The sequence below is a fragment of the Blautia coccoides genome, from assembly GCF_034355335.1.
In the GTDB taxonomy this organism is placed as follows: domain Bacteria; phylum Bacillota; class Clostridia; order Lachnospirales; family Lachnospiraceae; genus Blautia; species Blautia producta.
The window spans coordinates 1434731-1665416 of sequence record NZ_CP136422.1 but is presented as its reverse complement, the minus strand read 5'-3'; the positions used below and the strand labels follow the sequence as shown (position 1 = coordinate 1665416).

At 45.4% G+C, this 230686-nt stretch carries 209 protein-coding genes, 7 pseudogenes and 1 other annotated feature (2 of these 217 cut by a window edge); of the genes and pseudogenes, 28 read left to right on the top strand and 188 right to left on the bottom strand.

Annotation, left to right across the window (positions count from 1 at the left end):
- A protein-coding gene (locus tag BLCOC_RS07265) for a rhamnulokinase (RefSeq protein ID WP_115624871.1) crosses the window boundary here: on the bottom strand, positions 1 to 1299 show its 5' portion. 198 nt of this gene lie to the left of the window's left edge; 1299 of the gene's 1497 nt are visible here — the first part of the coding sequence; its start codon is at positions 1297 to 1299; the stop codon falls past the left edge of the window.
- Positions 1300 to 1328: 29 nt separating this feature from the next.
- Positions 1329 to 3122 (bottom strand): L-fucose isomerase, encoded by a 1794-nt coding sequence (locus tag BLCOC_RS07260; protein ID WP_018593827.1) that lies wholly within the window; start codon positions 3120 to 3122, stop codon positions 1329 to 1331.
- A gap of 187 nt (positions 3123 to 3309) precedes the next feature.
- On the opposite strand from BLCOC_RS07260, the gene BLCOC_RS07255 reads away from it, so the two are divergent.
- Positions 3310 to 4170, top strand: coding sequence for an AraC family transcriptional regulator (locus BLCOC_RS07255; RefSeq protein WP_029470011.1), 861 nt, complete (start codon positions 3310 to 3312; stop codon positions 4168 to 4170).
- Here BLCOC_RS07255 and BLCOC_RS07250 read toward each other — a convergent pair.
- From BLCOC_RS07250 to BLCOC_RS07230, 5 genes are all read right to left on the bottom strand, one after another.
- On the bottom strand, positions 4167 to 5681 hold the full coding sequence (locus tag BLCOC_RS07250; protein ID WP_115624870.1) for an AMP-dependent synthetase/ligase: 1515 nt from the start codon (positions 5679 to 5681) through the stop codon (positions 4167 to 4169). The two genes, BLCOC_RS07255 and BLCOC_RS07250, sit on opposite strands and share 4 nt — an antisense overlap.
- 14 nt (positions 5682 to 5695) lie before the next feature.
- Entirely contained in the window at positions 5696 to 5923 is a 228-nt protein-coding gene (acpP, locus tag BLCOC_RS07245) for an acyl carrier protein (protein WP_029470013.1), read from the bottom strand.
- 30 nt (positions 5924 to 5953) lie between these two features.
- A complete protein-coding gene (locus tag BLCOC_RS07240) occupies positions 5954 to 7354 on the bottom strand; it encodes a condensation domain-containing protein (protein WP_115624869.1) in 1401 nt (466 codons plus the stop codon).
- Between the two features lie 21 nt (positions 7355 to 7375).
- Complete coding sequence (locus BLCOC_RS07235) at positions 7376 to 8395, bottom strand: alpha/beta hydrolase (protein WP_018593832.1); 1020 nt, start codon at positions 8393 to 8395, stop codon at positions 7376 to 7378.
- 68 nt (positions 8396 to 8463) lie between these two features.
- Positions 8464 to 9030, bottom strand: coding sequence for an SCP2 sterol-binding domain-containing protein (locus BLCOC_RS07230; RefSeq protein WP_115624868.1), 567 nt, complete (start codon positions 9028 to 9030; stop codon positions 8464 to 8466).
- 148 nt (positions 9031 to 9178) lie between these two features.
- Here BLCOC_RS07230 and BLCOC_RS07225 point away from each other — a divergent pair, with 148 nt between their 5' ends.
- Positions 9179 to 9790 carry a TetR/AcrR family transcriptional regulator gene (locus tag BLCOC_RS07225; RefSeq protein WP_018593834.1) on the top strand — a complete coding sequence of 204 codons (612 nt, stop codon included), beginning with the start codon at positions 9179 to 9181 and terminating at the stop codon, positions 9788 to 9790.
- Positions 9791 to 9857: 67 nt separating this feature from the next.
- Here BLCOC_RS07225 and BLCOC_RS07220 read toward each other — a convergent pair whose 3' ends face one another.
- Genes BLCOC_RS07220 through iolG form a run of 4 tightly spaced genes read right to left on the bottom strand, consistent with a single transcriptional unit; the run spans position 9858 to position 14034 of the window.
- Complete coding sequence (locus BLCOC_RS07220; protein ID WP_018593835.1) at positions 9858 to 10829, bottom strand: class I SAM-dependent methyltransferase; 972 nt, start codon at positions 10827 to 10829, stop codon at positions 9858 to 9860.
- A 7-nt stretch (positions 10830 to 10836) separates the two neighbouring features.
- Positions 10837 to 12195, bottom strand: a complete 1359-nt coding sequence (locus BLCOC_RS07215; RefSeq protein WP_018593836.1) for an MFS transporter — start codon at positions 12193 to 12195, stop codon at positions 10837 to 10839.
- 37 nt (positions 12196 to 12232) lie between these two features.
- A complete protein-coding gene (locus BLCOC_RS07210) occupies positions 12233 to 13021 on the bottom strand; it encodes a hydroxypyruvate isomerase family protein (RefSeq protein ID WP_018593837.1) in 789 nt (262 codons plus the stop codon).
- A complete protein-coding gene (iolG, locus tag BLCOC_RS07205; protein WP_018593838.1) occupies positions 13018 to 14034 on the bottom strand; it encodes an inositol 2-dehydrogenase in 1017 nt (338 codons plus the stop codon). The genes BLCOC_RS07210 and iolG overlap by 4 nt, the downstream gene beginning before the upstream one ends.
- A 392-nt stretch (positions 14035 to 14426) precedes the next feature.
- Here iolG and BLCOC_RS07200 point away from each other — a divergent pair, with 392 nt between their 5' ends.
- Positions 14427 to 15470 carry a LacI family DNA-binding transcriptional regulator gene (locus BLCOC_RS07200; protein WP_226984970.1) on the top strand — a complete coding sequence of 348 codons (1044 nt, stop codon included), beginning with the start codon at positions 14427 to 14429 and terminating at the stop codon, positions 15468 to 15470.
- A 56-nt stretch (positions 15471 to 15526) separates the two neighbouring features.
- Here BLCOC_RS07200 and BLCOC_RS07195 read toward each other — a convergent pair whose 3' ends face one another.
- The 20 genes from BLCOC_RS07195 to BLCOC_RS07100 all read right to left on the bottom strand — a co-directional run bounded on the left by BLCOC_RS07195 (position 15527) and on the right by BLCOC_RS07100 (position 39142).
- Entirely contained in the window at positions 15527 to 16870 is a 1344-nt protein-coding gene (locus BLCOC_RS07195; protein WP_029470020.1) for an MATE family efflux transporter, read from the bottom strand.
- Between the two features lie 257 nt (positions 16871 to 17127).
- Entirely contained in the window at positions 17128 to 18240 is a 1113-nt protein-coding gene (locus BLCOC_RS07190; protein ID WP_029470022.1) for a Gfo/Idh/MocA family protein, read from the bottom strand.
- A 27-nt stretch (positions 18241 to 18267) separates the two neighbouring features.
- Entirely contained in the window at positions 18268 to 19101 is an 834-nt protein-coding gene (locus tag BLCOC_RS07185) for a carbohydrate ABC transporter permease (RefSeq protein ID WP_018593843.1), read from the bottom strand.
- Complete coding sequence (locus BLCOC_RS07180) at positions 19101 to 19931, bottom strand: carbohydrate ABC transporter permease (protein ID WP_174717667.1); 831 nt, start codon at positions 19929 to 19931, stop codon at positions 19101 to 19103. Before BLCOC_RS07180 ends, BLCOC_RS07185 begins: the two co-directional genes overlap by 1 nt.
- Positions 19932 to 20069: 138 nt before the next feature.
- The gene (locus tag BLCOC_RS07175; RefSeq protein WP_115624865.1) at positions 20070 to 21410 is read right to left on the bottom strand and encodes an ABC transporter substrate-binding protein; all 1341 of its coding nucleotides are present in this window, start codon (positions 21408 to 21410) and stop codon (positions 20070 to 20072) included.
- A 138-nt stretch (positions 21411 to 21548) separates the two neighbouring features.
- A complete protein-coding gene (locus BLCOC_RS07170; RefSeq protein ID WP_018593847.1) occupies positions 21549 to 22406 on the bottom strand; it encodes an AraC family transcriptional regulator in 858 nt (285 codons plus the stop codon).
- A 110-nt stretch (positions 22407 to 22516) separates the two neighbouring features.
- The gene (locus tag BLCOC_RS07165) at positions 22517 to 22969 is read right to left on the bottom strand and encodes a NanQ anomerase/TabA/YiaL family protein (RefSeq protein ID WP_115624864.1); all 453 of its coding nucleotides are present in this window, start codon (positions 22967 to 22969) and stop codon (positions 22517 to 22519) included.
- A 20-nt stretch (positions 22970 to 22989) separates the two neighbouring features.
- Positions 22990 to 23700: an SGNH/GDSL hydrolase family protein gene (locus BLCOC_RS07160; protein WP_018593849.1), complete on the bottom strand. Its 711-nt coding sequence runs from the start codon at positions 23698 to 23700 to the stop codon at positions 22990 to 22992.
- A gap of 260 nt (positions 23701 to 23960) precedes the next feature.
- Positions 23961 to 25013, bottom strand: coding sequence for a DUF5692 family protein (locus BLCOC_RS07155; RefSeq protein ID WP_242999050.1), 1053 nt, complete (start codon positions 25011 to 25013; stop codon positions 23961 to 23963).
- 12 nt (positions 25014 to 25025) lie between these two features.
- Positions 25026 to 25367: a hydrogenase maturation nickel metallochaperone HypA gene (locus BLCOC_RS07150; protein ID WP_115624861.1), complete on the bottom strand. Its 342-nt coding sequence runs from the start codon at positions 25365 to 25367 to the stop codon at positions 25026 to 25028.
- 4 nt (positions 25368 to 25371) lie between these two features.
- On the bottom strand, positions 25372 to 28059 hold the full coding sequence (locus BLCOC_RS07145) for an FAD-dependent oxidoreductase (protein WP_115624860.1): 2688 nt from the start codon (positions 28057 to 28059) through the stop codon (positions 25372 to 25374).
- A 36-nt stretch (positions 28060 to 28095) separates the two neighbouring features.
- Positions 28096 to 28770: a hydrogenase nickel incorporation protein HypB gene (gene hypB / locus BLCOC_RS07140; RefSeq protein ID WP_115624859.1), complete on the bottom strand. Its 675-nt coding sequence runs from the start codon at positions 28768 to 28770 to the stop codon at positions 28096 to 28098.
- Positions 28771 to 28882: 112 nt separating this feature from the next.
- Complete coding sequence (locus BLCOC_RS07135) at positions 28883 to 29587, bottom strand: response regulator transcription factor (protein ID WP_018593854.1); 705 nt, start codon at positions 29585 to 29587, stop codon at positions 28883 to 28885.
- Positions 29565 to 31115: a histidine kinase gene (locus tag BLCOC_RS07130; RefSeq protein WP_018593855.1), complete on the bottom strand. Its 1551-nt coding sequence runs from the start codon at positions 31113 to 31115 to the stop codon at positions 29565 to 29567. The genes BLCOC_RS07135 and BLCOC_RS07130 overlap by 23 nt, the downstream gene beginning before the upstream one ends.
- Positions 31116 to 31199: 84 nt before the next feature.
- The gene (locus BLCOC_RS07125) at positions 31200 to 32483 is read right to left on the bottom strand and encodes a serine hydroxymethyltransferase (RefSeq protein WP_018593856.1); all 1284 of its coding nucleotides are present in this window, start codon (positions 32481 to 32483) and stop codon (positions 31200 to 31202) included.
- Positions 32484 to 32564: 81 nt separating this feature from the next.
- Complete coding sequence (locus BLCOC_RS07120) at positions 32565 to 33776, bottom strand: dicarboxylate/amino acid:cation symporter (protein WP_165907219.1); 1212 nt, start codon at positions 33774 to 33776, stop codon at positions 32565 to 32567.
- Positions 33777 to 34010: 234 nt separating this feature from the next.
- Positions 34011 to 35285 carry a sensor histidine kinase gene (locus tag BLCOC_RS07115; RefSeq protein ID WP_115624857.1) on the bottom strand — a complete coding sequence of 425 codons (1275 nt, stop codon included), beginning with the start codon at positions 35283 to 35285 and terminating at the stop codon, positions 34011 to 34013.
- Entirely contained in the window at positions 35272 to 35952 is a 681-nt protein-coding gene (locus BLCOC_RS07110; protein WP_029470028.1) for a response regulator transcription factor, read from the bottom strand. The genes BLCOC_RS07115 and BLCOC_RS07110 overlap by 14 nt, the downstream gene beginning before the upstream one ends.
- Positions 35953 to 35965: 13 nt before the next feature.
- A complete protein-coding gene (locus tag BLCOC_RS07105; protein ID WP_018593860.1) occupies positions 35966 to 36736 on the bottom strand; it encodes an ABC transporter ATP-binding protein in 771 nt (256 codons plus the stop codon).
- Between the two features lie 24 nt (positions 36737 to 36760).
- Positions 36761 to 39142: an ABC transporter permease gene (locus BLCOC_RS07100; RefSeq protein WP_115624856.1), complete on the bottom strand. Its 2382-nt coding sequence runs from the start codon at positions 39140 to 39142 to the stop codon at positions 36761 to 36763.
- 297 nt (positions 39143 to 39439) lie between these two features.
- On the opposite strand from BLCOC_RS07100, the gene BLCOC_RS07095 reads away from it, so the two are divergent.
- Together BLCOC_RS07095 and BLCOC_RS07090 are read left to right on the top strand one after the other, a co-directional pair.
- Positions 39440 to 39712 (top strand): CD3324 family protein, encoded by a 273-nt coding sequence (locus BLCOC_RS07095; protein WP_018593862.1) that lies wholly within the window; start codon positions 39440 to 39442, stop codon positions 39710 to 39712.
- 342 nt (positions 39713 to 40054) lie between these two features.
- On the top strand, positions 40055 to 40654 hold the full coding sequence (locus BLCOC_RS07090) for a DUF1062 domain-containing protein (RefSeq protein ID WP_165907218.1): 600 nt from the start codon (positions 40055 to 40057) through the stop codon (positions 40652 to 40654).
- 65 nt (positions 40655 to 40719) lie between these two features.
- Here BLCOC_RS07090 and nhaC read toward each other — a convergent pair whose 3' ends face one another.
- The 4 genes from nhaC to BLCOC_RS07070 are packed head-to-tail and all read right to left on the bottom strand — an operon-like array spanning position 40720 to position 45768.
- The gene (gene nhaC, locus BLCOC_RS07085) at positions 40720 to 42144 is read right to left on the bottom strand and encodes a Na+/H+ antiporter NhaC (RefSeq protein ID WP_115624854.1); all 1425 of its coding nucleotides are present in this window, start codon (positions 42142 to 42144) and stop codon (positions 40720 to 40722) included.
- Positions 42141 to 43034 (bottom strand): FAD binding domain-containing protein, encoded by an 894-nt coding sequence (locus tag BLCOC_RS07080; protein ID WP_165907217.1) that lies wholly within the window; start codon positions 43032 to 43034, stop codon positions 42141 to 42143. The genes nhaC and BLCOC_RS07080 overlap by 4 nt, the downstream gene beginning before the upstream one ends.
- The gene (locus BLCOC_RS07075) at positions 43031 to 43504 is read right to left on the bottom strand and encodes a (2Fe-2S)-binding protein (RefSeq protein ID WP_115624852.1); all 474 of its coding nucleotides are present in this window, start codon (positions 43502 to 43504) and stop codon (positions 43031 to 43033) included. The genes BLCOC_RS07080 and BLCOC_RS07075 overlap by 4 nt, the downstream gene beginning before the upstream one ends.
- Complete coding sequence (locus BLCOC_RS07070; RefSeq protein WP_165907216.1) at positions 43501 to 45768, bottom strand: xanthine dehydrogenase family protein molybdopterin-binding subunit; 2268 nt, start codon at positions 45766 to 45768, stop codon at positions 43501 to 43503. Before BLCOC_RS07070 ends, BLCOC_RS07075 begins: the two co-directional genes overlap by 4 nt.
- 313 nt (positions 45769 to 46081) lie before the next feature.
- On the opposite strand from BLCOC_RS07070, the gene BLCOC_RS07065 reads away from it, so the two are divergent.
- Positions 46082 to 49228, top strand: coding sequence for an AAA family ATPase (locus tag BLCOC_RS07065; protein ID WP_115624850.1), 3147 nt, complete (start codon positions 46082 to 46084; stop codon positions 49226 to 49228).
- Here BLCOC_RS07065 and BLCOC_RS07060 read toward each other — a convergent pair.
- Positions 49225 to 50379 (bottom strand): glycerate kinase family protein, encoded by a 1155-nt coding sequence (locus BLCOC_RS07060; RefSeq protein WP_115624849.1) that lies wholly within the window; start codon positions 50377 to 50379, stop codon positions 49225 to 49227. The two genes, BLCOC_RS07065 and BLCOC_RS07060, sit on opposite strands and share 4 nt — an antisense overlap.
- A gap of 217 nt (positions 50380 to 50596) precedes the next feature.
- Between BLCOC_RS07060 and BLCOC_RS07055 the strand changes: the two genes are divergently transcribed.
- The gene (locus BLCOC_RS07055) at positions 50597 to 51682 is read left to right on the top strand and encodes a CdaR family transcriptional regulator (protein ID WP_115624848.1); all 1086 of its coding nucleotides are present in this window, start codon (positions 50597 to 50599) and stop codon (positions 51680 to 51682) included.
- On the opposite strand, the gene BLCOC_RS07050 is transcribed toward BLCOC_RS07055, so the two are convergent.
- The 13 genes from BLCOC_RS07050 to BLCOC_RS27530 all read right to left on the bottom strand — a co-directional run bounded on the left by BLCOC_RS07050 (position 51658) and on the right by BLCOC_RS27530 (position 66306).
- On the bottom strand, positions 51658 to 52368 hold the full coding sequence (locus BLCOC_RS07050) for an HAD family hydrolase (RefSeq protein WP_115624847.1): 711 nt from the start codon (positions 52366 to 52368) through the stop codon (positions 51658 to 51660). The genes BLCOC_RS07055 and BLCOC_RS07050 overlap by 25 nt on opposite strands.
- A gap of 68 nt (positions 52369 to 52436) precedes the next feature.
- On the bottom strand, positions 52437 to 53201 hold the full coding sequence (locus BLCOC_RS07045) for an EFR1 family ferrodoxin (protein WP_115624846.1): 765 nt from the start codon (positions 53199 to 53201) through the stop codon (positions 52437 to 52439).
- Positions 53188 to 53571: an ArsR/SmtB family transcription factor gene (locus BLCOC_RS07040; protein WP_018593873.1), complete on the bottom strand. Its 384-nt coding sequence runs from the start codon at positions 53569 to 53571 to the stop codon at positions 53188 to 53190. Before BLCOC_RS07040 ends, BLCOC_RS07045 begins: the two co-directional genes overlap by 14 nt.
- Positions 53572 to 53716: 145 nt before the next feature.
- Positions 53717 to 55987, bottom strand: a complete 2271-nt coding sequence (locus BLCOC_RS07035; RefSeq protein ID WP_115624845.1) for an adenosylcobalamin-dependent ribonucleoside-diphosphate reductase — start codon at positions 55985 to 55987, stop codon at positions 53717 to 53719.
- 165 nt (positions 55988 to 56152) lie between these two features.
- Positions 56153 to 57043: an AraC family transcriptional regulator gene (locus BLCOC_RS07030; RefSeq protein ID WP_115624844.1), complete on the bottom strand. Its 891-nt coding sequence runs from the start codon at positions 57041 to 57043 to the stop codon at positions 56153 to 56155.
- A gap of 12 nt (positions 57044 to 57055) precedes the next feature.
- Positions 57056 to 57847, bottom strand: coding sequence for an alpha/beta hydrolase (locus BLCOC_RS07025; protein ID WP_115624843.1), 792 nt, complete (start codon positions 57845 to 57847; stop codon positions 57056 to 57058).
- Between the two features lie 21 nt (positions 57848 to 57868).
- Positions 57869 to 59161, bottom strand: a complete 1293-nt coding sequence (locus BLCOC_RS07020) for an ABC transporter substrate-binding protein (RefSeq protein ID WP_018593878.1) — start codon at positions 59159 to 59161, stop codon at positions 57869 to 57871.
- 158 nt (positions 59162 to 59319) lie between these two features.
- On the bottom strand, positions 59320 to 61707 hold the full coding sequence (locus BLCOC_RS07015) for an ABC transporter permease (protein ID WP_115624842.1): 2388 nt from the start codon (positions 61705 to 61707) through the stop codon (positions 59320 to 59322).
- Positions 61704 to 62384: an ABC transporter ATP-binding protein gene (locus BLCOC_RS07010; protein WP_115624841.1), complete on the bottom strand. Its 681-nt coding sequence runs from the start codon at positions 62382 to 62384 to the stop codon at positions 61704 to 61706. Before BLCOC_RS07010 ends, BLCOC_RS07015 begins: the two co-directional genes overlap by 4 nt.
- A gap of 110 nt (positions 62385 to 62494) precedes the next feature.
- A complete protein-coding gene (locus tag BLCOC_RS07005; RefSeq protein WP_207660202.1) occupies positions 62495 to 63511 on the bottom strand; it encodes a sensor histidine kinase in 1017 nt (338 codons plus the stop codon).
- Position 63512: 1 nt separating this feature from the next.
- Entirely contained in the window at positions 63513 to 64196 is a 684-nt protein-coding gene (locus BLCOC_RS07000) for a response regulator transcription factor (protein WP_115624839.1), read from the bottom strand.
- A 132-nt stretch (positions 64197 to 64328) separates the two neighbouring features.
- On the bottom strand, positions 64329 to 65678 hold the full coding sequence (locus tag BLCOC_RS06995) for an MATE family efflux transporter (protein ID WP_115624838.1): 1350 nt from the start codon (positions 65676 to 65678) through the stop codon (positions 64329 to 64331).
- Positions 65671 to 66306, bottom strand: a complete 636-nt coding sequence (locus tag BLCOC_RS27530; protein ID WP_115624837.1) for a sugar O-acetyltransferase — start codon at positions 66304 to 66306, stop codon at positions 65671 to 65673. Before BLCOC_RS27530 ends, BLCOC_RS06995 begins: the two co-directional genes overlap by 8 nt.
- A 115-nt stretch (positions 66307 to 66421) precedes the next feature.
- On the opposite strand from BLCOC_RS27530, the gene BLCOC_RS06985 reads away from it, so the two are divergent.
- Positions 66422 to 66775 (top strand): cupin domain-containing protein, encoded by a 354-nt coding sequence (locus BLCOC_RS06985; protein ID WP_165907215.1) that lies wholly within the window; start codon positions 66422 to 66424, stop codon positions 66773 to 66775.
- A gap of 1395 nt (positions 66776 to 68170) precedes the next feature.
- Here the strand turns inward: BLCOC_RS06985 and BLCOC_RS06980 are convergent.
- The 14 genes from BLCOC_RS06980 to BLCOC_RS06920 all read right to left on the bottom strand — a co-directional run bounded on the left by BLCOC_RS06980 (position 68171) and on the right by BLCOC_RS06920 (position 84616).
- A complete protein-coding gene (locus BLCOC_RS06980; protein ID WP_115624835.1) occupies positions 68171 to 68881 on the bottom strand; it encodes a hypothetical protein in 711 nt (236 codons plus the stop codon).
- Complete coding sequence (locus BLCOC_RS06975; protein WP_115624834.1) at positions 68871 to 69758, bottom strand: class C sortase; 888 nt, start codon at positions 69756 to 69758, stop codon at positions 68871 to 68873. The genes BLCOC_RS06980 and BLCOC_RS06975 overlap by 11 nt, the downstream gene beginning before the upstream one ends.
- A complete protein-coding gene (locus BLCOC_RS06970; protein ID WP_115624833.1) occupies positions 69730 to 70587 on the bottom strand; it encodes a class C sortase in 858 nt (285 codons plus the stop codon). The genes BLCOC_RS06975 and BLCOC_RS06970 overlap by 29 nt, the downstream gene beginning before the upstream one ends.
- Positions 70588 to 70650: 63 nt before the next feature.
- Positions 70651 to 72213, bottom strand: a complete 1563-nt coding sequence (locus BLCOC_RS06965) for an isopeptide-forming domain-containing fimbrial protein (RefSeq protein WP_115624832.1) — start codon at positions 72211 to 72213, stop codon at positions 70651 to 70653.
- Between the two features lie 46 nt (positions 72214 to 72259).
- Positions 72260 to 75151, bottom strand: coding sequence for an LPXTG cell wall anchor domain-containing protein (locus BLCOC_RS06960; protein ID WP_165907214.1), 2892 nt, complete (start codon positions 75149 to 75151; stop codon positions 72260 to 72262).
- 216 nt (positions 75152 to 75367) lie between these two features.
- Complete coding sequence (locus BLCOC_RS06955) at positions 75368 to 75940, bottom strand: hypothetical protein (RefSeq protein ID WP_115624830.1); 573 nt, start codon at positions 75938 to 75940, stop codon at positions 75368 to 75370.
- 22 nt (positions 75941 to 75962) lie between these two features.
- Positions 75963 to 76133 (bottom strand): hypothetical protein, encoded by a 171-nt coding sequence (locus BLCOC_RS06950; RefSeq protein WP_165907213.1) that lies wholly within the window; start codon positions 76131 to 76133, stop codon positions 75963 to 75965.
- Between the two features lie 74 nt (positions 76134 to 76207).
- The gene (locus BLCOC_RS06945) at positions 76208 to 76342 is read right to left on the bottom strand and encodes a hypothetical protein (RefSeq protein WP_272868254.1); all 135 of its coding nucleotides are present in this window, start codon (positions 76340 to 76342) and stop codon (positions 76208 to 76210) included.
- Between the two features lie 833 nt (positions 76343 to 77175).
- Complete coding sequence (locus tag BLCOC_RS06940; RefSeq protein ID WP_242999049.1) at positions 77176 to 81141, bottom strand: thioester domain-containing protein; 3966 nt, start codon at positions 81139 to 81141, stop codon at positions 77176 to 77178.
- Positions 81142 to 81218: 77 nt separating this feature from the next.
- Positions 81219 to 81716: a gamma-glutamylcyclotransferase family protein gene (locus BLCOC_RS06935; protein ID WP_115624827.1), complete on the bottom strand. Its 498-nt coding sequence runs from the start codon at positions 81714 to 81716 to the stop codon at positions 81219 to 81221.
- A gap of 10 nt (positions 81717 to 81726) precedes the next feature.
- A complete protein-coding gene (locus BLCOC_RS06930; protein WP_115624826.1) occupies positions 81727 to 82683 on the bottom strand; it encodes an amidoligase family protein in 957 nt (318 codons plus the stop codon).
- A 6-nt stretch (positions 82684 to 82689) separates the two neighbouring features.
- Positions 82690 to 83262 carry a DNA cytosine methyltransferase gene (locus BLCOC_RS27735; protein ID WP_330412191.1) on the bottom strand — a complete coding sequence of 191 codons (573 nt, stop codon included), beginning with the start codon at positions 83260 to 83262 and terminating at the stop codon, positions 82690 to 82692.
- Positions 83217 to 84020 (bottom strand): DNA (cytosine-5-)-methyltransferase, encoded by an 804-nt coding sequence (gene dcm, locus BLCOC_RS27730; protein ID WP_330412190.1) that lies wholly within the window; start codon positions 84018 to 84020, stop codon positions 83217 to 83219. Before dcm ends, BLCOC_RS27735 begins: the two co-directional genes overlap by 46 nt.
- A gap of 53 nt (positions 84021 to 84073) precedes the next feature.
- Positions 84074 to 84616: a hypothetical protein gene (locus tag BLCOC_RS06920; protein ID WP_115624825.1), complete on the bottom strand. Its 543-nt coding sequence runs from the start codon at positions 84614 to 84616 to the stop codon at positions 84074 to 84076.
- A gap of 285 nt (positions 84617 to 84901) precedes the next feature.
- On the opposite strand from BLCOC_RS06920, the gene BLCOC_RS06915 reads away from it, so the two are divergent.
- A complete protein-coding gene (locus BLCOC_RS06915; protein ID WP_115624824.1) occupies positions 84902 to 86116 on the top strand; it encodes an IS110 family RNA-guided transposase in 1215 nt (404 codons plus the stop codon).
- Positions 86117 to 86382: 266 nt separating this feature from the next.
- Here BLCOC_RS06915 and BLCOC_RS06910 read toward each other — a convergent pair whose 3' ends face one another.
- The 3 genes from BLCOC_RS06910 to BLCOC_RS06900 all read right to left on the bottom strand — a co-directional run bounded on the left by BLCOC_RS06910 (position 86383) and on the right by BLCOC_RS06900 (position 88001).
- Positions 86383 to 86658, bottom strand: coding sequence for a plasmid segregation centromere-binding protein ParR (locus BLCOC_RS06910; protein WP_115624823.1), 276 nt, complete (start codon positions 86656 to 86658; stop codon positions 86383 to 86385).
- Positions 86655 to 87563, bottom strand: coding sequence for a ParM/StbA family protein (locus tag BLCOC_RS06905; RefSeq protein ID WP_115624822.1), 909 nt, complete (start codon positions 87561 to 87563; stop codon positions 86655 to 86657). Before BLCOC_RS06905 ends, BLCOC_RS06910 begins: the two co-directional genes overlap by 4 nt.
- A gap of 117 nt (positions 87564 to 87680) precedes the next feature.
- Positions 87681 to 88001 (bottom strand): DUF5720 family protein, encoded by a 321-nt coding sequence (locus BLCOC_RS06900; protein WP_115624821.1) that lies wholly within the window; start codon positions 87999 to 88001, stop codon positions 87681 to 87683.
- Positions 88002 to 88605: 604 nt separating this feature from the next.
- Between BLCOC_RS06900 and BLCOC_RS27520 the strand changes: the two are divergent.
- A pseudogene (locus tag BLCOC_RS27520) lies at positions 88606 to 88867 on the top strand (helix-turn-helix domain-containing protein).
- Between the two features lie 207 nt (positions 88868 to 89074).
- On the opposite strand, the gene BLCOC_RS06890 reads toward BLCOC_RS27520, so the two are convergent.
- The 25 genes and pseudogenes from BLCOC_RS06890 to BLCOC_RS06775 all read right to left on the bottom strand — a co-directional run.
- Complete coding sequence (locus BLCOC_RS06890; protein WP_115624820.1) at positions 89075 to 89353, bottom strand: hypothetical protein; 279 nt, start codon at positions 89351 to 89353, stop codon at positions 89075 to 89077.
- Positions 89354 to 90180: 827 nt separating this feature from the next.
- The gene (locus BLCOC_RS06885; protein ID WP_242999048.1) at positions 90181 to 90549 is read right to left on the bottom strand and encodes a transglycosylase domain-containing protein; all 369 of its coding nucleotides are present in this window, start codon (positions 90547 to 90549) and stop codon (positions 90181 to 90183) included.
- A gap of 275 nt (positions 90550 to 90824) precedes the next feature.
- Positions 90825 to 91277: a GNAT family N-acetyltransferase gene (locus tag BLCOC_RS06880; protein WP_115624818.1), complete on the bottom strand. Its 453-nt coding sequence runs from the start codon at positions 91275 to 91277 to the stop codon at positions 90825 to 90827.
- A gap of 66 nt (positions 91278 to 91343) precedes the next feature.
- On the bottom strand, positions 91344 to 91895 hold the full coding sequence (locus BLCOC_RS06875) for a GNAT family N-acetyltransferase (protein ID WP_115624817.1): 552 nt from the start codon (positions 91893 to 91895) through the stop codon (positions 91344 to 91346).
- 369 nt (positions 91896 to 92264) lie between these two features.
- A pseudogene (locus tag BLCOC_RS06870) lies at positions 92265 to 92618 on the bottom strand (KilA-N domain-containing protein); the annotation flags it as partial.
- Between the two features lie 36 nt (positions 92619 to 92654).
- Entirely contained in the window at positions 92655 to 93104 is a 450-nt protein-coding gene (locus tag BLCOC_RS06865) for an HAD family hydrolase (RefSeq protein WP_242999047.1), read from the bottom strand.
- On the bottom strand, positions 93055 to 93201 hold the full coding sequence (locus tag BLCOC_RS06860; RefSeq protein ID WP_242999046.1) for a hypothetical protein: 147 nt from the start codon (positions 93199 to 93201) through the stop codon (positions 93055 to 93057). Before BLCOC_RS06860 ends, BLCOC_RS06865 begins: the two co-directional genes overlap by 50 nt.
- Positions 93202 to 93240: 39 nt before the next feature.
- Positions 93241 to 93327, bottom strand: a complete 87-nt coding sequence (locus tag BLCOC_RS27515; protein WP_334293991.1) for a hypothetical protein — start codon at positions 93325 to 93327, stop codon at positions 93241 to 93243.
- A gap of 259 nt (positions 93328 to 93586) precedes the next feature.
- Positions 93587 to 94399, bottom strand: a complete 813-nt coding sequence (locus tag BLCOC_RS06855; protein WP_115624816.1) for an acyltransferase domain-containing protein — start codon at positions 94397 to 94399, stop codon at positions 93587 to 93589.
- A 73-nt stretch (positions 94400 to 94472) separates the two neighbouring features.
- Positions 94473 to 94706 carry a DUF3784 domain-containing protein gene (locus tag BLCOC_RS06850; RefSeq protein WP_242999045.1) on the bottom strand — a complete coding sequence of 78 codons (234 nt, stop codon included), beginning with the start codon at positions 94704 to 94706 and terminating at the stop codon, positions 94473 to 94475.
- A 392-nt stretch (positions 94707 to 95098) separates the two neighbouring features.
- The gene (locus BLCOC_RS06845) at positions 95099 to 97432 is read right to left on the bottom strand and encodes an FtsX-like permease family protein (RefSeq protein ID WP_115624815.1); all 2334 of its coding nucleotides are present in this window, start codon (positions 97430 to 97432) and stop codon (positions 95099 to 95101) included.
- On the bottom strand, positions 97429 to 98112 hold the full coding sequence (locus BLCOC_RS06840; RefSeq protein WP_115624814.1) for an ABC transporter ATP-binding protein: 684 nt from the start codon (positions 98110 to 98112) through the stop codon (positions 97429 to 97431). The genes BLCOC_RS06845 and BLCOC_RS06840 overlap by 4 nt, the downstream gene beginning before the upstream one ends.
- Positions 98113 to 98190: 78 nt before the next feature.
- The gene (locus BLCOC_RS06835) at positions 98191 to 99228 is read right to left on the bottom strand and encodes a sensor histidine kinase (RefSeq protein ID WP_115624813.1); all 1038 of its coding nucleotides are present in this window, start codon (positions 99226 to 99228) and stop codon (positions 98191 to 98193) included.
- Positions 99229 to 99236: 8 nt separating this feature from the next.
- On the bottom strand, positions 99237 to 99923 hold the full coding sequence (locus BLCOC_RS06830; RefSeq protein ID WP_115624812.1) for a response regulator transcription factor: 687 nt from the start codon (positions 99921 to 99923) through the stop codon (positions 99237 to 99239).
- A gap of 329 nt (positions 99924 to 100252) precedes the next feature.
- Positions 100253 to 100816, bottom strand: coding sequence for a hypothetical protein (locus BLCOC_RS06825; protein ID WP_115624811.1), 564 nt, complete (start codon positions 100814 to 100816; stop codon positions 100253 to 100255).
- 240 nt (positions 100817 to 101056) lie between these two features.
- Positions 101057 to 101413, bottom strand: a complete 357-nt coding sequence (locus tag BLCOC_RS06820) for a response regulator (protein ID WP_162209474.1) — start codon at positions 101411 to 101413, stop codon at positions 101057 to 101059.
- Between the two features lie 75 nt (positions 101414 to 101488).
- Entirely contained in the window at positions 101489 to 102478 is a 990-nt protein-coding gene (locus BLCOC_RS06815) for a metallophosphoesterase (protein ID WP_322255268.1), read from the bottom strand.
- A gap of 250 nt (positions 102479 to 102728) precedes the next feature.
- Positions 102729 to 103325: a putative ABC transporter permease gene (locus BLCOC_RS06810; protein WP_115624809.1), complete on the bottom strand. Its 597-nt coding sequence runs from the start codon at positions 103323 to 103325 to the stop codon at positions 102729 to 102731.
- A 42-nt stretch (positions 103326 to 103367) separates the two neighbouring features.
- The gene (locus BLCOC_RS06805) at positions 103368 to 104393 is read right to left on the bottom strand and encodes a polyprenyl synthetase family protein (RefSeq protein WP_162209476.1); all 1026 of its coding nucleotides are present in this window, start codon (positions 104391 to 104393) and stop codon (positions 103368 to 103370) included.
- A gap of 336 nt (positions 104394 to 104729) precedes the next feature.
- Complete coding sequence (locus BLCOC_RS06800) at positions 104730 to 105080, bottom strand: response regulator (RefSeq protein ID WP_115624807.1); 351 nt, start codon at positions 105078 to 105080, stop codon at positions 104730 to 104732.
- A gap of 32 nt (positions 105081 to 105112) precedes the next feature.
- Positions 105113 to 105457 (bottom strand): YxeA family protein, encoded by a 345-nt coding sequence (locus BLCOC_RS06795; RefSeq protein WP_115624806.1) that lies wholly within the window; start codon positions 105455 to 105457, stop codon positions 105113 to 105115.
- Positions 105458 to 105613: 156 nt separating this feature from the next.
- Positions 105614 to 106396, bottom strand: coding sequence for an ABC transporter permease (locus BLCOC_RS06790; protein WP_115624805.1), 783 nt, complete (start codon positions 106394 to 106396; stop codon positions 105614 to 105616).
- Positions 106397 to 106400: 4 nt separating this feature from the next.
- Positions 106401 to 107204, bottom strand: coding sequence for an ABC transporter permease (locus tag BLCOC_RS06785; protein WP_165907212.1), 804 nt, complete (start codon positions 107202 to 107204; stop codon positions 106401 to 106403).
- The gene (locus BLCOC_RS06780) at positions 107197 to 108120 is read right to left on the bottom strand and encodes an ABC transporter ATP-binding protein (RefSeq protein WP_115624803.1); all 924 of its coding nucleotides are present in this window, start codon (positions 108118 to 108120) and stop codon (positions 107197 to 107199) included. Before BLCOC_RS06780 ends, BLCOC_RS06785 begins: the two co-directional genes overlap by 8 nt.
- A gap of 546 nt (positions 108121 to 108666) precedes the next feature.
- A pseudogene (locus BLCOC_RS06775) lies at positions 108667 to 109932 on the bottom strand (IS110 family RNA-guided transposase); the annotation flags it as partial.
- Positions 109933 to 110205: 273 nt separating this feature from the next.
- Between BLCOC_RS06775 and BLCOC_RS06770 the strand changes: the two are divergent.
- Positions 110206 to 110901, top strand: coding sequence for a response regulator transcription factor (locus tag BLCOC_RS06770; protein ID WP_115624802.1), 696 nt, complete (start codon positions 110206 to 110208; stop codon positions 110899 to 110901).
- Entirely contained in the window at positions 110898 to 112271 is a 1374-nt protein-coding gene (locus tag BLCOC_RS06765; RefSeq protein WP_115624801.1) for a sensor histidine kinase, read from the top strand. The genes BLCOC_RS06770 and BLCOC_RS06765 overlap by 4 nt, the downstream gene beginning before the upstream one ends.
- Before the next feature lie 146 nt (positions 112272 to 112417).
- Here the strand turns inward: BLCOC_RS06765 and BLCOC_RS06760 are convergent, their stop codons facing one another.
- The 39 genes and pseudogenes from BLCOC_RS06760 to pcrA form a co-directional block, all read right to left on the bottom strand.
- Positions 112418 to 113449, bottom strand: a complete 1032-nt coding sequence (locus tag BLCOC_RS06760) for a YdcF family protein (RefSeq protein WP_115624800.1) — start codon at positions 113447 to 113449, stop codon at positions 112418 to 112420.
- A 340-nt stretch (positions 113450 to 113789) separates the two neighbouring features.
- Positions 113790 to 114053: a helix-turn-helix domain-containing protein gene (locus BLCOC_RS06755; protein WP_115624799.1), complete on the bottom strand. Its 264-nt coding sequence runs from the start codon at positions 114051 to 114053 to the stop codon at positions 113790 to 113792.
- An 86-nt stretch (positions 114054 to 114139) separates the two neighbouring features.
- Positions 114140 to 114334 carry a hypothetical protein gene (locus tag BLCOC_RS06750; protein WP_115624798.1) on the bottom strand — a complete coding sequence of 65 codons (195 nt, stop codon included), beginning with the start codon at positions 114332 to 114334 and terminating at the stop codon, positions 114140 to 114142.
- 215 nt (positions 114335 to 114549) lie between these two features.
- On the bottom strand, positions 114550 to 114789 hold the full coding sequence (locus BLCOC_RS06745) for a hypothetical protein (RefSeq protein ID WP_174717647.1): 240 nt from the start codon (positions 114787 to 114789) through the stop codon (positions 114550 to 114552).
- Positions 114790 to 114818: 29 nt separating this feature from the next.
- Entirely contained in the window at positions 114819 to 115610 is a 792-nt protein-coding gene (locus BLCOC_RS06740) for an ABC-2 family transporter protein (RefSeq protein ID WP_115624797.1), read from the bottom strand.
- Entirely contained in the window at positions 115607 to 116401 is a 795-nt protein-coding gene (locus tag BLCOC_RS06735; RefSeq protein ID WP_115624796.1) for an ABC transporter permease, read from the bottom strand. The genes BLCOC_RS06740 and BLCOC_RS06735 overlap by 4 nt, the downstream gene beginning before the upstream one ends.
- Before the next feature lie 3 nt (positions 116402 to 116404).
- On the bottom strand, positions 116405 to 117376 hold the full coding sequence (locus BLCOC_RS06730; RefSeq protein ID WP_115624795.1) for an ABC transporter ATP-binding protein: 972 nt from the start codon (positions 117374 to 117376) through the stop codon (positions 116405 to 116407).
- 496 nt (positions 117377 to 117872) lie between these two features.
- Complete coding sequence (locus BLCOC_RS06725) at positions 117873 to 118439, bottom strand: GNAT family N-acetyltransferase (RefSeq protein ID WP_115624794.1); 567 nt, start codon at positions 118437 to 118439, stop codon at positions 117873 to 117875.
- Positions 118440 to 118549: 110 nt separating this feature from the next.
- The gene (locus tag BLCOC_RS06720; protein WP_115624793.1) at positions 118550 to 118966 is read right to left on the bottom strand and encodes a pyridoxamine 5'-phosphate oxidase family protein; all 417 of its coding nucleotides are present in this window, start codon (positions 118964 to 118966) and stop codon (positions 118550 to 118552) included.
- A 28-nt stretch (positions 118967 to 118994) separates the two neighbouring features.
- Positions 118995 to 119459, bottom strand: coding sequence for a VOC family protein (locus BLCOC_RS06715; RefSeq protein ID WP_115624792.1), 465 nt, complete (start codon positions 119457 to 119459; stop codon positions 118995 to 118997).
- A gap of 22 nt (positions 119460 to 119481) precedes the next feature.
- Positions 119482 to 120030, bottom strand: a pseudogene (locus BLCOC_RS27510) (DUF3795 domain-containing protein).
- Positions 120031 to 120142: 112 nt separating this feature from the next.
- Positions 120143 to 120553, bottom strand: coding sequence for a VOC family protein (locus BLCOC_RS06705; protein ID WP_115624791.1), 411 nt, complete (start codon positions 120551 to 120553; stop codon positions 120143 to 120145).
- A 254-nt stretch (positions 120554 to 120807) separates the two neighbouring features.
- On the bottom strand, positions 120808 to 121053 hold the full coding sequence (locus BLCOC_RS06700; protein ID WP_115624790.1) for a helix-turn-helix domain-containing protein: 246 nt from the start codon (positions 121051 to 121053) through the stop codon (positions 120808 to 120810).
- Between the two features lie 150 nt (positions 121054 to 121203).
- Entirely contained in the window at positions 121204 to 121413 is a 210-nt protein-coding gene (locus tag BLCOC_RS06695; protein WP_115624789.1) for a hypothetical protein, read from the bottom strand.
- Between the two features lie 262 nt (positions 121414 to 121675).
- Positions 121676 to 122116, bottom strand: a complete 441-nt coding sequence (locus tag BLCOC_RS06690; protein WP_115624788.1) for a GNAT family N-acetyltransferase — start codon at positions 122114 to 122116, stop codon at positions 121676 to 121678.
- Positions 122117 to 122186: 70 nt separating this feature from the next.
- Positions 122187 to 122510, bottom strand: coding sequence for an inorganic pyrophosphatase (locus BLCOC_RS06685; RefSeq protein WP_115624787.1), 324 nt, complete (start codon positions 122508 to 122510; stop codon positions 122187 to 122189).
- On the bottom strand, positions 122479 to 123675 hold the full coding sequence (locus BLCOC_RS06680; RefSeq protein WP_115624786.1) for a winged helix-turn-helix domain-containing protein: 1197 nt from the start codon (positions 123673 to 123675) through the stop codon (positions 122479 to 122481). Before BLCOC_RS06680 ends, BLCOC_RS06685 begins: the two co-directional genes overlap by 32 nt.
- A gap of 78 nt (positions 123676 to 123753) precedes the next feature.
- The gene (locus tag BLCOC_RS06675; protein ID WP_115624785.1) at positions 123754 to 124362 is read right to left on the bottom strand and encodes a GNAT family N-acetyltransferase; all 609 of its coding nucleotides are present in this window, start codon (positions 124360 to 124362) and stop codon (positions 123754 to 123756) included.
- Positions 124363 to 124453: 91 nt separating this feature from the next.
- Positions 124454 to 125374 carry a helix-turn-helix transcriptional regulator gene (locus tag BLCOC_RS06670; RefSeq protein WP_115624784.1) on the bottom strand — a complete coding sequence of 307 codons (921 nt, stop codon included), beginning with the start codon at positions 125372 to 125374 and terminating at the stop codon, positions 124454 to 124456.
- 63 nt (positions 125375 to 125437) lie between these two features.
- Positions 125438 to 125920, bottom strand: coding sequence for a pyridoxamine 5'-phosphate oxidase family protein (locus tag BLCOC_RS06665; RefSeq protein WP_115624783.1), 483 nt, complete (start codon positions 125918 to 125920; stop codon positions 125438 to 125440).
- Between the two features lie 55 nt (positions 125921 to 125975).
- Positions 125976 to 126440: a VOC family protein gene (locus BLCOC_RS06660; protein ID WP_115624782.1), complete on the bottom strand. Its 465-nt coding sequence runs from the start codon at positions 126438 to 126440 to the stop codon at positions 125976 to 125978.
- Positions 126441 to 126491: 51 nt separating this feature from the next.
- Positions 126492 to 126923 (bottom strand): VOC family protein, encoded by a 432-nt coding sequence (locus BLCOC_RS06655; RefSeq protein ID WP_115624781.1) that lies wholly within the window; start codon positions 126921 to 126923, stop codon positions 126492 to 126494.
- A 153-nt stretch (positions 126924 to 127076) separates the two neighbouring features.
- Positions 127077 to 127292 (bottom strand): annotated as a pseudogene (locus tag BLCOC_RS27505) (GNAT family N-acetyltransferase); the annotation flags it as partial.
- A gap of 15 nt (positions 127293 to 127307) precedes the next feature.
- Positions 127308 to 127550, bottom strand: coding sequence for a hypothetical protein (locus BLCOC_RS06645; RefSeq protein WP_242999043.1), 243 nt, complete (start codon positions 127548 to 127550; stop codon positions 127308 to 127310).
- Between the two features lie 34 nt (positions 127551 to 127584).
- Positions 127585 to 127755: pseudogene (locus BLCOC_RS27500) on the bottom strand (DUF3795 domain-containing protein); the annotation flags it as partial.
- A 6-nt stretch (positions 127756 to 127761) separates the two neighbouring features.
- Complete coding sequence (locus BLCOC_RS06635) at positions 127762 to 127899, bottom strand: hypothetical protein (RefSeq protein ID WP_165907165.1); 138 nt, start codon at positions 127897 to 127899, stop codon at positions 127762 to 127764.
- 253 nt (positions 127900 to 128152) lie between these two features.
- Complete coding sequence (locus BLCOC_RS06630; RefSeq protein WP_115624780.1) at positions 128153 to 130561, bottom strand: ABC transporter permease; 2409 nt, start codon at positions 130559 to 130561, stop codon at positions 128153 to 128155.
- 14 nt (positions 130562 to 130575) lie between these two features.
- Positions 130576 to 131241 carry an ABC transporter ATP-binding protein gene (locus tag BLCOC_RS06625; RefSeq protein WP_115624779.1) on the bottom strand — a complete coding sequence of 222 codons (666 nt, stop codon included), beginning with the start codon at positions 131239 to 131241 and terminating at the stop codon, positions 130576 to 130578.
- Between the two features lie 220 nt (positions 131242 to 131461).
- Positions 131462 to 132493: a sensor histidine kinase gene (locus tag BLCOC_RS06620; RefSeq protein ID WP_115624778.1), complete on the bottom strand. Its 1032-nt coding sequence runs from the start codon at positions 132491 to 132493 to the stop codon at positions 131462 to 131464.
- Complete coding sequence (locus BLCOC_RS06615) at positions 132490 to 133182, bottom strand: response regulator transcription factor (protein ID WP_115624777.1); 693 nt, start codon at positions 133180 to 133182, stop codon at positions 132490 to 132492. Before BLCOC_RS06615 ends, BLCOC_RS06620 begins: the two co-directional genes overlap by 4 nt.
- A gap of 340 nt (positions 133183 to 133522) precedes the next feature.
- Positions 133523 to 133699: a helix-turn-helix domain-containing protein gene (locus BLCOC_RS06610; protein ID WP_242999042.1), complete on the bottom strand. Its 177-nt coding sequence runs from the start codon at positions 133697 to 133699 to the stop codon at positions 133523 to 133525.
- Between the two features lie 129 nt (positions 133700 to 133828).
- Complete coding sequence (locus BLCOC_RS06605) at positions 133829 to 134248, bottom strand: hypothetical protein (protein ID WP_115624776.1); 420 nt, start codon at positions 134246 to 134248, stop codon at positions 133829 to 133831.
- A 133-nt stretch (positions 134249 to 134381) separates the two neighbouring features.
- Entirely contained in the window at positions 134382 to 134861 is a 480-nt protein-coding gene (locus BLCOC_RS06600; protein ID WP_115624775.1) for a flavodoxin, read from the bottom strand.
- A gap of 248 nt (positions 134862 to 135109) precedes the next feature.
- Complete coding sequence (locus BLCOC_RS06595; protein ID WP_115624774.1) at positions 135110 to 135550, bottom strand: DUF1810 domain-containing protein; 441 nt, start codon at positions 135548 to 135550, stop codon at positions 135110 to 135112.
- Between the two features lie 67 nt (positions 135551 to 135617).
- On the bottom strand, positions 135618 to 136097 hold the full coding sequence (locus tag BLCOC_RS06590; RefSeq protein ID WP_115624773.1) for a GNAT family N-acetyltransferase: 480 nt from the start codon (positions 136095 to 136097) through the stop codon (positions 135618 to 135620).
- Between the two features lie 36 nt (positions 136098 to 136133).
- Positions 136134 to 136463, bottom strand: a complete 330-nt coding sequence (locus BLCOC_RS06585) for a helix-turn-helix domain-containing protein (protein WP_131918289.1) — start codon at positions 136461 to 136463, stop codon at positions 136134 to 136136.
- A gap of 371 nt (positions 136464 to 136834) precedes the next feature.
- A complete protein-coding gene (rlmD, locus tag BLCOC_RS06580) occupies positions 136835 to 138229 on the bottom strand; it encodes a 23S rRNA (uracil(1939)-C(5))-methyltransferase RlmD (RefSeq protein ID WP_115624771.1) in 1395 nt (464 codons plus the stop codon).
- Positions 138230 to 138299: 70 nt separating this feature from the next.
- Positions 138300 to 138530, bottom strand: a complete 231-nt coding sequence (locus BLCOC_RS06575; protein WP_018594181.1) for a DUF4366 domain-containing protein — start codon at positions 138528 to 138530, stop codon at positions 138300 to 138302.
- A gap of 724 nt (positions 138531 to 139254) precedes the next feature.
- On the bottom strand, positions 139255 to 141468 hold the full coding sequence (gene pcrA / locus BLCOC_RS06570) for a DNA helicase PcrA (protein WP_029470077.1): 2214 nt from the start codon (positions 141466 to 141468) through the stop codon (positions 139255 to 139257).
- Positions 141469 to 141757: 289 nt separating this feature from the next.
- On the opposite strand from pcrA, the gene BLCOC_RS06565 reads away from it, so the two are divergent.
- Positions 141758 to 142354, top strand: coding sequence for a DUF1836 domain-containing protein (locus BLCOC_RS06565; protein WP_029470078.1), 597 nt, complete (start codon positions 141758 to 141760; stop codon positions 142352 to 142354).
- 287 nt (positions 142355 to 142641) lie between these two features.
- On the opposite strand, the gene BLCOC_RS06560 is transcribed toward BLCOC_RS06565, so the two are convergent.
- The 14 genes from BLCOC_RS06560 to BLCOC_RS06495 form a co-directional block, all read right to left on the bottom strand.
- Complete coding sequence (locus BLCOC_RS06560; RefSeq protein WP_018594187.1) at positions 142642 to 143373, bottom strand: ABC transporter permease; 732 nt, start codon at positions 143371 to 143373, stop codon at positions 142642 to 142644.
- The gene (locus BLCOC_RS06555) at positions 143370 to 144101 is read right to left on the bottom strand and encodes an ABC transporter ATP-binding protein (RefSeq protein WP_115624770.1); all 732 of its coding nucleotides are present in this window, start codon (positions 144099 to 144101) and stop codon (positions 143370 to 143372) included. The genes BLCOC_RS06560 and BLCOC_RS06555 overlap by 4 nt, the downstream gene beginning before the upstream one ends.
- Positions 144061 to 144525 carry a helix-turn-helix domain-containing protein gene (locus tag BLCOC_RS06550; RefSeq protein ID WP_165907164.1) on the bottom strand — a complete coding sequence of 155 codons (465 nt, stop codon included), beginning with the start codon at positions 144523 to 144525 and terminating at the stop codon, positions 144061 to 144063. Before BLCOC_RS06550 ends, BLCOC_RS06555 begins: the two co-directional genes overlap by 41 nt.
- Positions 144526 to 144698: 173 nt before the next feature.
- Positions 144699 to 145370, bottom strand: coding sequence for a TetR/AcrR family transcriptional regulator (locus BLCOC_RS06545; protein ID WP_018594191.1), 672 nt, complete (start codon positions 145368 to 145370; stop codon positions 144699 to 144701).
- A 230-nt stretch (positions 145371 to 145600) separates the two neighbouring features.
- A complete protein-coding gene (locus BLCOC_RS06540; RefSeq protein ID WP_029470104.1) occupies positions 145601 to 146302 on the bottom strand; it encodes a 4Fe-4S binding protein in 702 nt (233 codons plus the stop codon).
- Positions 146303 to 146341: 39 nt separating this feature from the next.
- Positions 146342 to 147676: an APC family permease gene (locus BLCOC_RS06535; RefSeq protein ID WP_115624768.1), complete on the bottom strand. Its 1335-nt coding sequence runs from the start codon at positions 147674 to 147676 to the stop codon at positions 146342 to 146344.
- A gap of 31 nt (positions 147677 to 147707) precedes the next feature.
- Positions 147708 to 148391 (bottom strand): pyridoxamine 5'-phosphate oxidase family protein, encoded by a 684-nt coding sequence (locus BLCOC_RS06530; protein WP_115624767.1) that lies wholly within the window; start codon positions 148389 to 148391, stop codon positions 147708 to 147710.
- 17 nt (positions 148392 to 148408) lie between these two features.
- The gene (locus BLCOC_RS06525) at positions 148409 to 148921 is read right to left on the bottom strand and encodes a cupin domain-containing protein (protein WP_130180768.1); all 513 of its coding nucleotides are present in this window, start codon (positions 148919 to 148921) and stop codon (positions 148409 to 148411) included.
- Between the two features lie 457 nt (positions 148922 to 149378).
- Complete coding sequence (locus tag BLCOC_RS06520; protein WP_026255353.1) at positions 149379 to 149687, bottom strand: YerC/YecD family TrpR-related protein; 309 nt, start codon at positions 149685 to 149687, stop codon at positions 149379 to 149381.
- A gap of 135 nt (positions 149688 to 149822) precedes the next feature.
- Entirely contained in the window at positions 149823 to 150542 is a 720-nt protein-coding gene (locus BLCOC_RS06515) for a phosphatase (RefSeq protein WP_029470105.1), read from the bottom strand.
- Positions 150543 to 151106: 564 nt separating this feature from the next.
- Positions 151107 to 152576, bottom strand: coding sequence for a xylulokinase (gene xylB, locus BLCOC_RS06510; protein ID WP_115624766.1), 1470 nt, complete (start codon positions 152574 to 152576; stop codon positions 151107 to 151109).
- Between the two features lie 108 nt (positions 152577 to 152684).
- Positions 152685 to 154157, bottom strand: coding sequence for an L-fucose/L-arabinose isomerase family protein (locus BLCOC_RS06505; RefSeq protein ID WP_115624765.1), 1473 nt, complete (start codon positions 154155 to 154157; stop codon positions 152685 to 152687).
- A gap of 64 nt (positions 154158 to 154221) precedes the next feature.
- Positions 154222 to 154842, bottom strand: coding sequence for a DUF4867 family protein (locus BLCOC_RS06500; protein WP_018594200.1), 621 nt, complete (start codon positions 154840 to 154842; stop codon positions 154222 to 154224).
- 229 nt (positions 154843 to 155071) lie between these two features.
- A complete protein-coding gene (locus BLCOC_RS06495; RefSeq protein ID WP_049924326.1) occupies positions 155072 to 155644 on the bottom strand; it encodes a transporter substrate-binding domain-containing protein in 573 nt (190 codons plus the stop codon).
- Between the two features lie 217 nt (positions 155645 to 155861).
- On the opposite strand from BLCOC_RS06495, the gene mnmL reads away from it, so the two are divergent.
- Together mnmL and BLCOC_RS06485 are read left to right on the top strand one after the other, a co-directional pair.
- Complete coding sequence (gene mnmL / locus BLCOC_RS06490; RefSeq protein ID WP_115624764.1) at positions 155862 to 156809, top strand: tRNA modification radical SAM protein MnmL/YtqA; 948 nt, start codon at positions 155862 to 155864, stop codon at positions 156807 to 156809.
- Positions 156810 to 156825: 16 nt separating this feature from the next.
- Complete coding sequence (locus BLCOC_RS06485) at positions 156826 to 157338, top strand: DUF4364 family protein (protein WP_018594204.1); 513 nt, start codon at positions 156826 to 156828, stop codon at positions 157336 to 157338.
- Between the two features lie 91 nt (positions 157339 to 157429).
- On the opposite strand, the gene BLCOC_RS06480 is transcribed toward BLCOC_RS06485, so the two are convergent.
- Positions 157430 to 158749 carry a replication-associated recombination protein A gene (locus BLCOC_RS06480; protein ID WP_018594205.1) on the bottom strand — a complete coding sequence of 440 codons (1320 nt, stop codon included), beginning with the start codon at positions 158747 to 158749 and terminating at the stop codon, positions 157430 to 157432.
- Between the two features lie 10 nt (positions 158750 to 158759).
- Positions 158760 to 159446 (bottom strand): polysaccharide deacetylase family protein, encoded by a 687-nt coding sequence (locus BLCOC_RS06475; protein WP_029470110.1) that lies wholly within the window; start codon positions 159444 to 159446, stop codon positions 158760 to 158762.
- Positions 159447 to 159683: 237 nt separating this feature from the next.
- On the opposite strand from BLCOC_RS06475, the gene BLCOC_RS06470 reads away from it, so the two are divergent.
- The gene (locus BLCOC_RS06470) at positions 159684 to 160274 is read left to right on the top strand and encodes a LysE family transporter (RefSeq protein ID WP_165392433.1); all 591 of its coding nucleotides are present in this window, start codon (positions 159684 to 159686) and stop codon (positions 160272 to 160274) included.
- Between the two features lie 146 nt (positions 160275 to 160420).
- On the opposite strand, the gene BLCOC_RS06465 is transcribed toward BLCOC_RS06470, so the two are convergent.
- The 5 genes from BLCOC_RS06465 to infC all read right to left on the bottom strand — a co-directional run bounded on the left by BLCOC_RS06465 (position 160421) and on the right by infC (position 167042).
- Positions 160421 to 164767: a DctP family TRAP transporter solute-binding subunit gene (locus tag BLCOC_RS06465; RefSeq protein WP_115624762.1), complete on the bottom strand. Its 4347-nt coding sequence runs from the start codon at positions 164765 to 164767 to the stop codon at positions 160421 to 160423.
- Entirely contained in the window at positions 164768 to 165274 is a 507-nt protein-coding gene (locus BLCOC_RS06460; RefSeq protein WP_029470113.1) for a TRAP transporter small permease, read from the bottom strand. It abuts the gene before it with no gap.
- Between the two features lie 96 nt (positions 165275 to 165370).
- Positions 165371 to 165618, bottom strand: a binding site (T-box leader).
- 301 nt (positions 165619 to 165919) lie between these two features.
- Complete coding sequence (gene rplT / locus BLCOC_RS06455) at positions 165920 to 166276, bottom strand: 50S ribosomal protein L20 (RefSeq protein WP_018594210.1); 357 nt, start codon at positions 166274 to 166276, stop codon at positions 165920 to 165922.
- Between the two features lie 36 nt (positions 166277 to 166312).
- Positions 166313 to 166510, bottom strand: a complete 198-nt coding sequence (gene rpmI, locus BLCOC_RS06450; RefSeq protein ID WP_018594211.1) for a 50S ribosomal protein L35 — start codon at positions 166508 to 166510, stop codon at positions 166313 to 166315.
- Positions 166511 to 166547: 37 nt separating this feature from the next.
- Positions 166548 to 167042, bottom strand: coding sequence for a translation initiation factor IF-3 (infC, locus tag BLCOC_RS06445; protein ID WP_018594212.1), 495 nt, complete (start codon positions 167040 to 167042; stop codon positions 166548 to 166550).
- Positions 167043 to 167445: 403 nt separating this feature from the next.
- Here infC and BLCOC_RS06440 point away from each other — a divergent pair, with 403 nt between their 5' ends.
- Positions 167446 to 168801 (top strand): sodium-dependent transporter, encoded by a 1356-nt coding sequence (locus tag BLCOC_RS06440; protein WP_115624761.1) that lies wholly within the window; start codon positions 167446 to 167448, stop codon positions 168799 to 168801.
- Between the two features lie 64 nt (positions 168802 to 168865).
- Here the strand turns inward: BLCOC_RS06440 and BLCOC_RS06435 are convergent, their stop codons facing one another.
- The 15 genes from BLCOC_RS06435 to BLCOC_RS06365 form a co-directional block, all read right to left on the bottom strand.
- Positions 168866 to 169186, bottom strand: a complete 321-nt coding sequence (locus BLCOC_RS06435; protein WP_018594214.1) for a DUF1540 domain-containing protein — start codon at positions 169184 to 169186, stop codon at positions 168866 to 168868.
- A gap of 79 nt (positions 169187 to 169265) precedes the next feature.
- On the bottom strand, positions 169266 to 171197 hold the full coding sequence (gene thrS / locus BLCOC_RS06430; RefSeq protein WP_115624760.1) for a threonine--tRNA ligase: 1932 nt from the start codon (positions 171195 to 171197) through the stop codon (positions 169266 to 169268).
- A 433-nt stretch (positions 171198 to 171630) separates the two neighbouring features.
- Positions 171631 to 174876, bottom strand: a complete 3246-nt coding sequence (locus tag BLCOC_RS06425; protein WP_115624759.1) for an SNF2-related protein — start codon at positions 174874 to 174876, stop codon at positions 171631 to 171633.
- Between the two features lie 52 nt (positions 174877 to 174928).
- A complete protein-coding gene (locus BLCOC_RS06420) occupies positions 174929 to 175705 on the bottom strand; it encodes a YdcF family protein (protein WP_226984750.1) in 777 nt (258 codons plus the stop codon).
- Between the two features lie 192 nt (positions 175706 to 175897).
- Positions 175898 to 176404, bottom strand: a complete 507-nt coding sequence (locus BLCOC_RS06415; RefSeq protein ID WP_018594220.1) for an SEC-C metal-binding domain-containing protein — start codon at positions 176402 to 176404, stop codon at positions 175898 to 175900.
- A gap of 114 nt (positions 176405 to 176518) precedes the next feature.
- The gene (locus BLCOC_RS06410; protein WP_115624758.1) at positions 176519 to 177709 is read right to left on the bottom strand and encodes a Gfo/Idh/MocA family protein; all 1191 of its coding nucleotides are present in this window, start codon (positions 177707 to 177709) and stop codon (positions 176519 to 176521) included.
- Between the two features lie 129 nt (positions 177710 to 177838).
- Entirely contained in the window at positions 177839 to 178681 is an 843-nt protein-coding gene (locus tag BLCOC_RS06405) for an AraC family transcriptional regulator (RefSeq protein ID WP_018594222.1), read from the bottom strand.
- 343 nt (positions 178682 to 179024) lie between these two features.
- A complete protein-coding gene (locus BLCOC_RS06400; RefSeq protein ID WP_115624757.1) occupies positions 179025 to 179711 on the bottom strand; it encodes a LacI family DNA-binding transcriptional regulator in 687 nt (228 codons plus the stop codon).
- A 463-nt stretch (positions 179712 to 180174) separates the two neighbouring features.
- Positions 180175 to 180894: a hypothetical protein gene (locus tag BLCOC_RS06395; protein ID WP_131918287.1), complete on the bottom strand. Its 720-nt coding sequence runs from the start codon at positions 180892 to 180894 to the stop codon at positions 180175 to 180177.
- A gap of 124 nt (positions 180895 to 181018) precedes the next feature.
- Entirely contained in the window at positions 181019 to 183070 is a 2052-nt protein-coding gene (locus BLCOC_RS06390) for a LacI family DNA-binding transcriptional regulator (protein WP_115624755.1), read from the bottom strand.
- A 194-nt stretch (positions 183071 to 183264) separates the two neighbouring features.
- Complete coding sequence (locus tag BLCOC_RS06385; RefSeq protein WP_018594248.1) at positions 183265 to 184440, bottom strand: Gfo/Idh/MocA family protein; 1176 nt, start codon at positions 184438 to 184440, stop codon at positions 183265 to 183267.
- A 25-nt stretch (positions 184441 to 184465) separates the two neighbouring features.
- Positions 184466 to 185428 (bottom strand): ABC transporter permease, encoded by a 963-nt coding sequence (locus BLCOC_RS06380; RefSeq protein ID WP_018594249.1) that lies wholly within the window; start codon positions 185426 to 185428, stop codon positions 184466 to 184468.
- Complete coding sequence (locus tag BLCOC_RS06375; protein WP_115624754.1) at positions 185409 to 186905, bottom strand: sugar ABC transporter ATP-binding protein; 1497 nt, start codon at positions 186903 to 186905, stop codon at positions 185409 to 185411. The genes BLCOC_RS06380 and BLCOC_RS06375 overlap by 20 nt, the downstream gene beginning before the upstream one ends.
- An 11-nt stretch (positions 186906 to 186916) precedes the next feature.
- Positions 186917 to 188116 (bottom strand): substrate-binding domain-containing protein, encoded by a 1200-nt coding sequence (locus BLCOC_RS06370; protein ID WP_115624753.1) that lies wholly within the window; start codon positions 188114 to 188116, stop codon positions 186917 to 186919.
- A 22-nt stretch (positions 188117 to 188138) separates the two neighbouring features.
- Positions 188139 to 188951: a sugar phosphate isomerase/epimerase family protein gene (locus BLCOC_RS06365; protein ID WP_029470150.1), complete on the bottom strand. Its 813-nt coding sequence runs from the start codon at positions 188949 to 188951 to the stop codon at positions 188139 to 188141.
- Positions 188952 to 189241: 290 nt separating this feature from the next.
- Between BLCOC_RS06365 and BLCOC_RS06360 the strand changes: the two genes are divergently transcribed.
- Positions 189242 to 190156 carry a sugar phosphate isomerase/epimerase family protein gene (locus BLCOC_RS06360; protein ID WP_115624752.1) on the top strand — a complete coding sequence of 305 codons (915 nt, stop codon included), beginning with the start codon at positions 189242 to 189244 and terminating at the stop codon, positions 190154 to 190156.
- Between the two features lie 17 nt (positions 190157 to 190173).
- On the top strand, positions 190174 to 191382 hold the full coding sequence (locus tag BLCOC_RS06355; RefSeq protein ID WP_115624751.1) for a levoglucosan dehydrogenase: 1209 nt from the start codon (positions 190174 to 190176) through the stop codon (positions 191380 to 191382).
- A 123-nt stretch (positions 191383 to 191505) separates the two neighbouring features.
- On the opposite strand, the gene BLCOC_RS06350 is transcribed toward BLCOC_RS06355, so the two are convergent.
- Positions 191506 to 197328: an FIVAR domain-containing protein gene (locus BLCOC_RS06350; RefSeq protein WP_131918285.1), complete on the bottom strand. Its 5823-nt coding sequence runs from the start codon at positions 197326 to 197328 to the stop codon at positions 191506 to 191508.
- Between the two features lie 193 nt (positions 197329 to 197521).
- Between BLCOC_RS06350 and BLCOC_RS06345 the strand changes: the two genes are divergently transcribed.
- From BLCOC_RS06345 to BLCOC_RS06335, 3 genes are all read left to right on the top strand, one after another.
- Positions 197522 to 198589 (top strand): peptidyl-prolyl cis-trans isomerase, encoded by a 1068-nt coding sequence (locus tag BLCOC_RS06345; RefSeq protein WP_115624749.1) that lies wholly within the window; start codon positions 197522 to 197524, stop codon positions 198587 to 198589.
- A gap of 69 nt (positions 198590 to 198658) precedes the next feature.
- Positions 198659 to 200494 carry a sensor histidine kinase gene (locus BLCOC_RS06340; protein WP_115624748.1) on the top strand — a complete coding sequence of 612 codons (1836 nt, stop codon included), beginning with the start codon at positions 198659 to 198661 and terminating at the stop codon, positions 200492 to 200494.
- Positions 200491 to 202002, top strand: coding sequence for a response regulator transcription factor (locus BLCOC_RS06335; RefSeq protein WP_115624747.1), 1512 nt, complete (start codon positions 200491 to 200493; stop codon positions 202000 to 202002). The genes BLCOC_RS06340 and BLCOC_RS06335 overlap by 4 nt, the downstream gene beginning before the upstream one ends.
- 7 nt (positions 202003 to 202009) lie before the next feature.
- On the opposite strand, the gene BLCOC_RS06330 is transcribed toward BLCOC_RS06335, so the two are convergent.
- From BLCOC_RS06330 to BLCOC_RS06310, 5 genes are all read right to left on the bottom strand, one after another.
- Positions 202010 to 202900 (bottom strand): carbohydrate ABC transporter permease, encoded by an 891-nt coding sequence (locus BLCOC_RS06330; protein WP_115624746.1) that lies wholly within the window; start codon positions 202898 to 202900, stop codon positions 202010 to 202012.
- 51 nt (positions 202901 to 202951) lie between these two features.
- On the bottom strand, positions 202952 to 203854 hold the full coding sequence (locus tag BLCOC_RS06325; protein WP_115624745.1) for a carbohydrate ABC transporter permease: 903 nt from the start codon (positions 203852 to 203854) through the stop codon (positions 202952 to 202954).
- Positions 203855 to 203987: 133 nt separating this feature from the next.
- Complete coding sequence (locus BLCOC_RS06320) at positions 203988 to 205289, bottom strand: ABC transporter substrate-binding protein (RefSeq protein ID WP_115624744.1); 1302 nt, start codon at positions 205287 to 205289, stop codon at positions 203988 to 203990.
- Between the two features lie 136 nt (positions 205290 to 205425).
- Positions 205426 to 207897: a GH36-type glycosyl hydrolase domain-containing protein gene (locus tag BLCOC_RS06315; RefSeq protein ID WP_115624743.1), complete on the bottom strand. Its 2472-nt coding sequence runs from the start codon at positions 207895 to 207897 to the stop codon at positions 205426 to 205428.
- A gap of 200 nt (positions 207898 to 208097) precedes the next feature.
- Positions 208098 to 209378, bottom strand: coding sequence for an ABC transporter substrate-binding protein (locus BLCOC_RS06310; RefSeq protein WP_115624742.1), 1281 nt, complete (start codon positions 209376 to 209378; stop codon positions 208098 to 208100).
- A gap of 219 nt (positions 209379 to 209597) precedes the next feature.
- Here BLCOC_RS06310 and BLCOC_RS06305 point away from each other — a divergent pair, with 219 nt between their 5' ends.
- Together BLCOC_RS06305 and BLCOC_RS06300 are read left to right on the top strand one after the other, a co-directional pair.
- Positions 209598 to 210548, top strand: a complete 951-nt coding sequence (locus tag BLCOC_RS06305; protein WP_115624741.1) for a helix-turn-helix domain-containing protein — start codon at positions 209598 to 209600, stop codon at positions 210546 to 210548.
- A gap of 141 nt (positions 210549 to 210689) precedes the next feature.
- Positions 210690 to 211940, top strand: a complete 1251-nt coding sequence (locus BLCOC_RS06300) for a uroporphyrinogen decarboxylase family protein (protein WP_029470154.1) — start codon at positions 210690 to 210692, stop codon at positions 211938 to 211940.
- Between the two features lie 58 nt (positions 211941 to 211998).
- Here BLCOC_RS06300 and BLCOC_RS06295 read toward each other — a convergent pair whose 3' ends face one another.
- The 6 genes and pseudogenes from BLCOC_RS06295 to BLCOC_RS06275 all read right to left on the bottom strand — a co-directional run bounded on the left by BLCOC_RS06295 (position 211999) and on the right by BLCOC_RS06275 (position 216795).
- Positions 211999 to 212715 carry a DUF169 domain-containing protein gene (locus BLCOC_RS06295; protein WP_029470155.1) on the bottom strand — a complete coding sequence of 239 codons (717 nt, stop codon included), beginning with the start codon at positions 212713 to 212715 and terminating at the stop codon, positions 211999 to 212001.
- Positions 212716 to 212825: 110 nt separating this feature from the next.
- Positions 212826 to 213617 carry an ABC transporter permease gene (locus BLCOC_RS06290; protein WP_115624740.1) on the bottom strand — a complete coding sequence of 264 codons (792 nt, stop codon included), beginning with the start codon at positions 213615 to 213617 and terminating at the stop codon, positions 212826 to 212828.
- Between the two features lie 10 nt (positions 213618 to 213627).
- Positions 213628 to 214422 (bottom strand): ABC transporter permease, encoded by a 795-nt coding sequence (locus BLCOC_RS06285; RefSeq protein WP_115624739.1) that lies wholly within the window; start codon positions 214420 to 214422, stop codon positions 213628 to 213630.
- Complete coding sequence (locus BLCOC_RS27880) at positions 214419 to 214919, bottom strand: hypothetical protein (RefSeq protein ID WP_465220622.1); 501 nt, start codon at positions 214917 to 214919, stop codon at positions 214419 to 214421. Before BLCOC_RS27880 ends, BLCOC_RS06285 begins: the two co-directional genes overlap by 4 nt.
- Positions 214920 to 215308, bottom strand: a pseudogene (locus BLCOC_RS27875) (ATP-binding cassette domain-containing protein); the annotation flags it as partial.
- Positions 215309 to 215889: 581 nt separating this feature from the next.
- A complete protein-coding gene (locus BLCOC_RS06275) occupies positions 215890 to 216795 on the bottom strand; it encodes a helix-turn-helix domain-containing protein (protein WP_029470157.1) in 906 nt (301 codons plus the stop codon).
- Between the two features lie 104 nt (positions 216796 to 216899).
- Here BLCOC_RS06275 and BLCOC_RS06270 point away from each other — a divergent pair, with 104 nt between their 5' ends.
- Complete coding sequence (locus BLCOC_RS06270; protein ID WP_115624738.1) at positions 216900 to 219122, top strand: alpha-L-rhamnosidase; 2223 nt, start codon at positions 216900 to 216902, stop codon at positions 219120 to 219122.
- 17 nt (positions 219123 to 219139) lie between these two features.
- Here the strand turns inward: BLCOC_RS06270 and BLCOC_RS06265 are convergent, their stop codons facing one another.
- From BLCOC_RS06265 to BLCOC_RS06250, 4 genes are all read right to left on the bottom strand, one after another.
- Positions 219140 to 219565, bottom strand: coding sequence for an EamA family transporter (locus BLCOC_RS06265; protein ID WP_115624737.1), 426 nt, complete (start codon positions 219563 to 219565; stop codon positions 219140 to 219142).
- Between the two features lie 215 nt (positions 219566 to 219780).
- Complete coding sequence (locus BLCOC_RS06260; RefSeq protein ID WP_256163034.1) at positions 219781 to 219903, bottom strand: hypothetical protein; 123 nt, start codon at positions 219901 to 219903, stop codon at positions 219781 to 219783.
- A gap of 85 nt (positions 219904 to 219988) precedes the next feature.
- Positions 219989 to 220861 carry a class II fructose-bisphosphate aldolase gene (locus BLCOC_RS06255; RefSeq protein WP_115624736.1) on the bottom strand — a complete coding sequence of 291 codons (873 nt, stop codon included), beginning with the start codon at positions 220859 to 220861 and terminating at the stop codon, positions 219989 to 219991.
- A 12-nt stretch (positions 220862 to 220873) separates the two neighbouring features.
- Complete coding sequence (locus tag BLCOC_RS06250; protein WP_165907167.1) at positions 220874 to 222007, bottom strand: carbohydrate kinase family protein; 1134 nt, start codon at positions 222005 to 222007, stop codon at positions 220874 to 220876.
- A 353-nt stretch (positions 222008 to 222360) separates the two neighbouring features.
- Here BLCOC_RS06250 and BLCOC_RS06245 point away from each other — a divergent pair, with 353 nt between their 5' ends.
- On the top strand, positions 222361 to 223341 hold the full coding sequence (locus BLCOC_RS06245; RefSeq protein ID WP_115624734.1) for an AraC family transcriptional regulator: 981 nt from the start codon (positions 222361 to 222363) through the stop codon (positions 223339 to 223341).
- Between the two features lie 69 nt (positions 223342 to 223410).
- Here the strand turns inward: BLCOC_RS06245 and BLCOC_RS06240 are convergent, their stop codons facing one another.
- From BLCOC_RS06240 to BLCOC_RS06220, 5 genes are all read right to left on the bottom strand, one after another.
- Positions 223411 to 223740, bottom strand: a complete 330-nt coding sequence (locus tag BLCOC_RS06240) for a cupin domain-containing protein (RefSeq protein ID WP_174717646.1) — start codon at positions 223738 to 223740, stop codon at positions 223411 to 223413.
- 146 nt (positions 223741 to 223886) lie between these two features.
- Positions 223887 to 224156 carry an acylphosphatase gene (locus BLCOC_RS06235; RefSeq protein WP_018594268.1) on the bottom strand — a complete coding sequence of 90 codons (270 nt, stop codon included), beginning with the start codon at positions 224154 to 224156 and terminating at the stop codon, positions 223887 to 223889.
- A gap of 211 nt (positions 224157 to 224367) precedes the next feature.
- Entirely contained in the window at positions 224368 to 225360 is a 993-nt protein-coding gene (locus tag BLCOC_RS06230; protein WP_018594269.1) for an ornithine cyclodeaminase family protein, read from the bottom strand.
- Between the two features lie 49 nt (positions 225361 to 225409).
- Positions 225410 to 226993 (bottom strand): BCCT family transporter, encoded by a 1584-nt coding sequence (locus BLCOC_RS06225; RefSeq protein ID WP_115624733.1) that lies wholly within the window; start codon positions 226991 to 226993, stop codon positions 225410 to 225412.
- 33 nt (positions 226994 to 227026) lie between these two features.
- Entirely contained in the window at positions 227027 to 228565 is a 1539-nt protein-coding gene (locus tag BLCOC_RS06220; protein ID WP_242999041.1) for an HAL/PAL/TAL family ammonia-lyase, read from the bottom strand.
- Between the two features lie 122 nt (positions 228566 to 228687).
- Here BLCOC_RS06220 and BLCOC_RS06215 point away from each other — a divergent pair, with 122 nt between their 5' ends.
- The gene (locus tag BLCOC_RS06215; protein WP_115624731.1) at positions 228688 to 229572 is read left to right on the top strand and encodes a LysR family transcriptional regulator; all 885 of its coding nucleotides are present in this window, start codon (positions 228688 to 228690) and stop codon (positions 229570 to 229572) included.
- A 10-nt stretch (positions 229573 to 229582) separates the two neighbouring features.
- On the opposite strand, the gene BLCOC_RS06210 is transcribed toward BLCOC_RS06215, so the two are convergent.
- Positions 229583 to 230461: a M14 family zinc carboxypeptidase gene (locus BLCOC_RS06210; protein ID WP_162149849.1), complete on the bottom strand. Its 879-nt coding sequence runs from the start codon at positions 230459 to 230461 to the stop codon at positions 229583 to 229585.
- Between the two features lie 176 nt (positions 230462 to 230637).
- Here BLCOC_RS06210 and BLCOC_RS06205 point away from each other — a divergent pair, with 176 nt between their 5' ends.
- A protein-coding gene (locus BLCOC_RS06205) for an HAD family hydrolase (protein WP_115624730.1) crosses the window boundary here: on the top strand, positions 230638 to 230686 show its beginning. 785 nt of this gene lie beyond the right edge of the window; only the first 49 of its 834 coding nucleotides appear in the window; the start codon lies at positions 230638 to 230640; the stop codon falls past the right edge of the window.

The following is a 230686-nucleotide window of genomic DNA, read 5'->3' as shown; positions in this document are numbered from 1 at the left end:
GCCGCAGGCATTGGCAGTCATCTGGCACAAAAGGGCGCTCTGGGCACCGCCGCCTACCAGGTGAACCGCCTGATAGTTCCTGCCTGTGCATGCACAGACTTCGTCCAGGACCATCCTGTATTTCAGCGCAAGGCTTTCGTCAATACAGCGCACCACCTGGCCTACACGCTCCGGAGCCTTCTGCCCTGTACGCCTGCAGAACTCCCGGATCCGGCGGGGAATATTCCCTGAGGGCACAAACTCCGGCGCATCAGGGTCCACAAAAGAGAAAAACGGCTCTGCGTCTCCTGCCATGGATTCCAGATGCCCAAAACTATATTCGCATCCCTCACGCATCCACTGTCTCCGGCTCTCCTGGATCAGCCACAGACCGATGATATTTTTCAAAAATGATGTCTTGCCGCCGCAGCCACCTTCATTTGTCATATTGCAGGCAAATGATCTTTTGTCGATCTGAGGCACATTAAGTTCTGTACCCAGCAAAGACCAGGTACCGCAGCTTAAAAACAAGAAGTCATCTGTCTCTGCCGGGACGGCAGCCATCGCACTCTGGGTATCATGGCCTGCCACTGCTATGATATCCATAGATCCCACACCCAGCTCCTTTTGGATCTCATTTCTCAGACTGCCCAGCCGGGTTCCCGGCATGAGCACCGGTTTTAATATCCGGGAGGGAAGGCCCAAACCTTCCAGTACCTCTTTGGACCAGTCTTTTTTAGCGGCATCCAGCATCTGTGTGGTTGAAGCGATGGTATACTCGCTCCCCATTTCCCCTGACAGGAAATACGAAAACAGATCCGGCATTAAAAGCATATTCTCTGCCTGTTCCAACAGCTCTTTTCTGTACTCCTGCTCTGCCATGAGCTGAAATGCTGTATTGATCTCCATAAACTGACTCCCTGTTATCTCGTAGAGCCTCTCCCTGTCCATACGCGAAAACGCCATTTTCAGCATTCCCTCTGTCCGGGAATCCCTGTAGTGGACCGGATTGGATAAAAGCATGCCGTCTTTCCCCAGCAAACCATAGTCCACGCCCCAGGTATCCACACCGATACTGCTTATATCCGCGCCTGACCTGCCCTGCATGATCCCAGCCTTTGTGATCCCTGTCTTCAGCTCATGAAAAAGCCGCAGAAAATCCCAGTACATGGTACTGTTGTTTTTTCCGTTTAAGATCACAGGCTCGTTTGCAAAGCGGTGAACCTCCTGCAGAGAAATTTTCTCCCCGTCAAAGCTGCCCAGCATCACCCTGCCGCCGGAGGCCCCGTAATCTGCTGCCAGCATCTGTTTTCCCAGCATTTTTATCTTCCTTCCTGATTTTTTCCTTCTTATTTATAAAGCGGGCCGTAAGCTGCACATGCTCTGTAGTCCTGCCCCTCTTTATCCATACCAAACGCGTTCCATGCTGCAGGACGGAAGATTTTTTCCTCCGGAACATTGTGCATAGCCACTGGAATTCTGAGCATGGAGCACATGGTGATCAAATCAGCTCCGATATGGCCATAGCTGATGGCGCCGTGGTTGGCTCCCCAGTTGTTCATCACATCGTAAGCCGTCTTAAAAGCGCCCTCTCCACTGACTCTCGGTGCAAACCATGTACACGGCCAGGTGTAATCCGTACGTTTCCAGATCGTGTCAGATACCTCGGCAGGAAGCTTGATGGTCCATCCCTCTGCGATCTGCAGCACCGGTCCCAGTCCTTTTATCAGGTTCAGCCGGATCATAGTCACTGGCATCTCCGCATCTGTCAGGAATCTGGAGGAATAACCGCCGCCGCGGAAATATCCGAAATCTGCTGCATTCCAGGTAGCTGCCTTCATAATAGCGTCCTGGTCTTCCTCTGTCACATCAAACCATGGCTTGATCACACTATTTCCGTTTTCATCCTTTGCTTCCCCGCAGGCATCCAGGCAGGCTGCGCCGGAGTTGATCAGATGTATGAAACCGCCGGCCTGCGCTGCTTTGCCCTCCAGTGTGTAGCCTGTAGCTTCCTTTACAGCTTCCGGGCTCCAGTATGTACGCACGTCTGCGAAAATCTGCGCTCTGTTGGTGAGCAGCTTCATAAACATCATTCCCAGACCATTGAGTACATCGTTCTCTGTAGCCAGAATGTACGGCTCTCTGGCTCCGTTCCAGTCAAAGGAGGTGTTCAGCATGGCTTCCGCAAAGTCCGCGTTGGGATAAAAGTCTGTCCACTGCCTCTGTCCCTGGAAGCCGGCTGCCAATGCATTGTGTCCCACCTTCTCCTCCTCGCATCCCTCGGGAAGATTCTCATTTCCGTTCATTAAATCCTTGATGATGCACATCATCTTCACTACAAATTCCCAGTCAGAATCCTTCTGTTCTCTGCTCTTCTGCACTGCCTCCGGGTTCTTGTCAAATCCCTCGATACAGTGCTCTTTTGTCCAGGCCAATGCCTTTTTATACTCTTCCTCATCATAGATGCCCTCTGCCATACGGCGGATCAATTCCACTTCATCTACAGATTCCACCCGCATTCCCAAATAAGATTCAATGAAATCCGGGTCAATGATAGAACCGCCGATCCCCATGGTTACAGAACCGATCTGCAGATAGGATTTGCCTCTCATGGATGCTGCCGCCACTGCCGCACGGCCGAAACGCAGAAGCTTTTCCCTGACATCATCGGGAATATCCGTGGCATCTGCTGCCTGTACGTCATGGCCGTAGATCCCGAATGCCGGAAGCCCCTTCTGCGCATGAGTGGCCAGCACGCTTGCCAGGTATACGGCACCCGGGCGCTCTGTCCCGTTAAATCCCCAGACTGCTTTTATGGTCTGCGGGTCCATATCCATGGTCTCTGCTCCATAACACCAGCACGGTGTCACAGTCAGCGTAATGTCAACGCCTTCCCTTCTGAATTTGTCCGCACAGGCTGCCGCCTCTGCCACACGTCCTATGGTGGTGTCCGCAAGGACAACTTTTACCGGCTCACCGTTTGAATATTTCAGATTCTCCTCCAAAAGGCGTGCGGCAGACCTTGCCATATTCATAGTCTGTTCTTCCAGGGATTCCCTCACTTTCAGATACCCTCTTCTGCCGTCAATGGTTGGTCTGATCCCGATCACAGGATATGCTCCGATCAATCTGCTTTTTGCCATTTTTCTCTACCTCCATACTTGTAATAGTTGGTTACTACCTCCCAGGACTGTGGTTGTGAATAGTAACTAATGTTCACTATAGTTTTCTTATATTCTCATCCTAAACTTGTTTCAATCATATTTCCTGTGATATAATGGCAAAAAACAGGACAATATTCACCTTTTTGAGAACTGTCAGGAGGCACCTATGCACTATCTGGATTACAATGAAAAACAGGCCCACGGCACAGCGGATTTTCCTCTTGCCTACTATTATGTGGATGAACACCACCCCCGCTATCACATGCCCTTTCACTGGCACAGGGAGACCGAACTGCTCCGTGTTCTGGAAGGACAGCTCCGCCTCAGTCTGGATGACCGGGAGTATGTGGTGAGCGCCGGGGAACTTATCTGTATCAGCGAGGGTGTCATTCACGGCGGGGAACCGGAAAACTGTATCTATGAATGCGCGGTTTTTGATCCTCAGCCCCTGCTCATGCACACCCATGCAGTCCGCAGCTACCTCTATCAGATCCAGCGCCGCCAGATACAGATACTCATGCGCTTCACAAAAAAACAGCCCGAAATCCTCACCTGCGCAGACACCCTGTATCATTCCCTGCGCAAAAAAGGCCCCGGATGGGAAATGACTTCCCTCGGAGCACTTTTTGAACTCTATGGATTGATATTTGACCGGGGATATTATACCCCCTGTGCCTCCCGTGACAATACACAGGGAAAGCTCCAGCAGTTAAAGCCTGTGCTGGAATATATTGAGCTGAATTATCAAAGCCCCATAACCCTGGAGGATTTATCCAGACTGGCCGGCATGTCCTCCAAATACTTCTGCCGTTTTTTCCGTGCGGTCATCCACAGGACGCCTATTGACTACCTGAACTATTACCGCATCGAACGGGCCTGTTATCTCATGGCTGCAGAAGGCATCTCTGTCACGGAAGCAGCCTATCAATGCGGATTCAATGACAGCAGTTATTTTGTCAGGGCTTTCAGAAAATACAGAAACGTGACACCCAGACAATATCTTAACCGTCTGGAAAGTTCTGATTAATACCTCTTTATTTTCTTGGAAGGCGTCTTTTCAAATTCTTCCTCCCTGATCTTCAGCCCGTGGATCTTTTTATAGGGGGGAAGTCCTCTGTTAAAGTTGTCGATCACTTCCTGCAGTTTTTCTCTCACATCCCTGATCCTCTTTTTTGAGGCGTATTCATAGTCCGGGAAAATCTCTGCTTCAATGACGGATTCCGTCTCCCTGACAATGATCTCCTTTACCAGCGGCGATCTGCTGATTTCATTTTCCAGCTCCTCAGGGGAAACATTTTCTCCGTTTTTCAGGATGATCAGGTTTTTCTTCCTTCCTGTCAGAAATACGAAATCATCCTGATCCACATATCCCAAATCACCGGTCTTAAGCCAGCCGTCCTCCAGAGCTTCCTCTGTCTCTGCGGGCATCTTGTAATATCCCATCATGACACTGGAACCGCGGACCCAGATTTCCTCGTCCACCACCTTTGCCTCACAGTTTGGCAGAAGCCTGCCCACAGATCCTTCTTTGGAATCCCACTCCAGGTTGGTGCTGATGACCGGTGAACACTCTGTCATTCCATATCCCTGAAGAATGGTAATCCCGTACTCGGCAAATGCCCCCACCATCTCCGGAGGAAGGTAGGCTCCGCCGCTGCATATGGTTTTTAAATTGCCGCCGAAAGCTGCCTTTGCCACCATTTTCTTCGGCAGGATGCCTGTGGACTCCTTCAGTTTTTTATAAATGGATTCGATCACCATGGGGACTAAAAGCACGATCTCAGGTTTGAACAGTTTCATATTTTTAGACACATGCATGATAGAGTCATTGATGCAGATGACCATGCCGATATAGATTCCTTTCAGGATATCCATAGTAAAGCAGTAGGCATGATGAATGGGAAGAAGTGTCATGGACACTGTGCCTGCCGGAATCTTCATATCCAGACAGACTGCATTGTCCGTCAGATTACGGTGTGTGAGCATTACCCCTTTGCTCTTTCCCGTTGTGCCTGAGGTAAATAAAATGGCGCATAGTTTGTCAGGGTCCAGTTCACAGGAAAAACTCCCGGCATGTTTTTTCAGAAGACCGGTGAGGGACAAGACCTGTTCTTTGTCCTTTTCTGCCTGCATGGAAACCATGAACCGGACTTGGGGACATTTTTCTTTTGCCATCTCTGCCACATCCCTGCGAAGCTCGTCATAGACCAGAACGCTGATATCCGCCCTGTTCAAAAGCTCGCACACATCCGCTGCCGGAAGCTGCGCATCCAGGGGGACAATCACACATCCGCTGTTGGCCGCTCCAAAATAGGCAAGGATCCACTCATATGTAGTGGGACCTATGACCGCCACGTGTTTTCCCAGCATTCCCATGCTGTCCAAAGCCCTGCAAAAAGCCTCGCTGTCTCTTTTTAAGTCCCTGAATGTCCTGGTTATCACTTCTTTTCTGACTTTATAGCGGATGGCAGGGGCATCCCCATAGGTTTCTGCCGAATAGTCAATGATATCCTTCATAGTGTTGATCTGACCGCTCATAGTTCCCCTCCTGTCTAGTCCTGAAGACTTTCGATGTAGCGTACAGCCTCTCCTACGGTTCTGATCTCCGCTGCCTGACGCTCTTCCACCTCAATGTCATATGTATCCTCCAGTTCCCCTATCATACTCATAAAGTCATAGGAGGTGAATCCCAGATCTTCCACAAACCTGGAATTCTCCGTAACTGCGTTTTTATCAACTTCCACATATTCACAGATCATATCTTTCAGCTTCTCAAACATTTCTCATATCCTCCATTCATAATCCAATCATTACACAGATTCTAAAATTTCTCCCACTGTCATATCCGGGTTTTCCACCCCTTTGAAAATGATACGGCACAGATAGTAATACAGATACTGCAGGTCCTCAAAATGCACGACACCAGTCTGGTGTTCAAAATTAAAGTTCATACCATTGTCCTCCGCCCTGTGCATAACCGTCAGGTAAAGAGCATGGGCTGCTGCCCCGTTGCTGTACCAGGCGGATTTGTACTGGATATCCTGCAGACGCTCCATCCCTTTTCCCTTCAGTGTCAAAGGCTGGTACGTCAGACTTAAGGGTTCATAGGTCTGTCCCGATCTTAATTTGTAATACTTATTCCTGTACGCATAATAGGCTGTCGGGTCATAGTTTGCATGACGGAAGATCCGGTTCTGCCCGTCCCTGATCTTTTTAAGGCCTTCCATAAAGGTATCACCTTTTTCCACCACTGTGCGGAACGGGAAGCAGTGTATCCTGGTACCTCCGCATCTCTTTTCCGACAAAGTGGCTCTTCTTGCCACTGTGGTGTTGATGGAAACATCATCATTGCCGTTCACCTTTTGCAGATACGTGCGCAGTCCCATCATCAGCAGACATACCATGGAAATGTGATGTTCCTCACAGAACTGCATCAGCCGCTTAGAGGGGTCTGCCTCCAGTTGAAATGTGATAATGTTGGCATCCACATTGTCTGAGACATTGGTGACTGCCCTGATATCCGGATTTTTTTCCTTTTCCCGTTCTGCCTTCAGCTTACCCGGGCCAAAAATACTGTTAAAAATAGGTTCGGAGGAGGAAATCATCTTCTCAAAGAACTCCGTGTCACGTTTCTTTGCCCTGGAATCCGCCTCATACTCCAGGTCCTTTTTAAGCTGCTCTATGTATGATTTCATCTCCTTCGGATATTCCATGCCTTCATATTTCATGTTGGCATATATCTCTATGACATCCTTGAGAAATAGGATCAGGGACTGGGCATCCATGGTCATATGGTCCACCAGCAGATAGATACCCTGGAATCCATCCGGCGTGATGATCATAACTACCCGGTTTAAAGGGGAATCAAATCTTTCAAAAGGCACGGAAGTCCACTCCTTCATCTTATCTTCTGCATGGCACTCCTGCCATCCGGTAAAATCAAAGAATTCAATATCCCTCTCCTCCCGGTCAGCAATGTACTGATACACCCCGCCGTCTTCATCCTGTGTAAAGCGCAGACGCATGGACTCGCATCTGGCATAAGCCTGGTATACAGCCTCCTTCAGTGCTCCAAAATCCAGACTCTGCTGAATAGTAAGACTGGTACCGATATTCAGCACCTGCTTTTTCGGACAGTATTTCTGATAGAAAAAGTGCAGCTTCTGGGCTGCTGTCAGCGGATACAGTGGTTTGCCGAATTTCTCTTTCATATGTCAAACTCCTCTCTTAGATCAGACGGGAACCGAATCCCCGGTGCTTCCCTCTCCGGTTACATCAGATACATAAATACTTTTTCCTGCAGGCGCCCAGGCCTCCCCTGCCGTCTCCAGAAACTCTGTCAGCTTCTGTTCGTAAAGCGCCTGTTCTTTATAGAAGGCTTCCACATGGCCTGCTCCGTGTACGATCAGCATATCTTTCTTGGACGCACAGTTTTCATAAATCTCATAGCACATTCTGCACGGAACAAAAGTATCCGCATCCCCATGGATAAAGAGTATGGGAACCTTCGCTCTCTTTACTTCCTCGGACGCACTGCACTGCTTCAGCCCGTATCCTGCCTTCTTTCTGCACATGCTGTCTGACAGTTTCAGGATCGGATAAGCCGGCAGATGGTATTGGTCCTTCAGTACATGGGCAAATACATCCCAGGCAGTGGTAAAGGCGCAGTCCGAGACAATCCCTCTCACCTGAGGCGGAAGCTTCAGCCCGCTTGCCATGAGAACCGTGGATGCTCCCATGGAAGTGCCGTGAAGCCATATCTGGCAGCCGCTGCCAAAACGCTTGACTGCGTACGTTATCCAGAGAAGCGCATCCTCCCTGTCCAGACACCCAAATCCAATGTACGTCCCTTCGCTGTCCCCGTGTGCCCTTTCATCCACCAGAAGCATCTGATATCCTCTGGGCAGGTAATAGTTGGACAATCCGATGTAATCACTCATGCCCTTGCTGGTATATCCGTGAAAACAGATCACAAGCTTCCCGCTTCCCTGCCCCGGAAAATACGTTCCGTGAAGCTTCAGGCCGTCACCGGATCTGATATACACATCCTCCCGCTCCTGTTCCAGCATCCACTGTTTCATCTTCCCTATCTCAGGTATATAGAGGTCCCAGTTCGTCCCCGCCATATCCATGGTTCTCTTGGTGGCGGCATTCTGCCGAAGCATGGTCCGCCTGAAAAAATAAGATGCAATTCCGTATTCCCCTGCAGCAGCCAGTGCCCCTGCTCCCAGTAACAAGCTCCATCCATTCATAGATACTCCTCCTATCTTCGCGTCTGCCTGCGCATCCGCGTTGAATGGCCATCAGTTACCTATTTCTTCTATTTTTTCAGCAGTCTTCTGACTGTTTTTTTGGCTGTCTTTTCTTCTGTTTTCTGTGCTACCTTTTCCACTACCTTCTGCGATTCCTTTTCCACTGCCTTCTGCAGTTCCTTTTCCACTGCCTTCTGCGGTTCCTTTTCCTCTGCTTTCTGCGGTTCCTTTTCCTCTGCTTTCTGCTGTCTCTTTTCCTCCGCTTTCTGCTGTCTCTTTTCCTCCGCCTTCATCTTCTTTTTTTCTCTGCCTGCCTGTTTTGAGAAGCTCTGAATCAGCAGAGCTTTATCAAAGCTGCCCTCTACCTGCAGTTTTCCCAGTGTGAATGCTGCGACGGCATCCATGGTGCCGCTTGCAATACTCAGAAGTGTATCGGCTGTAGTAGTGAACAGCACATCCCTGTCGTAATATTCATATGGCTCTATGTACAGCTTTCCCTCCAAAACCTCCGCATAAAAGGCTCCCTCAGCCTCTCCCCGGATGTTAAACTGATAGGCAATGTGCTCCTTGATCCCGCTCACATCTGCCTGCATAAAAATTCCCCTGATCTCACTCACTAATTCCTGATATGTCATCTGTTTTTTTCCTCCCAACATATTTCGCCATTTTTCGACCACCGGTCGAATTCAGGTTGTAAACAAGATACCACTTTTTCGACCAGTAGTCAAGTTTACATTTCTGTGCTAAAATGTTACTATCAAAGAAAAACGGAGAAAGGTATTTATGCAAAACAATAGAAAAAAGGACATGATCCTGGATGCAATGCAAAGATTGATGAACCGATCCAGCGCTCAGTCCATATCTGTCAGCGATGTTGCCAAAGAAGCGGGGATCGGAAAGGGGAGTATCTACTATTATTTCAAATCAAAGGAGGAAATTCTTGAGGCTGTCATTGAGCGCTCTTACTCCGCTGCCATTGCAAAGGCAAAAAATCTGCTGGAAACCCCTGATATGGAGGCCCTGACCAAAATGGAGATTATTTTCCGCACCTGCCGGGAATCCTCCATGGAGCTTCTGCGCCAGGAATCCAATAATTTTTTTGAGCTGCAGCAAAGCGCTCTTCTGCATCAGCAGTACATACGTATCATGGTGAGAAATCTGCGCCCTATCCTGGCAGACATAATCCGCCAGGGCAACCGCGAGGGGTCTATGCACTGCAAATCCCCGGAGGAGGTATCGGAGATCGTGCTTATCATCCTTACCATCAAACTGGACAATCACCTCACAAGAGACAGCCGGGAGCACACCCAAAAGACACTGGATGTATTTTCCTATATGCTGGAAACCAGTTTTCATATTGAAAAAGGAAAACTGGATTATCTGTGGACGGACTGAGATGCCAAAGACCAAAATAAAAAAAGTATACAGACCGGACTCCACCTCCGGCTGTATACTCTTTTTATTATCTCACAGCTTCTATAAAAGTTGCTCCTTCTATAGAATCCGGCACATTTACCTTAGAAAATCCTGCCTGTAAAAGCAGTTCTGTCTCATGCTCCAACGTCAGTGGAATATCAAAATGCACAAACTGTTCCTCTGAAATTCCACCTGCCTTTCGTTTTCTCTCACACTCCCGGCGCAGAAGATTTTCTTCCTCCTCACAGCAGGCGATATAATCCGCTTCCAGGAACCTTCCTCCGGGCTTCAGCGCTGCCCTGATCTTTTCAAAGAGCAGCCTCTTCTTCCCAGGCAGGAAATGGTGCAGAGACTCAAAAGAAATCACCATATCATAGCAGCTCTCCCCAAAAGATTCCTGAAAATAATCCCCGCAGACAAGAGTAATATCCTTTTCCCTGTATTTGTGTCTCAGCCGTTCCAGCATGGTACTGCACAAATCTATCCCTGTCACCTGGATATGGGGATACTTACTGAAGATAGATTCCAGCTCCAAGCCCGTCCCGCATCCCAAATCCAGCATTCTTTTTGTGTCACGGTCTATCCAGCCGGGGATTCTTGCGTAAGCCTCCCTCCAGGTCTGCATCCGTTCCTCATAAGACCCAATGCGCCGCTGAAAAAATCCTGCCATCTCCTCAAGAGGTGTATCTTTTTCCTGCTCCAGCCACTCCCGCAGTTCCCGCATATATTGTTCCATGTCTTCCCTTATCACTACAGCCATTCTTGATCTCCTCCCTGTATTTCTTTTCGGTATTCTTCTATTGTACAGGCCGTACTGCCGGAAATCCACCTCACAAACAATTCTATTTATATTTGATCTTCTCTCCTTCAGATCCGCAACGATCCGTCTGGCAAGCGCCCGGTGATCCACATCAACGACCATCTCAGAACCCAGAATCTCTTTTATCCCGCTGCTCATGAATTCCGTCACCTTTTCCCTGCCTTTTGGGGGCGCATAAACGCCGTGATAAGAATTCATTAGATTTTTATTCTGCCTTTATTTCTCTCTCCAGCAAATCCCGCTCAATCTGCGGATACATCTTATCCAGCTTATATACCAGCAGGATCAGCACTGCTGCGCTCCACACAATGATGGGACCAAACTGATAGATCTTTCCGATCGTCCTCACAGCGGACTCCGGCTGCACCACCTGTGCCCCGGTTGAGCTGATATAGCCGCTCAATGTCATCAGGCCTGTCATTATAGCGCTTGTGATACCGGTTCCCACCTTGAATCCCAGACTTGCACCGCCGAATACAAGACTTTCCTGGCGGAATCCATTTTTCCAGCAGCCATACTCCACCACATCTCCCAACATGCCGAAAATAGTGGCTGAGAGCTGGGAGGCTCCGATAGAACGGATGAGTGTCACGAAAAACAACCATTGGAAATTATAAGGGTTGGCCAGCACCAGAAGTTGTGAACCGACTGCTATAAGGCAGCCCGCCAGGGTGACATTTCTTTTCCCCCATCTTTTGATCAGAAACGGGCAGACTGCTGCGCCGCCGATCATGCACACAGTTTCCAGAAAATACAGGGTGCTGTACATCCAAGTGTCATTTCCAAAGATATATTTACAGTAATACGGCAGATCTGTTCCGACAATCGTCATATGGATGACCTGAATAGACCACAGCCCAAGCACGCACCAGAAATACTTGTTTGTCACCAGAGCCTTTATGTTCACCCCGACGGAACGCTTTTCCTCTTTTTTCGCCTCTGTCACCACAGTCTCCTCACACCGGAAGAAACAGTACAACAGCAGCGCTACAGCAATGGCGACCCAGATACACATAGTCTTAACCCATGCAGACTGGTCATTTCCAAACACTTTCACAAGAGGCATAGTAAAAGTCACTGAGATGATACGCCCCACCGGTGACAGGATCATCCGGAAAATGGAAAGCAGATCCTGCTGATAAGAATCCCTGGTCATCATGGTGGAAAGTGAACCGTAAGGCACATTGATAGCCGTATAAATAACTGTTGTGGTCAGATTATAAGTGACAAATATGTAGATTCCTTTTAAAAAGTCTGTAGTGTGCGGCACTGTAAACATAAGGATCGCCGCTATGGCATAGGGAACCGTCATCCACAGGATCCATGGTCTTGATTTTCCCCATTTTGACTTTGTCCTGTCCACTAAAAATCCCATAATCAGATCTGAACTGCCGTCAAATACTCTTGACACCAGCATGACAATACCGATGGTCACCGGTGAAATCCCCGCATAATCTGTATAAAACAATGTCAGCAGCGTGGATATCATTCCATACACAATATTACAGGCCGTATCCCCGCATCCGTAAGCTACTCTCGTCCCAAAGGTTATCTTCTTCTTCATAATGACCTCCCCGCCACATGATCTCTCAATTTATTTTTCAGCACGCTTCCATGATCGCCTTCACAGCCGAAGCTGTATCTGTCAGCGGAAACAATTCATAACCCACATATCCTGTATAACCGCACGCTTCTAAATGACGCAGTACCTTTTTATAATTGATCTCTCCCGTTCCCGGTTCATGACGCCCCGGAGCGTCGGCCACATGGATATGTCCGAACTGGTCTTTGTAATTGGAGATGGTATCACAGATACATCCTTCATTTATCTGCATATGATACACGTCGTAGAGGAGCTTTAATCTCGGTGAGCCGATGAGCCGGCAGATTTCGGCGCCCATCTGTGTGTGTTCAAGAAAGTTTCCGACATGGTCTGTAGTAATATTCAGAGCTTCCAGGTTCAGGTTTATCCCTTCTTTTTCTGCCACTTTCACGCAGTCCAGAAGGGTACGGTACATGGAACAGAGCTTCACCGTGTGGGAAAGATCATCATAGTGGTTTACCACAATCCCTCCGTCTCCCAGGGCATTGGAATGAACGGTCACACTGCCGGCCCCCACAGCTTTCGCTGCACGGATGGACTCTTTCAGATATTCTACATACTTTTCTCTGTGATCCGGATCAACCAGGGAATAGTCCGCATCTCCGTTAAAGCCACTGACAGAAATCCCGGCCTCATCTGCTGCTTTCTTTGTGGCTTTCAGATCACGGGTTCTCCAGTCCCAGAACTCCACAGCGTCAAATCCATCCTTCTTTGCTGCCCCGAATCTCTCCTCCCAGGGCAGTTCTGTATACAGAGTATCAATACAGGCACATTTTCTCAGACTCATCTTCCCTCTACCTCCTCAATCTTTACAGGTCTTCCCTCTTTCAGGGATTTTGTGGCCGCCGCTGCCATCAGTACCGGATACAGTCCATCCATCCCGGTAACCGGTGTCTCCTTATCATTTTCCACAGCATCTGCGAATGCCTGAATTTCTGATACAAATGCACCTGTATAGCGGTCCCACATCACCTTATATGTATTCTCACAACTGGTTCCCACGGCATCTGAGAGTTTAACTGTATTCGGCACATCATTTTCATTGCGGGCACATCCTTCGGAACCGAACACTTCCACTCTCTGATCATACCCATAGACAGCCTTTCTGCTGTTGTCAATGGTTGCGATGATCCCGTTGTCAAACTTCAGCACGACAACAGCCGTATCCACGTCTCCCGCTTCCCCGATAGCTGGGTCGATCAGCACAGAGCCTGCTGCCATAACCTCGGTTACCTCAGCACCTCCTGCCAGAAAACGGGCCATATCAAAATCGTGGATCATCATATCATAAAAAATCCCGCCGGACACCTTCACATATTCAATGGCAGGTGGCTCCGGGTCTCTTGAGCTAATTTTGATCATCTGCACTTTCCCCACTCTGCCGGACTGCACCATGTCATAAACCCCTCTGTGATTATGGTCAAATCTGCGGCAGAATCCAATCTGCAGCTTCACACCTGCATCCTCTGCAGTCTGGATCGCTTCTCTTACTTTGTCCAAATCGTAGTCTATCGGTTTTTCACAAAAAATATGTTTTCCTGCCCTGGCTGCTTCTATAATATATTTAGAGTGCGTATCTGTGGAAGAACAGATCAAAACTGCCTCGATCTCCTCATCCTGAAAAATGTCCTCCGCATTCTTTGTCACGTTCTGCACACCGCATTTTCTCAGAAACTTCTCTGTCTCCTCATTCATAAAAGGGTCCGCAACTGTCTTGATCTCCACCTCCGGCACAAACATAGATATATTCTTTGCATGTACCTTTCCGATTCTGCCTGCTCCGATAATTCCTGCTTTCATCTCAATACGCTCCTTTACTCTCCATCATTTTGTTTTCGCCCGCCTGCTTCAGTTGGCCCGAACACGGACGCACAGGACTGCATCTCAGCACATCCTCTGTTGCTGTCTTCATTTTCCTTTTGTGCTTTTGCATCTTATGTGCTTTTGCACTTATAATTATAGGAGAGACTATGTGCTTTGTCAACATTTCCGCCTTTGTTTTTTCATTTTTAGCTACATTTCACAAATTTGTGCTTTTGAACACCCCATTTTATCAGGTCTTACCGCTTTTTCTTTTGTTAAACTTAGCCAATTCCCCTATTTACAATCCTCTCCTCCATATGATAGAATTCATTTATAAAATAAAAATGTCATCCACGTGCAATAGCACGCGCATATAAACAGGAGGAATCATGATAAACAAAAAGCCAACTATACAAATGGTTGCTGACAAAGCGGGAGTTTCCCGGGGAACAGTCGACCGGGTTCTCAACAACCGTTCCCATGTAAGTCCTGATGTTTACGAAAGAGTCATGGCCGCCATTCAGGAGACAGGCTATCTCACTCCCAGGAGCACCTATCAGAAAACTCTGTTCGGCCAGGGATTCCCGCCGATCAAGCTTGGCGTGCTCCTGCCCAACTGGACCGGTCACTTCCGCTGGGAGATCATGCGCGGCATCGAAGCTGCCCAGGCAGAGCTTACCGATTTCCATGTAAAGATCCTGGTAGAAGAATGTGAAACTGATATTCCGGAGGAAAGTATCGAAAAGCTGGACGCTCTCTTGAAAGAAGGCATTCAGGGCGCAGCCGTCTGTACCATGAACGACTCGTCTATTGAGGAGAAGATCCGATCCCTTACAGAAAAAGACATTCCGGTCATTACTTTTAACAGCGATCTCCCCGGCACTGACAGACTCTGCTTTATTGGTCAGGACTATACAAAAAGCGGCCGGATCGCCGCCGAACTCATGAGCAAATGCATTCCCCCATCCGGCAAAATACTTGCCGCGGCCGGCAACCTGGAATTCGACGGGCACCGTGCCCGCCTGGACGGTTTCCGCACCCGCATGGCTGAGATTGGTTTCCCACAGGACCAGATCCAGGTCATAGAAACCTACAATAACTATCAGCTCACCTACAAAAAAGTCCTGGAGGCTCTTCAGACGGACGACTCCATAAAAGCTATCTATATGGCAAACCGCAGTGTAGCCGGCTGTACCAAAGCAGTGGAAACCGCACAAAAAAAAGGAAAGATCCGTATCATCTGCCACGACATGTCAGAACATACAAGATCTCTCCTTCTGGATGGAACCATAGACTTTTCCATCTCCCAGGACCTTCACCGCCAGGGGTACCTTCCCTTGATATATTTAAGGGACTATCTTCACAAACAAAAGCTTCCGCCTGCCCAGGATACTGCTGCCAATATCTCCATCCTCTGTTCACAAAACCTGTAACAGCGCAGCGTCGGCAGTGTGAACCGGCTGAAGGTTCGCACTGCCTTCATATCATATTATTCTTCTCTTATCCTCTTCCGGTTCACCCAAAAGAAATATCCCACACATAAAATAATCTGCACCGCTGAAGAACAAGGCGTGGCCAGTCCCACACCAAACAACGAAACCGGCACCATTCGGCTCATAAGAAACGATACCGGGATCCTCACCCCAAAAGCCCCCACGATTCCCTGCACCATCACAAACAATGTCTTCCCGCAACCGTTAAAATATCCGATCATACAAAACATTACGGAGACCAGCAGGCAGTCAATGGCATACGCCTTCAAATATTCTGCTGAAGCCGCAATAACCTCTGCATCCCTGGCAAAGATCCCTGACAGGATATCCCCGTGGAAAAACGCGCCATAAGCCATCAGGACTCCCACTGCCAGCGACATTCCGATTCCGCACAGAAGGGCCTTCTTTGCCCTTCCGGATTCCCCTGCCCCCATATTCTGGGAAACGAATGCTGCCATAGACTGATTAAAGGCAGACGGCACAAGCATGATAAACCCACACAGCTTCTCCGCCACGCCCACCCCGGCTGACGGTATCACACCCAGCGAATTGACGATAGCTGTGATCGCCAGAAATGAAATTCCTACCAACACATCCTGAAACGCAATGGGGAATCCCAGCCGAAACACTTCTCCCATCCGTTTCCTGTCAAATACAATGTCCCTTTTATGAAATACAAACGGAAATTTTCTCTTTCTGATGATCTGAAGCGAGATCACCACACTCAGCACTTGGGCAAGCACTGTGGCAATGGCAGCTCCCGCAGTGGCCATGCCCAAAACACCCACCAGCAGCAAATCTCCGGCTATGTTAAATACACAGGCAATAGCCACTGTAAGAAGCGGCATCCTGGAATCCCCAAGTCCTCTGAAAATACTTCCGATGACATTATATGCCACAATAAATAAAGCTCCGGCCGAGCATATCCTCACATAAGAGACTGTTGCGTCAAACGCCTCCGGCGGTGTCTGCATGATCCTTGCAATGGGCACTGCAAAAGCTTCCATGACAACAGTTATCACTACACCGATGACAATGAAAAGCATGATGCTTGCCCCAATGATCTTTCCGCCTTCCTCAGCTCTTCCCTCACCGATTTTTCTTCCCAGTAAAATCGTAGTTCCCATGGCGATTCCCACCACAAACGCTGTGATAAGCTGCATCAGCCAGCTTCCCGTAGAAACAGCCGAGACATCAGCCGCCTGGGCGAACTGTCCCACGACCAGCATGTCCACCGCCCCATACATGGTCTGCAGAAAAATAGCTGCCAGCACCGGCAGAGCGAACTTAACAAGCGGCATCAGGATTTTTCCTTTTGTAAAATTCTGTCCTTGACTCATACTCTCATTTTTCTCCTTTTGCTCGTAATGTACATTCCACGGAGGCTTTCACACTATAATGGGCCATAAACCCACACAAAAAACCGGATAAGAGGCAGGCATTTCAGCCAGCATCTTATCCGGTTACCATTTCTTTCAGAATGGTTCACCCTCCGATGAACGCTGTCATTATATAACATGACTTTTTATTTGTCAAGATTCTTCCGGCGCTGTCAGGAGAAGATTCGCAAATGTTATTGTATCCTTTATACGCGGCTCTACTCTCCTATAACTTCTCTCAGCTGCACTTTGCGGTTCTCATATCTGGACATGGTACATGCATCGGCTGTTGCTATGGCAGCCCTTGCCGCCTCTCCTGTGAGCAGGGGCCGGAATTCGTCGTCTGCCTTTGCTCCGTGCATGATTCCGTTTAAATATTTCATTTCATTCTTCATGATACTGTGAAGCCACATGGGTGGTTTCTTACCTGGTTTTCCGTACATAATGGCTCCGTCCATCTCGGTGCCGTGGTATATTCTGGTACGGTCATCATCCTCCTCCTGGGACTCGTGGACAAGAAAATGCTCCTCTTTTCCGTCTACCTTTAATGTGCCCCCGCAGTCACACATATCAATACGGATCGCACCCTTTGTGCCCTGGATCAGCACATAGTGCTCGGGCCAGTGGAAGGCAGACCCCCACTCCAAAACCGCATAGCGATTATCAGAAAATTCCATATTTACAAACAGCATGTCATCCTCGTCACCGAACTCCTCCCCCTGGTGCGCAACATTTCCGCCTGTCATGGTAACTGTTTCCGGCATTCCGCCCATGAGGAACTGTACACAGTCCAGCTCGTGAATGTGATGATACAGATGTCCCCCTGATTTTTCCCTTATCTTTTTCCAGGAGATTGACGGCTGCGGTTCTTCCCATCCGTTTCTGGCAGAATGGCAGTACAGGACTTTTCCGATCACTCCGTCGTTGATCAATTTTTTCGCATGACGCACCCCCCGGAAGAAATTCATGACATGGCCCGCCATAAAGGTAACACCGTGCTGCTGACATGCTTTTACCATCTCGTCACAGTCCTTATAGCTCAGGGCGATAGGCTTTTCACAAAAAACATTTACCCCGTGCTCTGCCGCCTTTATGACCGGTTCCTTGTGCAGGTAATTAGGTGTTGCCACGATCACTGCCTCCACATCTTCACGGCTGTACAGGGTATCTAAATCTGTTTCAACGTCACATCCCAGCTCCTCTGCTACAGACTGGGCGTTTTCCGGGTCAAGGACAGCCACGATCCTGGCTCCTTCCTGCTCCTTCATAATACGTCCAAGTTCCGCGCCGAAATAACCGGTACCCACAATTGCATATCCTATTGTCTTCATATCCATTACCTCCAAATATATCCAAAGTTATTTTACTGCTCCGTCAGTCATGCCACCTGCGATCTTATTCTGTATAAACATAAAGAATATCACGGACGGAACCACAACCAGGGCAGATGCTGCCATCATATCTCCCCAGTTCAGGATTTCTGAACCCTGAAGAGATTTTAACGCCACAGACACTGTCATCTTATCTGTGCTGTTGATCAGGATCAAAGAGTATAAAAATTCATTCCACGCATTGATAAATGTATAAATAGCTGTTGCCACGATTCCCGGCATGACCAGGGGCAGTACAATTCTCACAAAAGTCTGAAGCTTATTGGCTCCATCCACCCTTGCCGCTTCCTCGATCCCCAGCGGCACTGTCTTGAAAAAGCCTACCAGCATCCACACAGCATAAGGTACGCTGAAGGAGAGATACACGATGACAAGCCCGACTCTGGTATTGACAAAACCCAGCTTTGCCATGACCATAGAATAGGGAATCGCCAGAAGGATGGGAGGAAACATGTAAGTTGCCACCAGAACCTTTGACATAATAGAACCCAGCTTCGGAAAAAATCTTACAATTCCGTATGCAGCCATGGATGATATCACTATGGCAATGCAGGTAGTTGATATTGCAATGATCAAACTGTTGCTGATATTTCCTGCAAATCCCAGGTCCTGAATCACATGGGTAAAATTTTCAAGTGTAAAGTGCTTTGGCAGAAAACGGGTTGGATTTGCAGTCAGCTCTCCCGAAGATTTTACAGAACACAGTAAAACCCATACCAGCGGAAAAAAAGCAATCATGGACAAAATGATCAAATATACATGGCAGAGTCCATTGCCGATCTTTTCTTTTTGATTTGTCATCACTTGTCCTCCTTTTCCCATTTTCCAATGATCGTAAAGTAAACCACACAAACCAGCAGCAGGAATGCCAGCAAAAGCACAGTAACTGCAGATGACCTGCCCAGAAGTTTTGTTCCCCAGCCCATATTATATGCATAGACAGGAACTGTGGTGGTGGCGTTTGCAGGGCCGCCCCCTGTAAGAAGATAAATAATATCAAAGTTATTGAATACCCAAATGGTACGAAGCACTACCAACAGGCCGACTACGATCTTAATATGCGGTACCGTAATATGCCAGAACTGCTGGAACTTGGAAGCACCGTCGATCTGAGCCGCCTCGTACTGGTCCTGGGGAATGGTCTGCAGCGCGGACAGCACATTTACCATGATCATCGGCGCGCCGAACCAGACATTAATAAAAATCAATGTCAGAAATACCAGGCTGCTGTCACTTAAAAACTGCGGAAGTTCGCTGCAGATGCCCAACTGGACAAGAAAGTTAGGAAGGAAACCTGAAACACCATTCAGTATCCATTTCCAGGAAAGTGCGATCACAATAGAGGGGAATGCCCAGGGAATGATCATCAGGGTTCTGTAAACTCCCTTTCCAATCTTCACCCGATGAATGGCCAGCGCTGCTGTAAATCCGATAAACAGTTGTCCTAACAATGAACCCACTGTCCAGAGTATGGAGGTCAAAAATGCTTTATAAAAATTAGAGTCTGATAAAACCGCTTTATAATTTTCCAATCCTATAAAATCATAGGAAGCCTTGATCAGATGCTTGGTCGTCATACTGTAATATAAACTGGAAAAGATGGGATATATCAACAGTATCCCCACAACCATCAGTGCAGGAAGTACGAAAATCCAGCGGGCATAATCAAATTTTACTTTTCTTTTCACCAAAATGCCGCCTTTCTGAGGGATGGGACTGCCCTTCGTGGTGGTTCGGGCAGTCCCTGGTAACAGGTTATGTATTCAAAATCACTGTACAGTGCTGAATACCTCATTCAATTTGTCTTCTGCTGCCTGTGCAGCTTTTTCCACATCAGTTCCATTTGTGATAATATCCTGGAACATACTTTCTATGATTCCCTGGGATGTGAGAAGACCGGCCTGAACACTTGGGCCTTTTTCAAATCCTATGGCAGTACCCATATCCATGGTTTTTGTAATTACATCTACCGCATTGGAAAACTTCTGTACGGTTTCATTCTCTTTGTATTCCGGTGTATCAGATATACCTGTAATGGATGGCAGCATACCCACCGGTGTTGCCTCCAGGAATTTGATATAGGTATCTTTCTCATATAATTTCTTGATAAATTCCTTACATATTTCCGGATGTTCTGAGTTCTCCCATACAACCATTGGAATATTGGAAGTTTCCGCTCCATATTCCGGGTCATCCGCATTTATCTTCGGAAGAGGTGCACAGTCAATCTGATCCACCAAATCAGGAGAGTTTGTCTCAACACCGCCAATCTGGAAACCGGAGTTAAAGTCAAAGGCTGTCTTTCCCTGATAGAACAGGGTTGCCTGATCTAATACTACATAATTTACAGAATCCTTCGGAGAACAATTTTCATAAATGTCCAGCCAGTATCGAATACCGTCAAGGGCCAGATCACTTGTCAGATCCGCTTTCAGATCATCTGTAAGGAGGCTCCCGCCGCCGCTTCTCACATAGAAGTTCAAGAAACGTGTTCCCATAAGATCATTGGAACCACAGGGGAAGGAACATCCGTAAACCCCGTCTTTTGTGAGGGCTTTTGCCGCATTGGCAAATTCATCCCATGTCTTTGGAACTTCCAGGCCTGCTGCCCCCAGCAGATCTTTTCTGTACCACATGACCTGCGCATGGGAATACAATGGCAGGGAATAGCAGGTGCCGTCCTTTTCCCCCTCCGACAGGGCCGTTTCTGAAAACTTATCTCTTCCTATGTCGTCGATCAGGTCATCCAGGGGAACAAGTGCCTCTGCGTCCATCATCTCTACCACATGACCGGGAAGTGCAGTGCTCATATCCGGCACATTCCCGGATGCAAGGCCTGTGGTCCATTTCGTATAAAAATCACCCCAGGAAAATGTCTCTATGGTTATATTTACATCCGGGTTATCCTTCATAAACTGGTCCGCTGTCTCCTGTATAACCTCCAGACGCGGCCCCTGTGTAAAGGAATGCCAAAATGTAATGTCACCTTTTAATTCTCCTGTTTCCGCTGCTGTCTGTTTGCTTTCTGTATTCCCGTCCTGTCCGCATCCTGTAAGCATGGCGGAACCTATCATGGCACCTACCATCAAAATCGCTAATTTTCTTTTCATAAAGCTCTCCTCTCTGTTGACTTTTTTCTGATCTCCGATATCGGCCGTATCGATTTGTTTATTGTAGGTTTATTTTACCTATTTTTTTTGTGTACATCTACTAACCAAACGCTCAATAATAGCACTAGAGTCTTATTCTTATTCTCTTGCTACCCTTCGGTATTGGTTCGGGGTAAACCCAAACGCTGCTTTAAACTCCCTGATAAAATAATTGGCATCCTCATATCCTACTTCATAGGCAATATCGTTGACATTATCATTGCTCACCAAAAGAGCCCTGGCTGCTGTTGTAAGCCGGATCTCCCTCACATATTCCATAGGCGTTTTTCCCATATTTTCCTTAAAAAGGCCGCTGAACCTCTGCTTGCTCAGTTCCGCCATATTTGCCATTTTTTCAGGCGTATATTTTTCTTTGGGATGGAGAACGATATAATCCGCCACGATCTGCACTCTTGGATCGATCTGTTTCTTCGTTTTCATGGCTCTTTTTTTAATCCTCTCCAAATCATACTCTTCTGTTTTAATTTCCCCTTTATCCCTGTCTATTTTCTCTCCTCTTACTGCAAGGGAGCCTATGAGCAGATCCAGGTATCCCCGTACAAAACATTTCTTCGCCATATGCTCTGTCTTCACCCACCTGTAGATCTCTTTGAAATAATTATCCTCTCCCATACTCTGAGTAACCCTTGGTATTCCATAGTATTCTTTTAATACATCCTCACCGTCATAAAAAACAGAGGTGGTAAAACGGATACTAAAAAATTCAAATGTATCACTGAGCGCATGGCAGGACATTCTGCACCCACTGGGTATGTACACGATCTGGTTCTCTTCCACCAGAATCTCTTCACTGTCAATACAGAACTCTGCCTTTCCCTTCACAATGTAACGAAAAATGTTATACGGTATGACCGATTCCGGATATACCCATGTTCTTCCCATGGAATATAGATCAATGTAGAGAAATGTAAAACGTATATTGTCAATCACTGACATGAAGGAATCCCCCTTGTAAATTTTTTATGCAGCTTTTAACAATAAGCAAGGCAGCTATCAGTGAAGATACGCCTGTCGATCTGCACTTTATAGCTGCCCTCTCTTACTGTCTACTGTACTTTTATCTTAACTACCACTTTTTCTATATTTTCCGGCTTATTTTCCATGATTGCCACCATGTGGGCATCGCTGGGGTAACACACCATAAAATCACCCGGCTTCAGCAGATAACGACCAGACGCGCTGCCTTTATAAAAGACAATATCCCGTTCCGCATTGTAAGGGACTGACTCAGTCAGGGACTTGACATCTGCTGTAGCGATTCCCTCTCTTCCTGCCACAATATAGTGTAAATCAATATATTTTTTGTGTGCTTCATAAATACAGGCCTCTTCCGGTTTTGATGTAAGAGAGACAGGATTGCAGAAAACGCGGTTCTCACAGATCACTGTATCCGGCAGGGGAAGCTCCCCCTGCTTCAGACTGTCCAGATAGCATAGTATCTGATAGAGCATTTCGTACTCTCTGTAATTTTCTTTGTTTTGAATCGAATCAAAGATCATTGTATTTTCCTCCTGATATATCACAGATCGATCTTGTACTGGTGCAGGGTGTTCTTCAAAACGCCTGCCATAATTTCATACCCTTTTGCATTGGGATGCAGACCGTCATAAGTAATGCCATCCAGCAGCTTTTCAGTTCCCGGAAACGTGGTGGTATTATAATAGTTTACAAAAATCAGCTTATTCCTTTTCGCTGTCTGCGCCAGCCACTCATTCATCTCTTTAATGTATCTTTTCCGGATCGCTTCATTTAGTAAAATGGGTATGTGTATGGGCAGAAGAGAGGTAAGAATTAAAGTGGTATCCGTATTTTCTGCCTGGCATATGATATTGCTGATATTGTTCTGAGCTGTTGTCAAAACCTCATCATAGGGCTTCGGCTCCAGTCTCTTCCAATAATCGCCCTCCAGTTCAATGGAGTCATTGATCCCAATCCCCATTATGCAGTATCTAGGCTTTAGCTGCAGAGCATCCACGTAAAACCGCCTTTTCAGAAATTCTGTAGTGTCTCCTCCGATGCCCCTGTTCACGATCAACTGTCCGGGCAGATTAAAGTATGCATTTAACTCCCAGTAATGGGTGATAGAATCTCCTATAAACAGAAAATCCGGCTTCTGTTCCGTATAAATAAGAGAATGGTTTTTAATGTCAAATTCTTTTCTTCTACTGTCCGCCGCCGCAATGCTGGAAAAATACTCCGATCTGGTATATCCCTCCTTTGTTGAAATCATGCGCCATCCCTCCTCTTTTCCAATGCCCATACTGCTGTCTGTTCACAGCCGTCTGTGACTTGATATTTTTTTAATTATAACAAATACCTTCTGACTCCGATACGGAACATGCGCTCAAAAATAGCACAATATGCTTATTTTGCAGTGTACTCAAAAAAGACTGCCAAAAAGCTCCTTATAAAGAACCTTTTTGGCAGTCTTCCGATTTCCGGACACACCTGTTATTTTATTTTTATTATAACGGATTTACATTATCCTGTCTATCTTGCCAGCGATTTTATCTTTTGATAGGACGCCAGGTCTATATACAGATCCGTCTTATACGGATTGCGTTTCGTCTTTTTGATGTGCAGGATCATATAAATAAATACCCCCGCATTTGCAAGAAGCGCAAGAAGACTTACCACAAAAAGTGCCGTTGTGTTTGGGCTTGCGGAAGCAAGCTGATAGATACCCGGCTCCACCAGTGCTGTATATCCGTCCGCGGCCACATATCCCTGCCGGATGGCAGCATCCGCAATGGCTTTGCTGGATGTGGAATGCACCATCCAACGGCTGGCATCCTGGAAGGCAGGCACGGTCTGGGCAAACATGCACCACAGCGCCAGCGTATGTGCCCTGTGCTGCAGCCATGCGCCTTTTCCCACCGTGAATGCGCAGACTGTAGGAGCCAAAAGCAGAGCAAATCCGCAGTACCAGGCATGTGTGGGCAGGCAATTATATGTGTACGCAAAGTTCCATAAATCATAGGCTACGATCCAGAACCACATCATGTCCGGCCAGAGCATATCTTTGCTCCCGTCCTTTTTCGTCACAGCCCTTATGCAGATTCCAAACCATCCTGTAATAGTGATAATGTTCAGGATTCCTGCGATCCCATTCATGTAGTTCCAGGCCCCGCCGATATAGTATTGTGTCTGGTTATTGGTATACTCCATAACCGGCGTCACATATCTTCCGATCTCAAAATCACGCAGCACGGCCTCACAGATATTGATGGCCAGGATCAGCGGCGGAAAACAAAGCGCTATCCTGTTGGAAGACAGCTTTTTCACATGCCTGATACACCAGAAGCCGATACATCCCGCTGTTGAGGAGTACACCTTTGCCAGATGGAACCAATCCATATACGCAGTATCTTTAAATGCCGTAAGCCACAAAATCGTGAGCACTACAGGCAGGATCACGAACGCAGAAAACCCCACCCACTTAAATCTCCGTGTCACCTCATTGAGGGCAAAGAGACTAACAAATACCCCCAGCCACACCAGCAGTACCAGTGCTGTGGGAACACCCTCATAAAATGCAAACATACCCATTCCCCCCTATTTACATAGAATTTCTTTTATCATCAGATCATTTCCCGAAAGGATCTCCATCTGCTGCCCTTCACATTTTGGACAGCGCATATCAGATCCCATGGCGTTGAAGACGCTGCCGCAGTCCCGGCATTTCACAATGCCGGGTACTACACACACCTCCAGCTCCGTCTCTTCCATGGAGGTCTTATATCTGGCGGCAGGCCAGCACTCTTCCAGATACCTTGGCACAACACCTGAGAGTTCCCCCACCTCCAGGACGATCCGTTCTATCTCTTCTGCCCCTTCTTCCCGCACCACATCCTCAATGGTGTGGATCATGGCATCCAGGATTCCCAGTTCATGCATAGGATCAGTCCTTTCTGCGGGTAGTTTTTACAGAGGAGGCAGCAATTTTTCCGCTTCTCTTCACTGCATTTGCCGCAATTTTTACTGGAAGCTTCTCATACAGATCCGGTTTGGAATGACCCGTGCGTTTCAGATGAATGGCATCAAATTTACACTTCGTGGTACACATGCCGCAGCCCACACACATATAGGAATCCACCTGTACAGCACCGCAGCCGAGACATCTCTCTGTCTCCTTTTTCAACTGTTCCTCTGTAAATGTCATCCTGTCATCCCGGAAGGTACCTTTCTTTTCCGGCGCGTGGGCAGGGCGCTGCCTGGGTGTGTTGTCAAAGCTCTGCAGATCCACCGCCACATTGTTTTTATCAAACGCATGGTATTCTCTTCTGTCACGCCCCAAAGTCAGAGTCTGCCCAGGCTGTACATACCGGTGGATGGAGACTGCCCCTTCCTTTCCGGCTGCAATTGCGTGAATGGCAAACTTCGGTCCGGTGCAGCAGTCACCGCCCACAAACACATCCGGTTCCCTTGTCTGATAGGTCAGGCTGTCTGCCTGTGCCGTGTTTCCGCGTCCCAGCTTCACCTTGCTTCCTTCCAACAGGCCGCCCCACTCAATAGACTGACCGATAGAGAGAAGAACAGCATCTGCCGGAACTGTTATGGTATCCTGCTCATCGTATTTTGGCGCAAAGCGGTGCATCTCATCAAAGACGGATACACAGCGCATAAATTCCACGCCTGTCACTTTTCCGTCCTCTGTCAGAATCCGTTTCGGCCCCCATCCATTCTGGAATTCCACGCAGTCGGCCTCTGCTTCTTCTATCTCCTCATCCAGAGCCGGCATTTCCTCACGGCTCTCCAGGCAGTACATTTTTACAGTGTCAGCACCCTGTCTGGTTGCTGTCCGCGCTACATCAATGGCCACATTGCCGCCGCCCACTACCACCACATTTCCGGAAAGTGTTCGGCCCCGGCCCAGATTCACCTCACGCAAAAATTCCACACCGGATACAACACCCAAAGCGTCCTCACCTTCCACGTTCAGCTTTCGTCCGCCCTGGGCGCCCACTGCTATGTAAAATGCCTCGTAGCCCTGTTTTCTCAGTTCATCCAGCGTCACATCTTTTCCCACTTCCACGCCGGTCTTAAATTCCACGCCCATCTCTTTGAGCACGTCAATCTCTGCATTCAATACCTCTTTTTCCAGACGGAAAGAGGGTATTCCAAGAGCCAGCATGCCGCCCAGCTTCTCCTGTTTTTCAAAAACAGTAACCTGATAATCGTCGATGGCAAGGTAATACGCACAGGAAAGCCCCGCAGGACCGCCGCCGATGACTGCTATCTTATTTCCCAGATGATAACGCTTTTTCGGGACAAAACGCACATCATCATCCAATTCCTTATCTGCAATAAATTTTTTGATCTCATCAATGGCGATTGGCTCGTCAATATCGCCGCGGGTACATTCATCCTCACAGCTATGGGGACAGATACGCCCGCAGACCGCCGGGAATGGATTCTCTTTTTTGATCAGTTCCAGGGCTTCTTTGTACTGTCCTTTAGCCGCCAGCTTGATATATCCCTGCACTGCGATATGAGCCGGACAGGCTGTCTTACAGGGAGAAGTCCCCTCCTCTGCCACATCCTGACGGTTCTCTCTGTAGTCCATGTTCCAGTTCTTTTTACTCCACACATGATCTCTGGCTGTGGGTTCCTCCGCTTTTGGGATCGGTGTCTTAGCACAGAGTCTCTGGCCCAGCTTCAGGGCATTTGTGGGACAGTTTTCCACACATTGACCGCAGGCCACACACTCCTCCGGGTTCACCTCCGCGGTAAAATTGGAACGGATGGCATCCGGCGTGCGGAACAGGGTTGCAATACGCATGGAAAAGCAGGAGCAGCTACAGCAGTTACAGATCGCGGCTGATTCCCCCAGCCCGTCAGTTGCGGGCATTTCATGCATCAGGCCGTTGTCTTCTGCGAATTTCAGGATTTCCAGCACTTCCTCCCGGCTTACCTGGCGGCCTCTTCCAGTCCTGATATAATACTCTGCTCCGGTTCCCATCTGGATGCAGATATCCTTTTCCAGATGACCGCAGCCCTCACCCAGCACTTTTCTGGACTGACGGCAGGAACAGTCAGACACGCTGAACGTGTCATATTTTCTAAGATAATAGGACAGCTTTTCCCAGGGCTGAACCCCCGGAAGATCCTTAATGGCACTCTCCACAGGCGTTACCCGCATCATTGCCATTCCTTCCGGAAAAAGAGGTGCCATAGGTGCGATCCTCTTTCTGGTGTACTCCTCAAAAGCCTTGCCGATCTCAGGATGCGCTGCAAGCTGTTCCCGGTTGTTAACCATCATTTCCAACATACCAGGAGCAAAAATATTTATAAAATACCTGTCTCTCTTATCCTTTTTATCTGTCCATACCTTTACCACACCTGTGTATGTGAGCCGGTCCAGAAGCTTCTTCGTCTCTTCCCTGCTCTTGCCGCATTTTTCCACAATGTACTCAAATGTACGCGGCTGGCGAAGCCCCATGACCAGGGCAACATCTGCCATATCGTCTGTCACCACAGCGTTCAGCGCGTAATACTCAGGGGCCTTCTCATCGATCCGGTTCATTGCCCCCGCCACACCGCCGACCATTTTTGCCAGCTTCACAATTTTCGGTCTTAAATTTGCCATATACTAACCCACCCTTTCTATACCATTTTGCAGTTATTATGATTCTTCTCTCCAGGCTTTTACTTCTGTTCTCAGCCAATCTGTCCAGGCATCCAGCCCTTCCCCTGTTTTTGCACTGATGGGGATCACTTTTGCCTTGGGATTACGCAGTCTGATGTTCTCCCTGCATTTTTCCAGGTCAAAATCAAAGTACGGCATCACATCCATTTTATTAATCAATACCACATCACATACAGAGAACATCAGGGGATATTTCAGAGGTTTGTCATCTCCCTCAGGAACAGACAGGATCATGGCATTCTTCACAGCTCCTGTGTCAAACTCTGCCGGACAGACCAGATTTCCCACATTTTCCAACACAGCCAGATCCACGTTCCCGGTTCCCATGGCTTTCAGCCCCTGACCGGTCATGTCCGCGTCCAGATGGCACATACCGCCGGTATGGAGCTGTATCACCTTCACCCCCATATTCTCTATGGTACGGGCATCCACATCCGAGTCAATGTCTGCCTCCATGATGCCGATCCTGAGTTCCTTTCTCAAAGCCTCAATGGTACGCTGCAAAGTTGTGGTCTTGCCTGAACCCGGGGATGACATGAGATTCAAAAGAAATACCTTCTCTTTTTTCAGTTCTCTGCGGAGTTCTTCAGCCTGCCTTTCATTATTATCAAAAATGCTTCGTTTTACCTCAATGGTACGGAATGCTTCCATTTCCGCATCCCTCCTTTCCGCGCTGTTTCATACTATCATCATACTATGCCTGAACGCCTTTTACTATAGACAAAACCGGCGGTCTGTCAAAATTTTTGACAAACCGCCAGCTCTACTTGTTTTCCTCACCGGACATAATATATTCCTTTGGCGTAACCCCCATTTTCTTTTTAAAAATACGGTAAAAATAATTCAGGTTATTATATCCCACAGAACCGGAAACATCCTTTATGCTGTCCCCTCTTTCCAGCATTTCAATGGCTTTATGAATACGGACATCATTTATATAGTCAGTAAAACTGCAGTTCAGGTATTTCTTATACAATCTCAAAATATTGCTCTGGCTCATGTTAAACATTTCCGCGCATTCACTGCAGTGCAGCTCTTCCATATAATGTTCATCAATGTATGCCAGCAAACTGTTAAAGGAAGGGTTGTCAAAGTATTCATACCCCAGGACTCTCTTCATGGTTTCGCAAAACTGTTCATACATCACAGGTTTCAGAAGATAGTCTTCCGCTCCCAGCCTGAGAGCCTGCTGCACATAGGAAAACACGTCATAAGCTGTGATCACAATGAAAACTGTTTTAAAATTCGCATTCTTTTTAATCTGATCCATGACCTGCAGTCCGTTCATCCATGGCATTTCTATGTCCATAAATACAATATCTGGCTTCAGAGTATTTATTTTTATCAAAGCCTCCCTGCCGTTTGAGGCTTCACCGACGATATCCAGCGGAAGTCCGTTCTTTTTGATAAAAAACTTAATAATATCACTGGAGGATTTTTCGTCATCAACTAATAATACTCTTTTCATATACGCTCCTCTCCGATCTGGCGGCCGGCATTTTTATACTCACAACAGTACCCTCACCATCCAGGGATTCCACCTGATAGCTGAAATCATTTCCGAAAACAGACTGAAGCTTTCTGACTACCATTGAAGTTCCGCTGGCCTGTACCTGGTTTCCCATTTTATATTCTATCTCATTGCGTGTTTTTTCGCCAAATCCTCCTCCGCTGTCGCTGACTTTAAAGTGCAGATAATTTTTCTCTTTGTAAGCCATAATAATGATCTGCATCTCTCTTTCCTGACCCTTGAATCCGTGTTTAAAACAATTTTCCACAATGGGCTGCAGGAAATTAAAGGGTACCTCCTGTGATTCAAGAAGATCCTGTTCTATATCATAAATAACACTTAGCCTGTCTCCAAATCTCAGTTTCTGCAGATTCGTATAATTACGCACATACCGAAGCTCGTCCTGAAGCAGCACAAAGGTCTCCTGAGTTCTCAGTGTATAGCGGAAAAGCTGCGCCAGATCTCCTATAGCGGTATAGGTACCCAGAGCGTTTTCCTTTACTGCCATACTGGCGATTGTATTTAATGTATTAAAAAGAAAGTGCTGATTGATCTGAAGGTTCAGCATCTGATTCCGTGTTACTTTCAGATGTTCCTGAAGCTGTCCGTCTTCACGTATTTTATCCGAAAGCTCCCTCTTGTTTTTATGAAGGTTCACCTGGACCATACAAAATTGATAATGAGCGCAGATGGATTCAGCAATATTGCGAATTGTGTCAAGCATTCCGTTCTCTGTACTTTCAGGCACATTATATACCATACTGGCTGCCGCATCATCACTCTTCACAGCTCTCGTTCTGATATGCCCAGTCTTAATGAAGCCAAGCAGCTTCCCGTCACTAACTATGGGAAGAATATATAAAAGCAGTCCGTGTCCGCATGCATGAGCGGAAACCCCTTCATAATACGGAGGCACAAAAGTCGATCTTATTTTGTACAATTCACAATTATAAATATTTTTTTCTATCCCACAGCATTTTTTGCAAAACTCAGGAAACTCTCTATTCTGATATACAAGCTCCTGGTCTTCATCATAAATTGAAATTGGAATTCGCAGGGGCCTAAGGTTATGCCTGAACAATTCCTTGATCGTTTCCCGCAAAAACTCCTGATTATCAATTTCCTCCATACTCATAGTCTTTTCCCTTTTGTCGGGAGCCACATGTACCGTGGAAATAACGGCCGGGATGGAAACAAGAAGCTTCACCAGCGGCTCATCCCCGTCATTTCTGGATTCATGGCTCATTCCCGATGATATATGAAAATATTTTCCCGGCTCGACCAGACTCTCTGAATCACCAATCTTCTGCCATCCTCTGCCGCTCATAATATACATAAACTGCTCGTCCCCGTAATGCAGATGGCATGGCTGCCATGAGTGGGGATTCATAACACTGATTCCCACCCTGAGATGATCTGAGGAACCTGATTCCGGTTCACAGATCCATTCTATTCTTCCCCAATCCAGGTATTGTATCTTTTCCATATGCTTACACCCCTGTTTTTTGCTCATTGTACCAAAAAAACGGCAGAACTTTCAACTATTCTGCCGTTTTCCTAGTTTTCATTTTTATTTAGCAGTTACAGGCATCCATTTCTCTGCGAACATGGGGTAGTTCTCTGCCTTTGCTCTCACTTTTGCGGCAATTTCTTCGAGCACTTCCGGTTTTTCATAGTTCTTGAGAGTATCCGCCAGAAGTCTTGCGGCTTCACGGATATCTTCTTCGCTAAAGCCTCTTGTTGTAAGTGCCGGGCTGCCAATACGAATACCGCTTGCCAGATTTGCCGGCTGCGGGTCATAAGGGATCATGTTCTTGTTGATCACAATACCGACTTTTCCCAGAACCTCTTCCGCCTGTCGTCCCGTGGGGATAAGATTTCTTACATCAACTAATACCAGATGTGTTTCTGTTCCACCGGAAACAAGTCTGAGTCCGCATTTTTTCAGTTCATCTGCCAGTGCGGCTGCATTTTCAATCACTGCCTGCTGATATTCTTTATACTTTTCTGTCTTAGCTTCTTTGAAAAGAACAGCTCTGGAAGCGATCATATCCATCTTGGGTGCGCCCTGCATTCCCGGGAAGATCTGGGAGTCAATCTTCTTTCCAAGTTCCGCCTTACACATGATGATGCCGCATCCTCTCGGCCCTCTGAATGTCTTATGTGTGGAAGTTGTGACCACATCGGCATATGGGACGGGGGAAGGGATGAGTCCTGCCGCGATCAGACCAACCGGATGGGCGATATCTGCCATGAGGTAAGCCCCCACTTCTTTGGCTATTTCACCAAAACGTTTGTAATCCACTTTACGCGGGTAAGATGATGTTCCGCAGATGATCATCTGCGGTTTGTATTCTTTTGCAAGGCGTTCTACCTGCTCCATGTCAATGATTTCTGTCTCCTTATTCAGTGCATACTGGATAACATTGTAGGTTTTCCCGCTGTAATGGAATTTTGCGCCGTGGCTTAAATGTCCCCCTTGATCAAGCTCCATGGAAAGAATGGTGTCGCCCGGTTTTAAAAGCGCTCTGAGCACTGCTATATTAGAAAGTGTGGAACTCATTGACTGGACGTTTGCATATTCACAGCCGAACAGCTCTTTACACCTTTCGATGGCAATAAGTTCAATTTTATCAGCCAGTTCACATCCGCCCGCGAAGCGTCTTCCGGGATATCCCTCTGCGTTTTTGTTTGCCCAGACAGTCCCTTCCATTCCGACTGTAACCGGGGATGAATAATTCTCTGACGCGATCAGACACAGTGTGTTGAGCTGACGCTGTTCTTCCGCAATCGTCATCTGTGCGATTTCCGGGTCAAATTCTTTAATGATCTCAAAACTTCCATCCATATACATAATACTGATCCTCCTGATATTTGTCATTTTTTTGATAAGCCTATTATCTTAAATATTTTTATTGATTCTAGGAATTATGTTTTATCTTTTTTGCACTACTTTCTTTTCCTGTTTTTCAACGATCGCAGCAACCGCTGCGTTGGTGATCACATTAGGAGTTGTTCTCTGGCCGCCGATGATCCTGTCTATACCAGTCATAAGAGCCACACCTTCCAGCGGAAGATTTACACATCCTAAAGTCATAGTCAGCATTACAATACTTGCACTTGGTACTCCCGCTGTTCCCAGAGATGCCAGAAGCGCTGTGACAAAGACTGTGAGCTGCTGCGGCAGCGTAAGAGCCACACCGGCTACCTGGGCGATAAAGATCACGGTCATACCCTGATATAACGCACTGCCGCTCTTGCTGACGTTGGTTACCACAGACATGATAAAGCTGGCGACCGCTTCAGATACACCCAGATTATTCTGAAGCTCCTTGATGGTAACAGGCAGTGCCGCAGCGGAACTATCAGTAGCAAGCGCCATACTGATTCCGCCGATGATCCCTTTATAAAATTTGAGAGGACTCATTCTCACGCCTAAGAATACTAAAAGCCCCTGGATCCCGAAGATAAATACGATCAACGCAATATGAAGTACAATGATAAATTTACACAGCGGCAGAAGAGTGGAAAGTCCGTATTTACCGATCATATCTGCCATAATGCCGCATACACCGATGGGGGCAAAACCGATCACTACATCTGTCATTTTGTACATAACCTGTGCCACGCGGTCAAAGAATACCTTTACAGGCTCTGCCTTCTCTCCGCAAAGCACGATACAAATACCAAAGAAGAAAGCAAATACAATAACCTGAAGCATGTTGTCTGTAGAAAGCGCTTCAAAGATATTTGTGGGGAACATATTTAATATTGTTGAAATAAATGATACATCTGTGGTTTCAACAGATTCGGTGACCGGCATCACAATACTTGCTCCCACCCCCGGTTTAAAAAGATTTCCGAATACCATTCCGGTCAGGATAGCCAATGCTGTCATGACTATAAACAGTATGAAAGCCTTAACTGCCATTCTGTAAATCTTTTTCATGTCCGGAATGCTTGTCAGTCCGCTTACAATAGCAGAAAATACTAATGGCAGGATCAGCATTTTCAGCATTCTCATAAAGAGACTGCCGACCGGCTCCAGCACTGCTGCCTTTTCCCTAAATATCAGCCCGAGAATAATACCGACAGCAAAACCGATGATGATCCGACCGAACATAGGGATTTTCTTTAACGTCTTCATTGTTTCTACCTCCATTTGATTTTATAAAACTGATTGCGGCCTTTTCTATATTTCTATTTTCGCATATGCAGTTCTGAAAAAATAGGAACTGATTCATTAATTCTTTCTACTATTTTACACTTAAAGGATGCGGAACTCCATTTATAGGAAAACCGGCGGTCTGTCAAAATTTTTGACAAACCGCCGGCTCCGTAAACCAATCTCCTTTATCAGCATGGCAGGACATTCCTCACACTACCTAAAAACCATCACAATTCCCATGCCATCCTTATCCCTCTCCGCAAATACCTCCCCATCCATCTTCCTCATGATCTCCCTGCATATATAAAGCCCAAGCCCGCTCCCCTGCTGCCCCATACTATTTGTCCCTCTGAAAAAGCTCTCAAATATATGGTTCAGATCATTCTCCGACACAGCCTCCCCCGTATTAAAAATACGTATCAGCTGACAATAATCCTCCTCATAAAAGCTAAACTCGATCCTCCTCCCATCCCCATACTTAAACGCATTCTCCATCACATTATCGATCACTTCCAGTGCCCTGTCCAGATCCCCCCGCACGATCCGGTTTTCATACTTTCCTATCACCAGTTCCACCATCCGCACCGCACACTTTTCTACATAAGTGTCCGCCACCCGCCTTACCAGTTCTTCCAGATAAAATTCTCCCATTTCTACCCGGATATCCAGTATATCCTCTTTTGAGTTCCTCACGATCTCCGCCACATACCCCTCAATCTCTTCTGCCTTCACACCGATCTGACGGGCCGCGTGTCGTTTCTTCTCCTCTGTATCGTAGAGTCCCTGTTCCAGTGCTTTCCCATAGAGCTTAATGGTCCCAAGAGGCGTCTTCATATCATGGGACAGGGACAACAGCATTTTTTTCTTTTCCCTTTCCAGCTCGAGCCTCCGCTTTTTTGTCACCTCCAGCGTATCCTTTAATTGCCCGATGCCCCACAAAAAATTTCCGAAATACCTGTTTTTCTCCTGCTTCACTTCCCCTTTCAGATGCCCTTTTGCCAGCTCATAAGGCAGCTCACTCACCCGGTTGAACGGCTTGATCACCCGGTATTTGAGATATAAAAGCACCCCTGTCACTGAGACTGCCATAAGCGCAAGTGCAGCCTGGACGGTCATCATCACACCGTCCAGGCTCATATATTCCTCTCTATATAAAAAACGGAGATACCCTTTCAGACTGCCGTCTGCGATCCAGGGCTTCACAACAACATTTCCGTCATTTACATCTTTAAAAAACATTTCCACGTTCTCCCGGTTTTCGGCTTCATCCAGGGTCAGGACTTCTATCCCGTATACGTCCCTGTATCTGCCCAGATCCACTTGACCGGGATGTGTTCCCACTGATATCTCATAACAGATCCGGTTGATCTCCACTTTGAATTCTCTGTCTCTTTCCCCCTGCATCCGGTAAAGTACCATACCCGTTCCCAGTGCCAGAAGGAGATAGAGACTTATAAACACTGCCAATATCCTGTTATATTTCCTCATACCGGTACCCCACACCCCAGACCGTCTGAATGCGCTCAGGCTTTCTGGGATCCTCCTCAATTTTGCTTCTCAGCATTTTGATATGGACCGTCAAAGTCTGATTTTCACTAAAGCTTTCCCTTCCCCATATACGGTCAAACAGATACTCTTTATGAAGGGTTCTCCCCGGATTCTCAGCCAACAAAAGCAGCAGTTCATACTCCTTCGCATTCAACTCTACCGCCCGGCCTTCCCGGTAAACCTTCCGTGAATTTCTGTCTATGGTAAGACTGCCGGATACCAGGTAATCGGTCTCAGTCCTGGCCCCATAGGTCCTCTGTATCAGCGCTCTTACTTTAGCGGTCAGCAGATCCGGGTCCACAGGCTTTTCCATATAGTCATCCGCCCCCAGCTCAAATCCGTTCAACTTATCATCCTTTCCCGCCCTGGCACTCATGATCAATATGGGGATATTCCCCTTCTCACGCACTGCCCGGCAGACGGCAAAGCCGTCCATGCCGGGAAGCATAATATCCAGAAGCAGTATCTTCACACAATTCTCCTCCAGGTAAGCAGACGCCTCCTCCCCGGTGGAAACAGAAGAAACAGAAAACCCATCCTTTTCTAAAAATGCCTGCAGAAGCTCTGCCAGCTCCCTGTTGTCTTCCACCAGCAAAATATCTTTCATACAAATCCTCTCTTTACCATCCGAGCTTGATCAGCCAGTCGTTCAATGTGCGCTCCCTGGCTCTAAGATCCCGGTCTTCCTGCCATTTTCCAAGTGTGATATCCTCCCGGATATCACCATCCTCAATATACAAAACTCTCTCACAGCGGGCCGCTACTTTCATATCATGGGTGACCAGAAGAATACTGGTACCCTCCCGGTTAATACGGTTCAACTCCTCCATGACCTCAATGGAATTCTGTTTGTTAAGCGCTCCCGTAGGTTCATCCGCGAATATGATCTTCGGCTCGTTGATCAGGCTGCGGCAGATACATGCCCTCTGAAGCTGTCCGCCGGACACCTCATTGATATCATTGTCCGCCACTTCACTGATTCCCAACTTCTGCATCAGTATCTTTGCCCTCTCATTGACTGCTGCCCGGCCTGCCTTGGTCTTGCCCACGGCTGTCTGGTAAGCAGGCATAATAATGTTATCATAGATTGACAGATTTTTCAGCATATACATCTGCTGAAATACAAATCCCATCTGTTCCAGCCTCATATCACTGATCTCATTGGCATTCAGCTTTGTCAACTCACGCCCAAAGAAATCCACTTTTCCCGCAGTGGCATTGTCCATGCCGCTGACCGTGTAAAGAAGAGTTGTTTTGCCCGAACCGGAAGGCCCCATAACAGCCACCATCTCCCCTTCTTTTATCTCCAGATTTACATTCCTCAGTACATTATTCTGGCGCTTATCTATAACATATGTTTTGCATAAATTAGAAACTCTCAATGACTCCATTTTCCTCTACCTCCATCCAAACCTCTACTCTATATTGTTCATTTCACGTATATGGATCTGCTTCACTTTCCTGGTTGCAAAAATGGTGGCTGCAATGATCCCCACCAACAGTATTCCCGGATAAACGCCGTATACCTGCCAGGGCACAACCTGGATCTCAACACTGGCTCCCATGATGGCAAAGATCGGTTTCAGCACAAACTGATTGCTCAGAAGAGACAGGGGTACCGCTGCGATCATGGATACCAGAACCACCCAAACCATGCGTAGAATCTGCCATTTACGGATACTCCTGTTTCTGAACCCCACACTTTTCATCATGGCGATCTCCCCTTTTTCCCTCACGATAAAGAGTTTTTCCATGAGTGCAGTGATCAGCATGATGATGGCGCAGAGCAGGCCCGTCATAGGGAGAAGAAGGTCTGATAAGGAATCCTGGATGCCACCCACATTCTGATCCACCAGAGCCTGTGCATCGGCCCATTCATAGCCGGGAAACTTCTCCTGGAGTTCTTTTGCCAGCTCCTTCTGTGTCTTATCTGTATCCATATCCACCAGAATATTCCAGTAATCCGCCAACATTTCATCCTTCATATCAATGACCGGATTCAGTCTGCCTGACTGTCCTAACTGCATGTAATCAGAGTATGTGCCTGTTATGATGAATGTTTTGTTTTTACTGCCGATCCTTACATCTACCCAGTCACCAATGTTCCATTTATTCTGCTTCAAAACCGTTTCTGAGAGTGCGATCTCGTTTTCCAGCCTTGGGGCCTCACCCTTGTCATAAATCAGATAATCGTTGTCCTGACCCAGATTCTGTAATACCAAAAGCTTTTGATCTGAGGCCGTTCCATCCCTTGAAACTTTCAAAAAGTAAAAGGGAATTCCCGTGAGTTTAGCATCGTATCCCTCTTCCTTCATCTCCTGTTCTACACGCTGCATTCCCTTTAGCAGATCCTCTTTATTTCTGTAATTCCCCTCACTTGGCTGCTCTATCCTTCTTACATATACCGCGCTGTGTGGGTTCAGGGCAAATTTTACTACCATCTCACTGCTCCTCATGGTGTTGATGGTGTTCAGCGGAATGGTGATCAGCACAAAGCTGATACAGAATGTGATCATGAGTACCAGATACCGCCGCATATGGGTGAGCATATCGTTCAGTCCCAGGAACATGGGAACAGACATTTTCCCTCTCCGGTTCAGTCTGATCCCGGCCCGCCTGCCGTATCTCTCCCCTGACTTTCCGCCTCGGACAGCAGCGATCGCCGAAATCTTATCCAGCTTTCCGGTACAGATATAACAGAAAAGCATGACCAGAAAGATGATACACCCGGAACAAATGAGGTTTACCCACAGATTGGAACCGCTTTCCTCCATGATCATATTTCGGCTGACACTTTTCACCATGGCCCGGCTGACCGGGACACTAACTGTAAAGCCCACCACAGTACCTGCTGACACGAGAACCAGATACTTTATGAGATATACTTTTTTTACTACAAAATTCCGAAATCCCACAGCCTTCATGATCCCGATCTCCCGGTATTCCTCCTCCATGGTAAACATCAGTGTAAAGCGGAGTACCAGAAGTGCAATAAGGATCAGGCAGATACCTACGAGGATCAAAAGGGCAGCCATGATCATATCGAAGGAATAGATCATGTCGTATGTGCCCTTTGTGACAGTACTTAAAACAGTTGTAAAATCCTGTTCATTCAGCGCCCTCACAAACTCTGTCTCATGATCTGTCATGACCAGATACATACTGATATCTTCTGCATGTTCGTCTTTATGGAATGTATGATAATCCTCTTTGCTTAAAATGATACGGTTCATTCCGGTCATATCATTTCCAAAAGCCGCGTCCTTCATCTGCTGGGCAACCGTCAGTTCTTTTTCTGTATCTCCCACGGAAATGACAATTTTATCCCCCGTCTTCAGATGATTTCTCTCCATGGCATCCCTTGTCATGGCAGCCTGCCCGGCCTTCAGGGAAAAAGACTTTCCGTCCGGGTCAAAGACCTTGCAGTATTCCATCCCCACAGCGCTTATATACACAGAGGTTCCTGCGGTATCGTACTCCTTTTTCTTTCCGTTTTTTACAATTTTTATATCCTGGTCATTGAGGGCGATCAGGCTGCTCTTTCCATATTCCTTTATGTCCCCATACTGACTGTCCAGCCATTTTTCCGCCTTTTCATTCTCTGTTTCTCCCCGCATGATAAAATTCACACCGGGGATTTTTGAGTAGCTTGTGTAATGATCAATGGCTGAACTCACAACCAGGATATTGTTCACGCTGCTGGCCAGAAAAATGGTTGCAATGGTGATAAACAGAAACAGTATCACATTGACTCCCTTTCTCCTCAGCAAATCCTTCTTTAATATTCTGTAAAGCATTTGGCTATCCTTCCCTTTCCTGTTTTCTGAGTTGATTATAACCCGGCAATTATGAAAAAATCCTTAAATCGGATTCCTTTTATTTACACACAGAAAACTTTCCGGATTATCCTATACAAATCTACTGTTATAAAGTATAATCATACCAGACAGTCAAAACATTTTTCAAACAATAAAAGGGGGCATTTTTTTATGAAACGATATGTTATGTTCGCGTAGCAGAGGCTATTGCGAATTATGATACCATATAGAATAGCCTTTGCGAATCCTGGAACTAAAATAACCGAGGAGGACAGGATGAGCTACAAAAAGGCTGATAAGATCCTTCCAAAAGAATTGTTGGAACTGATACAGCAGTACGTGGAGGGTGAGAGCATCTATATTCCCAGGAGGACAGAAAATAGACGTTCCTGGGGAGACGGCACGGGCATCCGGCAGGAAATCGCAGCGCGCAATGCCATGCTGTACCGTGATTACCGAAACGGCGCAGACCCAGCGGGACTGGCAGATAAATACTGCCTGTCTTTGAAAAGCGTACAGAGGATCTTATTACAGGAAAAAAGGAAATAGGTAATAATAGAAATATAAAAGGACAGCATAACCTGCAGGAATGCGTTATGCTGTTCTTTTTTGTTTACACTCCGTAACTGTTCAGTGCCTTCACAGTCACAGACAAAAGTTCGGAGAGAATTGACTGCAGCGGTGGGATTTTTCCTCATTCTCTTTTAGAAAAAAGTTTAAGGTGGATACCGCCGTCACCTCCCGCTATAATATCCCCATACCTAAAAAGGAGGAATCCATCATGCTGGAACCCAAGAAAAATGCATAGCAGAGGCTATTGCATTATAACAATTCTATAGTGAAATAGCCTTTGCAGATCCTGAACCGATAAAAATCGAAAGGAATATGCATATGAGCTATTTAAAGGAGGAGACATGGACCATTACACCTGCCTCTTCGTATAAAATCATCAGAAACTGTCCAAAATGCGGCACAAAATCTCTCTTTCAAAGTACCGGGGATTTCCGCATCAATGCCAATGGAAAATGTATTGATATCTGGCTGATCTATCAGTGTGAAAAGTGCAGGTCCACCTATAATCTGACAGTTTTTGAACGTATCAGCCCCAAAAAACTGTCGCAGGAATTATATAAAAAATTCCAGGAAAATGACAGCAGTCTTGCACTGGAGATCGGAACAGACAGAGAAGTTTTTGAGAAAAACAGAGCTGTTGTGAAGGAAGAATCTGTCTCATATATGGTAGATAAAAAAGATACAGAAACACCCGTTTCTTTACAAATATCGGATGAAAACCACTGTATCATCTGCATAAGAAATCCTCACAGCCTGAAAATCCGGGCCGATAAATTTCTGGCAGAGCAGCTTTCCATCTCCCGGTCAAAGATGAAACGCCTGATCACAGACGGGGTATTACAGGGAAGTAATAACGAGAATCTGGAAAAAATCCATATCACCGATGGCTTGATCATCCTTCTCAAAACGGATGTTTGAGCAGATACCTAAAAACGGCAGGGAAAGCCTTATACTTTGCTTTCCCTGCCGTGATCCATATTTTTTTATCCTGCGATGTCTGCTGCAGGGGAACTGTCCCCCTTTATTTTCTCTATGGTCCATCCTGTCTGTGCACATATCAGGGACACAATGGGATTGATCAAATTCAGGAAACAAAATGGTGCGTAGATACCTGTTGTCACTCCCAGAACGCCTGACAGGAATGCGGCATCTGTCCCCCACGGAACAAAAGGAGCACACAGTGTTCCGGTATCCTCCAAAGCTCTTGAAAGATTCTTTGGATGCAGTCCCCGCTCTCTGTATATGTCTTTGAACATCCTGCCCGGAATGATCAGTGCCACATACTGCACACCTGTGGCGAAATTGGTAAAGATCGTAGACAAAAGGGTTGCTGTTATGACTGTGGAATCTTTCTTCGCATTCCTTAGGGCACGCTCTATGACTGTGTTCACCATGCCGCTTTTCTCCACGATCCCTGCAAAGGAAAGTGAGATCAGGATCAGGCAGATAATCTCCATCATACTGGTCATGCCGCCCCTGTTCAGCAGTTTATCCACCTCCGACACTCCTGTCTCAATAGAAAATCCGGAGAAAGCGGAGGTGATCACAGACTGCAGTTCAGCCCTCTGGAAAGCCAGTGCAAACACACATCCCAGTAATGCCACCGCGATGAGCCCCGGCAGGGCCGGTATCTTTTTGATCACCATGACGATGACCAGCACAGGCGGTATCAGCATAATAGGAGAGATATAGAAAATGTCTTTCAGCGTAGATGTATACAGCTCTACCAGGGAGTAGTCAAAATTATTTCCTGCAAATTTAATGCCGATAATACCATATATGATAAGCGCTATAATAAAACTTGGCCCTGTTGTATAGATCATATGTCTTATGTGTGTAAAGATATCTGTTCCGGCCATAGCTGGTGCCAGATTAGTCGTGTCTGACAGAGGGGACATTTTATCACCAAAGTATGCGCCTGATATGATGGCACCTGCCGTCATACCCGCCGGAACGCCCAGCCCGCTGCCGATTCCCATGAGTGCCACACCGATAGTCCCCACTGTGGACCAGGAACTTCCGGTAGCTGTGGCGATCACTGCACAGATCAGACAGCTTGCCAGCAGAAATACCGACGGGGACAAGATTTTAAGCCCATAATAAATCATGGTGGGCACAATGCCGCCCAGCAGCCAGACGCCGATGATCACACCGATCGCCAGCAGGATCAGGATTGCCGGCACGGCTGCCTTGATGGTGTCACCGATCCCATCCTGCAGTTCATTCCAGGAATAACCGGAACCCACAGCCACAATTCCGGCCACAATGGCTGCGATGAGCATTGCCACATGAGCCGGCCCCCCAAGACCAACAGTCACTGTGAGAAGCGCAGCAACTACAAATGCGAATACAAACACTGATTTTGTAAATGTCATATTTTTCTGCCGTTCTTTTTTTCCGCCGCTCATAATCTTCCGTCTCCTTTTTCCGCTTCTCTCTCTATCATCTCTGCTGTATCAAAGACGATTCCTTTTACCGCTCTTTCTTTGTACCGTTTTTCCGCCTCTGTTATCTTTAATTTGGATTCTCTGGCCCTGCTTGTCCGAATGGACTTTATTTTCTGAGACAGCCATTGGGCAGCTTCCTCTTTTTTCTCCTCGGACTTCCCGCCCAACAGACAGGCACATTCAAACTCCACCGGTCTTACATCCACTGCCCCTATGAAGCCTTTCATATCCGTGTATCCATTATCCCCCTCTTTCCAGGATATGCATAGGGAAATCTGAGCAATGGTCACTTCTCTTCTGCTCCCCAGTTTGGCAAAACAGCTTTTTTGCCCCTCCTCCACAGGAAGCCAGATGGATGTGAGAAGTTCATTTCTGCCAAGAACTGTGCGTCCGTTTTCTGTAAGAAATTTTTTCGCTTCCACATAGCGGAGTCCATCTTTCCCTAAAATCTCTAACTTCCCTCCATACAGGAAAACGCATGGCATAATATCACCCGCCGGTGAAGCGTTCGCCAGGCTTCCCCCCAGTGTCCCCTTGTTGCGTATCTGCTGGGACCCTACCCGGCTGCAGGCCATGGCAAGCCCTGTAAAATATTCTCTGACAAGAGGGTTTTCCGCTGCCTGTCCATGGGTTGCCATCGCCCCGATCTTCAGCCAATCCCCCTGTCTTTCTATGTTTCCCAGCATTTCTAACTGACACAGGCTTAAATAAATATCCGGTTCCTTTTTTCCTGACCGGATCTTCGGAAGCAAATCTGTACCTCCGGCCAGAATAACGGATCTGTCCGTCAGCCTCTCTAATTCCCTCTCCAGTTCCTCCCAGCTCTTCGGCTGCAAATATTCTGTGCTCATGTGGCACCTCCCATTTCGCTTTCGGCTGCCTCCTGTATGGCATCCTTTATTTCCCGGTACCCGGAACATCTGCAGATATTACCGGCAATTGCCCGTTTTATCTCCTCCTGGGTAGGAGTTGGATTATGAAGGAGGAGTGCTTTTGCTGACATCACCATTCCGCTGGTGCAGAATCCGCACTGGATGGCGCTTTTTTTGATAAATGCTTTCTGGATGGCATCCATCTCCCCGTTCTTTTCCAGCCCTTCAATGGTGAGCAGTTCACTGTCCTCCAACTGCCCTGCAACTGTAAGGCAGGAGTGGATGGCCTGTCCGTTTAAAATCACGGTGCAGGCTCCGCACTCTCCTTCCCCGCAGCCTTCCTTTGTCCCCGTCAGATGCAGGTTTTCTCTGATAAAATCCAAAAGCCGTTTTTCTCCCGGAACCTCCATAGTTTTCTCTTCCCCGTTTAATGTAAAATGCAATATCATACGATTCTTTCCTCCAATGCTTCCAAAATGACCGCCGGGGTCAGGGGGAGCCTAGTCAGATTAGTCCCCAGTGCGTCGTTGACTCCCGCTACTATAGCCGGCGCCACAGGCACCACCACCACTTCCCCTATGGATTTCGCCCCAAACGGACCGCTGTTCTCAGGTTCCTCGATCAGCAGAGTCTGATAATCCGGCAGGTCACAGGCATTGGCCACCTCATAGTTTTTAAAGTTCGTTATGAGTGTCTGCCCGGTCTTTGGATGTATTTTGATCTCCTCACAAAGTGCCATTCCCATTCCCTGCTGTATGCCGCTTCCAATCTGCCCCTTGCAGAGATCAGGATTGATGGCTTTGCCAATATCATGTACGGAGAGACAGTCCATGATTTTTGTCATGCCGGTATAGGTATCCACCCTTACCTCGGTAAAATGAGCGGCGGCCACACCCGGATTTTCTCCGGCATTGGTGGTGTTTGCATAGTAGATATCCTGTCCCATGGTCTGTATGGAATACCGGATGACCTCCTTCAGGGATATCCTCACCGCCTCATCCATCTCCTTAAAAAATTCTCCTGACCGGTAGCGGAGAAAACTCCTGTTGCATCCAAGGGCTGCCGCTGCCGTCTCTCTTGCCATTTTCAGAATGTGTTCGCAGCACTGTTTGACAGACTGTCCCAGGGAATACACAGTCCTGCTGGCATAGCAACCATAATCATAGAGACTATTCTGGGTATCCGCCTCGTTCAGCTCAATTTTATCCAGGCTGATCTCCATAATCTCCGACGCAATCTTTTTCATTGCCATGACTGTTCCGCAGCCATGGTCATGTATTCCCACGTGGATGATCAGGCTGCCGTCCTCCTGGATCCTGGCGGCTGTGGAGGAGACATCCACCCTATAGGGGTAAAAGGAACTGGTATGGGAGGCCAGCGCCATGCCCACTCCATAGCGGTATCTCCTCTGCTCCCTGTTTCTCTTTCTGCACGCTTCCTTCCTTTTTTCCCATCCAAAAGTCTCCCGGCCCTTCAGCAGGCATTCCCTGAAATGTACATTTCCCACTGGAATCTTATGTACTACCTCCGTCTCATAGGGATACAGGATATTTTTCAGCCTAAACTCCACAGGATCTATCCCCATCTCCCTGCACACCATATTCCAGTGGTTCTCCAAAAGCAAAGCCTCCTCACAAGAACCCCAGCTCCGAAAACTTCCGTTGATGGGGGGGTTGGTACAGACCACCCGGCTGTCAAAATGTATATTGGGCATACGGTACACTTTTGCTATTTTTTCTCCGATAGTGGAGGCATACCCCCTGGATACGGTGAGATAAGCTCCTGCGTCCAGTGTACAGGACATGGAAAGCCCCGCTATGGTTCCGTCCTTCCGGATCTTGCTCTTCACCGTTCCGTCTAGATTGTGTTTCATCATGGTATTCACGATCTGCTCTTCTCTTGTATAAACCAGCTTTACATCTGCCTCCAGCATTCTGGCCGCATATGCGGTCAATGGCTCCAGCAGTGTCTCCTGTCTGACGCCGAAGGAACCTCCCATAGGGGCTTTTATGACCCGGACCCTGGCGTAAGGCATTCCCAGGTATTCCGCAACTGTGCTCCTGACACCAAACACAGACTGACAGCCTGACCATATGGTGAGCTTTTGGGAGGCGGCGTCATAAGCTGCTCTGCAGGACTGGGTCTCCATGGCCAGATGTGTCATTCTTCCTATATGGGACCTGCTTTCATGACAAAAATCTCCCCCGGCTTCCTCAAAGTTCCCGTATTCAAACGATGGAACCTCGTAAACATTGCCGCCTGCATGCAGGGGCAATGCCTCCGGCGCTGCCGCCTCCTCCACTGATATGGCTGCGGGAAGATTTTCATACTCAACTGTGATCAGTTCACACGCTTTTGCCGCAGTCTCCTCTGTGACTGCCACAACCGCAGCCACCCTTTCCCCCAGAAAACGGATATGCCTGTCAAACAGCTTTTCCTGGTTGGGAACATTTTCCCACGCCTCCACTCTGCCCCTGTCATAACAGGTGCCCGGTGTGTTTTCACAGGAATACACTGCTACCACCCCCGGAAGTGCCAGCGCTTCGTCTGTATTTATGCGGCGGATGATCCCATGGGGAATGGTGCCTGCTTTCAGCCGCATATGCAGCATATCCAAAGACTGCATATCACTACAATATTTGACCCGCCCGGTCACTTTGCCGTATGCCTGGTCATTTGACAGTTCCTTTCCTATCACTTTGTAATTTTCCATTTTTTCACCATCCATTACCTCTCGGATTTTATTTGTTCCAGCATATAGGAAAATCATCAAAAAAATATCAAAAAAGAAGTGTCAAAAAAATTGATTTTCATTGTAATCTTTTGACACTGAATTTATAATAATAATCATAACTGTTCAGTACCCTTACAGTTATGAGCAAAAATCCATGCAAATCGCCTTTGGCGATGGAATTTTTGCCTGGCTGCTAAATGTTTTCTTACGGTCAGCGCAGTAAATGCGCAGACCTACTGAATAGTTACTAATAATCAATACTATAACAAAGCCTTATATCAGGAGGTATCTTATGAGTCAGCAATTGGCAGTATCAATGCTGGGAAACCCATCCATCCTGCTGGACGGGTCACCCCTTGTTTTTCCCTATCGGCAGGCAGAGGCCATACTGTATTACCTTTTTCTGAACAAAGCAGGGAATAAATATACGCTGGCTGACCTCATATGGGAAGATAAATGTACGGAGGAGAAGACAAATTCAAACCTTAGAAACGCCTTTTATATCATCCGTAAGAATCTCGGAAAGGATTTCCTGGTAAAAGAATCCGGAGATATCATTAAGATCAATCCCGCCTTCTCCCTGACTATTGACACAGACTGTTTTCTGAAAAACGGGGATGATCTGTCGCTGTACAGAGGTGATTTTCTGGAGGGATTTTATCTGAAAAATAATATATCCTTTAATGAATGGGTTACTAATAACCGCCAGGTTTTTAAAGCGCACTACTTAAAAAAACTACACTGTGCCATCTCCCATCACTTTGATTCCGGGAATTATGAACTCTGTGAGTCTCTCTGCCAAAAACAGATGTTGATCAATGAATTTGATGAGACTGCCTACAAATATCTGATGCAGATCTACCTTTCCAGAAAAGAATATACACAGGCCCTGCACATCTATAACCGTCTGGAATCCCTGCTGGAACAGGAACTTTTCGAGACACCCGCAAAAGATATACAGGACCTGGCTTTTGTCATTGAGCAGACCTGGAACGAGGAAGTGAATAAGATTCTGGAGGGCCGAAAGGAATTAAAATCTCAGGAACGCGTCTCCTCTGTCTTCTGCGGAAGAGAAGCTGAACTGGAGCGCATAGAAAAGAATCTTTCCTCTCTTGGACAAAGTGTACCGGTACAGCACCTGCTGCTCATAGGGGAAGCCGGAGTTGGCAAGACACGGCTTGCGAAACAGGCACTTTCCGCTCAACCCCTGCCTGCAGATTCTCTTTTACTAACTTCCCGCTGCTATTGCGCGGAAGAGAAATACATATTAAAACCCTGGCAGAAGCCTGCCCGGGAACTATTGCAGTACCTGGCAGACACAGAAAATACAGCGCAGCATATTTCTCTAGTGCAGAGTATACAGGCCCTGTTCCCCTTCACTCAGGAACAGTGCCATCCCATGCCGGACGCGGATGATATCTCCACACTGGATTACAAAAGCATTCAGAGTATCTTTGTCAATGGCCTGATCCGTCTGTCCTCCGGTGTACCTCTGATCTTCTTTTTTGATGATATACAATGGGCAGACAAGGTGAGCCTGTCACTCATGCGCGACATTATCACCAGTCTGAAAGATTACAGCCGGCAGAATCTCTTTTTTCTTTTCACTGCCCGCAGCAGCTTGGAAGGGGATGCTGAACGTTTTTCGGAGGATATGTGTTCCATCGGACAATTAGAACACATTACAGTGAATCGTTTTGATTATGGTGATACCATATTCCTTGCCTCCCGTCTCCTTCCCGGTTATGTCTTTACAGACAATGTAAAGGAACAGCTATTCCACGAAACGGAAGGCAATGCACTTTTTATCACGGAAGCTGTCAATACAATAAAGTACCATGGCTCTCCCGATGATATCACTCCCAATATGCGCAATATCATTAAGCAGCGCATAGCTCCTATTCCTGCGGAATACCGCCAGATCATGAATTTGGTATCTATATTTTTTGACGGAGTATCTTATGACTGTCTCTCCGTTCTTTCCCGGAAAGAGGATTTTGAACTGGTAGAAATCCTTGAATACCTTCTGGACAAGGATTTGCTAAAAGAAGATGCGGACCAGGAAAATACCTTTTTTTCCTTCTCCCATCAAAAGATCCTGGAGTATGTGTACGACGAAATGTCCTGGACGAAAAAGAGGATCCTCCACAATAAAGCGGGCCATTATTTTGAGAGCCGCCTCTGCGCAGGCCCTGCTGATATGGCACTGTATCCCAAACTGATCTTTCATTTTGAAAGGGGCGCCAACAGGCAGAAATATCTGAAATATGCTGTGAAATACCTATATAATTACCTGAACGTCACCCATGAATTTTTTCCTATTATCGGACATAATCTGACTCTATTTACCCTGGATATGAGGGAGGAGACAAGTGACCGGCTGTCCGCTGACCTGAGCAGCATCGAAGAACTTCTTTATGCTGTGGAAAATAAAGTAAATGAATCCTCTTTTGAACTCTTTGACGGGGAGAATTCCGGGGAAGAACAGCTGGAAATACTGTCGGATTATCTGCACATGATAGGGCGTCATTATATACGGATATGCAGCTATGAGAAAGGTCTTTTTTATATTTTAAAGTTAAAAGAACTGAATCAGAAAACCCCTTCCACTTTTCGGCTCACTAAGCTTCTGCAGGCAAACCGCCAGTTGATCTGTGTATATATCAACCGCTATGAACCTGATAAAATGGAAGAGGTTGTATCGGAATCCCTGCAGCTTCTCTCACCTACGGATTTCTCTGATGAGACAGCAATCTGGAAGCGGCTGCAGGGTCTCGGTGATATCATGAAAGGCAGTCTGGAAAAGGGAATTTCCCATCTGCAGGATGCCATTGAAATTTTCAGCAGTTCCCCCGCCAGAGACGAGCATCTATACAATCTGGCCGCTGCCTATTCCTGGATCGGAGAGGCATTCCGGCATTCCATGGCATACGAAAAGGCAATGGAATGCTATGAAAAGGCTCTGCAGATCGGCGGCAGCAACTTCCTGGTCAGCGGGGTATCGGTATTCTACGCCTATGCGGGAATGGCCGCTTATGACAGCGGCAGCCTTTGTTCTGCGGAAAAATATCTGACAGAGTCCATTGCCCGCTACGAGCAGGGAAATCTTATGTGGGGACGCAGTCTTCCATATTCCTACTATTCCCAGATACTCCTGGAAAAAGGAGAATGGGATAAGGCACTGAACCATCTGGAAACTGCGCTGGGTTATGCAGAAAAGCTGCAAAATCCTTATGAAAAGGGAGTTATATACCGCATCTACGCACAGATAAAAGCGGGAGTCTATCCGGCAGGCGAGAACAACATTTCCGTTCAGAATGCGCTTCCCTCTGACGCTGCATATTATTACCATGAGGCGCGCCGCATGCTCCGGGATGTCTACTCTCCGGTGGATGAACAATATCTGGATGCTGTCGAAAAAATAGTATCTGAGCTTTAATGAAAACTTAAAGCTGTTCCGGCTTTTAACAGTCGGAAAACCTGTTCTGCCGTATCTGCCATATTCTCCCTGGCATTTAATGGTTTCATGGCCTCATCCAGTGTGCATACCCCCCGCAGGATAGGGAAGAAGGCATCAATCCCTTTTTCATTACAGGCAATGGCGTCCCTTGTCACGCTTCCCGCAAACGCAATGACTGGTTTTCCATGCTTTTTCGCAAGCTCTGCCACACCTACAGGGGCTTTTCCCATAGCCGTCTGGCCATCCAGCCTGCCTTCCCCGGTGATGACCAGGTCGGCCTCTTTTATATAGTCCTCCAGTCCGGTCTCCTCCAGAACGATTTTGATCCCGGACTCCAAAACAGCGTTGGTAAATGTGAGAAAGGCAAATCCAAGCCCCCCGGCAGCCCCTGTGCCCGGCTGCATGGGATCAGCTTTTTGGAAGCTCTTCTGTGCCAGTGAGGCGTACCGCTCCAGCCACTCATCCATCTGAACGATCATAGACGGTGTGGCACCTTTCTGCGGACCGTAAACGGCACTGCATCCCTGCTCCCCGCACAGCACATTCGTCACATCACAGGCAACTCTGAACTGGCATTCTTCAAGTCCGGGTACAACATGATCTGCAGTGACCGATACCAGTTCAGAAAGCCCCTCTGCCCCGTATCTGACCTGTTCTCCCGCCGCGTTCAGAAAACCGTATCCCAGTGCCTGCAGCATACCGATACCGCCGTCATTGGTGGCGCTTCCTCCTATCCCCACAATAAATCTTCTACAGCCTTTTTCTATGGCATCCCTTATCACCTCACCCACACCATACGTTGTGGTGTGAAGGGGATTTCTCTCCCCGGGTGTAAGCAGTGTGATGCCCGCCGCACCTGACATCTCAACAATAGCTGTCTTTGTGTCCTCAATGATACCATATTCACATGTTACCGGCTTTCCGAGAGGACCTGTGACCGTGACGCGCTGTATCTTTCCGTCCATGCCTCCTGCCAGCGCTTCCACAGTGCCCTCACCCCCATCTGCCAGCGGCCGGACGTTCACTTTCGCCCCGGGAAATACCCGTAAAATCCCTTCCCGGGCAGCACTGCCTGCCTCCATGGACGACAGACTTCCCTTCAATGAATCAATAGCTGTGACTACTCTCATATTCTTATCCTCCGATAATTCTTTTTTCTAATATAACAAAAAATGAATTTTCCTGATATGTTATATGTAATATTTTTTTTAATATTTTTCATAATTTTATAGTATATATACTAATAATCTGTTATACTTTATCAAAACGTGATGTTTCTTGCAATGTATTACTCAATGTATCACACAAGATATCACTCAACGCTTAACCATACAGGGGGAATCAGTTATGGAGAATCCTATTGATAAAAAATTGGCACAGCAGATTGTAGACACGGTAAAAGATGTGTGTGGACAAAATGTAAATTTCATTGATCATACAGGCATCATCTATGCCAGCACAGATGAAAAAAGAATCGGAAGTTTTCATGAAATCGGAAAGCAGGCCGCAGAAAAAGGAGAGATGATGGAAGTGGATACTGACAGCCTGTTTGCCGGAACCCAGAAGGGGGTCAACCTGCCGGTCTTTCACAACGGTTCCTTTGTGGCTGTCATAGGCATCAGCGGCCCGCCGGACCAGGTGCGCAAATACGCCTATCTGGCTGAACGCATCACCGGTCTTCTGATCCGGGAACGGGAGCTTAACACCTTCAGCCGCACCCAGGCGGAGAAAATGCACTATGTGATCCATTCCCTCATCAATCAAGAGAACCTTTCCAAGGCTTACCTTCTGGATCTGCTGGAACATTTCAGGATCAGCAGGCATGGCAGATACCGGCTTCTTTTGATCCATATCCGCTCCGACAGGTCACCCATGAATACCTCGGAAGCAGAACAAAAGATCCAACAGATGTTTTCCCGCACAGGTATTACACTCTTCACCTTCAACTATCCCAGTGAATATCTGGCTGTACTGGACAACAGCAGGTTTCCTGCCATCTCCCCCCTATTGGAACAATTTTCTGTCTCCCAGAACGGAAAGCTGAAAATGGCCGTGGGAAAAAGCTGTCCTGTCTTTCAGCTATCGGATTCCTGCAGTACGGGAGCCGCCGCGCTGAAAAGCATCGCCTCCTCCGCTGCCCGGCATTATGCTGTCTTTGACGACCTTACCCTGGAGCTGATACTCGCCTCCGTAGATGAAGGATGTCGGACAGAATATCTCCACAAAACCCTGGATTCGCTGGATGGGGAGGACATATCTCTTCTTTCTGCCTACTTTGAGGAGGACATGTCTCTGGGGCACACCAGCAGCAGGCTGTTTCTTCACAAGAATACACTCCAGTACAAACTGGACCGCATTTACAAAAAATGCGGACTGAACCCCAGAAAATTCCGGGACGCAGCAGTGCTTTATCTGGCACTGAAGCTCACCTGATCTCCCGCGGATACTCGCCCTTTTGCGCATTTTATTAGCGGAAGAGCCTCCGTAAGGGAATGGATCACAGTAACCCCCTCACAGGATTTATCCCCCTGTCTGTCCAGCAGCACAGGGGTGATTCCCGCCCTGACAGCTCCCGCAACATCAGAGGTGACAGAGTCCCCGATGTGGATGACTTCCTCCGCATTCAGACCGCTGACCTCCAGCGCTTTTAAAAAGATTTCCTCATGAGGTTTGTAAGCCCTCACCATATCTCCGCAGATAATACCCGCCGGGTGCAGATCCTTGTCCCGCATGCCTTCCTCCACATAGGAAAGCCCATTGTTGCTGATAACAAAGATGGGAACGCTGCATTTGTCAAAGAATTCCTTTGTGTCGGGAAATGCTGGGGCATACATCCAGAAACGCTGACAGAGCCTGTGAAGCTCCGCGAAATTTTCTTTCAAATGGATCTTCTCTGCGCACTCCGCCAGTGCCCTGTCCACGATCTCATCTTCTGTGATATAACTTTCTTTATAACTGACAGCTTCATAAGCTTTGATCAGTTTCCACCAGTAGGCCAGCATTGCCTCCATACTCTCTATATCACTGTTTTTCCAGCATCGCTTCAGCATCTCCATGCCGTCCGGTCCGCCCTCTTCAATAATAGTACCTGTATAATCTAAAAATACTGCTTTGATCATCTATTTACTCCCTGTCTTTTTAAATTCTGCCTGACTTCTGAATCATTACCATGTATTCTCATTTCTACTCAAAGAAAAACTTTGTTTTCTTTTCTGCCGCTGCAGGTCTTTTTCATTTTTATCGAGGCCGCCCTCAGCATGATCTGGTTTACATTTCTTGCCTTCTGGGGACAAACAGTAATGCAGCGCATACAGGAGATACATTTTTCCTTGTCCACCTCCGACGGGTTCTGCGCCGGTATGGCCCCCACCGGGCATTTTGCCGCACAGACCCCGCATTTGGTACAGCGTTTTCCGGCTTTCGGCTTCAGAGGAATGCCGCTGTAATTTCTATAGGGTTTATTTCCCGGTACCTTTACTTTCTCTCCTCTGTTATGCCTCTCCAGCTTCTCTTTTATTCTTTTGGAAAACTCCCCCAGCTCTACCCTGTCCTTTTCATCCGGTCTTCCGGCTCCGAACTGCCTCATAACAGAATGTTCAGCCACGGCCGCTGCTGCTGCCGTACAGTGAAATCCTGCATCTGTGAGAGCTTCCTCAAGCTCCAGCAGTGTGTCATCATACTCCCTGTTTCCGTATACTGCCACAGGGACAGCCTGCGCTCCCCCACCTTTCATCTGTCTGACCGCATCCAGGGCCGCCTTAGGCACCCTTCCCCCGAAAGACGGAACTCCCACAACGCAGATATCCTCCTTATCAAAAACATACCTGGTATAATCACCCTGAAAAACAGACAGATCGATCTCCTGCTTTTCTTCCTCCCAGGCTCTGCACAGTATATCTGTCACCGTTTTCGTTCCCCCTGTGGGGCTGAAATAAATATCATATAATTTCATTTTCTGTCCTTTCCTTCACCTTCGCCAGACATACATCCATCATTTCCTCCGCGTCTCTCCACAGCTCTGCCACCAGTTTCAGGCTGCTGCTGGCCGGATCAAGATAATAGAAATTCATGGTTCCCCGCCTGCTGACCGTAATGATCCCGGCTTCCATCAATATCTTCAAATGATGGGATACCGCAGTGCGGGATATATTGGTGTTCCTCTGAATCTGCCCCACACGCAGTCCGCCCTCCCCGCAGTGCTCAATCAGGGTTCGGATGATATGCTGCCTGGTCTCATCTCCAACCGCAGAGAGCGCAGGCTGACAAAGCACAAATTTTTCCGCAAAAAGTTTCCTGCGTTCCTCCAGCGTGATTCCTTCCATGCTCTTCCTCCAATGGTCAATATTTATCGACTATTATAGAATAGATTGGCCCCCACTTCAACATTGGTAAAGAAAATCAGGTTCATTAAATCAAAAAGACCGCTGCACAGTCCGTCTGAAAACTGTGCAGCGGTTCTAAAAAAAATCAATGGCATTTGCTCCATCCGCAGCTCTTACAGATATTGCATCCCTCCTCAAAGACGAGGGCCTCCCCGCATTCGGGACAGTATATCTTGTCCGTCTCCGGTCCGGTCACAGCCTTGGCTTTCGGGGCCTTCTTCTGAGACCGCCCGCCCAGGTCTTTTTCCTTCCGAGTAAGTTCTGCCTGCATTTCGTTATACATATCCATCAGGGCATTTCCCACTGCCATCGGGCAGCATGCCCCTTTGCTGGTATCCTTTCTGGTCACGCGGCGCGCTGTGTAGGAAGGACAGGAACCGCTGGAATTGAGCTGATCCACAATGGTCTCAATATCAATCCCGCCTCTGGCACTGATGGAGATCATACGGGACAGCCCCACCATGAAATTGTTACAGCCTCCTGTAGAACCCTTGCTCAGATAGGTTTCTAGCAGCGCACCGGTATGAGGATCAAAGAGCGCGATACAGTGAAGGCTTCCGCATCCGGTGATGAGCTTGCGCTTCTTGCCCACCACGTCGTCTGTGACAAGAATGATGTCCCCGCGCTTCAGCCCTTCTCCTGCCGCCACCTTTTTTGTCTCCTTGGTATTCAGTATCCCGGTCCTCTTACAGCCGTCACGGAAGATAGTGATCCCCTTTAATCCGCTCTCATAAGCGTACAGATACAGACTCTCTGTCTCCTCCACGGTAAAACTGTTCGGCACATTCACTGTGGAGCTGATAGATGCGTCGATATGCTTCTGCCATACAGACTGCATATCAATCCTCTGGCGGTAATCCAGTGTCATGGCTGTGACAAAGTATTCCGGCAGGGATTTGTCATCCTTTATCTCAAACTGCTTCATATAATTTTCCACGATCTTTGTATACACCTTGTAATATACATCGGTTCCGTGCAGGGATTCCGTCTTCCGCTCATAGTAATTGGCATACACCGGTTCAATTCCCCCGGAAATCCCCAGCATGGTAGACAGGGTTCCCGTTGGCGCGATCGTCAGAAGCTGTGAATTGCGCATACCGTATTTGCTGACAAGTCCCCTTGTCTTTTCCGTAGTATTTGCTGTAAAATATGGGGTCTCCATGATCTCTTCCACACAGCAGGCAGGAAAGGCACCTTTCTCCCTGGCAAGTTTTGCGGAGGCGGCAATGGCTGCATCCGCCATGGCAAATCCTATCTTATCGCACATTTCCACAGCCTCAGCCTCTCCGTAGGTGATGCCCAGCTTGATCAGGGCATCCGCCAGTCCCATGATACCAAGCCCGATCTGACGCCATTTTTCCACACTTTTTCTCTGCTCCTCCAGCGGATGCAGGGGCAGCCCCTCTTCCAGGACCTCATTCAGTGCGTTTACAGACGCCTGCACGCACTTCTTAAAGCTGTCAAAATCAAAAAACGCGGTATCTGTAAACGGATTCTGTACGAACTCCGCCAGATTCACACTTCCCAGCAGACAGCTTCCCCCTGCCGGCAGCGGCTCCTCTGCGCATGGATTTACGCCTGCATAGGCAAAGTCCTCTGTATTGCTCAACAGGTTCCAGCCTGTAATGCGGTCCCAGAACAAAGCTCCCGGCTCCGCGTAATCCCAGTTTGTCTCCGCGATCCTTCGGAACAGTTCTCTGGCATTCACTGTCTTTTCGATAACTTCCCCTGTAACTTCACGAGTGTAGTGCAGAAGATAGTCCTTATTTTCCTTTACCGCTTCCATAAAATCCTCATGGATACGGATGGAAATATTGGCCTTTGTCACCTTGTCCAGGTCTGTCTTAAGATCAATAAATTCCTGCACATCCGGATGGGAACAGTCAATAGAGATCATCAGCGCGCCCCGCCTTCCGTTCTGCCCGATCAGAGAAGTAACAAGAGAATACAGCTCCATAAAAGACACGGAGCCGCTGGTCTCTTTGGCCGCATTGTTTATTTTTGCCCCTCTGGGACTCAATTTTGATATATCAATGCCGCATCCTCCGCCATAGCTGTAGGTACGCGCCAATTTTCTAGCACAGTCAAAAATACTCTCAATCTCATCCTCTGGTGGTTCAATGACGTAACAATTGGAATATGTCACCTTTCTGTTCTGCTTCTGAAGTCCTCTGTTTGAGAGAATCCTTCCGCCAAACAAAAATTTTCTCTGTCTGATATACTCTTTGATCTCTTCATTTCCCCCACTGATCCTTGTAAGCCAAGCCTCGAAATCCTCGTCTTCACAGCAGTATTTCTTTGCCCAGATATCCATACCAAGCTGGTTCTCCTCACCCAGCCACTCTTCTATTGTCATATGATCGCTCCTTATCCAGATTTAGTCAACGATTTTTATATTACCACAATATATAGGGCAAATCAAGGTATGAAACTGAAGTTTTTGCATCTATGCTGTATTCCTGCAATAATTCAAACAGGACTGCGCACAAACTTTTTGTTTATGCGCAGTCCCTGTTGTCTTCTATTCCACACAGTCGTTCTGCACGGTGGGAAAAGAAGACGCGGATCCTCTGTAATTTTTCGGACTGATACCATATCTCTGTTTAAATATCTTGGAGAAGGTCAGGGGATTTTCATACCCCACCTCAGCCGCGATCTGATTGATGGGAAACTCTGTATTCTTCAGCATGGTCACCGCTTTCTCCATGCGCAGATTAACAAGAAACTGCTGAGGGGAGCACCCTATCATTTTCTTAAAGCTCTTTGCCAGATAGCTTCTGTTGATGCCTATCCGCTCTGCCAGATCATTGACTTTGACTTTTCTGTTATAATTCTCCGCCAGAAATTCCTTTGCATAGTTTACGTAGGCCGCCGCGGAATAAGAATATGTGTCCTGATTTTTATGCAGCACCTGGTATTCCTCGATCAGTTCAGAGAGAAACCACTGCATCATGCTGTTTCTCCTCAACTCATTTACCAGGGTGAGCTGAGGTATCTCCAGCATTTTTCGGATGATCCCGTGGAGACGCTCTGTACATGCCACCTGCCTGACTAACCGCTGCTGCCCAAATCCTGCCTTAGCCAGACATTCATAGGCTTTCAGGCCGGAAAAACCGATCCACATATAAACCCACGGCTCCTCCTGATCTGCCCGGTAGCTGCCTTTCCTGTACGGCGGAATTAAAAATGCGTCATTTTCTCCCAGATGAAAGGTCTGGTCATCAATCTCCAGTATTCCCTTTCCTCTCAAAATAATATGAATGAGGTAGATAGAACGCTTCGGGGGACTATGGAAATAAGCCGGCCGGCACTCCTCAATCCCGCAGTAATTCAGCGCCAGCTCCACGGAGTCCTGGCTTTCATTGTCTAAAAAAGCTTTGAATCTCAGATTCATCCCCGGATCATGTTCCATTTTTCCTCCTGTCTATCTGTCCATCCACCATTTCAGCACATCCTGGATCTGCTCATCCCAGCAGTCCCAGGTATGGCTTCCCTCAGACTCCTTTACGGTCACTTCAATTCCCAGTTCTTTCATGTGCTCCCAGGTATGTAGATTGTCCTCATAAAGAAAGTCCTGCCTGCCGCACCACGCATAGAGTCTTGGCATTTCTTTTTCCGTAGCTTTTCTCTCGGCAGCCAGCTCCCACAGGTCATTGTCAGAACCTCTGACAGACTCTCCGCTTCCGAAAATGCCGTTCCAGAATGCCTGCTCCTCCGGTTCCTCCTGTCTGTGCCTTTCCAGACTGGCCGCAAGGTCTAAAGCCCCCGACAGAGCTGCCCCCGCGCCAAAATTTTCACTGCCGTCAAGGGCCGCTTTCCATGCGCCGTATCCGCCCATTGACACCCCTGCCGCCAGAATATCCTCTTTCTTATCAGAGATATTGGGGAAGAATTCCCGGCAGATACCCGGAAGCTCTCTGCACAGGAAGGTCTGGTAACGCATACCGTACTTTGTGTCTGTATACCACCCCAATTGAACTTCCGGCATGATCACTGCGATTCCCAGTTCACTGACGTAGCGTTCAATGGAGGTTCGCCGGCACCATGTGGTATGGTCATCTGTCATACCGTGCAGCAGAAACACTGCCGGGTATTTCCCTTCCCTCACCGTGCCTGTCATACCAATCTGACGGCTGGTCCTCTGGGGAAGGATCACGGACATCTGTGTGCACATTCCCAGCACTTCAGAGAAAAAATCAACTTGAAGCAAAGCCATACATCCTACCTCTTTCCATACTTATTCTTCCGCCAAAGACTGGTCCATAAACTCTGCGATCTCTCTGCAGGCATCCGCCATAGACTTGTCTTTGGCGTAAACCTCCTTTAAAATCTCATTTGCTTTGTTCTCCCAGGTGACAGTGGTCTTGGAATAGGGACGGATCACCATGTCATCCATCATATTCAGATAAGCCTTTAGGTTAAAATCAGCGGAATTGGCCCATGCGTCTGAGGTATCCTTATAAGCGGACATTGTAATTCCCAGTTCTGCCTGTTTGATCTGGGCTTCCTTTGAACCTAAATACTCTATCAGCTTCCATGCATCCTCTGTGTGTTCCCCATTTGCCGCTGCCGCCCAGCCCAGTCCGTTGTAGACAGACATTCTTTTTCCTGTCTCCGCGTTCATGGGAAGCTCCACACAGTCGCAGTTCTCCGCTGTATATTCATTTTCTTTGAAATAAGCCAGCATCCAGGACCCCTGGAAGGTCATGGCAATTTTCCCGGATTGGAACAAGACGTCCTCACCATTTTCCGACATAGTTTCCAGTGTGGGCATAACCCCTGCCTGGATCCAGCTCTCCAGCATTTCCATGGCCTGGATCGTCTTGGGATCATCCCACCCAGACTTTTTCTTATCCTCCGAGATAATATAACCGCCATTGTCATAGATCATATTGTAGTAGCCCGCCTGGTTGTTGTCATTGCGCATGGCAAGACCGTACTGGCTGCCATCCTCTTTTGTGAGCTTTTTGGCTGCCTCAAACACATCATTCCAGGTCCACTCTGCTGTGGGATACTCTACGCCCGCCTCGTCAAACATCTTCTTATTATACCACAGGGCAATGGTGTCCACATCCTTTGGCACTGCGTACTGTTTGTTGTCATTGTTATATAATTTTACAATATCCTCCGGGTAATTGGCAAGGTCAATCCTGTCACTGCTCTCGATCTTATCTGTCAGATCCAGAAGCAGTCCGTTGGTCATATAGCGTTCCGCTTCATTGGAATGCATCCAGAATACATCAGGGAGTGTACCGCCCCTGGCTCCCGCATCCAGCATAGTCCAGTATTCATCCCATTTGACCACGCCTGTCTCCGCCTTGATCCCCGTCTCCTTGGTAAAATCATCAAGGATCTTCTGCAGGCCTTTTGCCTGATTGTCATCCCATGTCATGACAGACAGTACCCCGTCACTTTTTTTCTCTGATCCGCTGCTTTCCTTCTCCTGCCCGTCCGCGTTCTGTCCGCAGGCTGCCAATACTGCCGCTGCTGCCGATGCCAGTAAAATGGCACTCATTCTTTTTAATCTCATACCTTATCTCCTTTTTTGCTGTGAACTTACTGCTGTAAACTTACAGGTGTTCCGGAACCCTCTGTTTGTTTTATTATAAGAAATCCGAAGCAGCGATAAAATAGAGTAATGTATGAGACTCATAACCTAATGTGTCTTTTTCTTTTCATTTTTCTATATTACTCGGTGTAATTGATCCTTGTTACCAGGGAATCTCTGTTCTGCGATCTCAGACAGATATATGTGATCAGCATTGGTACAAACAGCATGCACAGGGCATAGATCCCGTATTCCACCAAAGGAAATTGAAAGTGCATATAAGCGGCACCCGCATATTTTCTCAGTGCCCACACAATGCCAAAACCGGCCAGTCCTCCTGCCGTCAGGGTAATGATCAGATTTGGAACAGCCAGGTAAATATTCTCAATGCAGAGCATTTTCACAATCTGTCTTCTCTCCATCCCAATGGATTCCAGCATGGCAAATTCTCTCCTTCTTGCCGTTATGCTGCTGATACTGGTGTTGATCATATTAAAAATACTGAAGATAATGATAAAGATAGTAAGCCCGTAAACCTGTGTATTTAAGGCCTTTGTCTGTGCCGCATCGTCTATTTTTTTCTCCCTGAGAGTCTGCAGCCTAAGATTTTTATAGTCATCCAGTATGTTCAGGATATCCTCCTCGACAGCCTCTGCATTATTCCCATACTCCTCTGCTGTCACGTAAAAAGCTGAAGTTTTATTCATTTCCGGCCACATCTCTTCCATTACTTTTCCTGAAATATAAATACCGTCTTCCAGATTCCTGTCATCATCTGCACGCTCTTTTACCCCAACGATCTGCACAGTGCGCTCCCTGTTTGTGCCGTTATACCACTCCAGTTCTACCTCTTTCTCCATATCCAGAGATATTTGAAATATGGATTCTATGAGTCTGGTGTTGACGATTATGACAGAGTTCTGATCCAGCCTGTCGGTACTTCCCGCATCCAGCAGAGCATCCAGTTCTTCTCTGTTCTCCTCCGTCACCGGATAGACGTTCTCCATCAGCTCTCTACTGCCGTCCCTGATTATTGCTGAAGTGTTGATTTCTTTTTTGACCCGCTTTACATTGGGAATATTCTCCAGTTTCTGTTTTAACTCTTCACTCAGTGTTCCTTCCATCTGCCATTCTGTGATCCCATACCTCTGTGTATTGCCATGTGCATCGTACGCATAATCCACAATATATTCCCAGTCTTCAAAGTCTCCCGCTCTGGAATATTCCTCAGCGTCCCACGCTGCCATATAGGCAGCACCTGTCATAAACAAGATACCCCCTATGGCCAATGACACCGTGGTCAAAACGCCCTTTTTCCCGTTGTTGTTCCAGACACTTTTCGCCATAGTTCGCGCTGTCAGTTTCCTGTGCGGCCTGTCTTTTTCCTCTCTGCTTTTTTCATCCCCGGTGTATCTCACTGCTTCCACAGGCGAAATATTTCCCGCCATCTTAGCCGGCTTACTCACAGAAAAGAGTACAGTGAGCACCCCAAAGGCGGCTGACATACATACTGTCAGGAAAAGTCCTGCCCCAGTAAAGCCCCCGGGCCTGATAAAATACGCAGACACAATGCCTATGAGAATCCCGGTAGGAATCCCAATGCCGCTGAGCATAAACCCCTCACTGAAGATCATCCTGTTTATCTGCTTTTTTGTCATGCCGATGGTTCTGAGCTGCCCGATCTGATGGATCCTGCCTGTCACAGACAGGTAAAAAATACTGTATATGACAACTACAGCGGCAAATAATATGATAAGCCCCACAACTCCGATCAAAAGCACAGCACTGGTTTTCTGGAGGGAATACTCAAAATTTCCGTTTATATTAACCTGGTTTCTATCGATCTCATATTTGACGGCAAGATTATTTACCACACCCGAAAACTCCGATATCTGCATATCCCCTGCGTCCACAATTTTAACCAGGGCTGTATAGGGAATATCCCTGAGCGCCCTACTGTTGTCCGCATAGGCTTTCGAGACATAGACAGGATATCTGCTCAGCTCCTGATCCCGCTCCAATATGCCGCAGACCACAAAGCTTTCCCTCCCCCCGTCTGCAAAGGAGAGTTCCAGTTCTGTCCCTGTCTTCTCATCTTTCCCCAAAGCTTTTAGAAGCTGTCTGTCCACAGCAATTTCATTTTCCAGCTCCGGAACCTTTCCTTCCGCAGGAGTATAGGTAACGATTCCGCTGCTGTGGCTTTCTATATAAAACGGATACAGCTTCACTCCATCTTCCTTGACTTCACTACCCTCTTTATAGGGAACCATCATCTCTGTCTGCTCATCCTCTGACAGACCCTGCATCTGCTGCTCTGTGATATTCATATACATGACATGCTGCATGGTGTCCAATATCTTTTGTTTTTCCGTTTCCGCAGATTTTTGTACCATAGCCAGACCGCTTATCAGACTGACAGCCAAAATGATGGTCAGGACAGTAAAGAAACTATACAGTCTGTTTCCCAGTAAATTGCTCTTTGCAGTTCTCCATACAACCCTTCTGTTATTATTTTTATCAATATTCATGAAGACCACCCGCTCTCAACAATCTTTCCATCTTCGATCCGGATGGTTCTGTCAGCCACTTGGGCGATCTCCTCATTATGGGTGATCATCACAAGTGTCTGATGGAATCTTCTGCTGGCTGCCTGAAACAGTCCGAGCACCTCCTGGCTTGTCTGGGAATCCAGATTTCCTGTGGGTTCGTCCGCCAGAATGATGGCCGGTTTTGTAACCAGTGCCCTGGCAATGGCTGCCCTCTGCTGCTGTCCTCCGGAAAGCTTTCCCGGTTTCCTCTTCAGTTTGTCCTCAAGACCCAGGACTGTTACAATCTCCTTCAGGTATTTGTCATCTGCACTGCGTCCATCCAGTTCTACCGGAAGGACAATATTGTCATAGATGTTCAGATTAGGCATCAGATTGAAATTCTGAAAAACAAATCCGATCTTACGCCGCCTGAAAATGGTCAGTTCATTGCTGTCAAGCCCGCTCAGCTCCTGCCCGTCTACCATCACACTTCCCCCTGTGGGACAGTCCAGACCGCCCAGCATGTGCAGAAGCGTACTCTTACCCGAACCGGACCGGCCTACAATGGCAGTGAAACTCCCCTGCTCTATTTCCATATTGATACCATCGAGAGCTTTCACCAGAAGCGGCTCTTTTCCATAATACTTCGTGAGATTTCTTGTCTGTAATATATTCATACTGTGTTCCCCTTTCCTGTGATACTTTCATTATAGCCGTCCATTCTCTCAATCCCGTACCAATATTCTGCATCAATCGTACCAATTTCGATACAAAACAAAAGGCGGCATTACGCCGCCCTTCTTGGAAGAAACACTTCAAATTCTGTTCCGTATCCCGCTTTTGACCTTACCTTTATGTATCCCCCCTGCAGGGTGATGATCTGCCGGGCCAGATATAATCCGATTCCCAACCCCTCCGTTTTCGCCGCCTTTGCCTCCCGGTAAAATCTCTGGAAAATCTGGTTGTAATGCCCGGAATCTATGCCGATCCCGGTATCACTGACAGAAATCACAATATACATTTCCAGATTCCGTGCGCTTACAATTATTTTACCGCCGCTTTCCGTATATTTCACTGCATTATCCAGAATATTTCCCAGAGCTTCCGCAGTCCATTTGCTGTCATGACAAACCTCAAGCGTTTCCCTGACATTTACCTGCAGTTCAATCCCTTTCTCCTTTGCCCTGGACGCAACCGTGTCAATCGCCTGGGAAACAGTCCGGTTCACCTTGCAGTGATCGGGATGCATATGCATCATCCTGCTCTCAAGACGTGACATTTTAGACAGGGCATCAATGAGAAATTCCAGTTTGCCGATCTGCTGCACTATGACCTGAACAAACTGCCGCACCTCTTCCCCTGACAGTTCCTCCTCGCAGAGTGTATCCCCATACATTTTTATGTTCGTTACCGGTGTTTTCAACTGATGCGTAATGTCAGATACTAACTGCTGGGTCTCTGCCTTTTCTTTCTCCGCAGCGCTGGCCTTATACCCCAGGATCTCTCCTGTTTTCTTAAGTTCCATGACCATCTTGGAGGTCAGCGTCTCCTGATTCTGCACTTCCGAGCACGGATTGCCCTCCATGATCTGTTGGGCATAACGGCATACATCCCCGGAATATCTTACATACTGATTTCTGAAATACAGGAAGCTGCCCATACCGGCTGCCCATAGCCCCCATAGCACAGCACACAAGATAACCTTTGCGGAAAAGGATACCGGCTGCACAAAGAGAAAAATACTTCCCCCGCATACTGCCAGAAAATGAAAAGCTATGAGAAAGAGTCGTATGATTTTTTTCATATTACCTGCTGCCTCCCACCCATTCATACCCCATGCCGTACACGGTTTTTATACAGTTGTTCTCCCCGTCCTCCAGCTTTCCTCTCAACCTGCTGATATTTAATGTGAGTGCATGGTCATTGACATAATTTCCCCTGTCATCCCAGACTTTTTCAAGAAGAAGCTCCTTTGAAAGGATCCTGTTTGGATTTCTGCAGAATAACTCCAGCAGATTAAATTCCGTAGGTGTCAGAGTCAGCATCCGCCCGTCTTTGCTGACTGTTCTTCTCTCAAAATCCACTATCAGATTTTTACAGACATATATTTTGGAGTCCTTATCCGCCCTGGCACATCTTCGCAGAATGGTCTGTATTTTTTCCACTACCACACGGATGCTGAAGGGTTTTGTGATGTAATCGTCTGCCCCTAACTGCAGTCCCTGTATCACATCGTTATCCAGATTGTGGGCAGTCAGAAAAACAAAGGCAGCGGACTGTTTTGTGAGCACCTTCCGGGCAAAATCAAAACCGTTTCCATCCGGCAGATTCACATCCAGAAGGATCAGATCCGGTTCATGCCCCTTTAAATATTCCTCCGCCTCCGCCAGCGAATACGCAGGCTCCACCTCAATTTCCTTTCTCTGCAGGTGAAAGCAAAGACCTGCGTTTAATATCTCATCATCCTCAATAATCAATACTCTGCTCATATCCGTCCACTGCCCCGTTCTTACTCTTTTTTGTATATTTTTGATGTTTAGTCTATATATAGATATTCCTGCTTTTGGTTCTCTTCCGGTATCGGTGCGGCATCCTGAAAGGTAACAATGTACTGCTGTTTTTTACAGACTGCTCCTGGTGATATCCCTCACCCAGTTATATTTTTTATAATGTCTGTAAACAGCCGGAAGCTTTATGATCTCATCCAGATTAATGATGAAATACACAGCCAAAATTGGTATTTTAAAATAAAATGCAGTCAGCAGCCCAAGCGGAACTGTCACCGCCCACATGGTAACCGCGTCGCAGAAAAGGCCGAATCTGGAATCTCCCCCTGCGCAGAAAATGCCGGCGATCACAGTGGAATTCACAGACTTTCCTATGAGATAATACGTGCACATAAAGAGCATTCCCTTCAGATATCCGTGAGCCGTTGGACTCAAATTGGAAAAGCCCAGGATCAGAGGACTTAGCCCAAGAAGCAGAAGACCTGACAGAGCGCCCATGAGGATGGAAAGCCGGCAGAGCCTGTCTCCGTAATCCTTTGCACCGGACAGGTTTCCCTTTCCCAGCTCATTTCCAACGATGATCCCGCCGCCGCTTGCAAGTCCCAGACACAGACAGGCGATGAGGTTTTTCACAATATTGGCAATGGAATTGGCTGCCACCGCATCGCTGCCCAAATGTCCCATGATAACAGAATACATGGTAAATCCGCATCCCCATATCAGTTCATTTCCCAGCACAGGAAGTGTATAATGAAAGAAATCCCGCTTCAGATCCCCGTCAGAGTGAAACAGATATCTCACGTGCAGTTTTACCCTTCCGTGCCGCAAAGACTCCGCAAATGCCCAGGCCAGCTCCAGCACTCTTGACAGCACAGTTGCCAGAGCTGCCCCTGCAATACCCATGGCTGGAATCTTCCAGACTCCGAAAATAAAGACTGCGTTCAGTACAATATTCGTCACCATGGAAACAGAGCCGATCACCGTGCTCTTTAGGGTATTGCCACTGTTTTTCATAATACACAGATAAATCTGGGAAATACCCATCAGCAGGTAGGACACACCCACGATACGCAGATATTCCGCTCCCTGTGCCGTCAGCTCTGCATCCGGAGTAAAAATCCCCATAAGTGTTTCCGGCATAAACAAGGTTCCCAGAAAGAAAACCAGGGATATGGCAGAAGAAAACCTCAGCGCAATGGCAAGGATTTTCTCCACAGACACCTTATCCCCTTTCCCCCAATACTGGGCTGCCAGGATGGTGGTTCCGATGGTCAGTGCCGCCAGAAACAGACTCAGGACAAACTGTATCTGTCCTGCAAGGGAAACTGCCGACAAGGCCTCCTGACTGATGACTCCCAGCATTATGGCATCTGAGGCACTCACTGCCGCTGTCATAAAGTTCTGGAAAGCAATGGGAAGTACCAGGGTAAACAATTTTTTATAAAAGATTCCTCTGTCACTCACCGTTTTCCATTGCCTCTATCTCAGCCCATGATTCCGGGTCAAATTCTCTGTCTTTGTAATAGTATTTCTTATCTGCGTCTGTGATCTCACGTATCACACGGCAGGGATTCCCCGCAGCCACCACATTGGCGGGAATATCTTTTGTCACCACGCTGCCCGCGCCGATCACAACATTATCCCCTATGGTCACACCCGGGGTAATGACTACATTTCCTCCGATCCAAACATTATTACCGATGGATACGGGAATTCCGTACTCATATCCTGACTGTCTGGATACAGGATGCACCGGGTGTCCTGCTGTATAGATGGATACATTCGGCGCAAACAAAACGTTTTCTCCTATTGTGACCTTTGCCACATCCAGTATGGTACAGTTATAATTCGCAAAAAATCCCTTGCCCACCTGGATATGGAAGCCGTAATCGCAGTAAAACGGAGGCATTATGGAAACATTTTCCTCCGCGCCGTCTACGATCCGTCCGGCCAGTCTTCCCAGGGTCTCAAAATCTGAGGGGTCAGTGGTGTTAAATTCTCTCAAAAGTCTTCTTGTGACCTTCTGCTGTTCAAATACAGCATCATCTGATATGTAGGGAAGTCCGGCGTCCCTGCGCGTAATATTATCCATCTCTTTTCTCCTTCACAAACAAGTATTTTCATGTATAATAATAGTGTATTGATCAGGTGTATTCTATCAAAATATGCCCTTATCCTATAACAATCGTATTTTTGAAGGAGGTTTTATGAACGGAGTAAGCATTTTAAAAGACGCCTCGGAAATTGTCCATTATAACACCCCCAATATCCCCCTGTACCTGAAAGACCGGTGGCTCTCCTCCTACACCAATATGGAAGCACTCTGCCACTGGCATGAGGATATCGAATATATGAAAGCACTGAAAGGACATATGGTCTATTATGTGAATGGAGAAAAACTGACCATTCACGAAAATGACGCACTGATCGTAAACACCCGTCAGATGCACTACGGGTTCTCAGATGACAAAACAGACTGCTATTTTGCCTGTATTGTTTTCCGCCTTCATCTGCTCTGCACCAATCAATTTCTTTTACCGAAAATCCCCATATTTTCATAAGAAGAATCTGTAATATTTTCTTATCCGTATCCAACAGTGTATGTAAAAGCTGTTCATTCTCCAGACTGTCAAACAACTGTTGAATCGTCTGTACCATTGGATAGGTCTCTGGCTGTGTCCCGGTATTTAATTTCTCCTGACTTGGACTTAAGTGTTCCCGATATCTGCGTTCTTCCTTAAAATCTTCCCAATCCATCTGCCTGAGCTCTTGGATGGATTCTTCGTTCATTCCGAGCTGTCGAAGTTTTTTCTCTTCTGCTTCTTTCCATTTCCGCCATTTTTTCTCTGCTTTTGCTTTATTAAAAGTCAACCTTTCTTAACCTCCGATCTGAATTTTTGAAATCAAATCGGAGTGGGCGGTGACCTGACTTTCTCACACGAAAAAGACCATACTGGCCAAATTTCTGTCCACAAAAAGAAAAGTGCCGCAATCCTATTTTGAATTACGGCACCTCCAAACACTCGATATAAAATTAGGTTTTCATCCTTCGCAGTTCTTTCCAGCACATATACTGCTCCTTTATGTCATGGAATGAGATTCCCTTTTTACATGAAGAGACAGTATATATAATTAAACTTTCAGTAAAATGTTATTTGCCTATTATGCAACTATAAGTTTCAGATATTTGATACCGCATTTTTCTGCCAAAAGCAATTGATATTTTACTGACGTAGGCCTGAATCTAAAATATCCATCAGGCACAAAAAAGTAAAATGTAGAAAGTTTAGTATCTGTAGACGCTTTGTTACAATTGATAACAGATGCCCTCTATACTTCTCCATTCATTTGGTACACGCCTGTATAACCGCTGGTTTTGTTGCTTCGAAGTCCCTTCTTGACAGTTTCCAGAATATGAGTTCATAACCTACTCATGCAGACCGTCCAATCTCAAATTTCCATTCGAACGTTTTGCTCATCTCTATTATAGGCATAGAACTGACAGTAACTTGTCATCCGGTAGAATCGAGTCGGCTTTGGATGAGATAAGTTTACGGGCTACGTTATACACCATTCATTGATGCCTTAACGGATAACCGACACAAATAACATTGTAAGGTTGCCGCTATACAACCCCGCCACTCACCTCCACGTGTTCTGTAGTGTGTCAGTCTTATAGGAAAATAATATCAAAACTGTCTGCACTTTTTTTCTTTCAGAAATGGTGCTGGCATGTCCGTTTTTGAATCTGACCGGTATCTGTGTTCGTAGGCTGGACTTACCCCTGCAATAATGAGAGTGCCAACAAAAAACACCCGGTGTTCCAAAGCGGGACAATATCTGAAACCTCTTTCATCCAATGTGCACTTACCGCTGTAAAAAACTTGATACAGCCACTATTGTCTTTTGATCACGACCAGCTGCCAGGGCCATTCCTAAAACCGAACACAGGCTTTTCATGACTGTCTTTTTCTTAGAATTGCTTCCCTCCGAATCTTATATATTACTAAACTCACAACAACTCCTGCACTGATAAAAAGAAGCATTCCATATACGCAGAAAGCTGATTTATCCCCCGTCTTCACTATTTCAGGAGATTTGGGAGTTTCTTTCGGCGGCTCCGGTGTTTTTCTTTCGCTTTTGGGTTCTATTGTCACCTGATATGTTACCTCTCCATCTATCTCTGCCGGTATACTGATCAGGGATGGTACAGATATGAATACGACCTGATTTCTATACACGAATTGCCCTGTTTGGGCAGACATATAAAATCCCTCTCTCAGTTCGTCATACACTGCCATTCCCGATTCATCCGTCTTTTTTAGAGTTCCTGGTATCCGCTGCTCCATCGCATAGCTCCACAATTTCTCAGCCTGCGCTCTTCTTCCTGATGCGGTATTATCCTTCAGAGACACACCCGAATCCTCGAATTCTTCGGTAAGCACCCATTCTCCGTCCTTCATTGTCCCAACCTGATATAAGACAAATTCCGCACCTGCCAGTGGAATCTCCTTATCTCCCTGATCCTGCCCGGAATACTTAATACAGATAGAACCTGTATCTGCAGCTGCTGCCTCGATATTTCCCACGGCTACTATGCATATCAACAATACTGCTGCTCCCGCTATGGCACGTACGATTCCATATCTTAATCTATTATCTGCCATTCCTTTTCCTCCTGCTTTTTTTCTTTCTGCCACTCTTAGGTCTGCCATAGATTCCAACTATTATCAAAACAGCTACTGCCAGAAAAGCTGTAAGAATCAACATTCCCTCCCGATGAAACACCTCCGTTTCCATCGTTCTATCCGGCTCTTTCTTAAGTGCTTCTTCATAAGGAACACGATGTCCTCGCACCAAAAGACGATGTGTATTGACTGCATAGGGTGTGCAGGTTATAAGTGTCACATAGTCTTCTCCATCTACAATGTCCAATGCCTCCGTCTCCTCCGGCAGTACAGTCGTGATCTGATCTATCTTATATGCAAGTTTTTTATCCATGATCGTGATATAGAACAGATCTCCGCATTTCAATCGGTCAAGATCTGTAAAGAGTCTGGCACTTGGCAGCCCCCGATGTGCTGCCAGTACCGCATGAGTTCCCGTTCCTCCTACCGGAAGACTTGTGCCGTGCAGATGTCCGCACCCATTCTTCAGTTCTGCTTCTCCGGTTCCGTGATAAATAGGGAGTTTCACATCTACAGAGGGGATGGCAATACTTCCCATTATGCCGTTGTCATCTGGATTCAAGAGATTCTCATATTCCTCACCTGACACATCTTCATCTTCCGCAAATGCATCTGTCACAACATTTGTCACATGACTGTTATTATATTCCTGCGCTTTCCTCCATATCTGCTCACGCTCATCTTCCGAAAGGCTTCTTACACCATCTGTATATTCTGTCATCAACAGACTGTTCCGATATTGATTCCACATATTACTGAAACTGGGATACAAAAGAAATCCCGCTCCTGCAAAGAAGAATAATATAAGCAGAAAGTCTACCTTTCTTTTACCTTTTCTTTTTCTTCTTTTCTCCATACTTTTTCCCAAACCCGTCCGGAAGTATCCTGCACACAACAACTGCTATTCCGACTCCGGCTATGATACAAAGCATATGAATCCACACAGAAGAGCTGATCCTTGGCCTTACATTTTGCAGGGTCTCCATATATTCTTCTTCGTCATAAGGGATACGACATCCCCGTACCAGAAGGCGGTGTGTATTGACTGCATAAGGAGTACAGGTGATAAGAGTTACATAATCTTTCCCTTCCTCTATTGCAAGCGCTTCTGTCTCTTTTGGTTCTACCACCTGTATCTCATCCACTTCATAGGCAAGAACTTCATCGTATACCTTTATATAAAATGTATCTCCCTTTTTCAACAGATTCAAATCTGTAAAAAGTTTGCTGTTTGGGAGACCTCGATGAGCAGACAAAACACAATGAGTACTCTCCCCTCCGATCGGAAGAGAGCTTCCAAAGAGATGTCCCACTCCCTTTTGCAGTACTTCATCCGTCGTATAGTGATAGACAGGCAGCTTGATATCAATTGCCGGAATCTCTATACTTCCCATAATTCCGTTGTTGCTTACATTCAAAAGATTTTCATAATCAGCATCTTTTACATTGTCTCTTACCGAAAATGCATCCGGCACTTTAGAGCCTGTCAGCGTCTGATTGTACTGTCTGACTGCCTCTACCTCTTCGCTAACTCCCTCTTGTTCTTCTGCCATGTAATCATATGTTGTGATTAGCTGCTGAAAACGCTTCTCATTCCATCGATTGCTGATCGTCGGATATAATACAGTCAATAATCCACCCATGAAAAGCAAGATGAATCCTGCATTTTTCACAAATCTTTTCATAAACTACTCCATGTTGTCATTTTCGCCCCCGGCTTATACCGGGGGCGAATTCAATAACCTATATTAACCACGTTTTCTTCTGAAGATTAACATGCCTGCAGCCACTGCCATAATGAATACGCCGACAATGGTAAAGAGATAAGTTCCCATTCCTCCTGTGGATGGAAGTTCTCCTATCGTTGTATTTTTGAAAACTGAAGTACCTTCCACTGTTTTGGTAATTTCCTTCACTGTGCCATCTCCATTGTATGTCGCTGCATAAGTACTGGTCGCCTGGCCATCAATCGTAACCGTATGTGACTTCAGCGTTCCATCCGTATTATACTCCGCGGTGATGACAACTGTATGTTCCGTCGCATCCACTTTAAATCCTGACGGTGCTTTTGTCTCCTTCAAAACATAGCTTCCCGCATCCAGACCTATGAATTCAAGATGTCCTGTCGTACTTGACTTCGCAGTACCTACCACGGTCTTGCCGTCAGCCTTGTAGAGAGTAAACTCCGCACCATCCAATGCACCGGTAATTCCTTCTGTGTACTCTTCATCTGTATATGTCTTCTGTGTATATTCGTTGGCATTTACTTTAATAATCTCATGAGTCTTTGTGATTGTAGTCAGCCCACTCTTTCCTGTCAGAGCTGAATCAATACCGAAGGTATAATGGTATGTCTTATCTGTCTTACTGCTGGTAGTTCCATCGAACTTTGTAGAATAATCCAGTGTGACCGTATTCGTATCCGCATCATATCCGCTGACTGCCTTCTCATTAAGGGTTGCACTATATGTAACTTCAACATGAGACTGACCATGATTTCTAATATAGTTTTCTGCAAAAACAATCTCATATCCCTGACCCGACGGAGTAACTGTACATGCATCTGTCCCCGTATCTCCATTGTCTACCTTCACCACTATAGAATCTTGCTTCAGCGTAAGTCCCGCACTCAATGTATCTGTAAGCTTATATACTACCTTTGTATATTCTGATCCATAGGAAGGGATCTGACTTTTGACTACAAAGTTCACTGTATCGCCGACAGCTTTGTCATCACCTTTTACTTCCTTCCCCTCACCATTTACAATTCCTTTTGTAACTGTTGGCTCTGTAGCCTTTGCAACCGTCTGACCTTCGGCAAGTGTCCAATTATCAGTTCCTGAAACAGAACCGTCATTTAAGGTATTATTCTTATACGCTGCACTTACGATCATCGGGTTATATACCTTCGCAAGGCTTTTTCCATTGCCTTCCACCAGAACCATCCATGTCCCGGCCCCTACTGTTGCCTGATAATCATTGCCGTTTCGTGTCATAACGATGTTGTCTGTCAACTCCGCCGTTTCCCCGGCAAGAGCAAATATCTCAGCCGCCGTCGGGTTCTGTACATTTGCGATAGAACCGCTTTTAAATGCCTCATAACCAGAATAGCCGCCTCCGGCTGTATATACCGGTTTTACAATACGATAGGCTGTCACTTTCGCTCCCGCTTCAATACCCGTTACTGTGATTGTTGCCGTGTCGCTTTCACTCGGCAGGCTTTTTGCCGCTGCGGCAACCGGCATCACCATTGTCAGTGCTAAGATTACTGCCAGTGCCAGACCGCTGATTTTTTTCATAATCTTACTCATGTTTGTTCTCTCCTTTTACTAGCTTTTAGCTGTTTTGATATTTATTTTACCGCTGAAGTATCCTCTTACCTCTGTTTTTCTTTAACAGTAAGAGTGCTGCCGCCATAAGAATGACGCCTCCAGTTGTAAACCAATAAGTTCCCATACCTCCTGCATCAGGAAGCGTGTATTCCGGCAACGCGACTACCGGCGTCTTTGCAGTTGCCTTTTTTTCGATAGAGACTTTTTGGGTTTCACCCGTCTCGGGGTCCGTATAACTTCCTTCCCCCGTGGCAGTCACCGTATTCAAATATCCGGCTGGACTTGCTGTCAATATACTCGGCTTCGCCCCGGACAGAATCTTTGCTTTAAATGTAACCGTTGTGCTTGCTCCTACCGGAAGATCGATATTATTTTGGACATTACTGCCCACAAATTCAAAATACTGCGCTGAAGTAAATACATCGCTTATATTGATTTTCAATGGGATATCTCCGGTATTGGTCAATGTCGCCCTGTACTCAATCGGTGTTATACTGCCGGCAAAAAATCCTTCCTGCCCATTTGGCGGCTGTGTAATCCTCTCCTTTTTAAGCGTATAATTCGGATTAGGAGCCAGGTAATGCACAACTTCCTCTGTCTCAAATGTTTTGCCGTCATAGATCATAGACGCACGATTACGAATAATGTTATCCTCTTTATCCGTCATACTGAAATCTTTTATGACCTCTGCACAGATACTGATTTTCACTTTGTTAGCGGTACCGGCCGGAAGCTCAAGCTGATTAAGTCTTCCCGGCCATGTTCCTTCCTGTACGACCTCATTAATTTTATATTCCTTGCCCTTTACCTCCGGCGGAAGAGCATCCACTACATCAACCAAAATATTTGTATTCCCCGGATTAGTAAGGAAAAGTATGTACCAAATGTCCTGACCTTTCTTTACATTTTTATCTGTTTGCGAACTTTTGGTTATTATCGGCGCCTTGTTTTTAACTATTCCGTGAGATTCCCCTTCTTTTGCACTTTCATATCCATCTCCATTGATCTTAATCTCTCCATTGTTAGCTTTCTGGGTGATAAGATAGACCGTAGCGTTTGGCACATAACCGGTAGGCTGAACCGTTTCTTTCATATAATAAGTCACATCTCCGGTTGAAGTTGCAAGAGGCAGAAAAGGCAATCTGATAAGACCAGTACCACGATTATAAGAGGATTTTCCTATCACATTCTGACACGCCTCATCCGAGTAAACGGTAAATACCGGATCCCTGGCTGTCATCCCCCCCGTAATCACATTCTTGTACGCATCTCCTTTATAGAAAAACTCCTTCTTGAGCTCGCCTTGCACATATACTGTATTTGTTTTTTTGGTTTTCTCATTTTCATTTTGGTATTTCGTGTGTCTGACTGCCGTATTTGGTATTTTATAAATAGCGGTAGTAGCTGTCGCGTCATTAACATCCTTATCCAGCCAATCTTTCAGGTTATAGCCTTGTTTCAGGCGTACCTTAAAGCTAAATTCATACTCATACCCGTAAAAATCGGGCGATTTTACATTTTTTGCTTGTATAATAATTTCCGCTTCCGAATTGGTTGTTGTACAGGAAAATTCATCTGTTACTGTTCCATAAAGCAACCCATCCAACGTTCTCGCTCTTACATGACAATAATCACCATCATTGTATGGCACCACTTCCAGACAATCTTCAATAATATCTCTTATCTCGAAATTTTCAAAATAATTATCCGACTGATTAAATTTAGGAATTTTCTGCGTAATCGTATAAATAAAGGTTTTCTGGTTCGTAATATCGGTGGTTGATACAGACTTGACCGGATCTTCCAACGTTATGGTATCTATCACGGAATAGGTTCCGGACAGCCCAAATGTACTTGCTACCGAAGAAAGCGTGGTGTAAGTTTTCTCCGGAACTCCGAAAGAAACGGTAAAGCTGCTTTTGTCCTTGTATGCCAGCGTGACGCAGCCGTTCGGTATATTGAGCGGACTGTCATTATCCAATCCCATTTCCGAACTTACAATCAGATTATCCTGAAGTAAATCATCCGCTGTCTTTGTATATTTCAGATGGTTCCCATTGTTCCTCGTAACAAATGCATAATCAATACCATCATCTGCTGTGAATTTCTGTCCATAATCCAGATCATACAGTGTTCCTGTTCCCCTGATCAGCACAGGATTACCACTCTGATCAAAGAATTCAAATTTAAACTGTGCCCATTCAATACCAATCGTATAGAAATCCAGCTTATTCGTTCTAAAGAACACACCGGCAGCTATATTCTGTCCATTGCAGGTATGCTGTTTGCTGGTATTTTCATAGGCAGTCAGACTCACCTTCAAGTCAATCTCTTTTCCACCATAAGCTCCCACATTGTGATAGGTCATGGAAACACCTGCCTCGGCATCAAAGCGCTCCTGCTTATTCCGATGTGATACCGGAAGGGAATAAGAATACATCTTTTCACTTAAACCACTGGCAACATCCGCATCCAACATTGCCTGGAGTACGGCATCACTTGTTTTCGTTAATTTATCGCCGACGTCAACATCCGCTTTCATCGACGCAATTGGAGAAAATGGATAATGCTCCTGAGGGTATCCCACTCCAACCTCATGCAAATTAACACTGGTTACTGCCCGCGGGGCAGCAAATAGCTTTGCTGCTTCACTCTCTGTCTCGTCCGCTGCTTCACCTGTATCTTTTTGTTCATTTGAACTATTTTCTGGTTCTTCAGACTCGCCTTCCTCGGCAGTGTCTGCTGACGGGTCCGTCAACTCCTTCTCGTCCTCTCCCGGCTGGATATTCTCTGTTCCGGCATCCGGCATCTTTGTTGTCTCGTCTGACGATTCACCTGTATCTCCCGGTTCATTTGAAATGTCTTCCGGTTCTTTAGTCTCGCCTTCTTCCGCAGTGCTTGTTGTCGAGTCCGGCATCTCCACGGTCTCCTGTCCCCCGGTTTCTGCTGCCCAGGATATCGTATCAACCGATGACATCAACAAGACGGCTGCTAACAATGCGGCTGTTCTTCGCCACCTCTTGTTCTCCTTCCTTTTTCTCTCCATAATCCTCCTCATATATAATCTCCATTAGCTCTCTCCAGCTTAAACACCGGAATTCCTTGTCTGTCATGTTCCATTTCTTCTTTTCTCTTAGGGTCGCTCCTTATGCTCCTGCCCGATTTTCTGCTCCGGGGAGGGAACCCCGTCCGGGAGGGCGGAGTGGAGCAGGTACAAAAGCTCCAGTGCGCTGCGGAAATGCGCTTTCTTCGGAGTCTTTCGCCGCATCTGAACCACTTCGCCCTGCCAGCTGCCGTGCTGGCGGTACAGGATACGGATGCGGAATACTGCGCATCCCTTTGGAAACTTCGGTATATCCGCCGGTTCCGGACGTTTGGGAAGGTACGGATCCGGCCTCCCCTCCAGCCACGCTTGATGCCGGACTTTGCCCTCTGCCCGACGGCGATCTGTATCTTCCGGATCAAAGCTGCGACACTCCATACCTGCATGTGGATGACGCCGCCGGTCCATCTGCCGGTCCATCCACAGCAGAGCCTCGTCCAGGCTGCCCCAATCCTCGGTCTCACAGGATACAAGGTCAAACAGCTTAACACCATATGGTTTCCCGCCCTGTATATCCAGCCCCAGCAGATAATCTGCATCGTGAGAGTGTACTGTTACCTTATCTAATATATCCTCGCAGGTGTTCATAGTTTCCATTGCCATTTCTTCGCCTTTCTTTCCGTTTCTATGGTTTGTCGGAGATAATCCCCCACCTTCGGCCTGGGTTATCGTCGGGGGCTCCCTTTGCCTCCTGGAGAAACCTTTTACAGAATTCCGAATCCGGGGTGGAGCAGATCATCTCGCCCGCGTTAAAGCGTTCCATAATAAATGCCAGGCTCTCATAGAGTTTCTTCATGACCATTTTCTCCCGAACCATATCCATTGTTCGTTCCTTTCTTTAATATTTGTTGTTCTGCATGGACAGCTTTTTCATCCCGGCCAGCCGAATGTATCTTGTTCCTTTTCCACCAGCCGCTCGTACATCTGTCTTTCAAAAGCGCCACGTTCTGTCAGATGTCTTCCCTCGTCTGCCTGCACAGATGGATCAGACACTGGGGCGTACATTTTTTCTCCTCTACCTGGTCCTCCAGACTGAAATTCCGGATATACCGATAGATGTGGGAACGATCTAGGAGGGATTAGTTTCTCGACACAAACACCGGCTCGTGGAAACAGCCACTCCGATCTGCATAGTTCAGCAGTTCTTCCCGCCCGCACCAATCCAAGAACATGTTGGCGGCGCTACAGTACAGTTCTATGGAGCCGTTCACAAAATCACCGGATTCTGCAAGATCCCGCTTCCATGCGTTGATGACCCCGGTGCGGATGGTCTTTCCATCCGGGAGGTACTCGTAAAGTCAGTTCAGGCAACACCGGTAGGCGTCCTGCGTCTGACACCCCCCGCTTCTCCGGATCTGCCTTTTCCCACGTTTCCCGGGTCTGTGCTACCATTTGAGACATTACGGAATCCCTCCTTCCTCCCAGATGCGCTTCCTTATAGCTGTGTTTCAATCAAATAATAAAATAATAAACGTTCTGTTGTTATGGGAACCGTTAGAAACCTTATGCGGGTTTTTACCCAGGCAAAAGAAGTCAGATACTTATCTATATATCGCCGACAAGAGCAGACAAACCATCCTCCGCACTACCTGCGGAGGAAAATGGACGCAAAAATCCGCCCTCCAGTCATATTCCCCAAAATGGTATCCAGGAGGGTTGGCTTTCTGCGCCCTAAAGCCAGGATTTGCCCCGAAATTTTGGTAAAAAATCAAATCGGTATATTGACTGCGAGGGGCTGGACATTTATAATGAAGTATGTACTAAGTAGGCGTGCCCTTATGTAGCCTATCTGGTTTATGACAAAACGTTTAATGCGTGGCTTTACAGGCTGCGCTTTTTTATTCCATCAGGACAAGGGACATCCGGTCGAGCTGCCGTTGGTGTTCTCGGCTGGTGGTGATGATGTAGATCCGGGTGGTGTTGATACTACTGTGACCCAAAATATCCGCCAGCTTGGCAATGTCGTGGTCAATGGAGTAGAACTTCCTGGCAAATAGATGGCGCAGGTTGTGGGGAAATACCTTCTTCGGGTCCACCCCGGCGCTCTCGCAGAGGTTCTTCATCATCCGCCAGATATTAGAACGGTCCAGAGGTTGCCCGGTTCTAGACACAAACACTGGGCCTCTCTGGATATGCTGCGTCCTGATAAATTTCCGCAGTAACTTGCACAGCTTGCCGGGAAGCAGGATAGTGCGGTTCTTACCCTTGAGCCGGACGTGGGCTTCACCGGTCTCCACCGCCTCCACGGTGATAAACTTCAGCTCCGAGACCCGGATGCCCGTGGCGCAAATGGTCTGGATCAGGAATGCCAGCTTTTCATTCCCCTGATCCTTTGCCGCTTTCACCAGCCTTTCATATTCAGCCTGGGTCAGCTCTTTCTCCTGGGAGCAGTATGCCTGCCGCTGAATCTTCAGCTGCTTAACTTTCAGTTCCAGCCGATCCAGAAAGGTGAAGAAGCTGTTCAGCGCTGCCAGCTTCACATTCACCGTGGCAGGCTTATACTCGTCCTTCAGCTTGTTCTTATAGCGAATCACCACTTCCTTGGTGATTTTCTCCCCAGTCCATTCCAGGAACGAGAGTGCCTCCCGTTTATACTGGATGATGGTAGCGCCGCAGCGCTCCGCCAGTTCCAAACTTTCCAGGTAATCGTCCATTCGTTCACGCATTTCTATATTTTTCATGATGATTTCCTCCTTTAGCGTGTCCCTTCTGTGAGGGGTGCTTTTCATTATCTCATTTGACATAACCCCGGTAAATAGATGCGGAATGTTTTTTCTTGCCCTAACTTTAGCAGAAGGAAACACAGCCTCTATTTTCAGGGCTGTCCGTCTCTTTCTTTCAATTTCCATAGAAATGCAGAAAGCGCTCCCACAGGTTGGTTTCCCGGTCTTAGTCAGGGTAAGGCTTCCTACCTGTTCATCATTTGGCTGTTCCACTTCCACAATGATGGCTCCGGTATCGGGATCGATCTGGTGTGCGGTATTGGAGGATATGGTGATCACAATACTGTCTTTTGGATTCTCCTGATAGATTCCCTGATTAGAAAGTTCCAGTACCGGGATGGTCGTGTCATTGTCTACTAAGGACATTTCATTTCCCTGTCTTACGAATCCTTCCGGTGCTTTTACTTCTTCGATACGGTATGCAGAACATTTGAGTTCCTCCGGTGTTACCAGATACCCCTCTTCATTGGTCGTAAAGACACTGATCTTTTCCTTTTTCGGATACTGTATCACCTGCTCTACATATTCCTCTTTTTCCATGTCATAAATCTTATAGGATGCTCCGGCTTTCAAAACGGTATTTCCAGTCTGGGCATCTTTCTTTATAATCTTTAACAGAAATTCAAACGGGCGGTCATCAAAGATCCGCCACTGCATTGGCTCTCTGCGGTCCTCATCCACACGGACAAGGAATGGATCTATGGCTTTTAAGTTCTCTGGAACAGCACTTTCCTCTACAACATAAAGACCATACGGAAGTTCCGGGCTGATGGTATAACCTTTGGAATCTGTGATAAGCTCCGGAATTGGAACTGCCTTTCCATCCGTATAAGTTACAGCCACCTGCTCGTTACTAAAATCATATCCACGGAAATCTTCTGCTGTGAACTGCTCCCCATTGGACGGCTTTAATTCCCCGCTCTGAACCTTAGACAGGCTGCTCACCAGATAAACCTTAAATCCGGCACCTGCTACAAGATCGGTTTCTGTCTGTTCTCCGTCCTCACTGATCTTAATGAGCTGGAATGCCTGTTTCTTCACCTGCTCTTTTACCGTTAAGTCACGGGTAACCTCTGTCACCTTCTGTCCTTCATAGGAAAGCGTGGCATCGTATTTTGTCCCATCGACTGTATATCCTTCCGGCGGTGTAATCTCTTTTACATACATCTGTGCCAGATACAATTCGGAGAAATCCAGTGTACCATCTGCTTTGATGACTCCCTGAGCAATAAGGCTATCTTTTTTGAACACAACCCCTGTTTTCCCATCCGGGTGGACAATATCTTCATTTGCATACAAACTATAAACAGCTCCTGCCAATGCGCTGTCACCCTGTGGAAGAAAATCCTGTGTTTCCTTATCAATATTTTTAATATGCACAATTCCCGTCACTCTGTCATCGGTTGTCGTAATACTGACAGTCTTTCCTGCAACCACATCTACTTTATGAACATCTGTACTTTCTGCATACATATCTGGCGCTTTGATCTCTTTAACATATACTGTCTTTAATGCAGCCTCAAAGTAATCGCTCACTGCTTTGCCATCTTCTCCGGTCACAGGCATCTCCATTAACAGATGCTCACATTTGCTGTCCGTATAGATTCCGTATACTGCACCATCCAGCGGATTCTTGGTCTTTGCATCTTTTTTAGTGAGCTCGATCCTTGTCATCTCCAGCCATTTTACTTCAAAACTGACCGGGTTGGCACGTTCTGATTCAAACACACCAATATCTTGGTCAGCGTTTCCGATTGTGAGTACCAGCGTTCTCCATGTCTCTCCTACGGAACCATGAAGCTGACCGGATGCATAAGTTCCGGTATGGAGCATATCGGCAGTCAGATAAAACGTATCTCCGCCATAGATCTTTAATTTCCCATCCGTTGCAGAGGTGCCTTTACTCGGGTTATGGATGGTCACATGCTTTGGAACGGAAACGGTCACAAAGTTTCTATGATCCCCGGATAACTTGATGTCTGGTGTTTTCTGTACATTGCCATTACAGACAGCTTTCACAGATGTCTTTGACAGAGACAGCTCTCCTTTTGGCGGTTCTTCCATTCCAAACAGATGGTTGATATATGCGATCACTCCAGCATTGACCAAGTCATCATAGTTACAGCCTGTAAATCCTGCATCCCCTGCATAAGCATAGCTGGCTGCAATGTGTGTATAGACATACTTTTCTTCTGCACTCTTTCCGGAAAGATAACTTCCTGTAATATCTCCTGCACCGCCATAGCCATAATATAAAACTTTCTGTAGGTTCTTATTGCTGTCCAGTACCTGTGCTACATAATCTCCGCTTGGCGGAGATGCTTTATGGGACTCCAGACAGTATGCCGTCTTACCGTTCACGGTAAACCAGCAGGTCAGATAATTCCCAATATAACTTGGATAATAAATGGTTTCCCCCTTCTCCAAATGAACCGATGCTCTGGCTCCTGCCACACGGTCTGCACCGGAAAACAGCACCACATTCCCGGATGCAATATCTTCTTCCAGTTCTGCCAATGCCTGTGCAGTCGTATCGTCAGAAGCAGTGATCTCTACCTCTGCGAAAGCCTGCACAGGCGAGTCCGAATCCTCTTCGGATTCTGTATCCTCTTTCTGCTTCTGTCCGCCATTTTCCTCGGTATGTGCCTGACCTTCACTATCTGTCAATACCACTTTCCGGGTAACGGTATAGCTGTCTTTTGCATCCTTCGGTACAACGAAATAAGTCGCAATATAAGTACCTGCCTGATCTGGATGATACGCACCGCCACCTTCTCTTTCAATGCTTTCCAGTGTCACATCCTCTTTCTCGGCATCATAATGGATTCCTTCCATACAGGTTTCCACCATAAATTCCTCATCGGATACCTCTTTCGTGATATCCTCTGCTGTCACCTTTCTGGTTTCTTCCTCCGACTGCGGTTCTACAGCCTCTGTTTCTGCCAACAGTTCCGTTTCCTGAAGTTCCGGTACGGGTTCTTCTGCCGCAAAAACATCCATAACACTGCTCATCGGACTGAGCCCCATTAACATGGCAAGTCCAAATACAGCAATCCTTGTCTTTAATTTTCTAATCTTCATCGTGTTCTCCTTTCTGCTCGTTTCGAGCGTCTGACATTTTTTCACAGAAAGACCGCAGAGAAATTCCCTGCGGTCTGTTATCTTATATATTCTTTTTTACGAGGACTTCGATTCTGTTCTTTGACCTCTTTTCTGGTACGCCTCACGGCATCGGTCACAGGTTTCCTCGGCAGTTCATTTTGATAGCAGCCTTCCAAAATCCCTGTCAGATAAAAATTGGATGGGATGGCCGGCTGATCCTTATAAGGTGCATTCATGGTGTAAACCATCACCTTACGTTCTACACCATTTCTATTTTTCACGCATATGCTCTCTTTTCCATACAGATGCGGATATCCCTCATAATAATCCAAGTTTCGTTCACACTCCGGTGTGATCTTCCACAACACCCCATCCACATGGCTTCCTTCTTCCGGCAGGATCGTAGCAACGCCACTCTCCGGATTCCTTCCGCAAAACGTCAGTCGGTATCCTTCCAGCCGGACATTTTCCACTAGGTCTGCCTCTGGACATCGAAACGCCATCTGGTCTAAGTTCATAATGCTGCCATAAGCAAAATAATATCTCTCTTTCATCTCTCACCTCCTACCGGGCATCCCTTGCCCTCTGATTTCTCTGCAGGCATTGATAATTACTTCTGTCATATCTCCACGCCCTGTCACTTTCCAGATTGGCAAGCAAATGTTCCCGGACATTTTTATATTCCGGTCCGATCAATCCAAGGCGTAGCAAGAATGTGCGGAACGTGAAACAGGGATTCTCTGAAATCTCGGTTTTGCGCATCTGGGTGCACCTCTGATTGATGGCCTGCGCAGATATGGCAAGTGCAAGGGTGATATTGGCCCGCACTTTCCCGGCATGAAGGGTACTTTCAAAACAGCGCCATTCCAATGTTCCTTTAGAGAACACTGCATGGAGATTCAAGGCATAATACCGGGTCCAGTTATAATGGTCATAGCTTCCATCTCCCCCTTCATACCATGCCCGTTTCAGTTTCTCCATAGAAATGGTACTGTTTGGCATTCTCCTGATCTTTTCCAACACAGTCAGGCGCACCTTTTGACAATAGTCTTGTTCCCTTGTTGTCTGAACTTTCAATGCTTTAAATAAGATATCCTCTTTGGCATACATAATCGTCAACGCATTCTTCAGGCTCCGAGGTGTATGATTCGTTGCATCAACATGAACATGCATACCGCAGGATGTATTTACCCTGCCCCCATGCTTTCTCAAACACCGGACAACCTCCTGCTGTTTCCCCATTTCCGCATATTCCAATTTTGGACTCACGATTTCGGTACTATATGCTTCATCTGCCCACTCCATCCTTCCTCTAACTCTGCGCTCTGTCCGGATGCTGGAATCATATGAGAATTTCCATTCTTTTCCTTCCCCGTCTTTCACACACCATGAACGATAAGAGTTTCGATAATACGGTTCTGATTGAAACAATTCTCCAACTGTGCGGGCTGCATTTTCTCTGGTGATTCCTGTCATCTCAATTTCTGTACCAAAGTATTGGTTCTGGATTCCGATTGCCATCTTCCCTTACCTCTGCGATGCAACATCTTCCATCTTGTTCTGATGGTCTGCTTGCCGCAAAAGTTTTCCAATTGCCTCAATCACCGGAATCGTAACACCATTTCTTGCCTGCTTATATAACTGGCTGTCTGAGGTATCCTGCTCCATCAAATCAATCTGCCAGCCATAATATCCCTGCAAGCGCAGACACTCTCTTGGCACTAACTTCCGGATTCTCCCCCGGTAGATTACACCATGCCTGTCTGTTGCCGTGATGGTAAACATCGGCTCATCTGGCTCTTTCATCCTCCGTCCATTCTGCCTTATTTCAGACTTGGCTGGCGTAAGGACTGCTCTGGTGCCTGTTTCTTTCAATACTCCCGAACATTCCCCTTTGTGATTATGAAAAGTGGAATTTGGTCTCGTATTCAAACACCTGCAATGCTCTGTCACAAGAGGCGGCGGAGACAGATCTACAAAATGGAGCGTTCCCTGCTGGATGCCAGTAGTAATGGTATGGGCAATCTGCCGCCCGACACGCCCCCTCCGGGTATTCATGCCTGCATATCCAAGAGCAATGCTGTCCCCTGGATATGCCATCTTATATCCTTGTCGAGTATTCTCTTTGATCGGAACACCCACTTCATATAATCCGGTTTTACCACCAACGCCCCAGCTCCGGAAGTCAAAGTACAGCTTAACCCTTCCGGGCGATAGTTTCGCTCTCCCTGCCTTCCTTCTTGGACTTGTATAAGAGCTGCTCCATTTGTTTCTGGGAAAGGTAATATTTTTCCGGCACATCTTCCATCAAGATATCCGACAATATACACCTTCTTCCTTGACTGGAGAACTCCGAAATCCTTGCTGTTAAGCACTTTCCATTCCATATGATACCCCAGCTCAGATAGCGTACTGAGGATGGTGTGAAACGTCCGCCCTTTGTCATGCGATAACAATCCGGGTACGTTTTCAAGGATAAAATACGCAGGTCGCTTGTCTGTAACCAATCGGGCAATCTCAAAGAAGAGAGTTCCTCTGACATCTGCAAATCCTTCTCGCTTCCCGGCAATAGAGAATGCTTGGCAAGGAAATCCTGCGCACAATCGATCAAAGTCTGGCATTCGTTCAGTCTCAATGTTTCTTGCGTCATTGCAAAACCACTCCCCTTCCGTATCGAACAGCAATCGGTAGTTCTCATCCGCATAAATATCCACCTCGCAGTGTCCGACACAGGTAAAGCCTCCTGCCCGTCTGAGACCTTCACGGAATCCCCAGATTCCGCTGAATAAATCAAAAAATCGAATGGTTGCGGCTATCAACCTCCTTTGCTGACAAAGAAAGACGGTATGGTGTTCCATACCGCCTGCTTTGTTTCATCATTTGTATAATAAGTGTCTTTCTGTTCCCGGCATTATGCTGTTTCTTCCAGATCTGCGTCCTCTGTTTCAGAAGATTCAGTCTCCGCTTCTTCCTCTGTATCTTCCAGACTCTCCATCGGCTCTGTCGTCCCTTCCTCTTCACCGGTTTCTTCTTCCGGTTCCGTCATCTCTTCCTCTTCACCGATTCCCTCTTCTGGCTCATATTCCTCAGCTTCTGCAGTCTCTGTCTCTTCGCTCTCTGGCAGTTCATCCACATCCTGATTTTCGATTTCCTGCCACTTGGCTTCGATTTCTTTTATCGCTTTTTCTATGATCCGAATGATAAAATCTTTCTGTTTCATTCCTTCTTTTGCGATTGCCCATTTCACCTTCTGGAACAATTCCTCGCTTACCTGTACTGCTAATGTTCTTTTTTCCATGCTCAGTTCTCCTTTTCCTTCCAGTCTGTTAAAGTGTTCTTCAATCACCTGCTGGATAAATACTTGTGTGCTGCTTTCATTGAGTTCGATCTCCGCTCTTACCTTTTCATGCAGTTCAAGCGGGATCTTTCCGCATATGTTCTTCATCTCTGCCATAAGCGTTCTCCTCCTAATATATAAGTGTAGGGTTTCAGTACCCAACAGCCAGTTGGGACTTAATCCTCTCATTGTTTAAGCTGTATAATGATTAGGCATCGGTCTGACAGAGTTCTCCTTGGACCATTAGCGTCCGTACGAAAGCCAGTCAGCCAGCCTGTCATTGCAGCCGTTCGATTTATGCAGGTTGAACTATCACTCCACGTTCGTTTGATACCCCAGGAGATTGAATCAGCAATGAGGAATGCTGGAATCCATGCAAATTCACTTTTGGAGGTACGTAGAATGTACAACGCAGTAGGGATTGATGTTTCAAAAGGCAAGAGCACCGTCGCAGTCCTGCAGCCTGGCGGCACTGTAATCCGCAAACCTTTCGATGTTTCCCATACTTCCCAGAATCTCATTGAACTTGCACATTACCTTGGTTCATTAGAGGGCCTAACCAAAATCGTTATGGAATGTACGGGCAGATACCATGAGCCCATGCTTAAGGCTCTGTACGAAGCCGGATTATTCGTTTCCGTTGTGAATCCCCACCTGATCAAAAACTTCGGCAACAACTCCCTGCGCAAGGTCAAATCTGACCCGGCAGATGCCCGCAGGATTGCACGCTATACTCTTGACAACTGGGCAGAATTGCGCCAATATTCAGGTATGGACAATACACGTACTCAGTTAAAAACTTTAAACTCTCAATTCAGCTTCTTTATGAAGCAGAAGGTTGCCGCAAAAGCAAACCTGATTGCACTGTTGGATAATACTTATCCCGGTGTAAACAAACTCTTTGACAGCCCGCCCCGTGAGGACGGAAGCGAAAAATGGGTTGATTATACTTATTCTTTCTGGCATGTGGACTGTGTCCGCAAGATTGGGTTAAAAACCTTTACAGAGCGCTACAAGGCTTTCTGCAAGAAACACCACTACATCTTCCAGCCGGACAAGCCCGAAAAACTGTTCAATGCCTCAAAGGAATTGGTTGCTGTCTTTCCAAAAGAGAAGACCTATAAGCTGTCGATCCAGCAAAGCATCCAGCAGTTAAACCTTGCTTCCGGACATGTGGAACGTCTCCGTCAGGAAATGAATGCGCTGGCATCCACCCTTCCTGAATACAGCACCGTGATGGGCATGTATGGCGTTGGGAAGACTTATGGCCCGCAGCTCATCGCTGAGATTGGCGACGTGTCCAGATTTACCCACAGGGAAGCACTGACCGCCTTTGCAGGCGTTGACCCCGGCGTGGATGAGTCCGGCCAGCACAAGTCCAAGAGCAACAGGGCTTCAAAAGTTGGCTCTGCCAGGCTGCGCAAGACCTTATTTCAGATCATGACGACCCTGCTCCAGAATGCCCCTGAGGACGATCCGGTATATCGTTTTCTTGATAAAAAGCGGGCACAGGGAAAGCCTTACTATGTCTACATGACCGCCGGAGCGAATAAGTTCCTCCGCATTTATTATGGCAAGGTCAAAGAGTGCCTGCGGAACTTGGAGCAGGCAGAGTAACACCCATTTCTATATCACCCCTTTCAAAGCCGGCAGTTCTGGCGGCTTAAAAGTTATGCCCTAAAATATCAAATCGACTTTTTGAAATTTTCTTCAAAAAACACTTGACTTTTTATTAGCAGGCTTTCTTTTTGTTACACACAACATACTCCAAAGAACGATGCAAAGCTATTCACAATACCCACTAAAGAAGTCATGTCGCCAATATGGAAAACGAAGCATATACAACAATGCCGGATTTTATGCTCTCATAGGCCTCACCCCCTTCACTCCTGTTCCATCTGAAAGAGAAATTCCATCATCTGATCTGGAATCTCTTCCGCTTCCTGCTTCATAAAAGGTTCCGCGCCGCCACTTTTGAGCCCATCCCGAACAGCTTCCCTCACCATTTTTGCCAGCCATTTCCCATCCTCTTTTTTCAAGATAGCTTCCACGAGATACTGATTCTTCTGTCCTTCCGGAACACTGCATAAGATCTCCCATGCCCGGTTATGCTCCAGATTATTTAGGTTTGGACGGAACGAAAAAACGGGGCGGCTCACAGCGCCCTCATTTGCCCCACAATCCGCTCATATCCGGCTGCGTTGGCATGGACGTCCGTTAGGTAGATTGGGCGGCACAGGCGGTCATTTGTGGTCACACGGTGCTTTAGAATGACGGAGCCTCCGCCCATAAAGACGGACGGAATCACCCGCAGATCAAAGCCTGCCTCTGTAATCGCAGACAGAATCTTCTCGATATATACCCGCCCCTGATACTGAATCACAGACACGACCTCTTCCGGTATACTGCAGGACTTTCCGTTTAAGACACGCTCAATTTGGATATCCGTCACAGACATTCCAGTGCTTCTTCTCACCTGCTCCGAGATCTCATCCTTGCACCGGATGACACCCACCTCCAGACCCCTGCAGGTTGCCGCATTGGGAACAGCATTATCTAATCTCATCAGATCCACCGTCCACCCGCCGATGTCGATCAGCAACACAGATGGTTCATCCTTGAGATATTCTGGGTATAGAGCCAGCGCCGAGTACCCCTGCGGAAACAGTTTCACATCTTCAATCTGGATCTCATAACGCTCCCCTTCATATAGAAAACGTAATGGTTGCTCTTTCCGGAACAGATACTCCCGGAAATGCTGTTTTTCCCTGCCGAATCCTGCCAGCGGAAGTCCTGCAGCAAGAACAACCTTTGTCATTTTTTCGCCTTTCCGTTTCCGGATCTCCTGCGCCAGTGCTGCCATTGTCAAAAGATAATAATTATCACTGGCGGTTTTATCTTTTACCAGAGTCTGGCGTCCGGTACCGCAGACATAATAATTTCCTTGGTATTGGAGAACATTCTGCATGGTATACGGCTCATACTCATACCGTGTGATCCCGGTAGGAAAACACACCTGCCTTGTCTTAATGGCATAATATCCGTGGTCGATTCCTATCACCATAACGATCACTCCCTTCTCTATTCTGTTGTATTTGTGGAAAACTCCGGCGAAAGACATTCCCGGAGTGTAGAAATGTATGCGGCTGGAATTTCATGTTCCTTTCCAGCCTATTAGAAGTTACCTTCCCCCGCCCCGACTGACTGCCGGAGGCGGAATGAAGTGCAGGTTCCCTTCAATGATCAGGGCGTGTCTCTGAATGCGGACACTCTTTTCCTGCTCCATCTGTACCACTTCTTTGTATTCCTCAATTGTCAAAAAGTATCTGTGGTACTCTCCTTTTTCTCCGAGTCTGGCATTCTTTTTCAGAAGGATAAATTCCACCATGTGACGGGTTGCCTTTTCAAACCGTTTCTCACACAGCATGGCATCCCCTTTGGCTGCCTGTATCCCTTCGGACTCTGTTGCTACTGCCAGTAATTCATGGATACTGATATGCATTTGATTCCTCACCTCCCCTCAAAAAAAGACAGGCACCTATTCGGTGTCTGCCTCTGTGGGATACCCCATTTTTTTCTCATCACAAATTTGTTTTATATTCTCTTCCAGCCATCCTCGGATCTGATCACTTGGTGCATTTTTACAAAAGTCAATCAGCCATAGTTCATGCTGACGGTAATCACACTCTGACAGATCATACAATACAATGTCACAAGTCGCATCATATAATTTGTCCAGTAGCCGGAACTGTTTCTGAAACTGACCGGAGAATTCATCCCAGATATCAAGGTTATAATGGCTCAAATCCAAAAAATTAGTAATATAGTCAGCCTGTCTAGATCAGAAAATGTCATCTTTTCTTTCCCAAGCAGAATATTCCGCTCCCTCTCCCCACGCAAATATAAAAACGCAAACTTTTCTATATCCTTTTGACGCATAAATATCCCCTTTCCAAAGACATTTCTTCCTTAAAAATTTTCCTCCCAGTTCCTTTTGTCTCACTTTTACAACCGATTTTATCCTTATTTCCCTGTAAAATCAATGGAAAAAGTGCAAAAAGTGAGACATATTTGTCCACACTATTTTGCAAGGAGGGATTTTTGATATGCCAAAGCCTAAGACACACTCTGGTGAAAAGAATCTGATCAGTCAGAGGCTCATCGAACTTCGCCGCCAGCACATATCTGTCTCAGAGGGATCTTGCCCGCCAGCTTCAGTTAAATGGCTATGATATGGATAAAAATGTGATAACCAGAATTGAAACGAACAAACGATATGTTACAGATTTGGAATTAAAGGCGCTCACGGAGATATTCCACGTTTCCTACGAATATCTAATCGAGGGGAACGATAAGAAAAAGCCATAGCATTCTGTTCCTTGATAAAAGCTATGGCTTTTCTTTAGCATTATTCCTTCTTTCTTCCCATATGTTTTATAATTTTTCCCCTACTCATTATTTTCGTTTGCATTACTTCTTAGGTCAGTTTACAAGGAACTACACGCAGACCACGAAACCGGGGCTGCTGACGACAAATAAAGGCTGAGTATCAAGCACCGGGAAAGTGCAAGATATTCAGCCTGTTTTGTTGTCTGGGTTTTCCAAAGGGGCTTGCCCCTTCGCACACGACTTTGCTTGCAAAGTGTAGTGTGTTATACGCTCTGTCGGCGTTGCCGTAAAAATACAGTTGCCGCCGGGGAAGGCAAGGGCATTTGAAGTGGAAGGAAATTTCTCCATTTTCAAAGTGGTGAACCATTGCCGGAAGTCCTGAATCAGTTTATGATAATTATAATCAACAAGAGAGTTCATATAAGGCTTACTCTCCTTACAGAACTCTCCGATAATTTCAATCATTATTTTTTCTTCTCTCAATTTGCTCATAGGCATATGCCATGACTGATGTAAAAGATAACTTTGGATTTCGTCTTGCAGGTCCTCATGTTGAAATGGTGTAAAATCAAAGAAATCATTTTCACTGTCACAGATTTCTTTCCCTTCTCTTTTCTTGTATTCTCATACAATTTTGAAAGCCATAAATTATCTTCCATTTCCCTTTCTCCTGAAGGCTGGTGTTTATCATTGTCTCTTACACAATACCCTAACACTTAGAAAATATCCATTCATCAGATCTACCAAATAAGTAGTTGTTGGGGCGAAAATTATAAACAGCATTTACTCTTTGCCTGGAATTTATAGTTCTTTATCTTGCTAAGAAATTTCGTACAGATACTTCACTCTATCTAAGAAGTACGTGCTCGTATTATCTTTACTCATTGTACCTTATAAGCTATTGGTATTTATCCACTTCTTCTTATTTTCAAATCTAAATCGGAGATAAGAATATAAATTCCATAAGTTGGCCTTAATTTCAAAGTCTTTTCTATAATATAAATCTAGTCTTAAATGGAATCTGGTGATGGCTACAGTCCTATATCTGCTTTATCCGGATGGACTCCCCTGAATCGATTCTCTTCACTAGACACTGTCTCTTAAAATCATCTATCCCTACCTTAAAGAATAAATAAAACAATACGTTATAGTATCTGATCAGCACAATCTCTTCCGTTGTTTTTTCCTTTGACTTCATACACACTTTCCACTTTTCACTGTATATTTGGTTCAATTTATCCACGTATTTTTATTTTATATACTTAATATACGCCCTATTTTTAGGGGTGCATTTAACCACCAAAATAAACTGTATTTGCATATAACTCAAAGATCTCTTCCTTAGTATATTTCGATTCCATGTCCAATGCCGCAAAAACCTCTGCCGCTTTTCGCTCAATCTTTTTATCCTGTGTAAAAAGCATGTTCTTCGCAAGCTGCTGTGTGATAGTGCTTCCTCCTTCCACAAATGATATCGCCCTTATATCTGTCCATGCCGCACGTCCAATCGCAATCAAATCTATTCCACAGTGTTTTGCAAACCTGTGATCCTCCACGGATATCGTGGCATCTATGTAAAACTGCGGCAGTTCGGAATAAGATGTAAACCCTTCCACGCCACGGATTTCTTCCACACGCTCATTGATTGGCTTTTCTGTCACTACCTCCTTATAGATCTGGTAGCCCTTCACGCCGAAAAAAACGCAATACTGCAACAGTTACTATTTCTTTTCCCCGCCGAATCACTACACCGTAAAGGCAATCCGAAGTTATCACTTATTCTTATTTTTGAAAAATCCAATAAAATTAAAGCAATCCCCACAATAATGACTGTAGTTCTTACCGATGAATCTGGTGAAAATAAGCAAAATACAACAAGTCCCGCTCCAGCACCTGGAAAAATCTACCATCGATTTTTCATGTTTTATTATGACCTCTACACTTCCTTTACCATCTGCATTTCTTTGAATTGCATATCCAAGAATGTATACTCAATCTCTTTGATTTCCTGAAAGCCGACGGAAGCATACATTTTGCGTGCAACTGTGTTTTCCAAAGACACACTGATATACAGTTTGTCCGCATTATGCTTGTTCTTAAAATACTCCAGAAATTCCAGCACAGCTCGCTTTCCATAACCTTTTCCCTGAAACTGCTTTCCAATCATAAAGCGGCTCATAGACCAGTCGGGTAACATATCATCATAGTCGTAGAGCACAAAGCCAACCATCGTTTCATCGTGGTAGATTCCCAGGGTGTAAAGGCCATCCTCGTAAGCCGCTTCTACCAGAGACAGCTTGTTATCTGCAACAAATTTCACCTGATTATCATCAACGGTCAATGCCATACAATCCCAGTAATTGGTTTTGTCTATTTCCCGAAATGTCATTTTAAATCCTCTCATTCTAAATAGTCCTGTTTTTCCGTCTCTGTAACAGTTCACTAAACCGGAATTTTACCGTTCCGACTTTAACATTGAATAATAACTGGCATCGCATATCCCTTGATTGTTTCGATCGGAACTACGCAGAATTCCTTCATACTTCATTCCGCATTTCATCATTACTTTGCCGGAATTTGGATTTCTTGGGTCATGTCTTGCTTCGATACGATTTACATTTACCTTGTCAAAAAAGAAGTCCATAACCGCTTTCATTGCCTCAGAAGTGATTCCCTTTTTCCACCATGTTCTTCCAATACAATATCCGATATGTACCATAGAAACATCTTCATTCGTTTTGACAACGCTAATGGAGCCAATAGGTTCATCGCCATTTTCTTTTAGAACAATCGCCCACTGATAATACTTTACATCAGAATAGGAGTTTACCCATTCTTCTAGTACAAACTTACTAACATCAATATTGGAATGTGTGGGCCATGTTAAATATTTTGTCACCTCGTCATCGGATGCCCAGTTTTTGTACATGGCAACCGCATCTTCCTTAGTGAATCTTCTTAAAATCAATCGTTCAGTTTCTAATCTTTGTGTTCCACAATGTAGCATATTCTTTTATTTTCCTTTCAACTTTCGATTTGACAATTACTTTGTATTTTCTTCTATCGCTTTTTTACTGTTTCGATATAGTAAATTAAAAACTAATTCTATAAGCATCGGTATAATTGCATACCCTGCATTATCTACTTTTCCAATAAGGCATAAAACAGCCCCAATCAAAGTTAATACACAGAATACTACACACAGGCCCAAAAATATATTTTTTTCATTGTTTCTCTTTTTGGAATAAACATTTTACCTCACACTCCTTCAACTCCCGAGTTTGCCTTTAGACTTTCCCTTGTGTTATATCCTTTTCCTTTATGTTACGAACTCTTATAAGGGTAAAAATAAGTGAAAGAAAAATCTGTAACAAATAAGCAGAGCCTGTTCTTCTTTCTTTAACCGTTCAAATTCCTTAATCAGATATAATTTGAATTGTGGAGATACCCAGCTTGCAAACTCAAACGCAATATCTTTATATGCGTATGTTCCGCCATACCGTCCTGCCTTTGCCACAATGCCCCTTGAATTTGTACGGGTTACCCATTGTTTAACCGACATAATAAAACGGTTTAATCCCGCCTCCAACATGATTTCTTCATAGGCGGCAACATTGAAGTCTGCATTATAAATTTCTTCCCATATACCAAGAAATTCTATTGTATTCTTGTTGCGTAACCATTTTTCTATCAGAGCCGGTCCTTTGTCAATTTTCCTCACCATATCGGATTCATGCTGATCACCTATATACCAAACTTCATCCGGCTATAATTCAGTTTTCTCCAAAGCCAAATCGAATATCCTTTTGTTTGGTTTGCGGAAGATATAATTGCTTGAGGTAATGATAAATTCAAAAGCATTTTCCGGGAGCAGTCTGTTGATACGCTCTGCAACCACAGAGGGAGCATAACAAATATTACTGATTACGCCTGTGCGGATACCTTTGTTTTTCAAATATACCAAAAAATCTTTTATACCCTTTGTCGGCATTCTCGGAGCAGCGGCATCCCAAAATACTGTATCAATTTCAGAGTTGTTTAATGCAATCTCTATTCCCTGCGATTCATAAAGATAGGGCGTAAACATTGTATTGGGTATCTCTATCTGAAATAAGTGTCTTTTCTCAGGATCAAATCTCCCGAATTCCCGATTGATTTCATTTGCTTTAGCTTGGCACCTGCTCTGCCGACAAATGATACTTATTTCTTGTAGCATACTGCAAAACAGCCTCTGTTCCCCTTATACCGTCAAAATTCAGTTCTGCAATAAATGTCTGGCCATAATCAAACAATACCATTTTAGGTATCTTCATACAATTTATCTCCACATTCCAAGGTAAATGAGCATTTTTTTAAGCTCTTATACTTTCCTTATTGTGTGACCGCACCCATGCGGCGATAACTAATAAATTCATCTCTTTGAATCCATAATCAAGCATCTTTTTCACCACTTGCACTGCGTAGCCGTTGTTTCGGTACTGACATCGGCAGCATACTCTATTTCCATATAGCCGTCATATCGATTCATACCTCCCAGGCTTATAAATCCTATAAAATTATTATTTCTTTTGTCGACAATCACTTTAAAGCCCCTGTCATTTTTCCAGCATTGGATTGTATTCTGGCTGTCAGTAATCGAATTGTAGAAATCAATTCCACTTTTTCTCAAAGCTTCGTCAAGACACTACAAAAGCTATACTACAGGAAATTTAATATACCGTATGCACAACCAACTGTTCCTCCATTAAGAAGCAGTTCCTTAACTCTTTTTTGCAAACTAGTTTCTGCTGGCAGGCTTTCATTATCGGTATTCACCGGAACCTGAAACAGCCATTCGATATATTCTCTATCCTCTTTCTCCTCATGGATAATTTCAAAACGTTTCTGAAAAGATAGTATATTTGATTGTTCCGACAACAGCGGTTCTAATGCCGGGGATAATAACCATGAACTGCAGGTATATTTTTTATATGGATAACTGCCATAGTAAGTGTGAAAAAATATGTTAGCCTGCTTCAACGAATTATCAACAGCCTCCTTAGATAAATTCGAATCTGACGGCACATGAATCCCTATAACATTCTCTCCTTCGTACTCTTTAAATTCATACTCCAACTCACCAATGCGAAATATTTTCATGCTAAGCTGACGGTAAGTCCACCATCCTCGATCAAAAAACATTCTTCCATTTTTTCTTTTACACTCATCAATAAATCTCGTAAAACATTTCATGGTTTCCATATAAACTATTTGGGGTATACTTTTTTTCTGATACTGGTCAAACACCCGCCTGGCACATTCTAATTGGCAATACAGCATTTTTAAATTATCCTCATTTTCGGCCAATACTGTCTTTAATTCCTCGTAGGACTGCGCTGCTGTTTTTCCATCTATCAATTTATCCAAATATTCATCCATCTGGCTTAAATGAATTTCCCCACAAATAACTCTTAATTTTTGAATTATTTCATCCTGCAAACCGATTAAATGATATAGCTCATGCAATCTCATAGATAGCCACCTCGCTAACTTCTTGTTTATCTTTTGATCTATTCTTTTCTACAAACTTGAATTTTCTTCTCTATTAGCGGTTATATTTTGCTCCTGCATAAAGCAGCAACGCCAATCCCACAACAAATCCCAATGCAAAAGCGATAAAACTTAATGCTGAATCTGTTATACCGATTATTATAGCAGTCACCAAAAGACCAATTCCAATAATGATAACACCCCAACCTGATATTTTACAAAAAGCCTTTTTATCACTTGGAGACACTTTTTCATAATGATAACTATGAAGTAAAGTGATTTTTTCCACATCAAATAACCAAGTGTTATGAATACAATTCCTATCACTGCGACTATAATTGCTCCAACCATATCAATACACCTCCAAATCCTTATTTTCCATGTTCCATTCTCACATTCTAAAACTGATGTATAAAATATTCTGCAATATAGCGGCTTTTCATTTCCACTGTGCCGCAGTTTTATCTATTGTTTCATTTACAGGTTCTTTATCGATTGCCATGTCTCGCATCCATTTCGCCGGCGTGTATACTGCAGCAATACAGAAAAAGGTAACCATTAAAAATAGAATAAACGAAATCTTACACTTTTCCCAGTCCCTCCTAGTCGACCCCTTTTCTTAAAATATCTCTGCCGAACGAGAGACTTACTCTGTCCGGCAGGATATTTTCAACCTTTTACTTACAACTCATTAATTGTTGCGGTAATCGCCATATTGCATATCCGTTTAGATGGAGCATGGGCTGCAATAACAGCAGAAACAAAAATAAAAACTGTTACTACAGCGAGCAATGCAATCGGCAAATGCCATGCCACTCCAAAATGACGTGTAATCATCAGCGTATGCAGAAAACGGCTGAAAGGAATTCCCATTCCACAACCCAATATCAGACCTGAAACAGCATAGGTAAAGGCTTCCGCCGAAATCATTCGTGTAAGCTGTTTATTGTCCATGCCAACCGCACGCATTGCACCATACTGTTTTGTTCTCGCAGATACACTCATAGAAATACTGTTAATTATATTAAATAGAGTAATGACCGCAATAATTGCTAAAAATCCATAGCAAACAATCCGTGATGCCCAATAAGTTGTGTTGTTCGTCCGATTACTTTCCCGTTGGTCAGTAACAGCGATATCGTCATTTTCAAGTTTTCTGATTTGTGCTACTGTTTCATCTGTAGCATCTTTTCCCAGTTGAACACCAATCAAACCATATTTTTCCTGTCCCATGAGGCGGTCAAACGTTTCCTGTGAACAGATGATAATCAGATTATCGCCAAACAGTCCTTGTGACAGGGCGCAGGAAATCTCAACCTCAGTGCCTGCAATCTGAATGGTATCGCCGACTTTTAGGGAGTTGTTTTTATTAAAGACTGTCGCAACCTTGTTGCTGTCTCCATAAACTTCATTCAAGGTTCCCTGAGCAATATTTCCTTTTGCATAGTCCAACAGCGTATCATCATAGGAAACAATATTGATATGGTCTATCCCAGCTCTTGAAGATGTTGCAGGAATATTACCCATATAGCTACTGCCATAAGCATTTGTAACGCCATCTATTTTTCTGATTTCATCAACCAAATCACGGTCAAGAACCATTTCATTACTATAACTGGCTAACGCAAGATCCGCTGAGGTAACATTTAGTGATGGCAGCAACAACCGTACCATATCCATCACAATGGAAAAAGAAAGAAACAATATAATACAGAGAGCAAAAGAGGCTGTCAATAAACACCAGTTTTTCTTTAATGCTACTGCATGATGTATGCCCAAAGAACAGTCAATTTTCCCAACACCTATCTTTGCGGCATGGTAAACAGTAGCTGTGTTTTCCATATTACCGGAAACTGCCGACATAGGGGAAACCTTAGCAGCACGTTTTGCCGGGGATTGTGCCGCCAAAAGTACTGTTACAATTCCTACCACGGCTCCGCTGATAAGACCGGCAGGACTGATTTTGAACACCGGTGTCACAGCAAATTCACCACCGACAACATAGCGGAGTACCCCGCAGATGCCCCAACTGATGATTGTACCCATAAGGATTCCAGCGGGTACTGCTATCTTGCACCAATTCAATGCCTCCAGCCGCACAAAGCGGATGACTTGCTGGCGGCTTGCGCCAATACAGCGCATCATGCCAAAGAACTGTGTCCGATTGGCTATATTGCTGTTCATGCTACCAGAGATCATCAGTACGCCTGCTAAGAGCACTATAATAAACAGAATCACTGCAATTCCGTAGAAATTCTTCATAGCGGTATTGCTGCTTTGCCCTGCCATACCCATTACACCGGTATTTTCTGAGATGTTTTCCGCCGGCAGCTGATATTGTGCCTGCAATTCTGTGATGGCTTTGGTTACTTTCGTCGCATCCTCGAACTGCACATAATAGGCTGGCTCATTGTCTGTAATTCCATTATTCTCCATAATGGAGGCAAATGCTGTTTGTGTCATATATACCCCTACTAAATAGGTCTGATTTTCATAATATCCTTTATCCTCTGTACCAAACCCAGATATTTTAAACGTTGCATCTCCGGCAGGGGTATGCAAGGTTACATTTTCTCCAATCTGTGCTCCAAATGCTGTTACAGCATTTGGGCTAAGCATAACTTCACTATCATTCTGCGGAAAAGCCCCATCCGTAATTCCATTTGAGATCTGGTTCATATAGGTTTCTTCGGTACCATATAAGACAGCTTTTTTTTCGCGAATACGATACGGCTGCCCTCCTTCATAGTTAAACACGGAAGATGCACCTACGTCGGTAACATCTGTACGTCTACAGATTTCCTCTGCAATATCCTGTGAGATATGATCCAGTTGAAGATGCCAGTTTCCATGCTTGCTCAACATGATGCTGCTTTCCGTCCGAATCATCATGTCTGTTACACTGAAAATCGCAGTCACAAGAAAAACAGCACATATAATGCATAGAATTGTCATACGGTTCTGCCGCCTGCGGACCTTTGCAGAAATCGGCACAAGACTAAGATAGCTTTTCATTCACTGCACCTCCCCAGATCGGTCAGCACACCATCCGACACCTGCAGTACCCGGTCTGCAGTCTGTGCAATGCTCCGACTATGCGTAATCATAATAATAGTCTGTGCGTATCTCTTTGACGCATTTTTCAGCAAAGTAATTACCTCACTGCTGTTCTGCGTGTCCAGATTTCCAGTCGGCTCGTCAGCGAGTATCAGCGAAGGCCGTGAAATCAACGCACGCCCGATTGCCACCCTCTGCTGCTGACCTCCAGATAACTGGCTCGGCAGATGGTTCCGGCGTTCTTTCAAGTTAAGAACTTCCAAAAGCTCCTCCAGATACTTCTTATCCGGTTTCTGATAATCAAGCAGTACCGGGAAGATAATATTCTGCTCAACAGTAAGCTCTGGGATCAGGTTGAATGCCTGAAAGATAAAGCCGATGTTCCTCCTGCGGAAAACCGTCAACTTGCTCTCCTTCATTGCAAAAATATCTTTGCCGTCGATCAACACTTTTCCTGATGTCGGGTTATCCAACGCACCAATCATATTGAGTAATGTACTTTTTCCGGAGCCTGATTCCCCGACAATAGCCACATACTCACCCTTTGGGACAGAAAAATTGACTTTCTTCAATGCCCGTACGGATGTTTCACCACTGCCGTAAGTTTTGGAAATTGATCTTACTTCTAATAAATCCATATTATAAGCACCTCTTTCTCATATTTTTAATTCGATGAAAGTATACCATCCAAACCTTACTGTAATATTACTGTAAGCCTACAATTTTGTAGGGATTAAAAAACTCAGGGTAAAAGTTGTTCCGGCTCCTAACGTACTGTCCACTTCTATCGTGCCATTGTGCGATTCAACAATCATTTTTGCGAGAGGAAGACCAAGGCCAATGCCTTGCTTGTCTTTAGAAAAACGGCTCCGGTAAAACCTCTTGAATATATGGTGCAAATCCTCCGGCTGGATGCCGCTCCCATTGTCCTTTATGATAATCTGAACTACAGATGCAGACTTTTTCCATTCAATCCAGACAAAATTCCCCTTTTCTGTGTGGTCAAAGGCATTTTTCACAATATTTTCTACTGCCTCTATCATCCAGTCATGGTCACAAAGCAGTGAAATATGTTCATCCCCGGTCATCACCAGTTCCTTCTCTTCCTGCTTAGCACGGTATGCAAAGTGCAGTTCCACTTCTCCCATCATATCCGCCACATTTTCCGAGGTCTTTTCAAATACAATGGAACCGGCATCCAGCTTCGTAATCTTCAGCAGATTCTGTACCAGCGTTTCGATCCGGTCAAGTTCTTTTTCTGACAGTGCCGCAAACTCCTGAATTTGCGGCAGTTCTTCCGTTTCCCCCTGCAGAAGTCCGTTATAAATATTCAATGCCGCAAGAGGAGTTTTCAGCTGATGGGAAATATCCGATATGGTATTTTTCAAAAACTGTTTCGATTTTCTCTCATTTTCTACATTTGCGTCCAGAATGGCAGCCAGAGAATTTACCTCATGGAACAGCCGGTACATTTCCCCTTCTTCATCACATTCTATCCTCGTCTCCCTGTTACCGGAAATGTATTCTGTGATCTGAGCCACTGCATTTTCCATAATTTCATTCTGTTCTTTAAAGTATCCATAACAGGCTGCCATAATCGCAATACACATGAACAAAGCGCATAACAGAATATAAAGTGCTGCATTGTTAAGTTCAAACATCATGAATGACACGGAAACCACGATAAATATCAGCATACAAACCATAATTTTATAAAATAAAGCCTTAATTTTTCTGTTTGCCAGTATTTTCATGATGCACCTCATTCAGCCGTGTTCCACTTATAACCCATGCGACGGACGGTCACGATCCTTTTGGGCTTACCCGGATCATCTTCAATCTTTGTCCGCAGTCTGCGTATATATACCGTAAGGGAATTATTGTCTATATAGTTTTCATCACAGTCCCATAACCGATTTAGAATCTGCTCCGGGGAAAGAACCTCATCTGGATTTTCCATGAATAAACATAACAATTTATACTCTCTCGCCGTTAATTTGACCTGCACATTATTTTTATATACTTCTCCTTTCAGAAGCTGAACCCTTATACCGTTAGAATTCAATTCCGTATCCGCCTGATTAAAATTATCGCTCCTTCTAAGCAGGGCATTGATTCGCGACATAAACACCGCCAGCTTGAACGGTTTTGTGATATAGTCATCGCCGCCGATATCCAGCCCCATGATAATATCTGTTTCTTCATCCATAGCGGTCAGAAACATAATCGGCACTTTCGAGGCCTGCCGTATTCTTTTACATATGTCAAATCCAGAACCATCCGGCAGGGATACATCCAAAATCACTAAATCATATGCTCCGTTTTCCCATAACCGGTCCGCTTCATCTTTGGTATGTGCAACATCTAGCATATATCCCTGCTTTTTCACGGCAAAGGATAAGCCATTTATTAAACTCAAATCATCCTCAACTAATAAAATCCATTTCATTTATTTTCACCATCCTTTTATCAGCTGCTTAATCTCCTTAGAAATAACTCCTGAGCTTCTTTATACACTTCCATTTCACTTACAGCCACAACTTATTTTACCTCTATAAGCATATTATCTCAACTCTATCATCGACAATACAAGAAAACTGCCACCGACAGTTTTTCTGTATAGTGCGGCATACAAAAGAGCCGATAGACACACCTGTTCCCAGATACCTGCTACCAACTCTTATTTTTCCTATAAACCTGTAGCCGCCACCCTTATCTATTACCTTTCTCTGAATACTCAATAAAACATTATGTATGCGGCAATGCCAGCGGCTTTGGTCATTCAACCTTAAGTGACAGACTTCCAGTGAAATCATCACCTTTGAGAACGATAAAATTATCTCCGGCATTAAAAGTAAACTCGTAAACGTCCTCGGCAGTCACTTCCGCAATCATATGTTCTTCCTTATCTCCCAAAATGATATGCTCATCTGTACTTCCGAGCCAATAAAGGGCAGCCGTACCGGATTTAATATTAAGTGAATAAGTCACTTTCAGTGTGCTGCCATTTTCACGTTCCATCGAAGTACCGCCGAAGATATATTTTTCCCCGTTAAATCGGGTGTACTCAGCTTCATAACTTCCAACATAATCATCAATACCGAGTTCCCGTTTGCCTTTTAAGCTTTTGTCCCTAGTGAGGGAGTATCGGCTGATAGAACTCATCCAGTCATTAAATTCATTTTTAATACCATCTTTCAGTTCATGAAGCTCACTTTTAATACCGTCTTTATTATCTTCATACTCCCTAATGATACCGCGGGCCAAATCCATGCCGCACCCCGTAAGGCTTGTCGTCAATGCCGCCAGGAGCAGCAATCCGGAAATCAATTTACGCAGCATAACAGTTCCTCCTTAATTTGTTAATCGGTCACAAACCTATTAACTACATTCTTGGTAAATCCCATCCTTTATTATTCCTGTTCTGTCTCCGTCCACTAGACTTCTCTTTCTAATTTTCTAAAAATATAATCTGTCAGCGACCAGACAACAGTAATAGCAACAAATAAAATACATAGCAATACTCCACCTACAATCAGGATGATTTTCCAAAAAATTTTTCTTAATACCGGCATATGTGTTTTATTTTTCATAATTTACTATAATATCTACGAGATTTTTATCTGTCTTTTCTACCCAGAACACCTTTGCTATTCGAGCCTCAAAACGATCCTCACGGGTCAAATAGCTACTCATTATGATGGCTGGCAATTTTGTAAAAGATGTCCTTATATAATCAAGTAGTTCAAAGCCTGTTCCGTCAGCCATCCGAATGTCAGAACATACCAGGGAAAAATCATCTGCCAAAAAAGCATTCTTGGCTTCCTGAACGCCAGAAGCTGTTGTAACAATATGCCCTCGTTCTCTTAATGCCTGTGCAAGAAGATTAAGAAAAAGAGTATCATCATCCACAATTAAAATTTTTCTTATACTCTCCAAAATTTACCCTCCAATACTTTTTTATAAATTGAACCATGCACAATACTGGTAAACTCACCATCCTATATGTTATTCCTATATTGAAAATGTACTGTGATGGGGCTGATTTCCGCAATCGTACCTACACGCATATTCGGTCCAAAAAGCCCGACACCCGAAGTCACAATCGTATGCATATGGTCCTTTTTCAGATTTTTTCAGATATCCATAGGAATTCTCCCACATAAGTGCTGTAATCAGATTTGCTGGAAACATCTGTCCATCGTGTGTATGACCACACAGATCAATGTCCACCCCGGCATCTGCCAATTCCTGGAGTTCCTTCGGTTCATGGTCAATCACAATAACCGGCTTTTCCGTATCAAGTTCCCCCATCAGTTCTGCAGCAGTTTTTCTCATATTAATCCCACGTCCGGGCCGCTGTGCATCTGGCCTGCCATACAGATAAAAACTGTCATCAATCAATACTGCTTCATCCTGTAACAAATGAATACCGGCTCTCTCCAAAAACTCATCCATCTGTATACTGCTCTCTTTCTTTTTGTTTCCCCCAAAAGTAAAACCTGCCAGTATTTTTTCCTCAACATCATGATTTCCATAACAGGCATAAACACCGTGCTTCGACTGAATTTTTTGCAATACGGCAATCAGTTCTTCCGGATCATCAAGAGCCTCGTATTCATTATCAAAAATATCGCCTGCAAATACCACAAGATCTGCATTCTGTTCATTGATCTTATCTACCATCTGCATCATGTGTGCAGTACCAATGTTGTAACCCAAATGCAAGTCAGCGGCTAATACCACATTTAAGTTTTCTAATCTTCCGCCGTCTTTATTGACAGTAATCTCATATGGTGTAACCTGGATGATACGGGCATTGTATGCTCCCCATGCACTAAGCACAAGAACAACCACTGCACAGATTCCTCCCGCCGCAGCGGTCCGGCATTTTAACCTCCGTTTCGTGATAAGGAAAAGCAGGAAACAAATCGCATCTGCCATTAGAACAGCCAAAATCAGATACAGCAGTATACCGAGCCAATAATTACTGATCAATTTCATAATCCTCCTAGCCGGCCCTATCGGCAGAAAAAACGCAATCAATAATGACGCTACCAGAAAAACATAGGCCAAGCTGATTGCAACACATATCCCTGTTTTTCTGAACAATGGATTGCATGTACCCAGCCATCTGTGAAGCCGAATCAGCAGATAGCTGTTTGCGATAATATAAATTGGTGACAAATAAACAGCAAGCATAATCTCTCCATACTTTTTTCACAACACTTAAACTTTTAGGATATATGTATCATTAACGGCATCTGGCAATTCCAATACCGAGATTCGGATTTTTGCCTGAATATATCAGATCCGCACAAAATATTAAGATTAGTACCAGGCATACTGGCGCAAGTATTTTTTTCGGTATGCGCCTGAATAGATGATCAAGAAGCGGTGCATAAAAGTATACGATCACCATCCCGCCAAAGCCAAAGGCCAGCAACCCTTCTACGCAGACTCTTCCATTAAGATTCAGAAAATAATCGCTGTAATCCCACCATCTCATTCCATCATACATCTGCTCCAGAAACCATGATATGTAATACTCAATACAGCCACATAGGAGAATGATAGCCAGAAATTCCAGCAGCGGCTTTTTGCGCAGCTTATGAAGTAGTGTCAGGATCAGTATACTCCCGGAACCATAAATAGGCAGCCACGGTCCATGAAGAAATCCGCGGTTCACAAAACTCCCATCCGAAATCAAATGAAGGCAGACCTCCCATAACCATCCTGTCAGGCTCATGGTGAAAAATATCATAACCATAGGCCAAAACGAATCATATTTGCCTTCACAGACATGTCCTATTTTTTCTATCATTGATTTCCACTTGTTTCTTTCTGTCATAATATTCCCCTGAAGTATTTTCCCGGTTTTTAAACCGGCCTCTTAAATAGAAACAAACTTTTCAAACGGAATATCAGACAAATGATCTGACACGATCCTATGGGCACTTAGATGAACCGTATCAACTAATTCCTGCAGCTTTTTCCTGGCAATAGAATCTTTAAACACATTCAAACTCTGCTTCGCTTCTTCGGCATATTGATCTATCATCCTCAACGTATATCCGAAGCCATCGGAAACACTGATTAATTCCGCTATTCGCTTGTCTGTCAATTCGCTATACAGACCATTTTTGATATCCATTGCAATTTGTTTCAGTTTGGCACCATTCCTGCAATCAGAAAATGAGTAAATAGCCGGGAGTGTATAATATCCGCACCAAAAATCATTATGTATGGTCTTCTTTGCTAGGTCATCTGTGGACACAAAATCCAACAGATCATCTCTCAGTTGAAACAGCAGACCAAATTTTTCTGCAAACCGTTCTGCTGCCAATACTTCACTGTCCTTACACTTACCTTCGTAAGCACCTGATCCACAAGCTATACTAAACATTGCCGAAGTCTTTCCCAGGATATTCTCAATATACTTCTCCTCTGTAATTTCCGTATTATAACGATTATCAAATTGGCTGACCTCCCCATCACACATGGTTTCCAATTTGTCAAACATCAAACCATACCAGGGCTTGTTCTTCAGACCAGTCCGTCTAATTGTAGAAAAAATCATAAAATCGCCAGCATAGACTGCCATCTCCTTTCCGAATTTTTTCTGCACGGATAATTGTCCCCTGCGGGTATCCGCTTCATCTATAATGTCATCATGGATCAGTGAAGCGGTATGGCATATTTCAATCACCGCCGCGACCTCTGTCGCATCAACAGCTTTCCCTTTGAGCCTCGCACATAAAAGTGTCAAAATCGGCCGTATCTGCTTTCCCCTTGCGTTCAGCACCCAATCCAGCATTTTCTGCATTGACTTATTGTTTGACCGGCATAAACGTTCTATATGCGTATTTACCATCTGCAGTTCAGTTTCAAGTCCTGGCACATCCTCAATATTTATCATAAAATTACTCCTCGTCTGGCAATGCTCCATAGAACAACCATCTTTTCTTGTACTTTACATTTTATGAAAGTATACCATCCATACCTTACTGTAATATTACTGTAAGGCTACAATTTTGTCGGAATAGAAAAATCCAGGGTGAATGTGGTGCTATTTTCGTAAGAGATTCGTCACTTTAAAAATAAATACAGTTGGCTGCTGCTTGATTTTTTCTATATTAGCTCTAATACAAGGTCCATCCAAGTTATATTTCTCTTAAACATAAAGGCAGAGACAATCACTCCAGTATGGAGCAACTGTCTCTGTATTATCATCTATCCCATAAACCAATCACCACTATTCACAATTTGCTTTTTTTCTAATTGTTGTAAGCAGATCCGAATCAGTCTTGTTACAGAATGTTCCTCCATAAAACTTTACGCTATGAATCACAAATGAATCCTCTGTCCCGGACATCAAAATAAACGGAATTTTCTTCCCACTTCTATGAAGCTGTTCCAGAAGTTCCAAACCTGTACCGCCCGGCATATTGTAATCCGAACAGATCAAATCAACTGATATGTTTTCAAGTAATTTCAATGCCTCATTCACACCACAAGCCTCATATATCTCAAACTGATTCCTTAGAACATGAGATAGCAGCCCTAAAAATGTAACGTCGTCCTCTACAATCAATATCTTTTTCAATATTTTTCCCTCTATTAGCGATAAATTAAACATTACTCTGAGTAAACACTCTGTACAGCAGATGGAAGTTCCGTATACTCCACTTCTTCCCAATTTACAACTCCACGAATTGGAGCTACCTCCAAGCGTAAGAAGGCGTCATCCTTGAGAATTTTACTTGTTTCAAAAGTAATATCTCGTTTCGTACTATTTTCATCATAGACTGTCAATGTGTAAGAATAATTCATCGCACCGTGCGGTTCAATTTCCTTTACCTTTGTGTTATCAATTTGTGTATAATAATCAGTGCCGTCAGTTCCTGCAAAAATGGCGATACCAATACAAAGGACAACCATAACCACTATCCCAACTCCGATTAATACATTCTTTTTGTTCATCCTATAACCTCCCTTAAATTATTTCATTTTTTTACTACGCATAGTCAACTTAAAACAAATCAGCATAACTGCTATGCCAATACACACTAATGTTTTTTTCATGAATACCACCCCATCTTTCGATTGCTTTTGCATTTTCATCCCTTTTATTCTAGATTACCAACCTCTTTTTCGCTCTGCTTTTTTTGGCTTCCTTTTTGCTTTTACATTGGGAAGTTTTTCTGAATGTGTAAAAGCATTTAACAGTACAACAGAAAGCAACACCGTGAGAATTAATATGATGATTGCCGGAAAGGTCTGATAGGAAACAGTATCATATTCTGCACCACAATACGGATCAAACAAAATCATTGCAGCCTTGATCGGAAACCAATTTAGCAAAGAGCCCTCAAAGGTTCCAAAATAACCATATACGAATGCGACAGCAACACCAATCAGGCTACTTCCAAAAAGAAATGTATTGATAATAATGAGTGGAAGTACCGAAAGGTAAATTAAAATATTTGTGGCTATGATCCGCCCCGTGGCGATCATAATGCTGTATGCTGACATTCCGGGGAAATGCAGGAGCAGATTCATAATAACAGCGAGCGCAGCGTTGATAAGGCTGAAAGCTATGGAGAGAAAAAAAAGAAGCTCAAATTTTCCAATCAACAGCTTTTTAAAGTCAACCGGAACCGTTAAAATTGATTTCAGAGTGTCGTCCATTGTCTCCCTCGAAATAACAAAGGAGGCTGTCAGCATAATTACCACAGGAAAAAAATACGTACAATTTTGCTGAACCACCTGATGAACAAAATAGTTAAAATCCCAGCCGACAGAGGTACTGGCCGTCGAGTAGAAATAACTCATAAATACGGAGAGAAACATCATAGCGGCTCCGGCCTTGATTACAGAATAGCGTTTTATTTTCCAAAATTCAGTTATAAGATTATCCATTTCATCACCTCGTCCATTTCTTATAAAAATGCAGCATGAGCAGTATCGAAAAAACCAGCGTTATCCCCAGTACAGCAAATGCCCAAATATCGGAGGGAAATAACAAATAAGCTGCTTCTGAAAAATGTCTGTCCGCCAAACGTCCCATCATTTTTTTGCTGCTCCAATTCATTACACATAAAGTCGGAAATAGATTAATTACCTTTACCAGCGATAAATTCACTTCAACCAGCGATAAAACACTCCAGTTCAAAATCGCATAGAAGAATGAAAGAAGCGTGGAAATCAAATAGGATTTGTTGAAATAGATAATGAAAACGATAACCGGCAACGTGGCAATCGTAATTCCTATTCCAAAAACAAGACTGAATACCAGCTTAAATCCAACATCATAAATGATTCCCGCCTTTAAAACCCATGTAAAGAAAATCATAAATACAGTATTGCAAAGGGTATAAAAAAGCCCATAAATCAATACAACGAATAATTTTGCCGCAATCAGCCGTGACGTAGTGACCGGAATTACACATAGATTTTTGAAAGTATCATTATCCCTCTCCATAAAGAACAGTATGGAGGCTAGAATACCCAACAGACACGGTTCCAAAAAAACCAGACCATATCCAAGCATCATGGTATAAGATAAATCGAACCGTCCTTTCAAAAATTCCACACTTGTATCATTTCCCATTCCCATTTTAGAAGTGTAAACCACAATAAGAGGGAACAGCAGAGATAGCAAAATAATAAAGGGCACAATTTTTTTACGCTTCAATTTTGCAAACTCACCAGCTATCAGGTTAAGCAATTCCCTCACCCCCTGTTACTTTCTTAAAATAATCTTCCAAAGTGTCTTCACAAAGGTGCGCTTCAAACACCTCCAGGCCATTTTCTACAAATGCACGGGTAATCGCTGCAGTCGGCAGATTGACATCCAGCAAATGGATATTATGCTGATCAGTAATCTTAAAATATCTTGTCTGAAACATTGTTTCTAAAATGCGGGCGGCTTGTTTGCTGTCGGATACTGTAAAATGGATATAATGGCGGTTTTTCTGTTCTAATTCAGCAAGACTTTCTTCTTCCAGCAGCTTACCATGATCAATAATGCCGATATCATCTGCTAGGAGAGCAATCTCCGAAAGAATATGGCTGGAAATCAAAATGGTCTTTCCCCTGACATCACATAATTCTCGGATAAAAGAACGAACCTCTGCAATCCCGATAGGGTCAAGCCCGTTAATCGGTTCGTCGAGAATCAGTACTGCCGGATCGTGCATGACAGCCAGCGCAATCGCAAGCCGCTGCTTCATTCCAAGAGAGTATTGCGAAAACAGCTTTTTATCCTGATACGGCAGATTAACAAGTTCCAGTGCGCTCTTAATGTAGTTGGAATCTTTCAGCCCACGCAGCTTCGCAAAAATTTTCAGATTTTCCGTTGCGGTCAAGTTGGGATAGAAGCCGGGGGATTCGATCAAACAGCCCACACGCGGAAGAATTTTCTTCTCGTTTCCATAAATAGGCTTTCCGAAAATCTTCACTTCGCCGGATGTGGGAGCCGTCAGACCTAACAACATTTTCATAGTCGTGGTTTTTCCTGCACCATTTCGTCCCAACAGACCATAAATACGCCCCTTCTTTACATGGATACTTAAATCAGATACGCTGGCCTGTTCTCCATACATTTTTGTCAGGCTGCAGGTTTCAATAATGTAATCACTCATAGATGTTATACCTCCCTATATAGTCAAGTCTTTTTTCCTTGAAAATCAAGGATTTTTTAATGTTTCATCAATAAATATCTCAGAAGAAAGAACCATTGGAATGGACATTTCTCTGTATCTGGTACGAAAGTAGTGGATTTTGGGTGCACAAAATAAAACGTCTTCTCTTTTCGTTCTACATGGCCTTGTGTGTACCCATCCATCTACGGCAGCGAACCTCCCATGTCTACCAGGATCATCAGACCATTGCTGAGTCCTAACTTCTCTCGTCCCGCCTGTCCATAACCAGGGTGTCAGCTCAGCTCCTTTACAGGGTCATGCCCTCTGGTGAATATTCCTGCCGACTACTGGCTCCATTCTTTGTTTTTTTATTACTGACTTTTTCCTGCAACAGCACCTCTCGGTGGACGTTTTCCTGTTACATTCCATTTACTTGTTTCTTCCAGCTATCATGGCTGGCCTCAGCCTTCCATTCTTTCCTTTCAAAGGCTCAGACCGGCCATGATTCACTGTTTCTTTCTCTTTATGCTGCTGGCTGCATTTTAGTCTTACAATGTCACTTAACATCTTCTGACCGTCATACTCTATGCCTTTTGTTAGTATTGTATAAAATATCCGGATCAGTTTACATGCCACCGCTATCACCGACTGCATCTTCTTCAGGGGATTCTTTTCCCTCGTCCTGTAATAACAATGGATCTCTTTAAATTCTTTATTTTTCCCAATCACCGATATCGCAGCTTCATACAGCGCATATCTCAAACGCTTTCTTCCCCTGTGGCTGATACGACTTTCTCCATTATGCTTTCCGGAGCTGTCTGCGACAATAGCATATCCTGCCAGTTTCTGCACCTGCTTTGGATTATCAAAACGTCCAATGTCTCCAACCTCTGCAATAAAGCAGCTTACCGTTTTTATTCCAATCCCATTGATCTCCATCAGCTTATCTATATAGGCAATCTCAGAAAGTGTTTCCTCTATCTCTTCCATAAGTTCATCCATACGATTCTTATATATTTCGTAGTCATTCAACAGGTTTCGGATCTCTTTCCTGGCACTTCTTGGTGCTTCCGTATTTCCGATGCTGTGCTCCGCTGCGGTTACCAGGGTCGTTGCCCTCTTTATCCCAGCGCCTTTCAGCCTTGCATCTCTCCATATCTTATTAACACCATCCACGCCAAGCTCTTTGATATCGCAGGGCAATGGTGCCTGTTTGATTACCATCAGTCCGCTTACTGCATCCGGATTCCTGTAAACGTCTTTGATCTCTGGAAAATAGATGCTGAACCAGCGGGCGATCCTGTTTTTGATTCTTGTAATCTCTTCCTGTGTCTGAATACGAAGGTTGGACAAATTTCTAATTTCTGCATAAATCCCGGTTGGAATATATGGATATGAAAATCTTCCTTCATTTACCAGACCTGCAATTGTTTTTGGATCTTTACGGTCATTCTTACTCGGATTATTGTCATCCAGTTCTTTAGACTTCTTGACATGATGCGGATTCACATGTACCGGCTTCATTCCCTGTTCCTGCAGGTACGCTCCAAGGTTCAGCCAGTAGTGACCGGTTGGTTCCATTCCCGGAATCACAGCTTCCATCCCATGTTTCTCTGCTATATCGTCCATCCAGTCTTTGAATGAGGAAAATCCAGCTTCATCGTTGCTGAAGGCAAACGGTTTCTTTGAGTACTCATAATTGCGCCAGCCGAAAGCTCTTGCATAATGGGTTTCACTTCCCACATCAATACCAACGATTAAAGTCTTTTCCGTAATAGATGCAATTTTTGCGTTCTGTGTGTTATAATTCATTTCAAGTACCTCACTGTTTAATAAGATTTTTTACTAACCGTCCAAAGTCAGTAATCTTATTTTACTCTGAGGTATTTTTTTCTCAACCTTCTTTCTCGGAATTCCTTATATTTGAATTATACAAGAAGCTCCTTTTTGATTCACATTGATCGTAACATGGCATCCTTGAGGGTATCTTGAGTTAACCTTGAATTTACCTTGAGATTTCAAAACATGAATAGGATATTTTCATCTTTTGAGCTATAATAAGGGACAAAGAAAAGGAGGTGCCGTATGAAAGATAAAAGCATTCTTGCTGTCGACGATGAATCAGAGCTACTTAAAATGCTCCAATCGGTTTTTTACCGTGCCGGGTACACCAAAATCACCACTGCTTCTTCTGGGAAAGAGGCATTAGCGATATTTCGGGAAAATCAACCCGATATGGTAATTCTTGATGTGATGATGCCGGGCATTGACGGGGTTTCACTATTAAAGGAAATACGAAAAACGAGTACGATTCCTGTTCTCATGCTTACAGCCCGCGGAGAAGCCGATGATAAGTTTTTAGGATTTGAAAACGGAGCTGATGATTATCTTATAAAACCTTTTTTGCCCAAGGAGTTACTTCTGCGTGTTCAGGCAATCTTAAACCGCGCCTATCCTGAAAAGGAACGTATTGTATATCTGGAAGCTTCAACCGTTAATTTAGATAAGGCCGAAGTTTATCGTGGGGATGAAGTGTTTTCATTGACTGCAAAAGAATTTACGCTATTTGAAAAGTTATTTGAAAACTCCGGAAGGATTGTAACCACAGGTTCACTATGCGAAACTGTCTGTGGGGAATTCTGGCAGGGATATGAAAATACTCTTGTGACACATATACGCCACTTAAGGGAAAAGATCGAGGCCAATCCGTCAAAACCTGTTTCCCTTTTAACCGTAAAAGGATTAGGTTACCGGCTCCACATTAAGGGGGCGGAAAAATGAAACCAATTGACCGCTTCTTTCGCCGCTATATATTATCAGTCATCGGAATACTGCTGCTGTTTTTTGTAATCAACATTGTATTAATAGGAATCCTTTTTCTTACTTCCTATCTGAATGGTGTTAAGGACTCCGTTTTTCCAATGGAACGGTTTTCAAATCTTATTGAACAAAAGAACGGGGCATTCGCAGTTGATCCGGAAGCAAATGACATCTTAGCACAGACGGATGCTTGGGCTATGCTGATTGACGATGAAGGTGCTGTCATTTGGGAAAGCGGTCTGCCAGAAGGACTTCCCCTTAAATACTCTGCATCTGAAATTGCGATGTTCAGCAGATGGTATCTGAAGGACTATCCCGTTAAAATCTGGAATCATCCAAATGGACTTTTAGTTGTGGGATTTCAGCCGGGCACAATCAGCCAATACTATATCTCGTTCAAAACCAGATATTTCTGGCTTGTTCTTTTCATCTGTCTGGCTGCATTGGTCATCAATATCGGTGTTATGATTTTCTTATTTTTACGTAATACCAGAAAAATCGAAACTGCAATGCGGCCAATCCTGGCTGGCATCCAAAAACTGTCACAGGGGGAAACATTTCACTTAGAGGAAAAAGGTGAACTTGCTGAAATCAATACAGGATTAAACCATGCCAGTGACTATCTGGCAAAAAAGGATAATACGCGTGCTGAATGGATTCGTGGAATATCTCATGATATCCGTACGCCACTTTCTATGATTTTAGGTTATTCCAGTGAAATAGAAGATAACCCTGACTTACCAGCAGCAACCAGAAGACAGGCTGAAATCATACGAAAACAAAGTGAAAAGCTCCATACATTGGTTGCAGATCTAAATTTAACAACAAAATTGGAATACTCTATGCAGCCCTTCCGCATAAAGCCGCTTGATCCTCTTGAACTGATCCGGCAGGTGATAAGCGAATTTCTAAATAACGGACTTCCGGAGGGCTATGAATTAGAACTGTCTGGAACTGACACAGATATAAAAACTTTCCTATACGGCGACAATTTCCTGCTTAACCGGATGCTGCACAATCTAATACAAAACAGCATCACACACAATCCTGGTGGATGTCAGATAACCGTTTCTGTAAAAATGGACAACAGAATCTGTACGTTTTGTGTCGCAGACTCTGGGTGCGGAATCAAGGAATCATACCTGGCATTACTGAATAACGATACCAGTATTCCCAGTTCCCAGACGGAAACAGCCGAAGCAGAACACGGATTGGGGCTTAAAATCGTAAGACAGATTGTAAAAGTACATTATGGAGATATCCAATTTTCAAACATTACACCTCATGGTCTGAAAACTGAAATTCACTTGCCTGATAAATTCAAAGGATAATTATAAAGCCCCAGAACAGCTTCAAATGCCGCCTGGGGCTTTTCATACGCTTTATTTCACCTCAAGTTTAGAGAGTTCTTGCTAATACTTTAACGGTTCTTTATAACTATTCCTCTCTTAAATCGCTGTAATTTCACAGTTATTAATTATCTCAACCAACCAGCGATATTAGTCGCCACGACAATACTGGCTACTATGCCAATTACCAGCGCATGTTTCTTCCATGTCAAACGTAGATATCCAACAAACTCACGTATTAAAGCATTTAGCGTAAAATACCATTTCGTTTTTGCCCCAAATCCAACACACTTTAACCCTTGCTGTTTTGCCAGAATTAATGCTCTGAACACATGATAAGCCGTTGTGACGATAACAATTTTAGGAGCCTCTTTATCAATCAATTTCCTTGAAAACAGTAAATTTTCTTCTGTTGATACAGATTTTTGTTCCATTATGATACGCTCTGCATCTACACCTTTACCTACTGCATATGCAGCCATAGCCACGCTCTCTGGAATATCCTCTCCAGGTCCCTGCCCACCGGACATAATCAATACAGCATTAGGATTGGAATACAGCAATTCCATTCCTCTTTCAATCCGGGCCGCAAGTAACGGTGTGACCTTCTTTCCAATGATTCCAGATCCCAGAACAACAATATAATCTGCATTTCTGTTCTTTTTCAGATGAATAAGGTTAAGAATTGCAGAAAGTGAATACATAGCCATCAATGATAATACATATACTGCCGAAAAACTGATGATAACATAGAGCATTGTACTTAATGTATTTTTTCTTAAATTGCCAATCATCGGCCAGACAGACAGGTAGACATATAACAAGATAGAGAACAGCATCGACAATAAATTTGACGGTTTCACTCCTTCATGTTTGATGACTTTTATTCCCTCGATGAAAAACATGACGATCAAAGCTGCCGGAAACATAAGCATACAGCCTATCGCCAAAACAAACAGGAGAATCAGTATTCCAATTACCACGTCATGTGCTGCCAGCCACCTGGAATATTCAGATAGAATAAAAAACAAGGAAATAGACAAACATATCATCATGAAGAAAAAAGAAACCCCGCTCCATAACGTTCTGGGTTCACGTGCCATTATTCCTGCAAATATACAAAATAATATGAAAAATATAAAAAATGTAAATTGCCACATAGATGCCTCCTATAAAAACGAACATTTTCTATACAAACTGAAAGACTTATATAATGACTTCAATGAGATTTACAGCTATTATCATTGTTAACATCTGTTTGGTCTTTCAGTTGCTATTCAATCCCGGACAGCAGAATTTTACCATAATCCATTGAATAATGCCACAGAATAGCCAAATTAGCGTTTTCCAGTTTATACTATATCCTCAAAACAGTTTATTATAAAAGAATTGACCCCATAATCAGACCTCAAACCCCACTGAACTCCAGATTCTCTGAGCGTCTGCAACCCGCAATGCCCTGGATCTCTTTCCAGAATGCCTCGTAGATTTGATCTTTCTCTAATCAGTCTCCCCTCCTGCAATCCTCTCCGCTTCCTCCAGCGGAAAGTTCGGTATCTCCTCCAGCAGTTTCAACGCTATCTCTTGCTTCAAATCCTCATCCACGTAACTCTTTACACTGCCGTCCGACTGCTTCTCTTCCACTGTGGAAAGCTCTGTCATATAATCATCGTAATATGCCATAATCTTTTCTGTTGCCCATTTCTCCCCGGCAACAGCTGCTTTGATAATTTCATAAGTCAATGAATTCTGCTGTTCTTCCATGCCTGTACCTCCAAGTTGATATACTGCTTACAGCATACCATATCTGTGCGAAAAAAGCACCCGCCAGTCTTTGCTGACAGATGCTCTCACTCCCCAAGTAGGTATTCATAATCTGCTTTTTCCTTGGGAACCACACGCTTTGGGATTTTGTCCATTTCTTCTTTATACGCCTGAAAAAATCCAACATCCATCAAAGTGTGCAGAAAATCCTTTCCCTTTGCCTTATCGCTTCTCTCCCGGAATTCTTCTCCATAGTCCTTTTCGTATACTTCATTTTCCATGTTTCGCACCCTTTCCTGTAGAACAATTTACCACTACGGGTAGGATGTTACCATAGATTTCTTATTATTCGTTGTCATGAAGGATAACTTTCTAGGTCTATATTGATAAGTTTTTCAAACGCATCATATGATGATAGTTTTATTTTACATTCCCATCAAAAAAAAGAAAAGCAACAAACATTTTGTCTGTTGCTCCCTCTATCAACCGGAAGTTGTCATTCTATAAGTTCCGATGACAAACCTTTCATCATATCATTGTATACTGAACTCCCATCAAGAATGGTTCCAAATGTATCAACCCAGAATGGTATATAGTCACATCTATTTGCTACCATCTGCGAACCAATATTCGTTATAGAAGCAGAATAGAATGGAATAATATTTCGTGTCAGTAATTCTTTGGTCAATCCCTTCACTAAATACGTTCCCAATCGGGCATTTCTATATTCTTCCATAATATCTATACCTCTTTCCCAAAAACTGATTAGCTGCTTGCGCTTTCATATCTGTGTACGCCATATGTCCAAAAAGACAAGGCAAAAAACGTAAAAATGCACACGATCGCCACCCCGAAAAGGAATCCTTTTGCCGACAATGCCCCTGTTACTGCCTGCGTTGGCAGCGTCGCAATGATTCCGTACGGCAATACACAGTAAAAAATAAACTTATAGATTCCATAAAAAGCGATCCCCGGTATTTTCAGACACAAATCCACAGCCGTATTCTCTATTTTCATCAGGTTATCTACATAGAACACAAAAAAGGCAAAGCACCGTATCAGAAGCTCCATATCGTAGTACAGTATGGTCATTAGCAAAACCAGAAACAAATATCCAATGATATTCGCATACGAAAGATTCACGCCGCTTTCTCTCACCCCATATCCAACGATACAGGCACTGAAGATCAGAAGCGGTATGGCGCCCGGATCTACTTTTTCAAAGGTGATCCGCAATAATGGATTCACTGGTTTGGTCAGATATAGATCCAATTCTCCTGTCTGTATTTTGTCTGGTAAGGATATTACCCCAAAAAAGCAAATGGTCATGTTCAGGGCATCAATCAGGGAAAATGTTCCAATAAAAATAAGGATTTCCCCATGCCCCCATCCACGGATACTGTCCACATGTCCGTAAATTGCCTCGAAAGCGAAAAGTTGAACCAGAAAATAACTGGTATTAATGAAAAACGGCGCAAAGAATCCCAACCGAAATGTCATGATATGGGATAATCTGAATTTGATCAGTTCTGATATAAATTTTAAATTATGTTTCATATTCCTGCTCCATCATATTTGATTCGATCATGTTCATAAGTTACCTGATTTAAAACAAGAAAGACCATGCACCACACACTTAAGACGATTAAGCCTGTGACTGCCTCCTCCTCACATTTCCCTATAAACAGCATACTGGGAAGATATGTGACATAATAGAAAGGCAGAAATTTCATGCCTGCTGTCATCCATTCCGGTAAAAGAGCAAGGGGAATCACCGCCCCGGTCACAAATGCGGAAAGGTTATCTTTTATCATGAGAAAGATGCTGATCTCCTCAAATTTCAAGGTCAAAATCCCAAGAAAGTAATTGAGCAGCGCCATAAACAACAGTCCTAAAACAACCATGATACTTCCGCATAACAGGATCTTTATATTGGCTGTATGCACAAATGGAATCCGGAACAAATAAAACCACAGAAACGTTGCTAAAAAACCAATGCCCGCAGAAAACGCAATCTTCCCTGCTTCCATCGCCACAAAATACCCCTGTGTCTGTACCGGTATCACCATATATTTTGAAAAGGTACCATTTCTCAGCATACCGGTCATCTGCCGGCTGATCTCCGCAGATTTTTCCGACTGGAATAAATAGGAGCTTATGATATAGTAAGAAATCATGGCCTGAAATCCCAAGCCCGCGATCTGCTCTTTACCCTCAAACAGAATACTCCATAAGATCCATGCAAACAGTATCTTCGCCACCGCCAGAATCACGTCTACTAAGGTATCCGACCTCCAGATCAGCTGTGCTTTCATGTATGCCTTGGCAATTTCTAAATATTTCTTCATGTCCTATACCTCCTTATAGATACGCTCCACGACTGAGCCTATTTCTTCTTCCTCAATTCCAATATCCCGGATCGGATAATGACCGATATAAGATTCCAGAACTTTTTCTGCGTTCTGTTTTGGTATTTCAAGTACCAGTTTGTCATTCGCTTTTTCCAATACTCTGCAATCATCCGGCACATCAGGCTCTACACTGTGTTCAAAGTATATCGTCATTTTCTTACTCTTTTGATAATTTTTAAATAACATATCCGTACCGCCGTCATATATTTTTCTGCCGTGATTCACGACTATGGAGCGTTTACACAATACCTTAATATCCTCCATATAATGCGAGGTAAGCAAAATGGTAGTTCCTCTTGACTCATTCACATCTTTTAAGAAAGTCCGGATCTGCTTACCTGCCACAGCATCCAGTCCAATGGTCGGTTCATCCAGAAACAATATTTTCGGATTATGAAGCAATGCAACGATCAGTTCCATCTTCATCCTTTCTCCCAACGATAGCGTTCTTACCTGTACATTCATCAGTCCCTGCACCTGAAACAGATCCACAAAAAAATCCTTGTTTCTTTTATACTCGTCTTCCGGGATACCGTATATTTCTTTAAACAGCCGCAACGTGTCCTCCGTTGTCAGTTCAAAAAACAGCTGGCTCTTTTGCCCCATAACCACCGCATACTGCTGCTTAAATGCTTTTTCCAATTTATTCGGATAAAATCCCATCACCTGTATCCTGCCGCTTGTCGGCGCAATAATCCCGGTCAACATCTTCACCAGGGTCGTTTTACCCGCTCCGTTCGGCCCGATCAGGCCTACAAACTCACCCTCATTTACATGAATATCAAAATCATCTACCGCAATTTTTTCTTCATATTTCCTGTGAAACAGGCCCTTAATACTTCCGGCCAAACCCTCCTGCTTTTTATACCGCTTATACTTTTTCGTTAAATTCTCTGTCTCAATTATCTTCATCTTGAAAACCTCCAGTTTAAATATTCAATGAAAAAACATAAAAAAATGTGGTTTCTGCCTATCATTACATAGACTGAAACCACAGATGTATATATCTTAAGATGATGAAAAAAGCAAAACATCCCCATAAAAGGAAAGCAGCAATGACCTGAAAAATGCAGCCCATTTGCTCGCAGAAATAAAAAAGCATGACACCACAGTCATACTTTTCCCGCTTTCTTATCCATCATAATAAGACAATTATTCCCAGTGTATGCAGTATTCTGTAAGGCAGAAACAACCGGCATTCAATAATGCCAAAAAGGGTAACACAAATAAAGCACTCTATTCCGTGCTTACCCTCTTATAAAATTTAGTTGTCCTTTGTCATTACAAAAACAATTAACATCCACATACCTGCTCTTTCTTGAAATATGGTCTTATATTAGCTTATAACTTTGTCAATGTCAAGCATTTTAGCCTGGATACATATTTTTTATCCAGATTTGGAGAGGCGCTAATTTTTCCTCAATACAAAATAGGAATCATACTTTGTTCCATCATGCCCTATCAGCTTTTCCTCTGAGCGTATAAATCCTAAATTTTTCAACGCCACAATACATTCTGCCGCAGAGGGAAGCGCTTTCGTAGCGATCTTATCACAATGAAACAGGCTATATGCAGGTTCCATTATCAATCTTAATATTTTTATAATCTCGCTTGTCATTTCATAATCACTGCGAATGTCCAGCCTGAGCAAACCGCAGTTTGTAAAATAATCATCGGCGTCTCTGTGGAAAAGCTCTATTGTTCCAATTGCTTCATCAGTTGCTTTTGACACAATTGTCAACCTCACAAATCCTTCTCTATTGTACTCGAAAAGCCAGTAATCAATCGCCTGTTCCATTCTGCTTTCCGTTGTATAATAGAAATCATCTCCGCCACAATTATCACTATTAAAAAAGGGGACAGCCCTTTTATCAGAATAAACCTTTAATAAATCCATTCTATCCTCTTGGCAAACCATTCTCACAAGATAGTCCTCATTCTCATATTCAGGACAATTTTTATAAACATCCACCATTCTGATCTCCTCCGTAAATTTCGTCTTTTCATCTCTATCTATGGCAGCATCCTTAGTTCTGACTGGAAATACTGCTCCTGAAATTTTTCCAATTCTACAAGCTAGAAAAGCTAAAACTCATATCTTGTCCCATGTGAGAGTAACAGTCCATCTGTTAATTCTACACATAGAATTATCGTATTTTCATCATCAAAATTGTTATGTCCGTTATCAATCCATTCAGCAAAGACATTTTTCAGTTTTTTAGCAATCATACAATTCTCTTTTTTTCCAAAATAACCCAAATTGCTGCCCTTTCCATGTGCCGTAAACCACTCACCAGCTATTGCAACAGCAGGATTGTTTTCTATATGTTTGATTTTATTTGAAAGTGCATATGTAATAATATAAAATGCACCGTTCTCATAGTAGGCATTTACATATCGAACATAAGGCACCTCCTTTTCAATGGTTGCCAACGCAATAACAGTGTCTTTTCCAAAACGTTCCATCATTATTTTTTTAGCTTCTCGGCTCATTTTTTTCATTAATTCGTTCTCCTTTGCAACTTTTCATTTAACTGTTTTGCAGCTTCGTTAAATCTTCAAAAGAAACATCCATTTTTACAGACACTTCATCTATGGTCATACCAGAAGCAAGGAAACGCTTTATAACCATTTTCATATTTTCTCCAACTTCTATGATATGTCCGTCCAAATCATAAAATCGAATGACACGTTGCCCCCAACTGTGTTCAATTACCTCACCCAAACACTCAATATTCGGATATTTTTTTAGTTTATGTAAGAAACTGTCAAAGTCCTGTTCCTCAAAACATAATTCCACATTGTTAGATTTTCTTAATATGCTTTCTTTTGGTAAATGAACAAGCCAGTCAAAGTCCTGCTGTAAAGCTAAACCGCAGGTAAAAGCTATATTTCTTCCATAATCCTGAAATACTTCCAATCCGAATAAATCCTCATAAAACTTTCTTGCAGCTTTGATGTCTGCTACCGATATAACCGTACAATTGTATTTCATGTAAGTTTTCCTTTCTTAGAGATTATTTTTTCTTCCGGAGCTTTAGTTCAATATTCTTTCGCTTTGCTGCGTTTTGAAACACCCCCGCAGCATAAGAACTTTTTTCTTTGAGTGTCAATCTTTCCAGTTCCGAATTACCCTTGATTTGCAAAAGTATCTCATTTATTTCCTGCAATTCCAAAAGATTGACCCCCACACAAAAAAGAGTCTTTTACCTGCCATCGTTATAGTTGGCTAACAGTAAATTCAATAATTCCGTCTTTTCTGTCTGCTCCGCATTGTATGCTTCGATCCCTATCTCTCTTGCTTTTTTCAAATCAGCTTTTCGGTTACTGTGTGTAATGAATGAATCAAATTCATCTATATGCTCATACTTCTCACAGGGGTACTCTCTGCACCGAAAACAATATTCCACACCATCATGTTCTAAACTACACTTTGCAATTTTGCAGGATTGATTCCCCTCTCCGCCACCGCAGCCGGGACAATACTTATTTAAGTGCATAGGACATAATCCGCAGTTCAAACCACAAAGAGAAAATAGCTGATTGTCCCTATGGAAACCTTTCATACGCTGTACCTCAAATCTCAAATTTTAATCTGGCAGACTAAAAATCTACACAAATTGTTTTATTAAGTTCAACCATTCCTTATTCATATTCAATTCCCTCTCAAATTCGAATTTATGAATCCTTTTCTTCGTAAGGCTTATTCCAAGAACCTATCTCTATTAAATTACCTTCAGGATCAGCAATATAACAAGTTCTCTGTCCCCAAGGTTCAAGTTCCGGTTCCAGTACAGGAGTAGCACCGTTTTCTACAGCTTTACTAAATGCTTTATCAACTTCTTCAAATGTATCAACATAAAGTGCCATTTCAAAATGACCGTTGAATCCTTTGATATAATCATATCTGCGATTGGTCATTTTTTCAAAGTCATTTCTGCCGTACAACAGAAACAACGTCCCATCTTTTACAAGATATACATTAGATGTATCTTCCGCTTCTTTAATCTCAAAGCCAAGTACATCTCTGTAAAAGCGAATCATTTTCGCCATATCTTCAACAAATAATCCAAAACCGTCCAATCTCATAATACAATACCTCCAAATTCCGATTTGTTTCTTTATTTTCAGCATCCAGTATACCTCTCTGCTATATTTCGCATTCAATAAAAGTATACTATCCATACCTTACTGCAATATTACTGTTAGGCTACAATTTTGTAGGAATAGAAAAATCCAAGATAAACGGGATACCATTTTTCACCCCTAAAAGCGTATTATCCCCATGCTCTTCTTCCAGGCAGCTTCGTAGATTGCGAATTATGAAAGAATCCCGGATGGATTCAAACACTATTAATTTTCTCTTTCGCTCTCCTCTCCGCTTCCTCCAGCAGTTTCAATGCTATTGCCTGCTTCAAAACCTCATCCACATAACACTTCACATTTCCATCCGGCTCCCGCTCCTTCACTGTGGCGAGTTCATCCATATAGAAATCGTAATGTTTAAGAATCCGCTCCATTGCCCACTTCTCCCCGGCGACAGCTCCCTTGATCGTTTCATAATCCAGTAAAATCCGCTGATCGTCCATAACTCCGTACCTCCGGCTAATTGATTTCTTACAGCATACCATAACTTCATGAAAAAAGCACCCGCCATTCCTCACACTAACAGATGCTCTCATCCTTAATACACCTTATCAAAATATCCAATGAATATGGTCATCCGCAATAGCCCGTCCTTAATCGAAAAAGTCACATTCTCCAAGCAGGTATCCGTAATCCTCTTTTTCCTTTGGAACCACACGCTTTGGGATTTTATCCATTTCTTCTTTGTATGCCTGGAAGAATCCGATATCCTTCAATGTGTCTAAAAAGTCCTGTCCTTTCGCCTTATCACTTCTCTCCCGGAATTCCTCTCCGTAATCTTTCTCGTATACTACATTTTCCATGCTTCGCACCCTTTCCTGTAGAACAATTTATCACTACGGGTAGGATGTTATGATGTCTTGTTCTTTTCCTTCTCTGCATCTTTGATTCTGTAATAATCTTCCATATCCAGACTCAATTTTATATAAGTATCAGGTTTTAATTTTCGGTTGCTCAAGAGGCACACAGTTTCAACAGATATATGATGATTTCTAATAAGCGGTCTATTTTCATCACTGCTCTGCCATCCTTTCGTTTCTCTCAGATATGAATCTGGAATTTATCTCATATATCTAACCATTGAATAAAAGCTGTTTTATCTGTACAGTTATATCCCGCATTTTTATAAAACTCTAACGTCTTTTGTTCTTTTGAACCTGTCAGCAGCATCATCTTGTAGCAATTATTATTTACAGCTATGGTTTTTGCATAATTTAAGCATTCCGTAGCATAACCATGCCCTCTATAGTCTGCATGAGTAACAACATTTTCCACAAACGCATACGGATGTATGTTTCTTGTTAAATTTGGAATAATCACACAAACGCACGAAGAAACAATCTTTCCGTCAACAATATTTACAATAAGATGATGATTTTTATCTGCTATAATTTGATTCCAAATGACCGATAAATGTTCCGATTGTTCTGGAACAGTCTCTTCATGAAGATATAAATATAAATTCAGCACTTCCAGCAAATCTTCCTGTTTCGCTTCACGAATCATTCTTATCACCTCAACTCATTTAATTCCGTCATAAAATATTTAATCCATAAATTTCATTATAACGAAATTATTACATTCTGATTTCCGACTTAAAATACTGTTCCTGAAACTTTATCTGCTCCATGATTTCCTTCTCACTAAAAGAAAGATTTTCAGGTGCAACCACCCATTTTTCTTCAACATCATCCAATCGGTGTACAACCGCAGTAATCTTTCCTGTAAATTCTTTAACAGCTTCATTTACACCAACGATATAAGCATCCTGCTCCTCACCATCAGGAGCCATAATGCCTTCGATATATCCGTAGTTAACAGGATAATACAGGTCTTTATGTTCCGGATGATAACTTCCAAGCGGTCTGTCAACGATGACTTTTACAATCTCTCCAATCATTCCAGCCTCTTTTTCTGCAAAAACGTTCAAACCGTCTGATGCGTCTGTCCACATCGCGCTGCAGTGCCTTTGTCAGACGCAAGTCCGGCTCATACCAGATATTTTTTAGTTCCAGCTTTCCCTGCTTTTTATCATAAGCCATTTCTATCCTGCCTGCAAATCTGTCTCCATAGAGAATCGGCAAAACATAATAACCATATTTACGCTGCTGCTTCGGCGTATAGATTTCCCATTTATAAGAAAAATCAAAAACTGCTCCTATAAGCTTCCTGTCCCAGATCAGATTATCCAGCGGTGCAATAAATTCACAGCGCTTTTTCATCGGGGGATTTTTCAATATAAATTCTGCAAGTCCTGCATCCTCCCTGCGGCAATACAACGGCTCCCCAATCTCTTCCACTTTTACTTCAATAATCTTCTCTTCTTTTAACAGCATCTCGAATATAGCATTTCTCTGTGCAGCCTTAAGTCCCTGTATACCCAGCCATGCGTCAGAAGCACGGTTCCACAAAAGACCCACCGAACCAATGCGCTCTGACACCAGCCATTTTCTATAATCAAAATCCGAAGGAAAAGGCTCTGGTTGATTCAAAAACTCTGCCGGAATGCAATTTTCAATCAGATCATAATATTTCAGTGTTCCGCTCTTATGATGGATTCCCAGTTCTCCGACAAAATACATATGTTCCAACGCCGCTCTCGACAACCTGGTATCACTCCAATACCAGGATACCTTTTCCACTATGTCCAAATCTGCGCTGCACAGTGGTCCCCTCCGTGCAATTTCCTCACGCACCCGTTCCTGTACTTCCACAATTTCTGTATGGCTTCTCTCCCAGCTTCGGTGAGCCTGCCGCTCCCGGGCAAAATATTTCCAGTTCTCTATTGGAAGAATCGAGAGATTTTTATCAAAATAATCCACCAGTTTCCGATCGATATATAAAAGCTCATAAAGCATCGTCTTTTGATAGTCTTTGATTCTGGACTGCAAAACCAGATCCGCATTTCTGCCACAGACATCCACCGGATCAAACTGAATGCATCCTGCCTGCCGGACAAAAGAAAGGACGCCTTCTTTTCCAACAAATTTGTAATCTCCCAGCAAGCCATGCTTTAATAACAAAAACTGCCGCGCCTGTTTTTTCGTAAAATAAATTCTGTCCATTTGCCCTCCCACCGCTAATACAAAAAACGGCAGAACCCGTCATCATACTGCAGCAACAGAATTAATCCATAATGTTTCCTATTTCTTATTAAGAACCCAATAGTATTTATACTGAGTGCCATCATGTCCGGTCAGCGCATGATCTGATTCTTCATACCCCAGTACCGCCAATGCCTGAATACGTTCTTTTGCGGTTGGCACCGCTTTTGTTGCCAGCATCCGGCAGGAAAACATGTCAAACGCTGGAGTTTCTATCTGTTGTAAAATTTCCTTTATCACATCTGCTTTTTCGTAATCACTTCGCAGATCCAGACGCAGCAGCCCGCAGTCTTTGAAATAATCCTCAGAATCCCTGTGGAATAATTCAACCGTTCCTATAACTTCTTCCTCTTTATGGCTGAAAATACCCCATCTCACAAATCCTCTTCTTTCATACTCCCAAAGCCAATAGCTGACAGCCTCCCTCATTCTTTCCAGAGATGTATAATGGAAGTCATCCCCACCGCAATTATCACTATTGAAAAAAGGAACCGCCTTCCCGTCCGAATAAACCTTCAGTAAATCCTCCGCATCACTTTCTGCGACCAGACGTAAGCAGTATTTTCCATCGTCAAAAACCGGACACTCCTGATACACATCCTCAAAAGTTCCCTGATCTCCAAGTAACACTTTCACAAATTCACTCATCTTATGCTCCTCTCTTTTTTACCTTCCGCCATACGCGCAGAATACTCCATGTGCCATAGAACATCTCCATCCTACCATACTTCTGCGACAGCTATATGTCGTAATTAGATAAAAATTTTTGAGCAGTCTCGATCAGTTCATTTCGGCAGGCTTCCGGAGAAATGACTTCCACACGGTTTCCCATACTCAAAAGCAGGGCTTTCCACGAGCGTTCTCCAGGCGGAACCTGAATCCATATTCTTGATTTTTCCTCCGACCATTCTTCTATTTGGCTGTCCGGAAAGTACTCTTCCATCAGGCACGTATCTTTCTTATCAAACGCTACCTCCAGTGTAATACAAGTTTCACCATATGCCCTGTCTGACTGCTCCATAAGCTCCTTTACCGCCGGATGCTTTCTGTCAGACTTTTCCGATGTAATTTGAGGCTTGCGGATTCGTGCAACTTTAAAGGTACGATACGCCTCCTGTGGAACAGACCATGCAAATAAATACCATGAATACCATTTATACTGGATAGCAAGAGGTTCAACCAACCGCTGTGTTTCTTTTCCCTGCGCATCCCTGTAGAAAAATTCAACCAGTGCCTTTGTCTCAATTGCCCGTTTCAGCATCTGGTTCACTTTTTGCACCTGTTGATTCTCCATGGCGATTCCAAAATCAAAAAAGATACTCTGTTCCTGATCCCTGTCCAAAAGTGCATGATACTTTTCAATTAAACCTGCCAGCGTTTCATTTGCATATGAGGTTGCCAGGCTTTCCAGTGCCTGCTGAATCAACTGCTGTTCTTCCTGGTGGATATTGCAGTTTCTAACCTTATACGACGGCAAAATGGAGTATCCTCCACCCTTTCCCTGATTGGAATATACAGGAATCCCTGCTTCTGCAATACTGACCATGTCTCTCTGTATGGTGCGAACAGAAACATGGAGCCGTTCTGCCAGGTCTCTGGCGGATACATTCTCATGATTCAAAAGATAAATGACAATTTTCAACAGTCTGTCTATTTTCATTTGAATAACTCTCCCTAATGATATCGATTCGCAGTTTTTGTTTTAGCCCAATCAACTGTAATTTTAATGTTTGTCATTTTTCTTCAGTCTTATTTTGCCTGTTACTTTTTCTACTACCAGTTTAAAAACTTTTGTACGGGGCATTACTGCCTTATTGAACGAAAATTCTTCTTGACCATAATGCTTCATCAAAATATATAAAGCATTGCACTTTTCATCATCAGAAAGCATTTCAACACGCCCTTGTCCAATAACACTCTCATATTCCATTGTGCAACTTCCGTGTTCAACCTCTGTCACTAATTTATGTCCACAATCCATTTCAAAACTGGCTCTATTGTCCTTTTCAATTAAATCATATTTTGTACCCTCCATAGCTCCATGAAAATACAACTCGATTTTACCTTTTTTTATACACATTCCAAAATTAAGTGGTAATATATATGGGTAGCCATTATTATTTAAGGCAATTCGGCATACATCACATTTTTCCATGATAGCTACAATATCTTCAAACTCTTTTACTTCCCTATCTGAACGACGCATTTTTACCTCCCTACTACAATATTGCAAATACCGATTTGTTTATTCGTCCCATGTATTATCTGTTTAGAAGTTTTGTCAAATCCTCAATAGAAGCGTCCATTTTCACAGAAACTTCTTCCATAGTCATGCCGGAAGCAAGAAAACGCTTTATCACCATTTTCATATCCTCGCCAACCTCAATGATGTGTCCGTCCAAATCGTAAAACCGAATCACCCGCTGGCCCCAACTATGCTCGATCACTTCTCCCAGATATTCAATATCCGGGTATTCTTTCAACTTGTTCAGAAAACCGTCAAAATCCTCTTCTTCAAAACACAGTTCCATATTATTGGGTTTTGTCAATACACTTTCTTTTGATAAATGAACAAGCCAATCAAAATCCTGCTGTAAAGCTAAACCACAGGTAAAAGCTATATTTCTTCCATAATCCTGAAATACTTCCAATCCGAATAAATCCTCATAGAACTTTCTTGCAGCGTTGATGTCTGCTACCGATATAACCGTACAATTGTATTTCATGTAAGTTTTCCTTTCTTAACCTCTATTTCCATTAACTCTACAAACTGGAAATTAAAATTGCAGCATACCTTTTTCATCGTACTTAAAATCAGGTCCCCACGCGACTTCCCAGTAATATCCATCCAGATCTGTAAAGTATGCGTGATAGCCTCCCCAAAATACATCCTGCGGTTCTCTTACAATTGTTCCTCCTGCAGTTCGAACCAATTCAATGATCTTATCAACGTCATCCTTGTGTTCCACATTATACGTTAATGTAATACCGCCAAATCCGTTACCTATTTGTGGAGGATTGTTTTCGTTTATATCTTTTGCTAATAAGTCCAATGGAAATAATTCAAATTTTGTTCCTGGCGTATCGAAAAAGCATACATATGGATTATTCTCTTTGCAATCTGTCTTATACCCCAAACCATCTCGATAAAATTTTATCGCTTTCTCCATGCTCTTTACACCTAAACATACGCAAGTAATTTTATTCATTTATATACCCCTTTCAATCACTATTTTTAGAACTGAACAAAATACAATTTTACGCTCTCTGCGCCTTCCTTGTAAACTGAAAGCCGCCGAGTTTTTTACATAAATAAAATTTCAATTTTTATAACATTATGTATTCATAATCAAAGTTAACCGTTACAATTCTTTCATCATGCACAATGATTCTGGCATTGAAATATAAGGACCATAATTATTCATTTTATTAAATCCTACTTTTCGATATACATGGCACGATTCTTGTAGCAATTCTCCAGTTTCAAGAATCAATTTCCTATATCCTAGTTCTTTTGCCCATTCGATTAATTCAAGAACCAGCTTGGTTCCTATTCCTTTTCCTTGAAATTCATCTCTGACAAATACTCTTTTCTATTCAGTTGCATTGTCGATATCACCGTACTGATATTCTCTAATTGCTCCAGCACCAGCGGCTTTTCCATCAACATACACAACTACAACCTCTTTTATCTCATCAAGCTGATTATACTGTTTATATTTATCTCTCTTAATAACTCTTCCTACTCGCCTATCTAAATCCATATCTAATAACTGACAGTTCTCGATAAAGTCTTCATTTGTCCCAGAACATCTAATAAATTCAATGTCAGCCATATACAAACACCTCCTAAGTTACGAAAATCGGAAGTTATCGCTTTCCTTCTTTAATGAACATGATCAGTTTTTCTACATCATCAAATTCATCATAATCGCCAACGACACCTTCACGATGATATATAATGCCATTTCTCTCGTTACGCTCTAAGCAATCTAACAGCATTTGCTCCCCATATCTTTTAATAAACAAAGTAAAGCCATACTGTCCTTATATTTTTCCAGATTCAAGAAATTTTTCAAAATCACCATACAACTCACCTGATTCCACTGACGCAGCTTCAAGTTCTAAAAGAAATTTATATGCCGCTGTATGATTCTTGTCTTGTAGTTTACCAATCATATTCATGGAGTTTCCCTCCTGCAACTTCAAATCTGTCATTGTTCTTCATTGTACCATATAACCATGAATTTTCCCACCTGTTTCGCATATGGCTGTCCCTCAAAAATGTTCGCCTTGTAACCATTCTTCTGCGACGCCCAGCGGGTATGGATTCCTTCTCCGCGGCTAGAGTACGGCAGAAAGGGCGATATCATTCCTGTCTTTCATTTATTCAGTTATTATTGGGACGACGAGTGCCGTCCCACCGGTATAAACAAATTTATTCCATTGTTTTGATACGGTCTACAAGCGATTGCTTTTTACAGTAACGGATTGCCAAAAGGGAATATCCCATAGCAACAGCAAAAAGTGCGACGAAAAAAATAATTACCTGAACAATCGGAAATGTATAGTGCAACTTTCCAAAAACGCCAATTTGATCGAACAGCAAGCACAGACAGTATCCCGAAACAGTCCCAACGGTCAAAGTAATTATCATTGTTCCAAAAACATAGTAAAGGCTTTCTATTTGCAACATCTTTGCAAGCTGTTTTCCGGTTAGACCGATAGATTGAAGTACCCCAAACTCCTGCTGCCTTGATATTAAATTTGTCATAAGTGTATTGATAAGATTTATAATACCAAATAGCCCGATAAATATGACAAGACCATAAATCGGTGCTGTATATGCCTTCAGACTTTTTTGTGCAAATGCCAGGACATCGGTATAACTCTCAATTACCAAATCCTGCTTCCCACTTAGCGTATCAAATACAAACTGCTCTGCCAGAGGAAGCTCCTGTAAATCTGTTCTGATGGAAAGCTGTGTATTGAAATTAGTTACTTTACTGCGTAACACTTTTATCAGATCCGTTGGTAGAAAAAACAAATTACCATTATACTCATTTCCAAAGTCCACAGTTCCGGCTATTGTAAAGGTAATCTTTTCTCCCGTATCAGATAAAATTTCTATCTGATCGCCCAGCTTCAAATCGTATCCGTAAAATTTGGCAAGATTATTCTCGTTATCATCTACTAAAATACCATATCCCTCTACCAGAGTATTATAGTCCATTGTTCCGCTCAAAAGGCATGAATTATGATTAGCTATCTGTTCCCTGGATAATGCACCGATCATTTCATCCATGCTGCTCTCGGTACCAGCATTTCCGGGCAGAAAAATAGCAGCATATACGCCTTGTACCTCTTTTATTTCTGTAATTTCTTTACACTTTAGCAGTTCATTGACAAGTTCATCGGATAAAGGATTGTTCTCTTGCAAATGTGTCATCAATGTAACACGAGAAATTTGCTGCGTGCTATTATCATTCGGAGATAATGAAATGGTGATTTCTTTTTCACCGAACATCTGCCGTGCAATTTTATTTTCATTCACAGAGCAAAAATATGTTGCCCCACACATCAAGAGTATTCCGGTAAATCCAAGAGAAATTAAAGTCATAACAACCTTTTTGCGGTTCCTCATAAAATTGAGTTTTGCCAAATTCATAGGGGAAAGATTGCGTACCAGTTTTTTTGTTGTCATTTCTTTTGCTGTGTCTGTTGTAGTAGTAATCCGAATTGCCTCTATAGGGGAAACCGAAGCCGCAATTTTTACGGGTTTGTTAATAGATATCATAACTGCAAGCTCAGTAATTACTGTTACCCCCAGTATGCACATGATACTGTTGGGCCAGTACCAGCCTTTGGGAACAAGGGCATATCCAAGTACACATCCGAGTACACATCCGGCAGGAATGGACAGAAGTGAAAGTTTTCGACTTTCTTTCCATATCATTTTTTTGATTTGCTTTTTTGTCATGCCGATTACCTGAAAACGTCCATATTCTTTAATTTTTCCTATAACTGAGATATAGAACAGGCTATAAATTACCATTGAGCAGGCTATAACAATCAAAACGCTTATGGCCAGCACAATGAGCATATCTCTCGATGAATTATCAACAGTATCAAAATACGAGGAACTAAATGCTATCTGATTTTCTTCTATCCCATAGTTGCCAAGGCAACTACAGATAGTTGTTTTTAACTCCTCCTGGCTGAAATGTTCACTTGCCATAATGCGAAAAATACCCACATACGGGATAGATCCTGCATAGTAGGATTTTAAAAACACATCAGACACCAGAATTTGATAGTTTCGGTTACTGCCATCATCATTGATGATACCGCAAACAATATATTCTGTCTCGCCATTTTTTAATGGCAATACGATTTTCTCATTTAAGGACACACTATACCCGGTATGTTCCAGAAATGAAGAAGAAACCGCAACCTCATTTTCTGTTTCTGGCAGCCGCCCATTCATCTCAATGGAACGGAGATATAAGTCGTTGCTATCCCGATAGTTGATATTCAGAGTATAATCCTCAATACGAAAACTGTCTAAAGCAACTTCCATACCTGCCATTTCAATATTTGCATCATTAGATAGGATTGTTACCATTTGCGGATCAATTCCAATTACTGCCGCCTGATAACGTCCCTGCAAAAATGTTTTCGCTTCATAAGATTTACCAAATGTATATAATGCAAGCGTTGTCATAAGGCAGGCGGCAAGGGCAATCGTCACGATGATAAACACATTACGCCGTTTGTCCGCCTGAATACTCCTGTTCGCCAGCTTCTTGACAATGGTGCTGGTATCATTTTCAAAAGGCCATGTCATAGTCTGCCACCTCCTTATTCCACAATCTTGCCGTCCTCAATGCGGACAATCCGATCTGCAAGGCGGGCAATGTCGTTATTGTGAGTAATCATGACAACGGTCTGGCGGAACTCCGCGCTAGTACGCTTGATAAGCCCTAGCACCTCGGCGCTGGTCTTGCTGTCAAGGTTGCCAGTCGGCTCATCGGCCAGCACGATAGCCGGCTTGGTAATCAGGGCGCGGGCAATCGCCACACGCTGTTGCTGTCCGCCGGAAAGATTGTTTGGCATATTTTTCAGTTTATCTTCCAGCCCCAGCAGGTGAACGATCTCGTCCAAAAACTTCTGATCCACCGTGTCCCCGTCCAGCTCCACCGGCAGGACAATATTCTCATATACATTCAGGATAGGAACAAGATTATAGTTCTGGAAGATAAAACCGATGTTGCGGCGGCGGAAGATGGTAAGCTGTTCATCGTTCTTCTTTGCCAGTTCTTCGCCCCGGACGATCACGGTTCCGCTGGCAGGGGTGTCCAGCCCGCCCATCATGTGAAGCAGGGTGGATTTTCCGCTGCCGGAGGTTCCCACAACGGCCACAAATTCGCCGTCCTCCACGGAGAAGTTCACGCCGTCAAGGGCGCGGGTAATGTTCGGCTCTGTGCCGTAATACTTTTTCAGGTCAATCGTCTGTAAAACGCTCATACTCAAAACTCCTTTCAAGGCTTCCTGCCTGTTGATAAGGGTATTGTAAAACCCAAATGTCCGCGAAATGTTACAGCGGCCAAAAAATTTCATTGAAAATCGGGGTGAAATGTTACATCGCTCGGACATTTCAGCCGAAAACCTGCCACTGGAAGCTTTATCGGCACACTACTGCGAAAAAATTTACGGCGGGCAACCGGGAATGGCCGTCCGCCGCGTTCTATTTTACAGGAAGCATGATGGAAAATTCTGAACCCTGTCCCGGCTCCGAAACCACTTTGATATAGCCGCCCTGCCGTGTTACGATCTCGCGGGCCAAATACAGGCCAATGCCCACGCCCTGCTGGTCGTGTACTTCTTCCTCCCGGTAGAAGCGTCGGAAGATAGCAGCCTGATTGCTTTCGGAAATGCCTTTGCCGGTGTCGCCCACTTTGATTTCCACATACATTTCCCACGGTATCACGGACACCGAAATGTTCCCGCCTGCTGGGGTATACTTCACCGCATTATCCAGCAGGTTAAAGAGTGCTTCGGATGTCCACTTGCTGTCATGGGAGAGGATCAGATCTTCCGGGCAGTTCACGGACACGACGATTTCTTTTTTCTCTGCCGCATACACGATCCCACTCATGGCCTGCGCCACGGTATCAAAGAGGCGACCTGGTTTCTTATCCAACTGGATCACGCCCGTTTCCAGCCGGGAGGTTTTCACAAGAGCCTGAAAGAGAAAGTCCAACTTATCCGTCTGGGTGCGGATTCCCCGGATAAAGTCGGTGCGCTCCGCCTCGATCATAGGCTTTTCCAGCAGGGTGTCCGTTGCCATTTTCAGATTGCTCACCGGCGTTTTTACCTGATGGGAAATATCCGATACAAGGGTCTGCAACTCCTGCCGTTCCTCGTCTACCCGGCGGCGGTTCTCCTGCATGATCTGATAGAGTCTTGCCAGCCGGTGGCCGATTCTGGCGAGCTGGGTTTCGCTGTCCTCCGGGCGTTTTGGTGCTTCATTCCCGGCAATCATGTGGTCTAAAGTCTGGCACAGGTCAGCGGTAAACTGCGACAGCCGCTTTCCAAACGCCTGCGTCAGTACAAAAATCCCCACAAGGGCGCACAGCAGCAGCGCCCCGCCCGTCAGCAGTACCGCCATCTGTTTTGTCGCAAGAAACAGGACTATGGTGATCCCGGACATGGAGAGGACAAGCCCCAGTGCCACCCGACCAAACAGCCGCTTTACCGAGAGGTTCTTAAACTTCATTTTGCCTCGCCTCCCGTCCATTGATAGCCCATGCCGTAAACGGTCTTGATATAGGGTGCGCCGCCATCGGATTCAATCTTGCTGCGAATCCGGCTGATGGAGGTTGTCAGGGTGTGTTCATCCACAAATTTCTCGTCTACATCCCACAGCTTTTCCAAAAGCTGCCCACGGGTCAGCACTTGCCGGGGATTTTTGCGGAACAGGTTCAGCATTTTGTACTCCATCGGGGATAGGGTCAGGGGCTTGCCGTTTAAGGAAGCCGTCTGCTCCGAGAAGTCCAGAAACAGCCGCCCGTCATCGTAAATATCCTTGGCCGGTTTGTGGTGTTCCAGCATGGCGAACATGGCTTTGATTTTCCGCTGCAAGGCTCCGATCACAAAGGGCTTTGTAATGTAGTCTACCGCGCCCACCTCATAGCCCCGTATCTGGTCGCTCTCCTGATCGTTGGCGGTCAGGAAAATTACTATGGTGTCTGGGTGCTGGGGCTTTATCAGCTTGCATAGCTCAAAACCGTTCCCGTCCGGCAGGTTGATATCCAGCAGCACTAAATCGAATTCCCGCTGGCGGATGGTTTCGGCTGCGGTTCTGGAATTTAGGGCAGAAGTCACACCGTAGCCATCTGCGGTCAGGTTATAGGCCAACATCTTATTCAAAAAACTGTCGTCCTCGACAATTAAAATCTGCTTCATATTCTCACTTCCTTTGCTTTTTGCAGATAGTATAACAGGCAAATGTCCGTGAAATGTTACAACAGGAAAATTTCCTCTTTTTCTATGTTAACTCTGATAGAGAGTATATCCAAGTTATATTTCTAAAAAACGCAGAGATAACTCCATAAAGCTATCTCTGTCTCTATTCCCACCCCACAAACCGATATCCGCTGCCAACCACAGTCTCTATATGCCACCCCCGATCTTCCTTCTAATGCTACTCATCACATTTACTACTGCAGCCTGACACTTATCTTCCGGCTTCTTCCAGACCGCTTCGTAGATTGCGGATTGGGAAAGAACCCAGGATGGGTGTGTTTCAAAGACCCTCCGTTTCCTCTTTCGCTATCCTCTCCGTTTCCTCCAACGGAAAATTTGGTATCTCCTCCAGCAGCTTCAATGCTATCTTCTGTTTCAAATCCTCATCCACATAAATTCTCACACTTCCATCCGGCTGCTTCTCCTTCACTGTGGACAGCTCCCTTGATCGTCTCATAATCCAGTAAATTCCGCTGATTGTCCATAGCTCCGTACCTCCGGCTAATTGATTTCTTACAGCATACCATATCTTCATGAAAAAAAAGCACCCGCCAGTCATTATCAATACTGACAGATGCCCTCATCCTTAATACACCTCATCAAAATATCCAATGAATATGGTCATCCGCAACAGCCCGTCCTTAATTGAAAACGTTACATTCTCCGCCCGTTCTGCGATTTCTTTTAGCAGCGTCAGTGCCTCCCTGTCACAGAACTCAAAATGTGACTGATACAAATCAATGGTCGCCTGCCATTTCTGGTAATCCACCTCGCCCCGGATTTTCCCGCCAAATTGCCTGACATAAGCGTCACACTCCCCAAGCAGGTATTCATAATCTTCTTTTTCTTTGGGAACCACACGCTTTGGGATTTTGTCCATTTCTTCTTTATACACCTGAAAGAATCCAACATCCATCAAGGTGTCCAGAAAATCCTTTCCCTTTGCCTTATCGCTTCTCTCCCGGAATTCCTCTCCATAGTCCTTTTCGTATACTTCATTTTCCATGTTTCGCACCCTTTCCTGTAGAACAATTTACCACTACGGGTAGGATGTTACCATAGATTTCTTATTATTCGTTGTCATGAAAGATAACTTTATAGGACTATATTGATAACTTTGTTTGTCTTACCTATGTATCTTAAATCCCGAATCCTTCTGCCCATACTTTCAGTTCTTCCGCACTTGCATCCGCAGAGAATCTCTTTCCTTCCTTTAATTCTGCTCCCGGACAGGAAACCGCCAGCTCCTTGTTTGTGTTCCCCATACCGCTGCTGCCCGAAGTTGCCAGCGGGATAATCGTCTTACCAGTCAGATCGTATTGCTCCAAAAACGTGTTCACAATGGTCGGGGCAACGTACCACCAGATAGGGAAGGCTGTGAAAATCACGGAATACTGCTCCATATTCTCCACTTTATTTGCAACAGCAGGCCGGAATGACTTATCATTCATCTCCACACTGCTGCGGCTCTTTTTATTCATCCAGTCCAGATCAGCATCCGTATATGGAACCTCCGGCTGAATCTCATGTAAATCTGCTCCGATAGCCTCTGCAAGCCGCTTCGCCAGTTTCGCTGTTACGCCGCTGGCACTGAAATACGCTACTAATACCTTACTCATAATCAATACCTCACCTTTCCTGAAAATCATATTTTATCGCTGTGTTTTACCATAGAATATCATAAATCCGAAACAAATGCACCCTATCGTTTTTTGAGTATGGGTAATCGTTAAAAATGCACCCTCAACGCTCAAAGGGTGCATTGTATCAATTTATGGTACGCAAGCCAGTGAGACGGTATGCCAATAATCATCAATACATAATAGGTTTATTTACTAAAAAAGCCTGGAACCATGCGGTTTTCAATTTACCACATAGCTCCAAGCTTTTTGTCCTGTAAAATTTCTATTGTTTTCTGGTCCTTTTCCCCATGAAAAAACTTTTCCAGCACCTTCTGAAATACTTCACACTCCGGTTTCACCAAAGCAAATAAGGTCATGGAAGATTTCAATTTCAGATCATCTGGCCATCCCATCACAGCGGTCGCGTCATCGGAATCCACATCCAGTAATGCCTGCGAGATTTCAATGAGATTACTACTAAGTGTGTAATCTTCCATATATGCTTTCGCTTCAGCCATATCCTTGATTGCATAATATCGGGCAGTTTCACTGTAACCAAGTCCCGCAATCTGTGGAAAGATAAACCACATCCAATGGCTCCTCTTCCGCCCGGACTTTATCTCCTGCAGGGCAATCCGGTAATAAGTCTGCTGTGCGATCAGAAACCGCTCTAAATCGTTGTTCATTCTCTATTCCACCTCCCGGTCTGTTATCTAAAACTCCATACAACTCTGTATTCAAAAAGAGGCTGTATCACTTAGCAAGTTCTGAAAGCGTGGCACCAGTAATACGGTACACGGTCCAATCAGACATTGGTTCTGCGCCAAGGGACAAATAAAAGTCAATACTCGGCTTATTCCAATCCAGGCACCACCATTCCAATCGTCCGCAGTCGCGCTCAACTGCAATTGCTGCCAGCTTCTTTAATATGGCTTTACCATATCCTTTTCCCCTATACTCTGTCCGTACAAATAAGTCTTCTAAATAGATCCCGGCTCTGCCAAGAAATGTGGAAAAGTTATGGAAGAAAAGAGCAAACCCGATTTCTTTGCCATCTGCAACCGCAAAAATAACCTCCGCTTTTTCTCTGTCAAAAATCCACTCTTCCAGTGTTTTCTCATCAGCAACAACCTCATCCAGCATTTTTTCATAAGCTGCCAGCTCTTTAATAAAACTTAGGATTAATGAAGTATCTTTTCTTTCTGCATATCTAAAGTTAAGTTTTTCACTCATTATTGAAGCACCTCACACCGACCTTAAAATTTTGCATTAGCTCAGGAAATCCTCTACAAGAGTATATGACAACAGCTTAAGCAAACGCTGCGGTACCGGATTTTTCCCGTACTCCCAATCTTCCAGTGTTCTCATTTTTATCTCATACTGCTCGCAGAACTGCGGACGCAGCATTCCCAAATATTCTCGAATATCCCTAATGCCCATATGAGCGGCATCATATATAAACCGCAGCAACAGCACAATGTTATCATCTGGTGTTTTCTTCAGTTCCACATCATCCTCACGGCGTTCTATGAATACATCCACGTTCTCACAACTTTTTGCCTCATCATACAATTCAGAAAACAGCCCAAATTTCATCATCCAACCTCCTTTGCAAACTCTTCCGCCTGCACTTACAAATTACCACGTTCAATGTGGAATGTCAAATCATTTTCCACGTCAAACGTGGATTTTTAAATCTCCATTAGCAGTGATGATGTCAAACCAAAACAGCCAGGATAACAGACGCTCCTACTGATACCCTGACTGTACATTTTTTATCCGTATGCTTTAGCAAAACACTAAACATTTTAGCGAAACTCAAACATTTTAGCGAAACCCATACAATTTAGCGAAACTCCATTTCAGCAAATTATTTTTGAACCCCACCCCGGAAAACAAGCCGTCTTACCAAACATATTTCACAAGAAATACAGCACCGTTTTTTCTTCTATGCGGCAGAACCCTTTGATTTACTGGGCTTTTTTCGTCAGCAGACAGACTGTTTCAACATGAACAGTCTGACTAAACTGATCCACACAACAAACCCTCTCCACCCGATACCCCTCCCTCAAAAACGTCTCCAAATCCCTGGCCAAGCTGGTAGGCTTACAAGAGATATACACCATCTTATCCACCCCATACCCCACAATCTTCGGCAGCGCCTTCGGATGGATTCCATCCCTTGGCGGATCCAGCACAATGAAATCCGGCCTTTTCTCAATTTCGTCAATCACCTTCAGAACATCTCCTGCAATAAACCTGCAGTTTGTGATCCCATTCAGCTTTGCATTCTCTTTCGCGGCCTGCACAGCCTCCTCCACGATTTCAACCCCGATCACCTCTTTCGCCACCGGCGAAAGAATCTGTGAGATTGTCCCGGTTCCGCTGTACAGATCAAATACAGTCATGTCCTTTGTATCTCCAATATACTCCCTGGCCGTATTATAAAGCACCTCTGTCCCATAAGAATTCGGCTGAAAAAATGAAAAGGGAGTCACTTTAAACTTCAGCCCAAGAATCTCCTCATAGAAATAATCCTTCCCGTACAAGATCCGTGTCTCATCACTCTGCACCATGTCTGAAAGTGCATCATTTATAATATGAAGGAATCCCACAATCTCCCCTTCCAAAGGCAGCGCCAACAGTTCTTCCTTCAGCGGTTCCAGATCATAATCCTCCTGGCTTGTAGTAACCAGATTCACCAAAATCTCCCCGGTTGTATTGGCCCTTCTCAAAAGTAAATGTCTCAGATATCCCACATGCTGCATCTTCTTATAAAAGCTCACACCCCTGCTCCTGAAATACTCCCCCACACACCGCAGGATTTTCGTCATATCCTCATGCACCAGTTTACAGTCACATGCATTCAGCACATCGTAAGTGCTCCCCTTCTTATGCAGTCCCAGTGCCAGCGGTCCATCTTTATATTCATCGCCAAAGGAAAACTCCATCTTATTCCTGTAGGCAAACTCCATAGGACTTCCCTTGATGCCCTCAAACACATAATCAGGATTCCCGTCTGCGTCCACCTGCCCGGCATCTGCAATGGCCTTGTCCAGCAGATTTTTTATCTGCTCTGCTTTCATTTTCAGCTGATCTTCATACTCCATTGTCTGATACATACAGCCTCCGCAGTCCGGAAAAATACTGCACACTGGTTTCCGCTTTTCCAGAGGAGATTTTTCCAGCACCTCCAGGAGCCTTCCCTCCAGGCGGTCTCCTCTCTTTTTGTTGATCAAAAACCTCACCTTCTGCCCCGGAATACCATTTTTTACAGTCACAGTCTTTCCCTCTGCTACAACACGCCCCTTATTGGGGAAGTCTACTTTTTCAATAATTCCTTCGTAAATTTCTCCTTTTTTCAAAACTATTCCTCCCGATAATATTTAACAGAAAAAGAAGCTCCGGTTTCCCGAAGCTCCCTATTACTCTTTTTTATTTGTCTTCATCCTCGTCATCGTCTTCAAAATAATCATCGAAGTCATCGTCGAAGTCCTCTTCAAAATCTTCCAGATAATCCGGAGTGAAGAAACGGTATACTGCATATGCTATTCCGGCAACAGCAGCTACTGCTCCGATGATAGCCAGAATCCATAAGACGGTATTCTTATTTTTTTCTTCTTCTTTTTTCTGTAATGCTGTGATTAAATCCTCAATACGATTCATAGCCTGCACCATCCTCTCTTACTATGACATCCTGCACTTCTGCCCCGTTATCCGGAGTTGCTGCCGGCTGTCTGTCAATCTTGGCCGAATATGTTTCAAATTTCTTTATTATAGTATCCTGTAAAAAAACTTTCATTCGGCTTGTTTTTAATATTATATCACGATAGGCAAAATTTTACTATCCTTTATTCAATATTTTCATATTGATTTGCAGTAACTGATCACGGATCACTGTTCACATACTACCATTCTAATAGACGGTTTCCAAAATATTCCCCAAAGGAGTACCGCTCGAAGCGCAGAAAAATTCTGAGTTCACCCACGCCCAAATGCAATTTTCTGCATTTTGCATCCTTAAAGGTCTGATTTTCCTTAAAAGGCGAATCTATCTTAAAGGACGAATCTACCTAATAGGCAGAACTGTACTTCACAAAACGCATCACTATTCACAACACAAAAAGTAACTTAGCTGTTCCGTCATTCTGCTCCTTTACTACACTGTCCGCAGGAAATCCTTCAAACCCCAACAAAAACCCATCGCCAAAAACGAATTCACATGGATCTTTATACCTATCCATAAAGCTGCTGAACAGTTATGATTTACTTCCTTCATATATTTCCATTCCGTACCTGTGAACTGACCGGCCACGGAATTCGTCATAGAGCCAATCTCAACTCTATTCTCAGCTCTATTTCTTATCAGCTTCTGCAGATTTCTCAAATCCTATTCCACTTTTTTCAGTTTTGCAAAGGAGGCGAACATTTTCTTAGTTCCCGACTTGTCAAAATCCACCGTGACCTCATAGTCACGGCCGCCTTCTACAATACCTTTCACAACACCCACACCAAATTTGATATGCTTCACCGTATCGCCCACATCATAGGACAGCCCCGCAGACTTCTTCACCTCAAACTGTTTTGGTATGAATGCTGGCTGCTTGAATGCCTGCTTCATCTGCTTCATAGTATTCGGAAGTGGAATCTCTTTGATCTTCTGCTCCTTAAAGTCTCTGCCCAGGTCTACCAGTTCTCTTGGGATCTCCCTGATAAAACGGGACGGCTTGTTGTACTGTGTCTCCCCGCGGATCATTCTCTGCTGCGCACAGGTCAGCGTCAAATCCTTCATGGCCCTTGTGATTCCCACATAACAAAGCCTGCGTTCCTCTTCCAGCTCTGCCGGATCATCCGCAGTGATGGTCATATAACTTGGGAAGATTCCGTCCTCCATGCCTGCCAGATATACATAAGGAAATTCCAGCCCCTTAGCGCTGTGAAGAGTCATCAAAAGTACCTGGTTGCCATCTCCGTCCACAGTATCAATATCCGCGATCAATGCAACCTCTTCCAGAAATCCACTGAGTGTAGGATCCTCATTCTCCTCTTCATAGGAAACGATCTTGGTGATCAACTCGTCAATATTTTCAATCCTTGCGTCCGCTTCCTCTGTGCCCTCTGCCTTTAATTCCATCACATATCCGGTCTCTTCAATGATATCATTGAGCAGTTCAGAGGGAGAATAATACTCTGTCTTGCTTCTGAGGCTCTGGATAAATGTGACAAAAGGCTCAATTTTTGCCGCTGCCCTGCCAAGTGTGGAAATATTCTCCGCCTCTTTCAGTGCATTATAAAAGCTCATGTCATGCTCAGTCGCATAATCCTGCACCTTTGTCAGGGTAGTCGCTCCGATCCCGCGCTTCGGCACATTGATGATACGGCGTACAGCCAGGTCATCTCTGGCATTGTCCACAGTCTTCAGGTAAGCCAGCAAATCCTTGATCTCCTTTCTGGCATAGAAGTTAACACCTCCCACCAGCTTATAAGGAATATTAGCCATCAGGAATTTCTCCTCAAACAGACGTGACTGGGCATTGGTTCTGTACAGGATCGCACAGTCCTTATACTGGCAGTCCGCTTCCCGTACTTTCCTGCTGATATCTCCCGCAATGAATTCCGCTTCCTCATATGCATTCATGAACTGCCTGTAATGCACAAGGGACCCTTCCTCATTGTCTGTCCATAGAGATTTCTCTTTTCTTCCTATATTATTATGTATCACCTCATTGGCGGAATTAAGAATATTCTGGGTGGAACGGTAATTCTGCTCCAACTTGATCACCTTGGCATCAGAAAATACCTTCTCAAACCCAAGGATATTTCCGATATTTGCACCTCTGAATTTATAGATGGACTGGTCATCATCACCCACTACACATAGATTCTTATATTTGCTCGCCAGAAGACTTACAAATTTAAACTGCGCCGTATTGGTATCCTGATACTCATCTACCATAATATAGCGGAAACGTTCCTGGTAATAATCCAGCACATCCGGGCAGGCCTGGAACAGCTCCACTGTCTTAACGATCAGATCATCAAAATCAAGGGCGTTATTTTTTCTCAGCTCCTTCTGGTATTCTTTATAAGCCTGGGCTATTTTTTTCTTGCTGAAGTCTGACATATTATTCAGCTCATATTCCTCAGGAGTCACCAACTCATCTTTTGCAGAGGAAATGGCAGAGAGGATTGCCCTCTCCTTATGTACCTTCGTGTCAATCTGCAGACGTTTACAGATGTCTTTCATCAGACTTTTCTGGTCATCTGTATCATAAATTGTAAAATTATGGTCAAAGCCCAGCCTGTCAATGTATCTTCTCAGAATACGCACACAGCTTGAATGAAATGTAGAAACCCATATACTCTCTGCGCCGAATCCAACAATTTTATCCACACGTTCACGCATCTCGCCTGCTGCCTTGTTGGTAAAGGTGATTGCCATGATATTCCACGGATTCACTCCCTTTTCCTCGATCAGATAGGCGATCCTGTGAGTCAGCACCCTTGTTTTTCCTGATCCTGCTCCTGCCAGGATAAGCACCGGCCCCTCTGTATGAAGGACAGCTTCCTTCTGCTGGGGATTCAATGTGTCATATATACTCATAAAAATGTCCCTCCATAATTAAAGCCATAAAAAGCACACTTTGCGGACTTTCTATGGTTACGAATAAAAAGCACACTGTCACAGTTCACAGACCTGCACTTTCGGCAGGGCTGTGAACAGCAGCAGCATACTCTGTACTTTCTGTCTCCAGGTATCAAAACACCTGTTCCTACAATATAACACAGCTCCCCTGGGCAGGCAAGCATTTGCCCGGGATTTCTGTGGTTTTCAGAAAAATCCATTTAAAAATAGTATTAAAAACTATATAATAGGGCGTAGAGGTGATGAGATGACAATTGATACTAAAGATATGCTGAATAGTATTTTAGCCAGCATTTCCCGCATTGATTATATTAAACCCGAGGAGATTCCGGGCATTGATTTATATATGGATCAGGTAACTACTTTTATGGAGAGCCACCTGTCCGCATCCAAGCGCCACGCGGATGACAAGATCCTGACCAAGACCATGATAAACAACTATGCCAAAAACGATCTTCTCCCGCCGCCGGTGAAGAAGAAATATACAAAAGAACACTTACTGATGTTGACCTTTATTTACTATTTTAAAAACATTCTGTCCATCAGCGATATCCAGGTACTTCTCGGCCCGCTCACGGAAAAGTATTTCAATAAGGACGGGGAGATGAACCTGACAGAAATTTATGAGGAAATCATGCGCCTGGAGTTAAAGCAGATCGATCCGCTGACAAAAGATATTGTCCGCAAATACAAAATGGCCTGTGATTCCTATGAAAATGCAGAAGAAGAAAACCAGGATTTCCTGAAGAAATTCGCATTTATCTGCATGCTCAGCTTTGACGTATATGTTAAAAAGCAAGTGATTGAAAAATTGATTGACGATATGGCGGATTCCCATAAATAATACTTCAATCTCAGCAATTCAAAATGCTGTCCAGGGCAATACTCCCCCGGACAGCATTTTATATTCATTTTATCCAGTATTTGGATACTGGCTCTACTGTTTTTCTTATCAAACCCGGCTGAATTCAAAAAAGCAAATCAGGCCAAAAGGATCGCGGATGAAGTCTATTTCTTTCACAACGGAACCCTCTGGGAATCCGGCCCCAAGGACAACATCCTATCTGCACCTGCACGCCCGGAAACCAGACAGTTTCTGGATTTCTACGGCGCCTAAGCCAGAGGTACTTCCTATTCTCTTTTCATTTTATGTCTGAACACCAGCACAGCAGCCGCATCCACCACCACCGCATATGCCAGGACCCACAACAGTTCCGGCATGATCTTTCCGTATTCCCCCGAAAGCGCATACCTGCCCGCATCTACTGCATGCAGAAATGGCAGACTCTTTGCCAATTTTCCAAATGCACCTCCGACCATAGCCGGATCGAACCATGTACCGGAAAGCCATGCGCTTAAGTTGGTGAGCAGCGCACCGCAGGCACCTCCCACCTGTTTGTCATTGAACACGCTGCCGCAGAGCAGGCCAATACCGATAAACAACAGCGCTGCTGGTATGGAAACCACCACTGTCAGCAGTATATTCAAGCTGGCAGAAAGTCCCAGGAACAGTGCCGTCACAAAACAGATCAGTATCTGCACCACTGCCATGGGGATCAGCGGCAGCGTATATCCCGCAATAAAATCTCCAGCATCCATAGGTGAGGCAAAAAGCCGCATCATAAAGGAGCTTGATCTGTCTTTTGCAATGATCATGCCGGAAAACAGCGATATAAACGACATTCCGAATACAGCGATACCAGGGGTTAATTTATCCACATCAAATAAATCCACGGGTGCATTTGCCCCGATTAGGGATAAAAGAAGTAACAAAATAACAGGAAATCCAATACCAAATCCCAGAGTTGTCTTATCTCTCAAAATTTCCTTGGCGTTCCGTGATGCAAATGCCATTGTTTTCATGATAAACTCCCTCCCCTGCAAAGCACAACAAATGCCTCCTCAAATTTTTCTCTGCCGGCCTTCCTGGTCAGTTCCTCTGCCGTTCCCACTGCAAAAAGTCTCCCCCCGGACATAATTCCGATCCTGTCGGAAAGGCTCTCCGCCTCCTCCAGATAATGTGTAGTTAGCACCACGGTCACTTTGCCCTTCAATTCCCGGATCATATCCCACAGCTCCCTTCTCGCCAATACGTCCAGTCCCAGTGTAGGCTCATCCAGAAAAAGGATCTCAGGTTCTGAGATAAGTGCCATGGCAATGGACAGCCGCCTCTGCCATCCTCCGGAAAGCGTCCTGGCCTTTTTTCCTGCAATTTCACCAAGACTGCATCTTGCGATCATGTCCTTTGCCTTCCGGGCAGCTTCCTCTTTTTTGATCCCATAAATACCACAGATAAACTCCAGATTTTCTGATACCGTCAGATTTGGCGCGACTGCTGTTTCCTGAGGCGAAAGATTGATTTTTTCTTTCACCTTCATGGGGGCTGTCACCACGCTGTCACCCAGAAGCTTTGCGTCTCCGGCTGTGGGAGTAGTCAGGCAGGACAGCATTTTTATGGTCGTGGTTTTTCCTGCTCCGTTTACGCCAAGCAGCGCAAACAGTTCTCCCTGTTCCACAGAAAGGCACAGCTCATCCACAGCAGTCACATCCTTATATTTCTTTGTCAGATTGTTTGTCTCGATCGCCTTCATCAAATCTGCCCCCTTTCTCCAGAATTTCTTTGGCAAGCTCCATAAAGATTTCCGTCTTTACCATAGCCAGCCCCTGATCCTCATCTCCAAGCATCAAAAGGCTGTCACCCGGTTTGATCCCGAAAATATCTCTTGCTTTTTTAGGGATAACGATCTGTCCCCTCTCTCCCACCGTCACGGAACCAAATACATGTTTTCCTTTTGGCGGAATCTGCAGCCCCTCTTTTTTTGCCTGGTAATTTACCAGATTATCTATGCTTACCCCATACAATCCGGCAAGCGCCATGGTATTTTCAAGATCTGGCACAGTCTCACCGCTCTCCCATTTTGCCACTGCCTGACGGGAGACACCGATCTTCTCAGCTACCTCCTCCTGGGAGTAGCCCCTCTGCTTACGCAGTGTATTCAAATTCACAGAAATCATATTTTTCACACTCCTTTCCATTAAGTATAACGCTTGAATACGGATACTTCTACCAATCTGTGTTAACAGGATCTGTTATTTTCAGTTGCTTTCTTTATAATAAAAAGGAAAGGTATAGAGTAATCTGCCTGATCCTCTGCAGTCTCTCCATGCCTTTCCCGTATTTTCCATATCTATCTATATATCTCCGGATGCTCTCCCAGAATCCTTTCTGCCAGCTCTCTGCTCTCAGTACAAACCTCTTCCATGATCCTATCCACATCCGGAAATCTCCACAACCCCATATAGGACTTAAAGATCACATCCGGTATGCTTCCCTCCATCATCTCCAGGCTTTCATCATAGAGCACGAGGGTGCGTTCCATACTGACAGAAATAAAGTTGCCATACCATCCCATTTTTTCGGCTTCCTCATCCGACAGATCCGGCCTGTAGTTGTCGCGGATACTCATATAAGTCTCCACCCCGGACTGTGCGATCACATCGAGCAGTATATCATTGCGCAGTATATCCCGGTAAAAGGCCTCATATTTTTCTGAGGAAAACACCATGTAATTCAGATTGACAAGAAGCCCGGAATACAGGATCGGATTCCTGTGCCGGTTCACATACATCTTCGCAAAAGCGGCAAATCTGTGATACATCCGCTGTACGATCTCCAGCGCAATATCACGTTTTGTCTTAAAATGATAAGCTACCAGCCCCAGGCTCACATCAGCGGCAGCCGCAATCTGCCGCATACTTGTCTTCTCATACCCTTGTTCTATAAAAAATCCTCGCGATACTTTCAGAATCTCTTCCTTTTTATTTTCCTGTTTTTTCCCTTCTCCAGCAGATGTTCCCATAAATACTTCCTCAACTTTTCTTTAATATTCCGGCACTCCCATAATATCAGTCTTATTTTTAGAAGTCAACAATAATTGTCCACTTTCTGCTGTGGCCGGGCTGACCCGGGATTTTACTTCGCACGGCGAAGCTGACGTTCATTCTGTTTTTCACAGAAACAGGAAAATCTCTCTGCTGAAACAGAGAGATTCCCCCTTGATCGTATATAAAAATCAAAACCTTATTTTTCCTATCTGCAGCTGCAGTCAATGGCATCATTCGGACAGTTCATGGCACATCGGCCGCACTCCAAACATCCGAAATGTTTGATCTCATATTTCCCGTCAGCCGTTGGATGGATCACATCCTCCATACAGACCTCCTCACAGGTGCCGCATCCCACACAGCGCTCCTGATCGATCACATAGGCCCAGGGACGGACTTTGGCACCGCCGAAGCAGAAACGCAGACGGCAGACAATGTCGTCCTCGGGAAGATGAAAAATCTCACCCTCCCCGCTGTCCAGGATAAAGATACGGAACATATCCAGATCTTTCCTGTAAAGTGCCTTGGTTCCCGGATTCAATTCCCAGTATTTCGCATAGATCTCAGGGTGTTCTTCCGGGTCTATCTCTGTCACATGGGCATTCAGTCTAACACTTGCAGACAGACGTTTCACGGTATCTCGGATAATGGTTCCCACCAGATATGGATTTTTCTGAAGCTCATAATATACGGGCTTTCCCTTTGCAATTCCTATATAAAAGTTTCCTTCATCGTCCAGATAGTGCACTTCCAGTCCTCTGGCTGTGGGCATCTTCCCGTCAATCGCGGTTGTGCCGAACACCATATATCCCACTTCATGGACAAACTGAAATGCTGCTTTTTTTATTTCTTCATTGGAGCTTTCCTCCGTCAGCCCCAGAGCCGGAGCCGGATTAAAATCTGACATTACAATACCTCCCAATCTGAATTTTATCTCTGGTATCCCCTATGCTTCCTCGTAGCTGACTTCTATCTCCACCTTGTGGAACTTCTGACGGATCAGCGGATAAATACATGCCACAGCCAGATAAGTCAAAATTCCGATAACATAATTCATATGGATCTCCAGACACTCATAGTAAACAAATGCCGCACTGACAAGGGCACCCATGACACATAAAAATGTATACAGTTTATCATTGATATGGAACTGGGAGCGTTTCCAGATTTCCGGTATTTTCTTAGGCATGGTGATAATAGCCAGGCACAGAATGACCTGTACACAGTTAGCCAGGGTGTTTCCGATATTTGCAATATCTCCCACATTCATGCCGCTTAAAATAATAACTGAACAGAGTACATAAATTGTCAGGATGATATAATGGGGTGTACCGAACTTGTCATTACGTTTTGCAAAAAACTTCGGCCACCATCCATCTTCCGCGGCCTGTGCGATGGGGGCCTGCAGCCATCCCAGGTTTGCGTTCAGAGATGTCACCAAAGCTACCATTGCGCCGCCCACGATAAAGAAAATATACAGCGGAGTGGGCAGGATTTCTCTTGCCACCTTGGACAGGTTCTGGCCTGCAACATGTTCCACCGGGAACACACCTGCTGCAACCACACCTACACCGATGTAAAGGATCGTAACGATCACAGTTCCGACAACGATACAAAACGGAATATCCTTCTTGGGGTTCTTGGCCTCACGGCTCATATTGATTATAAAGGTAGCGCCGCTGGTAGCCATGGACAACAATGCTGCTGCAGACATAACTCCCGTGAATCCGTTCGTGAAAAATTGATTCTCATTAAAATATCCCGGTTCCAGATGGATGATTCCGAAACCTGTAAAGAGAAGCAGCGCAATTACCAGAACAATTACCAGCAGATATTGTACTTTCGCAGCCACCTGGATTCCGCAGAGATTTAAGACCACGAATATGGTCAGGATAGCGAAGGCCACGATCTTGCCGTTGATCTCCGGAAACGCGGAGAGCACGTAGTCCGCAAAGGATGCAGAATACATGGTCGCGCCAAAAAAGTAACTGACAAACACTACAGAATACAGTCCGGCGAACCACTTGCCGCCGAACATGGCTGCCTGCGTATAGAATCCGCCGTTCATACGGATCGTACCTGATAAAAAGAACTGCGGCAGTGCCACAATAGTTACCATAACCGCACAGATAATATAGGACAGTAAAATAGAACGCCCTGTGATCCCAATGGCAAGACCGGTCATTGTCATAACACCGCCGCCAATTACGTTACCGATTGCAATCGCCAGCAAATCGCCGCGACCTAAACTTTTTGAACCATCAGCATTTGTTTTAGCCATAAATATTCACCTCTCACACTCAGCCCAAACCTCAAGTTTCCCCTTTTTCCTTCAAACGGCAGATCAATGCCGTATCCGCCTGCGGACATTTTGTATAACAGATGCCGCAGTCGTCGCAATCCATTTCTTTTATGTAATATTTCCCGTCTTCCTTCTGATGGATCGCGCGTTCCACACAATTTTCCTGACAGACACCGCAGCCCACACACTCCTCGGTGATCCTATAAGTCATGGGTCTTATCTCATCTCCGCCGAATGCAAAACGCAGACGCCGTATTCTCTCATTGGCGTACAGATGGAAAATCTCTCCTTCCCCTCTGTCAAGCTTGTAAAGAGCCACTATGTCAAAATTCTTCCGGTACATCTCTTTTGTACCGGGATTCAGTTTGAAAAACTCATCCCAAACTGCCTGGTCTTCTGTCTCGCTGACCCATGCACTCAAACGCAGAGAATATCTCTCATCTATCAGCGTATTCAGCACTAACTGAGGACGTTTGCAGAGTTGTTCATATGTGGGTTTCCCCTTGGATGTCATGAAATACAGATTCCCGTCACTCAGGCGGTTAAAATCCAGTATCCTGTTCTCCGGCTGGCCGTCGTTCACAGTTGCCGCCGGCATAAAACGTATCTTACCAATCAGTGCAAATGCCTTCTCCCGGATTTCCTCCATGGTATTGACATCTGTAAGACCCCATAAAATATCTTTTTCTTCCATACGCGTAACCCCTTTATCTACTTGCTCTCTCCTACCTCAATGAACTTTCCGCCGATATTCTTTACAATCTTGCCGGCCTGTTCTCTCACATATTCACTGGTGAGCAGAATCGTCATAAAGCAGTGGGGACGAATGATTTTTTTGTAAACGATCGGACAGTGTTTTACTCCTGCGGGACAGTAGATACATGTATTTTTTGTGATGGTGTAAGGCTCTCCGTCAATATAGAAATCCGCTTCCCCCCACACAGCATTAATGTCATCTCCCACCCCGTTGTAATTGGGCATGAAAAATACCAGCTCATCCACGTCATGTACATGTTCATCCACATAAGGATTCTTATTAGGAATCTCATAGAACCAGGACAGGCTCATATTCACCTTGCAGTCAGGAAACAGATCTGAGGAGCTGTATGTCTGCCCCAATGTTCTTCCTGTCTTGATATCTCCTTTGTCGTCCCTTTCATCGTCCATTACCGGCGGTACATAATCCGGAGAAATAATAAGATGTTCCCATTTTCTATTACCCATTTTCTTACCTCCCATAAGCAGCCCCTGTTTGGTGTGCACTTCCAAAAAGAGCTGAATTTCAAATGCCTTTTCCAACTGAACGCGTTCAGTTTGTTCTTGCCTCTATTATACTGAACATGTTCAGTTGTGTCAAGTAAAACACTGTCTTTTTATCTCGTTAAAGTGCCGTCCGTTACTGTCTGACTGTAAAAAGTAACAGATTTCCCGGTATTGTAATGATATGAAAAAAGAAAAGCCGGAACTTTTAAAAGTTCCGACTGCATCTTCTTATACTTTTATTTCTTTTGATACTTACGTTTCTTTTTTACACTTCAGCTTTTTTACGCTTCTGTTCCTTTTTTATATTTCTGTTTTTTACACTTCTGTTTCTTTTTTATATTTCTGTTTTTTACGCTTCTGTTTCTTTTTTATATTTCTGTTTTTTACACTTCTGTTTCTTTTTTATATTTCTGCTTTTTTACACTTCTGTTTCTTCTTTTTTGTCTGCTATTCTTTCAAAGACCATCTCATATCCGTCATTGCCGTAGTTCAGACTTCTGTTTACACGGCTAATCGTGGCTGTGGAAGCCCCTGTCTTCTCAGAGATATCCAAATATGTTCTCTTATCCTTCAGCATCTTAGCAACCTCAAAACGCTGTGAAAGGGAAAGAATCTCATTTATTGTACACACATCCTCGAAAAAGAGATAACACTCTTCTCTGTTCTTTAAACTGAGGACAGCATCAAACAGGGAGTCTACTGCCTCCGTATGAATTTTCTTGCTCATATACATACATTCTCCTTATTGTTTAGTTTTCACCCCAAGTGTAGTAACACATCACCCGTATATATAGTAGCACACTAAAATTTTAAAGTAAAGCAGTCTTGTGCACTTTTTTTATACTAAAGTATTAAAATTTTATTAATTATTGTTTTTATGCACATATTTCTTCAATTCTTCAACAGAACGGTTCACGATCAGTTCCTCCGGAAACTGCATTTCCTCTACTATCTTTTCTGAATAGCAGCGGCAGCCGATCAGTTCGTCCACATGCGCATCGCTGTTCATGACTATAGGGACCTGATATTCCATACAATACCGGAGCATTGTTTTCACATTTTCCTCCCCGTTCTCCCTGCTGCAGCGTGGGTCCAGAGAGTTGTTGTTCAGCTCCAACAGTACATGGTGCTCCTTTGCAGCCTGCACAAGCGCCAGAAAATCTACCGGGTAGCGACCGTCATCCGGGTGCCCGATTATATCCACATAGGAATTTTTCATTGCTCCCAGATATGCCTGGGTATTCTCTTCCCTGGATCCAGGCTTTATCGTAGGGATATGCATGCTGGCTATGACGATATCCATCCGTTTTAAAAGGCGTTCTTCCATATCCAGGGTTCCGCTGTGATCCATAATATTGGCTTCAACGCCAAAGAGCATCTCCACCCCAAACATCCGGCGGTTCAGCATTTTTGTATTATCAAAATAAAATCCATTGCAGGTACCCGGCATAGCAACTCCATGCTCTGTAATTCCCAGCAGTTCCAATCCCTTTTCAGAAGCAGCCATTGCCATCTCACGAATCGTATTGTATGCATGCCCGCTGGCAAGGGTATGGGTATGCACATCCAGAACGTATTTCATTTTTTTCACCTCATATTTGACAATAGAAAACTTAAGATCCTGTCTTTTCATCACACTCCAAAATGGAGCGTGCAGATTGTGGGAATGAATTTTCGGACACAATCCGGTACTGCACCGGCATTAATATAATGCGGTACTGGGACAGTATATCACACTTTGCCGCGGGAAAGCAACACCAGTGTTCTTCCCACACACAGGATTCTTTGACGGACTGGAAGATGCGGAAGGGTTTTTAAGCAAAAACAAACTGCTGTCACGGGCTTATGAGAATCCCTGTGACAGCAGTCATCGCTGTATTTCACCAAGCCGGTATTCCCTATCCGACTGGCTCTTTATTTGATCAGTTTATCATTTATGAAATAGTCAAACAGCTTCCCTGTTTACTAGTACATCGTAAATTAAATGACTTCACTATCACTGAGAATAATTTTTCGAGAGTGCAGGCGCAAAAACGTAGGCGTAGCGGGCTACGTTGAGGCTTTTGCACCTGTGCTATCGGAAAATCGGGCCAGTAAATAGGGTAGTTATTTAATGAACGATGTACTAGTCTTAATTCCTGATATACTAGATGATCTCACTGAAAAGATCTTTAACTGTGGGATAAATCTTTGCGAACTTGCGGTATTTCTCCTCGTATTTTGCAGCCAGTTCCGGTTCCGGCTCCACTGTGTCGATCACCTTCACGATTTTGGCAGCAGCATCCTCTACGGAAGCAAATTCCCCATTTGCCACAGCAGCCAGCATAGCGCCGCCCAGGGCCGGGCCTTCCTCGGATTCAATGACATCCACCTTGATATTTAATATATTGGCGATCATTTTTTTCCACAGAGGACTCTTTGCTCCGCCGCCGCAGATTTTTGTACGCTCAATCTTGACGCCCAGAGATTTGGCAACCTCAAAGGAATCACGGATAGCAAAGGCAACACCTTCCAGTACGGCCTGCGTCATATCAGCTCTTGTACTGTCCATGGTCAGGCCGATAAAGGTACCTCTGGCATTGGGATTGTTGTGAGGAGAGCGCTCTCCCATCAGATACGGCAGGAAATACACATTGTTCTCGCCCAGCTTCTCGATCTTGGCCTGTTCTCCTGCGTAATCCTTGGTTCCGATGATCTCATCCATCCACCATTTGTTGCAGGACGCAGCACTGAGCATACAGCCCATCAGATGATAGCATCCGTCAGCATGAGCAAAGGCGTGAAGGGCATTGTTGGGGTCCACACCAAAATCTTTACTGGAGATAAAGATGGTTCCGCTGGTTCCCAGAGAAATATTACACATTCCGTCACCTACGGTTCCCGTACCTACAGCCGCAGCAGCGTTGTCACCTGCACCTGCCACGATCTTACAGGAGGCCGGAATTCCCAGCTCCTCTGCAAGCTCCGGTTTCAGCGTGCCCACAGTCTCATAGCTTTCAAAGAGTTTCGGCATCTGCTCTTCTGTGATACCGCAGATATCCAGCATCTCCTTAGACCAGCAGCGGTTCTTTACATCAAGAAGCAGCATACCGGATGCGTCTGACATATCACAGCAGTGTGTACCTGACAGTTTGTATGCCAGATAATCTTTCGGAAGCATGATTTTTTTGATCTTCTTAAAGTTTTCCGGTTCGTTTTCCTTTACCCACAGGATCTTGGGTGCGGTAAAGCCGGCAAATGCAATGTTGGCTGTATACTGGGACAGCTTGTCTTTTCCTATTACCTGGTTCAGATAGTCTGTCTCCTTGCCTGTTCTTCCGTCATTCCATAGAATAGCCGGACGGATCACGTTGTCCTGCTCATCTAAAATAACAAGTCCGTGCATCTGTCCGCCGAAGCTGATACCTGCCACCTGGCTCTTATCACAGTCTGCAGTCAGTTCCCTGATGCCCTCCAGACTTTCTCTCCACCAGTCTTCCGGCTTCTGCTCAGACCAGCCGGGATGAGGGAAGGAAAGAGGGTACTCCCTGGAAACGATCTTCTCTATTTTTCCTTCGCCGTTCATGAGAAGCAGTTTTACGGCAGAAGTTCCTAAATCCACGCCAATATATAACATGATTGATTCTCCTTTATCTCTTAAACTAAATACAGTATTCTTCTGAAATGCATGTTCAGATAGAGGCTGCTCTTGCGGGCAGCCTCCTGATTTTGTCAGCAGATATTTTTATGCAAATGGATTCTCTGTTGGATACAGAACACCTTTTGGCTGGTTGTAGTTGATTTCTTCCACTTCCACGCCTAAATATTTGAATACTTCATATAATGCTTTTCCAAAGTGACCGAAAGCCACAGCTCCGTGATGCGGATAGTTCTTCTCCACCAGAACGTGACGGTAGAAACGTCCCATCTCCGGAATGGCGAACACACCGATGGCACCAAAGGAACGTGTTGCTACAGGCAGAACCTCGCCCTGTGCAATGTAAGCGCGCAGTTTGCAGTCTGCTGTGCTCTGCAGACGGTAGAATGTGATCTCACCGGGAGCGATATCACCTTCCAAAGTACCCTGTGTCACTTCCTCCGGAAGTGTTCTTGCCATGATCATCTGATATTTCATGGAGCAGAAGGACAGTTTTCCGGATGCGGTATTGCCGCAGTGGAAGCCCATGAAGGTATCTTTGTGTGTATAGTCGTATTTGCCTTTGATCTCGCCTTCATACATGTCAGCCGGTACTGTGTTGTTGATATCCAGAAGTGTAACGGCATCCTGGCTGATAACAGTTCCCAGATATTCGCTCAGAGTTCCCCAGATATCCACTTCACAAGATACAGGGATTCCGCGTCCTGTCAGACGGCTGTTCACATAGCAGGGAACAAATCCGAACTGCGTCTGGAATGCAGGCCAGCATTTTGTAGTCAGAGTCACATATTTTCTGCATCCCTTGTGAGCTTCTACCCAGTCAAGCAGTGTAATTTCGTACTGAGCCAGTTTCGGAAGAATCTCCGGTTTCATATTGCCTTCGCCCAGTTCGCTCTCCATATCTTTTACAACATCCGGGATACGCGGGTCGTCAGCATGGTTTTTATAGCTCTCAAACAGGTCTAATTCGGAATTTTCCTCGATCTCAACGCCCAGGTCATAGAGACGTTTGATCGGTGCGTTGCATGCCAGGAAGTTCTGAGGACGCGGTCCGAAGCTGATGATCTTCAGGTTCTTCACTGCTACCAGCGCACGGGCAATCGGTGCAAAGTCTGCGATCATTTCTGCCACTTCTTCCGGTGTTCCTACCGGATATTCCGGAATATATGCTTTTAAGTTACGCAGTTTCAGGTTATAGCTTGCATTCAGCATTCCGCAGTATGCGTCACCACGGCCCTGAACCAGATTGTCTCCTCTTTCCTCTGCGGCAGCTACTACCATAGATGGTCCGTGGAAATATTTTACCAGAAGGGTCTCCTCTGTCTCAGGTCCAAAGTTACCAAGATAAACAACCAGTGCGTTACAGCCTGCTTCACGCAGCTCTTTTAAAACTTTCTGCATGTCAGTCTCGCTCTCTACAACGGTGGGACATTCGTAAATCTCTCCTTTGTAGGATGCAACAACTGCTTTTCTTCTGTTCTCTGACAGTGACATTGGGAAACAGTCACGGCTTACAGCCACGATACCCAGTTTTAATTCCGGCATGTTTGCTAAATTCATAATTCTTATCCTCCTGAATTTTATGTTGCTGTTTTCTTTTTATTTGTTTTCTGGTTTCCGGTTATCAGTCTTTTACAGACAGGTTCTCACCGATCAATCCCTCGAACGCGCCTTCGATCTTGGCGTCTTTGTGGGCGATCAGCCATTTGTTTCTGGCAAAGAGAAGTTTGTCCTCACCGGTGTTGTTCTGAACAGCAGGTGCCTCTGTGTTGGTCCCTTTGGGAAGAATAACTGCTGTGCAGAATTTATTTCCGTTTACATTACATGGAGCATAGTGCAGAGTAGTGGCATAGACTTCGATCACGGTTCCTGCCGGTACTAAAAATGCTTCCATTTTAGATGTGTCATATGTATTGTCTGCTTCGATGTCCTGCTCTCTTCCGAGAATCAGGATCAAATCTGTCAATGCCACGTTCACCTCACTGTCTCTGTGGTATTCCACAGCATTCAGCAGGTAGTTGCTTCCGTTGCAGTAGCCAATCTGGATGGGCATTCCGCCGAACAGGCTGTAAGCGATCTTCTCTGCACAGTCACAGGCTTCCAGCTTCTCATCCGATGCGACATAGATGACATCATCCGGCTTCGGAGTTTCCTCCAGCGCTTTCAGAAGACTGCTCACATCAAGACCTTCCACGACCTTACCATAAGCCTTGAATTCGGCATCCCTGACATTTAAAATTTTCATGGGAATTGACCTCCTTGGGAATTAGTTTATCCATTAAACTATATACTCATGCTACCATTGACAGGAAGAAAAATCAAGTTGTTTTTTCAAAAATTAATAAGTTTTTTTGAAATAGGGAGTCAGGATGAACAGATCCGGAGAGAAACAACAAAAAAACAAGACGGAATCCATAGCATCCTGCATTCCGTCTTGTTTTCCTTTCCCAAAGAGAGTGGAAATTTATTTTCACTTATTTTAATACGATATCCTTTTCAAAATACGTCTTAGAAATTTCTGTCAGCGTCCCGTCCTTTATCAAAGGCTTCAAAGCCTGGTTCTCGATAGCCGGAATCAGACAGCTTCCCTTTTTGCCAAATACAGCAAGCTCTGTATATTCCACCTCTTCTCCCAGTTTATCCCGTACCTTTGAGACATCTGCGTATGCTTTGGTGGCAGAGTAATATTTTTGATTCCAATCGGTTATGCCTACCGTGGAGATAACACAGTCATACAGATCAGCATCCAGGGAATTCAACAGATTCTCTTCTGTTGTGTCTATGATTTCCAGGGACAGTCCCAATTTTTCCGCTATTTTTGTAGCTGTATCAGGGGCAAAACCTGCTGGTTTGGCTGTTTTTTCATCCACGTAGCCCATGGAGCCATCCTTTAAATTGATGCCCACTTTCAGGACACCTTTTTCTATGGTTGTGATCTCCCCATCCCCTTCACAGTCTTTCGGGGTTCCGCATCCGGCCAATGCTGCGGCTGTCAGAACTGCTGCTGCCAGAGCACAGACTATACGGCGGATTTTATTTTTCTTCAATTGTAACCACCTCATTCTTTGTTTTCCAATTTGCAAATACCTATGAAAAAACATAACATGCTCTGCTCTTTTTGTCAAATAGCTGTGAAAATATTAAGAAAGACAGAAAGAGGATCGTCTTGACAGGAACAAAATACGAACATTTGTTTTTTTACTTGTAAAAGATTTTTCCTTTTGGTATGATAATAGAAAGCAAACAACGGAAAGGTTTCTGGATATGAATGCATGGAATGGAAAACCCTATCACTCTTTTGACTATATGCTGAAAGAGCGGTTTTCGGAAAAAGTTTATAAAGTGGCATTGAATGGGGGGATGACCTGCCCCAACCGGGACGGCACCCTTGACAGCCGCGGCTGTATCTTCTGCAGCGCGGGAGGTTCCGGAGATTTTGCGGGTGACAGGAGGCTGTCTGTCACACAACAGATCAATGAGCAGGCTGACAGAATACGCAGCAAACGAAATGCCTCTCACTTTATCGCTTACTTTCAGGCCTATACCAATACCTACGCACCTGTGGAATATCTCCGGGAGATTTTTACGGAGGCTGTTTCAAATCCCGATATTGTGGCGTTGTCCATCGGGACCCGGCCTGACTGTCTGGGAGATGATGTTCTGGAACTTCTGAGCGAATTAAATGAGCAGAAGCCTGTATGGGTGGAGCTTGGACTGCAGACCATGCATGACAGCACTGCCGCATACATCAGAAGGGGATATCCCCTCTCTGTTTTTGAGGACGCGGTACGCAGGCTGAGAGCATTGGATCTTGAGGTTATCGTGCATACCATTCTGGGACTTCCCGGTGAAACAAAGGAAGATATTCTGGAGACTGTCTCCTATTTAAATACACAGGATATCCAGGGGATCAAGCTGCAGCTTCTTCACATCCTGAAAGGCACAGACCTTGCAAAGGAATATGAGGAGGGCAGATTCTCTGTATATACAATGGAGGAATATATCGATCTTGTCATAGCCTGCCTGGAGCACCTTTCTCCCCGCATTGTGATACACAGACTCACCGGGGACGGGCCGAAGGAGCTTCTCTTAGCACCGCTCTGGAGCAGTGCCAAGAAAACAGTCCTCAACACACTGCACCATGAGTGCAAAGTCAGGGGGAGTTATCAGGGACGGCTTTACACTGATTCCAATGTACACCAGATGGCATAAAAAAGGAGGATTCTTTATGGCTGAACCACTCACTTTATACAAACTGATCATACTATACATGCTGCAGAAGGTGGATTTTCCACTGAGCAATGCACAGATATCAGGATTTATACTGGACAAAGGATATACAAACTACTTTCATCTCCAGCAGGCGATCTCTGAACTGATCGAATCCGGTCTTGTACGTTCAGAGACTGTGCGCAATGCCTCATATCTGAAGATCACAGATTCGGGGAATCAGACATTGGAATACTTCGGAGAAGAAGTCTCCGATGAGATCAAAAAAGACATCGAAAAATTCTTCCTTGAAAATTCCATGGAACTGAAGGAAGAACGCTCCGCTATGGCTGACTACTACAAAAGCGATAAGGAAGGATATCTGGTGCGCTGCCAGGCGAAGGAAAGAGATATCCCCCTCATAGATATGACACTCACCGTACCCACAAAGGAAGCCGCTGAGGCTCTGTGCGCGGCGTGGAAAAACAAAAGCAAACAGGTATATGAAAGCCTGCTGGATATGCTCCTGTGAGTATTCCGTAACTTATGGCATATTGCTGTGCCATAAGTTACCGGATGCCCCGGTCATATCCGGCAGGCTTTCATTGGCCCTTCATTGACCTTCATTTGCCCTTCCGTATCCTGTCCAGATGATCCTTAATGTTCTTTTCGTAACCGTTTTCTGTAGGCTCATAAAACCTACTGCCCAGTATCTCTGTTGGCAGGTACTGCTGTTCCACATAGTGATTCGGATAGTCATGGGCGTATTTATATCCCACGCCGTGTCCCAGTTTTGCAGCCCCTTTATAATGGGAATCCTGGAGGTGGGGCGGCACTGTGGTACGGACGTTTTTTACGGAATCCGCGGCCTGGAATACCGCCATGCAGGCGGCATTGCTCTTCGGTGCGCTGGCCACATAGGTCACAGCCTGGGAAAGGGTGATCTGTGCCTCCGGCATGCCCAGTCGCTCCACTGCCTGCGCTGCCGCCACTGCCACAACTAATGCCTGAGGATCTGCATTACCCACATCCTCTGAGGCACATATCATGATCCTTCTGGCTATGAATTTGATATCTTCCCCTGCATACAGCATTTTGGCCAGGTAATAGACCGCTGCATCCGGGTCAGAACCCCGCATACTCTTTATAAACGCAGATACCGTATCGTAATGATTATCCCCGGTTTTGTCATAACGCACTACCCGCTTCTGAATACACTCTGAGGCCACGTCAAGAGTCACATGTATCTTTCCGTCTGCCCCTTTTTCCGTGGTCAGTACCGCCAGTTCCAGGGCGTTTAATGCTGCTCTGGCATCTCCGCCTGCGATATCTGCCAGAAACTCTCTGGCATCCTCCTCCAGCTCCACATCATAGCTCCCCATCCCCTTCTCCACATCAGTGGCAGCCCGGATCAGGAGTCTGCTGATATCCCGGCGCTCCAGCGGCTTCAGCTCAAAAACAATGGAACGGGAGATCAGGGCGCTGTTGACTTCAAAATAAGGATTCTCCGTGGTGGCTCCTATAAGGATCAGGGTTCCGTCCTCCACAAAAGGCAAAAGGTAATCCTGCTGCCCCTTATTGAACCGATGGATCTCATCAATAAAAAGAATCGTCTTTTTCCCGTACATGCCCAGATAGTCCTGAGCCTTTTTCACCACTTCCTCCATATCCTTTTTTCCGGCAACTGTTGCGTTCATCTGTTGGAACTGAGCGCTGGTGGTATTGGCAATGACCTTTGCCAGTGTGGTCTTTCCCGTGCCCGGAGGCCCGTAGAAAAGTACACTGCCCAGCTTGTCTGCTTTTATGGCACGGTAAAGCAGCTTTCCTTTACCGATGATATGCTCCTGCCCCACCACCTCTTCCAGCGTTGTGGGACGCATCCTGGAAGCCAGGGGAGATTCATTTTCCAGAGTCTGTTCTTTCATATAATCAAATAGATCCATTATTTTCTCCTTATTCCAGCAACAGTTCATCCACTGTCACAAATTGGTATCCCTCCTCAGTAAGTGTATCTGCGATCTGCAGGGCAGCTTCCACGGAGGTGTCAAAAATATCATGCATTAAAATAATATCACCTTCCTCCACATCTTTCACTACCCTTTTTACAATTTTTTCTGTATTTTGCGTTTTCCAGTCCAGAGAATCCACATTCCAGGACACGGGGATCATGGTGATGCAGAAATCCAGGTTCTTTTTCCATGCACCGTATGGGGGACGCACAAAAGAAGAATATGTTCCTGTTGTTTCATATATCTTGTTGCACCCTTTCAGCACTTCGTCTCTTGCCTTAGACTCTGATAATTTGTTGAGCTGTACATGATTATAAGTGTGGCTGCCGATCAGGTGTCCCTCATCCTGGATTCTCTTTACAATATCCTCATTTCCCTCTATGTTCTTGCCTATCAGAAAAAAGGTGGCGTGAATACCGCGTTTTTTCAGGCCGTCCAGAAGTTTTGGCGTATAGACCGCGTGAGGGCCGTCGTCAAAGGTCAGGGCAATCTTGGGATGTTCCTCATCTGACAGTTCTCCTGCAGTCTGTATATCCATCTTTCCAACGGACTCTGTACCGTATTTCAGCGCCCCCACTGCTGTCAGTACCAGTAGGACTGCCAGGCAGAGCCATGTTTTATTTTTACTCATATCGCAACTCCGGCCAAACTGTTCCTTCTATTTATATGTCTTTATTTTCGTGAAAAGACTTTCTCTTCACACGTCAATATGATAAAATATCAAAATAATGTTTTTACAATATATATAACAAACCATACAACAAAAGGCCGAAAATAGTTACTGTTCGCAGATTTGCGCATTTGCAGGGCTGCGAATCGTAACGGGAAATGCTTTAAGATGCTGCCGGCCGAGGGAGGGAGTTTTCACATGACATTAGACGTATTATCTTCACTGGCCATCTATGCCCTGGTGACGGGATGGTCGCCCGGTCCCAACAATGTACTGCTTCTGAGCACCACAGGGCAGTTCGGACTGAAACGAAGCATGAAACTGATCACCGGTATATGGACCGGTTTTTTGACTATTATGCTTCTGTGTGCAGGCTTCAGTGTAGGGTTGGGCAGATTTCTGCCCGGAGTGGTTCCCTATCTGAAATACATAGGCGCCGCTTATATCCTGTATCTGGCATTTACAGTTCTCAAAAGAAAGCCTGTCCAGGCCGATGATGGCACAGGCAAAGCGCCGTCCTTCGCCTCAGGATTTCTCCTGCAGTTTATCAACGTAAAGGTTATCCTGTATGGCATCTCCGCTCTGAGCAGCTATGTTCTTCCCTACGAAAGCGGTATTCCGTCTCTGATCTTCTTTGCCTTTTTCCTGACCTTTTTCGGTGCAACGGGAAATCTGGTCTGGGCTATCATCGGAAGCATATTTCAGAAATGGTACAATAGATATTATAGAGTGTTCAATATCGTAATAGCGCTGCTGCTTCTGCGCTGTTCTGTAAAACTGATTCTGTAAGGCTGTTTCTGCAAAGCTTTTTTTGCAAAGCTGTCTCTGTCAAATTGATTTTGTATTCAACAGTATCTCTACATATGTTCATAAAAAACTGCCGTCGGTGCGGTTCCATTTCACGGAACCTATCACCAGCGGCAGTTTTTCTTTTATTATTTCGTATTCGTTACAAATGCGTTGACTAATTCCTGTCCGTCGTCATATCCCTGTGATTTCAGTTCTTTGACAAACCAGTCCTCAATCCCGTCAACTGCTTTTTTGAAGGAATCAATGTCCAGATCTTCATACTCTGTAATCTTCACGCCGTTCTTTTCTGCCCAGCGTTTCTTGATCTCATTATCTCCGGCCCGGTTGATCTCACGCTCATATTTTACTGCTTTTGCTCCGGCTTCATCCACTACCTTCTGCTGTTTTGGTGTCAGACTGTCATACAGCTTCTGATTGATACAGAAGAACAGGCAGTCATAGTTGGCATTCCACATAGAGCAGTATTTCTGCACTTCCTGTACACTGGCTGCATCTATAGCCGGAAGGGGATTTTCCTGTCCCTCCACAGTATTCTGCTGCAGAGCCGTATAAGTCTCTGACCAGTTCATATTGGTGGCGTCAGCCCCCCATCTCTTATAGCATTCCATGAGCAGATTAGAGCCTGCCACACGGATCTTCAGGCCTTTCATGTCCTCTGCGGATTTGATATCCCGGACAGAATTGGTCAGCTCCCGGAAGCCGTTCTCAGCCATACCCATACAGTGCAGGCCGTATTCTCCAAGGATTTCCTTCATCTTCTCTCCGCCTTCTCCATCCAGTTTTTTGTCCGCGTCTTCAACTGACTGGAACAAAAACGGAATGGAAACCACATTGAAACGAGGGTCAAAGGCCGAATAGATCAAATTGGAATGCATGGATATCTGTACCGGGTCACCATCCATCAAAGCCTGAATGCCCTCCGACTGGTTTCCATTGGTGAGCTGATCGGCTGCATAGACGTTTACCTTCACTTTGCCGCCTGTGGCCTGTTCCATCAGTTCCCCGAATTTTTCTCCGGCTTTTGCCCAGGTGCTTGTCTCTGTGGTGGAGCAGGCAAAATTCCAGGTCTGCTCACTCCAGTCCAGATCACTGGAATCTTCCATCGTATACTCTGCGGCGCTTCCCTCCTCAGAAGTAAATGCAGCGATCAGTTCGCTGACCTCTGACTTATCATAACCTTCTTTTACAAGTTCCTGTTCATACCACTGGGGAATGTCTTCCACAGCTTTTTTGAAGGAATCAATATCCAGATCCTCATAGGCAGTCACATCCATACCGTTTTCTGTCTGCCAGCGGTTCAGGATCTCATCATCCCCGGCGCGGTTGATCTCCCTCTCATACTGTACGGCCTTCTGCCCGATCTCATCCACAACCTCCTGCTGCTTGGGCGTCAGCTTGTCATAGACTTCCTGATTGATGCCAAAGAAGAGACAGTCATAATTGGCGTTCCAGAGAGAACAGTATTTCTGTACTTCCTGTACACTGGCCGCATCTATTGCCGGAAGGGGATTTTCCTGCCCTTCCACAGTGTTCTGCTGCAGGGCTGTGTAAGTCTCTGACCAGTTCATGTTCGTCGCGTCAGCGCCCCACCTCTTATAACATTCCATCAGCAGGTTGGAGCCTGCCACACGGATCTTCAGATTTTTCATATCATCTGCACTTTTGACTTCCCTTACGGAGTTGGTGAGCTGGCGGAAACCATTCTCTGCCATACCCATACAGTGCACACCATAGCTCTCCAGGATCTCTTTCATCTTCTCTCCTGCTGCCCCGTCCAGTTTGGCATCCGCATCCTCCACGGAATTGAAGAGGAACGGCAGGGATACCACATTGAAACGCGGGTCAAAGGCAGAATAGATCAGGTTGGAGTGCATGGATATCTGTACCGGGTCCCCGTTCATCAGAGCCTGTATTCCCTCTGACTGATTACCGTTAGTGAGCTGGTCGGCTGCATAGACGTTTACATGGATCTTTCCGCCTGTGGCCTTTTCCATCATTTCACCGAATTTACGTCCCGCCTCAGCCCAGGTACTTGTCTCTGTGGTAGAGCAGGCAAAATTCCAGGTCTGTTCTTCCCAGGCAAGATCACTTCTGTCCTCCACCTCATAATTGCCTGAGGTTTTGGAGGTAAACGCGTCTATCAGTTCTTTTACCTCAGTCTCATCATACCCTTCCTTCACCAGCTCCTCCTGATACCACTGGGGTATGTCCGCAACGGCATTTTTGAAGGAATCAATATCCAGATCCTGGTATTCTGTTATCTCCACGCCGTTCTGGTCAGTCCAGCGCTCTTTGATCTCGTCATCACCGGAGCGGTTGATGTCACGCTCATAGTCCACAGCCTTTTTGCCTGCCTCATCTACCACCTTCTGCTGTTCCGGTGTCAAATCCTTGTACAGCTCCCCGTTGATACAGAAGAACAGGCAGTCATAGTTGGCATTCCACATGGAACAGTATTTCTGCACTTCCTGTACGCTGGCCGCATCAATGGCCGGAAGCGGATTCTCCTGGCCCTCCACTGTATTCTGCTGCAGAGCCGTGTAGGTCTCAGACCAGTTCATATTGGTGGCATCAGCCCCCCATCTCTTATAGCACTCCATGAGCAGATTGGAGCCTGCCACACGGATCTTCAGATTTTTCATATCATCCGCGCTTTTCACTTCCCTTACGGAGTTGGTGAGCTGGCGGAAACCATTCTCAGCCATGCCCATGCAGTGCAGTCCGTATTCCTCCAGAAGCGCGTTCATCTTATCGCCCGCCTCGCCGTCTAACTTGGTATCTGCATCCTCTACAGAGTCGAAGATAAACGGCAGGGAAACCACATTAAAGCGAGGGTCAAAGGCCGAATAGATCAAATTGGAATGCAGGGATATCTGCACAGGATCCCCATTCATCAAGGCCTGGATACCCTCTGACTGATTTCCGTTGGTAAGCTGGTCAGCCGCGTATACCTTCACATGTACCTTGCCGCCTGTGGCCTCTTCCATCAGTCTGCCGAACTGTTCCCCGGCTTTCGCCCAGGTGCTTGTCTCTGTAGTAGAGCAGGCAAAGTTCCAGGTCTGCTCCTCCCAGCCCAGATCACTGTAGTCACCGATCACATTGTAGTCCTCAGAGCTGCTGTCCCCTGCTGTGCTGTCTGTACTGCCCGCAAGTTTGGAAGTACCCGTATAGGAGCTTCCTGCAAAGGCCTTCGGCAGACACACGGAAATCTGGGGAATGTATGTGACCATCAACAGCACGATGATACAGGCGGCGATCATGGGGACAACCGCCTTGGAAATCTGCTGCAGACTCACCTCCAGTCCCTTCTTGATCTTGATGCTGATGGCGACAAACAGATTGACACCCACAGGAGGCGTCACCTGCCCGATTGCCAGGTTGACCGTTGCCAGAATACCAAAGGCTACCAGATCATATCCCAGAGCCTTGCACACCGGCAGCATAATGGGGATAAATATGTACATAGCAGAGTTTGCGTCAATGAAGCACCCTGCGATCAGGAAGATCACATTCACGATCAGAAGGAAAATGAACTGATTGTGGGCCACACTTCCCAACAGTTCTGACGCTGCCTGTGAAATTCCGAACTTGGTACAGACAAAGGAAAACAGGGACGCACACGCCACGATCAGCATGATGCCTCCGGTTGTCTTAGCTGATTCCACGAAGATATCGATCAAATCCTTGAATTTTACTTCTCTGTAGATCACCATTCCCACAAAGAGACCGTATACCACAGAAACGGCCGCCGCCTCTGTAGGTGTAAACACTCCGCCGTAGATACCGCCCAGAATGATCACCGGCATCAAAAATCCCCAAAACGCATCGCCAAAGGCGCGAAATCTCTCACCCCAGGACGCCTTCTTGGTGGTGGGCTGGATCCCATTTTTGCGGACTTCGATCATGATGACAAAAATCAGGGCAAGTCCCATCAGAATTCCCGGCAGGATACCGCCCGCGAACATATCCGCGATGGACACACCGGTAATGGACGCGTATACCACAAATGCAATACTGGGCGGTATGACAATAGCTATGGAGCTGGATGTGGCCATCATAGCCGTGGAAAACGGTGCCGAGAAGCCTCCCTCCTCCACCATGGCCGGAATCAGGACTGCACCCAGAGCTGCAACCGTAGCCGGGCCTGAACCGGAGATCGCTCCGAAGAAACAAGCTACAATAACGCACACAATGGCGATACCGCCTCTTTTGTGTCCTACGCAGGTATTTACAAACTTGATAAGACGTTTGGATATGCCGGCCTTTGCCATAATATTTCCGGATAAGACGAAAAACGGAATGGCAAGAAGCAAAAACTTACTGATGCCGGAATACATATTGGTTGCCACAATGGTCAGGGACGTGCCTGAGTACAGGATCGCGCACACAGAGGACAGGCCCAGACAGATGGCAACAGGAACATTCAGGATCAAAAAGATAAAAAAGGATAAAAATAATACCGCGCTTACCATTTATGCCTCCTCCTTTTTCTCAACAAATTTAAAATCTGTACAAAAATCAATACAATACTCCACAAAATGCAGGATCATGCAGACCGCTCCAATGGGCACAAAGGACCAGAAGATCCATTCCGGCCAGTTCAGCACAAAAGTCCTCTTTCCGTTTGCAAGCTGGGTCAGCACCTTATCCATGCCGTATTTAAACAATATTGCAGTGAATATCACAGAGAGCACAGTCACAAGAATGACAATGGGTTTCTTAGTTTTCTTTGGCAGCCTGTCTGTGACCAGCGTAAGGCTTACCAGCTCTCCTTCCCGGCAGGCCAGAGCGGCTGCCATAAGTGTGATCAATACAAAAACTGCCACCACCAGTTCTTCCGTAAATGACCAGGAACGGTGGATCACTTTCCTGGAAAACACATTTCCCACAGTCAGAACCAAGATCAGCAGTGTAGACGCAGCCAGGATCAGCTTCTCAGCCGAAGCCAGCACATCCATGATTTTTTTGTAGACTTTCATCACATTTCCTCCTCTTGTTATAATAAGACTTATAAAATTCCACACACATCTGCCCGTGTACCGCGCACATTCAGAGCATAAAAAAAGCCCCTCCTGAAGAGGGACGAACAAAATCCGCGATACCACCCTGTTTCCGCACAGAGTTACCCCTGCCGGCACTTACAACATACTGACATATGTGTTTCCTGTAACGTGGAACCTACGTCAGCACCTAATGGGACATTCTGCCTTTCAGTGCTGCTTCTCCGGGATGATCCGTAAGCTTCCCGGATTCCTGCCTCACACCTGCCGGCAGTTCTCTGAAAATCCGTTTGGCAGCTTATGCTTCCCATCATAGAATTTACAAATACTGATGATCAACTCTCAATATTTTATAATATCTTAATGGATATTTTACTTCTTTTTCAGAATCACGTCAACACTTTTTTGTAACATAGTAAAACCGCTGTAACAGTTCAGTCTTCCACTGTCCCGCGAGGTGTTGCCTTGCATTTGCAGGGCAATCCCGAGGCAGCCACGCGCCAGACTCCGGTTTTTACAGTCTGTGTGCATGCCTTTTGTTGCTATGAAGCCGAAAGGCTGAATAGTAACAAACCGCTGCCCCGGGATTGCTCCTTTGGGCAGCGGCTATATGTTCCATATGAATTAAGCGATTTTGGATTTTGCCAGCTCTGCCAGTGTTGCAAAGCCTTCTGCATCATTGATAGCCATATCAGCCAGAACTTTTCTGTTCAGGTCAATGTTAGCCAGCTTTAAGCCGTACATGAATTTGCTGTAGGACAGACCGTTCATTCTTGCTGCTGCGTTGATACGCGCAATCCATAACTGTCTGAACTGACGTTTTTTCTGCTTTCTTCCTGCATAGGAGCTTGTCAGTGCTCTCATAACAGACTGTTTTGCTACTCTATACTGTTTGGAGCGTGCTCCTCTGTAACCTTTTGCCAGCTTTAATACTCTGTTGTGTTTTTTCTTAGCGTTTAATCCGCCTTTAATTCTTGCCATTCTTAATTTCCTCCTGTTTTAGAACCTATCCTGTAATTAGATGTACGGTAAAATTTTCTTGATTGCTTTTACGTTGGTTGCATCTGTGATAGCTGCTTTTCTCAGGTTTCTTTTTCTCTTCTGAGATTTCTTTGTTAAGATATGGCTCTTGTAAGCTTTGTTTCTCTTTAATAATCCTGTACCTGTTTTTTTGAAGCGCTTAGCAGCTGCTTTCGTTGTTTTCATTTTTGGCATGTTTGTATTCCTCCTTAGACTCTTTTCGTGAACGCTTTTAGCGTTTTTCTGTCAAATACATGGTCATTGTCCTGCCTTCTACCTTCGGTGCTTTTTCAATCACCGCGATATCAGCTACAGACTCTGCAAACTCATCAAGGATGTGTTTACTCTTATACATATGTGCCATCTCTCTTCCGCGGAAACGTAATGTCACTTTGACTTTATTTCCCTTGGATAAAAATTTTCTGGCATTATTGACCTTGGTGTTCAGGTCGTTTTCCTCAATATTAGGGGACAAACGCACTTCCTTAATCTCTATGGTTTTCTGTTTCCTCTTAGCTTCCTTTTCTTTCTGCGCTAATTCGTACCTGTACTTACCATAATCGATAATTTTGCAAACAGGCGGCTTTGCAGTCGGAGCAATCTTCACAAGGTCCAGCCCTGCTTCCATTGCCTGCTTCTGCGCATCTCTGGCTGACATGATTCCCAGCTGTTCTCCGTTTGCGCCGATCAGACGTATCTCTTTGTCTCTGATTTGTTCATTGATCATTAAATCGCTAATTGTAGTGCACCTCCATAATATTGATAAAACACTCTGTTCCTGGCCGGCCCTCCGGCCTTCCACCTCATAAAACATCCTGAAAGAAACAAGAAAAAAATGGATAGACGACAATCGACTATCCACACATATCCGCATAAAGAAAACGCTGAAGGCGCTTCGTTTATTACCGTATTAACCATAGTCACGCAATTGTGCTAAGGTGAGAGTGGATACTCTGCTTTCTTTTTCTTCAGACTAGATAAGTCTAACACAGGTGTTTCCATGCGTCAAGAGCTAAATTTCATTTTGTTTTTATTTTTATTAAGAAAATTCTTGTCTTTTGTCTGAAAAAATGGCATAATGTTTCACATACAACAAAGATGCGAAACGCATCGAAAAAAGGGAGAGAAACATGGAGAAAAAAAGAGGAGCATTTTCTAACAAGATGGGATTTGTCCTTGCCGCCGCCGGATCCGCGGTTGGTCTTGGAAATCTCTGGCGCTTCCCGTATCTTGCAGCAAAATACGGAGGGGGCATTTTTTTACTCGTCTATCTGATCCTCGCCGTAACACTTGGGTTTACACTGATGATCACTGAGATCGCCATAGGCCGTAAGACAGGCCTGAGTGCAGTGGGAGCTTTCCGAAAGCTGGACAAACGATTTGGCTTCGTTGGGTATCTGGCCTGCATCGTTCCTTTTATCATCACCCCATATTACTGTGTTATCGGCGGATGGGTGATCAAATACCTGATCACTTTTGTCAGCGGCAACGTATCCGCTGCTGCCGGAGATGACTATTTTACAGGTTTTATATCCCAGGCCGGTTCACCGGTTCTGTGGTTTGCAGTTTTCGTTCTGCTGACTTCCATCGTCGTGATCGCCGGCGTGGAAAAAGGAATCGAAAAAGCCAGCAGGATCTTAATGCCTGTTCTGATCGTACTCACACTGGGCATATCCATTTTCTGTATCACAAGACCGGGTGCCGCAGAAGGTGTGAAGTATTATCTGCTGCCTGACTTCAGCCGTTTCTCAGCCACCACTGTGCTGGCTGCCATGGGACAGCTGTTCTACTCTATGTCACTGGCTATGGGTATTATGATCACATACGGTTCTTATATGAAGAAGGACAACAGCCTGGAAAAATCTGTCCGTCAGATCGAGATCTTCGATACCGGAATCGCTTTTCTGGCCGGCCTTATGATCATCCCGTCTGTATTCGTATTCTCCGGCGGCAACGAGGAGGCACTGGGCAAGGGACCATCCCTGATGTTCATCACTCTGCCTAAGGTGTTTGACAATATGACTCTGGGCGGCATCATTGGAGCAGTCTTCTTCCTTCTTGTACTGTTCGCGGCACTGACCTCCTCCATCTCACTGATGGAGACCAATGTGTCCATTATCCGCGACAAACTGGGCTGGAGCAGAAAGAAAACCACAGTTGCAGTTACCATATATGTACTGCTTCTGGGCGCACTGGTATCCCTGGGCTTCGGGCCTCTGGATTTTGTCCAGATCATCGGACTGGGACTTCTGGATTTCTTCGATTTCCTGAGCAACAGTGTACTGATGCCTGTCGTGGCAATCCTGACCTGTATCAGCATCGGCTTCTTCATCAAGCCTAAGGCAGTATATGATGAAGTGGAGCTGAACGGACCTTTTAAAATGAAAAAGTTTTATACCATCATGCTTAAATGGATCGCTCCTATCTGCCTGATCATGATTCTTGTATTCGCAGTATCTGAGGCAATGGGCTGGATCAAAGTCTGACAAAAAGAGCCATATCTGTAATTTCAGTTACAGGTATGGCTCCTTTTTCATATCTTATGGTTTCTTATCTTTTTTCAAAGCTTCCGCATTTTGTCTCGTCACAGCGGCAGGCACTTCCGCCTGTAATTGTGATCTTGTCTGCATGACATTTTTCTTCTTTATTGAAAGTACAGGTACATGCGCGGCAGTCCACATCAATAGTGCGGCATCCGCAGCTGTCAGCAGCGGCTTTATTGGATGCAGATTCTCCTCTTTCCTCAAAGCTGCGGCAGCAGGTCTCATCCGCAACCTTTGCTTCGCTTCCGTCTACCAGAATGTCTCCTTTGGAGCAGTATTCATCTTTGTTGTAAATACAGGTTCTTGCAGTACAGCTTAATAATGGCATAGTCATTTCCTCCTTATAATTTCGTCGGAAATAGTATGCGTTTCGCCGTACGGTTTTATACCATGGATTTTTCAAAAATTTATTTCTGCTCTTCTTCTTTTACCTCACGGATCTCTCTGCTTTTTATCTCCTCTTTGATGGAGGTGATAAACTCACCAAGATCCTTTTGTCCCTCATCGCCCAGGAAACGGCTTCTCACAGACACAAGGCCCTCCTCTTCTTCTTTGGCGCCTACCACTATCATATAAGGTATTTTTTCCAGTCTGGCCTCACGGATCTTGTAGCCGATCTTTTCGGCTCTTGTATCCATGTCCGCACGGATTCCTGCCTCCAAAAGCTGTGCCAGAACCTTTTTGCCGTAATCCATATATTTGTCGGAAATTGCCAGGACACGCACCTGGACCGGGGATAACCAGGTCGGGAATGCGCCTGCAAAATGCTCGATCAAAATACCGATAAAACGCTCAATGGAGCCAAATGCCACCCTGTGGATCATGATCGGGCGGTGCTTTTCCCCGTCAGCGCCAATATATTCCAGTTCAAAGCGAAGGGGAAGCTGGAAATCAAGCTGGATGGTACCGCACTGCCAGGTTCTGCCGATGGAATCCTCCAGATGGAAGTCAATCTTAGGACCATAGAAAGCGCCGTCCCCTTCGTTCACCACGTAGTCAAGCTCCAGGTCATCCAAAGCTCCCCGCAGGGCTTCTGTGGCCATTTCCCAGTCCTCGTCACTTCCCATGGAATCCTCAGGACGTGTGGACAGTTCCACATGGTATTTGAAACCAAACAGGCTGTAAACCTGGTCAATGAGGCTGGCAACGCCTTTGATCTCATCTCTGATCTGATCCGGTGTCATGAATATATGGGCATCATCCTGCGTAAAGCAGCGCACGCGCATGAGTCCGTGGAGCTGGCCTGATTTTTCGTGGCGGTGCACCAGTCCCAGTTCCCCCATGCGCAGCGGCAGGTCACGATAGGAGCGCGGTTCAGACTGGTATGCCAGGATGCCTCCCGGACAGTTCATGGGTTTGATGGCAAAATCCTGGTCGTCAATAACCGTTGTGTACATGTTTTCTTTATAGTGGTCCCAGTGGCCTGATGTCTCCCACAGATGACGGCTCAACATGATCGGCGTGGAAATCTCCACATAGCCGGCTTTTGTATGGATCTCCCTCCAGTAATCCAGCAGGGTATTTTTCAGCACCATGCCCTTTGGCAGGAAGAAGGGGAATCCCGGACCCTCATCGCGCATCATGAACAGGCCTAACTCTCTGCCCAGTTTTCTGTGGTCACGTTTCTTTGCCTCATCGATCCTTGCCAGATGCTCCTCCAGGTCAGCCTTTTTTGTAAACGCTGTGCCGTAGATCCTGGTGAGCATTTTATTTTTCTCGCTGCCTCTCCAGTAGGCACCGGCAAGACTTGTCAGCTTAAATGCTTTCACCGGTTTTGTTGTCATCAGATGGGGGCCTGCACACAAGTCAGTGAATTCTCCCTGTTTATAGAAACTGATAACAGCGTCTTCAGGCAGGTCCTCGATCAGCTCCACTTTATAAGGCTCCTCTTTCTCCTTCATGAACGCAATGGCCTCCTCCCTTGGAAGCTCGAAGCGCTCAATGGGAAGGGATTCCTTCACGATCTTCTTCATCTCCGCCTCGATTTTTTCCAGGTCTTCCGCTGTCAGAGGGATTTCCCTGTCAATATCATAATAGAAGCCATCGGAAACGGATGGCCCGATCGCCAGTTTTGCATCCGGGTACAGACGCTTGATGGCCTGGGCCATAATATGGGATGCCGTGTGACGGAAAGCTGCCTTGCCGCCCTCCTCGTTAAAAGTCAGGATACTCAGCTCACAGTCATGGTCCACGGTTGTTCTCAGATCCACTACCTGCCCGTCTGCTTCCCCTGCGCAGGCCATCCTTGCCAGACCTTCGCTGATATCGGAAGCGATATCAAGGACAGACACTGCGTGATCGTATTCTTTTTTTGACCCGTCTTTTAATGTGATAATCATAATTCCTCTGCTCCTTTTCTCTTGTCATTCTTGTCATATTTCTTTTGCAATACTGCTGACACGCGACAGAACGGTAACCACAAAAAAACCGCCCCATGCAGCCATTTCTGACTGCAAGGGACGGGTAACTGTCATTACTCGCGGTTCCACCCTTGTTGTACACTGTCCTCCTTTTGAGGACCGGTTCACCACTCATTTGATGGTAACGGAATCACCGGGCCGTGTTAGGGCCGCTCCAAGGTAGTTTTCAAATGCTTCCTGAACAGGCTGCTTCCAGCATATGCCGCCCTCTCTGGGAACCTCCGCATTTTACTCGTCTTGTCATCGCGTTTTCTGTATGAATCTACTTTTCATTATAGCCGCAGAAATATTTTTGTCAACCGCTTTTGTCCCAGAAAACCCAGCGGATATGGACAGCAGCATATATTTCATGCTATTTTATCAGTTCCAGAAGCTCCTCCCTGCTGATCCTGTGGTCAGCCACTGCCTGTCCTTCCATGACATTTTCCGCAAGACGGGCTTTCTTCTCCTGAAGGGCCAGTATCCTCTCTTCTATGGTATTCTTCACCACCATTTTTATGACGGTGACGATATTCTCCTGTCCGATGCGGTGGGTACGGTCTGTGGCCTGGTTCTGGGCTGCCACGTTCCACCAGGGATCGTAATGTATGACCACATCCGCCTCCGTCAGATTCAGCCCTGTTCCTCCTGCTTTCAGGGAAATAAGGAAAACCTGAGCCTCTTTGTTCTGAAACTTTTTCACCATTTCCCGTCTCTGCTCTTTGGTATTCTTCCCGGAGAGATAGAGATAAGAAATCCCCGCCTTGTCAAACTCCCCGGCCAAAAGCTCCAGCATGGTGGTAAACTGGGAAAAAAGCAGTATCCTGTGTTCTGCCTGCACCAAGTCTCGGACCAGTTCCACACAGCTTTCCTGTTTCGCGGAACCTCCCCTGTAATTTTCATAGCAAAGCTGAGGAGAACAGCAGATCTGCCGCAGCCCCATCAGCTCCGCCAGATACTTTATGCGCTGGTTCTTGTAATCCTCCTCGCTCTGGCTGCTTAATTCCATCTGCAGCCTGGCGACTCTGGCGTCGTAGATCTTTTTCTGTTCTTCCTCCATCTTCACATAGACGGTCTTCTCCAGCTTGTCTGGCAGGTCTTTGAGCACATCCTGTTTCTTCCGGCGCAGGATAAAAGGATTCACCATATGCTTCAGCCGTTCCATGACATTTTTGTCCTCATTCTGTACAATGGGCTGTTCCAGCTCTTCCCGGAACTTTTTATAGCTATAGAGATATCCCGGCATGATAAAGTCAAATATACTCCACAAGTCACTGAGGCGGTTCTCTATAGGAGTTCCCGTCAGCGCAAGACGGTGGACAGCCTGCACTTGCTTCACCGCTTTTGCCGTCTGGGTACCTGCGTTTTTAATATATTGAGCCTCATCTATGACCATATAGGGAAAGGTTCTCCCTTTATACAGCTCCGCATCCCGCTTCAACAGATCATAGGAAGTCACCAGTATATCCGATCCAGATGCACTTTTTATGATCTCCTCTCTCTGCTGACTGCTGCCCACAGCCACTGCGACAGAAAGGTCCGGCGCGAACCGGCCAAGCTCGCTCTCCCAGTTATAGACCAGAGATGCCGGGCACACGATGAGGGCGCCCTCTTTTTTCATTTCCAACAGTGTGATAACCTGAAGAGTCTTTCCAAGTCCCATATCATCCGCCAGGATTCCCCCGAATCCCCACTGGGACAGCATGGCCAGCCAGCGGAAGCCGTTCTTCTGATATTCCCTGAGTTCTGCCTTAAGTTCCTGGGGAATCTCAAAATCATTGTCCTGATAGCTGTTCATCTCACGGATGAGCCGTTTGAATTCCGGACTTCTTCTGGCATCCACCTTGCCCGGCTGTGCTTTCAGGGTCTCCGCTATGTAGGAAGCCCGGTACTTGGGAGCAGTAAAGCTGCCTTTGGCGAAATCATTTTTGTCAAACCCAAGCCCCTGGGACAGCTCAGATATGAGAGAAAGGCCATTGTCCTCAAGACTGATGAAATCCCCATTTTTCAGGCGGTAATACTTTCTCCGCCTGCGGTATCCGGATAGGATCTGCTCCATCTCCCGCAGATCCATATCTTCCACCCGGATATCCAGATCCAGCAGATCTCCGGACATGCCTATGCCGATGTTGACTTTCGGGGCGGGGAGAATCCGCATTCTCTTTATCTTGTCATCCACAAAAAGGGCTGCCAGTTCACGGATCTTGGGAAATCCCTGTTCCAGAAGATCATATATTTTTTCCTCTTTTACACAAACCCCATAGATTTCCCCGTTCTTCTCTTCCATGTCAAAATATACTTCCAGACATTTTTTCAGAGCGTCTTCCCTCTGCACGTCACGGTACTGACTGGCCGGTTCTATCTCTGCGAACAGATCATAGACTGTATTTCCATAGACTGCCTCCGCCCGCATCCGAATGGCATCCCGGTATTCTTCATCTATGCTTAAGTACACACTGCACTCGGCCTCTTTGGGCTGATACTCATCAAAATCAATATCGTTCATCTGAATATCCGCATACTGTTCCAAAACAGGCAGCAGTGTCCCGCAGAACGCGGTATAGTCCTCCTGATTCAGAAAAACGGAACGCTCCCTGGACTGAAATGCATAATGCTGTACATTATCCGTGTTCAGGGCTTTGACAATGGGCATCATATCCGCTGAAAAGTCAGGTGTGCACTGGTAAATAATACCGTCTTTCTGAAGATAATCGTGAATATTTCCTTTTATCCACTTAGGGGAATGCAGATAAATGCTGGCTCCCTGCTCCTCTGTTTTAACGATTTCCATCTTGATCTCCGGATTGCCGCGTCTGACCTGATAAGGGGTTCCGTCTATCTCAATGGTCTGGTCCATATATTTTTGCAGAACTTTGTCTATTCCGTAGCTGTTCAGTGAAATGCTGCGGAAGCTGGAGCTGTACACCTGGGAACTGAATTCCAGATTATTATACTGTGTTTTCAAATAATCAGACAGAAGATCGATCCAGGTGAGGGCTTCCGGGGTAAATGCGGAGCGGTCATGGATAAACCCCAGATTTTTGCCGTACGAATCATATTTACCGTATTCCACACTGTCCAGCATTTTACATATGTTTTTCAGGACATACAGTTTGCGTGTACCTATTTTAAACTCTATATGGTAGGAATTGTATGAGGATGTGATGACCGGTTCCAGACGGATCTGACCGTAATATTCCCCCAACAGATAGGCATTATTGCGCACAGCATACTTTGCTATGGTATTTTTCAGCGTATCTGATGTTTCGCGTTTTCTGGGGCCTCCCACGGGAAAGTCCACGATTTCCTGACGCTCCGGGGGCTTTTGGGTGTCCCGGTAGGCGAGGGCCAGAGCTACACAGTGCTTGCACATGCCAAAGTAATTGCCATATGCCGAACAGTCACATACATAGTCCGTAATATCATCATGGGCGTCAAAGGTTACTGTCACATCATACCATTTGCTGCCACTGCCCTTTACCTGTGCACTCACTTCTTTTGTATCCTCTGAAATTTCCTCGATCAGGAAACTTTTGTAGGCCTTTTCCTCGGCAATCCGCTTCCCCCGCTGATACATTGCCAGAAAGCAGTTTTCTTTGACCGTGCTGATCTTTAACATTCTTCCCTCTCCGATTTACAAAATAATTGTATTTTCCATCCTGTCTCTGCAGTTACATATTTCCTGCTGCTTTGTCCTTCACCACTCCGAAGAATTCTCTCACAAGGTAATTCACCTGTAAGAATGTATTGCTTTTGGAGGGGATTCCTTCTATATGAGAGCATCCCAGCTTTTTCCCCAGGGCCACACCCCGGTACACATGAAAATTATTGGTCACTACTCCGATGGATGCCTCTTTTCCTTTGCCATCTTCCTCTGTGTCGATGATCTTTAGAGAAAATTTCAGGTTCTCACTGGTATTTGTGGAGTGTTCCTCTTTCAGAAGCCGATCAGGAGAAACTCCTTTTTTCACAAGATAGCGGTACATTGCCTCCGCCTCTGTGATATCCTCCCCTGTTCCTTTTCCTCCTGAGAGAACCGCGCAGGCCTCAGGATTTTCCTCCAGATACTCTCCGGCACGCTCCACACGGAGTCTCAGGGAATTGCTCAGTTTCGTGCCGTTCACCTGCGCCCCCAGTACGATGATATAATCCAGATCCTTTGACGGCTTGTGGAACATCCCTGTAAAGATCAGGGCTTCCACTGCCACAAAAACAAGTACACAAAGCACTGCCAGCACCAAAAGACCGTGTTTCAGGACCGCAGGGAATGCGAAACCGGACAGCATTCCGTGTTTCCTGTTTAAATGGAGAAATACCGCGATCCCGTAAAAGAAGACACCGCCCGCTGCCCATATACACGGAAACAGGGAGGACAGCCCCGCATAGACGGCAATGCCTATAAAATAAAAAGTGCAGATGCTCCCCAAGATAATGCATAAAGTCTTCATTCGTATCCTTTCGTAACTATTCAGTAGGTCTGCGCATTCGCTGCGCTGACCGTAAGAAAGTGTACCACGGCCAAGCAAAAATCCCATCGCCAAAGGCGATTCTGCATGGATTTTTGCCTGTAACTGCGAGGCTACTGAACAGTTACATCCTTTCTATCACAAAGGGGCGGTTTTCACCGCCCCTCCTAAAAATTATTTATTTCTGCCGCAGCAGTGTTTATATTTTTTACCGCTTCCGCATGGACACGGATCATTACGTCCGATCTTAGCACCTTTTACAATAGTGCCGGATTTCTTCTGCTCTTTGTACAGCTCTTTTTTCTTCTCCTCAGTAAAAATCTCATCCCACTGGGGAAGTTCATACAGCCAGTCCGCTTTGGCGTCCACCATGTTCTTATAGAGAAGTTCTTTGTCAAATCCCAGATTGACTTCTGTATTCTCGTCCATCTCCTCAATAGGGTTCTGAACTTTCAGACTGTCATTAATACCATCCAGGAATCCGACCATGGTCATAACTTCTACTTCAAATTTATCTGCCAGGTCTTTCACTGTGCCGCGGACCACTTCGTCCGGGTTGGCCAGAAGTTTTTCATAGATTCCTTTTTCAATCAGAAAATAGTTGGTCCAGAATTTCTGCAGCTGCGCTTTGTCTGCTTCCTGAGAATACGCAACGTCTCTCCATTCCTGTAATAATGCCATGTATCTTTACCACCTTTTACTTATTATCGTATTTTGAGGCGTCCCGAAACGCCTGACAGATATAGTATATACGATATGACAGATTTTTTCAATCCTTACTTTTTTCAGTCATTTTTACTTTCCCTGACTTGGCAGTATCCATTTTCCGTTTGTGAAATCCGGAACTGCCACCGGCTGACCCCCAAGGGCAATGGACTCTTCCGAGAGGACACTGATACACATCCAAGCGGCTGCATCGTATACATCAATGGGGCATGGCCTGTGATTCCTCACACTGTCAAAAAACGCTTCAAATTCCAACCAGTCCATCCCGTCATGACCGCCCTGGATCCCTTCGGCAAGAAACTTCTTCCAGGTGGGATGTTCATATTCGCTCTCATAATCCGCAGCATTTCCCCATTTCTCTTTCCATTTAAAATCATATTCCACATCTTTTTTATCCAGGAAAATAGAATCGGTGGCCTCTTCATACATTCCCTTTGTCCCGCATACTGTGAAATCCCGGCTGTAGAATCTGGGCAGTGTGGTGTTGAGGGTGAGAAGAATGGTTTCACCTCCGGCGCATTTTATGGTGGTATTCACCACATCCCCCTGGGAAAATCCCCGAATTTCCTGCCCGCGGTCTGTCAGATACTCCAAAAGTCCCTCTGCTTTTGATGCCATGGAACTCAGAGTCAGCATTCGGTTGCCCCTGTTGATATTAAGGATCTGGGCTATGGGGCCTAATTCATGGGTCGGATAGTTCTCTGCGTTCCTGTGTATGTAATTTCTCAGGCGGTAATGGCGGTTTTCTTCTCCCCCTGCAATCTCTTCACGCAGGTCATGGAGATAACCGCCTTTGCAGTGGACGATTCTGCCCAATACACCTTTTTTTGCCATGTTCATAACCATCATTTCTCTTCTGCCGTAACAGCAGTTTTCCAGAAGCATGAACGGAACCTTTGTGGCTTCCCAGGCATCCACCAAATCCCAGCACTGTTTGATACTGTAAGCGCCTCCCACTTCCATGCCTACCGCCTTGCCCGCGTACATAGCTTTTACAGCAAGAGGAATATGACTCTCCCAGGCGGAGGATATGACAACTGCATCCACCTGGCTGCTGTCCAGTACCTCCTGCACATCCACTGTGGTAAGCGGCGTTTTTCCTGTCTTATTTTTGGTAAGCTCTGCCGCAGCCTGCGCCCTGTCCTCATATTCGTCGCAGACGGCTGTGATCTCCACATCCGCCATATGCAGCATAACGTCTTTTAAAAGGCTGTATCCTCTGCATCCAAGTCCTATTACCCCTACTCTTAGTTTTTCCATCTGAACGGCTCCTTTTCCTAATATATTATATATTTTCTGCTTTGCTCTTTCTATATAGTTGTAACATACCCGTATGCAGATTTCTATATGGTTTTGGGGATAAAATATTTGAATATGGATAACTTTTTATCACTGCCCTGATTCCCGGAGAAAGGATGCGGGGGATCTGCCTGTGACCCGCTTGAAAACAGTGCTGAAATAATTCCTGTCACAGAATCCGAGGCGCTCTGACGTCTCATTGATCCCTATACCGTCTTCCAGCATTTCCATAGCATGTCTGATCTTCATCTGTGTAAAATAGGTCATGATTCCAATGCCTGTATATTTTGAAAACGTTTTTTTCAGAGAAGCCTCACTCATGCTGCATAATCCTGCTATGTCTGCCTGGGTCAGTCTCTCCTGGATATGTTCCTCCAATGTACGGACAATACGTCTGTAATTGTCAGCACTGATGGATTCATAGTAATCCATTTTCTGTTTTTTTCCGTTCAGCACAGACAGAAGAAGATTTTCCGCTGTATTGATAAAAATCTGTGCCTCTGCCTCCCTGCCCGTGCGTACACTTTTTACCAGGGTATCTTCCTCCCTGTCAAAAACCATAGCTGCCGTATCTCTCAAAATTGAAATGGTTTTATGGTTCTCCTCTGTCAATTGAAACTGCTTGTCTTTTACCTGAGGCATGGCATCCGCGGCAAAGGAGATCACAAAAATATGGGGTTCTGTCCTTCCTTCGGACCACAGGCGGTGGAATTCCATAGGCCGGTGCAGTACGGACTGTCCTTTTTCAAGGATCAGTATGTCTTCCCCCGCCGTCACACCCAGAGTCCCGTCCAGCACACAGACAAATTCCCAGAAGTCATGGGACTCTCCCTCAAAATAATAATTCCTGTCGAAGATTTCCTCAAAAATAGTAAAGAGAGACGTGATACTGATATATTTACTGACCGCACATCCCTGAAAGTATCTTCTCATGTTTTTTCTCCTTAAATAGCTGATAAGATAAGGTTAAAATTCAGATCATAAATTTATTTTAACTTTTTTTATTTCTTTTGTATAGGATGTTTGTTTCCGGTCATACTATAAGTAGTCCACGGAGGGAAGGCACAAAGATGTGACGCTCTTCGAGGACCACAAAAGAAAAAGTAGAAATACTTATCCTCCCCTTTGAAGCCTCTGTAACCGGAAGAAGCCCACCGGTTACAGGGGTTTTACATAATGTGAAGTGCTGAAGTGGGCCTAAAAACTGTTGTCAAACTGTTGTCAAAGTGTTGTCAGAATTCCTCAATCCCTTGTGTTTCCTGCCTTATCTGGAAAGTCAGGAGATTTTTGAACCATATACCGTATTCAGTGTTCTCCGGACAGCGTCGCTGCCGGAGCCCGTTGCTTTATAGTACGCTGAAAGGGTGATCCCTGTATCTCTGTGACCCAGAACCTGGGAGACATCACTGATCGCAACTCCCTCTGATATGGTGATTGTCGCAAACGTTTTACGCAGTTTGTGTACCTTTGCATATTCAATTCCTGAAAAGTTCAATAGTTTTTCCCAGACATCATAGATATTGGATTTTGTAGGCACTTTCTGCATTTTATTGCACAAGACCTGCTCACACATACGATTCGCCTGTATATACCGTTTCTTCAATTCAAGAAGGCATTCCTCGGTATGTTCAGCCATTGGAACTACGCGGATAGATGTCTCGGATTTTGGGAGCTTTGTATAGTAAATTTTTTCCGCTGCTCTGGCCATGCCGTGATACATCTGGTTATAATAGGTTCCAGTCAAATCTCCGCAGAAAAAGAGCAGTTGGTGAGTTTTTTTCTGCTGCAGTGCCATGGCAATCGGATTGGGAATATATCCATACTGGTTGGCAATGTCAATAATTCTCTTTTTCTTCTCTTTCTCCACATAACCGCTGTTGTTAAGTGCACGGGAGACCACAGAAATCGACACCCCGGCCTCTCTGGCAATATCTTTTCTTGTAATACTTCTTCCTTCAGACATTTTTCCATCTCTTTCCGTCAATATCACTCTGCTGCTCTGTATTTCTGTTTGATTTTTATATATTACTTCTAACTGTCATGCACTAATACTAAATTATTACATCTTATGTATCAATACTTCAAAACATGGTCACGGAACCATATAAAATAATGCCCATTTTTTGTAAAAAGCGATAGAACATCCCCAATCTTTTGTACGATTTTCGACATTCTTTGAGCAACATGCACAAAACGTGGACACGAATCCAGAAAACACGAGACCACATTTTTTCATTTCTCCATCTTCTTTTCCTGCCACATAAAAAGGGGTTGTAAAAAACTTCCCTAAAAGAAAAATCGCCAGAACCCGGCATTTGCCGGAATTGGCGATTTTTCATTAAGGACTTATTTTACAGGCCATATTAAGATACCCCCATACATTCCACAGCCTCCGCAAAATCATTTTTTCAACTCAGCATCCCATCTCATTCACTTACATAAATACTTATGTCTTTTGTATCATTCACACTTACAACAGGAAATCCCGTACCAGATTCAAACCTGTTCTGTTTAAGTATGTTCTGCTGATCATTTATTGTACCGCCTTGGATCATGTTTAAATCCATTCTTACATTATCCGGCAATTTATCTAAATAGACAGAGACCCCTCGAAACGCATTTGCCTCGGAACCCTCCAGTGTGATATTGTGGTCCAATCGATCAGCCTCTAAGTCAAGGACCACAACTGATTTTTCTGCGTGTACTAACACATCTGAACTGATTGTTTCAAAATAAATATGACCAAATCCCCCTGTTGTTTCAACTTTTTCAAATTCTTTCTGAGGTATGTAAATGACGAAAGAGCCGAGAACATTATCGTCGTCCTCCGAACTTTCCATTAAAATATTAATATCAAGTGTATGGTCCTTCTTCTCATAACGGACTTCATACTTATGATCTTTATTTAAATCTGCATTATCAAATTCAAAATATTTATTTCCCCCTTGCTTTACGACAATGGATCTGGCATTCCCCTTGAGATTAACATGGCTGATGTCTTCAGCCGCAATAGTGTCATATACTTTTTTCTCTTCTTCCTTATCCGTAACATCCAGAGTATTTTTCCCGCTGTTACAGGCAGTAAATAAAGATACACAAAATACACTTATACATAAGAAACTTATTGCTTTTATCTTTCCCATCATATCCCCCTATGGTTTCTGTTCACATTCATTGTACTATACACACATCTGTACGTGTTTCTCTCCGGCATGTTAAAAACAGAGGAGGATACACTGCCTTTTCCCTGCATCCTCCACATAACTTCACTCACTCTTTTGCAGAAACATAGTTGGGATTCTCTTTAAATGCCTGCACCAGTTCCTGCCCTGGTTCCTCTTTAAACACTTTTTTCCATGATTTCAACAGATTATCAGGTGTAACGCTGATCGGCTCAATTCCGATAAATGACGGAACTTTTTCATTTAACACAGATTTTGCAGCCGCCAAAGCAATTGCCTGTCCCTGCTCATACGGGCACTGTGCGCTAAGCACCTTGATCATACCGCCCTTTGCCATATTCATAGCATCCGCATAATCCAGGTCGCTGGTGACGATGGCGACATCAGTCCGCCCCATTTCTGTCAGCGCTGCAATGGCCTCCATCGCAGGGCCGTCCCAGGAAATATACAGAGCTTCTATTTCCGGATAGCGTTTGATCAAATCCTTTGTCTTTTTATAAACCTCATCCTCTTTTTCAAACCTGATCTCTTCACATAAATGCAGCACCGGATATTCCTCGCTTATGACCTGTTTTGCCGCATTATCCCTTTGTATGGTCGCGTAGAAGTCAGCTCCATGGACGATCAACCCATAGTTTTTCATATTATGCTGATACATATATTCCCCAAGGCCATGTCCCATATTCTGTCCATGAGAATGTTCATTAATAGAAACGCAGGTAACATAATCCTCCGGCCGCAGTCCATCCGGTACATTAGTTATTAAGATCAATTTTATCCCGCTGTCCGCAATTTTCCTAAAGGCATCTGCGGTCAGTTTATTATCGGTGGGAATAGCGATCAGAATATCCGGTTCCAGCATCCTCAAACTGTCCAGTTGTCTGCACTGCAGCTGAGGATCAAAGTGGGCGTCTGTGATCGCAATGATAGAGATACCCAGATTGTCAAAAATATCTCGTATTCCCTTTTGATGCAGCTCCATCCATGCCTTTCCCGCATAATGGAAGGAGATAGCTGCCGTCAGCTTTTTATACCTGATATTCTGTATTTCAGCTTCCGAGAGTACAAGTTCACTCATAGAAGACGCCTTTTCTCCGAACGGGCCTCTGCCAATACCGCAGGTTGAGGAGCGCACCACCAGCTTTGTCTGCAGCATAACGGTCCGATAGACATTTTTGTAGGCGGGCACATTGGCATACTCTTTGTTTGCAATCCTTTGCAGCAAGGTCTCAACTGTCAGTTTTACATACTGTTCCGTATCCTGTTCCACTGTTGTAAGGGCCGGTGTATGCAGGGGCGCCCAGTCAAAGGAACCGAAGCATACCACGGATATGTCTGTGGGACAGGTGATATTGTGTGCATCTATATATTTCAGAAAAGGTATTACCACCGCGTAATTGGCAACGATCAGGGCTGTGGGCATTTGTTCACCGCTCAAAAGCTCATCCAAAGCCTCGAAAATATCCTGCTCCTTTTGTAAATGGGGATAGATATATTCGGACAGTTCCGGTATATGATACTCCCGCAGCGCTTTTTTGAAGCCTTCCAGCCGTTTCGGCGAACGCTCCCTGCTTCTCCCCAGAAATCCGATCCGTTCATGGCCCTTGTTGATCAAATGCTTTGTGGCTTTATAGGCCCCATCCAAGGTGTCTGTACAAATTGTGTCTGCCATAAAATTCCTGACTTCTCTGCCCAGAACTATAACAGGGACCTTGACATCCAAAAGGACACGCTGTATAAGAATATCCTTTTCATCCGGAAAGACAATAATCCCGGTTACCATATTCCCAGCCAGCAAAACATCAAAAAAGCTTTTCATGCCGGAAATATCCGAATTACATTCTATGGTGATCAAAGAATACCCCGTATCTCTTAACCCTTCATCAATCTGCTGCTCTACTCTGCGCTGAAAGCTGCTTTTCTTATCAGCGATCAGCATAAGGATATATTTCTCTTTTATTTCCGGCATGTGCGGCAACGTTTTCTTTAGAACAAAATTAGGCGGAGTATCCAGTTCCCGTATTGCTTTCTCCACCTTTTCAACTTTCTCAGGACTGACATAACGTGTTTTGTTGACTACATGGGAAACCGTAGATGTTGAAACACCTGCCATTTTTGCAATGTCATTAATTGTGGCCATATTATCATTCTCCCACCTGTTTATAGTATACGGCTGCTATCCGAAAAAACACCTCACGGGACAGCAGCCGTGTGTAGTTACAGTATATTACTACTATACAATTACCCAAAAGAAAAGTCAATTTGTTGCGCAAATTCGGGAATATTTTCGTAACAAAAGAAACAGGAACCGCAAACGGTTCCTGCTCTGTCTTTTTAATCTTCAACTTTCATCCATGCTTTATTCTGCGCTGATCTCATAACCGCATCGCAGACTCTCTCCACGCGGTATCCCACCTCAAAATTGGTACTGGGCTGATACCCCTCTGTGACCGCCTTTATAAACTCATACATCTCTATGGTTTTCAGTTCGCCGTAACCGATATTCATACCGGGGATATTCCAGGTTACTTCTCCGTGGAAATGCGCCGGTCCCGTATAAATTGTCTTGAATCCTCTTCTGTCATCCGGATCATCCGCAAAGCATACCTGCAATTCGTTCAGTCTTTCATAATTGAATGCAATGCTGCCCTTTGTTCCGTGCAGCTCCATGGTGATAAAGTTATTTCTGCCCCACGCATTACGGGTTGCTTCAATGCTGCCGACAGCTCCGTTTTTAAACTTTACCAGGAAGGAATCTTCATCATCCACGTCCACTTCTTTTCTGGGGGCATCTGCGCCCAGCTTTACAGTGCCAAGCAGGTCCACTCCGCCTTCCTGTACAGGCCTTTCTTTGATATATGTTTTTACCATAGAGACTACTTCCTCAATGTCACCGGCCAGATACTGGGCAATGTCAATAACATGTGATGCAATATCTCCCAGAGTTCCTGCCCCTGCAATATCCTTCTGGAATCTCCATGACAAGGGGGAATCCGGGTCTGCGGACCAGCTCTGCAGATATGTACAACGAATATTCAGAATTTCCCCAACTGCTCCTTCGTCAATAAATTTTTTAGCGAGATCGATCGCAGGAACTCTGCGATACTGATACGCATTCATACTTACAATGCCGTTCTTCGCTGCTTCTTTGGCGGCATCCGCCATTGCCTTTGCATCATCCAGGTTAGATGCGATGGGTTTTTCACAAATAACGTGTTTGCCTGCCTGCAGCGCAGCGATAGCGATGGGTGCATGGACGTTGTTTGGTGTACAAATGCTTACAACATCAATTTCAGGATCATTGATAATATCATGCCAATCTGTGCAGCTCGCCTGGAATCCAAACCTGTCCTTTGCTTCTTCCGCGATAGACGGCTCAATATCACAGACTGTTTTTAATACAGGTACTGCCGGGGCGGGCCAGAAAAATTTCGGCATATTAGAATACGCCACCACATGTGCCTTTCCCATAAAACCTGCTCCTACTAATCCTACATTTAATTTTTTCATGATCGAATCCTCCTTAAAATATTTTTTAATTGTTCTTTTTTCTTCGGCTGAGATTGCTGATGGCAACCGCCAGGATTATAATTCCGCCTTTGATCATTGTCTGCTGCGCAGAACTAAGATTTGCAAGGATGACCGCGTTATTCATCATCCCCATAAGCACGGAGCCAAACAGCGCTCCGATCACGGAACCGGTGCCGCCCGACATTGCAGTTCCTCCCAATACGACCGCAGCGATAACAGACATTTCATCGCCGTCGCCGTAGGAATATCTTCCCGCCTGCATACGTGCCGCATACATGATCCCCGCAAACGCCGCAAATGCGCCTGACATGGTAAAAGCAATGATCTTCACTCTGTCTGTTTTAATACCACTGTAGACCGCAGAATTCTCATTTCCGCCTGTGGCGAGAACATGTCTGCCAAATGCGCTTTTGTTAAAGATCAGAATTCCGATAATATAAAACAGGATAGTCCACAAAACCAGCACCGGAATCCCCGCAACGCTCCCGATCCCGAAAATATTGCAAAAAGTTTTATTTCCAATGGGAACCGCGGCGGTATTGGTGATCCACATGGCAGCACCTCTTACGATCTCCATGATACCAAGGGTGGCCAGAAAAGCCGGAAGCTTCAGCTTTGTAACCAGCAGCCCATTTATACAGCCAATGACCACGCCAAATCCCAAGCCAGTCACCAGTGCCAGCAGAATACTGTTTGTAGCCTGCAGGACAAGAGAAACCAGCATTGCCGTCATGGCGGTTACTGCGCCCACCGTCAGGTCGATCTGCCCCGCTGCCATGACAAAAACGCCGGCAACCGCCATAACGGATATCATTGCTGTCTGCCTCAGAATATTGATCAGGTTCCTGGGCTGCAAAAAGCCTTTATTCCCCAGGATCAATGCAAACAGTATGAACACAGCGGTGAAAATAATATAAACCATATACTTATCCCACTGTATATTCTTTTTATTTTTGCTGGATTGCATATTGTAATTCCTCCTCTGAATCTATTTTGCTCCTATCCATCTCTCCAGTGATCCTTCCATCATATATGGTGATGATCCTGTCACATACTGCCATAAGCTCCGCCAGTTCCGATGAGACAAACAAAACACCCTTTCCTTCCTCCGCATAATCCCTCATCAGCGCGATGATCTCTGCTTTCGCACCTACATCAACGCCCGCAGTGGGTTCATCCAGCATCATGACTTCCGGCCGCATATTCATCCACTTGGCAAGGACTACCTTTTGCTGGTTGCCTCCGGACAGCAGATTGATCCTCTTATGAATATCATCTGTCACTATATTGAGCTTCCGGACATTATCTTCCACCATCTCATCAGCCATTTTTTCATCAACAAATACTCCGTGTTTTCTCAGCCTTGCCACCTTCGGCAAAATGGCGTTTTCTTTTACAGAGTGGATCAGAACAAGCCCCTTTTTCCTTCTGTCCTCTGGAATCAGTGCAAAACCGTTCTTAACAGCCTCTGTGGGGTTTCCTATCTTCATCGTTTTGCCGTTCAGCTTTACGACTCCCCCTTCCTGTTTCCTGATCCCAAACAAAGTCTCCAAAATCTCTGTCCTTCCGCTTCCCATCAAACCGGCAAATCCCAGAATCTCTCCTTTTTTCAAACTGAAAGAAATGTCTGATATCCTGTCGTTTATTTTGAGATGCTCTACGCTCAGCAGATCAGGGCCGTCCTTGTCATATGTTCTGGGAATCCAGTCAAATTTTTTCCCTGTATTCTCCCCCATCATATGAGCAATGATCTCATCCATAGTGATGTCTGAGATCCGGCTGGTATGTACAATTTTACCGTCCCGCAATATTGATATACTGTCCGCGATCTCCATGATCTCACTCATACGATGGGAAATGTAGATCATGGAAACCCCTTTATTTTGCAGGTCCTTCATCATCTTAAAAAGCTGTGTGGTCTCTGCATCTGATAAGGACGCTGTAGGCTCATCCAGCACCAGGATCTTGGCCTCTTTTTCCATAGCCTTTGCAATCTCGACCATCTGGCTTAAACCCACGCTCAGATTACCAACCATCTCCTTTGGGTTCACTTCGATCCCCAATTCTTCCAGAACCTCACAGGAGCGTCTTGTCATATCTGAAGTTTTACGGATTCCCTTTTCAACGATCTCCGCACCCAGAAAGATGTTCTCCTCCACTGTCATACTCTGAATGAGAGACAATTCCTGAAATATCATTCCGATTCCGTTCTTTTTCGCATCGTGGGTGTCCTGTATGGATACTTCCTGTCCATTGACCAAAATCTTCCCGGCATCCTTGGTGTAAACACCTGTCATAATTTTCATCAGTGTAGATTTTCCGGCTCCATTCCCGCCAACCAGAGCATGAACTTCCCCCTTCTTCAAGGAAAAATCAACGCCTTTGAGCACCGGTACTCCAAAAGATTTTTCAATCCCCTGCATTTGCAGCACATATGGGTTCATTTTCTCCCTCCTTATCTGCCTGCTGCTTCCTGCAGCCAGTCCGGCGCCTCAACATGGTAGACATCTTTATACGCTTCCAGGATATTGGATCCGTCTACTTTTTTTGCCGCAACCGCAACATATGCCGGCGCCTCTTTTCCCAGCAGAGAATATGCCGCCAGTGTCGCCTCCGCAACACCCTGGTCATACGGAAGCTGTGCACCCAGTCCCACAACATTGCCTTCTGCAATTTCTTTGGCGATATTATTCCCCAAGTCAATGGTCGTAAGCTTCACATCATCTCCGGTCAATCCCGCTGCCTTTACAGAGGAGAGTACCCCCTCCATGGGAACATCCCAGCTCGCATAGATACCATTGATCATAGGGTACTGTGTTAAAATGGCATCTCCCTGCTCGGAACATCCATTTTCATCTGTAAATCCCTGTTCTGTCACGATCTCAATATCCGGATATTTTGCTGCCATTGTCTCTTTAAAACCCTGGTCTCTCTGATTTGTCACAAAAAAGTCTGCATCATAATAGACCATTCCGATCTGTCCTTTTCCGCCAAGAGCTTCGCCCATTAATTCAGCGGCAACGCAGCCGTTTCCATAGTTATCTGCAGATACACAGCTCACATAATCTTTTCCCGCTGTCATCTCTGACGGAACGTTGTCCATAAATACCAGCTTGATCCCTTCATCTGCCGCTTTCTTGAACGCGTCGGCAGTAGCTGTGGCGTCTGTCGGAATACTGATGATGACATCCGGATCTTTTGCCATGATAGTTTCTATGTCTGATACCTGCTGCTCTGCCGAAAAATTTGCGTCCGTGGTGGCAACAATTTCTATCCCCAGATCTTTAAATGTAGCCTTTAAACCTTCCAACTGGGAGGTTGCCCAGTCATTTCCCCCATAATGAAGTGAGATCGCCGCTTTGTATCCGCCATCGCGGATCTGCTGCTTCTCTTCCTCTGTCAACGTAATATCAGATGCCGGCGCAGCCGCTTCTCCGTTCGGACCTGTTGACAAGATTTTACTACCGTCTCCGGCCTGAACAGCCTTATCCCCGGCATCTGTCTCTTTTTCTATATCTGCATCCGCTGTTGTACCGTTCTGGGTCTTTGCTGCCGTATCTGAACTATCTGCAGAATTTCCGGAATTTCCGCAGCCTGCCATCATTGTCCCGATCATTCCTATAGCCAATACCACACTTACCAATTTTCTTTTCATACTCTACCTGCCCTTTCTTTTTTTAAACAAGTTTACCTTTAAGATACTCATAAGAAGTCCTGCACGCGGAAACCGGATCACCGGCATATCCATCTACTTCCACAAGATAATCCCCGCTGTAATTTTTCTGTTTCAGGAAATCAAGAACCCCGTCAATATCAATACTTCCGGTACCAAGAGGAGCAAACCCATTTTTATCCAGATCTTTTAAATGTACAAAGGAGATCCTGTCATAATATTTCTTTACGATTTCCAGGGGATCTCCTCCGCCCGCTGCAAGGTGCGCTAAATCAGGACAGATATCAATAGATGTTCTGGCAAACAATTTATCAATCTGTTCCGGCGCCTCTGCCATGGAGCCGAGATGGGGATGATAGCTCGCTTTCAGTCCGTATTCCCCAAACACCTGAGCAGCCATATCCAGCCCTTTTCCCAGCAGTGTGTAATCTTCCTCCCGAATCCCTTTTCCTCTGATCGCTCCTCCGCAGATTCCTATATATGTAACGCCTACTTCCTTTGCCGCCTTGGCAACCGTTTCCATATGGTACATTTCATCTTCCAAAGCATCCTGATATATAAAGTTTGCTCCCACACAGACGCTCATCATTTCTGCCGAATACCTTTGCAGCATGTCTTTCAGCACCGAAAGGTCATCACAATATTTTGTAAGGTTGCCTTCCAGGACTTCAATGCTTCTGAAGCCTACCTCTGTTATGCTTTTCAGAATCTCCTCATCATTACCCATAGTCAGATACCGGATATCTTTAACACTTGTCACACCGGCGCCATCCCCTACAAGGGGACCGAAACCATTTGTCATATAACCAACTCTCATGTACTATACCTCCATTTTTGTGCTTTTTATTAAATTTGCGCAAATTTTCTTGATGCAGCAATCATACCTCGTTTGGTTTTATTCGTCAATATCTTTTTTAAATCCTTCTATATTTTGGCATATTTCCACAATCATGTACACTTCTTATTGTCACTTTTCACACATTGACTTTTTCTCTCCTCCCCCTCATAATAGGTTATATAAAAATTTGCGCAAATCATTTTTGCTATTGTTACATACTTCTTGCAGCGCACAAGCGCTGTGTCATTCTTGCAGAAAGGAATCTATTTATGAAACTTGGATTTATCAGTTCAATACTTGAATCCTCTTCCTTTGAAGAGGTCATTGACACCGCCTCAGAACTTGGTTATGAGTGTGTTGAAGCAGCCTGTTGGCCAAAAGAAAAAGCAGCCAGACGTTATGCGGGAATCACACATATTGATATTGAAGCACTTACCGAAAGCAGGATTGCTTCTATTAAACAATACTGCCTTTTAAAAAATGTTGCCATATCCGCACTGGCCTATTATCCCAACACCATTTCCGATGATCTTACCCAGCGCCAAAAGGCAGTGGAGCATTTAAAGGCTATGATCATCGCTGCTCCAAAATTAAATGTCAGTACCATCACTACCTTTATCGGCCGTGTCCAGAATCTGACCATAGAGGAGAATCTGACCATCTTTAAAGAGGTGTGGACACCTATTATCAGACTTGCAGAACAGTATAACGTAAAAATAGCTATCGAGAACTGCCCCATGCTTTTCGGCCCCGAGCAGTGGCCAGGCGGACAGAACCTTATGACCACCCCTGCGATCTGGCGTAAGGCCTTTGATCTGATCCCAAGTGATCATTTCGGTTTAAACTATGACCCCTCCCACTTTGTCTGGCAGCAGATGGATTACATCAAGCCCTTATACGAGTTCAAAGAAAAAATCTTCCATGTACACTATAAAGACATAAAGGTTTACCGGGATAAACTGGAGGATGTGGGAACTATGGCTTACCCCTTAGACTATATGTCACCAAAACTCCCGGGACTCGGGGACGTAAACTGGGGAAAATATGTATCCGCATTGACCGATATCGGCTACAACGGTTATAGCTGTATTGAAATAGAAGATAAAGCCTTTGAGAGCTCTTCCGAACAGATACTGAATGCTCTCCGGCTTTCCAACCGCTATATGAGACAATTTGTTATTTGAAAGGAGAAAGTATATCTATGAAACCAGAGAAAATAAATATAGGACTTATCGGAGCCGGTTTTATGGCCAAGGCACACTCTATCGCATACGCCGGTATGCCCATGTTTTTTTGGCCGGCTCCCGCAATCCCCGTAAAAAAAATGATCGTAGATATGAATGAGTCCGTTGCCAGAGATGCCAAAGAAAAATTGGCTTTCGAGGCTTATTCCACAGATTGGCATGATATCATAAATGATCCGGAAATTTCTGTTGTAGATATCTGCACACCTAATAATGTACACGCTGAAATTGCGATTGCCGCAGCAAAAGCAGGAAAACACATTATCTGTGAAAAGCCTCTTGCATTGACCTCCGATGAGGCAAAAGAAATGTATCTGACCGCAAAAAAGAACCATGTAAAAACCATGGTGGCATTTAACTACCGGAAAACACCCGCGGTACAGCTTGCCAAAAAATATATTGACGAAGGTGCCATCGGCGAAATCCTTGACTTTCGCGGTACCTATCTTCAGGACTGGTCTGCCGATCCCGATTCTCCTCTGTCCTGGCGCTTTCAAAAAGATATATGCGGAAGCGGCGCCCTGGGCGATATCGGAACCCACGTGGTAGACATGCTCCGCTTTCTTGTAGGAGATTTTAAAAGGGTCAACGCCCGGACAGCAACTTACATCAAAGAAAGACCGCTGCAGACCGGTATGTCTGACAGCCTGGGCAACGCGCGTGTGGAACAGAATACTCCTAAAAAAGCGGTGGACGTGGATGATCAGTGCATATTTATGGTGGAATGCACAAACGGCGCTTTTGGAAGCATCGAAGCTACCAGAAACGCCTGGGGAAGAAATAACTATATCACTTTTGAGATCCACGGGACAGAGGGGTCCATTTTCTTTAACTACGAACGCCGTGATGAGCTTCAGGTCTGCTTTGCCGGCGATGCTGCAGACAGACGGGGATTCCGCACGGTATACACAGGTCCAAACCATCCTTATGGAAGCGGATTGTGGCCCATCCCCGCCCTGGGCATCGGGTACACTGAAACAAAGATCATTGAATGTTATGATTTCTTCCGCTCTTTACAGGAGGATACAGAACCCGTTCCCAATTTCCGTGACGGGTATGCTGTTGAATTGATCTCTGATGCCATTTTAAAATCGGCCCAGACACATGAATGGACTGATGTAAAAGATTTATGTGCGGACAGTGATCCGTGTTATTTTGTGTTTTAGGGCTTTGAAAAACTGATAAAATACAAAGAGGACTTCCGCCTCAATATCGCTGAGACGAAAGTCCTCTTTTCTTATGACGAACATACCAGATGTCTATCCAAAGCCTGACCCGCTAAAATATGGTCAATGCTTCGCTGTGCCTGATTTTTTTCTCCATTTTAAGACTGCTGCCCCTGTTCCGAGTGCGAGCACAAGCTGGAACACCACAGCAAATACCGCTGTATCATCTCCGGTAGCAACCGTTTTTGTCTTCTGGCTGCCCGAGGAGCTGCCGCTTGACGGCCGTTTTCCCGATGTACTGCCATCTTTGCTGCCGTCTTTGTCTCCACTTTTTGCTGCATCTTTATAGACTACTGCAAACAGAGAAATACTGTCTGTCTTTACCTTCACAGTATCCGCGTCCTTATCCAGATCCTTGAGCACTTTTGCACCGCTGTCTGTCAGATGATACAGTCCAAAGGTTCGATTCACGCCTGCGGGAGCCTTGAGACTGTCAGGTACCGCCAAGGTAAATGCCATTGCTTTGTTTAACCGGCTCATTTCCACGGGCTGAGCGTCTCCGATCTGTTTCAAAACCCGGATCTTCAAGAGGTCTCCTGATTTCCATCCGTCCGGCAGATTTTTCAGAAGTGCCTTTTCCGCATCACTGGGATCCGCTTTCTGAACCAGGATCTGAATCTTGACCGGAGTGCCTTTTGCTGCCTCCAGCCGTTCCTCTTTTGTCAGGAAGATTTCCTGCAGGTCTATATCCTCGTCAATGCTCATCTGAGGCAGGCCGTCTTCGCTGCTGATCTCCAGGGTGATATTTACTTCCGGGTTCTCCGGTGGGGTTGGTCCCGGTTCCGGTCCTGGGTCTGGTTCTGGCTCCGGTTCCGGTTCCGGTTCTGGCTCCGGCTCACCCGGAGTCCCTTTCTCAAGCCCTTCTGCCGCGGCTTTCAGAGCTGCCACCGCCTGATCTACCTGCTGCTGTGTCACATTCTCCATGGAAGAACCATACAGATCTTCTGCCTCCTTCAATGCTTTTGCAAACGCATTCCAGCTTTCGGATGTATAATCTTTTTCCTGGTATCCTTCCGCCCTCACATCCGTGATCAGCGTATACAAGGCTGCCGGATCTGCCTGGTCCACTTCCCCAAAATCGAGAGAGTCTGTACTTACAAGCTCAATGCTCCAGTCATCCACATATACATCGTAATCCACCGGGGCTGTCCACTGATCCCAGTCCTTTTTAAACCTAAGTACCGCGGAATCCGACTCCGCATCCGTTGTAAACATTACAGAAACCTTCTGATACTCATTGCTGTTAATGTTCGCTCTGGCAGCATAACCGGTCCTTTCCCCGGCTTCCTGTCCGGTTCCCGGCTTTATAAAATTCTTTACTTCAAGCATGGTCAATGTGTTATAAGGAATGTCATCCGAATCAATCCTTCCCCAAACAGTTACTTTGTAGCTTGTGTTTGGCTCCAGACCGGTGATCTTCTGCTCAATGCCGCCCCTGTACTTGGCAGGAATGCAGGCCGCAGCACCTCCGTCTCTTCCCTTTCCCTCTGCTGTAAACGCATCATATGAGGCCGGATCCTGATCGTCCTTACTGTCCTTATCGTAAACCACTGCCTTCCAGCCAGTTGTACCTTCTTCATACCCCGGATTATCCGGCTGAGAAACTTCCGCGCCGGCTTCCGGCTGATATCCCGTTCCCTCTGTTATTCCCCAGGGAGCGTGGGGTGTGATCTCCGGATACTCTATCTCTGCAAATTCATGGGCACCTATATCCGGATCTCCATTGTAGAGTTCATTTCCAAAATAATCCGTGTCTCCTCCCGCTGCAAACTGCCTGTCTCCGAACATCGGCGCTGAATCCACAAATACACCTGCGTTAATAGCGGGGGAACCCTTAGTCAATTGGTAACCTCCGGCAGTATCCCGGCCGTTTTCAGCCGTTCCCGGAGCTTTCAGCAGAGGATCCTCTGCAATTGCCCGCGGATCATTTGCCTTAGTGTCGTATCCATAGTAAAGGTTGTTGTAATAGACCGCTCCCACAGAATTCCATCGCGGCGTCCTGCTCTTTGGATCGCTGCTTCCATTATAGAAGATATTATTCTGCAGCAGAAGCTTTGAATCGGCATTGTTCCACTTCATAACATCCAGTGTATTATCCCCTCCGTAGAATGTGTTATTGTATATCATGGCCGTCGGGGATCCTGCATTGTCATCTATAAAATAATAATCGTTCTGGCTGATATTATAGCGGAAAACACTGTTTATCGCCTCACTTCTGCAGAACATCACACAGCCTCCCATGTTTCCATGTGAATAATTGTACTGGAATAAGGTATTGGTGGAACTGTCGCAGTCCCACGCCTGTGCATCTCCATTGTACAGGGTATCAAAAGCCTCATTATACTGGTAGACCGTGTCGACACATCTCCAGGGCCACATGGCCGCACTGTACTGTCCTGCAGCTCCCGAAGTCTGGCTTGCAGTATCAGATACATTATATTCAAACAGCCCGCCCTTCAGATGGTAGGCTATAATGGAATCTCCGCCTGCATTCTTTATATAACAGTTTCTCACCACCACATCGGTACTGGAAAAGTTTTCTATCAGATCCTCCGGATACTGTGCGCTGCACTCATTATAAAGGTATCCCACATCGTTGCATGCCACGGAAATGCCCACACGGTTTACATTTTCCACCCTGGCTCCGTCAATGACCAGATCCTCAAACTTGGTGGGATTGAATTCCCTATAGTCGCTTTTTCCATTTTTGTCTACGTATACTCTCGCATAGATACCGCCATTCTGCATATTTTTTCCGTTGTCACTTCCGTTGACATCGTGAACATACACATCCTTCAGATAAAAATGCCGCAGAATACCGTATTGATTATTTTCTATCATGATACCGGTACGGCCGTCCTTTTTCTCCTCACCCTGATTCGTGACCTCTATGTTGGACACTTCCCAATATGGTGTATTCACAAAATGAACGGCGATATCCACTTTACCGTTTCCCTGGATCAGCGGCAGATTTCCTTCACCGTACGCATCCAGAATGATCGGCTGATCGTTACTGCCTTCTCCCAGGGGCTTCAACTGCTCCTCCGTGAACACAGAGCCTCTCTTGAGATAAATCTGATCTCCGGGATTGAAAACCTGTGCATTCACCTTGGATAGAGATTTCCATGGCGCATCCTGGGAGGTTCCGGTATTGCTGTCATCTCCGGACTCTGAATCCACGTAATAAGCAGTGGGTTCTTTTTCAGGAGGTGCCTCTTCGTTCAGGATATCCCTGATCTGGGTGACTGCCTTGTCAACCTCTTCCTGCCCAGCATCCGGATCATCCATCACTTCTGTCTGCGCACGATCCACAGCCTCTGTCAGCCTCTGCCGGAATTCCGGTGTCTTATCATCGTATGTGCCGTTGGCCAGATCGTAGCGGACATCAGCGATAAGTGTGGCAAGAACAGATTTATCCGTTCCGCTCTGTTCCGGATATGCCCCTTCCGGATCTTTCTGTTCTGCTGTGATCTCCCAGTCATCTGCATAGCAGGCAAACCTATTTTCTTTTCCGTAGTTCTGCAGACCCAGGCGCAATTGAGTTGCAGAACCTGCACTTAACTTCAATGTATATTCCTGCCAGGTGTTTGTTGTGATGGATGCCGTTTTACTTCCCCCGCCCAAAAATTCACAGTTGATCAGCGGCGGATTTGTGATCGTCTTCATCTCTTCATCCGACGCATCAATTTTCGCCCATACCTTCAAGATATAATCTGCATTGGGTGTCACCGCGATCGTCTGGTTTATGGCTCCTTTTGAACCTGCCGGCATTGCCCCCACCCAGTTATGTGTATCCTCCGGAAGCTGCAGAACAGCCGGCTTTACCGGAGTATCGCTCCACCCCTGATTCCAGGGCTGACCGCTTGCATGCTGTTTGGTATCTTCATAGTCCGCGTTGGCGATCACCGGAGCCTCTATCCCCGGTCCCCCGGACCCTCCGCCGTTTTTATACGGCATATGTGGTTCTGTCTTACCGTAATCGATCAGGCTGAATTCATGGGCACCTATATCAGGTTCCCCGTTATACAGCGCATTGCCGAAATAATCTGCTTCTGCGGCGGCTGCGTGGAATTTATCCTCTCCAAACATCTGAACCATAGCATATTCCACAAAGACACCGGAGTTTATAGCCGGTGAACCCTTTTGCAGTTCATATCCCTGTGCCATTGCCGTGTGATCAGCGTTATCCTGTACTGCGCCGACTGCATTTCCCGTGCCGGGCGCACGCAGAAGCGGATCTCCGCTCACTGCCCTGTTATCGTTTGGTATGGCATCATATCCATAGTATAGATTATTGTAATAATTCAGAGAACCATCCTGCCATACCGGCTTCCTGTTCGTACTCTCACCGTTATAGAAAATATTGTTGGCCAGCAGGATCTTCGGTTCTGTGTTCGTACTGCTGTAGCGGTCTACCCCCTGCGTATCCGGTCCTGCATAGAAGGTATTGTTATGTATTACCGCCGTACTGCCGCCTGTATATGTATGGTCAAAGAAATACGTATCGTTCTGGCTGATATTGTATCTGAACATACCATAATTGGATTCTTCCTTGCAGATCAGCAATGCTCCTCCGGTATTACCGTGAGAATAATTATACTGATACAGCGTACGGTTGGCCCAATCCAAATCCCAAGCCTGTCCATCTCCATTGGGTTTTGAATTGTACACCTCGTTATACTGGAACAGGGCATCCTCACATCTCCATGGCCATATTCCCGCGCTGTACTGTCCGGCCTCCCCGGATGTGGCACAGCCTGCATTGGAAATATTGTATTCTACCACCGGACTGTCACAGTACAACGTCACGATAGAATCACCGCCGGCATTTTCTATGTAACAATTGCGGATGATCACATTTGTGCTGGAATACTGGTCTATAACCTCCTGCCCATAGCCCTCACCGACGGCATGGTCATTATACAGTCCTGAAAATGACGTGGCTCCCACTGAGATAGCGGTCCTGTTTACATCCTTGACCGTCACATTTTCCAACAGGATATCATTGAATTTCGATGGCGTGTCTTGGCCTCTTATCCCAAAATATATTCCGCCGTTATCATAATCCTTTGTTACGCTGTCACCATTTACATCATGAACCAACACATTTCTCAGGTAAAAATGGTTGAGCGTCCCATAATTCTCCGCCTGAACGACAATACCGGTCCGTCCCTTCAGGTCCTCCTCACCCCAGTTGGTCACTTCAATATCCGATACCTCCCAATAGGGTGTATTGACAAAATGGACCGCGTACAGATTCTCTGCATTGCCCTGGATCAGCGGCAGGCTGCCTTCACCGTATGCGTAAAGCTTGATAGGCTCCTCCTGCGTTCCTTCTCCATTGGGTTTTAGCTGTTGTCCGCTGAATACACTTCCACGTTTTAACAGGATTTCATCGCCGGGCTTGAACTGCATCTGGTTTATTCTGTCCAATGTTTTCCATGCTGTCGCTTCTGTCATACCGTCTGCGGCATCATCCCCGTTTTCTGAATCCACATAGTACGTGCCTGTTCCCGCGTTCGCGGCAGGAACCGGGTCCTGTTCGGCTGCTTCTGCCGGTTCCGCCTCCGGTGAAGGCATTTCCATGCCGCTTCCCGTGGCTTCTGTCCCGCCGTCTAAAGCGTCATCTCCATTTTCCGGATCCGCATAATGTGTGTCTGTTTCTGCGTCCGTATCCGGAGCCGGGTCCTGTTCGGCTTCTTCTACCGAATCCTTTTCCGAATCCTTTTCTGGTGAGGGTGCTTCCACATGGCTTTCCGTCACCTCCTGCATTGGGCCCGGCCCCTGCACAGAGGCATAGACTACCTGTCCCATCAGGGACTGCAGCAGCAGGATAATTACGAGAAGCGATGTGAACCATTTTGCACATTTGTGTTTCCTTTTCACCACTTTTTCCTCCTTTGATCGTATTTGAGTCTTTGTCAGCTCAGAAACAGTATATTTAACATTTCAGAAAAAACCCATGGAAAAATGAGAAAAATTTACATGGATTTTATTGCATTTTATCCATGGCTTTTTAAGCCCGTTCCGGGTATGTTAATAAAGAAGAACATTTTCAGCCGTTGAGAGGAGAACCCCTATGAAAAAGGAAAAAAAAATCAGGTTATTTTTACTTGTGAGTGCCGGATGCCTCCTGACTGCCCTGCTGGCAGCTCTGTTCCTGCATTACGCCAGGGCTGGTTTTGGCCTTCGGAAAATACCGGATAACAGTGTATGTGTCATAAATAACATGCCGGTTTCTGACGATGAATTTAACTTTTATCTGGAGAAAAACAGGACCAAAATATATCAGGAATTTGCCGGATCCGGTATGGCAGACTTATCTTCATCCGAATTCTGGGATGAAGACTACTTGGTCAGCGGGAAAAATCCCTCCGAGGAATTAAAAAACGCAGCGCTTGACGAATGTGTGGAGGCCAGACTGATACAATCTCTTGCGCTGGAAAAGGACCTGGTCACAGACATTGGTTACGAGGCCGTTTTGAGCAGCCTCTCTTTGGAAAATGAAAGACGCAAAGAGGTTCATGCTGCCGGGGGCGTCATCTATGGTCCGGTGGAATATACCCCCGACATTTATTACGACTATTTTATGTCCAATCTATATAGCGATCTTCTGGATCAGTGCGGAGATGAGATGTGGCCGGTCAATGAGTCCCTTCTGCAAAAGGAGTATGAGGAGATAAAGAATACATACTTCCGGATCCCGGACGATATCCATATAGCCGTACTTACGCCGAAAGATTCCCTGTCCACTGAAACTGAGATTTCCGGTCCGGAGGGTCTGCTTGAAAAAGCCCGCAGGATGCTGGAATCCGGAGACAGCGCCGAGAAGACAGCCTCAGAACTGAAACTGGACCTTCGCAGTCAGGCTTTTCTGGATAAAAACCGGAAAGCAGACTCGGGAACTATGCCGGAGCTGTTGTCAGCCGCCGAACAACTGGAGGAGGGCGGGACCGCATACGTGACCGACGTCTCCGGCAATATCTCCCTCATCCAGTGCACGGAACGGACAGCCAACGGCTATCAGCCATTCGAGGAGGTGAAAAATGTAACAAAAAGCCTCTATCATGAAAAGAAGCTGAACAGCTATCTGAAGCAGCAAAAATCCTCAGCAGATATCGAATGGATCACAAACGGGGAAATCTAATCTTCCGCTGAAGTTTTAAAAATGATATAATATCAAAAAGCATTCTCTATTTGCCGGGAGGTAACCCCTATGAAGCGGAAATCATTAAATTTTCCAACGAAAATCATTTTATTCAACATTGTTCTGATCAGCTTTCTGACCTTTGGGCTGTTGGCTTATTTCTATCTGTTTGTAGCGGATACGGAGCGCAGCAAGGCTGTAAGCAATATGGAGATACTCTCCACCAAAGCAGGTGAACAATTAGATGATTTTTTTGCAAATATGGACAAAGCCGCCCTGCATCTTTCCACCAATCCTACGGTGATCTCCACGTTTGCCTCCATCCCCGATGCCCCCGGCAATTTTTTTGAGACAGGGCATATCTCTTCCAGAGAGCTAAACGATACCATATGTTCCTATATTTTTGAGGACTACAGTATCTCCAGAATATGTCTGTACAATGATCAGCAGGATTTTATCTACACCGGCACGCTGAACACCTCAACCGACAGGATCCAGTCATTTGTGAACAGCAGCCGGAGTGTCTCCATCCGCGATGCACTCCGGCAGAATCACGGAAAACTTTTCATGGGGCCTGAAAACGACCCTCTGCTCAATGTGACCAACGCATCCGATCCCTCGGACAACCTTACCTTCTCCGTTATCCGGGAGATCAAAGATTATAACTCCTTTGAGCACGTTTCATATGGTTATGTGGAGATACAGCAGTCCGCGAAAAAAGTAGAAAGCCTGCTGAACTTTTCAGATCCGGCCATTCACTGCTATCTGCTTGACCGCAACAGCGGGTCAGACATTTATCCATTCAGCGAGGAAGAAAAAGAGGCAGACGAAAGAATGACACTGTGCCGGAATGTCCTGGAAAAATATCCCGCCTCATCAGATGCAGTTTATACGGGTCTGTCCTCAGACGTGCTTGCCGGCAGTTATAATCTGCGGGAGCTGGATGGCCTGACGCTGGTGGTACTCCAAGACCGGGCAGATGCCCTTCGGCCTCTGAACTCATTCATCACGCTGGTGGTCTGTGTCCTGATCCTGATCGTGTTCGCAGTATGCTCCCTTCAGATTTTTGTGATCCGTCATATGACCAAACCACTGATACAGATCCGGGAATCCATGAAGACGGTCAATATTGACCATATGGAAATGGAACTGATCCCCTCGGACTCAAGCAATGAACTGGAGGTACTCCGTCATACCTTCAACGGTATGCTGGCCAAGTTAAACCAGTCCTTCCAGGAACTGGTCCTGGCCCACACCAATGAACTGGAAGCCAGCCTTTTGGCTCTGCAGGCACAGGTAAATCCCCACTTTATACACAATACACTTGCTTTGATCCAGTCTGCGTCAGAGGAGAACGACCCCGAAAAAGTCGCTATGATCTGCGCAGACATGTCTTCCATGCTGAGATTCACCACCTCCTACCAGTCAACCTCCTGCACTCTTTGGAAAGAGCTGGAGTATTCCGAATCATATCTGCGGCTGATGAAATCCCGGTACGAAGACTTGTTCAGTTATTCTATAGAAAAATGTGAAGCACTCAAGGATACCATTGTGCCCAAACTGATCCTGCATCCCATCCTTGAAAATTGTTTTACGCATGGGTTCAAACAAAAAAATCCGCCCTGGCGGATAGAGATAAAGGTTTATGAGGACAATGGCTGGCGGATACGGATCAGTGACAACGGCATCGGATTCACCTCCGATTTTATCGAAAACATTCAGAAAGCCGTGTCCGGCACTTCCGCAGAAATGGCTGCGCAGGAAACTAAAAGGCTGCAGATCGGCGGCCTTGGTTATAAAAATACCCTGCTGCGTCTAAAAATCATGTACCACGAAAATATGGTGCTCACTCTGTCTGATTCACCGGGCGGAGGGGCTGTGATCATTATGGGAGGAACGATATGATCAAAGTTATGGTTGTAGAAGATGAACCGCCAATCCTTCGCAGTATCAGCAAGGCTATCGAGACGGCAAGTCCCCTTTGTAAGGTGACAGAAACTGCGTATAACGGCGAACAGGCTTTGACCCTGTTAGCAGACACAGAAATCGATGTTATTTTTACGGATATCAATATGCCCGTCATGGACGGAATTGCCCTGTGCAGATATGTCAGTGAACATATGCCTCACATCCGCACCGTGATCCTCTCCGGCTATCAGGAATTTGCCTACGCACAGCAGGCACTCAGGTACCATGCCGCCGACTATCTGATCAAACCCATAAACGCCGCAAAACTGGTCGATCTTCTTGAAAAACTTACCGCTGAAGTGGAGAAGGAACGGAGGGAAAACAACAGCCGTTTGATTCAGTCTGCTGTATACCACAATACGGATATCTCCGGGTGTTCCCTGGCCCCCAAGGATTCTCTCTATTATATCACCCTGTTTTATGCCGGCTCCTATCCTCTGACAGGATTTAACTGCCTGTCCTACGGATACTCCTTCTGGAATCAGGCGGATCTGTCATCAGAACTTCCCACCTCATTTTTCCAGCAGGAGTTCACGTGGGTGATCAACGGAAAAAACGATTCCGAAAAGATCCTCATCTTTTCCGCCCCTGATGCGGACTACGCGTCGGATGCCATCCATGCACTGTACGAAAAGCTGGCCGGCAGACAGGGTGTTCCTGTCACCTGCATTACCAGCCAGCCGTTTCCCTCTCTGAAAAACGTGAACAGCACCATCAGAAATCTTCAGGGAATCATCCGCAAACGCCTGGTATTCGGGGAATCCGGTATTCTCATGCCAAACAGCAGCTCATCTTTGCTGTACTCAACTACATCTGATTTTGAAAACAAATTGATTTTTCTTCTGGGTCTGAAAAAATACAGGGAGTTTTCAGAAGAAATGGTCAGCTTAATAAATGGCTTTGAAAAATCCCCCATCACACAGTACAATCTGGAAATTGTATTGGACGGTATGATGCTTATCATCAAGAAACATTCTCCGCATACGGATTTCTCAGGCCTGAAATATTCCATCTCGGAAGCCATATCCAACAGTATTGCCTACCGGGAGCTTTCCGCCCAGCTTTATGAAATCCTGCTGTCGTTCTTTCAGGCAGACGCGTTTGTGCAGACAGATGACAAGACCAAGCTTTTAGCTGCCATTGACCAATATATCCTGGAAAATATAACAGAACCCATCACCAACCAGACGCTGTCAGCCAAATTCGGTCTTGTCTCCTCCTACATCAGCCGTCTGTTCAAATCCTATAAAGGGCTTTCCCCATCCGACTATATCCAGCAGATCCGGATAGAAAAAGCCAAGGAGCTGTTAAAAGACGAGGAACTGAAGGTAAAGGATATCTCATTTCTTGTAGGTTATCCCGATCCCTTCCATTTTTCCAGAGTATTTAAGAATGCCACAGGCTATTCTCCCAGTCAATACCGGGAACAGGGAGTAAAGGGGTAACTATAAGTTACCCCTTTACTCCGCCGCCTGTAACACCTGCGATAATTTTTTCAGACAGGAATATGTACAGTAAAAATGTAGGCAGGAATACAATGATCACCGCCGCAAACAATGCCCCGTAATCTCCGTTCTGTTTCATAGCCGCAACGATGGTGTACAGTCCCACACCCACAGATCTCTTTGAATCCACACTTGCAAAAACCAAAGACATAAAATATTCATTCCAGACAGTCATAAAGTTAAAAATTGTCACGGTGATGATACCCGGCTGTGCCAGCGGAAACATGATCTTCCAGAATGTCTTGATCTGGGTACAGCCGTCCAGCGCAGCAGCTTCCTCATAGCTTTTTGACAGGGTGCTGAAGAAGTTCAGAAGAAAAGTCACCGTATAGGGTATATTTACTGCCGTGTACAGAAAGATGAGCAGGGTTCTGGAACCATTCAGTTTAAGTCCTGTGGTGATATTCAAAAGCGGAAGAATGATCATAATTGCAGGTATGCTCATAGCCATGACCAGTCCGCTCTTCATCACCTTGTTTCCCAAAAATGTATATCTGGCCAGGACATAGGCGGCAGGCGCGCCGATCAATACCAGCAGCACGCAGGAAACAGCTGCGTAAATAAAAGAATTCAGGAAGTATATAGATACATTCTGCAGCTGCCATGCGTTTACATAGTTCTCCCAATGAAACCCTGACAGGAATTTAAGCGCATTTCCCTGATAGATTTCCTTCGTGGTGGAAAGACTGGCTGCAAAGATCCATACCAATATGGCAATGGTAAACAGAACCCATAAACTGACCACCAGGTATCCGGGCAGCAGCCGGACTTCTTTTTTCCAATTGAACGGCTGCCGGAACTCTTTTTCTGTTTTCTTTTTTATTATTTTTTCCCTCATATCTCCAATCCTTTCAGTATTCAGTCGTAATACAGGCCTGCATACGCTTCTTTATAATTCCAGCTCATCGTCCTTGAGCAGCCTGTTCAGCAAGGCAAATATGACCATTACGATCAGCGCCAGAATGCATCCCACAGCAGCTCCTGCTCCCGCATCCGTAGTCTTGGAGGTTTTATTTCCGAAAACCAGATCAAACACATAAATGATCGGAACGATGGTACTGTTCTCCGTCGTAACGGGAGAAAACATTTTCGTCCAAACGAAAAAAGATATGGTATTGATACTCCAAAAAGTCAGGTTCATTTTAAACACACTCTTCAGCAGCGGCAGCGTTATGTGCCGGAACTGGCCCACTTTATTGGCTCCGTCAATGGTGGCTGCCTCATAGATGTCCGCAGGAATTTTCTCAATCCCGCTGATAAAGATCAGCATATAATAGCCCACAGCGCCGAAGCAAAAGGCTGCCAGCATAGACCAGAACTTCATATCCTCGCCCAGCCAGTTGATCTTCGCCAGATTTTCCAGACCTAAAGCGTCAAAGACATTGTGCAGCAGTCCGAATCTCCGGTTGAACACATAGTACATCCACATGGACGCCAGGGCCACCGCACTGATAATGTTGGGCATATATATCATTGCCCGATAAAAACGTTTGAACCTTATACCGCTGGTAAGTATCACTGCCAGCATCAAGGCCAGGACCATCACAACGACTCCGCCTATCACCCATATTTTAGCTATATTTTCCATGGAAGTGACAAAACTTAGCGACGAGAACACCTTCCGATAATTTAAAAGCCCGGAAAAACCACCGTCGGACAGCGCAGAGCTGGCACGTTCCACCCGGAAAAAACTCATCAGGATCGTCCTGATAATGGGATAGATGTATACTGTAGAAAACAATATGAGTGCAGGCGCCAAAAATACCGCCATCATTTTCTTATCTCTTTTCAACCAAATAACCTCCCTTGTTTTGATCGAAGCTTTCCCGCATCAGAATTCAAGGGGCTGCCACACTGAAAATCCCGAACCATCTGCCTCAGAGCGAGGTTGGGAATCATCAGTGCTGCAGCCCTCCTGTCTGTCTTTATTTGCTGGCAGCCTCAAGCCCGTCTACAAATTCCTGTGCACTGCATGCACCTGAGAATAATTTAGAGCCCCATTCTACAATGGTAGGAGTGAAATCCGTATTATTTTCCATACCGGCCGCCCACTCGTATCCCTTTGCTGCCTGTTCAAACGGAATACGGCAGTTCTTTATGATCTCCGGCCATTCCTTATTGTTGGGGTCTGATGGTATGGCATTGGTAGCAGCAGAGATTTTTGCATCATACTCTCCGGTAGTAAGGAACATAACCAGGTCAAACGCTGCCTGAGCATTCTCTGATTTAGCGTTTATGGATATTCCCTGCCCGCCGATCATCATTGCTTCCGTTCCGTCTGTACCGCCTTCCACTGCGGGATATGAAAACATTCCCCACTCAAACTCGCACTCTGTGCTCTCTTTTAACTCATTCGGTATCCATGACGCATTTACAACCATGGCAGTCTCCTCAAATCCCACTGCATTCTGGCCTTCGGGGAAGGCTTCCGGTGCGGCGTCAGACAGGTATCCCTTTTCCACCAAAGTCTGCATATCCTCTGCCATCTTCAGCACGCCGGGATTCTCCGCCCAGTTTCCATTATTCACCACATCTTTCACACCATCCTGGCCAATATAGCGCGCCAGCGCATATCCCAGATTCAGTGACACGTAGCCGTCATCAAGAGCCAGAGGTGTATATCCGGCCTGTTTGATCTTCTCGCATACATCCAAAAATTCATCCCAGGTTGCCGGCTCCTGTGCGCCAGCCTCGTCAAAGATTTCCTTATTATAAAAGACACCGGAGGCATATGGCTGATAAGGAATCACTTTCAGAGAACCGGCCCAATTTCGCACGGACCCTGTCAGTGCCTTGTTGGACTTATTGTCGTAATCTGCCGCCTTGGCCATCTCCTCCAGATCCATGGCATAAGTGCTGTGGATCGTGGACATCCTCATGTAATCGTCCTCATAGAGGTCAATGTCTTCCCCTGCATCTATGGAGGAACTGATCAGGGATGCGATGTCCCTGCCCTTCCACTCCACCTGTACTTCATTCCCTGTCTCCTCGCAGTAAGCGTCAATGGCTTCCTGAATGGCAACAGCCTGTGGGGAGCCGGCATCCCACATGGACCAATATACGATCTTGTCTGCGTCCTTGGACTCTTCCTCTGCGGACCCTGATGTACCTTCTGATGACTCTGTTTTACTCTCTGCCTGACCGGCGTCTGCCTGCTGTCCGCATCCGGTGAACATGGTTCCCAGCAGAGCAGCTCCCAGCAGCACACTTACTAATTTTCTTTGCATTATATTCTCCTCCTGTTTTGTTTTTCTATCAGTTATCTGATGACTTCATTTTATTCTATCGCGGTACTGATTTACATAGACAGATTAGAACAGCGGACATGGATATTTGGTAACAGATTTCCTGCCCTGTGGTAGATCATACCCATATTTCATTTTCCGGTTCCAGTACCTCATATGGGATAAACACCGCATTTCTCCGCTCCCGCTTCAGATATTTTTCGTGGCTGTACGGCATGCCGTTGATGCGTACGCGGCTGTCTTCTTGTCCGCTGATATGGAGCAGGATTTTCTTATTCCTTATGCTGAAGCTCACCTCTGCCCCTGTCATGGATTCCGAAAGACAGGGATCAAGGATAAGCCCCTCAAGACCCGGTCTGATGCCAAACATCCATTGATAGGTCAAACGGATCGCCATAGCTATGGAACCGGTGAGGAATGTCATACCTCCCCTGCCTTTGAACAGCGGAATATCCTGCCAGCAGTTCACAATAGCATACGGAGGAGTCATGGCCTGAACCGTGTTATGCTTCTGCTGATCAAAAGGCAGAAGATATTGTAATGTCTCATACAGTTCTTCTCCTCTGCCCATCACAGAGAAGCTCCTGCCCAGGAATCCGTGGGAACCGTGATTGTAAGGGCTGGCATTTTCAAACAGCCCCCCAAAGGCGTCTCCGCTTCCGAGTCTTCCCGCGCAGGATACGGGCTTTCTCCCCAGAGCAGGGGCAAATAGCCGATATCCCGACTCCGACTTTAGCCTGCCAAAATGTTCCAGGATACTCTCCCGCTGCCGGGTATCTGCAGTGCCGCACACGATTGCATAGGCATTGGCACATATATACGGACGACATTCTCCATCCGGATCCTTGTGGGAAAACAGCCACTCCCCATTATCTGTAAATACGCCGCTGTAAAAACCAGACGGGTTGTATGCTTCCCGGTTCAGAGCAGCCTCAAATTGATCACGCGCATCGGAAATCTTCTGCGGATCCGGAATGCTCAGGGCATATGACGCTGCGATTTCCTGCACATAGTCGATGGCCAATATAACCTGGGCTGTTACCATCACACTCTCTCCGCGTCCCTTAAGTCCGGCGTTGTTCACCGCATCCAGCCAATCTCCGCCTCTGATTTTACACAAGCCATGCTTACCAATATTTTCCGGGTCCGTATAATAGGATAATATTCTGAGACAGTGCTCCCATACACTGCTTTTTTGCCCGTCGCCCAGCCATTGTACCGTTTCGTTCAGAATATCCTCATCTCCTGTGAAGCAGAGGTATTCATATACAAATTCCAGGGCAAATGCCCCTGCGTCTACAAATTCCCTCAGATCATGGCGTCCTTTCCTCCCCGCTGTCCCTATCTGCCGCGGGATCCACCCATCTTCACGTTCACACTCCAACAGCAGCAGCAGAATTTTTTTCGCCCAGCCTGAGTCAAAAAATAATTCTCCCATAAAATCATTTGCACAGTCCCTGCTGCCCCGCATCCCCGTAGGCCACCCTCTGTCAAGGGATGCCGTCCAGTACATCTGTAAAGGCAGCCAGGTATTGATATAGTGGTCAAAAAATCTATCCTGTGTCCGGATTCCCCATTTTCCGCACAGTCCCTCATAAAACCGCCGCTGAACCTCCACCTCTGTGTCAAATACCTGACGGTCAAAATATTTTAACGGGCGGCTGGCTGCTGCAAGATCCGGCAGAAGATGTTCTTCATTCAGAGGCAAAAAACTCAGAACCTGAGTTATCTCTCTGCTCTCACCGGGATTCAGTGAGATCTTATACTGGGCGGCATAGACCGACGGATAACCGCATACGGTATTCTCTTCACCATGTACCCCATATGATTCCAGGCACTCCCGACCCAGGCGCAGATGCTCCCTGTAAAGACTGCAGGGATGATTAAAATCGGTGCTGCTGCAGAATTTTTCTGCTGAGACATCAAAGGACTGCATATTCTCTCTGCTGCTCCACAGCGTGGCAGCACGCCTGCTGCCCGGAACCGCCTGGGGATTCCATAACTGCGACCAGAAAACAAGTTCCTTTTCCATTCCCGCTCCGGTCTTTACATACCACTCCGGTCTGTCCCACGGTGCCAGTTGGGCCGGGTTGACGTAAGGAAGCATGGCAGGTGTCACGGAGAGATCTGCTACCTCCTCCCTGTGGCTCGTTATGCGGAATTTCATAACGATATCAGTCCCTTTTCTCGGAACAAAAAATGTGGTGTTCACCTCCAGACCGTCTATCTCATAGCTGTACTTTGCCATATGAGGCTGAAATGTGATCTTCAAATTTTCCGGACCTTCATCTGCCCCCGGACCTATAGCCGGACGGCAGAAGTTATTAAAAGGAATTCCCCGGTTCACGCAATCCCCTTTGATCCATACCAGCCACTTTGAATACTTGTCATCTTTTTCCCTTTTAAAAAGCATGATATCCCCGGGGGGATAGGCCTGTGCCGCTACCGGTCCATACTGATCCAATCTGAGCAGTATTTCCCGGTTCTGAAAGATATACTCCCAGGAAGTCTCCATACCCAAATCGTGTATGATATAGGTGGCAGGCCGTGACAGATCAAATTGGCCATATTTTCCGTTGATTGTATCCATGATAATCTCCTCCTGATCATTTGTACTATTCCAGAATTATAGTGACAAAGCGCGGCTCTGAACATAGACAGAATATAAATATCACCATGGATTATCTAAAAAACAGCACCTGAAAGTGATGTGGCCCTTGTCCGCCTGACAAGGGCCATATCATCTCTCAGATGCTGCTCAGATGCTATTTAACTGCACGATATTAAATTTTACTGCTCATAATCTGTCTGAAACCGTTCCAATATCTCCCTGCCGTTCAGGGATTGCTTTTTCGGTTCTTCCAGAAGATAGATCCACAGGTAATCCATGATCTTATCCCTCCCTGAATCAAACTTACTAAGAAAATCACCGGATACCATGTCGCTGTCAATATATTTCTCTTTCATATCAGCCAGATAATACGGGGTGCTGCCCCCGTCCACATCATCAAAAGCGGGAAAACCAGGTGTATCTCTGAAATAAAGGTCTGCATATTCCGGTGTGGACCACAGACGAAAAATCTTTTTTACCACATCCTTCTTTTTTGATGTATTGGACAGTGCAAAGCCCACGGAGTACATATTTGCCGTAGCCATATCCTCCGCCGCATTGGGCATGATCACGTTGAACATGCCAAGCCGAGCACCTGGATACTGATCCTGTACCTCTCCAGCAAAAAAACTGCCGTTAAAATGCATTGCTGCCGTACCGTTTCCCACCGCTTCCACACAATTCTCATAAGTAAAGGAGAGATAATCCTCATTCACATAGCCCTTTGAAAATAATTCCATATAGTGATCCAGAACCTCTGAAAATGCGGGGATGTCCGTCCACTTTATGGTTTTGTCCATGAGCGCCCGGGCATACTGTTCACTCCCGGTGATCCCCAGAGCTTTTGTCATTGCATCTGCCGGCAGCACTTGTGTGATCCAGCTCTCCTTTGCCATGCACACCGGCACAACATCCGGCAGCTCCCTGCTGATGGTTTCGCATACTTCCAGCAATTCCTCCCAGCTCTCAGGGATTTTCTCAATTCCCGCACGTTCAAATACTTCCTGATTGTAGACCATGCCATGGATCCCCTGCATAGACTGGAAAGGGAAAGCATAGACCTTATCCTGGTATGTGACAATTTCCGGATGCTTTAATTTCTCTACCCATGTCTCATCACTCAGATCTTCCAGGTACTTTGAGGCGTCAATCTGATTGTAGAGATCCGGAAAGTTACTGTCCACCATATCGGTCAGTTCATAAGAAGAGGCGCGCATCTTTATGATACTGCTGCTCTGCTCATCCGGAACCACCTGACACTCCACGATTATGTTCTCTTCCTGTGAAAGCTTTTCGATCATCTTCTCCAATCCTCTGGTATAGCGGGACTGCTTTACTGTTGCCGTGACCGTCACAGGCGCCTGCTCTTTCATGGCTGTTTCCTGCCAGTCTGCTGCGGCACACCCTGAAAGCACCAACGGCAGCAGAGTCATATACAAATAAAATTTCCTTGCCCTCATCCTTTGTCCTCTCTATTTGCCAAGTTCAGATCCTCTGATTTTTTCACTACCATAATTATACACTAACTTGTCACAATACTCAAAGAGACTTTGTGAACTTCTGCTTAACAGCAAAATTGATTATTTCTTGTCTTTTTCCCAAACAGATGATAAAATCATACAATAAATCTTACCGTAACATCGGGATAATTCCGCAAACTAATAGAAAGAAGTATATTCATGGAAAATACACAAAAACCCAAAGTAGAATTCAGATATTATGCCACCCTGCCTCAGCTCCCCATATATTTTCTGACCGGGGACAACTGGCTGAGCTGCATCGGGACACGGACTGCATGCCTTCATTTCCACAATTTAATGGAAATCGGCTACTGTTATAATGGAAATGGAAATTTACTTCTGGGTGATCAGGGTCTCAAGATCCAGCCCCATATGATTTCCATTATTCCCCCCAATTATCCCCATTCCACAGACAGTATTCCCGGCAGTGTCATCACCTGGGAATATCTCTTTATCGATATTGACAAATGCCTGGAAGCTGCTTACGGAAATGACGAAGCCAAGCTGAATTATATGAAAAAGCTCATCACTCAGAAGGCGCATTTTATCCGTGCAAAAGAATATCCTGAAATTGCCGGAGAATTTCGCATCATTCTCCATGAAATGCTGATGCAGAAGGAATACAATATATATATCGTAAAAGCCATGGCATTTTCCCTGCTCATGAGGATCGCCCGCCTGACTTTTTCGGAAACCGACGATGAGTTTTTATCCTGCAGCAAACCCCTGGATATGGATAATATAAGTCAGATCAAACCGGCCCTCGATCACATCCGCAGTCATTACCGGTCCCCTATCAAGATTCAGGATCTGGCCGATGCCTGCAGTATCAGTGAGACGTATTTCAGAAAGATATTCAAGTCATTCATGAATACCTCTGCCCTTGATTATATCAATAAGATCCGAATCCTGAATGCCGCTGACTCCATGCGCAGCACAGACTGCTCCATCCATGAGATCATTTCCAAATCCGGCTTTACCTCTGAATCCACGTTTAACAGAAACTTCAAGAAATATATGGGAACTTCCCCCAAACAGTGGCGGGAAAAGTATGCGGGACAAAAACGGCAGTTAAAAGATTTTGATATATATCTTGAAAATGGATGGTAAACAGCCGATATCCTGTTTTGTAGTTAATACCGAGGTGTTTTTTCAGAATATTTATTTTTCATTACATAATAGTCAATCTTTTATAAGTGTGATACAATAAAAACATCAACAATTATTGTGCCATGCAAAGGAGGATTGCATATGTGTACCACTAAGCAGTATCAGGCAAGAACGAAACGTATCGATGATGCCCTTGCGGTCAAAGAACCTGACCGTGTACCTGTAATTCCTTTTGTCCAGACCTACTCTGTCACCCATTCTGGACACACCATGGCGGAGGCCATGTACGATTCCTCAATTATGCAGAACGCCCTCCGTCAGTATCTGAATGATTATGAACCGGATGCAAACTATGGCTATTCCCCGTTTTTCTGCGGACTTGGACCGTGTTTTGAACTGACGGGAATCTCTTTCCTGCAGTGGGCCGGACAAAAAGGCGGTGTCTGTACTGAGAATTCCATCCATCAATTTGTGGAAAAGGCGTACTTAGGTGATGAGGAGTATTCAGAACTGCTGACAGATCTGACCGGCTGGATCATGAAGAGATACCTTCCCAGAAATTTCAAGCTGATGGAGCCTATGGCAAAGATGTCCTTCGGCCAAATGCTGGGATACGGCGCTCTTCCCGGAATGATGCAGTTTGCAGATCCGGCCATTGCGGAAATGTTCGTGAAACTGGGGGAGGCAGCCGGAATGATCTCCCGTTATTACCAAGAGGCCCATAACTTTGACGTGGAAATGATGGAAGCCGGATATCCCTTATTTTTCAAGGCCACAACAACCTGCGCCTTCGATATGCTCAGTGACTGTCTAAGGGGCACACTGGATACCATGGCTGATCTGTACGAACAGCCGGAAAATGTCCATAAAGCCATTGACTTTTTCTATCCCGGCACACTCTACGGGGCACTTGCCCAGGCCGAAAGCTCCAAGGGGAAGGTTGTATTTATTCCTCTGCACAAAGGCCTTGACGGTTTCATGGGAAATGAGCAATACCGTGAATTCTACTGGCCGACTTTAAAAGCACTGGTAGAAGGTCTGGCCGCTGCCGGACAGATCCCCTACGTCTATACAGAGGGAAAATATGATTCCCGGCTTGAATTTTTATCCGAACTTCCTGCCGGAAAGTGTCTGGTCCACTTTGAAAACTGCGACATGAGGGAGGCCAAACGGATCGTGGGTAAAAACTGCTGTATCAGCGGCGGGTTTGACGGAAGGATACTGGAGACAGGGACACCGGAGCAGGTGACAGACGCGGTGAGACGCCTTCTGGACATCTGTGCTTTGGACGGCGGTTATATTTTTGATGTGAATACCACCATTGATCATGGGGTAAAGCATGAGAATGTACTTGCCATGTTCGACGCGGTAAAGACTTATGGAAAATATTAATCTGATACAAAGACGGCGGCTGTAAAATTCACAAATTCTTTTACAGCCGCCAATTTATTTAGATCCTTTCAGACAGATGCACCCAGGTGTCTTTTGTGAGAAAGCTCTCCCCCACCTGCTCCTCCATCTCCAGATATCTGTCATAGGGAATACTGAAGGACAACAGTTCTTTGCTGATGCATTTCCGCGCTGACGGGTCGGTAAGTCCTATGGTACATTTTCTTTTCCCATCCTCCTGATCACTCACTGCATAGAGAATGGCCTGTGCACACCCTGCGCCAAACTTGATCTGTACATTATCCTGGGTTGGCTGGTCATAGTTGGCAAGTGTGGCAAGCGCAGAAAGCTGGTCCGCATTTACCAAAAAAACAACCGCCTCCGGCTTCTCCTCCTCTTTTACTTCACTGAGCGGTTTCAGTACAACGTATCTCTCAGCCTTAACCTTTGGTACATTCTCTGCGTATTTCCTAGCCAGATCAGGGTTCTTTTTATAAAATTCCCCCGGTTTCGGGCCCACGCCTCCTGTAGATAGAAAATATTCGATGGTCCCCAGTTCAAAGCCTTTGAATCCCATACCCACTTTGCCTCCCGGACATGTGGTGGTTTCCTCACAAAACGCCGCGGTTCTGCCCTTTGACGCTGCGGACAGCATAGGGATCACACAGCCCCACACTCCCTCTTTGAAATGTATGGCTCCTTCAGGCATCCTGTCCGATTTGATGACTGCCACGGGCTGACTTGACAGCTTAATTGCCTCTTTCATTTTACTTTTCATAGAATCGTACCTCCCTTTCTGCCGGGTAAGATTTTACATGACTGGTCTTTATGCTCACATTATACCTGTTTTTTGCTGTCTGTGTAAGACTGTCTATATACATATTTTTATCAGGAACTGACACTGTCATATCTTTTCAAACCTGTTTTCCATATCACAAAAGTCAACAATGTAAAAAAAGCCAGTGCTGCCCCTTCCTGCAATGCCATTTTCCATGTAAAATCTCCCAGCAGGATCAAAGATGGATATGTGGAAATTATGCCGTAAGGCAGGACATAATAAAAAACAAACTTATAGACTCCATAAAACACCGTACCAGGTATCTGCATACACATATCCAGGCCATTTATCTCTATCTGCAGAATGCCCTCTGAAGATACCGTAAAAAATGCCAGTGAACGGATCATTACCTCCAGCTCATAAAACAAAATTGTCATCATTCCCACAGAAATCACATAACCCAATGTATTACTGATGTTAAAGTCTATTTTTGCTGCATTTGCGCCGTAAAAAATGATAGCAATACTGAAGATCACAAGAGGCACGGCCCCTGGATTTACCTGCTCAAAGGTCAGCCTGAGCAGAGGGCTGACCGGTTTTGTCAGGTACAGATCGATCTCTCCTGTCCTGATTTTTTCCGGTATGGAATTAACTCCGAAAAAGTAAATACTCATATTGAGAGCATTGATAAGAGAAAATGTTCCGATAAAAAGTATCATATCTCCCTGCTTCCAATTGCCAATCCTATCCACATTGGAATAAATGGCCTGAAACACCAGAAGCTGAATCACAAATAAACTCCCATCTACAAAAAACGGCCCGAAAAAACCAAGGCGGAACATCATCACTCTCTCTAACCTTAATTTTATCAGCACTTTGATCAATCTTATATTCTCTCTCATTTCTGTCCCCCTATATCCCGGCTCCGTCATATTTCACTCTGTACTTCTCATAAACAATCTTTTCCAGAAGCCTGATGCCCAGATTCCAGCCCAGCATAATAAATACTCCTCTCACAGCTTCCTCACCGTTTTTCCCCATGAGCAGCATGGACGGCAGATATGCAGTATAGTAAAAAGGAAGGGCCTGCATACATTTCACCACCATCTCAGGCAGGAGAACAAGAGGTATAACAGAACCTGAGACTAAAGCCAGGATATTCTGCTTTATCATCAGAAATGTAGATATCTCTTCAAACCGAAATGTCAGGATTCCCAGAAAATAACTGAGCTGTGCCATAAAAAGCAGCCCCAGAAAAGCAATCACCAGGGCACACAAAATACAGGTGATATCTGAGGTAATACTTATCCTGATTCCAAATCCCAAACCGATGAGAAATACCGCCGCTGCATCCAGCACAATATGAGGCAATATGGAACCGGCCTCCATAGCCAGAAAATAGTTGTCAGCATCCAAAGGTACTGTCATATATTTCGAGAAGGTCCCGCTCCTTATCCCTAATGTGATATCCCCACTTATTTTTTCCGAAATATCAATCTGTGCAAAAAAGGCACTGAGCAGATAGTATGTCATCATGCTATTCTTGGTAAATCCTGCTACCAACTCCCTATCCCTGAATATGATGCCCCACAGCAAGGAAGCAAATATGATTTTCATTACAATGGATATAAAACCAAATATCAAATCTACCCTCCACATAAGTTTTACTTTCAGATACACTTTTGCCGCTTCCAGATATTTTTTCATGTCCTCTCCCTCACATCTGCATAGATCCTTTCCACCACTCTGCCAATCTCTTCCTCATCCAGAGAAATGTCCGTGGGCTTATAACTCATAAAGTATTCCAGGAATCTGCCAGAGTCCTCCTTAGGCATTTCATATACTTTTTTATAACCATTGTCCTCCAGAATCCTGCATTTCTCTGCCAGAGTTTCCGGAATCTCAATCTTAGTGAGTTCCTCAAATACCAGTGTTATCCTTTTACTATTCTGATAGCGCTCAAAGAGCTGTTCTGTGCTGCCATCATATACCTTCATTCCCTGGCTGATAACAACAGACCGCCTGCAAAGGGATTTAATATCCTCCATATAGTGGGAAGTCAGAAGAATTGTCGTCTTCCTGTCCTGATTCACTTCTTTCAGATACCTTCGTATCTGCATACTTGCCACTGCATCCAAACCTATGGTTGGCTCATCCAGAAAAAGTATTTTGGGATTGTGGAGCAGAGCGGCCAACAGTTCCATTTTCATTCTTTCGCCTAGAGACAGGGTCGCTGGAGGGTATCCCCTGCTGTCAGCTCGAAAAACAACTGGCTCTTCTGTCCCATTACTAAAGCATACTGCTGCCGAAACTGTTTCTCCAATTTATTTGGATAATATCCAAGGACACTAACAGAACCGCTGGAAGGTGCTATAATACCTGTGAGCATTTTTACCAGGGTTGTCTTTCCTGCACCATTTTTTCCTATCAGCCCTACAAATTCCCCTTCTTCCACACATAGATCAATATGGCTGACTGCTGTTTTCTCTTCATATTCCCGCCGGAACAGGCCTGTCAGACTGCCCTTTAATCCCTCACGCTTTTTATACCTTTTGTAAACTTTTGATAAGTCTTTAACTTCTATAACGTTCATATTCATCTGCCTCTTTCAATTTCTATACTTAATTTTACGCACAAAAAAACTCATGGTATCTTGCTTACATTATGTCGTAAACAATACCATGAGTAAGTATGTAAATTATATTTCTTCCGATCTATGGCTCTATGGCCTTTTTTATAGCCTCCTAAGAACTTAACAAGCCACTTAAGCGCCTCAAGATGCCAGAGTACGTTTAAATATGAACCTTTACAGCGCGCGCAAACAATCTACAGTATATATTCTCCTTACGGCAGTGCCGCAGCTAATGAAAAATATATCTGCTGAGCTTGGCATCCAAGGCTGCTGAAATTAACGATCCAATACGTACCGGAACCCCCGGGAAATATATGAAAAGAACTTTACTTTTGGTGTGCTTCGTTTCCTGTAAGCAAAATAAACCTGTACAACAATAAAAGAGTTATCTGTAACCACAACTCTTCTTTGTATTAGATTATACATTTGATTTATTTTCTTACTACAATAGACAAACACACACCTCCCGTTTTCTTCTGTTTTTCATTATAACCTGCCATATCTTTACCTGTCAATCACTATGTCGTTTTTCAGTCACCCTCTTATAACCGTTCATCACTGTTTACAGCACCTGAACCTTTTCCTTTCACCGAAGACAGATTCCTATACTCCCGGGGTGTCATTTTCACGATCTTCTTAAAAATAGTGTTAAAAAACTTCTTATCCTCATATCCTACCGCCTGAGCTATTTCTCCAATCCTCATATCACTCCCGGCCAGCAATTGACAGCTCTTCTCTATCCTTACCTTCTGCAGATATTCCCGGAAGGAAAGCCCTGTTTCCTGCCGGAAGATCCGGCTGATATAAGACAACGTATAATGATACTGCTGACAGAACATTCCCAAGTTTACATAATTCTGATAATTGCAGTCAACATACTGGAGCACGTCAAGCACCGCCCGGTGCTTTGGATGCTTTGGTTTCTCATGAACGCCTTTTCTTAGAGTCAGGATCAGCAGTTCGATCAGCCTGCATCGAAAGACCTCCGCATATCCCTCTTTCTTCTCCTCATATTCCTCCAGCATTCCCATGATCAGTTGCCTGATCCGTCCATCCTCATCGTGAAAAATACGATTCCCCGGTGTCTCCCCCGGTATGGACGTGTAGTATCGTATCAGACAGCCATGAAGAAGTTCATCTAGAGAACGGCAGCCCGTCATGGTCTCATCTATGACTTCGGGCAAAAAGATACAGTTGATCAGTGTAAAATCCTCACTTTTTGAATAGCTGTGCACACTGCCATAGTCTATGATAAAGTAATCCCCTTCTTTCAGAACTCCCTCCCGGGAGTTCAGTGTATGCACAGCTCTCCCCTTTACTACATAAACCAATTCAAAGAAATCATGGTTGTGGCTTTCCATATCGGTCTGCCGGTACGGCATCATTACCAGCCTCTCCCGGCTTTCTTTTGATACTTCTCTGATATGGATGGTTACTGCCTTATCCATAAACGCAAATTCACCCCCTATTTTAGTAAAATACAGGTGTTTCTTTCAATTTTATTCTCTGGTATCATGAAAGTCAAGAAAAGAAAAACGGAGGTATTTCTTATATGGAATGGCATGCAAAATGGATAAGACCACAGACGGATACAGGCGATATCTGCCCCCTGTTCCAAAAAGATTTCTATCTAGAAAAACCGGTAAAGTCTGCAAGACTTTTTATAACAGCCCTTGGCACATACGAAGCCGTGCTCAACAAAACCCGCGTGGGGGAATTTATTCTGGCCCCGGGCTGGACTTCTTATCAAAAACGGCTCCAATATCAGGTCTATGACATTACAAATCTTCTGAAAAAAGAAAACCATATTTCCGTCACTGTGGGGAAAGGCTGGTACCGCAGCCCCATGCCCGGCTGGAGTAAATCCGATGTCCAGGAGGCGCTGAAAAAAAGTCCCGCAGGGCTTCTCGCACAGTTGGAGATCATCTGCGAGGATGATTCCGCTGTGTATACCGCAACAGATGAGTCCTGGACTTTTTCGGAGAGTCCCATCCTCTTTTCGGAGATATACGACGGAGAAATCTATGACGCTTCACTGGAATGCGAAAGCACATCTATAACCGGAGATGAACAGGCACAAAACTCTGCCGGGCCTGTATGTGAATTTGAAGGTCCGACACACACCTTAATCCCCCAGCAGGGCGAAGAGATCCGGGAGCAGGAAAGACTTGCGCCTATACGTATCTTTACCACACCAAAAGGAGAGACTGTGGCAGACTTCGGCCAGAATGTCACAGGTTATGTGGAAATCCATCTCACAGCCAGAGCCGGAGAAAAGGTGGAGCTTTCCCATGCGGAAGTTCTGGACAAAGAGGGATGTTTTTATACAGAAAATTACAGGACTGCAAAAGCCCAATACCTGTATATCTGCCGTGACGGTCAGCAGTCCTACAAGCCCAAACTCACTTTCTTTGGTTTCCGCTATATACGGATCGACCGTTTTCCCGGAGGCCCGGCTGCCGCAAAACCAGAAAATTTCACAGCAGTTGTGATACACTCTGCCATGCAGCGGACCGGATATTTTAACTGCTCTAATCCCCTGCTGAACCAGCTCTTTGACAATGTTATCTGGGGACAGAAGGGAAACTTTGTGGACGTACCCACAGACTGTCCCCAAAGGGATGAACGTCTTGGATGGACAGGGGACGCCCAGGTATTCATCCGCACAGCCTGCATGAATTATGACACGGAAAAATTCTATACAAAATGGCTTGCGGATATGGCCGCAGACCAAGGAGAAGACGGAAGAGTCGGCCATGTGATCCCTGACCTGCTTTCCCAGGAGCCTGCCAGTTCTGCCTGGGGCGATGCGGCTGCCATCTGCCCGTGGGAACTCTATCTGGCCTATGGAAACAAGGAGCTGTTATCCTCCCAGTTCAACCTCATGAAGAAGTGGATCTCCTATATTTCCACCCATACCACAACAGAATATCTGTGGACCGGAGGGACTCATTATGGGGACTGGCTTGGCCTGGATGCTCCATCCGGAAGCTATAAAGGGTCCACACGGGAGGACTTTATCGCCTCTGCCTTCTATGCCTATTCCACTTCACTGGTGATCAAAGCGGGTAAAGTATTGGGTGAAAATGTGACAGCCTATGAAGACCTGTATACCAGGATCGTGACTGCTTTCCGCATCGCTTATCCTGAATACAGGACACAGACAGAGTGCATCCTGGCTGCCCATTTCCAGCTTGCCCCGGACTGCCAGGCCGCGGCTGACCAGCTTGCAGCTATGGTAAAACAATGCGGCGTACAGCTCCAAACCGGTTTTGTGGGCACTCCATATATCCTGCATACGCTGAGCGATCACGGATATGCAGAGCTGGCATACAGTCTTCTGTTAAGAGAAGAATATCCATCATGGCTGTATCCGGTCACAAAAGGCGCAACGACTATCTGGGAGCACTGGGACGGCATTATGCCTGACGGAAACTTCTGGAGCGCAGATATGAATTCTTACAATCATTATGCTTATGGCGCTGTGGCTGACTGGATCTACAGTGTGGCTGCCGGAATCCAGAGGATTCCAGAATTCCCGGGATATGAGAAGGTGAGGATCGCACCGATTCCGGACAGCAGACTTGGATGGCTGTCCATATCCCTGGACACACGTTATGGAACCATACGCTCAGGATGGAAAAAATCGGAGAATGTGTGGCGTTATGAGATCAGCACACCGGTGGATGCCCTTGTGGTGATCGCAGGGAAGGAATGCTGGGTAGGAAAAGGAAGTTATGTATTCTACAGTGAAATAACTAATATTTTCCAATGAAATCATACCCACTATAACTATGTGTTGAGCAGAAGCAGGCCGCCCAGACACAGCAGGATTCCACAGATTTGTTTTAAGCTTATCAGTTCTTTGTAAAAGACCACACCCACCACGATCAGAATAACCGCAAGACCGATATTAGCGACCAGAGAACCGGCGCTGACCTTCCAGCCGGCTCTGTATATGGCGATATAACCAAATTCCAGAGCAACGACAGATGCTCCTAATACAACAGAAGCCCAGTTCAATTTTCTTAACTCTGCAAAATAACCTCTCTCGGCAGACGTTAGATAAAACATTCCTATGGACAAAAGAGTACCTACCAGATATGTCACAGAAAGGGATACAAAGGCATTTGCCTCTGCCGGCGTTGATTTGGCACAGATGTTATAAACCGTGTTGGAGCCAATCACTAAAAGGATAGGCCAGATATAGTTCCACATACTTTTCTCCTCCATTAATAATTCTCGGACACACGCTGTATCGGACAGAAAATCCGGAAAACTTCCCATACAACAAAAAAGCCGCAAACCAATGACCTTCGGTTTGCGGTAGGTGTCCACCCAATCTCTATTTTATGTCAGATTTTCATGTCCGTCAAATGTTTTCTCTTATTTTTATTTTTCCTATTTATATTTATATAGACTCCTGTTACCGATCACAGATCCACCAGTAACTTCCCCACTCCACATATACAGAAATTGCTGCCGCACTGTGACATCCATCCCTGTACAGCAGCACCTTCATTCATCCATTCATTGATTTCTTCTGTTTGCGTCATTACTCTCTTTCCGTATATGTGCAGATCAAATCCGCTGCTTTTTCCGCTGCTTAAAGACTGGCGGCTGACGGTCCGCTTCCATACATCATCGGATGCCGAATACCCGGCTTCTGCTTACCGACCCGAAAATTCTCATCTTGGCCTTTGCCGCCTCCGCCGCTGCCTCCACCTGATAGGGGATGATATCTGTCATACAGGTTTTTCCCTCTTTCAGCGCCTGCTCCGCAGCTTTTGCCGCTGCTGTATTAATATCTGTGAAGATATTCACCTTGCTGATGCCGCAGGCGATGGACTTTTTAAAGTCTTCCTCCGACAGCCCGGAACCTCCGTGGAGCACCAGAGGCACATCCACCATACCCTCGATTGTCCTGATCCTTTCAAAATCCAGTTTGGGTTTGAATTTGTAAGCGCCGTGGGCAGTTCCCACTGCAATGGCAAGGGCATCCGCATGTGTTTTTTCTATAAACTCCTTTGCCTGGACCGGGTCTGTATAGTATGCTTCCGGCGTTTCCATTCCTTTCTCTCCTGCTGCCTCCCCGTTATCCCCCACATGCCCTAGTTCAGCCTCCACAGTTGCGCCGAAACAGTGGGCAATCCTTGTGAGTTCTCGGACCTTTCTCACATTTTCCTCATAGCTGTCTGTGGAACAGTCATACATAACAGAGGTAAATCCAAACTTCAACGCCTCCATGCATTTCTCAAAGGTAAGTCCGTGGTCATAGTGTACCACCACAGGGACAGATGCCCTGTCTGCCATGGAGACGATCAGAGGTGCCAGATCATCCAGCGGCCCGTAGGGAAGCAGAATCTCCGCTGTACCGATGATAACCGGGGAGCTGAGTTCCTCCGCTGCCTGCAGCACCCCTCTTGCCAGTTCCAGATTCACAGTATTGAACAATCCCACCCCGTAGCCATTCTGCCTGGCCGGGAGTAATACGTCATTTAAATTCGCTAACATTTTACAAACTCCTTATCTCTTAAAATCCTGTTTTTCCCATCCGCTCTCAATCATAGAAGCCAGTTCCTTAAGGGGACGGATCCCGCCCAGCGCGTCATAAGCCTCCACACATGATGCCCCTTCTGCAGCCGCCAGACGGATACACATTTCAAAGGAATACCCTTCCAGCATTGCCGTCAGAAATGCCGCGATGGTCGTATCACCTGCACCTGTACCCGACAGCACTTTTTTAGGCCGATAGCTTGCCTCAAATCCATCTCTGTCTGACCAGTCCTCCGCAGAGATTCCAAGGGATGCCTCCAATTCCCTCAGGCGGCTGGCTTGCGTGGTCCTGTAATACAGGCCGGGGGCACCGCATTTCAGCAGAAGGACCTTTGTCCCCAAATCCATACATTTATCCGCCAGAGGCCTGATATCTCTCTGAACATCCAGGAAAAAGGAAAGATCCTCACCCTCTGTCCTGGTCCTCCACTCCTCATATCTCTCCCTGTCCAGCATGAAGCAGAGTTCCTCGATACTGGGCACGAAAAAATCCACATACGGCAGCACCCGGCTTAAAATCTCCTTCCAGTCCGCCTTTCCCGCCTCTGACTCCCCGTCCACAAAAGCCAGATCCAGAGAGGTGGCAGTCCCTTGGGATTTCAGATATCTCATTATCCGAACCAGTTCACTTCCTGTATTTTCATACATTTTCTTCATCAGCGGCGGATAGCCGAAGTGAAACAGGTCTGTCCCCAAGAGCTTTTCCTTCGGCAGATCTTCAAAGGAAAATGTATGATTGCATCCCGGATCATGAAGAAATATCCTGTCTACTCCAGGGAGCGCAAGGACAACAGAATAGGAGGTATTCTGTCCTTCCTGCACAATGATCCCGGAGTCTGCTCCCTGCGCGGCATAGATATCGGAAATGATCTTTCCGAATTCATCCCTGCCTGTCTTTGCCATGAGACATACATCCATCCCCAGCATTTTCATCGCCATACCCGTGTTGGATACCGCACCGCCTGCATGGATGTCAACACCCTCCATTTGGATCAGCTTTCCCGGCGAGAGAATATCTCCTAATTTCGCCGGCGGCTGGTTCTGAGGAAAAAGAGGGGTAATGTCCAGACAGGCATGTCCTGCTACGATCACCTTTTTGCCCATTTGATCACCCTTTTCTGTACTGTCACGTTTTTTACTCCCGCTGTAGAACGGGAAATCCGTACCTCTTACACTTAAATTCATTTTATAAACTATCTTCAGTTTAATCGTTTTTCTTCTGCGGAGCATTTCCATATTTGTGAAAATACGGCGATTATCTTGCGCTTACTTATTTCTTTGATGTAGGTCTTGTTTTATAAGGATCGTCGGTGCTCATAGGTGTTATAGATTTGTTTTATTTGCTATTTACAAACGATTATTTTGCTATTTTTTTGATTTTTTTGAATTGTTGTTGCCCGTCTTTGGAAATGACATTAGAATAGAAAATAAGAAATCATGAGAAAGCAGTGACGGAAATGGATAAAGAATTTGAATTGATCGCACACCCCCAGATCCACGCCTTCAGCGCCATACTGGTACGCCTTTTTTCCCGGGCTCCACACGCCCACAGGGAGATGGAAATAGGGCTTGTTCTTGACGGAAATGTGGAATTTACAGTAAACGGAAATACGCACATACTTCACAGCGGTGACCTGTATCTGCTGAACCCCATGGATCTCCATGAAATACGGGGACTGGATGGCAGCGCCCTGATCCTGGCCATTCAGATGTCCCGGCAGCTTGTCACCTCCTATTTTCAACATGATGAAAATACATGTTTTCTGGAGAACTGCGTACGTCCTTTTTTCTCCCAGCATGAGACACGCTACGAAATCATGAAGGGTCTGCTCATTGAACTGGCATACAACTACTTCGGGCAGTTTGCTAATTATGAATATAAATGTATGAGCCTGCTGAATATGATCCTGTACGGCCTTCACACCTATGTTCCCAAGAAGATATATACCGATTCTGAGATGACTGCCCGCAGACACCGGCAGGAGCGCATGAGCCGCATCACAGACTACATAGAAAAAAATTTCCGACAGAAGCTGCTGCTAAAGGACATTGCAGACCATGAGAATCTTTCCCTGACCTATCTGTCACATCTATTTCGAGATGAGTTAAACCTGTCCTTTCAGGAATATCTGAATCTGAAACGTTTTGAGTATGCCTGCCGTCTTCTCCAGAATACGGATAAAAAAGTGCTTACCGTAAGTATTGAGAGCGGTTTTTCTGATGTCAGATACCTGAATCAGCTCTGTCAGAAATATTACAACTGTCCGGCCTCCGAACTGCGCCAAAAAAGGAAGGAGCCTGCCCGTGCGGACAGGCAGGCGGCCTCTAATACCCAGAATATATTTACAGCCGGGGACAGTATCCTGCTTCTGCATACACTGCGGGAAAAATGTCAGGAAAAATACAGTGATTATACTATATGGGAATTTTATGGCTAAAGAGGCGACAGGTGTCTGCCGGACGCAGTCTGTGCGGCAAACACATCCGTCCCGCCCCACCGCAGCGCATCAGTCAAAAATGATCAGCGCCATAAACACCAGATCCACATCCCCGGTATTTACCAGTCCATGCCCGTGACCATCCTGTGTAAATGTAACATCCCCTGCTTTGATCGGGCGTACCTGCCCGTTATCATCGTAATCGCCCTGGCCGGACAGAATATAATAGGTCTCGCTCTCACTGTGGTGCTCATGATATCCCAGGGAACATCCCGGTTCAATGATCACTTCCGCGTACAGTCCGCATTTTCCATTCAGTTCTTTCTCTCCTAAAATGTGCTTAATGATCACATGGCCTTTGCCGCCGCACATATTTTCCACTGTCTCTGTTTTTATCATAATTCATCCTCCATGCAAAAAGGTCCCCAAAGGTGGGTTTTCGCCTTTGAGAACCTTTTTTCTAAAATTTATTTTTTCTATATCTTAGACCCATTTTTTTCAAATGTCAATCTTTTACTGCGTACTCTTTTAAAAACATGCCTGATCTACCCCTTAACATGAAACCCATTCTCCTCTATCACCGGAACGTCTTTTGCCTCTACCCCTTCGATCCTTATAAAATTTCCCATGGACAGACGGTCCAGAAAGCTGGCTATTTCTTCCTCTCTGCCCTGCAGCTCCAGTTCCACACAGCCGTCCCAGGTATTTTTCACCCAGCCGGTCAACTGCAATAACCTCGCCAGATGCTGGGCTCTGTATCTCAGCCCTACCCCTTGTACCATCCCGGTCAGTATGAAATGTTTTCTGATCTTCATCTTTTATGCCCCGCTTCTCCCTATATCAATCTACATTTTAAGTTCAGCATACAAAAGCCAAATGGCTGCAACTGTAAAGCTGCTGAACAATTTCATTATACCATGTTTTATCATGTCTGCAACCTTTCTTTTTTTCTATACATTTTTCTTAAAAAAACCGCCCTGCGGCCAGTCTGTTTTCTTGGCCGCAGGACGATTTTAAGAGGGTGTCCTATCTGTATTTCAGTGTTGTTCCGATTCCCATTTCCAAAGCTTTTTCATATACTAACTGTCCCAGTGCAATGTCATTTGTGGAAAGACCCCGGTGCCAGAAAAGTATGGTCTCATCCTCTCTTTCTCTTCCCGGTTTCCTGCCTGCAACGATCTCCCCCAGCTCCCCGTAGAGGGTATCCGCGCTGAGTTTCCCCGTCTCCACGTGCCTGCGAAGACTGCCGAGAATACCGCCTTTGCACTGTCCCCAGTCATCTACCACGATCTTGTCCATCACGTCTGTGAGAGACAGCTCCACAGCACTGACAGTTCCGTAAGGTACCACAAAATTTCCCGGCTGTACCCACTCTGTTTTCAGCAGAGGTGTGGGCTCCATCAGGCGTGTGGCCTCCACCATAATATCAGCACCCTTCAGACACTCTTCACTATTTTTAGTCACCTTCACCGGTTTTCCCAGCTTCTTTGTGAGGCGTCCGGCGAAATCTTCCATGGATTCTCTTCTTCTGCTGTTCACACGGATCTCATCAAAATCATATAAGGAGTCCAGAAGCACCACATTCCACCAGGCTGTTCCCCTGGATCCCAGATGTCCTAAAATTTTATTTTCTTTCTTTGCCAGATACTTTGCACCGATGGCTGTCAAGGCACCTGTCCGCATGGAGGTGATCTCTGTGGCATCGATCACAGCTCTCGGTGCTCCGGTTTTCGGGTCATACAGATTCAAAAGTGCCATCTCAGAGGGCAGATCCTGCTTATAATTATAGACATAATCTCCCACTACCTTCACGCCTGCCACATCCATGGGCTCAATATATCCTCTCAGCACATTAAAATGCCCGTGATATTCCGGATTGGGGATCAGATGCACCCGCGGCTCTATAACGGTCTTTCCGTTGCCCTGAGCCTCCAGGCTTTTCTCCACTGCTCCCAGTATCTCCTCATTGGTCAGATTCAGATTCTCTATATCCATTGCATTTATGTATAATAAGTCCATAAGCACCTCCAAATTATTCTCAAACTGTTACTGTTCCGTATCTCACGCCTTAGAGTGTGGGATCTTTCTTTTCCTTTTTCAAATCCACAAAGAATGTCTTGATAAATGCGATCAACTGCAGCAGAAAAACAAATAATACCAGGAATCCTCCCACGGAGGCCAACTGTTTCACCCCGTCGATTCCCCGCACACCTCCTGCAACCGCGCCCATGATAATGGAAATGGATCCAATCAGGATACCCCAGATCAACTTCTGGGATTTCGGGGGCTCTTCCTCCATACTCTGTCCTTTAGTACAGATAGACGCGATGGTACTGGTCATGGAATCCGCCGCTGTGGAAAAGGACAGCATAAGCGTGATCATTACAATAGGTATTATGATAATTCCGAGGCCAAGGGGCAGATGCTGCAGGAACGCCCATACGCCTGCTGTGGCTCCGCTCTCTTTGATCACTCCAACCATATCCACTACGCCATTGGTCTGCCAGTTAAGACCGGTTCCGCCCCAGACGGAAAACCATACAATACCGAAAACAGAGGGCATCACCCAGTTAATGATCATAAACTCCCGCACAGTTCTTCCATAAGCGATCTTCCCAAGGAAAATACCCATAATAGGTGCATAGGCGATCCAGGAACACCAGTCAGCCAAGGTCCACCATCTGGTCAGTGCCTCTCCTCCCACGTCACCGGAGTCCAGACCCCAGATAAAGAAATTGTTCAGCCACTCTCCCAGCCCGGAAACGGAATTGCTGAGGATAATAGCCATAGGTCCAGTAATGAACAGGAAGATCAAAAGTCCGTAAAAAATCTTGCTGTTCAAAGATGCCAGCCTGCGGATTCCCCTGTCCACACCCAGAATGGAGGAACTGGTGAAGATCAATGTGGCAATGCCTCCCAGCAATATCCAGATAAAAGTGCTGTTCGGTATTTTATATACCACATTCAATCCTGAAATTATAAGGGCCAGTCCTGTTCCAAGTCCGGAAGCCATTCCCAGGGTGATCGCCAGAGAGCAGAGAGTATCCACCGTATTCATGACTGCCGGATGCTCTGCCTTTTTTCCCAAAAGCGGCTTCAGGGTGGAAATGACTGAGAGCTTTTCCTTCTTGTTAAAGTACATATAGGCAATGAGCAGCCCTGACACCGCATACATGGCATAAGGCACAAAGGTCCAGTTATAAAAACACCTGCCCAGGGCAAACCTGGCTGCCTCCTGGGTTCCTGCCTGGATTCCCAGATTGTCCAGCTCACCGTATACATTTCCATAATAGATCAAAGGTTCATTAATTCCCCAGTTCACGATGCCCACAGCGATTCCGCCGGTAAGCGTCATGGCGAACCAGGTTCCAAAGGGATATTTGGGCTTTGCATTTGCTCCGCCAATACGGATATCACCCAATTTTGAGAATGTGACGATAGCGATGACCAGCACAGATACAACAGCCACAAGCTGATACAGCCATCCGAATTTTCCCAGGGAAAATCCGAAGAAAGCCTTCGCGCCTTTTGCCAGACCCTCGTTATTGATAAATCCCACAGCTACCACCACTGCCATCACTGCAAACGCAGGAATAAACACGCCTTTACGCACCTGTCCGGCGGACTCCTTCTTATCTTTCGGTTCTTTCATTTTCTACCTCCCGATTCTTCTCCTCTTGTACTTTTAAAAATTCAATTTTCGCAGAAATGTTCCCTCTTTTATCATCTCACAGACAGCCTCTATATCCTCTGTCAGGACACGGTCGTCTTTGTCATAAAACGGTATTTTCTCTCTGAGAACAGCAAGTCCTCTGCCTGTTACTTCCCCCAGTATTTTTCCTTTGCGCAGATTCATGGCCTGGCCTGCAAGCATTAGCTCAATACCTAAAATGTAACAGAGATCATCCAGTATTTTCTCCAGTCTCCCAACAACCAAAGGCGCGTTGGTACTCCTGTCCTCAATCTCCCCTGCAAGGGGCAGCGTGTCCATGGAAACAGGATTTGCAAGACTGCGGATTTCCGCATCCAAAGCCGTAAATGTTTTCTGGATCGTAGAAAACGCAATGACACTCTCCTGAGGTGACAAGTTTCTGGTAAGCCTGGTAAACGCCGGGTTTGCCAGCTTAATACTCCTCAGACAAGATGCCTTTGAAATGTGCGAGAAGGCTATGGAGAGCATCTCCAGGGGAAGCACCCACGCAAGCGGTTCAAAGTTTGCGCTGGGAGTGATATCCCGTTCCTCCTGCAATAGGCATGGATTATCATCTGATGAATTTATCTGTATGGACAGCTCTTTCTCTGCATAGTAAAGCGCGTCCCTCACAGCCCCGTGCACCTGGGATGTGCTCCGGTAACAGAGCGGGTCCTGCAGCGGCCGGCTGCTGTCGGCTTCGTATAGAAAGCTGCCTTTCAGATAACCATTCATGGCTTTTGCAGTCTCTATCTGTCCTTCATATTTTCTCTTTTTGGCTGCCTCTGTCCTAAGCTGTGAGGTGTTGCCTCCGAATCCTTCCAGAGACATACAGCTTATCACATCCGCTGTTGTCAGTATTTTTTCTGCTCTGCTAAGAACAAGGCAGGCCCAGCCTGCACTCAGGGCATTGGAACTTATCATGGCAAGCCCGTCTTTCTCTGCCGGAACAGCCGGCTTCAGCCCCTCCTGCTTTAGGATCCTGCTCACGGGCAGAATCTCTCCGTGATACTCCGCACACCCCTCACCGGTGACTGCCAGCGCTATGTGTGACAGATTGCCGATATCCGCCTGTCCCACAGACCCCCTCACGGGCATCAGAGGATGGATTTCCCGGTTCAAAAATTCCTGGTACATCCTGACGATCCCGGGCGAAATGCCGGTACACAGATTCAAAAATCCGTTGAGCCTCACCGCCATTACTGCCCTTACCACCTCCACAGGTGCGTAAGGTCCAACACCCACTGCATGGGAATGAAGCATGCTGTTGTTAAATCCGGTAATAAATTCTTTTGTCACTATTTTATCTTTATTCCAGCCCACCCCGGTGTTGCATCCATAGATGGGGATTCCCCGGCCTGAAAGTTCAAAGACAAGGCTCCTGGCCTCCTCTAATTTTTTCCACAAAGTTTCCTCCACGGAAACCTTTTGGCGTCCGGCTGCAATGGCTTCCACCATATCAGGCGTCAGACTGTCTCCTGTTAAAACAATGATTTCCTCATCTCCTTTATATATTGAATATTGTAATAACACATTTTACAAATCCGGCCGAATTTATATTTATTATGGTCATAATAGCACTTGATTTTACTCTTGTAAAATACTAAAATATGGTTATGTTATGAGTTTTTCCAATAGTAAAAGGAGGATTCCAAATGACGCTCCGACACATGACCATATTTCTGGAGGTTGCCGCCTGCAACAATATGAGTACAGCAGCCCAGAATCTGTATATTTCACAGTCCACAGTCAGCCTTGCCATCACTGAGATTGAAAAGACCTACAATGTCCGTCTGTTTGATCGTCTGAGCAAACACCTCAGACTTACAGAAGCGGGCCTGCTGCTCCTGGACTATGCCTCCAGGATCATCAATCTGTACAAAGAGATGGAGTCCGCTCTTCTCGGACTCCATCTGAAACAAATACATATCGGCAGCACTCTGGTCGCTGCCTCCTGCCTTCTGCAGGATATTATCCGGGCGTATCATATTATCTGTCCTGATGTCAGCACACATTTTACCATTGATGACTCTTATTTCATGGAAAAAAAGCTGGCCCAGGGAGAATTGGATGTGATGCTCACAGAGACAAAGGGAAGCCACAGCAGCCTTGTGTATACTCCATTTCTGGATGATACTTTCATGGCCATTTGCAGTCCCCGGCATCCCTATGCCAGCCGGGAAAGTCTGTCTATCGCAGATTTTGAGAATGAATTATTTCTGCTGCGGGAGGAGGGAAACAGTACCCGCGCAGCACTGGAACGGGCACTGAGCAAACAGGGGATCACGCTCACCAAAAGTCATGTGTATCACAATATTGATGCTCTGAAGGAAGCAGTTGCAGAAAATAAAGGCATCTCCATTATCTCAAAAATGTTGATCCGGCAGGAGCTATCCGGCCACAGGCTCCACGCCTGCCCAGTCACAGATCTGCCCATGAAACGCGTCTTCTACATTGTACAAAGGAAAGACAGAACCGCTCTGCCCTATGTCAATGAATTTATACGCCTGTGCCGGGAAACGTCCGGACGATTGCAATAGCCCGCATTTTTCAATGGTCTCTTTTTTTCTCTTCAATGATATCCAGCAGGATTTCCTCCCACACGCCTCTGTTTTCCCGGAGGATCTTCTTGTAAGCTGACTGGGGAAGAGGGGAATCCGCTCTTCCGATCTCTATGGTTAGGCTTGGGATTCCCATTTTCAGCAGCGCCCAGTCCTTATATCCTGCGGGGTCCAGCTCCTCGTAATTGCCGTCCGGCTCATATCCAGTGACAGCGGCGATCCGGTTGGCAAAAGCCTGTGTCCTGACCGCCAGCTCCCCCTGCTGTCCGAATGCCCAGTATATGACTCCGCCTGAGGAGTGATAGCTGACCGTACGGCTGAAATTCTCTTTTTTTGTGAGATTCACCAGCGCCTGAGCCTCCCTGGTACTCTCCGGAGCAGTTCCCTTGTACTTTTCCCTGGAAGGCCTTCCGATCCCATCCACATAATCCTCCCACAAAGCGTCGAAGTTCCGGTTCACATCCACGCCCTCCGCATTGGATTTCCAGCGGCAAAAATAAGACCTCCAGGGCATTCTGGCCCCATCCTCGTCGGCGATCTCCCACACCTGTTCCCGGATCCCGGGAGACTGCATGCCTTCTGCCCCGAATTGGCTGACTGTGACCCCGTCGGGATTGGCCATGGGAATAATATGTAGTGCCCGGTCTTTCAACAGTTCACTGTAGGAATATCCCTTGTAGGTTCTGTCCTCATGGAGCAGATTCTCCACAAATTCTCCCATCTGTTCCATGACAAGCTGGGTGGTCATATACTCCCTTCCATGAATTCCCCCAAAGATCAAAACCTTGTCAGCGGCATTTTCATTCCCCATTCTCACGTGATATAGTTTCCTGCCGTCCACCGTGTCACCAACTGTTTGAACTTCCATAATTCCTTTGAAAATTTTGGAAAATATGTGCAAATCATTCTCCATTTCTCGGTAAGTATAGCCTGAAAATTGGACAAATTGTCGATTTTCTCTTTGATTTCGAGCATTTATGCACATTGACGGATACCTCAAAACTCATTATAATTAAAGATATTCTATGGGAGGGAGAATAAGAAGTGAAGAAGCTGAAACAAATTGCCGCACTGGTTGGAGCCGTACTGCTTC

Bases quoted from the DNA above. Each gene is read 5' to 3' on its own strand.
- BLCOC_RS06740 (WP_115624797.1), bottom strand. From the start codon at position 115,610: ATGAAACATAATTTAAAATTTATATCAGAACTGATCAAATTCAGATTA.
- BLCOC_RS06440 (WP_115624761.1), top strand. From the start codon at position 167,446: ATGGAGAAAAAAAGAGGAGCATTTTCTAACAAGATGGGATTTGTCCTT.
- BLCOC_RS06940 (WP_242999049.1), bottom strand. From the start codon at position 81,141: ATGAAGATTAGAAAATTAAAGACAAGGATTGCTGTATTTGGACTTGCC.
- BLCOC_RS06770 (WP_115624802.1), top strand. From the start codon at position 110,206: ATGAAAGATAAAAGCATTCTTGCTGTCGACGATGAATCAGAGCTACTT.
- BLCOC_RS06585 (WP_131918289.1), bottom strand. From the start codon at position 136,463: ATGATGAAATTTGGGCTGTTTTCTGAATTGTATGATGAGGCAAAAAGT.
- BLCOC_RS07040 (WP_018593873.1), bottom strand. From the start codon at position 53,571: ATGGAAGGAATCACGCTGGAGGAACGCAGGAAACTTTTTGCGGAAAAA.
- BLCOC_RS06900 (WP_115624821.1), bottom strand. From the start codon at position 88,001: ATGCATATCAGTATCCATGAATTACTGGCAGTAGCAACAGAGTCCGAA.
- BLCOC_RS06670 (WP_115624784.1), bottom strand. From the start codon at position 125,374: ATGAAAATAGACAGACTGTTGAAAATTGTCATTTATCTTTTGAATCAT.
- BLCOC_RS06645 (WP_242999043.1), bottom strand. From the start codon at position 127,550: ATGGCTGACATTGAATTTATTAGATGTTCTGGGACAAATGAAGACTTT.
- BLCOC_RS06960 (WP_165907214.1), bottom strand. From the start codon at position 75,151: ATGCCGGACTCGACAACAAGCACTGCGGAAGAAGGCGAGACTAAAGAA.
- BLCOC_RS07240 (WP_115624869.1), bottom strand. From the start codon at position 7,354: ATGAAAGAGAAATTCGGCAAACCACTGTATCCGCTGACAGCAGCCCAG.
- BLCOC_RS06780 (WP_115624803.1), bottom strand. From the start codon at position 108,120: ATGAGTGATTACATTATTGAAACCTGCAGCCTGACAAAAATGTATGGA.
- BLCOC_RS06320 (WP_115624744.1), bottom strand. From the start codon at position 205,289: ATGCAAAGAAAATTAGTAAGTGTGCTGCTGGGAGCTGCTCTGCTGGGA.
- BLCOC_RS07230 (WP_115624868.1), bottom strand. From the start codon at position 9,030: ATGACATATCAGGAATTAGTGAGTGAGATCAGGGGAATTTTTATGCAG.
- BLCOC_RS07080 (WP_165907217.1), bottom strand. From the start codon at position 43,034: ATGAGCACAGAATATTTGCAGCCGAAGAGCTGGGAGGAACTGGAGAGG.
- BLCOC_RS06355 (WP_115624751.1), top strand. From the start codon at position 190,174: ATGAAACCAGAGAAAATAAATATAGGACTTATCGGAGCCGGTTTTATG.
- BLCOC_RS07105 (WP_018593860.1), bottom strand. From the start codon at position 36,736: ATGGAGTCATTGAGAGTTTCTAATTTATGCAAAACATATGTTATAGAT.
- BLCOC_RS07145 (WP_115624860.1), bottom strand. From the start codon at position 28,059: ATGGCAAATTTAAGACCGAAAATTGTGAAGCTGGCAAAAATGGTCGGC.
- BLCOC_RS06970 (WP_115624833.1), bottom strand. From the start codon at position 70,587: ATGAAAAGATTTGTGAAAAATGCAGGATTCATCTTGCTTTTCATGGGT.
- BLCOC_RS07110 (WP_029470028.1), bottom strand. From the start codon at position 35,952: ATGAAAGATATTTTGCTGGTGGAAGACAACAGGGAGCTGGCAGAGCTT.
- BLCOC_RS06435 (WP_018594214.1), bottom strand. From the start codon at position 169,186: ATGCCATTATTAAGCTGTACTGCAAGAACCTGTATTTACAACAAAGAT.
- BLCOC_RS06265 (WP_115624737.1), bottom strand. From the start codon at position 219,565: ATGTGGAACTATATCTGGCCTATCCTTTTAGTGATTGGCTCCAACACG.
- BLCOC_RS06625 (WP_115624779.1), bottom strand. From the start codon at position 131,241: ATGAGCGTTTTACAGACGATTGACCTGAAAAAGTATTACGGCACAGAG.
- BLCOC_RS06725 (WP_115624794.1), bottom strand. From the start codon at position 118,439: ATGGTGGATGTTTATAAAAATTGTCCTGAATATGAGAATGAGGACTAT.
- BLCOC_RS06385 (WP_018594248.1), bottom strand. From the start codon at position 184,440: ATGAAAAAATTAAATGTAGGATTAGTAGGAGCAGGTTTTATGGGAAAG.
- BLCOC_RS07185 (WP_018593843.1), bottom strand. From the start codon at position 19,101: ATGACAAATCAAAAAGAAAAGATCGGCAATGGACTCTGCCATGTATAT.
- BLCOC_RS07170 (WP_018593847.1), bottom strand. From the start codon at position 22,406: ATGTCAGTGATTGACAATATACGTTTTACATTTCTCTACATTGATCTA.
- BLCOC_RS06890 (WP_115624820.1), bottom strand. From the start codon at position 89,353: ATGATTGAAATTATCGGAGAGTTCTGTAAGGAGAGTAAGCCTTATATG.
- BLCOC_RS06340 (WP_115624748.1), top strand. From the start codon at position 198,659: ATGAAGCGGAAATCATTAAATTTTCCAACGAAAATCATTTTATTCAAC.
- hypB (WP_115624859.1), bottom strand. From the start codon at position 28,770: ATGGAAGCATTCCGTACCATTGAGGTAAAACGAAGCATTTTTGATAAT.
- acpP (WP_029470013.1), bottom strand. From the start codon at position 5,923: ATGTTTGAGAAGCTGAAAGATATGATCTGTGAATATGTGGAAGTTGAT.
- BLCOC_RS27735 (WP_330412191.1), bottom strand. From the start codon at position 83,262: ATGGCATATCCAGGGGACAGCATTGCTCTTGGATATGCAGGCATGAAT.
- BLCOC_RS06565 (WP_029470078.1), top strand. From the start codon at position 141,758: ATGACAATTGATACTAAAGATATGCTGAATAGTATTTTAGCCAGCATT.
- BLCOC_RS07175 (WP_115624865.1), bottom strand. From the start codon at position 21,410: ATGAAAAGAAAATTAGCGATTTTGATGGTAGGTGCCATGATAGGTTCC.
- BLCOC_RS07190 (WP_029470022.1), bottom strand. From the start codon at position 18,240: ATGAAGACAATAGGATATGCAATTGTGGGTACCGGTTATTTCGGCGCG.
- BLCOC_RS06810 (WP_115624809.1), bottom strand. From the start codon at position 103,325: ATGACAGAAAGAAACAAGTGGAAATCAATGATAGAAAAAATAGGACAT.
- BLCOC_RS06525 (WP_130180768.1), bottom strand. From the start codon at position 148,921: ATGGGTAATAGAAAATGGGAACATCTTATTATTTCTCCGGATTATGTA.
- BLCOC_RS06760 (WP_115624800.1), bottom strand. From the start codon at position 113,449: ATGTGGCAATTTACATTTTTTATATTTTTCATATTATTTTGTATATTT.
- xylB (WP_115624766.1), bottom strand. From the start codon at position 152,576: ATGTTATATATTGGCGTGGATTTAGGAACTTCTGCCGTAAAACTGCTT.
- BLCOC_RS06795 (WP_115624806.1), bottom strand. From the start codon at position 105,457: ATGAACAAAAAGAATGTATTAATCGGAGTTGGGATAGTGGTTATGGTT.
- BLCOC_RS06835 (WP_115624813.1), bottom strand. From the start codon at position 99,228: ATGAAAATACTGGCAAACAGAAAAATTAAGGCTTTATTTTATAAAATT.
- BLCOC_RS06745 (WP_174717647.1), bottom strand. From the start codon at position 114,789: ATGGAAGAATATAGAAATGCCCGATTGGGAACGTATTTAGTGAAGGGA.
- BLCOC_RS06615 (WP_115624777.1), bottom strand. From the start codon at position 133,182: ATGAAGCAGATTTTAATTGTCGAGGACGACAGTTTTTTGAATAAGATG.
- rplT (WP_018594210.1), bottom strand. From the start codon at position 166,276: ATGGCAAGAATTAAAGGCGGATTAAACGCTAAGAAAAAACACAACAGA.
- BLCOC_RS06475 (WP_029470110.1), bottom strand. From the start codon at position 159,446: ATGAGTAAAAATAAAACATGGCTCTGCCTGGCAGTCCTACTGGTACTG.
- BLCOC_RS07125 (WP_018593856.1), bottom strand. From the start codon at position 32,483: ATGTATATGGATGGAAGTTTTGAGATCATTAAAGAATTTGACCCGGAA.
- BLCOC_RS06290 (WP_115624740.1), bottom strand. From the start codon at position 213,617: ATGAGAGAGAATATAAGATTGATCAAAGTGCTGATAAAATTAAGGTTA.
- BLCOC_RS06400 (WP_115624757.1), bottom strand. From the start codon at position 179,711: ATGTCTGAAGGAAGAAGTATTACAAGAAAAGATATTGCCAGAGAGGCC.
- BLCOC_RS07130 (WP_018593855.1), bottom strand. From the start codon at position 31,115: ATGGAAAAGATACAATACCTGGATTGGGGAAGAATAGAATGGATCTGT.
- BLCOC_RS07200 (WP_226984970.1), top strand. From the start codon at position 14,427: ATGATAAACAAAAAGCCAACTATACAAATGGTTGCTGACAAAGCGGGA.
- BLCOC_RS07015 (WP_115624842.1), bottom strand. From the start codon at position 61,707: ATGAATATTGATAAAAATAATAACAGAAGGGTTGTATGGAGAACTGCA.
- BLCOC_RS06600 (WP_115624775.1), bottom strand. From the start codon at position 134,861: ATGAGTAAGGTATTAGTAGCGTATTTCAGTGCCAGCGGCGTAACAGCG.
- BLCOC_RS07055 (WP_115624848.1), top strand. From the start codon at position 50,597: ATGGAGAATCCTATTGATAAAAAATTGGCACAGCAGATTGTAGACACG.
- BLCOC_RS06235 (WP_018594268.1), bottom strand. From the start codon at position 224,156: ATGAAGATCAGAAAACATTTCATACTGACCGGGATGGTACAAGGGGTA.
- rpmI (WP_018594211.1), bottom strand. From the start codon at position 166,510: ATGCCAAAAATGAAAACAACGAAAGCAGCTGCTAAGCGCTTCAAAAAA.
- BLCOC_RS07255 (WP_029470011.1), top strand. From the start codon at position 3,310: ATGCACTATCTGGATTACAATGAAAAACAGGCCCACGGCACAGCGGAT.
- BLCOC_RS06830 (WP_115624812.1), bottom strand. From the start codon at position 99,923: ATGAAATGGATTTTATTAGTTGAGGATGATTTGAGTTTAATAAATGGC.
- BLCOC_RS07070 (WP_165907216.1), bottom strand. From the start codon at position 45,768: ATGGAAAATTACAAAGTGATAGGAAAGGAACTGTCAAATGACCAGGCA.
- BLCOC_RS27880 (WP_465220622.1), bottom strand. From the start codon at position 214,919: ATGGAACTGTTGGCCGCTCTGCTCCACAATCCCAAAATACTTTTTCTG.
- BLCOC_RS07000 (WP_115624839.1), bottom strand. From the start codon at position 64,196: ATGAGCAGAGTATTGATTATTGAGGATGATGAGATATTAAACGCAGGT.
- BLCOC_RS07030 (WP_115624844.1), bottom strand. From the start codon at position 57,043: ATGGAACATGATCCGGGGATGAATCTGAGATTCAAAGCTTTTTTAGAC.
- BLCOC_RS06555 (WP_115624770.1), bottom strand. From the start codon at position 144,101: ATGAAGGCGATCGAGACAAACAATCTGACAAAGAAATATAAGGATGTG.
- BLCOC_RS06390 (WP_115624755.1), bottom strand. From the start codon at position 183,070: ATGGCCACAATTAATGACATTGCAAAAATGGCAGGTGTTTCAACATCT.
- BLCOC_RS07160 (WP_018593849.1), bottom strand. From the start codon at position 23,700: ATGATTTCAACAAAGGAGGGATATACCAGATCGGAGTATTTTTCCAGC.
- BLCOC_RS06260 (WP_256163034.1), bottom strand. From the start codon at position 219,903: ATGACGCAAACAGAAGAAATCAATGAATGGATGAATGAAGGTGCTGCT.
- BLCOC_RS06805 (WP_162209476.1), bottom strand. From the start codon at position 104,393: ATGATAAATATTGAGGATGTGCCAGGACTTGAAACTGAACTGCAGATG.
- BLCOC_RS27530 (WP_115624837.1), bottom strand. From the start codon at position 66,306: ATGGATAATATTACGCGCAGGGACGCCGGACTTCCCTACATATCAGAT.
- mnmL (WP_115624764.1), top strand. From the start codon at position 155,862: ATGAATGCATGGAATGGAAAACCCTATCACTCTTTTGACTATATGCTG.
- BLCOC_RS06545 (WP_018594191.1), bottom strand. From the start codon at position 145,370: ATGGGAACATCTGCTGGAGAAGGGAAAAAACAGGAAAATAAAAAGGAA.
- BLCOC_RS06665 (WP_115624783.1), bottom strand. From the start codon at position 125,920: ATGCGTCGTTCAGATAGGGAAGTAAAAGAGTTTGAAGATATTGTAGCT.
- BLCOC_RS06595 (WP_115624774.1), bottom strand. From the start codon at position 135,550: ATGAACAACGATTTAGAGCGGTTTCTGATCGCACAGCAGACTTATTAC.
- BLCOC_RS07065 (WP_115624850.1), top strand. From the start codon at position 46,082: ATGAGTCAGCAATTGGCAGTATCAATGCTGGGAAACCCATCCATCCTG.
- BLCOC_RS07195 (WP_029470020.1), bottom strand. From the start codon at position 16,870: ATGAGTCAAGGACAGAATTTTACAAAAGGAAAAATCCTGATGCCGCTT.
- BLCOC_RS07060 (WP_115624849.1), bottom strand. From the start codon at position 50,379: ATGAGAGTAGTCACAGCTATTGATTCATTGAAGGGAAGTCTGTCGTCC.
- BLCOC_RS06605 (WP_115624776.1), bottom strand. From the start codon at position 134,248: ATGGAAAATGAAGTATACGAAAAGGACTATGGAGAGGAATTCCGGGAG.
- BLCOC_RS06685 (WP_115624787.1), bottom strand. From the start codon at position 122,510: ATGATTGGAGAGATTGTAAAAGTCATCGTTGACAGACCGCTTGGAAGT.
- nhaC (WP_115624854.1), bottom strand. From the start codon at position 42,144: ATGAGCGGCGGAAAAAAAGAACGGCAGAAAAATATGACATTTACAAAA.
- BLCOC_RS06315 (WP_115624743.1), bottom strand. From the start codon at position 207,897: ATGGATACAATCAACGGAAAATATGGCCAATTTGATCTGTCACGGCCT.
- BLCOC_RS06285 (WP_115624739.1), bottom strand. From the start codon at position 214,422: ATGAAAAAATATCTGGAAGCGGCAAAAGTGTATCTGAAAGTAAAACTT.
- BLCOC_RS06230 (WP_018594269.1), bottom strand. From the start codon at position 225,360: ATGGACTTATTATACATAAATGCAATGGATATAGAGAATCTGAATCTG.
- BLCOC_RS06465 (WP_115624762.1), bottom strand. From the start codon at position 164,767: ATGGTAAGCGCGGTATTATTTTTATCCTTTTTTATCTTTTTGATCCTG.
- BLCOC_RS06845 (WP_115624815.1), bottom strand. From the start codon at position 97,432: ATGAAAAGCTATCTTAGTCTTGTGCCGATTTCTGCAAAGGTCCGCAGG.
- BLCOC_RS06470 (WP_165392433.1), top strand. From the start codon at position 159,684: ATGACATTAGACGTATTATCTTCACTGGCCATCTATGCCCTGGTGACG.
- BLCOC_RS07250 (WP_115624870.1), bottom strand. From the start codon at position 5,681: ATGAGCGGTCAGATCAACACTATGAAGGATATCATTGACTATTCGGCA.
- BLCOC_RS06920 (WP_115624825.1), bottom strand. From the start codon at position 84,616: ATGGCAGAGATGAAGAACATATGCGGAAAGATCCCGCTTGAACTGCAT.
- BLCOC_RS06410 (WP_115624758.1), bottom strand. From the start codon at position 177,709: ATGGAAAAACTAAGAGTAGGGGTAATAGGACTTGGATGCAGAGGATAC.
- BLCOC_RS06815 (WP_322255268.1), bottom strand. From the start codon at position 102,478: ATGAAATTGATCAGTAATTATTGGCTCGGTATACTGCTGTATCTGATT.
- BLCOC_RS06345 (WP_115624749.1), top strand. From the start codon at position 197,522: ATGAAAAAGGAAAAAAAAATCAGGTTATTTTTACTTGTGAGTGCCGGA.
- BLCOC_RS06305 (WP_115624741.1), top strand. From the start codon at position 209,598: ATGGAAAATACACAAAAACCCAAAGTAGAATTCAGATATTATGCCACC.
- BLCOC_RS06210 (WP_162149849.1), bottom strand. From the start codon at position 230,461: ATGGAAGTTCAAACAGTTGGTGACACGGTGGACGGCAGGAAACTATAT.
- BLCOC_RS06790 (WP_115624805.1), bottom strand. From the start codon at position 106,396: ATGGATAATCTTATAACTGAATTTTGGAAAATAAAACGCTATTCTGTA.
- BLCOC_RS06590 (WP_115624773.1), bottom strand. From the start codon at position 136,097: ATGAGTGAAAAACTTAACTTTAGATATGCAGAAAGAAAAGATACTTCA.
- BLCOC_RS06255 (WP_115624736.1), bottom strand. From the start codon at position 220,861: ATGTTAGCGAATTTAAATGACGTATTACTCCCGGCCAGGCAGAATGGC.
- BLCOC_RS06630 (WP_115624780.1), bottom strand. From the start codon at position 130,561: ATGACATGGCCTTTTGAAAATGATACCAGCACCATTGTCAAGAAGCTG.
- BLCOC_RS06875 (WP_115624817.1), bottom strand. From the start codon at position 91,895: ATGCTACATTGTGGAACACAAAGATTAGAAACTGAACGATTGATTTTA.
- BLCOC_RS06730 (WP_115624795.1), bottom strand. From the start codon at position 117,376: ATGAAGATAATTGAGACAGAGAATTTAACGAAAAAGTATAAGCGGTAT.
- BLCOC_RS07095 (WP_018593862.1), top strand. From the start codon at position 39,440: ATGAGCTACAAAAAGGCTGATAAGATCCTTCCAAAAGAATTGTTGGAA.
- BLCOC_RS06660 (WP_115624782.1), bottom strand. From the start codon at position 126,440: ATGAAATACAATTGTACGGTTATATCGGTAGCAGACATCAACGCTGCA.
- BLCOC_RS06635 (WP_165907165.1), bottom strand. From the start codon at position 127,899: ATGAATATGATTGGTAAACTACAAGACAAGAATCATACAGCGGCATAT.
- BLCOC_RS06965 (WP_115624832.1), bottom strand. From the start codon at position 72,213: ATGAGTAAGATTATGAAAAAAATCAGCGGTCTGGCACTGGCAGTAATC.
- BLCOC_RS06865 (WP_242999047.1), bottom strand. From the start codon at position 93,104: ATGCTACAAGAAATAAGTATCATTTGTCGGCAGAGCAGGTGCCAAGCT.
- BLCOC_RS06575 (WP_018594181.1), bottom strand. From the start codon at position 138,530: ATGAATCGTATTGAGGATTTAATCACAGCATTACAGAAAAAAGAAGAA.
- BLCOC_RS06360 (WP_115624752.1), top strand. From the start codon at position 189,242: ATGAAACTTGGATTTATCAGTTCAATACTTGAATCCTCTTCCTTTGAA.
- BLCOC_RS06765 (WP_115624801.1), top strand. From the start codon at position 110,898: ATGAAACCAATTGACCGCTTCTTTCGCCGCTATATATTATCAGTCATC.
- BLCOC_RS06420 (WP_226984750.1), bottom strand. From the start codon at position 175,705: ATGAAGACTTTATGCATTATCTTGGGGAGCATCTGCACTTTTTATTTT.
- BLCOC_RS06840 (WP_115624814.1), bottom strand. From the start codon at position 98,112: ATGGATTTATTAGAAGTAAGATCAATTTCCAAAACTTACGGCAGTGGT.
- BLCOC_RS07180 (WP_174717667.1), bottom strand. From the start codon at position 19,931: ATGGTTGTGGGGATACTGTTGATATATCCCATCTTTTCCAGTTTATAT.
- BLCOC_RS06750 (WP_115624798.1), bottom strand. From the start codon at position 114,334: ATGGAAAATGAAGTATACGAAAAGGACTATGGAGAAGAATTCCGGGAG.
- BLCOC_RS06945 (WP_272868254.1), bottom strand. From the start codon at position 76,342: ATGTACGCCCCAGTGTCTGATCCATCTGTGCAGGCAGACGAGGGAAGA.
- BLCOC_RS06720 (WP_115624793.1), bottom strand. From the start codon at position 118,966: ATGAAAAAAATGAGCCGAGAAGCTAAAAAAATAATGATGGAACGTTTT.
- BLCOC_RS07150 (WP_115624861.1), bottom strand. From the start codon at position 25,367: ATGCATGAACTGGGAATCCTGGATGCCATGATCCACACCATTGAGGAT.
- BLCOC_RS06715 (WP_115624792.1), bottom strand. From the start codon at position 119,459: ATGAAATACAATTGTACGGTTATATCGGTAGCAGACATCAAAGCTGCA.
- BLCOC_RS06395 (WP_131918287.1), bottom strand. From the start codon at position 180,894: ATGATGGGAAAGATAAAAGCAATAAGTTTCTTATGTATAAGTGTATTT.
- BLCOC_RS06955 (WP_115624830.1), bottom strand. From the start codon at position 75,940: ATGGCAATGGAAACTATGAACACCTGCGAGGATATATTAGATAAGGTA.
- BLCOC_RS06825 (WP_115624811.1), bottom strand. From the start codon at position 100,816: ATGCTGCGTAAATTGATTTCCGGATTGCTGCTCCTGGCGGCATTGACG.
- pcrA (WP_029470077.1), bottom strand. From the start codon at position 141,468: ATGAGTATATATGACACATTGAATCCCCAGCAGAAGGAAGCTGTCCTT.
- BLCOC_RS06905 (WP_115624822.1), bottom strand. From the start codon at position 87,563: ATGGTGATAGGAATCGACCACGGATATTATGCCATTAAGACAAGGCAG.
- BLCOC_RS06535 (WP_115624768.1), bottom strand. From the start codon at position 147,676: ATGGCTAAAACAAATGCTGATGGTTCAAAAAGTTTAGGTCGCGGCGAT.
- BLCOC_RS06275 (WP_029470157.1), bottom strand. From the start codon at position 216,795: ATGGATAAGGCAGTAACCATCCATATCAGAGAAGTATCAAAAGAAAGC.
- BLCOC_RS06240 (WP_174717646.1), bottom strand. From the start codon at position 223,740: ATGATAAAAACAGAGACAGTGGAAAATATGTGCGGCGGCAAAGGCCAT.
- BLCOC_RS07165 (WP_115624864.1), bottom strand. From the start codon at position 22,969: ATGATCTTTGATTCGATTCAAAACAAAGAAAATTACAGAGAGTACGAA.
- BLCOC_RS06335 (WP_115624747.1), top strand. From the start codon at position 200,491: ATGATCAAAGTTATGGTTGTAGAAGATGAACCGCCAATCCTTCGCAGT.
- BLCOC_RS07210 (WP_018593837.1), bottom strand. From the start codon at position 13,021: ATGAGTCTGAGAAAATGTGCCTGTATTGATACTCTGTATACAGAACTG.
- BLCOC_RS06425 (WP_115624759.1), bottom strand. From the start codon at position 174,876: ATGTTAAAGATCAGCACGGTCAAAGAAAACTGCTTTCTGGCAATGTAT.
- BLCOC_RS06975 (WP_115624834.1), bottom strand. From the start codon at position 69,758: ATGGAGAAAAGAAGAAAAAGAAAAGGTAAAAGAAAGGTAGACTTTCTG.
- BLCOC_RS06675 (WP_115624785.1), bottom strand. From the start codon at position 124,362: ATGAGTGAATTTGTGAAAGTGTTACTTGGAGATCAGGGAACTTTTGAG.
- BLCOC_RS06560 (WP_018594187.1), bottom strand. From the start codon at position 143,373: ATGAAAACAATGGCATTTGCATCACGGAACGCCAAGGAAATTTTGAGA.
- BLCOC_RS06980 (WP_115624835.1), bottom strand. From the start codon at position 68,881: ATGGCAGATAATAGATTAAGATATGGAATCGTACGTGCCATAGCGGGA.
- BLCOC_RS06250 (WP_165907167.1), bottom strand. From the start codon at position 222,007: ATGGGCAAAAAGGTGATCGTAGCAGGACATGCCTGTCTGGACATTACC.
- BLCOC_RS07005 (WP_207660202.1), bottom strand. From the start codon at position 63,511: ATGAAAAAAATCATACGACTCTTTCTCATAGCTTTTCATTTTCTGGCA.
- BLCOC_RS06415 (WP_018594220.1), bottom strand. From the start codon at position 176,404: ATGGCATTATTACAGGAATGGAGAGACGTTGCGTATTCTCAGGAAGCA.
- BLCOC_RS06225 (WP_115624733.1), bottom strand. From the start codon at position 226,993: ATGAAAGAACCGAAAGATAAGAAGGAGTCCGCCGGACAGGTGCGTAAA.
- BLCOC_RS06330 (WP_115624746.1), bottom strand. From the start codon at position 202,900: ATGAGGGAAAAAATAATAAAAAAGAAAACAGAAAAAGAGTTCCGGCAG.
- BLCOC_RS06540 (WP_029470104.1), bottom strand. From the start codon at position 146,302: ATGTCAGATTTTAATCCGGCTCCGGCTCTGGGGCTGACGGAGGAAAGC.
- BLCOC_RS07045 (WP_115624846.1), bottom strand. From the start codon at position 53,201: ATGAAATTATATGATATTTATTTCAGCCCCACAGGGGGAACGAAAACG.
- BLCOC_RS06480 (WP_018594205.1), bottom strand. From the start codon at position 158,749: ATGGATCTATTTGATTATATGAAAGAACAGACTCTGGAAAATGAATCT.
- BLCOC_RS07075 (WP_115624852.1), bottom strand. From the start codon at position 43,504: ATGATATTGCATTTTACATTAAACGGGGAAGAGAAAACTATGGAGGTT.
- BLCOC_RS07220 (WP_018593835.1), bottom strand. From the start codon at position 10,829: ATGAATTCTTATCACGGCGTTTATGCGCCCCCAAAAGGCAGGGAAAAG.
- BLCOC_RS07115 (WP_115624857.1), bottom strand. From the start codon at position 35,285: ATGAGGAAATATAACAGGATATTGGCAGTGTTTATAAGTCTCTATCTC.
- BLCOC_RS07100 (WP_115624856.1), bottom strand. From the start codon at position 39,142: ATGCTTTACAGAATATTAAAGAAGGATTTGCTGAGGAGAAAGGGAGTC.
- BLCOC_RS06880 (WP_115624818.1), bottom strand. From the start codon at position 91,277: ATGACATTTCGGGAAATAGACAAAACCAATTACTGGGATTGTATGGCA.
- infC (WP_018594212.1), bottom strand. From the start codon at position 167,042: ATGATCAATGAACAAATCAGAGACAAAGAGATACGTCTGATCGGCGCA.
- BLCOC_RS06505 (WP_115624765.1), bottom strand. From the start codon at position 154,157: ATGAATTTAGCAAACATGCCGGAATTAAAACTGGGTATCGTGGCTGTA.
- BLCOC_RS07050 (WP_115624847.1), bottom strand. From the start codon at position 52,368: ATGATCAAAGCAGTATTTTTAGATTATACAGGTACTATTATTGAAGAG.
- BLCOC_RS07020 (WP_018593878.1), bottom strand. From the start codon at position 59,161: ATGAGATTAAAAAGAATGAGTGCCATTTTACTGGCATCGGCAGCAGCG.
- BLCOC_RS06310 (WP_115624742.1), bottom strand. From the start codon at position 209,378: ATGAGGGCAAGGAAATTTTATTTGTATATGACTCTGCTGCCGTTGGTG.
- BLCOC_RS06515 (WP_029470105.1), bottom strand. From the start codon at position 150,542: ATGAAATACGTTCTGGATGTGCATACCCATACCCTTGCCAGCGGGCAT.
- thrS (WP_115624760.1), bottom strand. From the start codon at position 171,197: ATGATTATCACATTAAAAGACGGGTCAAAAAAAGAATACGATCACGCA.
- BLCOC_RS06695 (WP_115624789.1), bottom strand. From the start codon at position 121,413: ATGGAAAATGTAGTATACGAGAAAGATTACGGAGAGGAATTCCGGGAG.
- dcm (WP_330412190.1), bottom strand. From the start codon at position 84,020: ATGGAACACCATACCGTCTTTCTTTGTCAGCAAAGGAGGTTGATAGCC.
- BLCOC_RS07090 (WP_165907218.1), top strand. From the start codon at position 40,055: ATGAGCTATTTAAAGGAGGAGACATGGACCATTACACCTGCCTCTTCG.
- BLCOC_RS06755 (WP_115624799.1), bottom strand. From the start codon at position 114,053: ATGGAAGAACAGCAGAATTCATTGACTTATGAAATTATCAAAGCAGCT.
- BLCOC_RS07260 (WP_018593827.1), bottom strand. From the start codon at position 3,122: ATGGCAAAAAGCAGATTGATCGGAGCATATCCTGTGATCGGGATCAGA.
- BLCOC_RS07035 (WP_115624845.1), bottom strand. From the start codon at position 55,987: ATGACAATAGAAGAGTGGCTGGGTGAGGAGAACCAGCTTGGTATGGAT.
- BLCOC_RS06705 (WP_115624791.1), bottom strand. From the start codon at position 120,553: ATGAGATTGGACGGTTTTGGATTATTTGTTGAAGATATGGCGAAAATG.
- BLCOC_RS06855 (WP_115624816.1), bottom strand. From the start codon at position 94,399: ATGAGATTGCATGAGCTATATCATTTAATCGGTTTGCAGGATGAAATA.
- BLCOC_RS06295 (WP_029470155.1), bottom strand. From the start codon at position 212,715: ATGAAAAGTAAAATGAAAGAGGCAATTAAGCTGTCAAGTCAGCCCGTG.
- BLCOC_RS06915 (WP_115624824.1), top strand. From the start codon at position 84,902: ATGTACAACGCAGTAGGGATTGATGTTTCAAAAGGCAAGAGCACCGTC.
- BLCOC_RS06655 (WP_115624781.1), bottom strand. From the start codon at position 126,923: ATGAATAAAATTACTTGCGTATGTTTAGGTGTAAAGAGCATGGAGAAA.
- BLCOC_RS07135 (WP_018593854.1), bottom strand. From the start codon at position 29,587: ATGAAAAGAGTATTATTAGTTGATGACGAAAAATCCTCCAGTGATATT.
- BLCOC_RS06485 (WP_018594204.1), top strand. From the start codon at position 156,826: ATGGCTGAACCACTCACTTTATACAAACTGATCATACTATACATGCTG.
- BLCOC_RS07010 (WP_115624841.1), bottom strand. From the start codon at position 62,384: ATGAATATATTACAGACAAGAAATCTCACGAAGTATTATGGAAAAGAG.
- BLCOC_RS06245 (WP_115624734.1), top strand. From the start codon at position 222,361: ATGGATAAAGAATTTGAATTGATCGCACACCCCCAGATCCACGCCTTC.
- BLCOC_RS06370 (WP_115624753.1), bottom strand. From the start codon at position 188,116: ATGAAAAGAAAATTGGTAAGTGTGGTATTGGCTATAGGAATGATCGGG.
- BLCOC_RS06300 (WP_029470154.1), top strand. From the start codon at position 210,690: ATGTGTACCACTAAGCAGTATCAGGCAAGAACGAAACGTATCGATGAT.
- BLCOC_RS06270 (WP_115624738.1), top strand. From the start codon at position 216,900: ATGGAATGGCATGCAAAATGGATAAGACCACAGACGGATACAGGCGAT.
- BLCOC_RS06930 (WP_115624826.1), bottom strand. From the start codon at position 82,683: ATGGCAATCGGAATCCAGAACCAATACTTTGGTACAGAAATTGAGATG.
- iolG (WP_018593838.1), bottom strand. From the start codon at position 14,034: ATGAAAGCAGGAATTATCGGAGCAGGCAGAATCGGAAAGGTACATGCA.
- BLCOC_RS06690 (WP_115624788.1), bottom strand. From the start codon at position 122,116: ATGATTCGTGAAGCGAAACAGGAAGATTTGCTGGAAGTGCTGAATTTA.
- BLCOC_RS06405 (WP_018594222.1), bottom strand. From the start codon at position 178,681: ATGAGAAGATACTTTCAGGGATGTGCGGTCAGTAAATATATCAGTATC.
- BLCOC_RS06530 (WP_115624767.1), bottom strand. From the start codon at position 148,391: ATGGAAGAAAAAGATATTTTATGGGGTCTTACAGATGTCAATACCATG.
- BLCOC_RS06365 (WP_029470150.1), bottom strand. From the start codon at position 188,951: ATGAGAGTTGGTTATATGACAAATGGTTTCGGTCCCCTTGTAGGGGAT.
- BLCOC_RS07025 (WP_115624843.1), bottom strand. From the start codon at position 57,847: ATGGCTTTGCTTCAAGTTGATTTTTTCTCTGAAGTGCTGGGAATGTGC.
- BLCOC_RS06935 (WP_115624827.1), bottom strand. From the start codon at position 81,716: ATGAAAGAGAGATATTATTTTGCTTATGGCAGCATTATGAACTTAGAC.
- BLCOC_RS07235 (WP_018593832.1), bottom strand. From the start codon at position 8,395: ATGAATGGATGGAGCTTGTTACTGGGAGCAGGGGCACTGGCTGCTGCA.
- BLCOC_RS06550 (WP_165907164.1), bottom strand. From the start codon at position 144,525: ATGATTTCTGTGAATTTGAATACACTGCGTAAGCAGAGGGGCTACTCC.
- BLCOC_RS06950 (WP_165907213.1), bottom strand. From the start codon at position 76,133: ATGAAGAAACTCTATGAGAGCCTGGCATTTATTATGGAACGCTTTAAC.
- BLCOC_RS27515 (WP_334293991.1), bottom strand. From the start codon at position 93,327: ATGCTTGATTATGGATTCAAAGAGATGAATTTATTAGTTATCGCCGCA.
- BLCOC_RS06375 (WP_115624754.1), bottom strand. From the start codon at position 186,905: ATGAACCCATATGTGCTGCAAATGCAGGGGATTGAAAAATCTTTTGGA.
- BLCOC_RS06215 (WP_115624731.1), top strand. From the start codon at position 228,688: ATGACGCTCCGACACATGACCATATTTCTGGAGGTTGCCGCCTGCAAC.
- BLCOC_RS07155 (WP_242999050.1), bottom strand. From the start codon at position 25,013: ATGTTTGCATTTTATGAGGGTGTTCCCACAGCACTGGTACTGCTGGTG.
- BLCOC_RS06520 (WP_026255353.1), bottom strand. From the start codon at position 149,687: ATGAGCAAGAAAATTCATACGGAGGCAGTAGACTCCCTGTTTGATGCT.
- BLCOC_RS06680 (WP_115624786.1), bottom strand. From the start codon at position 123,675: ATGGACAGAATTTATTTTACGAAAAAACAGGCGCGGCAGTTTTTGTTA.
- BLCOC_RS07225 (WP_018593834.1), top strand. From the start codon at position 9,179: ATGCAAAACAATAGAAAAAAGGACATGATCCTGGATGCAATGCAAAGA.
- BLCOC_RS06860 (WP_242999046.1), bottom strand. From the start codon at position 93,201: ATGAAGATACCTAAAATGGTATTGTTTGATTATGGCCAGACATTTATT.
- BLCOC_RS06620 (WP_115624778.1), bottom strand. From the start codon at position 132,493: ATGAAGTTTAAGAACCTCTCGGTAAAGCGGCTGTTTGGTCGGGTGGCA.
- BLCOC_RS06500 (WP_018594200.1), bottom strand. From the start codon at position 154,842: ATGAAAATTTTAAATGTCAGGGATGCCGAATTCAAGGCTTATGGTAAG.
- BLCOC_RS06460 (WP_029470113.1), bottom strand. From the start codon at position 165,274: ATGAAAGTCTACAAAAAAATCATGGATGTGCTGGCTTCGGCTGAGAAG.
- BLCOC_RS06985 (WP_165907215.1), top strand. From the start codon at position 66,422: ATGAACGGAGTAAGCATTTTAAAAGACGCCTCGGAAATTGTCCATTAT.
- BLCOC_RS06610 (WP_242999042.1), bottom strand. From the start codon at position 133,699: ATGAGACGATCAAGGGAGCTGTCCACAGTGAAGGAGAAGCAGCCGGAT.
- BLCOC_RS06380 (WP_018594249.1), bottom strand. From the start codon at position 185,428: ATGCAATCCAGCAAAAATAAAAAGAATATACAGTGGGATAAGTATATG.
- BLCOC_RS06700 (WP_115624790.1), bottom strand. From the start codon at position 121,053: ATGGACGATCAGCGGATTTTACTGGATTATGAAACGATCAAGGGAGCT.
- BLCOC_RS07120 (WP_165907219.1), bottom strand. From the start codon at position 33,776: ATGAAGACGTTAAAGAAAATCCCTATGTTCGGTCGGATCATCATCGGT.
- BLCOC_RS07215 (WP_018593836.1), bottom strand. From the start codon at position 12,195: ATGAAGAAGAAGATAACCTTTGGGACGAGAGTAGCTTACGGATGCGGG.
- BLCOC_RS06735 (WP_115624796.1), bottom strand. From the start codon at position 116,401: ATGAAGAAATATTTAGAAATTGCCAAGGCATACATGAAAGCACAGCTG.